The sequence below is a fragment of the Parashewanella tropica genome (genome assembly GCF_004358445.1).
Classification (GTDB): domain Bacteria; phylum Pseudomonadota; class Gammaproteobacteria; order Enterobacterales; family Shewanellaceae; genus Parashewanella; species Parashewanella tropica.
In genome coordinates this window covers 700989-931674 of the sequence record NZ_CP037951.1, presented here as the reverse complement: position 1 = coordinate 931674, position 230686 = coordinate 700989, and the positions used below count along the sequence as shown (strand labels likewise).

Sequence of the window (230686 nt, the reverse complement as noted above, 5' to 3'; positions counted from 1 at the left end):
ATGTTTGCTATTTGATCCTGTTGCCCATAATTCACTGGCTCATATAAAGTTGAACTAACGTTATGAAGATAGGCATTCTTGGCGGTACCTTCGATCCCATTCATTACGGACATATACGCCCTGCGCTTGAAGTTCGCGAAAAACTCGGGCTTGATAAAATCTGGTTGATGCCCAACCATATTCCTCCTCATAAACAAGGAACCCACACTACATCGCAACATCGACTGAATATGGTTAATTTGGTATGCCAAGATCATATCGAATTTGAATTGTGTGATATTGAATTACAACGTGAGACCCCAAGTTATACCGTTAAAACCCTAGAAGAGTTAACCGAGCAGTATCCTGAGCATCAGTTCACTTTTATTATGGGAATGGACTCACTTTTGTCATTAGAGAAATGGTATCAATGGCAACGATTATTTGACCTATGCAATATAGCAGTGACGCATCGACCAGATTACCAACTCAATCCGACTTTTATCGTTAAAGAGTGGTATAAAGCTCGCTTAACTAACAAAGATAAAGCTATAGGTAACATAGGGCATATTTTTGATATTCCAGTCACTCCACAACCTATCTCATCCACTCAATTACGTGAGCAATTAGAGGAACCTAAGTCGACTATTCCTTTTCTTCCGAATTCAATAGCGAATTATATTAAAAACAACCGACTTTATACCAAGATTTAAGCTCAGAAAAGTGGTCACCTTCAGCATCTGCGTGGGTAAGCATGCTGGCATGGTCATAATCATGTTTATGGCCATTTTGCTTGCTTAACAGCACAAACTTTCCTTGTTTAAACTTCAATTCATCAAAAGTAGACTTCACATCACTTGGGTTACCGAGGATCGGATCATTTTTTCCAGCGAAAAACCAAGCTGGCGGTAACTGAGCACTTGGTAACTTGGCGCTATAATCAAAGCCATCTTCTGGGTCTATCCACTCTCCTTCGAGCCAAGGAAAGGTTTGGGTGACACTCAAATAGCTCTCGTTATCCATCCCAACACCTAAACCAATGGCTGGGAAATAGCCTTTTAGCTTCATTAGAGGGATAGATAATCGCTTCCAAATTAACTCCAAAACTAAAGTTCGATGTAAGTTTTTAACTTGAACACGACGCTTAGTTCCAAAAGTGACAAATGAAGCGACTTGATCTTGCAATTCGGAATACCGCAACATGGTCGCTGCCATCAGCACGCCTCCCCAAGAGTGAGCTAACCAATGCACTTTATCTGCCAATGGGTTTGCCTCTAAAATAAACGCTTGAACACTAGGGATTACATCACGTACGACTTCAGTTTGGCTGGGGTTCACTCCTCGTGCGATTTTAGGTGTACTTAATCCCCTACCCGGCATATCCAACACATAAACTTCATAGCCTTCTTTTGCCATTGAACAAGCCAAACCTTTACCTGACTTCGTATAAAATACTTTGCCATTTGAAATCGACCCATGAAGCATTAAAAAAGGAGTAAGCTGCTTTTTGCTATTTGAAGGGGCAATCTTTCTTATATGAAGCTTCCCATCCTTATAGGGTAAAAATATCGATTCTTGTTGGATTTCAGTCACTATTTCTCGTCCAAAAAGTGGTTTAGTTATTAATGGGTCTTAATAACCATGCCTTCCTAATACCATGAATGCAAGCGTTTTCCCGTTCTAGAAATAAAGTTTACCAGTCATCAAGCAAAACAAAACAACATTACTAATCAACACTTTATTAACCTGAAAATTAACAATGCTTTACCTTTCTTTTCTATTGATGTTTTACTCACTATCCTTAGTGAGTCTTATGCCATGACTATAACAACACTCAATATCAATACCAGTTGTGTAGATGGCTATGCTCATGAAGATTTTTAGTTTGAATTTAGTTATCACAAGCATTAATTCAAGGAGTAGTAATGCATTAGAGCTGTTATAAAGGGGGAATGATGTCATTAGAATTAACTTACCAACTGGCCGATGGTCAAACCATGATTGCACAAGTTTCGTCAGAAGTTATTCAAGCTTTTGTAGAAATAAAAGAAAAGGCATTCAAAAATGGTTTTTTTAGCGGAACTCTAGCAATAAAGGTACATGACTCTTCAGGTAACGCCAAACGAGTACTTCATTATCAACTCTCCTTAGGTTCTGATAATCCATCTGATATGCAATGCATGGAAGCATCGACATTTCACGCCATTCCAGACAGTAAAGAGTTAAGAAAATGCTCTGATAAGCAATGGTGTGGTACAAACTGCAAACAAGAAAACGACATAGTGATTAAAACCTTTCTAGGGGCTGAAATTGCTAGTGATAAAGTTCAGCGACTTGTTTCTCTACGGAGAAAAGCAGCTCAAGAAGCGTTTAATGGCACTTTAAAAGCTTTAAATAATTCGATTTCAATACCTTCTTCAGAGCAAGTTAGAGAAGAGCTAGCACCAACAAATCTGGACTTAACGCTGGAACGTTCAGCCAGAGAAGTCCATGAGGCAGTAATGGATATGTACACAACCCATACTCGTGAGGAACAAGAGAATATCAGTAGAGGTATTATAGTCATTATGCCCAGAGCAGAGAATAACGCATAACCCAACTCTTATCAGCTTAAATTCATCGCTCCCCATTCATAAGTGGGGAATGATGAATAAATTAAATTGATGAATATGAGTCATTAACTCCTCTCCCCTTCATTTCATCTATAACACTGTTCCCCACACCTGAGGCGTCTACTGGCAAGCATGAAATATTCGACCAACAACAAATGCGGCAATATTGTATACTTGCATTTCTTTTTGCTACACCAAGAGCAAACAACCTAATGTCAGGCATTAGTAATAGAAACCGAGTCTGATACCAATACTTCTTCATTAACAATTATTTATCTTTATTTTTTCCCCGCATTTTTTTGGTAACGTGTAAAAGCCCATTTATTCAATTTTGATTGACGAGGTATGTATGTCTGCTCAAGCCGCAGCAATTCAAAGCCACAGCACGACCCACGCACATACAGACACCAACCTAGAAAGTCGATATGAAGAAAGAACGCTCTGGCTTAATGGTCAAAGCTACGCTCAAGAAGAAAAGCATAACCTGCACCGCCAAATCCTAGTGGCCTTTAATAAAAAAGTGGCAGAAAATAACCTAGAAAGCCTCACTTCTGCTGCTAGAAAAAAACATACTCATGGCGTAACAGATTCTGTTGACTTAACAACATTAGGGCATGGAGCAGCAGTCGGTGTCTTTATCGCGTCAGCACCTTATTCCGTGAGAAAAGCATTTGCCATTAAAGAAGAACCATCAAAGGATGAAGTTAAATGGTTTGTTATTTTAGGGGCTGCAGCTGGCTTGTTAACTGTAGCGGTAGAAGGTGGTTATGACTTCTTTATGCGAACTCCAGAGCAAAGAGCTAGAGAGGCATATAATTCTGCATTGAGGGAACTAGAACCTCATTTACACTCAAAAGCACGATTTACCAATGAGGTCAAAGACCTTGAGCGAGAATTGACGGGATTACTGTTTCGTCAAAAACTCCCCGAGGTCGATGTTTGGAATCAGCAAGATCGTGAAACCAGCCTTAAGCATTATCTAGGACTGTGCAATAAAAATCGTCACTTCAGAGATTTTATCATCGCTTACAATGCACTTTCCGAAGTCAGCATCAAGCTGGATAATACTAAGCATGAATTAGCTCAATTGCAGAGCCAACTTGAAGTGCAGAAGCGAGCTAAAAGCCAACTTTCAACTGAATTGAAAAGGTTACAAACAGCCAAAAAAGAAGCCGAGGAAGAAAATAAGCAAGAAAAACAGCCTTCCTTCAATCTGACTCAGCAGGTGAAACCAATCCCTGATGCAAACACCAGATTAGCACATAGGTTACAGATCACGGATGCTGGTCAAAGAGAGCGGCAACTACAAAGAGAGCTAACACCACTCACTGACCAAATACAGAAGCTAGAACAACAAATAGCAAGCAAAAAAATAGCATTAGGGCATCTAGAAAGTCTTAGAGAGCAGAAATTAAAAAATACCCAGCAGGCCAGAAGTGAAATAAGCGAAACTCATAATGATGACTATTGTCGCCAACTAGAACCCTACCTTATTTTGGCTAATATTTGTGATATTTTTAAAGGGTATGAGGATACAGGCTATCAAGTTCACCTAAGACCTGTACTAGACGCAGGAGTGACAGATTGGTTGTTAAATACTAAGCCTGATATCCCTGAACAACAGTCCACAGCAGATGAAGCAAAAGTTGAGTCCTATATTAATCGCTTACCTTCACTCGTTGAAAGAACAATATCTACTACACCATCAACTCCAGTCCCCCCCCCTGTCAGCCCCTTGGCTTCCGTATTTCCTGTAGAGCCGTTAACTGAAGCAGCAGATACAAAAATGAAAACGACAACCGAATCAACTGAGCAACAAAACGATCAATTGAACTCAGTTGAGGATCCTGCCATAGAGAAAGAGTCTGACGATGAAGATACAGAAAATGCATAGTCAAGGCTAGAATTGACATGATTGAAAAAGAAACCATAACGCCAATAAAAGACCCTGTGTCTTTTGAAAAGCCATTAGCTCCTCAAAATGAGTTTCAGAGATTTAGAGTAATTCAAACCTATGAACACTCAATTTTGCCATTTCTTCCCGAACATAAATCAACTGTGACACCTTACAAAGTAGACGTTGAACGTCTTCATCAGCTCGGAATCCAAAATCTGAAGCAAATTTCTGATATTGAATTTTCTTCAGGTTTCATCACTGCAGAGCAACTAGCAACAATTAAGCAAGTTGGAGTTTGTAGTATTATTTGCTTACTTCCTGATGGTGAAATCGATAAAAATGAAGTAGCTAAAGCAGCTGAATTAGGCTTAAGCTTTCATCGGTTGCCAATCAGCGGAGTCGAAGATATTACTTTTGGCAATGCAGAAAAATTTGAATCGCTCCTTCAAATAGTTAAAGGGCAGCCTTTTTTGGTTCATTGTAAGTCAGCAAACCGTAATGCCAGCCTAATTACATTAGTTGCCTACAAATACAACGGAAACGATGCCGAGCAGGCGCTAGTACTGGGTAAATTCTGGGGAAAAATCCGTGAGAACTTTGAAGAAAGATTAAGACAACTAATGCAGTAATCATATCTCTAAGGCTGTTATTTTAACAGCCCTTGATTGCCCTACTAAATTTCTTTCTGTACATTGGTACGAATTTTTTGCCAATAAAAATAATTCCAATGAAAGAAGGATTTAAAGTACCTCACACCTTAGTGTTACTGCTATCTATGATGTTGCTTGCCTACATCGCTACTTGGATAGTCCCTCAAGGCTTTTTCGAAACCACCACTTTAGACAATGGTCGACAGGCGGTGATCCCAGGCACTTATGCGCTAACCGAGTCCTCTACTCACTTAACTCCGATGGATTTTCTTGTTGCAATTCCAAGAGCCTTCGCGGCGGCACAAGATGTGATCTTCTTCGTTTTGATCATTGGTGGTGTACTGGCCATTGCTCGGGCTACCGGTACCATTGATGCTTTGATTGGTCGATTATTAGAAAAGTTTGGTCATAAACCAAACCTACTTATTTTTATGGTGGTATTCTGCTTTGCGATGGCATCAGGCGCCATCGGAACGGCTGGAGAATACATTCCCTTTGTATTAATTCTTGTCGGTTTATGTAAAGCCATGCGATTAGATGCCATGACGGCTGTAGGAATGATGATCGCGGGTTATGGCATAGGCTATGGCGTTTCGGCATTCAATCCATTTACCGTGATGGTGGCACAAAACGTGGCAGATATTCCGGTTTATTCCGGTATTGAACTACGCTTGGCGATTTTCATCCCATTTGTATTGATTGGCTTTCATCATGTTTGGAGCTACGCCAAAAAAGTTTATGCCGATCCGTCACAATCACTTACAAACCATCTACCATGCCCACTCGCCGATCATACAAAAACAGGCTATCCAACCCTTAATACTCGCCATAAATTGATTTTATTGGGGCTCGTCACCACGATTTGCACCGCAGTTTGGGGGATTTCTCAAAACGGTTGGTATTTGTATGAGCTAGGCGCAGTGTTTATTTGCTGGGGGATTTTTACCGCTATTGTAGGGCAACTCAGTGCCGACCGAGCCGCAAACGAATTTATTGAAGGTGTAAGAGATTTAGCCAGCACTGCACTATTGGTTGGGCTTGCAAGAGGCATTGCCCTTATTATGGATGACGGGCAAATTTTACACACTCTCGTCCACGCTATGTCGACGCCTCTATCTTATCTAAGTGCTGAATTCGCAGCTATCGGTATGTTTATCATACAAACCTTACTGAACCTGTTTATTCCTTCGGGTAGTGGTCAAGCCTATGTCACCATGCCTTTGATGACTCCTATTGGAGATATTATTGGCGTTAACCGCCAAATTGCTGTTTTGGCTTATCAATTTGGTGATGGCTTCTCAAATATGATTATCCCTACCAATGCTGTATTAATGGGCATTATTGGTGTAGCAGGAGTCCCATACCACCTTTGGTTTAGGTTCTGTTTACCACTGATTGGCAAATTAATGGCAGCTGCTGCTATTGTGCTCGTATTAGCTGTGACCTTTGATTATGGCGCCGATGTTCAGCCAAAAGTTGACGCTCAAAATCAAGTAAACACTAACTAACCTGAACTCAGCATAAGTACAACCCATTTTCAGGCTACTTCACTATGGAATAGCCTTCTCTCTTTATAGTACTCAAGATTAAATTTAAATATCACACTCAATTTATGTTGCCGTGAACCCCAAGTTAATGCTATAAAACCTACCTTTAATCGGTTTTAATAATTTGAGGGCTACAAAGTGCAGCTTGGTGAACTCGAAAAGCAGGTGTTGCATTATCTTTGGCAATATAAAACAGCAGATGCAAAGCAAGTATTCGCTTACTTTGAAAGCAAGCGTGGCGGTACATTGAATACCATTCAAAGTACATTAGACCGTCTATATAAAAAAGGGTTACTCACTCGCCATAAAGTGAGCTATGCATGGCAATATGAGCCTAAAGTAGAGAAAAACCAGTTGATAGCTCAATTGATCAAATCCGTCACCAGTGACTTTATTTCTGATGAAGAAAATGGGTTGATTGCAGCCTTCTCATCAATCTCAAGTGAGCTTAATGAAGATCAACTTTTAAAACTTGAAAGTTTGATTGAAGAGCAAAAGCAAAAGTTACAACAAGGTAAATAATCCATGTTCGAAAACGATACTGCAGTCTGGTTAAACCTAACGACCATCGCCATCATCAGTTTTATATTGGCGAACTTTGCTGTATCTACTTTATTTTCGTTCACCCAACACAAACTATTTAACATTAGTCCTATCAGTCGTCGCTTTATTCTATGGCTCATGGCGATAGCGCCTTGGGTCACCGCCATTTGTGTTTTTTGTGATTTCACCTTTGCCATGTTGCGTGACATGGAAAACATCGGCACTTTTGTCACTCATTGGCATCACATTTCGACATTTACCTTTACGAGTTGGCATGGCGTACTGCTTTTAGGTTGGGTAACGGCGACTGTATTTATCATTTCAACAAAATTGCTGAAGCTATTTCGCCACCAGCAACAAGTTGCATCTTTAGAGCGCTTTTCTTCAAAGAATGAGCAAGATATCTACTTGTTAGATTCAGACAGCATGACCGCATTTACCAGTGGTATGGTTTCACCAAAGTGTTATGTCTCTAATGGTATGCTGGATAAAACATCACAAACCGAACAACAAGTGATTTTTCAGCATGAGTTAGCCCATGCGCAAAACTATGATCCATTTAAAAAATGGCTATTCAGCTTATTGGCGAGTTTTTACCTTCAGCCCATTGCGATCAAAATGAAGCTGCACATGTCATTAACCATGGAGCAAATGGCAGATGATGCCATTCCATTTCACCATGCTTCAAAAACCGATGTCGCTTCAACACTGATCAAAGTAGCACGCCTTAATCAAAATACAGATCCAAAATTAGAACAAGAGTGCATCACTAATTTTGGTGCTAATGCGCTAGAACAACGAGTATTATTCCTACTGGGTCAGCTAGAAAATAAACGCATAAGTAAGACGTTTTCATTCACTTTATTAGCTATCACTACTGCTTGCTGTTTGTTATCTTTGGATAGCATTCATCACTTAGTCGAAGTATTGTTCAACCACTAAACAGAATTTATAAGTATTAACTTTTAATATTAAAACCGACTTCAAATCGGTATAAGCAACAACAATAAAACCGACTCGATATCGGTTTAAACATAAAATCAAAACCGAGCTTTTATCGGTTTTAGTTTGGGAAACAGAATTTATGAATAGACACATAAATCAAACATCAACAAAGCGATTAAGTCGCATAATTGCGCTTGCTTTAAGCTGTGCCAGCTTTAATAGCTTGGCTACAAGCTTAACGATGAATGATGCCATTAATCTTACCCTCTCAAAAAATCCTGAACTACAGAGTTACGCCCATAAGGCTGAAGCTAATGAGGGATTAGTGCAACAAGCTGGTGTGGGGCAAGCTAAAAAGCTATCAGTTGGGATTGAAGATGCGTTAGGTACAGGGTCGTACTCAGGTATCAAAGGGGCAAAAACCACGGTCTCACTCTCATGGTTACTTGAGCAATCGATTTTGGATTCTAAAGTTGCAGTTGCAAGTAGCAAGACCAAGCTTATCCAGCTTGAAAGGGATTCTGATGCCATCGATTTAGCGGCGACAACTGCGAAATATTTTATTGAAGTGCTATCTTTGAAAGAGCAATTCAAGCTCTCCAAGCTAGCTGAATCTCAAGCTGAGACAGCACTAGAACAGATCAAAACCTTAGTAAAACGAGGCAAACTAAACCGTATTACTGAACTAAGAGCTGAGGCTGATTTAGCTCAAAAAACTTTAGTAGTCGAAGATTTAGAACACGAAATTGTTGTCGCTAAAAACTCACTTGCTTCACTTTGGGGTGGCTCTGCGAACTTCACAATTGATGGCGAACTGCTTGTTGAACCTCAAATTGCTGCTCAAAAGACACTCGAAACCAAGCTAACACAAAGCCCAGCTTATCAACTGTACTCAGCTAGACAAGCGATCACTACATCCAAAGTTCAGCTTGCTAAAGCAACAGCAGCACCCGCTTGGGAAGTAAAGACTGGGATCAGCCGCAATGAAGCCGTTGATGACTTTGGCTTTAATGCAGGGATCTCGATTCCTTTAGGTGGCAACGATCGTAATCGTGGACAAATCATTGCCCTAACCTCACAGCAAAAAATTGAGCAAACCCACGCTCAGTCTTGGCTTAATCAATCTAAAGCAGAGCTTTACAAAGTGAGTGTGCAATTTAGCCATAATCAACATGTGATTGAGACCTTAAGCGACAAAATCATCCCAACACTTAACGATGCTAACAAGCTGGCTGAGCAAGCGTTCAAACAAGGACGTTACAGTTACAGCGACTGGTACTTGATCCAACAAGAGTTACTCGACAACCAAAAACAGTTAATTGAGACCTACACCAATATTCAATTAAACAATATCGAAATTCAGCGTTTAACCGCTAACTACGCTACTAAATAGGTGAATACAGATGAAACTAAAACCCATATTTACCGCACTTTTGCTCAGCCAACTAACCCTAGCTGGCACAACTGCATTTAACTTTGCTGTGGCATCTGATCACCATGCGGAAGAAAAACAGGAAGCTGAAAAAGGTCCAAATAATGGGCGCATGCTTCGTGATGGTAACTTTGCCGTTGAGCTGAGTATTTTCGAAACCGGTGTGCCGCCAGAGTTTCGTACTTTCATTACTCAAGATGGTAAACCTGTGTCAGCAAAAGACGTCAAGATCAACGTTAAACTGACTCGCCTTGGCAATGTCATTGATGACATTAACTTCTTCCCAGAAGGCGGTTACCTGCGTGGTGATATGGAAATTTATGAGCCACATTCATTCATCGTTACCCTAAGCGCTACTTATCAAGGAAAAACTCATACATGGTCTTATGACAACTTTGAAGGTCGTGTTGAACTGAAGAAAGACGTTGCGGATGCCATGGGCATTACCACTGAAAAAGTGGGTCCACAAACGATGCACGACCTTGTTAACGCCTACGGTCGCTTGGAAGTGTCACCGAATGCGATGCGTGATGTCTCTGCCCGCTTTGCTGGCGAAGTATCATCGCTAAAAGTAGGATTAGGCGAAGTTGTCGAAAAAGGTCAAACCTTAATGACGGTGATCAGTAATGACAGCCTACAGCCTTACACCATCAAAGCGCCGATTTCAGGCGTTATCACGGTTCAAAACATTCGTGCAGGCGAACAGACTGGTGAAATGTCACTGCTGACAATTACGGATACCAGTAAACTTACCGCCAAAATCAATGTGTTTGGTGCTGAAATTCAAAAGATCAAACCGGGCATGAGGGTTGACTTTAAAGCCGTAGATACCGGCATTCAATTCCAAGGTGAAATCAAAGACAGCTTATATGCCATGACGCCTGAGCAAGCCAAAGTATTCCGTATCGATGTAGACAACAAACAAGGCTTATTCAGCCCAGGGCAATTCATTTCAGCAGATGTTGAAGTATCAAGCTACCAAGTCCCAATGGCGGTGAAAAAAGTCGGCTTACAAGCCTTCCGTGATTTTACTGTGGTATATCGCAAAATCGGCGACGAATATGAAGTCAGAATGCTTGAACTTGGACGTGAATCTGGTCCGTGGGTTGAGGTATTGGGCGGTATAAAATCAGGGGCTGATTACGTGGTTGGCAACAGCTATTTGATCAAAGCAGACATCGAGAAATCCGGTGCCTCACACGATCACTAATTCGATGAAATTCAGTGAAACGTGTTTGAAGCAATAGGAAAACAGTATGTTAGATTCGATATTAAAATTCTCCATTGAGCGCAGTAAGCTCATCTTGATCATAGTGCTCGCCGTTGCAGCGCTGGGGATCTGGAACTTCAATCGCCTGCCGATTGATGCCGTACCTGATATCACCAATGTTCAGGTTGTGATTAACACCGAAGCTCGTGGCTATACGCCTTTAGAAGTCGAGCAGCGCGTGACTTATCCTTTGGAAACCGCGTTAGCCGGTATTCCTAATCTGGTTAACACTCGCTCAGTGTCTCGTTATGGCTTGTCGCAAGTAGTTGCCATTTTTAAAGACGGCACCGATATCTACTTTGCTCGACAACTTGTTAATGAAAAGCTTGGCAGTGCGAAATCAGAACTCCCTGAGGGGTTACAGCCTGAAATGGGACCGATTTCAACTGGGCTTGGTGAGATCTTCATGTTCACGGTTGATGCCAAAGAGGGGGCTAAAAATCCTGATGGCAGTGCCATTACGCCAACCCAGCTTCGTACCGTTCATGATTGGATCATTCGTCCACAATTGGTGCAAGTTGAAGGAGTGGTTGAAGTTAACCCAATTGGTGGTTTTAAACGTGAAATTTTGATTGCACTAAAACCAGAAAAATTACTGGCTTATGGGCTCACTCAGAAAGACATCATCACCGCCGTTGGCGAGCATAACCAAAACCGTGGTGCAGGCTTTATTGAATACAATGGCGCCCAATATTTGGTTCGTATCCCGGGGCAAGCGGGTGAGTTAGCAAAACTGGCAGACATTCCTGTCGCTTCACATCAAGGTCATGTCATTAAGATCAAAGATGTTGCTGAAGTCAAAGAAGGCAAAGAACTGCGCTCTGGTGCTGCTACCCAAAACGGTCACGAAGTAGTATTGAGTACAGTATTCATGCTGATTGGCGAAAACAGCCAGAAGGTAGCAAAAGCCGTAGGTGAACGCCTACAACAAATCAATGCCAGCTTGCCAGATGGTATTGTTGCCACACCAGTGTACGACCGAACTAAGCTTGTCAACAAAACCTTAGATACGGTAAAAACCAACCTGATAGAAGGTGCAGTACTGGTTACGGTCATTCTGTTCCTACTCTTAGGTAATATCCGTGCAGCACTATTAACGGCGGCAGTTATTCCATTTGCCATGCTGATGACCATTACAGGTATGGTGCAAACTCGAGTCAGTGCCAACTTAATGAGCCTTGGCGCTTTGGATTTCGGTCTACTGGTTGATGGTGCCATCATCATTGTAGAGAACTGTATTCGACGAATGAGTCAAGCTTCAAAAGTGAAAGCCTTACCACTGCAAGAACGACTGAACTTGGTTTATAGCGCCACCCGTGAAGTGATCCGTCCTGCTCTGTTTGGTGTGTTCATCATCACCGCTGTATATCTGCCAATCTTCGCTCTATCAGGAGTTGAAGGTAAAATGTTCCACCCAATGGCGATCACAGTGGTTATCGCACTATTAAGTGCCATGGTACTGTCGGTGACTTTCGTTCCAGCAGCGATTGCACTTATATTCAAAAAGCCAGTTGAAGAAAAAGAAACCTTCATTCTTAAGGCATCAAGTAAAGTCTATAAACCAATCTTAGGGTTTGTGCTTAAAGCTCGTGTATTAGTGGTTACGGTTGCAGCAGCTTTAGTTGTGCTAACGGTAATTTTATCAGGCAAGTTAGGTAGTGAATTCGCACCAAACTTGGATGAAGGCGACATTGCCATGCACGCCTTGCGTATTCCAGGTACCTCTCTGACTCAAGCCATCCACATGCAAGAAGAGCTTGAAAAGCGCATTAAAAACATCCCTGAAGTAGAACGTGTATTTGCCAAAATCGGTACGCCAGATGTTGCCACTGATGCTATGCCACCAAACGTGGCGGATAACTTCGTAATGCTTAAACCTCGTGACCAATGGCCAGATCCCAGCAAGCCTAAAGCTGATGTAGTAAAAGAGCTTGAAGCAGTGGTAAATACCGTTCCGGGTAGCCGTTATGAGTTCTTGCAGCCGATCCAAATGCGCTTTAATGAGCTACTGGCTGGTGTGCGTGCTGAGCTTGCGATTAAAGTCTTTGGGGACAATTTCGAAACCTTAGAACAAGTCGGCGCTGAAATAGGCAAAGCCATTGCCAACGTTGATGGAATTGCTGATATCTCCGTTGAGCAAACCGCAGGTTTACCTGTACTCACAATAGAACCTAAAGATGAACGTCTTGCTCGTTACGGGTTATCCAAAGCCGATCTTCAACAGCAAGTTGCCACGGCTATCGGTGGTGAGAAAGTCGGTAAGTTCTACCAAGGTGACCAACGATTCGACATCATCACTCGTCTTGATGAAAAGCAGCGTACTGATATTGATGGACTGAAAAAACTGCCAATTCAATTGAAAGGACAAGGTTACATTCCATTAAGCATGGTAGCGGACGTTAAAATCAATCTGGGCGTTAACCAAGTGAACCGTGAAAACGGCAAACGCCGAGTTGTGGTTACCGCAAACGTACGTGGACGTGATTTAGGTAGCTTTGTTAAAGACGTTCAAGCGGCAATTAACAGCAAGGTTGAAGTACCATCAGGCTATTGGGTTGAGTACGGCGGTACATACCAGAAGCTTCAATCAGCATCAAAGCGTCTAAGTATTGTTGTACCTGTAACTATGATATTGATTTTCGGTCTGCTTCTACTGGCTCAAGGATCATTTAAAGACTCATTCATCATCTTTACCGGTGTGCCTTTAGCGCTAACTGGTGGTGTATTCGCCCTGTTACTTAGAGACATTCCGTTCTCGATTTCAGCAGCGGTTGGATTTATTGCCCTTTCGGGGATAGCCATTCTTAACGGCTTGGTAATGGTGTCTTTCATCAAACAGCTACGTGCCGACAAGATGCCATTAGATCAAGCAATCATGACTGGTGCGCTCACTCGACTTCGTCCTGTGATCACAACTGCACTTGTGGCATCACTTGGTTTTATTCCAATGGCACTAAATACAGGTATTGGCTCTGAAGTGCAGCGCCCATTAGCAACCGTAGTCATTGGCGGCGTGATTTCATCCACCATTCTGACTCTGTTTGTACTGCCAGCACTTTATCGAATGCTGCATAGCCGTTCTGAAGTAAAAACCAACTAACTTTCGAATTGCTCCTGCCTATTGAAAAGGCAGGAGTCTTATAACAAAAAAGGAAAACTCAATGCTGTTAAAGCTGAAATTATCTCAGTTGCGATACTTGCTCTTAGCCCTTGCAGCCATCGTTTCATTTGAAACCTTGGCTCATGGTGTTGACGACAGTACTCGCATATTTCTAGAGAACAATACTGGGGTTCAATTTATCCCGTTTATGTATATCGGTGCCAAGCACATGGTAACCGGTTATGACCACTTACTGTTTTTGGTTGGTGTGTTGTTCTTCTTATACCGTGGCAAAGACGTACTGCTGTACGTCAGTATGTTCACCATTGGTCACAGCTTAACTTTGATGACTGGCGTACTTGCCAACATTCAAATGAACCCGTATTTGATTGACGCCATCATTGGCTTATCAGTGGTCTACAAAGGCTTCGATAACTTGGGCGGCTTTGAAAAAATGTTTGGTAAACAGCCAAACACCAAAGCTGCGGTATTGATCTTCGGTTTATTCCACGGCTTTGGTCTTGCCACAAAAATCCAAGAATTCAAGCTTCCAGAAGATGGACTGTTCACTAATATGTTGGCGTTCAACCTAGGTGTTGAAATTGGGCAGATTTTAGCACTGATGTTTATTTTGTTGATCATCAACTTCTGGCGTAAGCACAGCAGCTACTTAAAATTCGCAGCATTAACCAACACAGCTTTAATGTTTGGTGGCTTCCTGCTCGTCGGCATGCAAATGACTGGCTATTTCGTTAACTAATTCTAATAAGAGATATTTTTATGAACGCACACTTATCGACTTCTTCTTTAATAAAAGCAACCTTAGCCTCATTTGTTGCTGCTGGCGTTATTTTAGTCACCGTGGTTATGCCTGCTGAGTACAACATCGATCCAACAGGTGTTGGTAAAGCACTAGGGGTAAACGTATTAAACGTTGAAGAACCCGCAGCACCAAAGCCTGTAAAAGCCATTGGTGATAATGAAGACGCCGTAACCATAACCGTTCCAGCAGGTCGTGGCGTGGAATACAAACTGGCAATGAATCAATTCGACAAAGTGACTTATGAGTGGTTAACCGATGGCAATGCTATTTATGTCGATCTTCATGGCGAGCCAGAAGGCGATACTACGGGTTACTTTGAAAGCTACACCATTGCCACCGTACCTGAAATGAAGGGCAGCTTCACTGCGCCATTTGCTGGTTCTCACGGTTGGTATTTTAGAAATAAGTCTGACAAAGACATCCAAATTCAACTGCTGTTTAGCGGTAAATACGCTATCCAAGGCTTAAAGCAGTAAACATTAACAACTAATTGAAAAAATAAAGGAAATAAAAATGAAAACATTAATTTCACTATTCGCAGCGGCAACACTATTTATCTCTGGCTCGGTATTCGCTCATGGTGATGGACATGGTCACGGCAAAATAATATCAGTCCAAAAAGCCAAAACCGTTGCTTATATGGTTGCTAAAAAAATGAGCTTTAAAGACACCGGGTTGAAAATCGGCAAGCTTGATAAATCATGGGGAAGTGTGGACAAAAATAGCTTCAAATTAACCGAAAAGACGGAGCAGGGTTACATTGTGTCAGCGACGAACCAAACCACAAAAGAAACTTTAGTTTTTACCATTTCTAATTCAGGTGCTTTGGTCGACGTTCAAAATAAAATTAACTTTGAAGCGAAGCACGGTCATAGTCACTAATCGAAAATACCAATGAGGCTGGTCGATAATCAGCCTCATTGTTTTATGACCTATTCATTTCTGTCAAATTCAGAACCGCCAATATTACCGATTACCCCTTGCCTGAACCACTCTTTGAAATAGCCCGCCATTTGCTCAACGAATGAAACATTTCTGCTGGTACTGTTGTGCTTATTCTCTCTAACTCGGTTTTCGTCTGCAGTTGCATTTGTTTGGTTAACGTCATCATTAGCATCCTGTTTTTCAGCTAAATGAACTTGATACTCTACCACCTTAGTATTTATGCCCAACCGCAATGAGCCTAAGTCGGCACGACAAGTTGGACAGCTAAATTGTTTAGCTCTGATGTGGTCTTCTGCTTTTGACCAATGTTTCATGCAATGCAAATGAAAATAATGAGGTTTGATACAAGGATTGGTTTTGAGAACTTGGTAAGACTTATCTTCATGCTCGAATGAACCCAAGCAAATTGCACACTCTTGTGGGGCGATTTGCTTAAAAGCCGTTTCATCCATTTTCTGAACTAAATAGTCGTTGCTTGATTCACGATAAGAGTAAACTTCAAACATAAGTCCATTCGCATATTTAGCATTCCATAGTTTAAATATAGATGGACAAAGAAAGCGGCGGGTTAATCTTAGTTAATAAAAACAGTCAATTAGAATTAGGACACTATCCCAACATCAAGGAGTAACCATATCGACTCCCTAATTTAACCTTGAAGAAATTGAGTTAACTTCGCGATATCCAACACAGCTAAGTGACCTTCTCGCTTTCTCAATATCTCTAACTCAAGTAGCTGTTTGATCACACGTCGATATACTCGTTCAGAGCAGCCAAAGCGTGCAGCTTCATCGGATTGATTTTCGAAGTGCTTTACAGGCTTGCCGTTTTGATGACGCTTTAAAATATCTTGTGCAATATTGATGGCAAGAGGATGAAGCATATAGAAAAAACAGGTTTCCACCATATTTTGATAACGATGAGCCATGGTATTGGCATACCAAATAGCTATTTGACTGTCTTGCTTGATCAGCTCGGCTAGCAGCTTTGCTGGTATGATCTTGAGGTGCAATACAGAATTGGTGATTACATCAAACTGACAAGGTTGAGACGTTAAAGCTTCGATTTCCCCGAAAAAGCGATTTTGGTTGCTGCCAAGTGGTAACTTGATACTACGCCCATTTTCCGCCAAGTACTGTATCGCACATTCACCTTGTTGCTGCTGTTGATACCAGTAAAAGAACTTAAGCTCCTGTCCTCGACGCAATACATAATCACCTTTTTGAAAGCATACCGATTTAAAGCTTTGCTCAGATAGCTTTTCAATCAGTTTGCTTTCGCCGATCAAACTCTCATTTTTTAGCATCAGCCTTTTTCTTTTTTCTATTGAGGACAATTGTCCTCATGTTTTTGATGACGACTTTCTATTATGCCCACATCTTTGATGAGGAGGAATAATCATGACCCCACACATTAACGCACAACAAGATGATTTCGCAGACATCGTATTTATGCCTGGCGATCCGCTTCGCGCCAAACACATTGCCGAAAACTATCTAACTGATGCCAAACTTGTGACCGATGTTCGCAACATGTTTGGTTACACAGGATATTTTGAAGGCAAGAAGGTGTCGGTGATGGGACACGGTATGGGCGTGCCTTCCGTTTCTATTTATGTGCATGAGCTGATCACTCATTACAATGTTAAAACCATCATTCGAGTCGGTAGCGCTGGCGGAATTGCTGAAGACGCAAAGGTACGTGACATTATTGTCGCAACGGGTGCTGGCACTGCATCGGCAACCAACCGAGCCAAGTTTGCAGGCTACGATTGTCCTGCTACGCCTGATTTTAACTTAGCGCTTCGCTGTCATGAAAAAGCCAATGAGCTAGGGCTTGATGTTAAATTCGGCAATATTTTTACCAACGATTTATTTTACGGTTGTGATAAAAATCTGGTTCCAGCTTTACTAAAAATGAATATCCTAGCCGTAGAAATGGAAACGGCGGCATTATATACCTTAGCCATGGAGCACAAAATCAAGGCATTGAGTATTTTGACCATTTCAGATCATGTGATCACTGGGGAAGAAACCTCAAGCGAAGAGAGACAAAACGGCTTTAACGATATGATGAAGCTGGCTTTAGCAACAGGTTGCTGATCAAGTTAAGCCATCGCGGGAAAATGCCACGATGGCCTTCAAACAGTTTCACTGCTGTAACAAAGGTTGAGTATCGGAGGGTCTATTATCCGCGAGCCAATTATCAGAAGTTTCGAAACTTACCATAGCAAGATCATTTTTTAGTTTTCGACTTGACGAAATGGCATCTTTTAAAGAACGATTTAAGCCCACTTCTATATTTTCTGCGTCTACTTTATAGTCTCTTTCATTAACCTCTTCCAAACTGCCTTTATAATGAAAAAGATAACTTACACTGCAGCATCCATGTTTTTGGGTCAGGTCATATTGAAGAGTCCGAGTCTCCCCTGTATGAACCTTATAGGAAAAATGCAACTTCTTGGCTTGAACTAACCCTACCGCGCATGCTTCCCATGTAGACGTAGAAATATCCGTTAACCCTGCACCCTTTTCCCTAAACACAACTTGGCTTTCAATTTGTGGCACTTGGATTGTCATATAAAACCTCAGTTAATAGTATTTATAGGTAACAATCTTCATTTAAAAATTGTTAGGGCAAACTGATCTTTCATTATTATTTTTACAACGATAAATTGGTTATCTCTTATGCAAAGCAGAGTTTGTGCGGTGTGGATATTATTGACATATAAAAAACTGTCATCCTCCCTTTCCATGTAAGCAAATGATAACGCAATAAAAGTAATCAGTTTATCGTTGCAATCTCATTCACGAAAAGTAAATTTGACCTTGTATTCAGCTGGTGTTTATATAATTGAGGCGTAACTTCTAAAAGATTACGCCTATTGTTAAATTCGGTATTTTATTGTTGATCCACCTGAATGAGATTCTCCACTTTAAACCCTTTTTCTTTGGCTGTGGTATAGAAATCATCGAGTACAGATTTTGATACGGTTGGTGTTCGTGATAACAACCATAAATAGTCCTTGTTATAGCTGGTCACATACGCATACTCATAATTCGAATCGAGTTTAAAGATCACATAAGATGCACTAAAAGGTTTAAAAAACGATACTTTTAGATATCCAATATCGTCTGTTTTAGCAAACGTAGCAGAGCCTTCAATATTGCTCATTTCTCCATTTTGATGATTCATGCCTTGATTGATGACTTTAATACTCCCATCATCGTTCAATGAATAATTAGCGGTGACATGATCCAAGTTTTTTTCAAAACCATTCTTCATCCTTGCAATTTCGTACCATTGTCCGCTGTAACTTCCAATATCGAAATTTTCCACAGGTTTAATGCCTTTGGGAGTACCTAAACAAGCACTTAGAAACATAGGTAGCACCACTATGGCGAGTAAATGTTTAATACGCATATGAACCTCAACATTCGAATTTGAATTCATTGTTGTTTACGTATGAAGCTAAGAGTTTGGATAGAAAAAAATCTTATGTCATATTCTCATCAGCCTACTCAAAGACCCGAATATATTTCCCCCTTGTTTCTTGCTATACTGCGCGGCTACTCCGTTTTCATTGAGGTATATGGCGTGCAGAGCACAGAGTTAAAAGCATTTATTGTTGATAAAATTGAAGATCTTAAAGCGAGAGATATCGTTGAACTAGACGTTAAAGAAAAATCCACCATTACTGAATACATGGTGATTTGCTCTGGCACATCAAAAACTCACGTCAAATCTATTGCAGAACACGTAGCGTTAGAAAGTAAAAATGCTGGCATTCCACCACTTGGCATTGAAGGCCGTGACGGAAGTGAATGGGTGTTGGTAGATATGGGCAATGTTATTTTGCATGTTATGCAAGATCACACTCGCGACTTCTACCAGTTAGAAAAACTCTGGTCAGATAACCACGCTTAATCGTATGAAATTACAACTCATTGCTGTTGGCACTAAAATGCCATCTTGGGTAACACAAGGCTTTCAAGAATATCAACGCCGCTTCCCAAGAGACATGCCGCTAGAGTTAGTCGAAATTCCTGCTGGAAAGCGTGGAAAAAATGCTGACATTTCTCGCATTCTTCATAAAGAAGGTGAGCAAATGTTAGCTGCAATTCCTAAAGGGAATCATATCGTTACTCTAGATCTACCCGGTAAAAATTTTACCACACCAGATCTTGCAACCACGCTCAATAAATGGCAACTTGATGGTCGTGATGTTAGTTTATTAATTGGCGGTCCAGAAGGGTTAGCGCCTGCTTGCAAACAGGCTGCACAACAAAGCTGGTGTTTGTCTGCTCTAACCATGCCACATCCATTAGTTAGAATTGTGGTGGCAGAAAGTTTATATCGAGCTTGGAGCATCAATAACAACCACCCTTATCATCGCGAATAATACATTCTATTTTTAATTGCCGGAGAGCACTGTGTCGCCTAAAAAGCGAATGACCATCCATGATCACGCCGCTGAGGCCTCACTGTTTAAGCGGCGAGCCTTATTCACATTTTTTTGCGTGCTCGCCATGATCAGCATTCTGCTGTATAACCTTTATCACCTTCAAGTCGAGAGCTTCAAAGACTACTCCACACGCTCCAACGACAACCGTATTCGGGTCGTTCCTGTTGGCCCTAATCGCGGCTTAATCTACGATCGAAATGGCGTATTGTTGGCGGAAAACCGACCGTTTTATTCGTTACAAGTGCTGCCAGAAAAAGTCAAAAATCTCCCTGATACGCTTGAGCGATTACAGCAAGTCATCCCGTTATCGAAAGATGAAGTTGATACGTTCAATGAATCGATGAAGTATCAACGCCGCTTTAAGCCACTGACTCTTAAAACACGTTTAAGCGAAGAACAAGTCGCCGTATTCAGTGTTAATCAGTACAAATTTCCCGGTGTTTATGTCGAAGCAGGTCTAAAGCGCTTTTATCCTTATGGCTCAATGATGACCCATGTCTTGGGCTATGTGGGAAAAATCAATCAAAGAGACAGAGCCAAACTTGAAGCCAGTGATGACTGGAAAAACTATGCTGCAACCAAAGATATCGGTAAACAAGGTATCGAGCGTTATTATGAAAGCTTGCTCCACGGTACCCCCGGCCACTTAGAAGAAGAAGTGAATAATCGCGGCCGAACGATTCGCACCCTAAAAAGTAATCCGCCAACACCAGGGCAAGATATTTACCTTACCATTGATATAAAGCTTCAACAAAAAGCCATGGAAATGTTGGCAGGACGTCGTGGTTCTGTTGTGGCAATCGATCCTCGAGATGGCGGAATTTTAGCTCTCGCTTCCAGCCCTAGTTATGATCCCAACCAATTTGTACATGGGATTTCAAGCAAGGCTTATGGTTCGCTTTTGAATGATAAGTCTCGCCCTCTTATCAACCGTGCAACCCAAGGACAATATGCTCCCGCCTCCACCATTAAGCCTTTAATGGCATTAGTCGGGCTTGAAGATGATGTGATTGATGAAAAAACCCGAATATGGGATCCCGGCTTTTGGCAAATCCCTAATGTTGAGCACAAATATCGCGACTGGAAACGTTGGGGACACGGCTGGGTAGATGTTCATCATGCCATCATTGACTCTTGCGATACCTTCTTTTATGAGATGGCGTATAAATTAGGCATAGACAGAATTTCTGATTTCATGATGCCTTTTGGTTTTGGCGAAAACTCAGGTATCGACATTTTTGAAGAGTCTCCTGGTAACATGCCGACCCGAGATTGGAAACAGCTCAAGTATGAACAACCTTGGTATATCGGCGATACCATTTCCATCGGTATTGGCCAAGGTTATTGGACAGCAACACCGCTGCAAATGGCCAATGCTACGGCCATTATCGCCAATCGCGGTCGTCGTTATGTACCCCACTTATTACGGGCGATGCAAAATAGCCAGACTAATGTTCCTGCACCTGTAGATGAGCTTCCACCCATTGCACTTAAAGATAAGCATAATTGGGAAATCGTTAATGATTCTATGTTTAGAACCGCAGATAAAATGCGCTTTAAACATTCTCCTTATAAAGCGGCAATGAAGACAGGTACGGCTCAAGTCGTCAGTGTCGCCCAAGATGCTAAATATGATGAAAAGAACATAAAAGAAAGACACAGAGATAACGCGCTTATCGTCGCCTACGCACCTTATGAAAACCCGACCATCGTGGTTTCAGTGGTAATAGAAAATGCAGGCTGGGGTGGAACAAACGCTGGGCCTGTGGCTAAAGCAGTGTTAGACGAATATCTATTACGACCAAAAGCATCAGGTAAGAGCAAATGAATTCACGACACTATCGCCAAAATATCTGGCGTCGCATGCACATTGACTTACCGCTGTTGATCGGCCTTTTAGCGTTAATGGTCTATGGTGCATTTGCAATATATTCCGCCAGTGGTACCAATTTTGCCATGGTTGAGAGACAAGCCGTACGTATGGGCTTAGCGTTAGGTGCCATGTTATTTATGGCGCAGATCAATCCTGAAGTACTAAGGCGATGGGCGTTACCCATCTACCTCACGGGTGTCGTACTCCTTTTAGGTGTTCACTTTTTTGGTGAAGTGAATAAAGGGGCTCAACGTTGGTTAAATATTGGTTTTATGGAGTTTCAGCCATCAGAATTATTGAAGTTGGCCTTTCCCATTACTATGGCTTGGTACATCAGTAAATTCCCGTTACCGCCTAAAAAACGGTACCTAGCTGGTGCCGCAATACTCTTGCTAATTCCAACATTACTCATTGCCAAACAGCCTGATCTTGGTACTTCGATTCTGGTCGCTTCATCTGGTATTTTCGTGCTGTTTTTATCAGGCATGAGCTGGAGAATCGTGTTTAGCCTCATAGGTACTGTGCTCGCTTTTCTGCCTGTACTTTGGTTTTATTTGATGCACGATTACCAACGTACTCGAGTACTGACGTTACTTGATCCTGAAAAAGATCCCCTTGGTGCAGGCTATCATATTATTCAGTCTCAAATCGCTATTGGCTCAGGTGGTTTATGGGGGAAAGGTTGGCTTCAAGGCACACAATCTCAATTAGAGTTCTTACCTGAACGTCACACCGACTTTATTTTTGCGGTTATTGGCGAAGAGTTTGGCTTAATTGGAAGTCTTATCCTATTGACCATTTACCTCTACGTGATAGGAAGAGGGCTTGTTATCGCATCACGTGCTCAAACCAGTTTTGCCCGCTTATTGGCTGGCAGTATTACACTGACCTTTTTTGTTTATATCTTTGTAAATATTGGAATGGTTTCTGGTATTTTACCTGTTGTAGGTGTGCCATTGCCGTTGATCAGCTATGGTGGAACTTCTATGATTAGCTTGATGATCGGCTTTGGTATTTTAATGAGTGTAAGTACTCACCGCCGCTTTATTAACCGTTGATATTTTAAGCTTCCATAAAGGATTATTTTATGCGCTTTATTCATTCTATTTGCACTGTTTTAGCGTTAAGCATATCTGGCTGTGCAGCCTCATCAGTACCACCAGCACCAGAATTAAAGCTAAAAAATGACTTTATTCATCAGCAAGTGAATAAAGGTATGGATAAAGCCGAAGTAGCTCAACTTCTAAAACAAGCCAAATACAATCAAGAAGTCATAGATGCCATTACTAAACCATGGGAAGCCAAACCTTGGTACAAGTATTACCCACTTTTTCTGACTGAAAAACGCCTAAATGCCGGATTGAAGTTTTGGCAGGAACACGAAAAAACAATTGCTAAAGCCTCTAAGCAATTTCAAGTTGATCCCGAGGTCATTGTCGCCATTATTGGTATTGAAACCTTTTATGGTAATTACTTAGGGCGTTATTCCGTTTTAGATTCCCTATATACGCTTGGGTTTTATTATCCTCCTAGGGGTAAATTTTTCCGCAGTGAACTTAGCAACCTTATGCAGCTAGTCAAGGAAGAGCATCTAGATATTAATAAGCTTAAAGGCTCATACGCTGGCGCGATGGGATATGGTCAATTCATTTCATCAAGCTACCGTCATTATGCTGTGGATTTTGATAAAGACGGCAGCCGTGATCTTATTGGTAGCCCAATTGATGCAATAGGAAGCGTTGCGAACTATCTACACAAGCATAAATGGCAATTAGGCCAACCTGTAGCTCTAGAGCTTAATACCGACAACAATGTTGCTCCAAAAGCGAAAGTTTGGAGTGGCGAACGATTAAAACTAAAAGCCAGTGATATTTTGTCATCACAAGTTTTTTTAAAACACAATTTGGATATTGATGTATCTCAACCCGCGATGCTTATCGCATTAGATCAACCAAAAGCAAAAGAATATTGGCTTGGTCTTAATAACTTTTATGTGATTACACGCTATAACCGCAGTCCATTGTACGCCATGGCAGTGTACCAGTTCAGCCAACAACTGAAGCAAGCTCATGATAAGAAATAGCCTGTTATTTTCCGTCATATTATCTTTGCTGATCACAGGCTGTAGCAGTAGTCGCTATAAGTTAAGTAATGATAAAGCGCCAACTAATCCACCTGATTTGTCACAAATCGAAGATGCCCATCCTAGGTATGAACCTCATTCACGCCAAGGAAATCGTACTTATGAAGTGTTAAACCAACAATATCAGGTTTTACCTTCTGCTAAAGATTATATGGAAACAGGAAAAGCTTCTTATTACGGGAAGAAATTTCACGGCTATCACACTTCAAATGGTGAGATTTATGATATGTACTCCATGTCTGCAGCACATAAGTCTTTGCCGTTGCCTAGCTATGTCAAAGTCACTAATCTAGCAAATAATAAATCTGTGATAGTGCGTGTGAATGATCGAGGGCCTTTTCATAAAGATAGGATCATCGATTTATCTTATGCAGCCGCATACAAATTAGATATGCTCAAACAAGGCGTAGCTAATGTGAAAATAGAGGCCATTCATTTCGAGTCACCATCGGCACTCAATCCACAAATAGCTTCTTCGACTCAAGCCAAATTATTCATTCAACTTGTCGCTTCTAAAGATAAAATAAAACTGTCGTCTTTAGCAAAGAGGCTAGAGACAAAATACCAATTATCGACAAGGCTACAAGCCGTAAAAGGGTTTTATCGATTACAACTTGGCCCAATGAGTGAATCAATATTGGCAGAAAAGGTACTCGAAAAACTGAAAGCTGACGGCTACCCTAAAAGTTTTATTCTTTCAGAGTAAAATAGAACGATTTATTTGTTATTTCGCTGAACCTTATAACTTTTTGACGGTCATATATGACTGGATTAATGTTATACTATAGGGCGTATTGAACTTTCAGGATTAAATTTTGTGCTATTTGAGCACTTTTCTGTTTAAGGCGTGAGCAGTGAAGCTTAGCCACCTAAGCAAACTGATCACAACACAGAACAGGAAGTGCTCAAAAGCATCGAAGACAGCGTAAATTGGTCACTTCTGCTGCGTTATCGTTTGTTTATGTGGAATAACCACACAGCACAAACTCTGCCTTGCATAAGATAACCAATTTTTCGCTGCAAAAATAATCACGAAAGTTCAATACGCCCTAATCTTCTTTTTCATTTTTTTAACTAATTACGTGTCTTATTGATGATGAATTTTTCTAAATTTTCTTGTAAAGCCTTGCTGCTCTCTTTCGTATCATTCTCTTCATTAGCAGCCCCCGTTGTCATTCCAGATGCTCCAAAAGTTGCCGCCAAAGCCTATGTATTGATGGATTACAATACAGGCAAAATCATTGCCGAAGAAAACGCTTATGAGTCTCTCAATCCTGCAAGCTTAACCAAAATGATGACCAGTTATGTGATTGGTCACGAAATGAAAGTGGGTAATATTAAAAATACTGATGAAGTAACGATTTCCAAAAAAGCATGGTCTAAGAACTTCCCTGATTCATCAAAAATGTTTATTGAAGTCGGCAAAAAAGTCAGTGTCGCAGACCTAAACCGTGGCATTATCATCCAATCGGGTAACGATGCTTGTGTAGCTATGGCCGAGCATATCGCTGGAACAGAAGATGCGTTTGTTGATTTAATGAATTCATGGGCAAAACAGCTGGGTATGCAAGACAGCCATTTTGAGAATTCACATGGTTTAGATTCAAACCTACACAAAACCACCGCTTATGATATGGCATTGCTAGGTGCTGCTTTAATTCGAGATGTGCCTAACGAGTACGCTATCTACAAAGAGAAATCATTCAAATTTAACGGCATCAAACAATATAACCGCAATAGCTTATTGTGGGATAAAAGCATGAATGTGGACGGTATTAAAACCGGTCACACATCAGGCGCAGGCTTCAACCTAGTCGCCTCAGCAACCAAAGGTAACATGCGTTTAATTTCGGTAGTAATGGGCACTCGTAGCAGTACCGCTCGCCGTGCTGAAAGCAAAAAACTACTTAACTATGGTTTCCGTTTTTATGAAACACTGGTTCCATATAAGGCTGGCGATACCTTTGTTACTCAAAAGATTTGGTACGGTGATCGTCCAAACGTTGATTTAGGTGTCAACATGGATACCCCAATCACGGTAAGCCGTGCTAACGCTAAAAACGTTGAAGCAAAGTTTGAATTAACTAAGCCAATTGAAGCTCCTATCGCTAAAGGTGAAACCGTTGGTCGCCTTTACTTCCAAGTTAACGGAAAAGAAATCGCTCAATTCCCTCTGGTTACATTAAACGAAGTAAAAGAAGGAAGTGTATTTAGTAAGGCAATGGATTACTTCAAAAAGATGATTTCAGATAAGTAATCATTCAATCGAAACTCTCGATCAAAAAAGGCGCTTAGAGCGCCTTTTTTCGTATCTGTATCCAGATGATTATACCATTCACATCAATAAACTGTGTTTATAGAAGAGCGTTAGCGAAGCAAAAACAAGGCGCAATGACGAATCATAGCCATAGCTATGGTGAGGAATTGCAACGATGTGGTTGTGAAGCTAAGGCTTTATCTATGGCATAGTTTATTGGTACGAATGGTATTATTAAGAACAAGAACCACAGCAGAATGACGGTGCTTCTTTCTCTTCAGTTTGTGCTGACTCAAGCTCAGGGCTTTGTTCTAGTTCAGTCGCTTCTTGATTTTGAGCTTCAGTGTTTTCTTTCTGTGTCATGGGGATTACCTCTTTCAATAGATGAAGCGAGACTATCAATCCCGACTATTTCACTCAAGTATTATCTCTCCGAAGTTTGATCTCGATTAAACAAACTGCAATATAACGAGTTGGAGCTATTCTTCACCATCTCGGCATTCACCACGAATCATGACTTCGTTATCTAATACAGTTCGATCTAACTCGATGTAGCCTTCTTTACAATAGCGACTTTGCTCCAAAGTATGCTTTAATCCGTATTCAACAGCCGCCTCCCATTGAGCAATTCGTCTTTCTCTAGCACGTTGCTCACGAATTAACTCAGAACGAGACTTCATCTTGGCATCCAAACGCTTTTGATGGGGAAGTTCACTTTTTCCAACTAAAGGTGTTGTTCTCCACACCTTATAGGTAAAGAGCTTTAAACCACCTGTTCGAGTTTCGGTAGTAAAACTATCCCTTACCTGCCCTGCATAATCAGCATCAGAAATACTTGGTTTGCTACTGCTGCATGCAGTTAAACCAACAGCAAAGATAAAAGGTACAAGTCTAAGTGCTGTCACAGTAGCGTCCTCTATTATTTAGATGCTAAATCTTCTAAGTAGGTGATGATATCCGACGATTCATACATCCACGTCACATTCCCTTCTTCCTCAATGCGTAAACATGGCACCATTGAACGACCCCCTTGGGTAACTAGCTCTTGTTGGTGTTGCTCTTGTTTAGCATCTACAAGTTCAATGTTTAATCCCAAGCGACGAATCGCGCGACGTACCTTCACACAAAAAGGACAAGCATTATATTGGTATAGCTTTAGATTTTTAGTGAGTTCATCTAACTTTGCTTGGGTTACAGCATCATGATTTGGTTTTGCTGGTGCAAAAATGAAATTGAATAATAAGATCAAACGACCAAGTATCCAGCGGATTATAAACATGGGTTACCTCTAAATTAACTTTTGCGAGCAGTGTACCTAATTGACCGATGTTCTGTATAGAACTGTCCAAATGTTAATCCTAAAAATAACTTAGTGCCCCCACTTGTTTGAAAAAACTGCAATTAAGTACGGTAGAGTAAAAAAGTCCTTTACCTTTATAAAGGCTTTGAGCATAATGCACCTCGTCCACAGGGGTGTAGTTCCAACTGGTAGAACAGCGGTCTCCAAAACCGACGGTTGCGGGTTCGAGTCCTGCCACCCCTGCCAAATTCCAGAAAGCCTTGCAGCAATGCGAGGCTTTTGTTTTTTAAGGACTTTTTAAATTTTATCTGTCCTAACTGTGTTTATCATCTCCTCATAATTTGACACTTACTCCTTCACTGTGACCAAAACGTGACCATTTCGTGACAACGACTACGTTATAAAGGCTTAAGTGTACTTCACGTAATAGGCAGAGGCCGCCAATTTAAGCGACCACTAGAAATAATACTTTAATCATCCTGAATTGAAGTGATTGAAATAGAATTTGCACCTTTCTCACCTGTCAGAAACATTCTTAATGCATAGAGTAAATCCGGTGAATTACTAAATATTTCAGGCTTATCTACTTGTAAATTGATACGGGAATTAAGCAAGATATTATTTTCTTTGACTATTTTTGAAAAATCATCTATCAATTTCACGTACTTTTTCGTTAGCTTCCTGTCTGGAGTCATTATTCTTCTAATTTCTTCATCATCATTTTCACGAGTTCTTAAAAAAGCAAGAAGAGCTTCTAGATGCCTACAAAGTGTTTCAATTCGACGACAATGACGGTGGCCTTTGGCTTCAATCATTATGTTTTTGATATCGAACTCTAAGCAACAATATAGATCTTTATTTAGTTTTTCTAATTCCTTGTAGGAGAACTTGTTTATCAATGCACGAGAACGCCAAAGAGCTATAGATAAAATTTCCATGGTAATTGATATGGTTAGCCCTTTATTATCAATGGGGTTTATAACACTCGCTAACAACTCTTGTTGCCATGACATTTCTGCATTACCAATAGCGAGAGCAATTTGCCTTCTGTAATTTTTTAAAAGTGTATTATCTTTCACAGCTTCAAGGAGTCTTGAATAAACAATCTCAGGGGCATCCTTATGAAGACAACACAGAAAGAAGAAAAGCTCCTCTTTAAGGGTGTCCGGCATAATTTCTGACTCAATTATTGATATGATGTTTTTAGTGCCTTTGAATATCGCTTTTCTAAAATGCTCAGGCACATCTGAATCTGAAAGGGAGTGGTCATGATTCCAGATGGTTAATGCTGGGAATCGGAGACTTTTTCTAAAGTGCTCTACGGTTCTTTTCGAAACGGACTTACCCAATGTGATGTTACGGGCAACATAACCTTCACGGCTCCGTTGCTCTTCAAGGTCAAATGAAATTTCATCAGCCTCAGGATCAAACTGCTCGAAGTTGCTTTCGTGAAAGAAAGCATCTCCGAAATCATATCTCAAAACACAAAACTGTTTCCCATTGCGATCCTCTTTCCATTCCCAATGTTCAACAACGTCATCATCATAGATTCGAGTGCTTCTATTCCCTTCAAGGAAGTCGAAAATATTTGAAACTTGCTCCATTTCTTTTTCTAACCAGCCCAGAAGGTCAGAGAACTTTTTACCGTCTTCTTTAGGTTTAGGAAACTTCTGAAAATCAAGCCAGCTTTTTCGGTTTGGGAAATCTGGAACTGGTAAGTTCTCAAGAACAGTTTCCTTACCTTCTGATACCGAGCGCCATTCAACTCGAATAGATTTAAAACCTGCTTCCGCAGAATCCAACGGTATGAATTTCAGTTCATATGGTTCATCCGCTCCATATGTATAAGTCATCTTTAGTTTGCAGACTGTGTCTTTCTTTAAAGGTAATGCAGGCGATTTCAGGTATGCAACAAACTGTAGCTCTTCATTGCCTTTTCCCTGCTGTAGAGGAAAACTATAATGCGTCTGTCCGGCAGGAAGAGTAAATAACTCTTCTAGCGGGATATTCACAGTTCTTCCACTTTGCGATGTTACTGTTGCATCTTTTACTAGATAGAAATTTTCAAAGTGCCCATCACGTACAATTCTGACCGATAGCTCTGGCAAATGATCACACCAAAGGGCAATGTCATCAACTTCGTCCTGCCATCTGTTTAAAGTCTGACAGCCTTTAATTGGTGACCATGCGGACCCCAGCCATTTGTAGCCCATTCGTACATTAGGTTTTCTGATTATATCCTCAAGAGGCAGGATAAAGACACCAACTCCCCGACAATTCCCCTTTGTATAGTTCAGGCTGTCTTGGATAACTTTGTTTGATAGTAGGTTGAGTTCTAAACCTTGTGTCAGGATCTCCCGAATAGAACTAGGTAAGTGATACCAGTCATTATCGTTCACAAACGAAGTTTTCCCTGCATCACTCGCTAAACCATCGAAACCGAACAAATCGAATAGTTCTTGAGGTGTCTGGCAACCATTACTGGCAAGGTTACGAACCACTGCATCATGAATGCTTTTATTTGGCACTATAACCGTAGGATGTCTTTCCCAGCTAATGCCTTGTGTCTCAGGTAATATTTCATGCAGCTCTTTTTGATATATTGCTTTAACTGGGGTTATTGAAATTCCGCCGTCAAATGAATCAACTACCAGCACAAAATCTTTCTCTCGAACTCTGTCCTGTACAAATTTCTTCGATGATTGCCATGCAAAGATAGTGGCTATGCTTTTGGGAAGCGGTGTCGCCTCATTGAAATAAAAATTGATGCTTCTTCTAATTCCTTCCAGAGCGAAGTCATTCCCCCAATCAGGAACTAGATAGGTCAATTTGTCTGCCTTGATATAGTCACTTAACTTTTTAGTAAAAAACATCGATGCACTGCTTTTAGTAGCATCGGGTAGTGTTGAGCTATGTGAAAAGAGGCTTCTCATGCTGACCGTTTCAATATCGGAATGCAGTACGATTGATTTTGCATAACCGCAGTCTATTTCCAGCTCTCCATTAATTTTTAAAGGCCAGTGCTGCTGAAGCAATCTGAACGGCAAATGTGTCTGAGATCCAGTATTATTCGTGAACCTAGGACGGATAGAGCACAGATCTACAACAGAGCTTTCCACCCATATTGGACCACTTTGAGAATTAATCGAATCAGAGTACTCAAGCTGAGAATCCATTACGAATGACAATATTTCATTAGGGATACCTTTGAGAGTCGAGGATTCTATTTTTAATATCTTTTTTACGTCCTGAGTTTTCTCAATAAGTAGACTCCCTGAGACAACCTGTAATAAATACTTATCCGAACCGACCGTTATCGTCCATTTATCCTCTTTCAAATTGAAATCTACAAAGATAATTCCTGCGGGAAGGGTTATGTCGTCTGCACATTCGCCCTGCTGGTTGTTCCCAATAATAAAGGAAACTTCATCTCCCGCGGTTAGTGAGCAAATATCTAATTTTCTAGATAAATTGTTTTTGTGAAAAAATAAATCTGAGCCATCTTCAGAAGTGATAAATCCGAATAATTTATCAGGCTTGATGAACTTTATCTTCCCTTTACTCTTTGAGTCACTTAAAGGGAACAAATACCCCCGAACGGGTAATTGGGGGGCTAGAGAAAAATCATCATAATCTAGAACAATTGGTTGCTGAGCAGCCCGAAAGCGACCACTTCTGTTAAGCAAGGAAAGGGTACTCCAATAGATAACGGCTAAGATATCTCTTTGTAGTCTTTTACTGTCCCCTATGATCTTCTCATCTATTGACTGAAGCCAAAGCCATGCATCCCATACTTTTCGATAACGCTTATCTTGAAGAAGCGTGTTGTTGGGCGGAAGATTGCCCCAATTGCCAATTTCAGCAGCATCTTCTGTTTTAAACCAGCGCTGGAGGGAAACAAGCAGTTCCTCACAGCTATCTTTTGTCGCTACAGATAAAACATTCTGTCTTTCAACCAGAATTTGTTCCAGCCGGAATAGAAAAGCTCTCAAAAGTCGGTTTTCTGCCGTATCAACACTGTTGCTCCGTCTGACAGCCTTCATATAAGGCTTGCCGGAAAGCTTCTCTCGGAGTGTTCTTCCCGGCTGACGGCTAAGCCATTGTACACTATTGCTGTCAACCTCTCTTGCCGCATGTATTGGCAGCATGGCATGTTCACGTAATATTTTATCCCGAGTATGCTCCATAATTGCCAGAACAGCTTCTTTCGTATGCGATACAAGTCGATATATACGGTCTTTTATCTCATCCTCGGGTGAGGCATTCCCCACAAATTTCGAAACAACATCCAAAAAGTCAACAATGTCGGTATTCAGGGCATGCCCTGAAACAGGATCGAAGCTTGATGCCTGAGTCAACCAGTTGCGAACCCAAAGCATCAATTGAACCTGTTTCTTTATCTCACCGTTATCATTCAAGCCATTGTAAACAGATTCAATAGAATCTATTTGGAAGGAATCATCCATCATCTATGATTCCTTTGTCTCGTTACACAAGTTCTTTAGTGAGCTTGCAGCCTTAGCATCACACCCCATCACTTTCTTGATCTCGTGTGTTGTCAACTCCCATGCCATTTTGTTGTTATTACTTGCAAATTTCATGATTTCATTAGGAATGTTGTTTGATGTCTTTGAGGAACTATCATGAAGTTCTACTTGCTTAGGAGAAACCACACTTGCTTCTTTCAAATTGTTACTATTATTTGATAGCTCGTCATCTTTCAAATAATTAGCACTACTCCAGATAAACTGCCCATAACCAAACTCACAAGCCAAATCAAAGTCATCGATTATTGTATAGTCGTCATTAACCAGCTGAGTTCGAATTTTATCTAGACAGTCTGATTTCGATTTACCTCGAGTTTCAATGCCGCGCAGTTTAGGCATGACTTTCTGAACAAGCTGATCCTCAAAAGCGACCTTCATTGCTTTGGCCAAGCCTATATCGTCGTTTTTTCTCTGGGCTTCGAGTACGTCAGGATAATTTGCCATATAGTACTCAATTGATTGCCAGACCCTGTGCCCTAGTGCTCTTCCTACTTTAGAAAGAGAACTGTTCATTTCTTCAACAAACCTTTTAAATGGCAAAATCTGATCATCGTTGAATTTACTTTCTCTGCGCCACCAACTCTCCCACAGTTTACGAGACAATAATGGAGCTTGGTCGCTCAAAGGTTTCAGTTCACGTCGTCTTTCTAGAGTAGTCGGTCGAGGAAAGTTGATTACAATTCCACGATCTAGGACTTTGTCTGAGAGGGATTTAGTTGTCTCGTCCTGATTCATTGTTCCAGCCCAGAGGACATTTCTTCCTAGAGGCAGGTCATAATGTGGAACACCTGCACCAAGTTTAACTTCGAGGCTGGGGACTTCATTACCTTTACGGCCGCGTCGCAACTCGAGCTTGCTCAAAAATTCCGCAAAATAGAGTTCGACATGAGCAAGATTCATCTCATCCATCAATATCAGGCTCATTGCATCCCCTAGACCAGGGTATGAATCATCAAGTTTACTCTTTTCTAATTCGAGGTTTACATTACCCATGATTGAAAAAACTAACTTCTTCTCGGAATCAGATAGTTTCCCCTTAATAAACTTTTCTCGCAGATCATTTGGTAAGTTTTGTGTTTGCGCCAATAGGCGCAGAACTGGCTGTGCATCAAACTTGTTATCAATAGAATTGAAGAAACCAAGCATGGATTCTTGGCTGTCCCAGTTCGGTTGCACGGACAGATTCAAAAAGTTTATACCACCAAAATGTGAATATAGTCTCGGCAGTTCGGATTTTCCGGTTCCACTTACACCAGCCAGAATAGTCATTGGAGACCACTCTGAAGTTTTTAGAGCTGTGTGAAATGCATGTAAAATTCGCCTTGGGAATCTCAGTCCATAATTGATGCAGGATTTATTGATCTCGTCCAACCATTGAAGCTCTTCAATTTTATCGACAGCACGAGGTAATTCTTTTTGGATGTATGGAGTTTCAATATCCCGAACCCTTGCCTCTCGATCCTTTTCTCGTTCGTACGAGGACTGTAAACGCTTAAGTTCCTCTATTAATCGGTTATTATCGGCATCAACAGACTCAAACCTCCTCAGTAGAGATTTGTTTTTATCGGTCAGTTCAGCTACCTGCATTTCAAGATCCGACTGTACACGTGCTGAACTTCTGAGAGCCTCATTTTCTTCAGAGAGTCGTTCACAGGCCTGCTGCAGTTGGGTTTGTTCGGACGTCAAGCGTTCAAATACTTCTTGCATCTCCTTTGTTGGTCGTGTAGCAAGGTCATCGCGCAGCTTTTTAATTTCCTCTTCATGGGTTTTCAGTTTCAGTAAAACAGTAGCTGGATCTTCATCACCGAGTTTATGCTTCAATTCTTCAAAGTTTGATATTAGAGCACTACTCGTTTTGATAGATTCTCTCAAACGGGCAATTTCATCATTAAGCGCAGACTTCTCATTCTCGAAAGATTGCTTCCGTTCAACAACTTTGGTACCCACCTCAACGTTCAAATTAATTTCTCGTTCCTCAAGGCGGTCTTTGCTGGATTGAAGGCGCTGCTTTTGGTACTCAAGCTCATCCTTGAGGTCATCAAGCTCTGCCTGCTCCTTCAGGAAAGCTTTTCTTTTTTGTTCGAGCTCATCCTTTTCCTGTTGAATAGCCGCCTCATGAGTTTTCAATCTATCAGCTATCTCTTTCTCCAAGCTTGCTATTCTGGATGTCCTCTCCTCCGAAAGTTCTTTTTCAATGGCAGTCAGTGCGTTTGCCCGTTTTGATTCCAGCTCCTTTTCCTGTTCTTTCCTAAGGCTGAAAAGCTCGTCATCAAGCTTTGCCCGAGCATCTGCATACCCATTGTCCCTTTGGAGTTCAGCCTTTTGTACCGCCACCTCTCTCTGCCGCAATTTTTCCTTTTCGCCTTCAAGAGATTCCAGCTCATCCATGCACTTGGCTTCCCGCTGCTCCAATTGTTTTTTGAATGCTGCGAACTTTTCTTCAAAGAGTTGGGGAAAGCCGTTTTTTGCCTCAAGCTCCATTTCTTCAAGCTGAATACTTTTGTCATTCAGCTCCGCTTCTTTTTTGGCTATCGCATCTTTCGCGGCCTTTAATGCCTGTTCCCTTTGGGCAATATCTCTTTCTTTTTGAGTCAGAGAGTCTTCCAATTCCTTCTGTTTATTAAGCAGACGAATCTCTGTGAGGTTCATTGTTTTATCAGTGTGACCTACTTTTTCATTATCCGCAGTAAACTGAACGCTGTTATTTTTTTTAGAGCCCACTAGAATTCTTCCATAATTATTTTGATGAATTTGAACACATTTACTTTTAATGACTCCAAGTTTTCCCTTGAAAAGTCAACTTTTTGTTGATTGCCGTGTCCACGAAGTTTTATTAAATTGGCGATAAGCTCAATACATTTCGGCAAAGACCTTTTGAGTACTACCATTTCGTTTTCTGATGCCAATAAACAAAAAGCAAGAAGTTGAGCTCCAAGAGTTGAGCTTGAGCCTTGAACTGCAAGATAGAGCCGATTGGTATTTACCGTACTAATTTGCTTTGGTATCAAATCAAGCTCTGGATAAAAATCAGATTGAACGATTTTTTCAAGAGCTTGATTCTTCAGGTTTGTTTTGTTTTCGTCGGATGTTATTCGCTCCTTACTGGCATCAAGCAATGACAGTTGAGCAATTGACGCCAGTAAATTTATGTAGCGCTGAAACTGCTCGTTATCCAGAGTCGTTCTCTGGCTTAAAATCGTTACTTTGACCAACTCTTCCCGTAACGATGGGGGGACAGCTTGAACAAACCCAAGTCCCAATGACTTGTCCAGTTCAATCCTAGCCTTCAATCTAACCTGATTAATATCTCTTTTCTGCTTTGTCTTAATTGTATAAGCATCATCGATTATATCTGGTATTAGCGACTGGATGAGCCGATTAGCTCTATTATGATAAAATTCAATGACTTCCAGTGAAATTTCGACATTTGTTGCGTTTCCATGGGAAACAGGATCCCTGACTTTTTTCAGCTCATTTATAAAAGAGAGGCATCCAGAGTCTTCGATTGCCAGATGATTCAGCGGATGGCTGGGATCATTTATTGCCCCAGCTATTGCTAGTGCCAGTAGCGGCTGCATCTCAGAATCACCACGGTCAACGGCTCTAACTTTGCCTGGTTTAACTTGAAGCAGGGTCTTCACTCTATCCGAAACATCAAACCCAACCTTGTTAGCAAACGAGTGTAATATCTTGTTACTTTCTCGGTAAGACTGTGATGAAAACAGTCTTTCCCAGTGATTCACAGGATTGTCAGACACAACAAATCGTAGCGCCCATTCTATGGCCTCATACAAGGCTACAACCGCCAAACCGGTCAAACGGTTAATTTCTTGCTCAGTATTAGATGAATCAACCTCAATTTTTTTAGCACCCGACAGATAGTTTTGTGCGCGTTGAAGTGGGCGTGCTATCCGTGGATATTTCTTCACCCCATCCGCCGCCGAAGACTCCTCCCCAGCCTCTTCACTCATTTGTTCGGTGCTCAACCTTTCGATAACACCTTTATTCTTCAAGTCTATGACCCAATTCCAGTCCTGAGAAGTAAGGTAATTAGCAAAGCTCTCGGAGAAGCCAAAGCCGCACCCATCTGTCACCAAAAGGTCAGAATTGCCTACCTGGATAAGTGCTTCACAATGCAAATAAACCAATTCTGGAGTCTCATGTAAGGATATGGCTTCAGCTATTGGCACTGGAGGTGGGTACTGAGCGATACCTTGGTTCAACAGAGCGTACCGTTTATATTTTTTTTTAAACTCCCTGATAGCTCTGATAATCTCATTGGAATCAGGAACTGTTTTCCAGAAAGAGTCTTTTGCTGGGAGTATCTGAATTGAACGAATCCATTTTTCATCAGTAGGGTTAATGAAAAAATTTACATAGTGTTCAAACTCACCTTTTTTCTGAGGATTCTCTTTTGAGTATAGATTCTCTATTTTTTTATAGTTCAACTGCTCCGTGCTGACATAGGGAAGAAGCTTCCCGGACAGCAGATCTACAAACATTGTGGCCACGGTGTATTCCAGATTTCCGTCTGATTTATTCTGCCACTCGTTCAGAAGCTCATGTCCTTGCTGAGTCAACTCATAGCGATCATTCAAAAGGCCGAGCTGGTTGAGGCGATTCTGAATGAAGGCCACCAGCTCCTTTTCCAGACAAGTGACCAGCGCAATCTTTTCTGTGTCGCCGAATTCAATCTCTGTTATCTTCAAGACAGTTTCTTCAAACACATTGAGGCCACTCTTTTTCTTTTGCGGAATAGATATGTTGAAGGCATAACATGGCCATAGAACACTTTGTCTGGCGGCGATGTTCAATCCATCCAATCCTGTGCGAAAACTGATTACTTTAGGACGATGGTCTTTTGCTGATTTTTTTGTAGAAGGCGCACTCATAGGATCACCCCCTTTTCATGGCACAAATCATAGAAATTTTTCAGAGCTGGAATTGCATCCACAGCCACTTGAGTGTTTGCTAGGGCGCTATCTCCCACAATGACTAAAGCCTTCTTCTGGCGACTCATGCTCACACATAAGCGGTTTTCCGACATGAGATGGCCAAATAGTTTTTGCAGCTTCTTTTTGTAATCCTCCTCATTGTGTATATGAGGCGGCAAGGCCTCCATATCCTGAGACCTCACCATGGAAAGAAACACAATATCGAACTCCATGCCCTGAAAGGCATCAACAGTACCGATGCGGAATCTCTCTTCGCCATTTTTAAAAGAGCGGAACCTCTGACAGATCTGCCATGAGTTATCCTGTGCTCGCTCCGTTATACCGAATTTTTTGAGGGCTTCATAAACAGCAAAAACTTGGGCCTTATAAAAACTGATTATACCAAAGCTCAGCCCAGAGCCTTCTTCAGAGTCAATCCATTTGTTCACATGCTCTGCTATAACCTTTGCTTCAGATACTCTCTGCCTGCTTCGGTTGGGCAAAATAGTTTCCTTCCCTTGACTGTTAGGAACATCAATCCAGACAGCGGCTTTGTGTTCTATGCCTTGAAGGCGTTGCTCAAAGTGACTATCAGATAATGGAGACCGGTAACCCTCGTTATATTTCTGATAAAAATTATTGCTGGCAAAAGCTCCCAACAGCGGATGTGTTCGGTACTGAGCATCCAGTGTCACTGTTCGTTTAATACCATCCTTCTCCTCCAGTTTTTTCAGGCGGTTGAACAGGTACTCAAACATACTTTTCTTCACAAAATCGGCATCAACTGGCGGACTGGAAGAATTCTCTCCCTCCAAAGCCCTCGCAACCTCCTCATCAATCAAATGTGGCAACTGCCTGTGATCCCCGACAAGGATTATCCTTTTTTCCGCTTGAGACATCGGAATAAGCAAGTCTCGCGGGCTGGTTCGGGCTGCCTCATCTATGATCACCGTATCGTACTTGACCATTTCCGTTCGCTGATCATATCGGACATTTTTATTCTTTGAACGGATAATATCTTTCCCGACCGCCTGTTGAGTGGTTGCAGCATACACAAAGTTGTAATCCTCTATGGCCTCACGAATACCATCAGGATTGTCTTCTAGCTCATGTAAAAACTCAGCCAGTATTGCATCACGTTTATTGATTGAATTGTGTTTTTTCTCCAGTAGCTGAGATACAGTTGCAACTAACCTCAAGACATCTTCTCTTGGTTTTTCAGACCTGAAATCGGGAGAAGGCAGATATTTATAGAGCAGTGATTCTTTCAACTCTTTGAGCTCTGGAAGAAAACTCAGTGAATTACCACTTTGCCAACGGGCCGCTTTTTCAAGAACACATAAATCTGGGTTTAAAGGTCCGTCTGCAATTGTATCTAACAAATCGATAGCTCTCGCGGCACCGTCGTCTTCAAAGGCCTCCTCACTGACACGCAGGGATCGAACAAGTCGCAGGTTGGAAGGATCATTAGGCTTCAGTTCCGTTTGCAACGAATTGATGATGTCTTCAGCCTCACTGGTGATATCCTCAGAAATTACGTCTCTGGGCAAAACCAGAATACGCTTCATTAAACTGACTGTGTTGTTCTTAGAAGGGCACATTGAATATGTTATAAACAGCTCTGCCAACCTTATCTGATCTTCAGTCTGAGCAATTTGAGGATTCTTATTTCGAATATTTTCGGCGACCTTGGAACACCACTTGTTAATTTTTTCAGTGACTGCATCTTCCGTAAATTCCGAATCAACGGATCTTCTGCCAAATTTAACTGCCGGAAGGGTATTAACACTCAGCCTTGCAACGATATTCTCAACTGCATCATGTTGAAAACCGGAAACCAGTATCTGACCTCTTATCGACTTGGTTTTATCATATTCCTCATTGAGCCTTTCAAGAATGGCTGTAACTACAGTTGTTTTGCCTGTTCCTGGAGGCCCCTGAATAAGAGCAATATCTGGGGTGTTTAATGCAACATCGATGGCCTCCATCTGCCTATCGGTTGGTGGATGCTTAAAAATTTTCTCTTTCACAAAGGGCGTTAAAGGCTTTAACTTGGTTACTCGCTGTATTTCTGGAAGCGTACCTCCTTCTTCAATCAATGGCCCAAGAAGAGGGTTAGCACATCGTCCTTCCTGAATAGCTGAGCGAGCCCGCATTCGTCTTTCTACCTGAATTTTGTTTCCATTAATGGACAGAATCATAAACATTGGACCAAGCGGGATTGACGGTAAATCTAATTCGATGCTGTTTTTGGAAAGTTTAAGGATCGGGGCATAAACAGAAGATGCCATTTCAGAATCAACCTTTTTCTGATCCTTTTTGGATATAAATTCTTCTTCCAGAGCTTGGGTGTATGCTTCCCATGTAAGATCAGTATCCTGAAGATATAAAGGCTCTTCAGAGGTGAGCTCTATCTCATCACCTTCGGTAAGCTGATCTGGGATGGATGACACAAAAAACTTCACTCCTTTGTCTGCCTTTTCTGTGCCATGATAATCTATTCGACCTACTACTTTCGCTCTTGCTAAGAGTATTTCACCTTCAATATTTCCATATTCATCCCACTGTTTCAGGTAGCTCCCAGCCTCCCTTGTAAGCTGACTCATCGCTCCTGCTGCTACAGCACGAATTTGACCTGTCTTGGTGTAGTCAGAAAATTTAACCCCCCCTCTTGCTAGACGCAATGTTCCTTCACACTTCTGACTATCTTTAAAGACCGCTTTAGTTGCAAAATAGATGTCCTTGAATTTACCAACATTGCGCCTTTCAACCGGAATACGAACCCTCTCACCATAGATAGAGAATTCTCGGTATTTCTCCTGCACAACGTCCCCCGATTCAGGCGAGTCTTCATCCTCGGGACGATTCGTTTCAAAGTCAGCATTGGCGGATGGGCCACTCATAAGCAGAAAGAAATCTTCACAGCCAACACTGATTTTGCATTTATCGTTTAATACGCTCCCCAGGCCTTCAGCACCATTAAAGCGAATGCCATTTCTTCTAGCCGTCGATTCTATGTGCTCATCAATACCGATTTCCACATCCCCAATTTCGACGATTTCACCATTGAAAAAGATGATTTTAACAAGTGTACTGCCGTCCTTGGCAACCTGCATTACCTCGGCAAGATGCGCACAACCTCTTTTCAAATGAAAATCCAGATCCTTCCCAGCCGACGGATCACGAAGCAGCACGTTCCACTGCTGGCCATCGATTCTTAATCTGTATGCCTGCCCAGTACTGTTGGGTGCGATATATCCAACACCTATGTTTGGCGTCTCTCCAGACAGCTCAGACCTCATCCATAATTCAAAGGTGATTTCAGCATTTATATCTTTTAGTTTCATTTGCCACCTCCGATGATCACGCACTTAACCAACCGAGGACTATTTAAATGTGCGAACATCCAGAACTGAATATCCGGCGTTAATCCGTCTATTTTCATCTGTGAATAGAGCTTTTGAAAACCACTTTGCGGATGACAACCAACAGCAACGGACAAATTGACTTGTCCATGGTCTGACTTTTTAATCAGAATGCCATTATCGCTTAAAGATGTGAGCACCTCTGCTGTATCAGAATCAAGCATTGCAAACTCATCAAAGACTCGCCTTGGAATCGTGAGTTCGGTGCCCTGAGATATCTCACGTACATACCGCCAGCATGGTGCGTTTAAGGGTTTATTGGGTCCATTCCATCTGTAAGACTCAAGAATGAGCACCTGCGGCCTCTGCGTTTTACAGTAAGGGCAGTTGTAATCCTCTGTTTCAGGGTGAATGAAATCATAGTAATAGCTCATTGAGCAGCCCGAGCACGTGACGGTCATATCTGCCGCTTGAGCAAGAGCTTCAGGCCAGTGATAGATAGTCGGTCGCAGCAATGGTGTAGTCCTACCTAGCCCGAATGTGCCCTCGAACAACATAGCCAGTTTCTCTGTAAGGAGAAGGGATCTTGGCAGGCCACTGCCGGAAGAGTTGGAATCATCATCTTGATCATCAACCCAAGGGAACAGTCCTGCAAAAGCTTTACCTTCAATATCCTCGCCATCATTTTCTGCATCAGCCCAGTCACCATCATCCGTACTATCCACTTTTTTCCCTACAAAAGGGTGAATCAGCGAAAGAAGATAGAAAGCCACGACTGCGAACGCATGACAATCGCTTGAAGGTCTGCCACTGTCTTTGCCCTGAACAAGCTCGGGGGCTCCGTATTTTGGTGTGTATACAACACTTCCGCCTGTGGTTATTTCAAATCGAATATTGTCGGCATCAATCAGCCAAACTGTTGAATCATCAAGCCCTTCTGAAATAAAAATATTATTGGGAGATATATCACCATAAACCATACCATTGCCATGAAGACGAGCCAGCAATGATGCACATTTGTATAGCGCATGAAGTCTGCGTCTAAGCCCTCCGGTTCTGTAGTAATGAACAATTTTTTAGCTTCGTTTTCAGGCAGTTCAGAAAGCCATACTGGGATATCGTTGGAGCCAATTTTTTCTGCAGATTTGCCATCGAGCCAAAAATGACTGAACGGAACCATCTCACTCAAAAGTTGCATCACATAACCTGCTTTGTTTTCCAATACTACAGCTGGTAGCGCTATATTCATGTCCATTGGAATTGGTAAAAGCCGAACGCGCTTAAAGCGTTTCGAGTATTTCTCTACTGATTTTTGATCGGTAACAGGGTTACCTTCAGAATCAATAACAAGTTTGATTGCTAAATCGGGATCTTTGGTTCTGTAAACAATCCCTTGGCCACCAGGAGGCGCAAGCTGATCGCCAAGGATATGTACATTCTGATATTCATCCACATACTCGTCGAATCTTTGGCTCATTGGGAACCTCCTTTCTTAACCAAGCAAGCAATCGTCTTGTCATCGGAGTGCGCCGGAACCGGCCATTCATTGAGCCAGCGTTTGACATCTCTCGTTCTTTCTTCCGACTCCAAGTTTGCATAAGTGGAGTAGAGCTCCTGTGCAAAGTCCTCCTGTTTTTCAGGTAACAGGTCATCGGATATTCCATCCGTACATAACACAACTGCATTGCATATCGCACTTTCAATCGTCGCAGTTTCCCACTGTTCGGGCTTAAACTCCTTTTGAAGGCTGTTTGTGTAGTTTGAAAAGGAATCCCGTTTGTTGTCACTGAGGATAAGGTGGTTTTCACCAGTTTCTCCAATAGCGGCTATCATTCCGTCACCAAGGCGTCCAAGAGTAATAATTCCTTCATTCTGGATAGTGAAAAGGCATGTGGCCGAACAATCTGTTGAAGAGTACGGAGCTATTTTCACAAGCCAGTTGGCATGAATGAGCCTTAAAATATCAACGATATTGGCGTCGGGAGTATTCTGGTAGCTCTTGGCAGCCTCAAACACAGCCAGACAGGCGGCTTTTGAACCGTGATCTGAATGTGCCTTGCTGCCCAGTCCGTCCGATACAACAACGACATTCCCCCATTTATACCGGCGTGCCATCCAAGAATCCTGATTTGGAATTCCGGCTTTAACATGTAGGGGACCGATTACTGAGGCCCCCCAGCTGTTCCAGAGTTGATCAAGCATCCCAATCCTCCTCAGCCTCTTCTGTTTCAGCCGGTGCGGGTTCCACAATCTGGGCAGTGGATATTGGTACGTTCAACGACTCATCAGAACCAAAGATTGTACTTTCAATCGCTGAAGCTATGTTCTCCGAAAGGTAAACAGTGTTATTTGTGGAGATTTTCTTTAACTTTAACAAGTCAGCATCAGCGCCGACAGCAACAGTCCGGATGAGTAGGCTGCTGAATATGTCCATTTGGTTTTGAAAGCTTACGATGTATGAATTGGGGAAATTACCGTCAGACAAAATGAGAACTCTGGCTTTCTCTTTATCCTTATTAAGCTCATTGAGAAAGCCAGAAAGCTCGCATAAGTTAGAGGAGCCTTTGGCACTCAAGACAGGAATATCTCCGTCAATTTGTAAAGCAACCTCTGAAACATTCTGTGCCCATTGATAAAAGCGAATATCTAATTTTGAATATTTTTCAAATTCTATGGCTCTTAGTTTATCTGCGTAACGGCACAGATTCCGTTGAAGATGAATTTTTCCCATATCATTCATACTTCCTGAAGTATCTACAATGATATTAATTAAATTATTCATAAGACTACACTTCATTATTTTTCAAAATAATTGCTTTTACTCGCTCGGATAATGAGTTACCAGTCACTTCATGTATGTTGTATGAGTCGGCAATTTTTTTACGAATAACTTTGTCTTTTGGAGAAAAACAGCAAGCTAAAATTCCATGACCAGAAATCCCACCAAAATATCGAACGATATTTTGTAATTTCATCACCTGTTCACTTTTCACTCCGCCAGATTTACATTCGACGATATAAAGTGTCCTCCCATCCGTAAACGTTATATCTAACTCTTGATATAACTGTTGTTCTGATAGAAATGAGTAACCTTTTTCATCATCAATAGATACTTCCAAACCTATCCTAAGATCTTTTATTAGCTCTAATTTAACTAAAGGCTCTAATTGCCGATATGTATATTCCTCAAACCAACCACCAGACAAGTATCGAGCAAAGTCAGACCAATTATGAAACTGAAAGGCTTTATTGTTTAACCTAATTTCTGCTTTATGATCACTCGACAGTCGAACATAAACACCATGACTATTTATCTCAAATGGTTCAGGAGAATCATTAAATTTAACAATTTCTTTATAGAGTTTTGAAATTTTTGAACGAGCATTCCATAGCTCTAAAGTTAATTGCTTTCTTTCAAAACTGTGGACATTTGGTATGCCTTCCCAGTCACCTGTTTTTGAAATCCAAAGATTATAGCCATTTAACTTAATAAACGTATCAACAGAGTTAATCGTTTTAGTTGGAATTGATTTAAAGTCGTTTAAAAAAATAGTCTCATGACTTCGACTGTCAAAGTAAAATGGAATGGCGTTAACTTTTCTGCAAGCCGCTAACGCACCTGCATACATCAGCTTTGTACCTCCAGTTAAATTAAAGCCTATACGGCAATTCGAAGGTAGCTTTTCAACAATATTAAGTATTTCAACTTTGACTCCTTCAGGATCATAAGGATCAACAGCAAGTTCATAAAAATCACTTTCACCAACAAACTGCTTCATCACACTAGCTGGAAACTCCGCAGAGTTAACGAAAACATGAATTTTACTTTGAAACTGGTTAATTCCGAGTAAACTAGGGACTCTTTGCTCACCAAATAGATGAAAAATTGCATCAAACTGATCAAAGTTTTTGTCTTTTTCAGGGAGAGCTTTTGCGTGCCATTCTAGCCATTCATTTGGTAACTTAATTTTCTCGGGTGGTTTACCTATTTGCGAGGATGCAATAAGACGTTTTTTAAGTGTCGGATATCTGAGAGCAGCAAAAGCCCAAACGAAAGCCATAACAGGTGTACCAGGACTAAGATAAAGAGTAACTAGCTTATCGCCCTTAAATTCTGCAATCTCATTCAAAGATTCAGTAGCGGCTTCATATATAGCTTCGGTGTCATTGAGGTGTGACAGCACTACAGGACGAAAACTAATATCTACCTTCTTACCTGCTTCTTTAAGCTGCTTATTGAGCCAGTCACTGAAATGAGCATGCGCATACGTCGTGTTCGAGATCAAATCAATAAACTGCCTTAAATCATCTTCTCCAAAAGCGCTAATATTTACTAGCTTTTGTTGAAATTCTTCAGTGTCACACTTTGATTTATCAGGGTGCGTAAAACCAAGGATGACAACATCGGTGTAGTCCTCCGATAACAAAGCTCCCAAAACAGGTCCTTTAGTGCTTTCTAACTTCAATGACGCCCTAAGGTCGGTCATTCCATACCATGTCATTAATAATTTTTTCAACTGAGACTTCCTTGTTTTTTAGGTATAAGCAAAAGTGCTAATCCATCACCAGAGTTAACGGTTTCTCCTACTTTAATGTATATTTTTGATATCATGCCGTGTACAGAAGCGACTACTCTCTGAGAATGGCCTTCTTCATTATCAATCTCAATCAGAGTATCTTCACTATTCACAATCTCTCCAGGCATAGAATGAATATTCTGAACCTTTGCCGATGAAATCGAGCTAGATAATTTAACTTTTGCCGTTTTTAAAGTTTTATTACGTTGCTCGTCAGAAAGCTTATGGGCTAGTAACAATAATTTTTGACCATCAATAGCTTTTCGTTCAAAGAGTTCAACTATGTGTTCTCCGCTGAAGCTTGGATGTCTCAGAGCTAATTCAAACTCATCTTTTGTGATCTGCGTATTAGCCCAAGAGCCCGGTTTACCAAAATCAAAAGGTTCATAGTTGTCGACAACATACATTAAGGCCTTAATTGGACATTGAGAATTTTTTAGTGCAGCTTGGCGAACCGAAGATGTATCGTCTTTTACTAACTTAATTAATTTTTCTGGAGAAATTAATTCGTTTGACGCAGCGTTTTCCCTTTCAGACGAATCATGGCTTTCACACATAGCGTCTACGTTCACTACATCTTCGTCAGACAGGGATGCAGGTTTGAGGCTGAACTTTTCAAACAATTCTTGATAGGTCGAGATTTTCTCTTCAAGAACTGCACTTATTGGTGTCATTAAACTAATTTGCTTTTTAATGACAGATTGGGTGAGAACTTGCTCATTACTGCGGAACAAGTTTTCCAACGAATCATTAATTACAGACTCGATATCAGCCCCAGAAAATCCCTCAGACAAGCAAGCTAATTCTTCAAAATCAATTCCTCTAGGAGTTGGGTTTAGTTGATTTATTTTAACTTCGAAAATCTGCTTTCTTTCTAGCTCACTAGGTAGATTAACGTAAAACACTTCATCAAATCGCCCTCGCCTCAATAATTCAGAAGGTATGTAACTAATGTCATTGGCAGTTGCCACCACAAATACAGCCCCAGGCTTCTCTTGCATCCAAGTTAGAAAGTAGCCAAATAATCGAGTGGTTATATCTGCACTCCCACCGGTTCCATTAATACCAGAAAACGCTTTTTCAAGTTCATCAACCCACAAAACACAGGGACTAGCTTGCTCCGCTATTTTTAGAGCAGACTTCATGTTGGATTCACTCTCTCCAACAAACTTTCCCATTAATGAGCCAATATCTAAACGAAAAAGTGGGACATTGAATAATGAGGAAGCAGCTTTTGCACTCATTGATTTCCCACAACCCGGCATACCAGCTAAAAGTACGCCTTTGGGCGGCGAAATCCCAAAGCTCTCAGCTTGTGATAAGTGTTCAATGATGTATTTTTTGTTACGCAACCAGCTTTTGAGTCGATCTAATCCTCCAACTTGGTCAATCACAATTTTACTCTCGACCAACTCCAATAATCCTGAGTGAGATAACGCTCTTTTCTTCAATGCTAAAGCGTCACTCACAGACTGCTGAGAAAATGTGCTTTCATATTTATTTTTTAGCGTTTCGAATATTTGTAATACCATGTCTCTCTCCATACCTGAAAATATGGATTTAAGAGAATTGCGCACAGCAGTAGAAATATTAATAGAATGCTCATTTAAGAGAGAGTGAAAAATTTCATCCACCTGATATAGCGAAAGAGGAGAGCATGAAAAAGAGGTTAAAAGATTTGCAAGCTCTGGAGATTCTATATTCTCTTTAGATACTAAAAAGATCGCAGCCTGCCCCTTAAAGTGACGCTTAATCCTTAATAACTCCTGTTGCAATCTAGCTGCAGCTCTAATGTCGTTCTTTAATGCTGAATAGACGTTCTGTATGACATAAATTCTACTGTTCGGGTCGTCATCAGAAATTGATTTAAGATTCTGAAATAAAGATATTTCTTGATCAGGTTGCAGAGCTCTCTTGGTCTTAAAATCAACCCAACCATACCCCCAATTCCACTCTTTTATTTTGAAGTTCAATTGCGTGGCAACACACTCAATTTCTTCATCGATTCGATTGAAGTCCTGCCCTAGAATCTGAATTCCTGGTACACCAGAACGAATAGCTTCAATAATTCCTTTTATATCCATACTTAAAATCCTAATAGAGAAGATACGCCACGACAGAACGATGAAACACCACTACTTATTGCAGAACCAACCGATTTAGCGGAGTCAACGACTGTAGACACAATCTTCTTTCCGCCTTCATATATAGCTTCACCAAAGGTACTTCCAGCAATTCCACCTACTACACCACCGACAACGCCACCAATAGCCGTTCCAACAGGTCCAAGAGCTGTTCCTAAGGCAGCTCCCACGCTGGCACCTTTCGTTCCGCCAGCAAGACCTCCAACAAGGCTGCATGTTGCACTACCAGCCTGATCCAAAGCTTCTTCTCCAGTTAGTTCTCCTTTTGCGTATTTGTATAGAATTTTCGCATTTTCGATTCCGATGCAAACAGAATTAGCAATCTTTCCAGCTGGTGTATTTTTTAATACATCACCCAACCAGCCGCTTTTAACTGCTACGGTTACGCCTCCAGTTACAGCGACTGTTAGTCCCGAGGTTGATGCCGATTTTAGAGAGCTTTGCACAAACTCTTGAAGGTCTTCTTCTACACTCTTATTTTCTTTCCCTGTTATTCCATTCCAGAAACGCCGACCGAGAATACGAGCACCTTGAAACCCAACAGACAAAAGAGCCGTAGCACCAGCTTTTTTCCCGATATTTTTTACAATATTGGTACTGCTTGCTTCGTTCCAATCATACTGTTTGGCTTCAGCTTCTTCTTGGGCCTTGCGCTGCCTTTTTTTGGCCTCCTGTTTAGAAAGAGGCTTCGATTCAACTCCATCAATTTCGATTGTTTCAGTACTACCAGGAATATCTTCAGACTGCCCTTCAGGAACTAACTTACGCTGACCACGGTAATCGCCTTTTTTAAGCAGCGTATCAGTCGCATCTGCGTCGGCTCCATACTTAGCCTGATAGCGACGTACAATCTTTCCATCACCACTCCTAATAACAACATCCACGGAATTTTTGCCATATGCCTCGCCAAGCTTGGGTTGTAATACTTCGGCACGATATTCACTGCCTTTAGCTACCGCATCAAGATTGAAGGTATCAACGTGGTGTTGTTCAGCAATAAAGCCATCCAAATTAAGCTGCTGGTTCAGCTGGCCATCATTTCGGTAAAGCAAATCAATGTTTGCTTTGTTTGCTGACTCAATCGCTGACTCAATTTCCTTAGCGTAAGCTCCGATGTTAGTAACACCAACAGCAGTTGCACCTTGCTCTATTTTTCCTGCCAACCAGTTGTTTGTGCTTAATCCTTTGCTGTGGTGTTCAGCTAATTCTTGCTGAGATGATTTAAAAACCGCCACCTCCTCAACAATCTCGTCAGCTGTTTGTTCGAGCTCTTCTTCCGTCCGCCAGATATCTGGATATTTAGCGAACTCAAAACAAAGCCAAGCCTTATTGGATAGTTCAGGAGATTTATCTCTGTAGGAGCGAATAAATGAACCTATAACACCGCGAGTATTTTTGGCCCCCTCTGGCGTAACCTTTATCTTTTCAGCTAAAGCATCAGCCTGAGCTTCTCCATCAGATGCGCCATTAGCTATAAGCGTTGGTAAATCCATATTCTCCTGATTCCTATCCATCTTGTTCTCCTACCAATAACCTTGATCGTCATTTTCAATAGAGATTGACGCAGCAATATTTGATTTAGCGCTCTCGTCAAGCTCAATAGATGCTGGTACCTCGTTCGGATTCTTGGACTTAGTACGCATGGTCACTGACATGGTCACTCTCTGGAAAAACTCATGCAGCTGCCCGCCGTTTTCCGCATAGAAAAGGTCGTGGGGCGTGCCCTCGATAAAACGCTTCAGAACAGTCTCATCCGCATCACGTCCAATAGCCATCGCCATGCGGTCACATTTTGATGAGCGTCCCTCTGAAATGAAGTCTTCCAGCGGTCTTTCCCAACTATCATTTGGCTGGCCGTCTGAAACAAGAACGATGGTTGGCCGGTAAGCGCGAGACGGAGTGGTCTCCTTATCCTCGATCATGGCCTTAGCCATTTTAAGGGCGGTTCCCATCGGCGTCATTCCGTTGGCCTGCAGATCTTGCCACTGCACGTGAGAAGCCTTGGTATAAGGAACATATAGCTCAACCTGACTACCAAAAGTGATAACGGAAACAAGAGTCTCAGTCTCCATTTTTTCTTCCTGCTTAAAAGTGTCCAGCATATCCTTGACGGCTTTGTTAAGGTTCTCGATTTTATCTCCGAACATACTAGAACTGACATCCAGAAGTAGAACGACGGGAAGTGGTTTAGCTGTTGGGGTGGTGAATTTTTTAGGATCAAACATTGATAGCTCTCCGGAAGAATTAACTCATCTAATATATTTGTCAGCGAAACAATCTGTTGGTGAACTGATTGTTTCATATTTAAATCAAATTGCTTTATGCCCAAATACCATTTACATGTTCTGTATTTAGCCATTTATAAGTTTTTATTACCGAACCTGAGGAGTTCCCCCCAGAGAAATAGAGTCGAATAAGAAACTCTAATTTAATAGTTACAAATTAATTTGCTCTATTGGAGTTTATAAGCTTATGAACTTCCTTCCAGCAAGGCATCACAAACATCATTTGTTAAGAAGTAAACTGTTGATTGTTTACCAGACACTTGAATGGAATTAATACTGATTTTTTCAGCAATATTAGGTGGGAACAAACTAAAAAGCTTACGATTGAGATTCGTCCTACAAGTTTGGACAAATTGTCTATCCATGGGCTTAAGGCTTGAAGTTAGTCTTTCCTTAAAGTCCTCAGGAGTGAGACCAAATGTAGAGTAAACTCTATTATCATTTGAGAGTACCTCAAAAAGTTCTAAAAACTCCTCACTGTAACTGACTTCATCTTCAAAATATCTATCAATAACAAGCCCTTTCGCCCCCTTCCTAGCAAGCCAAGCATAAAATGCACACTCCTTAGCAGTAAGCTTGACAAGTATTCCTGAGATTAAAAGCCTTCTAGCTTTGAAATTAAATTTTATTGATAAAGAATTAGATTCTATCGAATTATATGTATCAACTGTTTTGCTAAACGACGTATTTTGTAACGATTGAATCAGCTGTTTAGGTACAAGCTGCCTCATTCTCACGAATGGAATCTCTGCTAACGTTATTACAGCATCACGAGTATTTAAAATTTCTTCTTTTTTCTTGTTGTTTGGAATTTCATTTGATGAAATAGTAGGAAACCAAAACTCATCATTAAATTCAAATTCATCATTAACAAATACATGACTTAGCGTATCTTGTGAACGTCCAAAAAGAGACATTGCATAGCCTAAATAGAAAGCCATCGTCTTACGTCCACCTGCGATTGACGCATGAATTGAATTTCCTTCATCTTCGGTAAGTTCATACACTTTACCAGTGATGAAATTAGCCATAGTTGCTTGATCTTCAATAGACTTAGCATCAAAAATTTCATTACCATGTTTATCAGTAATAATTTGAATATCTATATCATTTGAATTTAAAGAAGGTAATGAATACTCTTGCTCTAATTGAGCGAGCTTATTATTAATGAATAAACCTGCCTCGAGTTTAGACTTACAACTTTTGGTAGTTACAACAATGACTTTTTGTGGGTAAGGTTTACCAGACTTATAGATACCGTATAAAGTTTCAGTTAAAACTTGTGGGCTTGAGCCTATGATAGCTAGGAGAATACAGCTCATAATTTTCCATAATTATTTGCTAAAAAAATAAGTAAGTTACTTGATAGCACTCATCCAAAGAGCCAAATTATCATGAATCTATTTTTTTTCAAGACTATTTGAGTTCAAAACTATCAAACATTGATTTAGCTATAAAAATCAGTCAAAATTATTACTTTGGTTGACTTTGCATTCCTCATACAACGTAAAATTACATATAGCCCCTCACAAACTCTATTAATATTCCTTAATGCATAGGCTGTGTCGAACAACGCTTGGTCTTTGTGTACAATTAAAATGCACTGTGTGATGCGTTCAGTTGCTGTCTCGAACGTTTAAAATGAACAATGAAACCAAAAGATATTGCAATAGAGGAAGTTGACATCCTGTCTCCTACTTTACCTTAAAATCAAAGACAACTATTCTGACAAGGTAGGGAAATAGCTTATTCATTTAGCCGAAATACTCAAACAATCGAAAAAAGCCCTCCAACAATAAGAACAAAGCGAAAAACTGCATTATTTATTCTAAAAATTGATATTATAATCTTCATTGAACGATTGTAATCAAAGTAAATGAACAAACCAATAAAAGTAATTGACCTATTCTCAGGCCCTGGAGGACTTGGAGAGGGCTTCTCCTCAATCAAAAATGATGAAGGTTCTAGAGTTTTTAAATTGATCTCATCTATTGAAAAAGAGCCTAGTGCATACCGAACTCTAAAACTTAGAGCATTTTACAGGCAGTTTGATGATGCACCAAAGGAGTATTATGACTTTCTAAAAGGCAAACTAGGAAAGTCACCAGAAGAGCAACTTTATAAACTTCCAAAATTTAAAGCTCAAGTTGAAGCCGCAAACAGAGAAGCATTAAACTTAGAACTCGGAAAAGATGATGAAGCTATCTATTCTGCAATATCACAATCTCTAGGTGATGACGAATGCGTATTAATTGGAGGCCCACCTTGCCAAGCATATTCTGTTGCAGGCGTAGCTAGAAATAAGTCCAATCAAAAGTATGATCCTACCTTAGATCATCGTAACTTCCTTTATAAAGAGTATTTGAAAGTCTTATCTTTATTTCAACCATTAATTTTTGTTATGGAAAACGTAAAAGGTATGTTGTCCGCAAAAGTGAATGGGAAGTTAATACATAAATCAATTTTCAAGGATCTAGAGAATCCGTCAGAGTCAGTTTCTCTTCAGCCTTTAGTTCACAAAAGCCATAGATATAAAATAGTTTCTTTCGTAGCCACTAAAGATGATGATAACGAGCTGCAACCCAAAGATTATGTTATTGCTGGTGAAAACTATGGAATACCTCAACGTCGCCATAGGGTGATTCTTCTTGGTATCAGAGAAGATATCGCTGACTTATGGAAAAATGAAACCCTTGCTCTCAGTGAAAATAAGATCACTGTTAGTGATGTTTTATGTGACTTGCCTAAGCTCAGAAGCGGCTTATCCAAAGAGGAAAATACTAGCGAAAATTGGTTAAAATCAATAAAAAGCAACGCATTAAAAACAATTTCATCATTAAAAAAACATGATCAATCAATAATTGCTGACGCATTTGAAACAGCTGTAGTTGAGATGGGTATTCCTAAAGAGGAACAAGGCAGAAACCATGGGATCCAAAGGATAAGTACCATAAAGAATAGCGAATTATCGAGTTGGTTTTATGATAAAAAGCTAGGACGTTATGTTTGCAATCATGAAACAAGAGGTCATCTAGCTCTAGATCTCCAAAGATATTTATATTGTAGTATTTGGGCAAAAGTTGGATATGACAATAATTGGGAAAGATTGAGTCCTAGAGCTAGTGATTTCCCTGACGCATTAATACCAAACCATAAGAATTTCAAATCAGGCAAGTTCGCAGATAGATTTAGAGTACAACCTAACAACTTGCCAGCAACTACAATCACTTGCCATATATCTAAAGACGGACATTACTATATTCATCCTGACTTTCTCCAGTGCAGAAGCTTGACAGTCAGAGAGGCGGCAAGGATCCAAACATTTCCAGATAATTATTTTTTTGTTGGAAATCGTACTCAGCAATATGTTCAAGTAGGTAACGCAGTCCCCCCACTATTATCAGCCAAAATAGCTAAATTAATTAGTAAGTTTTTGCTAAATATATAGTTACTTTAGGGTTCATATAACAGATACTTAAGACGAATAGTGAAAGCCTTCTTCGAGGGCTTTTTTTTCGATATCCAATAACATGAGAGATTGCTTTTCAGAAGGAATTTTCATTGGTATGGATGCCGCTACATCTAGTATGCTTTTTTCTTTGTGACTTAGTACAAATGAAGCTTTATTCCAATCTTGCATTTTTTTCCAGTAGTTGCGAGTCTTTTCAATAATATACTTTTGAGCCTCAATCCCGTTATCTATCTTTTGAGTTGTAGCGGCCTCTTTTTTTTGCTGAATGACTTCATTTCGATCAATAAGTAAATTTTCTACTGCATTGGTTAGCGTGATATTAGTATTTAGCAAACTTTCCCAGCAATCAGGTTTCTTGCACCATTCTCCAATATTAGTAACATGCATTGGAGTTGATTTAATGACTTCGTTTACAGTTTCTGCTATCTCAATAAGGTTTTCTAAAATTGCTTCTGGCAATGATTGCTTTTTCCAAAGACTCATAAGGTCAAGGGCCATTCTTTTACAATCAATTTCATGCCTAAACCTTGATATGGTATATGTTACAATATTTGCCTTATAACCACCGTACCACGGCTGCTTCATAATTTTTTTATCTAATTCTTTAAAAAGGATCGCCTTGGCTATTGATTCTTTAAAAAACATTTCATTAAATTGTTTTTCATCTTTATCCCACTGCTCTGTCATTAGAACTGCAAATTTTCCGAAGTTTTTTTGAGCTCCAAGGCTCACAACATGTGGCATTTTTTCCCAAGAATTATAATACTTAGCCAGATCTGTTTTCGTTAACATTTGTTGTTTAGGGTTAGTCTTTTCAAAATTCCTTTGTTCTGCTGGAGTCAATTTTGTTTTAGCAGTCATGTATTGACCACGAGCCCTTTCATAAAACCAATGAGTTTCTCGTAACCCACCTTCAGGTGAAGGTGCCCATATCCGTCTAGAAAGTTCTTCAAATCTCCAATGAAATGGGCTATTTGAAAAAAAGTCAGCGGCGTTAACTTTATTTTGAGTATTTGCAAATTCTGAAATCTTAGGAACAATTGATTCAACAAAATCAGGAGGGACAATCGTCAACTTAACTTGAATAAAGACCTTAGATAAATCAGCTTTTTCTTTCTTTAGAGTGTTATATATTGATGCTGTAGTTTGCCCCCCATTCACTATTTGTAGGTTTTTTAGCTTTGAAATTAAAGTAATACCATGTTGTTCTAATATTGAAATTTCTTCTGCTGTGGCAGTCAAACCATTATTGTAGGCAAAAAACATATTGGGTTGATTAATAATAGTATTCCTCATCCCCTTGTTTACTTTGCCTTTAAATTGCAAGAATGTCCTCACGTTTTGCTCTAATAACCTTTCAGTGTATTTATCATAAAGCTGAGCAAGAAGTGTCCCTGGAAGTACAAGTAAGTATGACTGATATTTGTCTGTGTCTGAAAAGGCCTTTAAGCAAGGAAGGTATTTTCCAAATTCATCTTTAAAGTCAATTTCTATAGTTTCTTTACCAAACTTTGAGGAGTCTATCCTGTAGAACCTCTCTATATCCCAAATATCGAAACTGATATTAATATTGTGACTTTCAATAGATTCGATATTTTTTAATGATTTACTAATTATACAATTAGTAATTATGATTATTTTGACGCTACTTATTGAAGATGATTTTAGACAGATCTCCCTTACCAAAGAATAAGCTAAATCGGTTTCTTCCATAGTTTGATAAAAACTACTATCAAGACTTTTTTCAAAAAAGCGAACTGCACGCTTTGAGATTTGATTTGCTACAGTTGTTGTAAGTGTTTCTAGGCTATCTTTATAGTGAGAAACGACAAGTGTAAGAACTCCATTGCTTTCATTGTGATACCAAGCATCTAGTTTTAATCCCAAAGAATCTTTTTTGTAGCTACAAATCGAATAGTCCTCTAGTACTGCTTGCTCGACTAAGTAATCACAAATTTTTTCAACAAATGCAGGTTCATTAAATTTACTCCCACACTCAGCTTCACTATAAATTTCTTGCATGAAATTTGTGTAAAATAAATCTAAGCTCATACTAAGGATACCCATGGTTCATCAGTTAAAAAAGGCTCACAATTAGTTAATTCTAAATCGTAAGTGACATTACCAATACCGTTCGGAATATCGAGTAGTGTAATCCTTGGGAAGTTTTCGGTAACTTCATAAAACTTTTTTGAAGCAATGATATAACTGTAATTAAAGTACTCTTCATTGTGAATATAACCAATCTCCAATAAAGCATCCAGAAACTGTTCGAGTTGCTGTGTATTGCCTTCTTCCTCTAAAGTCGTTTGAATATTTGAAATTAGAGATGGCAACGACACTGAATCTTGTGATTCGGGTTCTGTTCTACCTAATGTAACAACAAACAAATACAGCTCATCAAGCTGACTACATAACTGTTCAGCTGAAGATATTTTTACTTTTGGGGCTGACGTACCGATCTGGCACTTAACTTCGATAGCAACATTTTTAACATTAAAATCCTGTGGACTTCCTTCTGGCCCAGTCCAAAAATCAATAGCTTGCGAAATACCATACTTCTTTGCCAAATGAAGATTCAAATAAACCAATTCACCAATCAGCCCTTTAATCGTTCTTTCAGCAAGCAGTTTTACTTTATCTTTCTTTAAAAACTCTCTCCAACGCTCTATTCTTCTAAAAATAACCGGAACCACTGCTGCTGGTGCCAAAATCCTTGTGGCAGAAATGATATCGTTACATAAGGAAAAAAATAGCTCCCAGTCACTAGGGTTTTTAAGGCTCAAAACTAATTGTTTAGTTTCTGATATAGAGGTTATCTCTATGCCAAATAGAGACGGATATTTAGATGGTAATTTACATTCATCAGTTAATTTACAAACAAATAAATATCTGCCTAATCGATCCTTAGCCCAAAAAATATCTAATGGGTGCTTATGATCTATTCGTCTAGCAGATAAGTCCGTTGCTGGAGTTTTTATGCTTTCCCAAGGATTAATCATTTTCGAAATCATCCTCTTCATCAAGCAATTCACCAAACTCTTGATTCCACCAAGTAGTATTAACAACATATTCGACTAAATTTTCAGGTTTACGAGAGCCTGCTTCACCAGGAAAACTTATACTCCAGCCAACCACTGTTTGAGTAGCAGCTGGCTCGCCTGAGCCTGCAATTTGGCAATCTAATAAATAAACGGTAAGTAGAGGTCTAGTTCTCAGTTGCCTTAAAATTTTACCTGTTAAAGACTTTGATTTTTCCATTCTATCTAAGTGGGATTCAATAATTTCTTTATCTATACCTGCTCGCTCCCAAGACGGTGAACTAAAGCGCTTTTTACTAGATGTTATAGCTGAACTCGTATCTTTGTATTTTGTAACAGTACGCATCAGAGGGTGCATAATAATACTATCAACAGTAAAAGCTTTGCTTAGAACATGCGGTTTAGAGTTGCTAATTAGTTGAATATCCCAATCACAATTAATTTTATTTATATAATCCAGAATTGGTTTCGCTTCCGTCATGATAGAAGCTGGATGATTTAAGTAAGTATCGATAAAACGTCTCACAGGTTGGTCATCAAGTTTTTTAAATAAATAATTACTACCTGAATTTTCTGTATGTGTATTAGTCTGTAAGAGATATTGAATTAATGATTTTAGCGCATTTTTGTTAGTGTCTAAAAAACTCGAAGAAGTCCCTAAAACCGTGGTTTCAACGCTTCTTCCCAAAAGACTTATTTGTCTTAGAACTTTAGAACCTGACCGCATTTTATTTCTTGCGGTAACTATTAATGACTCTGGATGACTCCTAACACACAAGCCAAACTCCTCTGGAGTAAGTTTGGCATTTTCCATCCTTTTGAACTCATCCCTTAATTCCTCAGTGACATCTGAGATATGTTCATACCAAGAAATTGCTTCAGAAGGCATATATAACCGGCACAACTCTGCATAGCCATCACGATAACCAAACCAGCGCCCCATTTGCATCAAAGTATCATACATTTGAGTATTTCTAATGAAGTAACTCACTGTCAGCCCCTCTAAAGTAAGCCCTCTTGATAAACTCAATCCTCCAACAGCTATAATGCTGCGCCCATTAGGGTAATTGCCTTTGCTGTAATCTAAAGGTTCTGAGCTTTTAGACGCATTTACTTCAATTGTTTCGATCGGTGATATAGCTCTTTTAAGAACAGCTTGAACTTCTACCCATTTGAATTCCAAGCTTACAAACTCTTTATCAAAAGTAGATTTTAAATTGCTAAGTGATGGGTCATTTAAAGCTATATTTTCGGCTAATTGATAATGATTGATTGTATGTATTCTTAGTTCATCAAGGTAATCGTGAACTAATAGTTTTATGTGGCTTTGCACATCAGTAAATCGACTAACATTTATAAGCATAGAGTTATGTTTAAACTCTTGCCCCCTTAGTATTCTAATTGCACGAATCAATACAAAAGCTCTTATTGCTTCCTTTAATGATCTAGGTAAAGCTTCAGGTACATGCTCTTTCTTATGAGAAGGGTGAAGTAAATCTTCGTAATCAAAAATTGGTCTAACGATTTCAAGATCTTTATCTGAACTGAAGATTCTACGGGAGCCGACATAATTTGAGGGGGCATCCAAACTAATAATAAAATCTCTCGGGAACAATTCATCTCCGATCATCTCATCACTGTTATCAGGATCTATAAAGATGTTTGCAAATGGTGTAGCTGTATAACCGAGATACATATTTTGACGAAATAGTTTTAGTAATTCTCTAATTTTGCTATTGATTGCAGTCGCATCAGTATCTTCTTTATTTGTATTTATCGATGCATGGTCTGCTTCATCATCGACTAATAAAAACGGAAGTTGATCTAAGCTGAGATTATTGTTTTTCAACCAGCTTATTAGATTTTGCAATATTGCTTTGTTCTTTTTGATAACTAGCACAACAGGCTGATTGAAGTTATCTAATGTTGAGCCTATTTGTTTGGCAATACTGTTTTTAAAATCATGTACAGTTGTGGTAAATGAAATAGGTACATTTTCATGAGAATACTGACCAACACCAACAAGCCTATCTTTTAGCGGTATATCATTTAATTGCTTAGAGCTATCAACCCCTCTAAAGCCCTCATCAATCCTTTCTTGTGTCTGACTTCTTAGTGCACTCAATATTCCAGCTAACACAATGATAACTTTATAACCAGCATCCGCAGCCTTATTGATAACAGCGGTGTAATTAGCAGTCTTTCCAGATTGCACGTGCCCGACGACTAAACCTTTTCTAGTCCAATCACCTTCTTTTTCAGGGTATTCCAGATGATCTAGAATTTTATCCGTAACAAGATCTAACTGGGTAACGACTTTAGGTGGAAAACCTGAATTAATTAAGTGCTTTTTATATCTCCCCCAATAAAACCAATTTATATCCCCCCTTCTTTCGTGCAGCCAAGGTTTGTAGTTATCAGCTTTGAAAACAACCCCTAGCGTCATGGATATATCGAACCTTTCTTCAAGCTTTGCAACTGTTAGCTCGATATCTTGCTCAGAAATATCAATATTAGAAGTAAGCCTCATAACTTGAGCTTGGGCTTCTACAGCCTTCACTATACTTGATCTATCCAATTGAAAAGAGCTGTCATCACTATCCTGCATTGCCATTAAGATATTTTGGCATGCCAATTCAAATGTCGTTAAGTCTTTCATGGTTGTAATTCCATTGATTCTAATACTTTCAGGGTTTGGTTCGAATTTGAGGCCATCGGTTCAATTTGTATTAACTTTTCACCTAACTGATCTTTTGATGAGCACAGAGGACTATAAATAGGTAGGAATAAACTAATTATTGATTTCAACTCTTCATCTGATATTGAAGGGGGAGCTATATTTTCAGGAGAATTCGCGAAGTCATTGAAATATAGATCTGAAGGAAATGACGATTCGACCGATTTTAGAATATTTTCAAAATCATTTTTAGCATCATCACTTAATTTCTCTTTAAATAACTCGATAAGTGGATGAATTTTTCTTATTTCGTAAGATACTTTTCCTGACGCAATAGTCCTATCCCAGAATGGTTCTAGTATTTTTGATTGAAGTCTATGGCCTTTTTGTTTGAATACTTTTTTCCCTGAATATTCAACTTCTGAAATAATTTGCTTTAAGCCTCTTCTTACAGCTTCAGGTGGACTAGCATTAGATTTTTTTACATCAATTTTCCAGATGTGATCAAGAGAATTTGGGATATCAACCCTAACCCGTATTAACTTAGTTAACTCTTCTTTTGGTAAGAGCCTAAACCATGTGCTTTTGATTATTAACCGCTTGTTGCGGTAAACATAAAAACCTTGGTTATGTAAATAACCTTCTTCGCCTGCATACTTTTCATACTCTTGAGCCGATACTTTGGTGTAATGAGGAAGAACAAATGGTTGAACGGTGATTTCTTTAGAGTCAACATAAATTGATTGAACTGGTAATTCTAAAGTCGCATTATTCGAAGTATGAAAGGGATCAGTACCTTCCAGTAAATCCCCATTAAGGAAGATCTTTACTGATTTTTTTCCTGAGCCAGCGTTTAAAAAACGATGAAAAGTTAGTTCTAAATGCTTTCTTGCACTGTCGATTAAGAAGTTAAGTTTTTTTTCTCTAATTACTGGAGAGTCAAAAGTTTCAACTCTATCTAACTTACGCCAAAGAATTATGGTTCCTGAATTTTGACAAGACAAATCAGATAATACGTGATCTATTTCACAGAGTCGTTTTATTTCATCCTTATTTAGTACTTTGAGTTTCCAACCATGATCAGAGCTTTCTGTGATTAGATCTAAGTCCCACTCCATTGCAGAGATTATATCGTGCTTTTTAGAGATGACCGTGAGTTGTCTGCATTGAGAAAAAGAAGCAGTTTTTAAGCCTAATCCAAATCGACCTAAATCAGTTTCTTTTCTTTCATTCAATGGATTTAAGCTTCCGAGCTTCATTGCTAACAACAGCTCATCATAAGACATTCCATAACCGTTATCAGATATAGCTAACCAAGGGTTAGCATTACTCCATAAAAACCTTATATGAATTTCGCTCGCTTCAGCAGTAATACTATTATCAATTACATCAGCTAATGCTGTTTCAATTGAATACCCAATATCACGTAAAGACTGCATTAGTGATGCAGGTGAAGGGGTTAGATTTTCAAAATGCATCTTTGTTACCGTTTTATTGAAGAATGGGCAAACCAACACCCATAACCGCGAGCTTCTTTAAAAGTAAATCACTCAAAGTTCAGAATCTTAACTTAGCTTAATTATCTAAGACGTATTCCAGCGGAAAAACTTAAGCTAAAAAATAAACGCCAAATTAAGAAAAATAAAAAAGCTATAGCGAAAAAATTGTTTAAATAACACTGATATAACAAAGAATTCAAGATAACAGATTGATACCTTTTTTAAAGGTATAAGTTCAAAAAATTGCAATTTTTTGAACTATATTTTCAAATTGGGTTCCTGCTCACCTATCCCTATTCACCTCTAATCGCGCTATTTAAGAAATACTTACTTGAAATAATACCATTTTTCACCTCACTTGATTCACAACCAGCGAATCGCAGCTAGCGAATCACTGCTCATGAAATATTTTTTAGCTGATTTGCAATTCGGGGACTTTGAGCAATGAATTAACCTTACTGGGCTCAGTATGTGGAGGGAATTAAGTAATATCCAACCTATTTGGTTAAACTGTGTTTATCGAAAATCATTAAAAAAGGACATGAAACGTTGATACAGGGCTTTCATAAGCTTGCCCTGTTTAAAGTTGTTTTAAAGCTGTATTTTAACTGAATGCTCGACTGAATCGCTTTAAGACTGTTCTGGTTGAGACTCGATCTCAAACAGCTCTCCTATTTCTACATTCAAATAAAGGCAAAGTGTTTCAATTACTTCTAACTCAACACGTGTTGCCGTTTCGTTATAGAGACGAGTTATTGTTCCTCTGTTTATATTTGTATCTCTTGCAACATCAGAAACTTTTAAACGTTTTTCGCCAAGAATTCTAGAAAGATTGCACTTCAAAATAACCTCCCAACATAAACAATAACCTCCTGCAGGTAAAAAATACTTGCAAAAGATAATAAATGAGCTTAAATTTAATCTACAGGAGAACAAAAGGGTCTCTTAGCATACTAAATTTACTTTTGGAGAGTATATTATGTCTAACACTTATTTAACAGCCGAAGAGTTATCTACTCGAATTAAATATGATGCAAGAACCATTCGTGATCAATTAAAGGATGCCATTTTTCTTGAAGGAGTACATTACATTCGCCCCTTCGGAGGTCGAAAGATCCTCTTCATTTGGGAAAGTGTCGAACAGCTGATGCTATTTGGTTATTCCGATCTTCTGCCTACTCGTTAAATGGAGCGTTCGCATGGGAAGCATAAATGTTAGAAGCAATAAACTTCAACTCGACTTCAGATATAAAGGTGTACGTTGTCGTGAAATGACAACGCTAGCGGATACACCAGCTAACCGAAAAAGAGTTGCGGCTGTTCTAAAGCGAATCGAGGCAGAGATTCATCTTAATCAGTTTGTGTACTCTCGCCACTTTCCAAATAGTAAACGAGCAAAAATGTTTGATGCTTATGCAACTCAAACATCTATCCATATGAATGGTTCAAAGCCAATAATCATGGCTGAATTTATTGAGCAATGGTTAATTGAACGAAAGGCTGAATGGCGTCCTTCACAATTGAGGACCATTGAAGACATTTTAAAGCTTTATCTACTTCCAAGGTTTGGTGAACATCCTATCCAGTCCATAACTAAGGCTGAGATATTGAAATTTCGAGCTGACCTAGTTGAAGGCAAGATATTTGCTAAAACATTATCCTCATCAAGGATCAATCAGATTTTATCTCCACTGCGAGTGATCCTTAATGATGCTTCTGAGCGCTTTGAATTCTCCAACCCATGGAAGTCAATAAAACCACTTTCTGTGAACCGGAAGCCTGTTCATCCATTTACCTTAGAAGAAGTTTTTAAGTTTCTTAAATTCGTTAGGCCAGATTTTCATTGTTACTTTTTGGTTCGTTTCTTCACAGGAATGAGAACAGGAGAAATCGACGGCCTACAGTGGGAAAACGTTGATTTTAATCGACGCCAAATTCTCATCCGACAATCATGGGTAAGAAATCGATTGGGCCCCGTTAAGACCAAAACATCGTTAAGAGAGATTGATATGAATCCATTGGTCTACGAATCATTAGTCAAGCATCGAAAACAGACAAATGGCCAAGATTTTGTTTTCCAAACCTCTGGCGGCAAACCGATGAACAACAAAAATATGTCTTATCGTGTTTGGTATCCCACTTTGGAAATAGCAAAAATCCCCAAAAGAAACCCATACCAAACAAGACATACTGCTGCCACTTTGTGGTTAGCATCCGGTGAGTCTCCGGAATGGATCGCACGACAAATGGGTCATGCGAATACCAATATGTTGTTCACTGTTTATTCTCGTTACGTGCCGAATCTGACGAGAAAAGACGGCAGTGCCTTTGAGGCATTCTTAAACCAGAAATTAGATGGAGATAAACAATGAACTACAAAACTAGAAAGAATATGGCACGATATTTATGTCAGCGTTTTTATTGCCACCCAGAGGGTCAAGAGCTTACGGCTATACTTGACTGCCCAAAGCAAATTAATAACTTAACTGCGTTGATTGAGTGGCTTGGACAAATGCCTTTCGATGATAACCACACCTTCGATTTAGAGGATTGGGAAAGAAAGTTAAAGGAGAAAATTGACAGTAAATTTATGTAATACTCAAAAACGCTTTTTGTGCGCTCTTTTTTAAAACTTGTAGCTTTTTAACGGTATTGCACGATAAGAATACTGTAAAATAGCAATCTCCCTCTTTAGTATAAAAATATTTCCTTCCCTACATAACCAAAGCATTATTGGCTGGCATGAACTCGATGGAGAAAAAACAAATACTCTTGCTCTTAGCCTGCTGCTCTACATACTGCTCTTTTCTCATAAAAGAAGAAGTTTAGAAGTCCTATTTGGCGAGTCATTTCACCTTAACCACCAAGTTACCAAAGGCACATAAAAACTATGATTATACTTTTTTTGTTTTTTAAGAACCAAATGGAAAAAATCCGATAACATATGCTCATGGCCCACAAAACATACAAAACGGCTTTTCTATAGGGATCAAAATGTGAGGGAGTTATGGCTACTTTATTATCGAAAAAGAAACGAAATGAAGTTACTAAGATAGAAGTACATAATGCTGCGAGAGCTGCATATGATTTTATACAACAATCAGAATATCTTTTCGAAAATGAAATCATTTCGATAAAAATAAAGTCGACTGACAAAATAGCTCAGCCTCCACTCACACTTCACGTCATTCACAATCAAAACGCCTTACAAATTATTTCTGGATTCGAGCATCCGCTTTTTACATTAAATAAAAGTATTCTTAAGAACTCAATCATTATCGAACACCCTAGTAATTTAGATGATAACGACATTGAACAGCTCGCATGGCACTTTGTTAAACACACATTATTTTTTTCAATTAGAGAATCATCGCTCGGTAGCATGCTTGATAGAATTCAAGAGTCAATGCCTAAGCCCATTTCAAAAGAGTTGTTTGATATGCCTAAACTCTCTGAAAAGAAGTTGGCCGAAATGACCTCTAAATCTAGAAGCTGTATTGCGACTCAACGAAAAAAATCAAGGGAAAAGAAGCCCAATGATAATAAGCCTCACCAGTTTTCTATTTTTGAGGAAATTTCAAAGGAACTGAAGGAAGATGGAACAAAATAGCTCAGAAGATAGCGGTATCCCAAAGGCATTAGAAACAGCTCTTAACAAGGCATTTCCGAGTAAGCTGTCAGCTCATACAAAGGTGTTAGCTCATGAGGTGTTGAGGCTAATTGACATCCTTAACGAACAATATGTTCCCAATTTCCCTGAGCGTGATGATATTCAGATCCATGCTCAGTGCCTAGTAGAGGGTCAACAGCATTTACCTACAAACGAAGAACTAAAAGCTGTTTACCAAGATATTACAAAGCAAAAGTCCATAGAACGATATTTCTTTACTGCGTTTATTGCATCAGTCATGGATTCTCCCTCACAAGATAAAACACAATTTGATCAGTATAAAGCGATTACGTTTTTCGTTTGTATCAGACTCTTTATTATCGGAAAGCACAACTCATCTATTGAAGCCGTATGCAACGAAATTCGGCAGTGGTCACTCGGTAACAGAGATACTTTATCCAATAATCTGCCTTGTAGTATTGATTCAAAACTGCAACAACTAATTTCTAAGTTAGATACGGCAAGAGTGCAATATAAAGAAAACAGCCAAACTCAACAATTGAGCAGACAACTGTCACGCTTTTATGTTCCATACAATAATAGTTATCACGAAAAAGAAGGTACTAAACGAAATAAACGACCGCACTATGGACCACGCCCAACCGATTTGATCACCAATGAAATTGAAGATGATGATGCTGAAGTAACAATTATTGAGTTTCATGAAATAGCAAAAGTTACTGAACCATGGGAGCAAGAAGAAGCACATTCCGAAAAAAGAAAAAGTACTTTTTTGGTTACTATGCAAGAAAATTCTAGCAACGGTTATGCAGTTCAAAAGCTTCAGGCTAAAGCAAAAATCAACCAAATGTTAAAAAAATCGATGTCTTTACCCTGTGATATCCATAGTGCAAGTGTATTCGAAATCAGAGTGCTAATAAAAACCATACTTGAAGATAGCTCTATCAAAGAAGGTGCTCGTTCTTTTTTGCTTTGCTCTTTATTATTGGGTAGTTCGTTTGAATGCTTATCGCAATTCAATTTTGAAAAAAACGCAGTCAAACGAAAGCATGTACTACCAACTCAAAAGCTAAGGAAGAAAATATCGCCTTTAGTAAATAATCAAATCTGTCAGACACTTACTTTACCTTTGCCTGTTATGATCAACACAAGCCTTATCAGTAAAAATCAATTAGCTGACGTGGAAGGTGAAGCTACACGCATATTAGCTGAAATTAATAAAACTCATGGTACTAACATCACCAAGACAAAAGTTAAAAAGTTTTTGGAACAAAAATTGGTTCAAGAATCAACTGATCCAACAATCATTGCTCTAATTAAAGGTGAATCTACAGTAGAAAATCCTGAGTTATCCTACACTCAATTAACTACCAATCAGGTACTTGAGGTTCAACAAAAGTTTATTCTGTATATTGAGAACATTGCCGATTGCAAATTTACATACGTTCAACAAACACCAGAACAAAAGCCCCCTATAGGATCACCGTTTTACGATAATGACGACGTAATTTCACTGCTTTTACATCTCCTTCAAAAACGTATTCAAGACGAAGAAGATAATTTTAGTTCCAAAGCACATAACAATATTACTTACCATGTACAAACGATTATTGGACTATCATCGGGTTATCGACCTGTCACAGGTTGGCTTGGAACAATCACTGACTATGATCTTGCTAATCATTCAGTGTGGATTTCTGATAAAGAGCAGTTAGGCGACACTAAGGGAAGAGAAATCATACTTCCTGATATTGCTGTACTTGTTCTCAAGCAATATCTGCAGTATTTACAAACATGCTCATTGAAGGTGAACCCACCATATCAAAAATTAATCAAACGTTATCAGAATGCCCAAAACGGTAATGAACATCTATTCTTTTACAGAACTGAGGGCCGCTACGAAGAAGTCACCCCAAAAACTATAATTTCACACTTTGATGCCGTATTCCCTCTCCCACCTAATTGGCATCGTCATTTTGCTCGATCACTTTTCGTATCTGAAAATATGCATCCTGATGTTATTTCTGCTTGGATGGGACATACCAATCTCAACTCACCTGCTTTTAGTAGATTCTGCTCTTATTCAATGGCTGACATGAAAGAACTGGCAAGAGCATTGAACAATAAGCTCACACAACTTAAATGCGAAGTGATCAACTATGTCAAATAATATCGGTGTTAAACAGAGAGAACATAACCGAAATCGTCACAAGAAACGTATAAAAAGTCTGGCGGAGCAGATCTTAAATCGCTTCTTCCCACTAGCATCAATGCTCCCAGAAAAAGACATCTTCCATATCAATTGGAATGAACTGATAAAAGAGTTATCACACTCATTTCGCTCATCAAGAGACATTAAATTAGGCTTTAATCACTGTGTATCACTAATAACCAAGCGAATAGATGAACAACAAAGTGATATTGAGCCACCAACATATTGGATATCACAAAAAGCAGACACATCGATACGTTCTCAGTCATGGGTGAGCCAAGCAACTGCATTTCAAAAACTATATCACAGTTGGATGGAAGAGTTGTCGACTCTCAAAAGTAGCAAAAATATGAACAGGAATTGCCGTTCTATTGTCTTATCTCTAATTTGCCACTCAGGATGTTGTGACCCAAAACTGATCACAGCTTTCTGTAAAAAACTGAATGATCAGCTCAACATAAAACACATTAACAACATGCCTTTTGTAGAGTTAACGATTAATGCTCCTGGTTACAATAGCAACGTTACCCAAGACAAAGAGGTATTAACTATTTATAACTGCTTTCTATCTCCTTTAACCTTAGGGTTTATTAATAAATGGCTAGCCCTAAAAAGTCAGCCTGAAAATAGCGCATCGATAGCTCCTGAAACATCAAAAGGAATAACTGCATTAATAAAAGGTTGTGATACAAAAGTACAGCTAAATTTAGCTTCAAATTTAAAAGGGCTTTGTGCTTCTGCACTACGAATAATTGAACGTCTACCAGATGTAACTGTTAATCAGGCGATGTTGGAGTATGCTACAGGAACAAACAAATCATATTCGTTGCCAAGTCAAAACTTATCCCGATTAAAAACTACGCCCATTAAGCATAACTATAGCCCTATTACCTTTCATACACCTTTTGCGCACGTAAAATTTGATAAGGAAAAAACTCGTTCACTGTTACCATCAAAGAGTTTTTTCAACGACCTAACGACTGCACTTAGGGAAAATGGCGTTAAAAAACTGAGCGCTCGGCAATTAACGAAATCTTTAGAAGATTTGCAGTCACAATTAACGTTATCAACAGCACAAGAGATACTACTCCGCTGGCTGATAATGAAGTCTAAAACATGTAAGCCATCTAGCATAAGAACCTACCACTCAACATTGTCACGAAAGTGGTTGTATTTTTCAGAGAAATATCAATTGGAGGATATTGATAATGAAGATCTTTTAGATTTATACCAAACACTTATAAATAATACCGTCAGACGAAAGCAAAAAGATTTATTGTCAGATCGGCTTAACGACTTTCATTCCTTTGCAGTTAGAGAGTTTAATCTCCCATTGCTCAATGAGCCGATTCATATGGGTAAACAGGAAAAGTCTCATACTAGCGCAGGATTTGTGGACGAAACATTATTTAGAGGGTTACTAAATACAATAAACAATATTATTGATTTAGACAATCAAGAAAAGTTAATCATTCAAGCCGTATTGATCATTAGTTACCGCTGCGGATTAAGGATTGGAGAGGTCACCAAACTTAGACTTAGAGATATTGAAACCTCTGCTACAGGATGGCTTGAAATCAGAGAAAATCAATATGGAAACAATAAAAGCAATGCAGCACTGAGAAAAGTTCCTCTATTCCCACTGTTGCTAGAACTAGAAAAGAATATTGTTAGACAAGTCCTTCACAATACTAGGGCTGCCAATATTAATCGCACGGATTCCGCACTGGCATTTGGCATTGGGGTCAACAAAGACGAATTAATTGATAAAACTCATTTATCAAGGTTTACGAGTACCACGCTTAGAGAACTCTCGGGTCTTGAGCACTTCGTTTTTCACCATCTCAGACACAGTGCGATATCTAGATTACAGCTCATGATTGAGCTTGATAATCCACAAGAATTACTCCCTGAAGCCGTCCCGTATTCAAAAACTGAGATTGATAGAATCATCCATTTGATTATAGGAGGCACGATACGTAACCAATATTATGCTATTGCGGCATTTAACGGTCATGGAAGCCCTGAAGTTTGCTTTTCTCACTATTTTCACTTTTGTGACATCATCCTAGGGCACCAGCTATCCAAGATGAAACTCACTGCAACACAAAAGCAAATAAAATTGATGGGACTAGGTTCAAGGAGAGGCATAAGGCAACTGCTTTTATCACAGTCTGACAACCAAACCGTTTCAATAAAACTTTTTCTCCCATACCTCATTCAAAGGCTAAAAATTCAAGATATTACTCAAACAAGTGCTTTGCCACACAATCATTCTAGTGGTGAAATTAAACTCAATAATACCAAGCAAAAAACTGTATCAATAAGCACCTGCTATGCCGTACTCCAGCATATTCATCATGGCATTGAACCCACTGAGGTGTGTCATAAATTCCAGATAGAGCAAGAAACAGTTCAAAAATGGTATGCCAATGCGATGGCACTCCGTCAGTTAATGACAAAATATAAAAAACCTCGTTTAAGATTTGTCGAAGGTTCATTTTTACCAGCAAAGCCAACTGAAAAAAATGAAAGCAAGTGGCTTTCAAAATTAATATCTAAATCAAGGGTTCAATTTAGTGAAGATAGAGAAAATATTATTCAGGCAATTAAGTATTGTTTAGATAATACGAGTAGCAGCAGAAGCGGCGTTTACTTTAATTCTCCTGAAGACCTCTCACAATTTATCAGTGCTTTTTCATTTGCCATCCCAAAAAGCAAATGGCGTATCGTTACATTATTACTGGAGCATTCACCTCAAAAAAAGCAGTGGTCATCAGCTTTTTCTGGTATTGATACTGTCGTAGGGAAAATAGCTTCTCCAAAGGGTAGGAAAGGTAGAGGAGCTGTAAGATTAGAGCTTAAACATTCGAATGAGAAACACATGATAAAAAAACACCAGCAAAAATACTCATCGAGCGCCCTGCTTTATTTCATACATATGGTCAGCATAATGATGTGGAATGCCCCAATTCAAGAGAACTCCTTTATAAAAGGAGAAAATAAGTAAACATTACAGCACGTCAATCAGCTCAAGTCTCTTATAAAACCATGGATTTTTGACTTCTGTACACGCAAAGTTACTTCAAAATGAGTGTGTAATCGTAAGTAATGCGAGTAAAAATAGCGAAGGGGAATGACATCTTTTTCCATATAACGCTTGAGCTTTTAATAAGTTAGAGTACATTTATAATCGTATTTGAAGAAAATTTACTGGCGTGATGGTAAAAGTAGAAATCAAAAACCAAGATTCTGGCGCAAAAAATAAGTTTAAAAATATCATTCCAAGCACAATTACGTCTTCCTCCCCCTTATTTTTGTATCAAATATGTACAAACCAGTGTGACCAGATTTCAACCTGTGACCACAAAATTTGTCAAAACCTACATAAAACGCTCTAAAAGAAACCGTGAAAAATATAAACTTAAGCTTCTGATAAGTATAGAAATCCATATTGAGCTAGACTAAGCTCGTTTAAGCCAATTTGGGTCGATAACGGTCTCCAAAACCGACGGTTGCGGGTTCGAGTCCTGCCACCCCTGCCAAATTCCAGAAAGCCTTGCCGCAATGCGAGGCTTTTGTCTTTCTAGCGTTTTATATTTCTCATTACTTTAATACTCACTGACTCTTTTCGAACAGAGTCTGAACAACTCTCACATAATCAGTACGATAAAATTTATCTAGCATAAAACCCCTTGGCTTCTCTAACTAGGACGTGCTACTTATTTTCTCCTCTTAATCGATTTTAAGAATCAACAATCTAAAATCTCGATTACAACAATCATTTTTATCCGTTATACAAGATAAATCAAAGCCTCTAATATTTGCTTCAACGACACGGCACTTCGCCAAATAATTTACTTATAAATTGGAGCCAACATTATGTCTCAATCTCTTATCAACACTAAACTAAAACCATTTGCAGCTACTGCTTTCCACAACGGTGAGTTTGTTGAGCTAACTGAACAAGATCTACTAGGCAAATGGTCTGTTGTTTTTTTCTACCCAGCTGACTTTACGTTCGTTTGCCCAACTGAGCTAGGTGATATGGCTGACCACTACGCTAAATTGCAAGATATGGGCGTTGAGGTATTCGCGGTATCGACTGATAAGCACTTCACTCACAAAGCATGGCATGACACTTCTGACACCATTAACAAAATCAAATTCCCAATGATTGGTGATCCAACGGGCGCGATTAGCCGCAACTTTGGTGTATTAGTTGAAGAAGACGGTGTTGCACTTCGCGGTACTTTTGTAGCGAACCCAGAAGGTGAAATCAAAATCGCTGAAATTCATGACTTAGGTATTGGTCGTAGCGCTCAAGAGCTTCTTCGTAAAATTCAAGCTGCACAATATGTTGCGACTCATGACGGTGAAGTTTGCCCAGCGGCATGGACTCCAGGTGAAGAAACACTTGCTCCTTCTCTAGATCTTGTTGGCAAAATCTAAGTTAGATTTCCATCTCACCCTTTTGGGGCACCAGCCTTAGTGCCCCACTTTTTCCCTCAGCATTTTTATAGGGCTTTGATATGTTAGATACCAATTTAAAAAACCAACTCTCCACTTATCTATCAAACTTGCGTCGCCCAATTGAGCTTCACGTCAGTGTTGATTCTTCGGCTACCGCAAAACAACTTAATGAAATGGCGAATGAAATAGCCAGTCTTTCAAGTTTGATCAGCCTTAAAGAAGTATCTGGCAAACGCGCTATAGAAATGACCGTTTACTCTCCTGAAACTCAAAGTCGAATGATCTTTGCTGGCATTCCAACAGGGCATGAATTTACGTCTTTAGTATTGGCGTTGCTTCACTCTGGTGGTCACCCAATAAAGCTAGATGAAGACATTATCGAGCAAGTTCGACAACTAGAAGGTACTTTCGAATTTGAAACCTTCGTCTCATTAAGCTGCCAAAACTGCCCTGATGTCATTCAAGCTTTGAATATGATGTCGTCTATCAACCCAAACATCACCAATGTGATGATCGATGGTGCGGTATACCAAGACGAAGTCGATAATCGCAATATTATGGCTGTACCGTCAGTATTCTTAAACGGTGAACCTTTCAGTCAAGGGCGCATTAGTCTCAAAGAAATATTAGCCAAACTCGATACAAATTCTGAGGCTAAAGCCGCAGAAAAAATTAATCAAAAAGATGAATTTGATGTGCTTGTTGTTGGCGGTGGTCCTGCTGGAGCAAGTGCTGCCATTTATGCCGCTCGCAAAGGATTAAAGACGGGTATCGTCGCCGACAAATTTGGCGGTCAAGTTAGTGAAACCGTTGGCATCGAAAACTTTATTTCAGTGAAAGCTACAGAAGGCCCTAAATTAGTAGCAAACCTAGAAGAGCACGTTAAAGATTATGACGTTGACATTATGCAAGATCAGCGAGCCAATAAACTGCTTACCGATAACGGTTTTACTCTTGAGCTTGAATCTGGTGCCAGCGTACAAAGCAAGACCGTTTTATTAGCCACGGGGGCTCGCTGGCGTGAAATGAATGTACCCGGAGAACAAGAATACCGAGGTAAAGGTGTAGCATATTGCCCTCATTGTGATGGTCCATTATTTAAAGGTAAACGTGTTGCGGTAATTGGCGGAGGAAACTCAGGTATTGAAGCCGCCATTGATTTAGCCGGTATTGTTGAGCATGTAACGGTGCTTGAGTTCGATTCAAAGCTTCGTGCCGATCAAGTACTGCAAAACAAAGCCAAGTCTATGGGCAACATCAACATTATTACCCAAGCACAAACCACTGAAGTGCTAGGGAATGGTACCAAAGTAGCGGGTCTAAACTATACGGACAGAGCCACAGGCGATGGCCATCATGTTGAGCTGGAAGGAGTTTTTGTTCAAATCGGTTTAGTGCCGAATACAGAGTGGTTAGATTCAATCGAACTTACAAATCGTGGTGAAGTCATTGTCGATAACCAAGGTCAGACTAATATTCCTGGTGTATTTGCTTGTGGCGATGTAACCAATAGCGCCTATAAACAAATTATTATTGCCATGGGCAGTGGTGCAACGGCTTCGTTAGGTGCTTTCGACTATCTGATTCGGCAGGTAGATGTTGATAATCAAGCCGCATAATAATCCCTGACTGATTAGCTTTGTTAGAAAACAGAGCTAATTGCCTTCTAATACTTACCAACAACCTTTATTTAACATATCAATTACTTATAGGTTAACTTTGCTTTAAGCTCATTGCCAAAGAACAGCTTTACTGCTAAACAATGTTTATCGAAAAAATTAAGGTAATGCAATGGCATGGTGTAAAGCAATCACTGATTGTCTATGGGCGGATCCATTAAAAGACGAAATATTAGAAGAGTACCTTCATCAGGTCGCCGAGAAAGGCAGACAACAAACTCATGACGACTTTATCTATCAAGGCTATCACTTTTGCATTGAATCTGTTGCAGTATTTTTACCTAAAAATATGGCAAGGGTTGAGTATAAAGTCGCAGGCCCATTTAATACAAAAGTTAATTTAGCGGGTAGACCTTTACTTCAAGAAAGGATGAGTACAGCTCCTTTTCTATACGTTAGACATGGAGAGGTTGTTGAAATTAAAGAATACACAACCAAAATAAATGACGAAAATAAACCTTTCTACCTCTTTTCTTTGGAACTACCGACTCGAATCTCATTATTTCACCACCAAGATGGAGAAAGTCATGCCACACTCAAAAGCCGCTTTCTTTTAGAGCAATTAAATGACCCTGTACATTGTTTGTATAGAGAAAAATTGACACAAATAGTAAATAATGCAAATTATCCAAACATTGACAAGGTTTATCAAAAACTGTGAACATATTATCAAAAGGTATGAACTTCTTTATCATTAAGTTTGACAGCCTAAGTTGATTTCGGGTTGGCTCAAGTAGCTTCAATTAACATCAAAGCCCCCCTTACTACAAACATTAAATCTAAATTAAAGCTGCTTAATAACTAACTGTTTTATTAATTAAAATTAATCTTATTGACTATTAATTCAGAAAAAAATATATATTAACATCGGGTGAATCTAAATCTCCCCTTAAAGTTCCTTAAAATTTTTTATTTTTTTTGAAAATTTTTTCTTGATATCTTTCAACAACTTATCTTTTTTTTCAAAAAAAAGTATTTTTTTTCTTCTTTTTCAAGAAAAAATAAAAACTATAACCACTTGGTTTTATTGATTTTTTACTGAAAGTTGTTTAATCCAACGTCATATTGCTTTTCAATGCTCACGACGGCTACCTTTGCCTTGGGCAGGGATTATATAGTGTGGCGTTCTATAAGTTGTACACTGGAATATGCAACTTAATGATAAATTGAAAGATGTTTGAATGGAGCTTTAACGTCAAAGTCAATTAGCTTAGGAGGATCTTCCTAGCGACTCTGCCTGAACGCTGAATATGAAATATAGGTGTTACTATGGCGATTCAACACTGCAGGCTACTCATTCAAAATTTATGTCTTAACTTAAGAAAGAAAGAGCCACTTCCGATTTCTTCTGTCATTAATAATTTAGCCAGTCTAAATACGGCAAAAAAATATCTACGAGTCATTCTAGAATCAAAACTCACATTCGAAAAAATCAGCGAGCTTAGCGATTCACAGCTCGTTGCTTTAGTTACGAAAAAACGCTCCGAAGCAAACGATAAGATTCTACCCGATTGGGATGTCTTCATTGAAAAAAATAAAAAATTATCCACCATTATTTTGATTGAAGAATATCAAAGGTTATATGGTGAACAGGCATATTCTGCGGCGCATATCTATCGACTGTATAGGAAAGAAAAAGCACGTCGAAAACAGAGTATGTTCCTAGACTATTATGCTGGAGAGCAAGCTCAAATCGATTTTGCAGGTGATACTCTTCATCTCGATAACAGAACAAAAATCTGTTTTTTTTGCGGCACCCTAAGTTTCTCTAATTATCGATTTCTTTATGCAACCAGAGATCAAACGACACAGTCATGGCTTGAGGCGATTCAAGCCATGATTCTGTTTTTTGGTGGCATACCTGAAACAATCATCGCTGATAATGATTCTGCCTTGGCTAAAAAAGCACGAACCAGTCATCAACCAGGTGAACTTAATAAATGTATTGCAGAAGTAAGCAATCTACTCGGTTGTTGCTTCAGTTTAACTCGGGTGAAGAAACCTAAAGACAAGCCCAAGGTAGAAAACTCGGTTAAATATTTGCAAAACAGAATTGTTGCATCACTTAAACAACACACTTATTTCACTAAAGATGAAGTTAATGCTGCTATAAGGCCTTTACTTGATGAGCTGAATAGCAAAAAACCTCAGAAGTGTGCCGATTCGCCCAAAAATATATTCAAGTCTGAAGAAAGCCCTGCATTAAAACCATTGCCAGTGCCTTTTCCCATGCTAGGTATAAAACAACCTCCTCGGAAGATAGGTTCCAATGCACTGATGCATTTCGACAGTAATCGATACTCCGTCCCTTATGAATACAGTAATAAAAAGGGTGTTGCTAAGGTGAATGCCGATATGGTTCAACTTTTTGTTGATGGACTTCATGTGGCGACTCATAAACGCTGCTATGAAAAGGGCAAAGTCATAATGAAAGATGAACACAAACGGCGCAATCATATTGCTGTGGAAGGCTATTCATATGAGATTGCACATGATAAGGCTAAGAATGTCGGTACATATGTAGTGCAAGTTATTGACGAATATTTCAGAGGTAAGAATAAGCACAACAAAGAAGCGAAACGCTATTCTGGATATCTTTTAAACCTACTCAATCAATATGACTGTACTGAATTAAATCAAGCTTGCAAATATCAACTAAGCTTTCAGCAAATTCAATTTGAAAAAATCAAAGCTTGTTTAAAAAATAAAACCTACCTTGATCAAGTGCCTAATATTCAGTCTTACCCTATTGAGCGTTTTGGAGGGATTTCTGATGAAAGCTAAAAAATATATTGAGCAATTACAGCTATTGAAGTTAGACGGAATAGCGGAATATTTCTCTAGTCAAGAATCATCAAGCTCTTTGGCAAAGGTGAGTATTCAAACTCACATGAAAAGAGCTATTGAGGCTCAAATACAGGCAAACACGCAAAAGAGCATTGTTCGCAAGTTAAAAATTGCCAACATCCCATACAAAAACACATTATTTGATGAGTTACCTCTCTCTGTAAAAAGACAAATAGATCTTATAGAGTTTAATCGATTGAAAGAATGTGACTGGGTAGATAGCAACAAAAATATAATATTTTCAGGCTATGAGGAGCGTGAGATTTGTAAGCTCGCGTCTATCATTGCAACATCTTCAGTTGAAGCAAACAAGTCATTATTAAGCTTTGAGCTCAGTGAATTGCTCTACAAAATAAAAGTGTTAAAACAATCTGGATGCACGGTAAATAGCTCTCAATATTTGAAGTTTATGAATTTACTTGCTAAGCAAGATGTTTTGTTTTTGAGGGGGATTGGTCACCACTCTTTAACACTAGAGCAGTATGAGGATTTGGATAATGTATTGCGGTTACGAGAAAAAAAAGGAGGGATGATTGTAACTAGTCCTCACCCTCTAAAAAAATGGAAGTCATTTTTTGGAGAACTACCAAGCTCATACTCAATCGTAGCGGCTTTTATGGGTAACTCATATTCATTTCATTTGAAGTCATCTTCTTTTGATTAGGGGAAATAGAAACATGTCTCTTAATCAAATACCTGAACATATAGTAAAAGCCTTAATTCAAAGATCACCTGATGAAGCTCATATTCAGTTGGCTTTCGAGTATTATCATCAACAATATCTAAAAAGTGACATTGCACAACAGTTTGTTTTGACTTCACCTTTGCTCAGTGAAGCACTTCGAGCAAATGTATTCATAGGTGTATGTGACCGTACGATGGGAAAACACATTGCCCCCAGAAGAAGCTTTGAAGGTGGTGCTATTCGAGGTTGCCTTCAACGCTATGGGATAGTAAGACCATCTGGACATGAACTGTTTAGAGGTTGTGTTATTTTTCCTGTAATGGATGACCATGAACAAATAATTTCAGCGGTAGGTTTTCGTTATAGGAAGCGAATACGTAGAAATGCCCCAACAGTGGTTCATTGGAATAAACCAACACCAGAAGCATATAAATGCATTGCTATGGCTACAGCTCGAGGCCTTATTTATGATAAAGCCTAAGACGTTGAGAATTTGGTGCTGTGTTCGCTACTATTTGGCGCTATGCCTTGCCAAAGGGCAAAGCAGTGAAACCGTGCGGAATAAACGTTCTGGCTTAAAAAAATTCTTTTTGTGGTGCTTAAACTTGAATGTTCATTTTGTAGATCAAATCACAATCGACTTAATGGATGATTATCTAGAGTATTTAAATAGCTATAGAAAAAAACTGGATCATCAACCGCTCAGTGATGCGCAAAAGCGAAGTTTGCTGACCTTTGTAAAAACGTTTATTCAGTATTTACACCGAAAAGGGATCATTGCGGAGAATACACTGGCAAGTATTGAACTACCAAGTCGCGGCTTCAAAGTACCTAAGGCGTTATATAGCGTTCAAGAAATTGAGTTGATCTTAGATCAAACATTACTTTTTCCGTTTAAAGGCTTTAGAGACCGAGCAATATTAGAGTTATTTTTTGCAACAGGTATGCGCCGTGGCGAGCTATCAAAGGTTAATCTTAATGATATATGGCTTGAAGAACAAAAAGTTAAGGTTCAAGGTAAAGGGAGAAGAGAACGCATATTGCCGTTGAAAGGTAGAGCCTTTGAATGGGTTGTATTTTATATAAGTAAAATAAGGCCTAAATTTGCACAAATAAACTCAGGTAATGCGTTATTTCTTTGTGAAAATGGAAAACGGATCTCGCCGAGTAAGTTAACGCATATGGTATCCCAATACATCAAACTAGCTGGAATTGAGCGTCCTGGTGCCTGTCATTTATTTCGCCATGCTGCTGCAACAGAAATGCTTGAAAATGATGCTAGCTTAAGACACATCCAAGAGTTTTTAGGGCATGCAAGTATTCTTACTACTCAAATTTATACCCATGTGAGTAAGGCTAAGCTGATATCTGTTTATATGGCAACACACCCATCGGCTCAAGAAAAAAGTGGGTTATTTGATTGACTGTGTAATTCTTTGTGAACATTTAATTTAATGAATAATAAGTTTTTGATTTATAACAATTGACGATGATATTTTATCTGAAAGAATAGGATGGAAACTCTCTCACATTGTTATGAAGGATTATACAAAAGTTGAATTTATTTATTGAAAAAAAAGTCGCTAAAAGCTTCATCCACTGGCAATCAATTGTTGATGATAATGTGTCTTACCAAGCCGTTAAGGAATCATGGTCTAAATCAAACTTCCTTTTTAAAGAAGAAATTATTGAAGATAATATTCAAGGTCTAAGACCTCCTCAAGTTGGAGCTATTCATGCCGCTCTAGGATATGAACGCTCTGACGATAAACAAGCCGCTACAATTGTTATGCCTACAGGCACAGGAAAAACCGAAACAATTTTGTCCATTGTTGTAGCGGGAAAGTTTCCAAGAACACTCGTAATCGTCCCTTCAGATGCTTTAAGAGAGCAGACAAGAGATAAGTTCGTTAAATTAGGATTGTTACGTACCCTTGGGTTGATAAGTGATGACGTAGAGAACCCACATGTTGCTGTTATTAAGCACGGTATTAAGAATACTGATGAATTAGATGAGATCCTGAAATCTAATGTAATTATTGCTACAGCCGCTTCTTTAGCACAGTTCGAAGAGCGATATATCAAGTCTTTAATAAACCAATGCAGTCATTTGATTGTTGATGAAGCTCATCACGTAACAGCTAAAACTTGGGCTAGAGTAAAATCAAACTTTGAGAGAAAGCCTGTATTTCAATTTACAGCGACCCCCTTTCGTACAGATAAGTCTCGAATAGATGGAAAAATTATTTTCAATTATCCATTAAAACAAGCTCAAGAAGATGGCTACTTTAAACTAATTGAGTTTCACTCAGTTCGTGAATTTGTAGAAGAAGATGCAGATAAAGTTATCGCCGAAAAGGCGATTGAACTTCTTAAGACTGACCTTAAAAATGGCCTAGATCATATTTTAATGGCACGAGCTGATACAATTTTTCATGCCAAAAAGGTTTTTAAGCTCTACGAAGGTGAAGCTGATTTAAAGCCTATTTTAATTACAAGTAAAGTCAAAAACAAAGAAGCTGTCTTGGAGTCTATCAAGAACAGAGAACATAGAATTATTGTTTGTGTTGGCATGTTGGGCGAAGGTTTTGACTTACCACAATTAAAAATTTCGGCGATACATGATATCCATAAAAGCATTAACGTCATGCTTCAATTTACAGGTCGTTTTACACGTACGACTAAAAATGTAGGTAATGCTAAATTTATTGCGAATATAGCTAATCCAAATGTTAATGAAAAACTAGAAGCTTTATATAGTGAAGATGCTGACTGGAATACTGTCATTAGCGATATCAGTGCAAATAAAATTCATAATGAGAAAGAGTACCAAGAGTTTAAAGCTGAATTTTCAACCCCGAGTAAGTTACTCGACTTAGGATTGAACCCAAGCATTAGTACAACTGTTTATAAAGTCGAAGAAGAAAAGTGGATTCCAGAGAACTTTCAAAAGCTCGAAAGTACAAGCTATAGGGTTTTCGACTCTGTTATAAATGATGAGCGAAATATGCTTATTTTCAGTGTTAAATCATACCTATCAGTGGGATGGGCTAGCTCTAAAGAGCTGTTTGATGAGCTATGGGATTTGTATATTGCTTTTTATGACAAAGAAACTGGGCTTCTCTATATTCATTCATCTGCAAAAGATGGATACGTTAAAAGGTTAGCCAATCTAATAGCTAAGAATGCGACTCAGCTAAAAGGTGAGTTAGTGTTCAGGACACTTGCTGGAATAAAAAGGCTTAAGCTTCAAAATGTCGGCCTAAATAAAAATAAAAAAGGTCTTCGATACTCAATGCATACAGGAACTGAAATTAATGATCAGATCCCAGATATTGAAGCAAACCGAGCAACAAAATCTAATATTTTTGGCAAGGGATTCGAAGGTGGAAAGCCTGTAAGCTTAGGCTGTTCATATAAAGGAAAAGTTTGGGCAATGGATAGTGACTCGTTAGAAAAATGGGTTGCATGGTGTAAACGTATCGGAGACAAACTTTTAGATGATAATATCAATACAAATGATGTATTGAAAACGGCTATGCAAACTGAGTCATTAAAAGAATTTCCAGATATCAGGGTATTATCAGTTGAATGGCCAATTGACTTGTTAAGGAAGAATGAGTCAAAAATAACAATCTCCTCTGGTAAGTGGAAAGCAAAGCTAATTGATTGCGAATTACTACTTTCAGAACAGCAATCAGGTGATAAGAAAACCTTAGATATTGATTTAGCTACACCTTCAGAGAAGAGTCAGATAACTATCACTATTGATAAATCTGAAGAAATGACTTTTGATTCTAAAGAGGATCTGGATATAACTATTGGTGAACAAACAGTTCAGCTTTCCGAATATTTTAATACTCACTCTCCAACATTATTTCTAGTCGATACATCCGTTATTGATAATGGCTTACGTTTCTATTCGAAGGGTGATTATGCATACTTATATGAAAAAGATAATGTTACAGCTTGGGACTGGGATGGAATTGATATTTCTGTTGAGTCTCAAACTGAGGCGAGGCTGGCTCATTCAATTCAATATCATACCATTAGACAAATTGAAGATGGCTATGATGTGATTTTTGACGATGATGGTTCCGGAGAAGTAGCGGATATTATTGGTATAAAAAACATCGATGATGAAGAGTTAATTATTGATTTATTCCACTGTAAGTATTGCAGTAAGAATAAAGGGGTGGCCAAACCAGGTTCTCGAGTTGATGATGTATACCAAGTTGCTGGTCAGGCAGAAAAAAGTGTTAAGTGGTTTAGCGATATAGATAAACTGTTACAACGATTGATGGAGCGTGAGCGTAGTAGATTGAGAAATCATCGAAGTACCAGAATAGATAAAGGTCGTTATGAAGACCTAATAAATTTATCGAAAGTGGCACGGTATGCAAAATTTAATTTAGGTATAAATATTGTACAGCCAGCGATATCGAAAGAAAAAATATCTGACGATCAGCTCGCAGTCCTTGGAGCAACCGCGACCTACATTGATGAAGTGAGTGGGGTAAAGTTAAAAGTGATTAGCAGTAAATAGGATGCTTAAAACCAATACACTGGAGAGCAATTTGAGAGTTATTTAGTGAATGCTCGGTGGATCGTAGTGCTAATAAATGTATATGCAGGCACGATACTATGATCCACTTATAGGTCGGTTTTACAGTAATGATCCTGTTGATACACTAGGTCATTTACACCGAGGTAATAACCCTGCGCATGGATTCAACCGATATGCATACGCCAATAATAACCCTTATAAGTATACAGACCCTGATGGTGAATTTATTCACCTTGCCGTTGGGTTTGCGGTAGGTTTTGCAGTTGAAGCTATTACTCAAGTTGCCTCTGGTCAGGAATTTGATGCTACTAAAGCTACTATCAGTGGAATAGCTGGAGCTGTTACTGGTGGTGTGTCAGCTATAACTAAATCCTCCTTGCAAGTTGGTGGTAAAGTTGTTGCTTCAACATTAGAAAAGGCTGCCGCAAATGTAACAAATGTTGCAACAGGAGCGGCAACCGCAGCAACCTCTAGCGCCGTAAATGATAGTTTATCTGGTTCTTCAATTGATACCATTTCAGACAACGCAGGAAAAGCCGCTGTAGGCAGTGTCATAGGTCCGGCAAAAGCAGTCGGTATGAATGTTAAAGCTGCTGTTGATGTTGGTGCTGGAGCCCTTGGTAAATCCGGTAGTAAAGTTGCAGATAAGCTAGGAGATGTTGCATCAGGAGTAGCATCAAATGCAGTTAATGAAGCTTGTAAAGGCACAGAAGCTTGTTAGATAGGAATGAGACTATGAACTCTAAAAATAAATCTCTTACCAAGGATACAATTAAATTTTCAATTCTTTTTGGATTGATAATGTTTTTACTTGTTTTATTGAAAATATTATTAAGTGGTAATATTCAAAACATGACCAGTTTAACTATTTTAAAAGGAAGTCTATTACTTGTTGGGGTTTCAATATCTTTTGGTTTTTTGGGGGCTTTATATGAAAGATATTATGGAGATTGAATAAAGTAATACTCATTTTTTATTAAAACCTAATTTGCCCCAACTCTATGGGGCATTTTTTTGAGTTGTTTAGTAAACAATAAATAACGGTATCTGCTTTTACGATAAGACAAGAAGCGCTTTAAGTATTATTCACTGAATACTCAGCCCCAAAGGAACCAATCTGTAACTACACAATATCGTTTATATGGAAGTAGTAGTCGGATTTTATCAATGTATTGCTTGAGTTCGGAATGATGGCATCCGAAATCTGTTTCGGCACCAAGTTTGTTGATGGTCTCCAATAAAGAAGCTAGTTGCTGATGATTGTTGGATTGCATTGAGTTGCACCTCTTTCAATAGTGAATTAGGGAGTATGCTTTTTCAGGGCATACAGCAACTCGATCTTAGAATAATTAGCTCTCTCTCAAACAGCAAACAAGTATTCGTTATAGCTCATAACAAACATCAATAATTCTCTCAATAAATACCTCTTCATTGATGAGCACAGTCCTGTTCGGTTTGTTCTACTCGTTTCTTACTGTTATTCAGTATCTATTATTCAAGCTTGCCAAGTTTAACAATTAACCTCATTTTACAACAAAGCTGAAAAATCAATTTAAATGAGAATGTGAGTCAAACCTAATGAGAATAAGGTCAAAGGGAATGATATTGCCTGTCAATAATGGTGCGAGTTTGCAATAACAAGAGTAATCATATTGCAGTTAAAAATAAGCAAGAAAAATATAAAAAAAGCGAACAAAGAAAAGTAGAGGAAAGCAGATTGAGAAACTCTCGAAGTTACACTGCAGAAACAATTAATATTAACGATCCATCCCCTTTACCCAATGTTGAGCGACCTGAAACTCAAACCCAAGTTCAAAGCGCGTCACAACAAAACAGTGCTGCTGCGCAGCAAATCGGAAGCACAAAGCACGGCTTATTAAAAGCAGGATGGACACTAACAACCAAATTGGCAGCATGGACTGTAAGGAAAATCAAAACAAGTCGAGCACGAACAATCAATGATATTTCTGCTGATTTTGTTTATGTAAATGTTCATTCAACTCAAGAAAATCAAAGCCCATCAGCTCAGCCATTGTCCTCTGAAATGGAGATATTTCAAGAAATAGAAGTTAGAAGGCGAAGATAAAAGTTAACGATCACGTGGTAATCCTTTTTCCACCGTCTTAATAATGCGAACTGTTTTACGATCAAGAGAAAATTCATTCTCACGCTTATTACTCTGTTGCTCAAGCGCCCAATCTATATGCTCTTGTACCATTTCATTCACATCTTCAGCATTCGACTTAGCTTCTAATACTTTAACAATTTCAGATGAATATGGTGCGTTACCCAGTGCAATCGCAATATTTCGAAGCCATAGTGAGTGACCAATTCTTCGAATGGCGCTCCCCTGCATTCGCGATAAGAACTCATCTTCCGTCCACAGAAATAAATTCACCAATTTAGGCAACTTAATAGCATCTCGAATATGAAAGTCCCATTCTTGGGTCAACTGTGACTCACTATTTACTGGACACACTAATTGGCAATCATCACAGCCATAAATGCGATTCCCCATTAATGGACGAAACTCTTCAGGAATCGAGCCTTGATGTTCGATAGTGAGATAAGAAATACAACGTCGACCATCTACCACATAAGGTTCAACAATGGCATTAGTCGGGCAGGATTTAATACAAGCCACGCATTTACCACACTCATTCTCAACAGGCGAATCAACGGGCAAAGGTAAATTAATTAATAGTTCGCCAAGAAAGAACCAACTTCCCGCATTTCGGCTTAATATTAACGAGTGTTTGCCTGTCCAGCCTATGCCAGCTTTATCAGCTAAAGGACGCTCTAATACAGGGGCAGAATCGACAAAGGGTCTGTATTCAGGAAGTTCTTCGCCAAGTTCTTGTAGATGCTCAGCAATTTTATCACCTAACTTTTTGATCCGGTTGCGCATCATTTTGTGATAATCGCGACCACCAGCATAACGAGAAATATAGCCTAGATTAGGATCTTTAAGGTTGGTGGCAAATCCGGCTTCAGGAGGTAGGTAATCCATGCGAACACTGATCACTCTTAGACATCCCGGCTGTAGCTCATGAGGTCTTGCTCGCATCATGCCGTGATTCGCCATATAGTGCATTTCACCGTGGTAGCCTTTGTCTAACCACTCTTGCAACTTAGGCTCTTCATCTGATAAATCAGTATCACAGATCCCGACATGAGCAAAACCAAGCTCTTTGCCCCACTGTTTTATATTGATGGCGAGTTGTTGTAATAGGTCAGATGAAAGCATGGATGATCAGATAATAAAAAACCGAACTTAATTTTATCATCAAGTTCGGTTTAATGCTTTGAGTTCAGTAACGCTATTGAATTATCGGTTACTAAAAACTGAGTACCTTAGAAAGAAGTACGCTTATAGCTACGGTATTCTGGCTTCCAGAAGCTCTTTTCGATACTTCTTAAAATGTGCTCATCGGTAATTGGACGAGCAACACCATCGTCGATCGCCGCTTTACCTACGGCAAAAGCAATCTTTTTACTGACTTCGTGAATGCTCTCAAGCGGTGGCAGCAATTGTCCTTCTCCGTCTATAGCCAATGGTGAACATTCCGCTAAAGCACGGCTAGATGCCATTAACATAGAATCGGTTACTCGCTTAGCTTTTACCGAAATTACACCAAGGCCAATGCCCGGGAAGATATAACTGTTATTACACTGGGCAATTTCAAAGGTTTTATCACCAATCACTACAGGATTAAACGGACTCCCAGTTGCCACTAACGCTTGACCGTTTGTCCAAGTAAGGATGTTCTGTGGCGTCGCTTCAACTCGGCTTGTTGGGTTCGATAGTGGGAACACGATCGGACGTTCACAATGTTGGTGCATGGTTTTGATCACTTCTTCGGTGAATAAACCAGGCGCACCAGACACACCAATGAGAACGGTAGGCTTAGCATTTTTGATCACTTCAATAAGAGAAAGGTTATCGCCTGCTTTCTCCCAGTTTTCAGTGGTATTCGCATCTTGAGCGAGCTTTTGCTGGAATGGCAACAAATTAGGCATGTTGTCTAGTAGCAAGCCCCAACGGTCAACCATAAATACGCGCGAACGCGCTTCTGCATCAGAAATGCCTTCTGCAACCATTTGCGCCACAATCGCCTCAGCAATACCACAACCCGCACTACCCGCGCCTAAGAAGGTAATACGTTGCTCGCTAAGCTGAGTTCCCGCCGCCTTACACGCCGCCAATAATGAACCAACTGTAACGGCTGCAGTGCCTTGAATGTCATCGTTAAAGCAGCAATATTTGTCTTTATAGCGCTCCAATAATGGCATTGCGTTCTTTTGAGCAAAGTCTTCGAACTGGATAAGGGCATCAGGCCAACGCTCTTTAACTGCTGACATAAAGTCTTCAATAAAGTTAGCGTATTCATCACCCGTAATTCTCGGATGACGCCAGCCCATATACATAGGATCATCTAACAGCTGTTGGTTGTCCGTTCCAACATCTAAAGTAATCGGCAAAGTATGCGCTGGAGAAATACCGCCACAACTGGTGTAAAGCGATAACTTACCAATTGGAATTCCCATGCCGCCAATACCTTGGTCACCCAAACCAAGAATACGTTCACCGTCAGTGATCACAATCACTTTCACTTTATGACGAGTAGAGTTATTTAAAATATCGCTTATGCGCTCACGGCTCGGATAAGAGATAAACAAACCACGATTTTTACGATAGTTTTTAGAAAAACGCTCACAAGCCAAGCCAACGGTTGGCGTATAGATGATAGGCATCATCTCAGTGATGTGATTTTGTACTAAGCGATAGAACAGCGTTTCATTGGTATCTTGAATGTTTCTTAAGAAGATATGCTTATTGAGATCACTATCAAAGCGACTGTACTGCTCGTAGGCTCGAGACGCTTGCTCTTCGATCGTTTCAATCGCTTGCGGCAACAAACCTTCAAGGTTGAAAGAAATACGTTCTTCTTCAGTAAATGCCGTGCCTTTATTGATCAAAGGCGCTTCTAAAATTGTTGGACCAGCGTATGGAAGATACAGCGGACGTTTTTTATCATCCATGGAATAGACCTTTAAATTTGGTTGTTATAAACGGGAATTACTTCCCTTGATACTTTAACGATAACCCTTTGATGAAGTTGCGTAACATCTGATCACCACAAGGTTTAAAATTCTTATGCTCTGGATTGCGGAAAATCGCACCCAACTCTGATTTACTTACTCTTAAATCAGCCAAAGCCAATACTTCAATAATATCTTGCTCTTTAAGCTCAAAGGCGACTCTTAACTTTTTGAAGATAAGATTGTTATTAAGCTTAGTCGGTTTTGGAAGCTCGCTACCTTCACGTAAGCCACGCTTTTCAATAATGAGCCCATCTAAAAATCGACATAACACCTTATCAATACAAGGTACAAACTGTTTATCATCTTCTTTTCTCAGTAGATGATGTAGTTCAACGTTCGTCATTGTTTGTTCTGTACGAGCAAAAATGGACAGCATCTTGGCGTCATCGTAATCCAAAACAAAGCGCAGTCGACGCAAAATATCATTGTTGTTCATGGTAAATCTGTCAGTGGGAGCAAATGAGGGGGCATTATATACTGAAAACTCTTCGTTAATGCTGCATTTTACTGGATAACTTATGCGTGATTTAAAAATAAATCTAAAATTGTCATGATAAATTGAAAAGAACCCATCTAGATATGGTCTTCTCATCAAACCCCGAATCTGTTTGATTCAAAATATATTATGAATAGTCGCTCTTCTCACAGCTTCTTGGCCAAAAAACATTACTTTTTTTTCAAAGTATTTATACGATCTTTTGCGGGCTTAAACTTAAAATGTTTCTCTTCTTCCTTTGCCATATCATAAGCGTCATCCCAGTCCCCTAAATCTTGTTCAAGATGTTTTTTGGATTCTTTGCCTTTTGAATCTTTATCAGCTTGTTCCCACTCTTGTAAAGTTTCCTCTGAAATATCAACAGGGTTAACTAAAGCCATTAGATCAGCTTTCCCCCTGACGTACTGATAATTCCTAGCTTTATCAACAGCTGAATCTCCAGAAGCGTCTCTTAACTTAGGATCTGCCCCAGCATCAATGAGTGCTTGTGCAATTTCGTAATCACCACGTTCGACTGCTTTTTGCAGAGGAAGGTTACCGTAATTATCCGCTTTCATAACATCTGCATCATGTGCTAGTAAAGCTTTTACGGCGCCTAAATTTCCATTTTCACAAGCCAACATTAAAGGTGGAGTTCGCCAATGATTCAGTTTGGTTACAAGCTGTTTATCACGGGATAAAAAGCTGTTCACGATTGATTCAGAGCTGCGCCTACAAGCTTTATGGAATACCAATTCAGTAGATTCATCCTTCATCCGTGTTGAAGCACCATGAGCTAATAACAACTCAACCATACGATCATCTCTTCTAGTAACCGCAACATCGATAGGGATGTTTCTTCTTGAATCCAAACGATTGGTCAAGGCACCATGTTTTAATAAAACTTCCGCACAATCATATTGACTGTGTTTTACGGCCATTAATAATGCATTTTCACCGGTATATCTGTCACGTCTATCGACACTGACCCCAGCTCGTAATGATTTTTCTAGTAAATCCAAATGACCATAGGTAGCAGCAGAGCAAAAGTCGTTAAATCGTTGATAATTGTTAAGCTCACTCACCATTTCTTTAAGCGTCATTTCAGCTTGCCCTTTAGCCCCCCATTTTTTGATAAAGCGTTGGGCTGCAGAAATTTCCTCCATTGGAATGTCAGTATTTCCAGCCTTTTCTTCTTTTGTTGCTGAAGCAAAACGATTCATAAATGCATGGTATTTTTCAGCAATAACCGCTGAAAACTTAGAGGAAACTTCACAAGAGTAATGTTGACCAGCATATGAAGGTGAAACTTGATAACCCACTGTTTCCCCAGTCTTAGAATCTTTAAAACTGACCGTTATGTTTGATTTAGCCCGTTCTATGGCATTAGCTAATTTGGTTAACTCTGCTGTGGATTTATACTCATCAACATTTATCTCAACTAGAGTAGATGCGTTTGAAGCTGCCATCTTTCACCTCGATTCCCACTTAACTCTACAAAGCATAGTTCAAGCACTAAACGACTGTTAATTAAGACCTGTTGATTTTTAGTTACAAAAGGGCTGTTTATTTTTTTCGTTAATTCAGTAAGCTGTTCGCAATCAATAGGAGATAAATATGTCTTTAGGAATAAAGCTGCGCAGTAAGCCATTGTTATTGGCTGCTTCAGTACTACTCATAAGCTCAAATGCAATTGCATCTAAAAAGCCAGAGCCCCCAATTGTAAAACCAGAAGTATCAACAACAACTCATAAAGTCGAAATTGCTGATGAAACCGTTCGCTATAAAGCCATTGCAGGCGGTACTTTGTTAAAAAATGATAAAGGTGAAGCAACCGCAAATATCTTTTCAACCACCTATCTACGTACCAACTCAGATAGTGATAAACCAAGACCTGTCACCTTTGTATTTAATGGCGGCCCAGGTTCTGCCTCGATTTGGTTACACCTTGGCATCTATGGGCCTAAGCGAGTTGTGGTTCCATCAAACGCTAAAGATGATGGTGCCGCCCCATATCAATTAGTGGATAACCAATATTCCTTATTGGACGTTACTGACTTAGTTTTCATCGATCCTGTCGGTACAGGCGTTAGCCATGCCGTTGGAAAATCTAAAGACAAAGATTTTTGGGGTGTGAAACAAGATGCCAAGTCCATTGCCCAATTTATTCGCCAGTGGTTAACTGAGCATAACCGTTGGAACTCTCCAAAGTATTTATCGGGTGAAAGTTACGGCACAGTTCGAGCGGCGGCGGTAACAAATGAACTCCAAGGTGGATGGACTGATGTATCTCTTAACGGCGTCATGCTTATCTCTTCTATTTTAGATTTAACCCACGCGCGCTATCAGCCAGGAAATAATCAACCATACATTGGTTTCTTACCGACCATGGCGGCTACGGCTTATTATCATGGAAAAGTTTCTGAAGCAGACAAAAATCTTGGCTTAGAAGGTTTTGTTGAAGCATCTCGTCACTTTGCACTAAATGATTATGCCCTTGCACTGTTACAAGGTAGCCGTTTATCAGACAATAAGCGTAAACAAACAATCAAAAAACTTGCGCGCTTTACAGGGCTAAAGCCTAGCTACCTTGATGCTGTGAATTTAAGAGTCAGTGCTCATCGATTTCAAAAAGAATTACTCAGAGATCAATATAAAACAGTTGGTCGTTTAGACAGTCGCTATATCGGTAAAGATTATGACTCTGGCGGTGAACGTATTGATGCCGATCCATCAGGTTATGGTATTGACGGTGCTTATACTGCAGCCATTAATCACTATTTAACTAATGACCTAAACGTCAAGTTAGACAGACAATTTCAAGTTCTATCTGGCAAGGTATTTGGTGGCTGGGATTGGCGCATGAGTGGTAATCGTTTGCATTTTGTTAACGTAGCACCTTATTTAAGCAAAGCCCAACGTGAAAACAGCGATTTTAAGCTATTTGTCGCTAATGGCTATTTTGATATGGCGACGCCCTTTTTTGCGACTGAGAATACCATTGCCGATAATGGCTTTGATGCTAGCCGAGTTGATATGAAATATTACCCAGCAGGACACATGATGTATGTTGAGGAGAACTCTCTGAAACAACTGTCGGATGATTTAAGAAGTTTTTATAAGTAACTGTCACAGGGCTGGTGACATTGAACATCAGCCTTTCTTTCCTCACTCTGTTTTTACTCTAATTGAAATCAAGTATATTACTGCCAAATCTTTTTCTCATTTCTAAGGTACAACATGACATTAGCTATTTGGCTAAGTTTATTTGCGATAAGTTGCCTTGGAGCAATGTCTCCAGGTCCATCGCTTGCTATGGTAATTCGCCACACAGTGGGAAGCAGCCGTTTACACGGTATTGTTTGCGCGTGGGCACACTCTCTCGGTATTGGCTTTTATGCCTTAATCACCATCTTTGGCTTAGCCATAGTGTTAAAACACTCACCCATTTTGTTTAACACTATTGCACTGGCTGGTGCGGCATATTTAGCATGGTTGGGTTATAACGCTTTAAAATCCAAAGGTGGAATGAACGACAAACTTACTGGCGGTACTCAATCGACTTTGTTGCAAGCGGCACGAGATGGTTTAGCGATTTCGCTGTTTAATCCTAAGATTTTATTATTCTTCTTAGCCTTATTCAGTCAATTTGTCCAAAATGCTAATGACCATACATCACAGGCCATCATTGTATTGACGCCTCTGTTAGTCGATGGACTTTGGTACACCTTAATTGCACTGGTACTTTCACATTCAGCGATTTTGCCTAAGCTAAGAGATCACTCAGCACTGATTGATAAACTATCAGGTATTATTCTTATTGCTTTAGCCGTTCGTGTTGTTTTCACTTTGGAGTTTTAACTATGCCTAACCAGTGGCAAACTTTTATTGAAGCTGAGTCTCAACAACAATATTACTCTGAATTAATGAGCTTTTTAGAAACCGAAGCTCAAGCAGGAAAGGTAATATATCCACCACAAGATGAAGTCTTTAGTGCTTTTAAGCTGACGCCACTAAGCCAAACCAAAGTGGTAATCATTGGACAAGATCCTTACCATGGCCCCAATCAAGCCCATGGTTTGTGTTTCTCTGTGAATAAAGGGATCAAGATCCCACCATCATTGGTGAACATCTATAAAGAACTCGCTACTGATATAGAAGGCTTTACCATTCCAGAGCATGGTGATTTACGGCCTTGGGCAACACAGGGTGTGATGTTGCTCAATACAGTATTAACCGTTGAGCAAAGTAAAGCACATGCTCATGCTGGACGCGGCTGGGAAACCTTTACCGATAAAGCCTTAATGAAACTCAATGAGCAGGCACATCAAATTGTATTTGTTCTCTGGGGAAGTCATGCAATCAAAAAGTCTAAGCTTATCGATAACCCTGTTCATAAGATCTTAACTGCACCGCATCCTTCACCTCTGTCAGCTTACCGAGGATTTTTCGGGTGCCGTCATTTTTCTCAAGTGAATCAACTATTGGTTGAAGCGGGACAAAAACCGATAGACTGGCAGGTATAGAAAGTTGATACCGTTACTTCTTTAAAAGCTGAAGTAACGGTAAATAAGGGGGAGAATTTTACTTCTTACGTGCGACAGATAAATGAGCTAACGCTAATAACGCTTGCTTATATTCACTTTCTGGTAAAACCTCCAGTGCCGAAATCGCTTTTTGAGCTTCTTCATTAGCACGCTTTTCCGTGTACTCCAAAGCACCGGTTCGCTTAAGAGCTTCGAGAACTTGATCGATCACTTTTGATCCATCTGCTTTTTCGATCACACCCTTGATCAAAGACTTTTCTTGCTCATCACCATGAGCTAACGCATAAATAAGCGGCAATGTGGGCTTACCTTCGGCTAAATCGTCACCAATATTCTTGCCTAATTCTTCACTGTCTGCTGTGTAATCCAAAAGATCGTCGGTGATCTGAAAAGCAGTTCCTAGGAATTTACCGTATTCTCCTAACGCTTTTTCAGTCGCTTCATCCACATTTTGTAATACACCAGCCAGCTGAGTTGCCGCTTCGAATAATCTTGCCGTTTTACAGTAAATGACGCGCATATAATTGTCTTCACTGGTATCTGGCTCATTTAAATTCATCAGCTGCATCACTTCGCCTTCGGCAAGAACGTTAGTGGTATCTGCAAGAATTCTAAGAACTTTTAGGCTGTTTAGCTCTGTCATCATTTGAAATGAGCGCGTGTATAAGAAGTCACCGACTAGTACTGAAGCACTATTTCCGAACAAGGCGTTTGCCGTTTGACGACCACGGCGCATGGATGACTCATCAACAACGTCATCATGTAATAAAGATGCGGTATGAATGAACTCAACGATCGCGGCAAGCTTTAAATGATCGTTGCCTTCATAGCCTACGGCTTTACTGGCAAGAACTGACAACAATGGACGCAAACGCTTTCCACCACTGTTAACAATATAAAAACTAAGCTGATTAATAAGAGCCACATCTGATTCCAGTTGGTTATAAATCAACTGGTTAACAGCCTGCATATCGTCTTCAGTTAACGCGCGAATCGCTTGTAAATCCATAGTAAACTCTGAAAGTGTGGGCTATTTCAAATTTTAGCCCAGTATTAAAAGCAAATTGCGCTGATTTTACCTAAAATTGCCAAGTAAAACAGCTTTTGATGTCTAATCCGACCTTTAGATTAAATTTAGCATTTGTTTCGCATTTTATACTTGCCAGCCCCACATTCTTAGCGTAGAATCCGCGCCCATTGTCATTAAAAATTTTTGTAGCACACTGGTGTCTAGAGTTTAAATCTTACGCGGTGTGTTAAAGATCTCGGAGTAAAATAGCTATGTACGCTGTTTTTCAAAGTGGCGGCAAGCAACATCGCGTTGCTGAAGGTCACGTAGTACGTTTAGAAAAATTAGAAGTTGCTACTGGTGAAACTATTGAATTTGATCAAGTTCTTTTAGTTGCTAACGGTGACGACGTTAAAGTTGGCGCACCTTTAGTTGAAGGTGGCAAAGTGGTTGCTGAAGTAGTTAGCCACGGTCGCGGTGAGAAAGTACGCATTGTTAAGTTCAAGCGTCGTAAGCACCACGAAAAGCAAATGGGCCACCGTCAGTGGTTCACTGAAGTTAAAATTACTGCTATCAACGCTTAATAAGGGGAGTCTAACTCATGGCACATAAGAAAGCTGGCGGTTCTACCCGTAACGGTCGCGATTCAGAAAGTAAACGTCTTGGTGTTAAGCGTTTCGGTGGCGAATCAGTATTAGCTGGTAACATCATCGTTCGTCAACGTGGTACTAAATTCCACGCTGGTGACAACGTAGGTGTTGGTCGTGACCACACTCTATTCGCTCTATCTGACGGTAAAGTGAAGTTCGAAGTTAAAGGTCCTAAGAACCGTAAATTTGTAAGCATCGAAGCTTAATTTATACTTCGAAGCAAACAAGTTAAGCCCTGCCTCTGGCGGGGCTTTTGTTTTGTAAGCCCTTAATAATTTGTCATACCTGAATCATCAGGGATGAGCATAAATATAGAAGCTTTTATCTATTTACTTAGAAAAGGTATAATCGCGGTATTAAAGCGATTCAGGAGTAGTTATGAAATTTGTCGACGAAGCAGTCATTCGAGTTGAAGCGGGTGATGGTGGCAGTGGTTGTGTCAGCTTCAGACGTGAGAAGTACGTCCCCGATGGTGGCCCAGATGGTGGTGACGGCGGTGACGGTGGTAGCGTATATCTGCTGGCAGATGAAAACTACAATACCCTGATCGATTTCCGCTTTGAGCGTTTCCACCGTGCTGAACGTGGTGAGAATGGTCGCGGTCGCGATTGTACTGGTCGTGGTGGTCAAGATTTGATCCTAAAAGTGCCAGTTGGTACACGTGCGGTAGATGAAGAAACCGAAGAAGTCTTAGGTGATTTAACCAAGCATGGTCAAAAGCTGCTTGTTGCTAAAGGTGGTTTCCACGGCTTAGGTAATACCCGGTTTAAGAGCAGTACCAACCGTGCCCCTCGTCAAAAGACATTAGGTACGCCGGGTGAAGTTCGTAGTCTTAAATTAGAATTAATGCTACTTGCTGATGTTGGTCTCTTAGGATTACCAAACGCGGGTAAATCGACCTTTATTCGCTCAGTTTCTCGCGCGACGCCAAAAGTGGCTGATTACCCATTTACCACGCTAGTACCAAACCTTGGTGTGGTGAATCCGCGATCGGGACAAAGCTTTGTGATCGCTGATATCCCTGGTTTGATCGAAGGCGCTGCAGATGGAGCAGGCTTAGGTATTCGCTTCTTAAAACACCTAGAGCGTTGTCGTGTACTTCTACACATTATTGATATCGCGCCGATCGACGAAAGCGACCCAGTTGAAGCGGCGACTTCCATTTTGGAAGAACTCGAGAAGTATTCTCCGAAGCTTGCTTCTAAACCGCGTTGGTTAGTGATCAATAAAACTGACTTGCTGCTTGAAGAAGAGCTTGAAGAGCAAATTAAACGTGTTACTGACGCTCTAGGTTGGGAAGATGAAGTGCATACTATCTCAGCTTATAACCGTGAAGGTACACAAGAGCTTAGTATTAAGCTTCTAGACTTTATCCAAAGCTTACCAGCAGAGGAAGAAGCAATTGATCCTGAGAAAGAAGTTGAGTTTAAGTGGGATAACTATCACCAAGCCACAGACACTGATTTCAATGAAGATTATGATGATGACTTCGACGATGATTTTGATGAAGACGACTACGATGTAGAAGTCGTTTACGAACGCTAATTTTCGAACATCTGATTTCTAAAAATGAGAGAGCCTTCAAGGCTCTCTTTTGTTACCAATGCTATAAAAGTGTCATGAATAGCAAATCACATCAAACACATATCACCCGTTTAATTGCCCGTACGGCTCAATTATCTCTCGCCTATGGTGCCGATTCGGATCTGGTGGAAGATATCAGTCAGCGCTTAGGAAAAGCATTAGGACTTAACAGTATTGAGCTGTCCATCAGCTCTAACGCACTCGTGATAACAAGCCTTGTGAACAATAGCTGTGTGACCACTACTCGACGTATTCGAGCGCACGGGCTGAATATGACCATAGTCTATGAGCTACAACGTATTTGCATTAAAGCCGAAAAAGGGATCTATGACGCGAATAAAGTCGAACGTCACCTTAACCGTTTAAAAGTTAAGAGCTATCCCGCTTACTTATTGATACCAGCAATTGGTCTTTCGTGCGCTTGCTTTTGTCACTTGTTTGGTGGTGATTTAGCGGCAAGCATGATCACTTTTTTAGCATCCGCCTGTGGCATGGCACTTAGACTTTTAATGGCAAAACGTCACTTTAATCTGTTAGTCAATTTTCACTTTACCGCGTTATTGATCACCGTAGTGGCACAATTGGCTTACTTACCCAATATCAGTACCACACCAGAGTTAGCATCTGCGGCAAGCGTATTACTGCTCGTTCCGGGATTTCCTTTGATTAATGCAATGTCTGACATGATCAAAGGCCATATGAATGTCGGCATTGCACGTTGGGGACAAGCCACGCTTTTGACTGTTTCTTCCGTTATAGGTATCACAATCGCGCTTCAAATCAGTAAATTAATTGGGTTACATTAAATGTTGATATTAACTTTACTCAATGACGCCGTATTTTCGGCTATCCCTGCTATCGGCTTTGCCATGGTATTCAATGTGCCTAAGCGGTTTTTATCACACTGCGGAATGGCAGCAGCACTTGCTCATGCCTTTCGTACCTTATTGTTACACCATGGTGTCGCAATTGAATGGGCGAGCTTTGCAGCCGCCGCCTTTATCGGCATAATGGCGATTATGTTTGCTAAACGCTATCTTGCTCCCCCACTGATGTTGGGTGTGGCAGCTTGTATTCCTATGCTTCCTGGAGTATTTGCCTTCGATACTGTGACAGCTTTGATACAATTAACCTCGCAATCGCAAATCAGCCATGAGCTAACAGATGCTGTGATCAGCAACGGACTCAAAACCGTATTTATCATTGCAGCACTTTCAGGCGGATTGGCAATGCCAAGTTTATTGTTTTACCGAAATAAAAAAATAATTTAATTTCAGGGAGAGACCATGCAGATCTCAATGATTGCAGCCATGACCGTTAACCGTGTGATCGGAAAAGACAATCAAATGCCGTGGCATTTGCCAGAAGACCTAAAACACTTCAAAGCTACAACAATGAGTTATCCCATCGTAATGGGAAGAAAGACCTATGAATCAATTGGTCGCCCTCTTCCCGGTCGACATAATATTGTGATTTCAAGGCAGGCTGATTTAGAAATTGATGGTGTAACTGTGGTTGCTACTTTTGATGAAGCGAAACTCGCAGCAGGTGATGTTGAACAGCTGTTTGTTATTGGTGGTGGTCAACTTTACCAACAGCTTCTTCCTAAAGCAGACAAACTCTTTCTAACAGAGATTAATATTGATGTTGAGGGAGACACTTATTTTCCCGATTGGAATGATGGCAGTTGGAAAGAAGAATCAAAAGAGTCAGGGATCAGCTCCGATGGGTTGGAATATAGCTTTATCAACTTAGTAAAAAAATGTTAAATTAAGCGTATTAAAATAATAACCTAATTTATACAATTAAGGATTATCAGATGCGCGTATTAACAATCGCGGGTGTTGCTCTGATTGCAGCCTCCCTTGTCACTCCTACAACCCAAGCTAATGAGCAACTTTTTATCAGTGTTTGTAGTTATGTAAAAGCTAACGACAAAAGCCGTCTTCGTAAAAAACTGAAAGAAGGCCGTCTTACACTTAGAAACATCTATACCGACTTAAAGTGCAATGGTGACAACTTGCTACAAACCGCATACAAAGCTGGTGCAAATGAAACCGGTGAATATATTGTTAAGCGTGTATCTAAAAAGGCCTTAGCACAAAGCAATGTTTGGGACTGGGCCAATGCCAATGGCCATGCCGCAAGTCCTATCAGCACCGTATTAAAAGGTAAACTTGGTATTTAATATAAAAAGGTGAAACTTAGGTTTCACCTTTTTATTTTTGAAACGCAGAAAGACCAAAGTCTGCATCTTTCACAGCCCATTTCATTGGGCTCAAAAAACACCTCAAGCCTTTATAAAGGTAACTCTCTTCAGCCGTTTCTTCAGGCATACAAAAGCGTTCAAAACTAGTTGCAATGGGTGATAATAATGTACTAACTACAAAAGCATAAGGGCCTGAAATAGAAGAAGCTCCCACGCTATGAACCCAATAATTGGCAACAATAGTTTCTGATATTCCGCACTTTAATGGTTCAATTGATTGAGTTCCACCCGATACAGCTGTCATCGTGTTTCTCGTTATGAAGTTGAGAATTGATACTAACTGTTACCATCTGTACTCTAACTAAATGAAATTGATACAAAAAAGCACACACCATCGATTGGAATGTGCTTTTTTAGCTTCAATTGAATCGTTTTTTAAACTCTAAACTCACCAACTGATACTTGTAGCTCTTCGGCTAACTTAGCTACTTGATGGCTCGACTCTGCGGTTTGATCTGCACCTAAAGCGGTTTCCTCTGAAATCGCAGAAATATCTTCTAACTTTTGCGATACCTCTTGGCTAACAACATTTTGCTCTTTCGCAGCATCAGAAATTTGGGTACCAGAATCAAAAGCCTTATGAACGGACTGACTGATTGCTTCAAGCGCAAGGTTAGCCTGCTCTGTTTTTTCGACACATGATTGCGCTTGAGTACGCCCAAGTTCCATGACTTGTACTGCTTCTTCAGTGCCCTGCTGCAACATTTCAATCATGTGCTGAATTTCACTGGTGGACTCTTGAGTGCGTGATGCTAGGCTTCTCACCTCGTCTGCAACTACTGCAAAACCTCGCCCTTGCTCACCAGCTCTAGCCGCTTCAATGGCAGCGTTTAATGCAAGTAAGTTGGTTTGCTCGGCAATACCACGGATCACATCTAAGATTGAACCAATAGATTCGCTGTCTGAGTGTACTTTATTGATCACTTGACCAGCCGTAGTGACTTCATCAGCTAGCTCTAAAATAATGCGTTTATTTTCCGCTGCAATTTCACGAATATTATGAGCTTCATCATCAGCAAGCTTAATTTGTTCAAGTGCCAACTCAGCACTGGCAGCAACCTGTTGAGCACTAGAATTTAGCTCTGTAGTAGCCGTTGCTGCTAAATCGACTTTGTCTTTTTGATCTTTAATGCCTGACGTAGTTTGGCTGGTAACAGCCGATGTTTCCTCCGCAGCTGCAGCAAGCTGGGTAGAACGGTCAAGAATACCTGTAATGACCCCTCTTAAGCTATCAACTAAGCGGTTACAATTCGTTGCAAGCTTTGCAAACTCATCGTTACCTCTGTCATCCAATTTATGGGTTAAGTCACCTGATGCCAGAATGTTCAATGCATTGTTAACTTCGTCTAAGGAAGACTTTAATGGTCGCACAACAGCAAAACTCACTGCGATAGCCAATAAGATGGCAATGGCCTCAACTACCATTGAGCGAAAACTTGCATTATCAATGCTTTCGATTGCCATTGCATTGATGTCATTACTAAAAGCTTCAATATCAGTATTTAACTTATTTAACGCTCGATTCAACACTTTTGATTTACGGTTCATTGCTGAAAAAGCGCTGTTCACATCTTCTATGGCTTTAAGCTGTTTACGCTTATTATTGATAATTGAGTTGCTGCCTTGAAGTAACGCAATAACTTGAGTCAGGCCTGAATTAACTTCATCTAAGGTTTCACCAACTAAATTATTGTTTTGTTGTTCTAAAAAGCGCTTTCTTTCAATGATTTGTTTAATTGAATAACTGAGTTCTTTTTCAACAATCATAAATTGCTTTTGATTAACTGATGACAGTAATTCTTGAATTTGTGGAACCAAGTTGTTAACTGTTGGATCGAGTAAACCAGCTGTACTTGCAATAGATTGAAGTGATTTATCACCACTGTCCTGATAGTCAATTAAATCAAGCAATACTGAACCTACATCTTCAACGGTATTTTCCAATCGATTCGCTTGTTGAGTAGTTTGCTCTGTTAATTTCAGCGCATTCAGTTTTTTCTTTAATAACCCGTTCCCTAAATTCTGATACTGACTGTATTCAGTCTTCACTTTACTAAGCAAGCTACTGAATTGATCTTGTTTTGCCATCAAGACACTTAAATTAGTAAGGTTTGAATTAAAGCTATTGATATTGGATTCGAAGTTACTGGTTATGGCTGGTAACTGTTTCGAGCTTACTTCGTGAAATGCCGATAATGATAGTCTTTGTTGTTTTGTCACCAATCGAGACAACTTGCTCGTTGCTTTTAATGCAGGCAGGCTGACTTGCTGCATAGTGAGTGTACTTTCTTTAGAAGTTTGATTGGTGGTATGGGACATGACGCCTAGCACAATCAGCATCACGGTCACTAGCGTGAATCCACCAATAACGCGATTGGCAACAGAAATTTTCATGGGTACTCCGACTCTTACGGCCTAGCCCTATGTATCTAGGGCTCTTCTTTTATTTTGTCGGCGTATTTTAAACTTTCTTTAACCTTTTTTGCGTAATTTTTTCACCTGTTTCTAAATGCCATAACGTCATGACCCCACCCCAAACACACCCAGTGTCTAATGCAATAGCATTTTGGTCATTGGTTTCCCCCATTAGTGCAGCCCAATGACCAAAAATCACTCTATTTTCTGATTTGATAGGGCTATGCCATTGGAACCACGGACTAAGTAATGGGTCTTCACATGACTCAGGCGGTTGCTTACAGTTAAAATTTAAACTGCCATCGGCATGTAAAAAGCGCATTCGAGTCAGAGCATCAATAGTAAAACGTAGCTTTTCAAACTCTGGTAAGTCATCATGCCAGTATGACTGTTTGTCGTGATACATCTTTGAAATTAGTGCAGATATATAATCTTCTCGTTGAAGAGCCGTTGACACTTTATCGGACTGTAACTGTAGAGTTTCCATATCCCATTGAGGAGGTATTCCGGCATGAGTCATAACTAACTTATGCTCAGGTAAATAACGCATCAAGGGTTGAGCTCTCACCCACTCAATTAACTTTGGTAACTGTGATGATTCTAATAACGCATCTAGCTTGTCTTTAGGGTTACGTTTTTTTTCCCCAGCAGCTAATGCCAGTAAGTGAAGATCATGGTTACCTAAGACAGGTTTTACGCTGTCTTCTAATTCATATAGGTATTCTAAAGTGGATAATGAGTCAGGCCCGCGAGCCACAAGATCTCCGGCACACCAAAGTGTATCGAATGATGGATTAAATGCGACTTTATCCAGTAAAAGACGAAGTTCGTGATAACAACCTTGAATATCACCGACGAAGTAATTTGCCAAGATGAATTCCGTTATTAATGAAGTGCTCCAGGGGCGGCGAGTCTGAACATAGGAATGGGCGCTTTGAAGTCTTTATTATCTTCAGTGACCATACCGTAAAACCCTTCCATAAAGCCTAGCGGAGTATCGAGAAGTGTGCCACTGGTATATTGATAAGCGCTATTAGGGGGAATGGTCGGTGTCTCTCCAACCACTCCATCGCCTTGTACTTCTGTTTGCTCACCATTTCCATCAGTGATAATCCAGTGCCGATCTTTCAATGTGGCCTTTTTATCACCAAGATTGATAATGGTAATCGTATAGGAAAACACATATTTATCTTCATCAGGAGAAGACTGATCATCAATATATTCTGTGGTTACTTCAACACGAATTGGAGATTCTGGCACCGACATTTTCTATCCTGCTGCACTATTTTCTTATGAGGTAGTTCGCCATGTTGACATACTGCTCGACTGAAATCTGTTCAGCTCTTAAGCTAGCATCGATTTCAAGTGCTGCAAAGTCATCATCATTCAGCGTACCTTTAAGGTTATTTCGTAACGTTTTACGACGCATCCCAAAAGCTTGAGTTGTTAGTTTACGCAATACTTCAACATCATCACAAGGGTATGGCTTATTTTCGTATGGCAATAAGCGAACAACCGCTGAATCTACTTTAGGTGGTGGCGCAAAGCAACCTGGTGGAACTTCAAGTACAGGTACAACTTGGCAGTAGTATTGAGCCATAACTGTTAAGCGACCATAAGCTTTAGTGCCTGGGCTAGCAGACAACCTTAACACCACCTCTTTTTGCAACATGAAATGCATGGTTTCTATTAATGAAGAAAACTCAAACAAATGAAACATGAGTGGCGTTGAAATGTTGTAAGGTAAGTTACCGAACACTTTCATCTTCTTGTCAGGTTGCACCAGCTGGCTAAAGTCGAATTGAAGTGCATCACCTTGATGGATTTCTAACTTATCCTTTAGGAATGGATGCTGCTGTAAACGCTCAACCAGATCTTTATCAAGCTCAACAACCGTAAGTGTATCAACATCCTCAGCAACAGGTTCTGTCAATGCCCCCAAACCTGGACCAATTTCCACCATCACATGGTCGTTATCTGGTGAAATTGCCGACACGATGCGATCAATAATATTGGTATCGGTTAAGAAATTTTGTCCAAACCTTTTTCTGGCCGTATGGCCTAAGTGAACTTTACTACTCATGCTCATCCTAAAAAAGCCGACGACTTCATGCACCCTAAGCTTAAATCAATTGATTGAAGTGAAAGAAGCTGGTGTTTTGTCGGCTTAGTGAAATTAATGTTTATTTGCTAATTCTATGGCTTTATTAACTGCACAAACGAAGCTACCAATATCTGCTTCTCCAGTACCAGCCAATTCAAGAGCTGTTCCATGATCCACCGATGTTCTGATATACGGCAGACCCAGTGTAATATTTACAGACTTACCAAACCCAAGAGATTTTAACACAGGTAGGCCTTGATCGTGATACATAGCCAAGACGACATCGGCATCGGCTAAGTATTTTGGTTGAAATAAGGTATCAGCAGGTAATGGACCTATGAGCTCAGCATCTAACTCTGCTCTTAGTGTTTCTAACGTTGGAATGATAATGTCAATTTCTTCACGACCAAGATGCCCGTCCTCTCCTGCATGAGGGTTTAATCCACACACATAAATTTTAGGGGTTTTGATGGCGAACTTTTCCGTCAAATCTTTGTGCAAAATCTGAATGATATTGGTTAAACGTTCAGGGGTAATCGCTTTAGATACATAAGCGAGAGGAATGTGAGTTGTGACTAACGCCACTTGCAGTTCTGGTGCCGCTAACATCATCACCACATCACGACACCCTGCTTGGTTAGCAAAAAACTCTGTATGCCCACTGAATGGGATCCCCGCTTGATTGATGATCCCCTTATGAACAGGCCCTGTAACCACAGCATCAAACTGACCGTTCATATTATTTTCACCAGCATACGTTAGCGTATCAACCACATATCCACTGTTAGACTCGTTAAGCTCTCCACAAGTCACATCTTCTGTTAATGAAAACGGCACTATGGTCAGAGTGCCAACTTCTTGTGGTTTTGCCTCTAATGTTGGCTGATAAGGCTTGAGCTTCAAAGGCAAACCAAGTTGCTTTGCTCTTGTGGTTAATAAATTTGGATCGGCACAAACAACAAGCTCAGCATCCCAAGGTTGCTGAGCAAGTTGTACGACTAAATCAGGGCCAATTCCCGCCGGTTCACCCGGCGTGATGGCAATTCGTTTAGTTGTCAAAAAACTTCCTTAATTATTTATCGTTAAACACTTCGACATAAGCATCAGAACGCATCTCATCAAGCCAGTTTTGCAGTTCTTCATTAAATTTACGACGGAAGATAAGCTGGTGTGCTCGATTGGTATTGAACTTATCCGTTGCATCTACAGTACGACGCTCTTCTAACTGAGCAATATGCCAACCATGACTGGTTCTAAATGGTTCGCTGATCTGACCGACTTTTAAGTTTTCAAGGGTTTTAGCAAACTCAGGAACATAAATACTCGGTTGTGCCCAACCTAATTCACCGCCTTTGGCTGCTGAACCAGGATCTTCAGAGTATTTACGAGCAACATCAGCAAATTTTTGCTTGCCGTCACGAATTTGTTTCAACAAATCTGTCAGTAATGATTTTGCACGCTCTTCAGACAAAATTGGCGATGGCTTCAACAGAATATGTCTAGCTTTAACTTCTTTAATTTCATTCAGCTGCTGACCTCGGATATCCATAACTTTGATGATATGAAAACCAGATCCACTTTTAATAGGGCCAAGGATATCGCCTTTTTTAGCGCCACTTACGACTTCTGAAAACAAGGTTGGCATGGCATTAATGTTCATATAATCCCAAATACCACCCTCAAGTGCTTTCGGGCCAGAAGAAGCTGCAATTGCTGTACTTTTAAAGTTTGCACCATCTTTCAGACGCTTTAAAACAGCCTGAGCACGCTTACTTGCTGCATCTAACTGTTGGCTTGTTGGATTACTTGGAACCTCAATAAGGATGTGGCCAATTTGGTATTCAACATTTTTATTGCCTTGCTCTTTAATAAGGTTAACAAGGTTGGTAATTTCTTGTGGTGACACTTGAATACGACGTTGTACTTGAATGCGCTGAATTTCGCCGATAGTCATTTCTTCGCGTAATTGCTCACGATATTGGGCAAAAGTCGAACCTGACTCTTCAATTTTCTTACGCATTTGCTCAACAGTAACGCCTTGTTCTTTAGCAATGTTACTAATGGTTTGATCTAATTGAAGATCACCAATATGCAAACCGATACGCTTAGCCATTTGCAGTTGCAAGCGAGTCAAGATAAGTCTTTCTATAACTTGGGTTCTTAATGCTGCATCCGACGGTAAGGTTTGATTATTTGCCTTAGCGTTTTCTTTAACCGTACGAATCATATCTTGAACCTCACTGTTCAAAATAATTCCGTCATTGACTTGAACTGCAACTCGATCCAATGGCTGTGGTAACGCCATTACCGTTTGGCTTAACAGCATTGCACATACGGCAAAAATCACTTGTTTACAAAATCTCATCCACAAAATCCTTGGCTGATTATTAGTTTTTATACATTTTGGTCATTGATTATTGCCACTGTATCTTCTTCAGTGGCAAGAACGATGACTTGCAACGGCTTTAAAGTCGTTTGACTGTGTTTATGCCCAGAGGTTCAGCAATCTACCATATTAATCCGTTAAATATATAGGCTTTCTATAATTAAAGATGCTCTCATTAAGCATATCTGACACACCTAGACTGCCTGCTCCTCCTAAGCCTCTAATCATGAAGTTTAGATAGATGCCACTTTCGAACTGCTCTCTATCAATGGGGGCATTGGCGATATTATCGTTAAAATTGGTTTTAATTCGGTAATGGTAACTTAATCGTGCCGCCCAACAACAAGACTCGTATTGCACTCCTGCAAAAGTCTCAATCGATCGCTTACGCTTAAAGTCGTAATACCAATTACCGACAAAATAGAGATCTTTCTTGATAGGCCATGCGATGCGAGTTCCAGCCTGAGCAATATTCACCTTATTGTTGGTGTTACTGTTGAGCAGATCAGGCACATAGCGATAACTTAGCTGGAAAAGCTTATTGGCTGCGGGACGGAAATCCAACGATGTTTCATGTTTACGAGTTTCATTAAGTTTGGTGTCGTATTGCACTTGAGTGCTTAAATACCAATCATTGTAAATATGTGAGTCCAATTCAGCCGCTAATACTGATGACGAAGGCTGATTTTCAACATCATTGTTTAACAACCCAACCCTGCTGTTTTTCAGGTAAAAAATTTGCCCGAAACTGAACTTTAACTTTTCTCGGTTATTTTCATCATATAGTCGAGAAGTTAAACCTATGGTAACTTGGTTCGCATCGGCAATACGGTCAATTCCAGAATAACGGCGATCCCTAAACAGACCATAATAATCTTCTTGCAGCTGGGCGGTATCGTACAAAGCGATATTTGATTGATTTTCATACCCAACGTACAAATACTGAATTTGAGGCTCAAACGTTTGACGATAATTGTGATCAAACAATTGTGTATCACGTTCTAAATTAATTTGCCCATGTAAGCGCAGTGATGGAATGGTTCTGCTCACTCGCTTCGCCAGCCCCAAGCTAGGTTGTGCGTTTCGTTGCCAGTAGTTGGTTTGATACAGCTTTATTTCAGTCGTAAATGAACCAGCAGGACCATAAAGAGGTAACAATAATCGTGGCTCGATGTGTAAACGAGTGGCTGTATTGTGACTATTTTCATCATGAGAAAAGTTGGTCACTTCAGAATACACGTCAAAATTGATGTTATTGCTGAGTTCAGGAAAGCGATAATCAAAGCTGACTTGTGGCATAACTTGATAAGGCTTTTCCGACAGCCCTAACACTTTAATATCTTGTACTTTTAACCCTAAATCCCAATCTTTACTCAAATAATTGAGTTCACCAACTCTAACCAATTGGTTATCTGTTGCTTGTTGAACATCAGAATTAAAGTCATTGAGGTAGTTGTTATCCGACACATCGGTAAAATTAGTTAAAACGCGTAAATTTTCGTTGATGCGCCCTTGGTGTTCCCAGTGATATAAATAGCGATTAGGATTTCCAGGAAGATAGTCATCACTAGGTAAGTACTCGACGTTTAACTGACCGTTTTGATTATTATTTTGTTGCCCCGGCATTAAGTAACGAAACTCAAGTTTACTCAATAAACCACGGTTAGACATATAATCAGGAGTGAAGGTCAAATCATATTCTGGTGAGATATTCCAATAAATCGGTAATGCCAACTCAACACCGTTCACGGTACTGGTACTGAATTTAGGAAATAACAAACCCGATTTTCGCTTATCAGACACAGGAATGGTCATGTAAGGAACGTACATGATGGGAACATCACCAATCTTAAGTTTGGCTCCCCAGACTTCTCCCCACTCATCTTTACTGTCGATTTTGATTTTGTCGGCTTCTAAAGCCCATGTTCGGCTTTCTGGTGGGCAAGTGGTAAAGCTACTATTATTCAAAATCAAATCATTTTCAGGGGTGATTTCTAGCTGCTTTGCTTCACCATGTACCTGCTGACCTTTCAACCAATATTGAGCACCTTCCAACTTGGCACTATTATTTTTCATTTCACCTACAATAGAGTCCGCAGTAATCGTGACTTGCGGATCTTCAAAGGTTAAATCACCTTTGGCCGATAATTGTTGTGTTTCGCTATTTACCGTCGCCTCATCAGCATAAATATGCCTTGGACCTTGGCTAAAGGTGACGCCACCCGAAAAATGCGCTTTTTTTCCCATCTGGGCATCGGAGTGATCTGACTCAATCCAAATATGGTTGTTGGTTATTCCCATTTGGGCTTGGCTTTGCCTAGGTGCAGTCGGGGGAAGGATCAAACATTGTGACTCATCTGTCTTTTGATGTGTTGAAGCCGCTTCAGGTTTAGAAGCTTGCTGAGCGAAAACTATCGTAGGGGTAAGGCTAAGTACCAAAAAAAAGCGAAAGTTCATTAGATATTCGTCAATCAATGCCAAAAATGAATTAAGTTATAATCTTGGTCTATAAATGCAAATAAAAGAAGACTATATTCTTGTTTGTCCGAAAAAGTCACTGCGGACAATATTAGTCGACATGATAAATCAATTTTATATTAAGAGCTATGAGATGCCATTGTCCGATCAAAGATTTTTTCAGCTAACTGAATGGGTTCGTTTATGCCTAGATCCCAAAATTCAATTACAACTCATCTCTGGAGACGCCAGTTTTAGGCGCTATTTTCGCTTTGAACACAATAATCAAAGCTATATCGCAGTAGACTCACCACCAGATTTAGTGCCGATACTGCCGTTTGTTGAATTAGCTCAAAGTTATCACCAATCAGGGTTAAAGACACCTGAAGTATTACATCAAAATGAACAACTTGGCTTTATGGTGCTTACCGATTTAGGCGATAACATGCTGAATTCTGCATTAAATGAGGATACGGTTATTCCGTTATACCAACAAGCCATTGAGCTTCTGCCTCTTGTTGCCAAAGTACAAAGCACTGCCAAGCACCAGTTACCCGCTTTTGATCAAGCCTTTATTTCAACAGAGCTAGCTATTTTTAATGATTGGCTTTTAAAAGAACACCTTAGCTATTCACTTGATGAATCGACACAAAAAATGCTTCTACAAGTATTCGATACATTAACTAAAACCATTGTCAGCCAACCTCAAGTTGCCATGCATCGAGATTACCACAGCCGTAATATCATGCTGCATAATCAGCAAATGTATCTGATTGATTTTCAAGATAGCGTGATGGGTCCAATTTCTTATGATGCGGTTTCTTTACTTCGAGATTGTTACGTCGTGTGGCCGTCAACAATGGTCGATGCGTTAGCCAAATATCACTTCGAACAATGCCTTAAGCACGGCCTATTATCAGCCAACACTCAATTTGAACAATATCAGTATTGGTTTGATCTAACCGGCATGCAACGTCACCTGAAAATTGCAGGCATTTTTGCCAGACTTCACCACAGAGATGGAAAAAGCGGTTACTTAACTGATATTCCTCAATCACTTCATTACCTTATCGAAGTAGGAAACAGGTATACTGAGTTTTCTGAATTAGTCACTTGGTTAAAACAAGACATTCTTCCCAAAGTAGAGGCAACGCTTTGAAGGCGATGATATTAGCCGCAGGTCGAGGTCAACGACTTCGGCCACTGACAGACACACTTCCTAAACCGTTAGTCCCTGTTAACGGCAAACCACTCATCGTCTATCACTTAGAGAAGTTAGCCGCGATAGGAATAAAAGAAGTTGTCATTAACACCGCTTGGCTTGGGCATCAAATCCCACAAGCACTGGGTAATGGTGATAAATGGCAACTGACCATCCACTACATACACGAAACCGAAGCATTAGAAACAGGTGGAGGGATTTGCAATGCCCTTCCACTTTTAGGCGATGAACCATTCTTTGTCATTAACGGTGATGTGTTTGTTGAATATCTTCCCGACTCACTCGCCGATATGCAATTACCTGATAATTGTCTCGCTCATTTATGGTTGGTCGATAATCCTGAACATAATCCGAGTGGCGACTTTGGACTTTCGAACCATTACTTACAAAATAAGTCAGAGACTATGCTGACTTTTTCAGGTATGGGTATTTATCATCCAAAATTATTCGACAAGGCACCGACAGGAGCCTTTGGTACACCTTTATTAATCCGTCCTGCCGCCGACAAACAATTGATCCACGCAGAACATTTTACTGGCTTATGGTGTGATGTTGGTACCATAGAGCGGTTACATCAATTAGAGAAACAAATTCAATGAAAATTTGGGGTAAAGTTTTTGGCTTTATGATCGGCTTTATGTTTGGTCGATTTGTGGGTGCTTTAATTGGGCTTTGGCTTGGTCATGTTTATGACAAATACCAAGGAGCACAAGCATTTTTAGGCAAAGCCGCTGAGCGACAGCGTCAATTTTTAAATTCAACCTTTGCGGTTATGGGGCATGTAGCTAAAGCTTCAGGGCGAGTCACAGAAACCGATATTCGTATTGCCACCATGCTGATGGATCAAATGCGTTTGCATGGACAACCCAGAACTGATGCACAAAACGCATTCAGAAAAGGCAAAAGTGATAGCTTTGATCTAAAGGCTTGTTTGGCTGAATTTAGAGAGGCTACAGGAAGCCGACCTGAACTCAATCAAATGTTCTTAGAGATCCAAATTCAGACAGCACTGTCTGATGGAGAACTGGATAGCAATGAACGTAAAATCCTCGCCACGGTCGCTCAAGAGCTAAATTACAGTCAACAGCAACTTGAGCAACTCCTATCTCGCTGGCAAGCCGAATTTCGTTTTCAACAATCTCAAGCTGGCCGCTCTAGACAAACCACTGCTGCCGATGCTTATCAAGTGCTTGGATTAGAAGCAAGTGCGAGCGATAGAGACATTAAACGAGCCTATCGTAAACTAATGAACGAGCATCACCCAGATAAGTTGGTCGCAAAAGGCCTTCCAGAAGAAATGATGGAGCTGGCAAAGAAAAAAACTCAAGACATTCAATCGGCCTATGATCGCCTAAAGCATGAACGAGGATTCAAGTGATGAAGATTGTGGTATTAGACTATTTTACCCTTAATTCGGGTGATTTGGACGATGCAGCGCTAAAAGCTTTGGGTGATGTGACTTTTTACGATAGAACCTCTATCGCACAAATTATTGAACGAGCAAAAGACGCAGAAATCATTCTGACCAATAAAGTGGTATTAGATACCGCTATTCTAGCGCAACTTCCAAAGCTAGAATTTATCAGTGTGTTAGCGACAGGAACCAACGTCGTCGATATTAAAGCCGCACAAGCGAGAGGCATTGCAGTCAGTAATGTTCCTGCCTACAGCACTCAATCCGTTGCTCAAATGGTGTTTGCGCATATTCTTAACCATACCCAACAGTTGGCACAGCATGACAAGGCGGTGAAAGATAAGCAATGGCAAAACTGCAACGATTTTTGTTTTCAGCTTACCCCAACTTACTCTTTGGTTGGTAAAACATTAGGTCTGATTGGTTTTGGAGAAACAGGTAAGCAAGTTGCAGCTATCGCTACAGCAATGCAAATGAAGTTACTGATCCATTCACGTACAAAACCCGCATCATTACCTGAAAATACTCAGTGGGTAAGCCTTGAAGAAGTCTTTTCTCAATCAGATATTGTATCTTTGCAATGCCCACAAACCTCGCAAACAGAAAAGTTAGTGAACGCCAACACACTTAGCTTAATGAAACAAGGCGCACTGTTAGTTAACTGCGCCAGAGGTGGCTTAGTGAATGAAGATGATTTAGCTCAGGCATTACATCACAATAAACTTTACGCTGGTGTTGATGTCCTTTCCACCGAGCCCCCAGCGGCCGACAATCCATTACTGACTGCGCCGAACATCAGCATTACTCCACATATCGCATGGGCGACACTTGAAGCAAGACAAAGGTTATTAGCTGTTACGGTTGAGAATATAAAAGCCTTCAAAGCTGGGCAAGTGATAAATCGAGTTAATTAATGGTATTAACAATGAGCTGAGCGAATTTGCTCAGCTTGTTTTATCATGGATGAATAATGCAAACTCAAACATATTTTAAGCTTTCAAATTTTAAACTTTTCATAGTGATTACGGTACTTTTTTTATTTGAGTATGTAGCGCTTTTAGTTTTATCTATGCCTTATGAAGAGCTTGAGCAGAATGCAGATAGATACCATCCAATTATGGCTTACTTATTTTTCACTCCTGTATCTATATTCTGTGCTGTTTTAATTATAATTTTTCTCAATTTTCTGTTTAAAAAAGATAAAGGGTTACTCCTCACAGATACTGGTATCGTCGATTTCTCTTCCCCTTTCTCACTAGGAGAGATTCCATTTGATAATATTGCATCTATTACAAGTGCAAAAAACCGCCATATTAAAATTTATAGATTCATAAAATTTAACACTCCTGAATTACATATTAATTTACGTAAAAGAAAAAAAGATAATCAATGGTGGAAAAATAAAGGGCTTAAAGGTCGGCTAGTTAAAAAACTTCATACGTATACAATACCTACCCGTGGGTTTAGAGATAACCAAGAACAAATAGTTGAGGCTATACAAAAACATATTGAGGGAAAAAATATTAAAGTAAATACAATAGATTTCGAGTAAATCGAAAAATTTAAAACGAAAAGGAAGTAGCAAAAACTGAGCAATCTTTAACTATCAGACCAGAGTAATCTAGTACCCTTCTTTTAATTAATGATCTACCCATATCTTCACGAGTCTAATAAATTGTACTTTTAACGCAACAATGTCCAAAAATACGCTATAGCTTGCACTTTTTCTTAAACAATCAAAATCTCATTATTTTTTGGAATGGCATCTAGCTGAAATTGCTCCACAGCTTGAGCAAGCATGACTCTGATATCGCCAGATGTAGCAACTTTAGGTTGCCCTAAAAACGCCAATGCTTGAATTAGGCTTTTTTGTGGATTATTCGAATCAACAGCTGTGGCAGCATTCTGTTTAGACAACTTAAAACCCGGCTGGGTAGAAGCTAACGGTAAATGCAGCCATTTGGGAGAGGGTAAATTTAAGCTCTGAAATAAACTCAACTGACGGCAAGTTGCTTCTAATAAGTCACTGCCTCGTACCACTTCTGTGATCCCTTGATGGGCATCATCCAAAACCACAGCTAATTGGTACGCAAATAAGCCATCGCTGCGTTTAATGATAAAATCTTCTTTGGCAAAGCTAGATTCAACTTTAACCTTACCTTTAAGCTCATCAACAAACTCAGAAACTCCTTCTGTATTAACTAATCGAATTGCCCCACTTTCTAATCCAAGCGGTTTGCAGCGTCCATCATAAATCCCGCCCATTTCGCGAACGACTTTTCGAGTGCATTGGCAGTAATATGCGTTATTTTGTTGCAGCAGTTGATTAAGCGTGTCTTGATAGGCTTCTTGTCTCTGGCTTTGATAAAGCACTTCACCATCCCAATGCAATCCAAAAACATCAAGCGTTTTAAGAATGTCATCCGCTGCGCCTTTGATCTCACGTGGTGGATCAATATCTTCCATTCGGAGCAACCACTGACCCTTTAATGAGCGTGCTCTAAGATAACTGCCTAACGCAGCAACAAGGGAACCAAAATGGAGTGAACCTGAGGGGGATGGCGCAAAGCGACCGATATAGGGTGACATAACACCTTCTGAAGAGATCAATAAAGTGAGAAAGAATCGTTCCTTCTCACTTTACACTAACGTGCTGATTAGCCCGCCATTTGCTTTTCTTTAATTTCAGCTAACGTCTTACAGTCAATACATAAATCCGCTGTTGGACGAGCTTCTAGGCGGCGAATACCGATTTCGATACCGCAAGAATCACAAAAACCAAAATCTTCTTCTTCGATTTTTTGCAATGTCTTCTCAATTTTTTTGATCAGCTTACGCTCTCTATCACGAGCACGTAATTCTAAGCTGAACTCTTCTTCTTGCGCGGCACGGTCAACAGGATCTGGGAAGTTGGCGGCTTCGTCCTGCATGTGGTTGAGCGTTCTATCAACTTCTTCACGCAATTGATTTCTCCAAGCTTCGAGGATCAACTTAAAGTGACTCGATTGCTCGGCGTTCATGTACTCCTCACCCGGCTTTTCCTGGTATGGTTCTACACCAGCGATAGCGAGTACGCCAAGTTTTTTATTGCCTTCAGGCATAACGCATCTCCTGTCTTCATTTGCGTTTTAAGGGCGTTTTTAAGAACGGCCGCTATCTATATCAGAAGTTTTGCACCTAGGCAAATTTTTTAATGTAAAACTTGCCTTTCAACGTCCGTTTTTAATGCTTATTCAACCTCTGCTAAATTAGCCAAAAAGTATAGTACGCTTCTTAGAAATACATCAAACATTGCAACAAATTTAATTCTCAGTTGCGTGTTTATAAACCAACAGCATCACATTTGTATAAAATAGCATCAAAAATTCCATTTCCTAGGAAAGAGAAAAGTCGACTTTATAAGAAAGTTGCAATTGCGATGGTGTAATTTCCGCTTTGTACGCAATAACCTCAACGCCAGCATCAATTGCCTTAGAAAGCAATTCAGCGTACATACTGTCAATATGGCTAGCTGGTTTTACACTATCAATCCCAGTATGTAAAACGGCAAACAGCAAGACCGCTCGTTTTCCAGATTGCGCCATTTGCATCAACTCTCGTAAATGTTTCTGCCCACGAGCTGTTACTGCATCAGGGAAATAACCTTGCCCATTTTCGAGTAAAGTGACGCTTTTCACTTCCACATAGGTATCAGGCATTTCGTCATCACTAAGGAAAAAGTCTATCTTGCTGTTTTCTTCGCCATACTTCACTTCTCGTTGTAGTGTCCGATAGCCTTTTAATTCTTCAATCACTTGATTATTAATGGCTTCTTCAACAAGATGGTTGGCACGAATGGTATTCACACAAATGAAGTGGCCTGTTTGTGTCTCTGTACATTCCCAGCTGTGTTGATATTTTCGCTTAGGATTGTCAGAGGTGCTGTACCAAACATAGTCATCCGGCTCAGCACAGCCAGTCATGGCTCCTGTATTTGAAACGTGTAAAGTTGTCTCTTCACCATTGGTTAGAGTGATATCCGCTAAAAAGCGCTTATAACGTTTGATTAAAGTAGCTCGAGCTAAAGGAGGTTGAAATATCATAGCGCCTTGTTTCAAATCCAAAACGTGAAGTTTGACCTAAATTTTTTATCAAAGCCAGAATCAGTTACACTGCCTCCAGTTTTTCATATCAAGGTACATAATATGACCTCTCCGATAAATATCCACCTGACACTTCAACAACCAGAACCACACTGGGGAAACTCTGATATTAGTTTCCGTTCTGAATCAGCAAAAATTCATCTAAAAGGTCAGGATAATCTCAGACAAATCCAAATGACGGCGCGTAAACTGCGCACACAAGGCATTAACTCTGTAGCCCTACAAGGCGACTCTTGGGATATCGATAGCCAATGGGCTTTTTATCAAGGGTTTGCTACTGCAAAAGCTGGATTTAACGTTCAGTGGTTCGGTACAGACAAACTGAAACAAGCATTAGAAAACCGCAAAGAATCCGCTGATTTTGCCCGTCAGCTCGTCAATGCAACCCCTGAAGATTTGTCTCCTGTAGCTTTAGCAGTAGCTGCGGCTGAGTGGTTACAAGCCTTAGCCCCTTCCAAAACAAGCTTTACCATCATTAAAGGTGAAGAGTTACTTGAGCACCAATGGGTAGGTATTCATGGTGTAGGTCGTGGTAGTGAGCGTCCACCAGCGTTATTGGAACTGGATTTCAATCCTACAGGTAAAGCAGATGCACCAGTTGAAGCCGCACTTGTGGGTAAAGGTATCACTTTTGATTCTGGCGGCTATAGCATTAAAAGCTCAGAAGGAATGCTTGGAATGAAAGCCGATATGGGCGGCGCTGCAACCGTAACAGGAGCATTAGGCTTAGCCATTAAAAATGGCTTAAACAAGCGCGTTAAGCTGTTTTTATGTTGTGCTGAAAACTTGATCAGTGGTCACGCATATAAACTGGGAGATGTTTTAACCTACAAAAATGGCACCACCGTTGAAATCGTCAACACCGATGCAGAAGGTCGCTTGGTACTTGCTGATGGTTTACAAGCAGCATCTGAAACGGGAGCACCGCTTATCATCAATGCCGCAACGCTAACTGGCGCGGCCTATAATGCGGTTGGTACTAACTACAATGCGATTTTCTCTCCTCAAAGTGAGATGCTAGATCTTGCTAAAGAAAAAGCTGCTGCTGTGGCTGAGCGTGTGTGGCCGCTGCCGATGGATCCTTGGCATAAAGATATGTGCCCTTCTCCTTATGCCGATACTGCAAACAGTCGTCCTGTGAAAGGTGGCGGTGCCGGTGGTGCTTCGAATGCTGCTGCTTTCTTATGGCGCTTTGTTCGTGACGATGCAAACTGGTTACACTTTGATTTAGCTGGCGCATTTTCAGATAACAACAGTGCGCTTTGGGCGGCAGGCGGTACAGCTCATGGCGTTTTAACCATTGCTGAATTGATTAAATAAACTGAGCAATATAATAATAAGCCTTTCTGAGCTCTTAAGCAGCTAGAAAGGCTTTTTCTAGATTACCTACAGATGAACAAAGCTTAAGTAGCTAAATCTCGAGTTAAAAACCACACTTAACTTACGTTTTGCAGTTTGTGGCTTTTATGGCGAATTTGAGTGTTATTGCTTCACTTCCTTTAAATACATCTCAGCTTCAAGCAAAAGAGCTTGAGGACGATGGTTATCATACAGGGGAAGACGCCCATACTTTATGTGGCTTTGAGGCAAAAGCAAAACCAGAAACAATTCTAAATGATTGGCATCAAGCAGAGGAAACCCAGCCTTTACCTACAAAGGCTGCGAGTAAGGGTTATGGTACTGTTCCGTCTATTTCCGAATCCAAGCAAGCCTCAGTAAAACCTCACTATCCGAGAAATTCTGAGCGATGGCTGAGAAGGGCTCACCATTCCGTTTCTCCACAAAACCCTGCATTAACTTTGTTACTGGATCTTGATGAAACTTCGTTTGTTGCTTTTGAATTCCAATACCAATTGAAAGCATTTTTAGCTAAAAACACACGTTTTACAGAGGAATCAGCTATTACTTGCCCTCATAAAGGGGAGACCGTTCTCTTTTTTATTGCTGTTGATGCTAAAGCTTTACGGGCAGTATCTAAATTTCAGCAACGAGGACACAAGGTCGCCATAGTAACTGCAGGTTGCTATTTATTTGATGCAGTAGCCAATCTGTTTTCTTCTTATGGCGTCACTCTTTCTGAAGACCTTTACTTTAATCGCTCTCACCTACCTCATTTGAATAAAGCTAAGTTTATTAATGAGAAATTGATGGCTAAGAACGATTGCCTTCTTATTGACGATTTAGAAGAAAACCGCCCTCAAAAAGCCTTTTTCAGCCTTGCCGACCAACATCACTTCCCTCTTCACAGAAAGCACTTTGCAGCTAAGGGTAAAATGACAGCTGAATAATGACCAGTTCTGACTTACATGCTAGTATGCAAACCAATCAAAACTAATTTGTCACAGCACTTGAACACACTTCCTATTTACTCTCTTTTCCCACAAATCCAAGACTCATTAACTCAGAATAACCAATTGATTATTCAAAGCCCAACAGGTTCAGGTAAGTCCACAGCATTACCTTTAGCTATGATGGACTGGACTCAAGTTGAAGGCAAAATTTTAATGCTTGAGCCAAGACGGGTGGCGACTCGAAGCATTGCCTCTTTTATTGCTCAATCTCGCGGTTCGGCGCTAGGTTCAGAGGTGGGTTACCGAGTAAGAGGTGATAACAAGGTTTCTTCAAATACCAAATTAGAAATTGTGACAGAAGGTATATTAAGCCGAATGATCCAAGCCGATCCTGAGTTAACAGGAATTGACATGATCATCTTTGACGAAGTACATGAACGTCATCTTACGACAGATTTAGGTCTCGCCTTAGCCCTTGAAGTACAGCAAAGCCTTAGAGAAGACCTTAAGCTAATCCTGATGTCTGCAACCTTAAGTTTCGATGATCTTAAAGCATTATTGCCAGAAGCGGATTATCTTGAATCCGAAGGTCGTAGTTTTCCCGTGAACATTGAATATTCGGCTTCAAAAGACCCTAAAGCTTGGTTATCACATACAGAAAAAACCGTACATCAGTTATTAACTAATGGTAGTGATGGCGATATTTTGGTGTTTCTTCCCGGTAAAGGGGAAATTTTGTCGTTAGAAAAAGCGCTTAACGCCTATGATTTATCAGATGTAACCGTGCTTCCCCTTTATGGTGAGTTAGGCAATCAAGCACAAGATGCAGTTCTTAAACCTATCAAGCACACTCGTAAAGTCGTTTTATCCACCAATATTGCTGAATCCAGTTTAACCATTGATGGTATCAAATGTGTAGTGGACTCAGGCTTAAAACGTCACGCTAGCTACAATCCGAAAAACGGAATTACTCGTCTTAGCTTAAAACCCATCAGCCAGTCTTCTGCAACACAACGTAGTGGTCGAGCTGGCCGAACGGCTGAAGGAAATTGTATACGTCTGTGGCGACAAGAAGATCATCAACGCAGAGCGACAACGGATACACCAGAAATTGCAGATAGCGATTTACTGGCAATGACTCATCATTGCAGCTATTGGGGCTGTAAACAATTTGACGAACTGCCTCTCTTAACACAGCCACCTGCTATTCATCAGAAAAAAGCGTGGGAATTGCTGCAATCATTAGAGTTCGTAGATGATAGCCATAAAATCACTGCCTTAGGTAAACACGCTTTTGAGCTGGGTGCAGAGCCTCGCCTTGCACATATGCTATTGAAAGTAAAATCTGACCACAAGCTACTAGGCTTGGCATGTTTACTAACGGCGATTATAGAAGCTCGCGGCTTACCAAGAAAAGGCTGCGACATTCAGCATTATTTAAACTTATGTCTAAAAGGCGCATTGAACCAACAAACCAAACATTGGCTTAAGCGGTTTAATGTAAAAACTCCAATTCCAGATCTGATCAACAATGCCGACTGGCAAACCATAGGTTTACTACTGGCTTACGCCTATCCAGATAGAATCGCCAAATCTCGCTCTGCAGGTCGCTTTTTAATGGCCAATGGTAGCGGTGTAATGATTGATGAGCATGACCCGCTTGCTCAACATAGCTACTTAGTCATTGCGGATCTACAAGAAATGGAAGGAAAAAGTGATGCCAAAGGTTTTTTAGCAGCCCAATGTTGCCCAAGCTTATTCGAAAGTGAACTGAAGTATTTGCTTCAAACTCACATCCACAGCGATTGGGATAAATCCTCAGGGCGCTTTATTGCAGAGGAGCAACAAAGGATTGGCCGTATTGTTGTAGCAAAACAAAAGCTCAATCAATTGACGACCAAACAGCGAAGCGAGGCCGTATTGAGCTACCTACAGCATCAAGGGCTTTCTGAATTAAACTGGACTGAAAAAGCAATCCAGTTGCAGCAACGCCAAAAACTCGCTCAACAATATTTATCTCAAGTTGACTGGCCTGATATTAGTTTAGAGTGGTTAACCCAAAATATGACCCAATGGTTAACACCCTATTTGTCAGATGTCACTAATCTTAAACAATTAACTCAATTAGACACTTATCAAATTTTGTGGAGTTTATTAAACTGGGAGCAACAATCTGCTATTGATAAACAGTTGCCAACACATTGGCCTTTAGTGACAGGAACAAAAGCACCGTTAACCTACACTAACGATGATAGAGTATTAATGAGCGTTCGTTTACAAGAGGCGCTTGGCTTGGCTCAAAGCCCAACATTAGCCAATAATCAACTGGTTGTGACTATGGAGCTGCTATCGCCAGCAAGAAGACCCATCGCTGTGACTGCTGATTTAACCAGTTTTTGGCAAGGGCCATATAATGAAGTAAAGAAAGAAATGCGTGGTCGTTACCCTAAACACCTTTGGCCTGATGACCCACAAAATACTCAAGCGACCAAACTAACGAAAAAGAAATTAAACGGACAATAATGACGAAAGCAAAAACGACACGCGGCCGCAAAAAAACTTCTAAGTCTAAAACCCCAACTTCTTCATTTCTTAGAAAAACATGGTCAATATTTTGGAAACTCGGCGTGATCGCTCTGGTTTTACTGAGCTGCTATACCATCTATTTAGATCAAATCATTGCTCGTAAATTCGAAGGTCAAAAATGGCACCTACCCGCCCAAATTTATGGTCGTTCAATGGCGCTTTACCCCGGAGCCGCCATCAGTCACCAACAACTCGTCGATGAACTTAAGCTGCTCGGTTATCGAAAAGTCGCTCATCCTAGTCAAGTTGGAGAGTTCTCAGCGTCAAGCACTAAAGTTGATATTTGGCGACGGTCTTTTCATCATCCTGAGGGAAACCAACATCAACAGCGGGTAATGGTCTCTTTTAACCAGCAAGGCGTACAGAGCGTATTACGCCCAGATCAACGCCAACTTGCCATTTTTTATCTTGAACCTATTTTATTAGATCGCATTATCACCAGTGACGGCCAAGATAGATTATTTGTTCCTGAGGATAAAATTCCTCCACTGATCATCAAAGCTCTATTACAAACCGAAGATCGAGACTTTTATCATCATCATGGTATTAATCCGCTCGCTATTTTACGTGCGCTATTCGTCAACATCTCAGCCGGGCGAACTGTGCAAGGTGGGTCAACGTTAACTCAACAGTTGGCCAAAAACTTCTTTCTAACTCCTGAACGTTCACTGATCCGTAAAGCCCGCGAAGCATTGATGGCATTAGTGGTTGATTACAGATACAGCAAAGATGAAATATTAGAAGCCTACCTTAATGAAGTGTATATGGGGCAAGATCGCGCTCGCTCTGTGCACGGTTTGGGATTGGCCTCACAATTTTATTTTGGTCGCCCTATTTCCGAGCTATCCATCGATCAGCAAGCGTTCTTAGTTGCTGTGATTAAAGGGCCTTCTTACTATAACCCTTGGCGCAATCCCAATCGCGCCATGGAGCGTCGTGATTTAGTGCTTCGTCTACTGATGGATTCGGGAGATTTAAGCACCAACCAATATCGACTTGCCGTAAATTCGCCATTAGGCATTCGCAGCAACAATCGAGAAGTGCACCAAAAACTTCCAGCCTTTTTTGATTTAGTAAAGCAAGAACTGGCAGACCGTTATGGCCCTGAACTGTTAAACATGTCAGGGATAAAGGTCTATACCACGCTTGATCCGCTGGCTCAACAAGCCGCGGAAAAAGCCGTAGTATCGAGTATGAAGCGACTGCGTAAACAACAAGGAAATAAAAATTTACAAGTCGGTATGGTGGTGACGGATAAACTGAATGCTGGTGTCGCGGCCATGGTGGGTGACAGTAGCCCGACTTATCACGGCTATAATCGCGCCATGAGTATACGTCGTCCTATTGGTTCTTTGATCAAGCCTTTTGTCTACGCTACAGCACTATCAAAACCAACGACTTATAATTTGGCTTCACCTTTAGATGACAAACCCATCACCCTTACCAATGGCAAAGGAAAAACATGGTCGCCTCAGAACGTTGATAAAACCTTCTTAAATGAAGTGCCTTTACTGACGGCCTTTAAACGTTCTCGCAACGTCCCAACCGTAAACCTTGGGATGGCACTGGGTGTTGAAAATGTTGTAGACACCTTGGTGGACTCTGGCTGGAATGAATCCGTATCACCTTATCCGTCGATGTTGTTAGGAGCTCTTAATGGCTCACCTATGATGGTGGCTCAAGTATATCAAACGATTGCTGATTCTGGACGTATGCGACCACTCAGTGCTGTCACTTATGTATTGGACAATAACGACAACCTTATCGATACATACAGATCGCCCCCTAAGCGAGCCATCAACCCTCAAGCTGATTACTTAACTCAATATGCGATGACTCAAGTGGTAGAGTCTGGAACAGCCACCCGATTACATAAGCAATTTCCACATACGCGGTTGGCCGGTAAAACGGGGACAAGTAATGATAATCGCGATTCGTGGTTTGCGGGGTTTGACGAAAGAAATGTCGCTGTAGTGTGGGTAGGTAAGGATGATAATAGTAAAACTGGCCTATATGGTAGCAGTGGTGCCTTAACGGTCTACCAGCAGTTTTTGAAAAACCGTCATCCGATAGGTCTACGCTTGGCGCCACCATCTGGTATTGTTCAGGGGTATTTCGATATCAATACGGGTGTCCCAATGGAAGCTGATTGCAAAAATGTTATTCAACTTCCTAGTGACAATAAAAGTTATCAACCCGCCCAGAATTGTGGAAAACCATTATCTTGGTGGCAGAAAATTTTGTAATTTTCATCTGTATTTAAAACAACTTAGGTTTCATCAGCCGCCTCCACTAAAACGGAGGCGGTTTCTTATCTTTACGACTCAGCCTTCTATCTTACCACTGGGATCACAAATCACTTTTGACACCATATGATCCAGCTCACAAAACCGCGTGTGTTAAAGTGAAAGAATGTACTTAAGTTTTCACTCCAAAAACCATAATGAGGTCAATACCAATCTAATTTTCTGTATTCTTATGAGGTAAAAACACTATGGTATTTTCAAAAAAATGTGTTTTTAATGGAATAAAAGCATTAACCGTTTCCATTCCGTTGGTCTTCTTAGCGGCTTGTGGTTCCAGTAACCATCACAGCAACAATAACAACAAACCAGATTTAATGGGCTTTATGTACACCACCACCAATGGCGTGGGTGACAATATGGTATTGCGCCTATCTCGCTATGCTGATGGCTCAGTTGGTAATGAAGTCGCCACAGTTACGACAGGGCTAGGTGGTGCAAACCCTCTTGTTGGTGGAGATGCTCACGGAGACTTCGATTCTCAAGGAGCCATCCAAATCATTGGTAATTACCTGCTTACCGTAAATGCGGGAAGTAATGATATTACAGTGTTCAAGCTTGATAGAGCGACAGGTGATATCACTCAAATGGCCAATGTTGACTCAGGTGGTACTCGTCCTGTCAGTATTACCTATACCAAAAAAGCGAATAGCGATGACCAATATTGGGTGGTTGTGGGAAATCAATGGAATAATCCTAATATTCAAAAAGGCGGAACCGGTGAACCTGCCATTGAACGCTATCCTAGTGATGCATTCTTCAAAGACGGAAACAGTAACAAGGATTTATCGGCCGACGACCCAATGTCAGATCCTCAACGCAACATCACTTTGTTTAGCTTTGACTCCAGTAATGGCGCTTTAACTCAAGCAGGAGGAGCTCCACTCGCCACCTATCCAAGACAAAACGGTGGCCCAACTGATGTGGTATTTTCTGCGGATGGAAGTAAACTTGCCGTCTCCACATGGGGGGTGGCGCATTTTGCAACGAAAGCTCCAGAGCTACCAGCGGGTGAGCAAAGAGCAAGCCGAGTTTATGTGTATGACTTCAATACAACAACGGGTGCAATTCCGGATGCCCAGAAAACAAAACCTAGATTCTTTGAGAAAGACGGAATCGCAGGAACAATTGGCATTAACTGGGCACCAAACAGTAATACGGTTATTCATGCCAGTAACTTCAATTTATCAACAACCCTACCTGACTATGGGCTAACAGAACTTACTGTTGGGGACACGACAGTAACCAAAACCCAAAACTTTAAAACAGGACCTTTGGGCCAAGATGAAGCTTGCTGGACAGTATTAAGCCCTGATAACAAGAAACTCTATGTTTCAAGTTTTGGCGCGAACTCAATCACTCCGTTTACCTTGAAAACTGACGGTACAGTAGATAAAAAACAAGCCTTTGCCCTTCGCTCTACTGTCGCACCAAATATGGCTCCTCCGGGGGATACCAAGGATATGTATGTCACCCCTGATAATAAATATCTATACGTTATTGGTGCATTCCAGTCATTCACTATGAATCGATTTGATGTTACTCCTGAAGGTTTAAAATATGTGAATCAATATACGTTTGAGCAAACCGAGAAAAGCCAGAAAAATACTGGTGTTCACAACTTCTTGGGCTTAGTTGGGTTTGATATTAAGAAATAATACCATTCACATTAATTAACTGTGTTTTTAGAAGAGTCTTAGCAAAGGAAATGCAAGGCGCGATGACGAATCATAGCCATAGCTATGGTGAGGAGTTGCAACGATGTAGTTACAAAGCTAAGGCTAAATCTAAGACATAGTTAATTGATACGAATGGTATAATATAGCCCTCTTGAGCTTATCCTTCACACTGTCGAGATAAGCTCTTTTTTACTTCACATGAAAAATAATTCATTAGCTGTCGTGTTATAGCCATTGATACTATCCGCTTAAATTCAGTTGTATAGGCGGGTAAGCTATGGCGTTGCTTTATTTTGAAGATGATCTCTCAAATAGAATCACTCATCTATCAAAAGCAAATTACTACCAAAGAAAGCCTTTAAAGCGCTTACGCCTTTTAGCATGGTGTTACCTCTACCGTGGCACAATTAACGCCTACCTTAATCATTTAGAGCAACTTAACCTACTTTGGTTAATTGATTCCCACCCTTTGTATATAGAAAAACCCTTAAAACCATACGGCTGCTTAACTTGGTCTAAACAGCAACGTCTGACATATTTAGAGGATCATTTTAGTTTTGTTCACAACAAGCTGGGTAATAAGCTTCATCAAGTATATTCCGAGCAAGGATTAGTATTATTTGATGTTCAAGACCGAAAAGAACAAAACTACTCCGTTAAACTTTATCAAGGAGAAGAACGAGAAGGCAGTATGGGGCTAATATTAACCAATACTCTAAATCAGACCATCTATTCATTGTCTTTTACCATCTATGGAAATGATAAGCCTTGTTTGCACATTGGAAATGTACAAGGAGCCAATGATAGTGTTGAAAATCGCTCAAAAGTGATTGTTGAGCTTACTCGAACCTGTTTTGGACTTAGACCGAAAGCACTCATTTTAGAAGTGTTACTTATGCTTGCAAGACATTGGGGAGTAGAGCAAGTTACAGGCGTATCAAATAAAGGACATATCTACCAAGCAATGCGCTATACGGGGTCAAAAAAACAGAGTTGTCGTTTTAACTATGATCAGTTTTGGCAAGAATACGAAGGCACTTTACTCAATAAGCACTTATATCAAATTCCCACCAGCCCCAAAAGAAAATGCCTAGATGATCTTTCAACCAGTAAACGCAGCATGTATAAAAAGCGCTATCAGTGGTTAGAGCAAATGGAAATTGAGCTTAGTACTTTAACCAAATAGGCAATACTTGCTGGATATAATTCATGAATTTACCTACCCCAACATTCCATTCTTGATAACCAAAAGGATCAGTAACAAGGTTAGGAAATCCTACGCCCGTCCCGAATAACCCTTGAGCAATAATACCGTTATAAGGGTTATAATTAACAGGATATGGGATATCGATAATTTTAATATCCGTCCGTGGTGCAAACCCAATACAATATACGGCTTTAGTGCATTGCTTCACTTTTTCATCCCAAGCGCTATCATCGCAATGCACTCTCTCTACACGCTTTGGAAGTTTTCCATCTATGTTCGTTTTCGCCCATAATGCGGCATGTTCTTTTAATCCTGTGTTATCGAACAATACATAATCATCCATGTACACAGCGTACTTAGTTGGATTTCGATAAAAGTTGATCACTTTTTTCACCCGAGTTTTCATCAAGTTTTCTAACGCGACCATAGCTGAATGGGAAGAACCAAATACAGCAATGGTGTCATCATGTAACTCTTGGTTGCGGATCAACTTATCGTTCAGTACATCAGCAAGGGGAATGGTCGGAATCGATAATGGTAAGGTTTTGGGTTCAGCTCCAGTTGCTAATACTACCTTACAGGCCTGAATCTCATTTTCTCCACAACTTATTTTCCATCGACTATTCTCACGAGAAAGGTGCCTGACTGTTGTTCTTAAAACACTCACTTGGGAAATAAGCTGCTCAGTAATCCACTCTAAAGGTGGTAATAGATGACATAAACGACAACTTCGTTCAGGGTTAATACTATGGATTTTGAACAGTGGGGCTTTATCAAATCGATAGCTCTTACAGGCATTAAAAAAGGCCATAAAGCCTTTTACCTTTGAATTACCTTGAACACGAAACCACTTATCTCCGATATCACCCACTGCAAACTTTGGATCTACCCATACAATGTCAGAAGCGGGGATACCTGCATCAATTAAGTTACCTACCACTGCAATACCCGCAGGTCCAGCACCAACAACACACCATGAGTAGCAACGCATACTTACTCCAATCACCTATTTTTCCTAAGATTTTACTTAAGAGTAGCTTAATCAAAGCTTTCACTGACATACGTGCACAAAAAATCATAAATTAAGCCAGATTATTGTTAACAATTTATTTACACAAATTAAATAATTATGTTTAATAGAGTTCTCAGGGTTCGCCCTAAGCGAAAGGATTCGTTTCTAGTTTTCAGGCAATCATCAGCCGTACTTTTCTGGGGAAGAAAAGATTGATGCACCTGTAGAAGCCCCTATTGCATACAAACACTAATAACAATAATCACTGTTGTGTTTTGACATAACATTTAGACAACGATGCACAAGGCTGGAATGATGAGAAAACAAAACCGTACATTTACCCGTAGCTCACTGGGCGTGGCCGTCGGCTTAGCACTATCTGGGCTGACTTACACAAACATTGCCACCGCTGAAGAAGTTAAAGCGGCTGGACAGGAAAGCATTGAAAAGATTGCCGTGGTAGGTAGTCGCTTTGCACCTCGTTCTTCTGGAGACTCGCCAGTCCCAGTCGATATTATTGGCGGTGATGAACTGCAAAAAGCCGGTAATACCGATATGCTTGAACTGTTAAAAGGCACAGTACCTTCTTTGAATGTTCATGCAAACCCGATTAGTGATGCAGCAACGCTAGTTAGACCTATGAACCTTCGCGGTCTTTCTGCTGACAGTACTCTGATCCTGCTCAACGGCAAACGTCGCCACCGTTCTTCTGTTATTACCTTGTTAGGTGGTGGCATTAACGATGGTGCACAAGGCCCTGATATTTCAGTTATTCCAAGCATTGCATTAAAGCAAGTAGAAGTACTTCGTGATGGTGCTGCGGCGCAATACGGCTCTGATGCCATAGCTGGCGTAGTGAACTTCCAATTAAAAGACTCGGCTGATGGCGGCTCGCTTGAAGTTAAGCATGGTGAGTACTACGAAGGTGACGGCACCAGCACCCAAATTTCGGGCAATATTGGTATGCCGTTAACAGAGCAAGGTTTTGTTAATCTAAGCTTCCAATACAAAAATGCCGATGCGACCAGTCGTAGTGTTCAGCGTCCTGATGCTGCGGCACTAAAAAAAGCTGGTTTGCCAGTTAACAACCCTGCACAAATCTGGGGTTCGCCAAAAATTAAAGACGACCTAACCATTTTTGCTAACTTAGGTCTAGAGCTTGATGAGCATTCAGAAGCTTACTTATTTGGTAACCATTCTGAGCGTGATGTGAAAGGTGGATTCTACTTCCGTAACCCTACAAATCGTGGTGGTGTGTACGGTGGTATTGTTCGTGAAGTAAATGGGCAAAAAATGTATCGCCCAGGTGACGACCAAAAAGCACTGCAAGAGCTATGGGATAAAGCACCTGCAACAATTTTGGTTGGCTCATTAGAAGGTCGAGATAAACAACTGGATTGTCCATTAGTTCAACTTAATGCTGATGGCATCCCAGATCCTACCGCCCTAGGCCAATTAGAAGCAGCTAAGTGTTTTGCATTCAACCTAACCATTCCTGGCGGTTTTACACCAAACTTTGGTGGTAATATCACTGACACCTCTCTGACAGCAGGAACCAAAGGTGAATTCCAAATAGATTGGCTTCAAGGTATCACTTATGACTTTAGTGGCTCATTCGGTCAAAACGGTTCTAAATACTTTATTTACAACACGGTTAATGCTTCATTAGGCCCAGATAGTCCAAGAGACTTTTCTCCAGGTGAAGCGATCAACAGCGAGTGGACCTTTAATGCTGACTTCGTTAAATACTCAGATTGGGGACTGAACGATGATGTGAGTATTGCTTTCGGTTATGAGTGGCATAAAGAAGAGTATAAAGTGATTGCTGGCGATGAAGCCTCATTCAAAGTCGGACCTTTATTTGACCAAGGCTTTAGCATTGGCTCAAATGGTTTCCCTGGGTATAAGCCTGCTGCCGCTGGTGAGTTTTCAAGTAGAAACTCAGCCATTTATACTCAATTGAGCCTACCTGTTACATCAGACTTCTTACTTGATGTAGCCTTGCGTTATGAGAACTACAGCACCTTTGGCTCGACCACAAACTATAAGATTGCGGGTCACTATCAGTTAAGTGAACAGTTTGCTCTACGTGGCTCTGTGAACACCGGCTTTAGAGCACCAACAGTTGGTCAGCAAAACTTTACCAATGTTCAAACTCGTTTGACCAACGGTGTATTATCTGACTCCGCACTGCTACCACCAACAAACCCAATCGCTGTCGAACTTAATGCAAAACCGCTAAGCCCTGAAGAGTCATTCAGTTACACGGCCGGACTTGTCTACAATAATCACAACTTGTTTGTGACTGTTGATTATTACAACATCCAAGTGGACGATCGTATTAGTCAATCTGACTTTAAGAAGCTAACCGATGAGCAAAAAGTAAAACTAAAGAATGCTGGCGTTCCAAATGTAGAAGGTTTGACCAATGTTAGTTTCTTTAGTAATGACTTTGATACCACAACTCAAGGTATCGACTTAGTTGCTAACTACTCAACAAACCTAATGGGGGGTGACACTACCTTTGCATTAGCCTATAACTGGAATGAAACGAAGGTTGATAAATTCACTAGCATTACAGGTGATTTTAAGGTTAAACGTTTAGAGGAAGGATTACCTAAGCATAGAGCGACCTTTACTTGGTCTCAGTCTTGGGAAGATCTAAGTGTATTTACAAGAGCTAACTACTTTGGTGAATACTTCGCGGTACATGCCAATTCATTAGGACTTTCAAAAGATGCTTCGTCAGCGATTACGCTTGATGTTGAGGCAAATTACAACTTCACCGATGCTTTTGCTCTGGCTGTAGGTGCACAAAATCTATTGGATAAAGAGGCTGAAGAGACAACGACATCAGCATTAGGTGCTAAGTACTTTGAAACCTCTCCTTTTGGATTTAACGGTGGCTATTGGTACGTAAAAGGTACTTATAAGTTCTAAACACTTTGAAGCAATGGATACAAAAATGCCCTGAATTTTCAGGGCATTTTTATTTATTTGAGCGGAGAAATTAGGCTACATTATCAAACAACTTTTGATGCAGCACTTTAACCACATCATCCGCATCAGTCTTATCAACCAAGATACAAAGATTATGTTTACTCGCACCTTGGCTGGTCATTCTGACATTAAAATCAGTCAATGCTTCAAATACATTACGCATAACACCAGCATGATTAGGAATACCGTTACCAATAACCGCAATCAAGGCTAAGTCTTTTTCAACTTCCACCGTACAGTTTTTCGCTAAGTCATCCATCAATGCAGAAGATAACAGCTCTTTTTCATCCGATTCAGATCCTAACTTATCCAAGGTTAATGATACATTCACCTCAGATGTTGTGATCAAATCAACACTGATTTTATGCTTAGCCAAAGTGGCAAAAATTTCAGCTAAAAAGCCTTGAGCATGCAACATGTTTAAGCTGAATAAATTCAACAAAGTCTGCTCTCGGCGCATGGCTACGGCTCTATATAAAGGGCGAGACTTAGCATTTTTACGGATCCAAGTGCCACCAGCTTCAGGCATTTTACTTGAACCAACAAACACCTGAATATCTTGTCGAACGGCAGGTAAAATCGTAGCTGGGTGAAGTACCTTTGCACCAAAGGTTGCCATCTCAGCCGCTTCATCAAAGCTGATTTCTGCTATCGGACGAGCTGTTTTTACAAGACGTGGATCAGTGGTATAAATCCCCGCAACGTCAGTCCAAATTTCAAGGCTGTGCGAATCCAATGCTTCTGCTAACAACGCAGCAGAAAAATCACTGCCGCCACGACCTAATGTCGTCGTTCTTCCTTCAGAATCACGTCCAATAAAACCTTGAGTCACAAATACATGGTCGCTAACTTTTGGTGCCATTAACGAGGAAACCTTAGCTGAGATAGCTTCAATATCTGGTTTGGCTTTACCAAATTGGCTATCGGTAACCAGTACATCTCTAACATCAAACAACGCCGCTTGTTGTGTATGAAGCTTCATCACTTCAGTAAACAATAACGACGAGCACTGCTCACCAAGAGAAAGCAGCTCATCAATGATGATTTTACTGCGATCTAACACTAGGGCTTCACTTAAAAACTCAATACGCTGATGATTAGCTTCGAGAGTTTCAACGACTGAAGTTGGAGCATCAATATGAGAGAGGATCTCATTGTGGATATCAATTATTTCTTTTCGAATACGGCTTCTATCTTCGTCTGTTACTCTCGGCTGAGTCAGTTCAACTAAACGGTTTGTTACCCCGCTGGCCGCACTTACGACTACTACTCGAATATCAGGATTATTTACAACAATTTTGGCGCAGTTTTGCATTGCTGAAAAATTGGCAACCGAAGTTCCACCAAACTTTGCAACCACTAAGGGCATTTTACCTTTTCTCCATTGCTTACATCTGGAGGGAAGTCATTGATTAAATTGATCCTATTCTGAAAGTTACCAAGGCTGACTTCATCAGCTTTCAGCAAAATAGGGATCAACCTAAGCTCCCCTTGTTCCACATAAAAAATTGCATTTTGCACATATCGTTCACCTAGACGAACGGCTTGTGATTTATCAATAAAAACAGCCCAGCTTTTTTCAAAGTGGGACATATCACTCGCCGCCCCCATGATAGCACGGTAAGGGCAGTGTAACTGTTCTATTTCATTAAGTAACAACTTGTCAAGATGACGGTTTTGACTTTGTGAAAGCAACTCACCTCTTGGATTACAAGCCGTTATAATGGCAAATGACAAATGTTTAGCAATGCGCTGAGTTAATAGAAACTGTGTACACTGATAGTTTCTCAACAACTCTTCAATTGACTGGTTCATTTTGTAAACTCTTATGTCCTTAAAATTAACAGTCCATTTAGCCACTCCATTTAGGTAGAACCATTCTTAACGTCTTTTTAGCGAAACACCATCATTTATGTAATCAAACTCTAGCTACCCCTCTTGTAGTCTATGAGTTTCACCTTTCTATAAATTAATAGAACCAATAAATAATGTTCGCACTTTACGCTTTAAGAACAACACAACCCTGATCTAAACCTTGTTCACCCCTAGCAAAATTTAAATCCTCGACAGTTTAGCAAATGCAACCGAAATAAAATAGATTAATTATCGTTCATAAATGCCTAAAAAAGCCCAAACAAATATAGAAACAAATCGTTAAAAAACAATGACAAATGAGTACATTTGCAGCATATAGAAGTGTCCCTTCCCATTTATTAACATTTTATTTGTTAACAAATGCCGATTGCGAGTACAATGTTAGCGTTAGCTTTGTCATATATCGTTGTGTAGGAAACAGTTCGATACATTTAGACAAAAGGATTAAGCAGGTTAACACCGCCTGTACATAACTGATCTAATTTGTTTTAACATCGAAACTTCAAATAAACATTCCGGCCAAGGAACTTAGACCCGCTGTTTTAATCGAAGTCAGTACAGTTCGCGTTTTGATGCATTAACGAAATGAATCAAAAACATGCTTTGCGACTCTTTAATATGGCTTTTACATTTGCCCAGTAAAGACGCTTCAGGGACTTGTGGTTCAACCGAGACGGCTGAATATATTTAGTAGAACACCCTCTAACAGTAGGCATTGAAGTGTTAAATCAAACTTCAATGCTGATTGATATTGGCACAGATTTGATAAAACTTAGGTAATTAATATGCAAAATCCGCACATTCTAATCGTTGAAGATGAAGCTGTTACCCGTAACACCTTAAGAAGTATCTTTGAGGCTGAGGGGTATGAAGTAAGCGAAGCCAATGATGGCGCCGAAATGCATAAGGCAATGCAGGACAATAAGGTAAACCTTGTTGTTATGGACATCAACCTGCCCGGTAAAAATGGTTTATTGCTGGCTCGTGAGCTACGTGAAATCAACAATATTGGTCTGATTTTCCTTACTGGCCGCGATAATGAAGTTGATAAAATCCTAGGATTAGAAATCGGTGCAGATGACTACATCACTAAGCCATTCAACCCACGTGAACTTACCATTCGAGCTCGTAACTTACTTACCCGTGTAAGTAATGTTGGCTCTGAAGCAGAAGAAAAGAGCAGTGTTGATGCATATCGCTTCAATGGTTGGACGCTGGAAATCAACAGCCGTTCACTCGTTAGCCCACAAGGTGACTCATATAAGCTACCTCGAAGCGAATTCAGAGCAATGCTTCACTTTGTTGAAAACCCAGGCAGAATTTTAACTCGTGCTGACTTGCTGCTCAAAATGACTGGTCGTGAGCTTAAGCCACATGACCGTACCGTAGACGTTACGATTCGTAGAATCCGTAAGCATTTTGAAAGTACACCTGATACGCCGGAAATCATTGCAACTATCCATGGTGAAGGTTACCGTTTTTGCGCTGATTTAAGCGAATAATTTACATTTTCTATTTCCTTTTAAAACCAGAGTCACAGCTCTGGTTTTTTTCTGCATAAAATGCATATAAATTCACTATTTTTGTCCATTTAGTGATTGACAATACTCTGTAAAACGATAATTTAACAGATTCCCCAATATGTCCGAGCGTGACATCTGGTTTTAATTAAATGCGTATTTAAAGAATAGGAAAGGAAAATGTTCAAAACCGATGACATTCGGATCAAACAAGTCAAAGAGTTACTGCCACCAGTCGCAGTACTAGAAAGACACAGAGCCACAGATAGGGCCTGCTCTACTGTATATAACTCAAGAAAAGCCATTGAAAACATCTTAGACAATAAAGATGATCGACTGTTAGTTATCGTTGGACCTTGCTCCATTCATGATCCTAAGGCGGCTTTGGAATATGCAGAAAAACTCAAAATACTTAGAGATGAACTAGCGGGCGATCTAGAGATCGTCATGCGTGTTTACTTTGAAAAACCCAGAACGACAGTAGGCTGGAAAGGACTTATCAATGATCCTTACTTAGACGAAAGCTTCCGTTTAAATGACGGGTTAAGAATGGGACGTAAGCTATTACTTGATCTTACTAATATGGGTGTTCCAACGGCTGTAGAGTTTTTGGATATGATCACCCCGCAATACTTAGCCGATCTGATCAGTTGGGGGGCCATTGGCGCTCGCACTACCGAATCTCAAGTGCATCGTGAGCTTTCTTCTGGCCTATCTTGCCCAGTTGGTTTTAAAAATGGTACTGATGGCAATATCAAAATTGCGACTGATGCAATTGGTTCTGCGAGCCAATCTCACCATTTTCTCTCCGTAACCAAATACGGTCATTCAGCCATTGTTGAAACTCAGGGAAATGAATATTGCCATGTGATCCTTCGAGGCGGTAAACAACCTAACTACAGCAAGCAAGATGTGGATCAGGTACTTTCAGCGCTTTCAGGTGCTGGCGTACGTGAAAAAGTGATGATTGACTTTAGCCACGCTAATAGCTCAAAACAGTTTAAACGCCAGATTGAGGTTGCCAAAGATGTTGGGGAACAAATCCGTAATGGTAATACTGGAATTTTTGGTGTGATGATTGAAAGTCATTTAGTTGAAGGACGTCAAGATCTAAAACCTAATCAAGCTCTTGTTTATGGTCAAAGTATTACTGATGGTTGTATAGGCTGGGAAGATACAGAAATCCTACTACGCCAACTGGCAGGTGATGTAAAAGCCAGAAAAGACAAAGCTTAACTCCCCAAGGGCTATCATTCATTCGATGGCCCATTTCTCATCTCTTCATAAAACGAATCGGCTCACCCCAAATACCATCGAATTATCGAATTGACTCAATAAATAAAACAGATAATCTTATTCGTAATTTATAGCTGTACCAGAGTCAGTCTCAAGATGGAAAAACAAAAAGCCCATAAACTTCCCCAAACAGATGATATTCGCATCCATAAGGTTGAGGAACTGCTTCCTCCTATCGCTGTACACGAGAAATACTCAGTTACAGAGCAAGCCCGAACAACCGTATGTTCGACACGAGAGAAAATAGAACACATTCTTGATGGTAAAGATGACCGCCTACTTGTCGTTGTTGGCCCCTGTTCCATCCATGATCCTAAAGCCGCACTTGAATACGCAAAGAACCTCAATGTACTACGAGAAGAGCTCAAAGATCAGCTTGAAATTGTTATGCGGGTGTACTTTGAAAAGCCACGAACAACCATTGGGTGGAAAGGATTGATTAACGATCCCTATATGGACGGTAGCTTTTGTTTAAATGACGGCCTTCGAATTGGACGTAAGTTATTGCTCGATCTGACACATATGGGCATGCCAACGGCAACTGAATTTTTAGATATGATCAGCCCTCAGTATATTGCTGACTTGATCAGCTGGGGCGCAATTGGTGCAAGAACCACTGAATCACAAGTACATCGTGAGCTATCATCAGGACTATCTTGTCCAATTGGCTTTAAAAACGGTACCGACGGTAATATTAAAATTGCCACAGATGCCATTGGCTCAGCCAGTCACCCTCACCATTTTATGGGGGTGACTAAGTTTGGTCATTCGGCCATTGTATCGACCAAAGGCAATGAATACTGCCATGTCATTTTACGCGGTGGAAAACAGCCAAACTACAGTAAACAGGACGTCGACCAAGTTTTATCAGCTCTTGCAGCATCAGGAGCTCGAGAAAAAGTGATGATCGACTTTAGTCATGCCAATAGCTCAAAACAATTCAAGCGCCAAATTGATGTGGCTAATGACGTTGGCGAACAAATTCGCAATGGAAATCATGGCATTTTTGGTGTCATGATAGAAAGCCACCTTATTGAAGGGCGACAAGACTTTAAGGCAGATCAACCATTAACTTACGGTCAAAGCATCACCGATGCTTGTATTGGATGGCAAGATACTGAAATAGTACTAAGAAAACTGGCTGAAGATATCCAAGTAAGACGCTCAAATAGCTAATAGAGCACGATGGCACAAATGATCAAGTTGATTCATTTGTGCTTTTTCCTTTATTTCAACTTAACAACTCTGTATTCATTCCCCCCTTGCATTCCATTCAAAAATCTTTGAAGATCTCGGTTTGCTTGTTCAACGATGAAAGTTATGACTCAATCTTGCTCTACTCCATTAGCCGAGGCTATTCGTCCTTTGTTTCCAACCTTGGCTCAATCGAGCGAAGGGCAAGCTCTATGTTATCTAGATACCGCAGCCACCAGCCAAAAGCCGAGCTCTGTCATCGAGCGGATGCAAACCTATTATCAAGATGAAAATGCTAATGTTCACCGTGGAGCTTACCGATTATCAGCACAAGCAACCCAAAATTACGAACAGGTTCGAGATCAAGTTCAAAGCTTTATTCAGGCTAAACATCGCCAAGAAATCATCTTTACTCACGGCACTACCGAAGCGATCAATATGGTGGCGTGGGGACTAGAAGCTCAATTGACTAAAGGTGACGTGATTCTGGTCGATACCGCTTCCCATCACGCCAATATTGTACCTTGGCAACAATTAGCTAAACGAACAGGCGCAGAGGTAAAAGCAATAGGTTTAACGGCTGATCATCAATTTGATCTTGATGCCTATCGACAGCAATTAAAGTTGCGGCCTAAAGTCGTCGCAGTCCCTCATATCACCAATGCTTTAGGCACCGAAAATCCTGTTGAAACGATCATTCAACTAGCCAAACAGGCTAGTGCAATCACCTTAATCGACGGCGCTCAGGCTATTGCTCACCGGCCAGTAAACGTTGCCGAATTCGATTGTGATTTTTATGTGTTTTCAGGCCACAAAATGTATGGACCTACGGGAGTTGGTGTTCTGTACGGCAAGCTTTCACAACTTGAAAAGCTGCAACCTTTATTGACTGGCGGCGAAATGATAAAAACCGTCAGTTTTGAAGAAACGACGTTTGGTGAACTTCCTAACCGCCTAGAGGCGGGAACGCCCCCTATTGCCGAAGTACTTGGACTTGGGAAAGCCATCCAATTTTTACAACAACATCTTACTCCTGAACAACAGGAAGAAGAACGAGCACTATTACAATATTTACAATCCCAATTACAGCAACTTAATGGTATTAAAATATATGGCGCTCATTCGTCAAACATGGCAGTCGTTGCCTTCAATGTAAATGGCGAACACCACCAAGATATTGGCATTTTATTAGATCAGCAAAATATTGCCATTCGCTGTGGTCATCATTGCGCCATGCCATTAATGCAACATTTAAATCTTAAAGGGTGTTGTCGTGTTTCAATAGGCATTTACTCAACCAAAACCGATGTTGATAATTTCATCACGTCCTTGAAAGCAGTACAGGAACTTCTTGATTAATGAATCCCCCAAATTCTGAACAATTTCACTACCAAGCGCCTGACTTTGATGAATTGATGAAGCTGTTTACTAATACAAAAAATTGGCAAGAAAAGTACCGCCACCTGATGTTACTCGGTAAAAAGATACCAAGCTTAGATGAGGAGTATCGTGTAGAGACAGCCCAAGTTGATGGCTGTGAAAGTGCCGCTTGGTTATATCATCAACATATTGATGGTAAACATTACTTTTTAGCTGATTCGGAGACTCGAATTGTCAAAGGCTTAATCGCTATTCTATTGGCCTATTTTCATGGTAAGGCTGAAGGTGATTTACCTCAACTAACAATCGAAGATACCTTTGACACTATGGGGCTTAGTCAACAACTCAGTCCTTCAAGAACCAATGGCTTACAACGTATCGCACAACAAATGAAATTGCAGTTTGTCTAAGGGACGTTCCCAATGGTGTGTTAATAATGCAGCAAATAAGAAACAAGCTGTGAACAAACATTAATTAAATCATAATACTAATTCAAAACTTCATTTTTTGAAGTATGTTAATTTCGGTCTCAATTGAAGTTAAATTCAGTCGAGACCGTTATGGCATCATCACCTTCACCAACAAGTTCTTCTTCAGGCTCACCACAGGCAACTCATAGGGAGCTGAATGCTCTTTTGGTGGATACAGGATCCGCACGGCCACTTTATCCTGCGGGGTTGACTACTAATGGAGTCCACTGGTCTACAAGCCGATGCCCAACTCCTGCCGCAGTAAATTCAATGCATAAACCAGATGATGCCTCTAGAACACAGCAAAGAGTTACTGTTGATTCCCTACCAAGACAAAGAAAAATGTCAAGCAGTACGCAAGCCACTCAGGCTACTAATTTTTCTAAAGACTTAGCTGACATTCAAAAAACCATTATGGATTTTATTGAAGATACCCTCAGTCCTGAGGTTCATAGACCTCCAAAAATTCACTATCAAAAATTAGTGGCTCTAATTGCAGCGAGTAAAGCGCTTAAACCACATACAAGAAATATATTCACAGGTGCTGTATTGTCTGCCGCTATGATCCCAAACAAAGATAACGACGCGTATATTTTGTTACTTGATCTTTTAATGGCGCAATTAACACTATCAAACAGTTTACAACATCAAAAACAAGGAATTTGTGAACAATGTAGGGCTGTACTCCTTAAAACCTTAGCAGCACAAAAAGGGATCAGATCAGGGTACAGCAGTATGGTGACACAAACCTGCAAACTCTTTGATACTCGACACTTTACTCAGCTTCAGCGTACCTTACTCAAAGAATTACTCGACTATGAATTTCCTGTTCTTGATACAGATGCAGTCCGAACTGATAGAGTAAACTTCATCTTTAACAAAATCGTGGGAGCTGAGCCCAAAATCACTATAGCAGGCACCACAAAATGGTTAGCTCAACAAAATTCTTCTTTCGAGCAGCAGCTTAAAGAACAACAAGAACTTCACCAGTTAAGCGAGCTAGAGTCTGTTCCCAGTAAATTACCAGCGACTAAAACGAAAAAGCAGCCAGCTATGGCACAAGGTGATACTTCAGGAAATGGAATGATGGCCGCCAGACCAAAGCCAACTCAGCATGTAGCTACCAAAGCTGCTACCGGGTTACCCGCTTTTGTTCCTAGCGATAAACCTACAGAAATATCCGAAGATGAGTTAGAACGTAGACTCCAAGCTCTAAAAAATAAAAATAGAGAGAGTGCGCCTGCTTCACCTCAAACAGCTACCTCATCAGCGCAACCTCAACAAATTTCCCAGCCTGTGTTTTATACAGTGTCCCAAACAGAAGCAGCTGAATTGGAAGAGGAGTTCGAAAAATTAATGCATGAAGAAGACTCTAGTGCTCCTGCGACCTTAGATAAACCAATCGTAGTCACAATTGGGAACAGTGACAATCATGTAACCATTAAACGTAAAGTCGAAACTGCTGAACAGCAATTTCAAAAATCGAATGCCAGTGAGATTATCTACATCAATGAGCAAGGCCAACGTATTGTCTCTCCAGAAGTTGTTGACAGTTTACTGCCGGGGCTTACATTTACAGGAAGAGTGCAACAGGCTGGTTTTCCCCAGTCAGTAGACAATTCACTTCAAGCTCATTTACTTTCTCTTACACCAGCTATGGCTGATACAGCGAAGCAACAACCAATACGACCAAATACCCCGACTCCCCAGCAAAGCACTGTTAATCAACAAGGAGCATCGGCTTCCCCCAATGTACTTGGCTCTTTACAAGTTTTTGATCCTCAGTTCACTACTTCAATGACCAGTGAGCAAGTAATGCATGAACTTGAAGAAATGGAGGCATTTAAGGAAGTATTACCTCCAGAGGATCTAGAGAAGACATTAACTCCGGCGGATGGAGAAAGAACACAAAACCCTGAACCAAGAATGCCTGTAGAACCATTTGTAAGAACAACAGCACTTGAAAATGAATATGATGATAGTGAAGAGGAACAAGAAGGTGATGAAGCCTCCCTCGTCATGAGTACGATTAAAGCTAAGCCTCCTACAACTGCGCCACAGCCAACAGTTGAAGCAACGAATGAGCAGTAATTCGAGATAGCACAACACTTCTACCCCTCACCCCATAAAGTGTTGTGCTGCTCTTCAGATGAGGATTCCATAAAACTATAACTAACTCAATAAGCTGAGGTTCAATGTGCTTTTGATAGGATTGAGTACATATTTTCAATCCAAAGGAATTATCACATGAGAAGAACCGTTAGCCTTATATTTCTAGTAACTTCATTTTTTTTAAGCCAAGTCGCTTTTGCAAGTGGTATTGTTGTTAAGCAAGCGTGGATAAGAGCCATGCCAGCCTCGTCTAAGGTTGTTCCAATCTACTTAACCATGGAAAATCACAACAACAAGCCATTAGCCTTAAAAGCCATCTCCACCAATGCTGGCAAAGTAGAGCTACATAAAATAACAATGAAGGATGGCATGATGAAAATGCTTCCCGTTAAGCAAATATTGATATCCGCTAAAGGCAGTACTCAACTAGCGCCGGGTGGGTTTCACGGTATGCTAATGGACTTCACCTCAGGTGTCCCTAAACTCGGTCAATCGATCTCTCTAAAGTTAACCTTCAGTAACGGAGATACCCAAAACATCATTGCACAAGTAATAAAGGACATTAGTTAACTATAATTAACTCAATGTAAACAATGCATTAGCTGTTGACAAACTATCCTTATAACATAGCTTTTTTTAAAGGTTTACATTATGGCTAGTGCAACTCCCCCAACATCATCAGCTCCGAATTTAGCAACAGAGCTTGCAGAAGCAACGCGGCTGCAAGAACGCCAGCAGGCATTACAATATTGTGAGCAGCTTTTTGAGCTTCTACCAACTCCTATGCAACAAGCATTAGAAAAAATAAAGAAGTCTGAAGAAGAAAAAAAACAACTTGAACAAGCTAAAGAAGAACAGTGTCAACTAGCAGAAAAAGCACAGGATGAAACACCGAAAGTAACACGTGAAATGTTACGGGAGTTTACCCCCGATCTCTATGAAACTGCTCGTAATAACTTGGAATACTTAATTGAAGTTGCCAAAATGACCAGCCCAAACAGTTATCATCGACCTGTACAGGAAGCCATCGAAACAGACTTATGTCCTCATTTAAAGTCACTCATAGACTTTTTTGAACAACATATACCATCACTCACTATTGAAGAAAAAAAACAAATTCTCAAGCAAATTTTTAACATTCGTCTATATCGCTTTGAGACTGTAGACTTAAGCCAAATAACCAAGCAAATACGAAACACTATTGAGCAATCAGATGAGCAACGTCGTTCACCCTCACCACACACAGGCTATAAACGACTTCTCATTCAAGTAGCGGAAGAACATCGAGAGGTTACCCAAGAGACTTTATATAATGTTTACAAACGCAATGAAGCTTTAAGTGACCAGCTATTTCTTTGTGAGTTACTAGATAAAGCAATACGAAATGGCAGTGATACCGTACTAGAACTTATCGCCGATTACATTAAAGAAAAGGGATATAGAGATCCTTTATTACCTCCTACTCCTTCATCTCGCAGTTTTTGGAAAGATATGTTAGCTCGTAGTACTGAGACTCAAAAACAATGTGTGAGTACACTAAAAAGCTTAGTTTCGGCTTGTAATAGCCAAGAAGAGCTTTTATTGCATAAACTTGTTGAAAAAGAATCGCTTACAGCGATGAAATTTTTAAGAAGTATGGAGCCAGACGTGCTGGTTCAGCGTGACGATATGAGTCTGTTTAACTTTGATAAAGACTCTGTACCAACAAGTGCTTTCACTGACCCGACTAAAGCCCAAGCAGTTAACACCTCTGACCTTGATTTTGAGTGGTTAGCGGTCACCGAAATTGCAGCGGTTGCAGCTCCAATTGACTGGAATGTTAGAAATCCACAAGGGTTACGCCCAATTGATCTTGCTATCATACATCAGCATCAACCCGTTACTGAATTACTGGTTTCTTATAATGGTTTTGATGCAATATTCACACCCAATGCAAGAACAAAAGAAAACATCTTTCATATATTAGTTTTAAAAAATAGCAATGAAGCGATTGCCTTTGTTGCAGACTTAGCGGCGACGAAAGAACAGAAAAAATATTTAACATTGAAACTTAAACAACAAGATATTCGTGGTGACACTCCGCTTCATCTTGCTTACTTGCATCAACGGTATGCTATAGTGCAGGAGTTAACCAAGTTGAAAGCCAACACAAAAATAAAAAATAATATTGGAAAACGGCCTGAAGAAATGAGCAAAGCCACCTATACAAGAACTTAAGCTTTTTGTAACTTTGCCCTTATAAAGGAAGCGTCCTATAGTGAGGTAACTCCAAGGTTCTATGAGTCACCAGCAACACAGTTTTATCAATAAATATCTGATCGATTAAAGCCAAAATTTGCTGCTGGGTTTGAGGGTCTAAACTCTCGGTCGGTTCATCAAGTAAAACTATCGGACTATCTCTTAATAAGGCTCTAGCCAAACTAAGTCTTTGCTTTTCACCACCGGATAGCGCTCGACCGCCCTCGCCTACCCATAACGACAAACCATTATCAGCCGTTAAATAACTAAGCCCGACTTGCTCAAGCACTTGATGCAGGCATTCATCTTTGACCTGTTCACCGTCCGCTAAAGCTAAGGTTAAATTGTCCCTTAAACTAGCAGAGAAAATTTGCGCTTGTTGCTCTATATAAGTAATGGATTGGCATAGGCTCTTTTCTGAATACTCTCGAACATCACGACCATCCAATAAAACTTGCCCTGAATCAACATCATAAATTCTGGCTATTAAGGCGAAAAGCGTGGATTTTCCTCGGCCTGACTCACCTTTTATCAAGTACTTGCCTTTTGATTCGAGCTGTAAACTAAAGTCATCAAGAACATTTCTGCCGTTAAGATAACCAAACCTTACACTTCGAAATTCAATCTCACCATTTTTTACCATTTCTGTAGAGTCAGAATAAGATAAGGTTCGACTTTCATCACTTAAATCGTTTATCCGCTTTGCAGCCAATACACTTGCCGCAATATGCCCACCCGATTGCATTAACGGCATCAGCCATTCCATTAATGCCATAGTGCCAATCACCACTGCCGCATAGATTGGACCTGACATTCGTTCAGTAATTACAAAATTAGCCAGCCCTGTGATTGCCAAAATAACTGCAATACCATGAATAACGATCATAAGAGCTTGGAGTAAACCTTGTCGGTGCACAATTCGTATTTGTGCTTGGTACAGTGCAGTTTCAAAGTCAGTAAGTTGTTGGTATCTTCGTTGCCACGCTAACGCTACGGTAAGTTCAGTTTGAGTTGAGAGCATATCGAACACTTGCTCTCGATAAGACACAACAGCCTGTTGTTCTTGGAGTTGTATTGAGCGAAATAAATGATAACCAAGCTTTGGCAGACCAACGCCGATTACTAGCAGCCCCAACATCAATATCAATGCCAGTGACCAAGACCACCAAGCAAGAGCAAAAATTCCAATCACACTTAATATGAGGTAATGGGCGATGGGAGTGAGCCCTCTTAGATACAGTTGATCTAAGGTATCAATGTCAGTTAACAACCTGTTGAGTACATCCCCCTTCCGAAGCGTTTGCAACTGATAAGTTGCTATGCCCTGTAATCGCTGCCAAATTTGAACTCTGATCTTGGTTAAAATGTTCAAGGTCACTTGATGAGTAACAATGCGCTCAAAATAGCGACCCGCCGTTCGGGCAATCGCTAAAAAGCGCACTGATGCGGCGGGAGTATAAAAGTTGAAATTTTTAATGGTAATGGCGCTAAAACCAGCAATAGCAGTAGCCGTTAAAAACCAACCTGAGACAATTAACAAGCCAATACTTGCCATTAACGTCAGTGCGCCAAGTAACATCCCTAGCCCCATTCCTTGCCAATGTTGGCACCATAATTTTAGGTAAGGCTTTAATGCTTGGAAGCTTTTCCGCTCGCTCATTAGTTTCATATAAGCTCAGCCCCAAGTTTCACAAGCTCAGAATCAGTTTTACTTAAAAAGCTTAAACTCCCCTGCTCAACTATTTGACCTTGTTTCATCACCCAGATCTCATCCATATTTTTGAGCTGTTCGTAATGATGAGTGCTGATAAAACAGCCTCGCTCGTGGGCTTTATCAAGTAACATAGACCAAATGTTTGCTTGACTATCAGTATCCAATGACGCCGTAGGTTCATCAGCAATCACGAGTTGTTCAGAGTTATTCAGTAGTAAAGCCATTGCCAATCTTTGCCCTTGCCCTACCGATAAACCCGTATTTTTTTCTGCAACAGTGAGATCTAATTGTAAAGGGTGCTGCTTAATGGCCGTAACCAACCCCACTTTAGCTAATTGTTGCCACATTTTAGCGTCTGAAATATTGGGGTTCAGTAAAAGAAAATTCTCTCTTAATGTCCCGAATGGCAAGCGAGGTTGTTGCGGTAACCATGTCAATTGCTGATACCATAAAGTCGATTTCAATTGTGATAATTCAACCCCATTCACTTTCAAGCTACCTTGATAAGGATAAAAGCCTAGCAATGCATTGAGTAATACTGTCTTACCACTACCACTTTTACCGACAACAGCGATTTTTGTCCCTTGCTTCCACTGGAAATTTAAAGGCCCAAGGATAGTCCTACCGGCATAATCGTTAATGATCCAATCTTGCGCAACAATACTTAATGCTTGATCTGTAGGAAACTCGCTCATCAGTTGCGGATCAGTTTCTTGCTTCTCAAGCACTTCTACTATCGCCTCACTGGCTGCGACTGCTTGTGATTTAGCATGATAATAGGCCCCTAACTCTCGTAATGGTTGATAAAACTCAGGGGCTAATAACAAAATAAACAGGGCACCAAATAACGATACCTTTACGCCATAAAAACCAATATCCAGATATTCTAAAAAACTAAAACCAAGGTAGACTGCCAACAGTGCAATCGACACTGCAGCAAAAAACTCCAGCACCGCCGAGCTTAAAAATGCCAGTTTAAGAACAGACATGGTACGGCTTCGATAATCTTCAGACACTTTTTTGATCACCGACAGTTCTGATTGATACCGAAAGAACAATTTTAACGTCGCTAAACCCGCTATTCTGTCTGCAAAATAAGCGCTTAATCGTTGAAGAGATAACGTATGTTGTTTACTTGCTATGGCTGCCCCCATTCCAACCAAGATCATAAACAATGGGATCAAAGGTGCTGTAAGCAATAAAATCAACCCCGCTATCCAGCTTTGCGGGAAGGTTACCACCAACAACATCAAGGGAATACACACTACCATTGCCATTTGCGGTAAATATCGACTGTAGAATTCTTGTACTTGCTCCACTTGTTCCACCAGTACACTACTCCACTCACCCGCTGGTTTAGTCTGTGTGTAAATCGGTCCCAATGTATGTAATTTTTCTAATAAACCGTGACGCAGTCTCTGCCGCACCTGCTGGCCAATCTGAAAACTGTAGACTTCTTTTGCGTATCCAATAGCGGCTCTAAGCAGAGTTAAACTGATTAGCCACAACAGAGCATTATTCACTCCGTTTGTAGTCTGTTTAATAATGACTTGTTCAAGCACGGTGGCAACCACATAAGCCTGAGCAATCAAAACGCACCCTTGAAATACACCTAAAATCACAGTAATGGATAGAGGGAGTGAGGACAGTTTGGCTTGAGTTTTTAGCCAAGACAAAATGTGTTTTTCGGTATCTTGAGCCATAGAAACAAATGTAAAGAAAATAACAATACTGTAGCAACTATATCAAACAAATGAGCAAAAAAAAGTCTATGGAGAAAACTCCATAGACAATACTGAGATGAGGATGAAAAAACTTAATAAATGATGAGCTTATCTAGCCGAAATCACATCGAGATCGTACCAAGGCGTTGGGTTAATTGGACAACGAAAACGAACACTAGCTTCGGTTCAATTAAAAGCCCCCTTTAATGCCTTAGCTTATACGCAACTTCATAAGTGCCATCATTAATCATTTGTTGTATTTGCTCATCTGTGAGCGTTTGTTTTTGAACATTTTGTCCTGTTCCACGCTGTAACTTTTGATAAATATGGCCATCTGTAGCCTCTGTACTTGCCTGTTCTTCATCGTGACTTTCCGACTCTGATTCTACGTCTGTGCTAGAATTTGATGTTGAAATAGAATCAGGCCCTAACTCTGTGTTTTGTAGTTGTTCTAACATCGAAATATTTGTCTCAACACTGGTGCCATAAGTGATATTATGTGTCATAGCATGCGCATCATTCACTACTTCAGTGCTTTGCTCATCCCCCCCGTTTTGAAACTGAACATCTGCCGCATTATCTGACAAATCGGTATTTAAACTACCTGTTGCATATAGCGGGTTTTCCCCAGGACTTTTTGCTTGAGATCCATATAATGGATTCTCCCCAAGCGCCTGCTCTGAACTATTCTCTTGAAGATGCTCAATTTCTGTGCCAGCGCTTGCTTCAGGTAAAGGTAACAATCTATCAGCTACAGAACTGGCTGTTGCTTCGGAAGAAAGCTCTCTACTTGAATTGCTTTGCCTAAAATACCCTTTCCTTGTTTCGTGATAGCGTTTAGCCATCGCTTTCTTTTCATCTTCATAACTTGTATCAGTAATTGGCAATGGCCTACTTGAAGACTGACTTTTTTTGTCTCTCATAGTAATTGATGAAGTTTTTCCTTGCTGAGAAGATGGTAAAGCTTCTTCATATTCAAGTGGTCTGTTCTTATAAGCCACACAAGTTAAATCTTGGGACGTTCCATTTTGTACTGTAACCTCTATTTGTTCCTGTTCAGTTTCAGCACCAATATTTGAATAAACAGTCGAGGTTGCAGGCAATTGTTCTTCATCCTGTTCTTGAGTACTAAAAAAGGTTTCATCAACGTGACTGTAATGCTCATCAAGCGCTCCGGGATTTGGCAAACTCGTTGCAGAAGGAATACTCCTCCAACGCTGCATACCTTTCTTTTTTCCTTGAATCACAAGCTGACGTTGTGATACTTGAATCGGATTAATTTGCTTGCTTGCGGCAGGTGGTTTTATAACTTCATAATCATCTTCGTCTACGACAGCAGGATTTGAAATAGTAAAACTGGTAGTGGATGGCTTGCGGTTATATTTACCTGGCATTTGGCTGGCTATAGAGATTTTATGACTTCTTTGTGGATGACCTTCCCAAAGTGGGTTTGAATTCTCATAGATATCCTCTTCTCTTTGTTCGATTTCTCCATCAGTTTGTTTCTTGTCCTTTGAGCAACCAACTACAGTACAAACTATTAGAGTAACTCCAGTTGCCGTAATAACTACTACCGCAGTTGGTATACCAGCAACCATAACCCAAAATGACCAACCGGTTGCTGTCATTGTCGTCGTGAGTACTGAAGGCTCAGGTGTATGGGTAATCGTTGCCCCCATTGAGCTAAGGGTATCAGCAAAGGTTGTGAACTGAACTTGTTCGGTAAATGAAATTTGTTGATCCACACTTATGGATTGTAGGTATTCTAAAGAGGTTAGCTCCACAGAATCAGGAACGGTAGTTGATGGTACTATTTTCCGAGGTTTACAAAATTGCTCAGGATCTATATCCACATCAATGCAACGAGCTTTATCTGGTTGCTGTAAACACTCCTCTTTTACCCTAACCCCTGGGGAACCATCTTCCAAACAAGTGACTTCCTCATGACAATCAAAATCAAATACCTGATATTGGGCTTCTTCAGGTGCTTCCCCATTATAATTATTGCTGCACCAACCTTCTGCAGTTGAGGTTATTGGCAGCTGACAGCCACCATTTTCTGCTTGAAACGCTTTATCTCTCAAAAAGGTGGCCACATCTTGTTCTCCCACATCAACAACAATTACTTCCAATTCTCCAGCAGTGGTTTCATTGATCTTTTGACAAGATACAGTTTGTCTAGGTAGTTTCGTCGGTACTACTGGTTTTGATGTGGTTGAGACTTCAGAAGCTGGGGTCGGTTGAGGCTTTACATTTGATGTCATAGAAGAAGAGCTTGAGGCTGAACCAGAGGTGGAGCCTGAACTAGCTAGAACGTTTACGGACGAGGTTGGGCTAACCGTGGTTGATTGGCTTTCAAGTGTAATGGGAGATTGAGCTGAAGAAAATTGCTCATTATAAGGTGTGGATGTTGAAGACGGAGTGTTTTCAACTGCCGTAAAACCAGATCCTGAACCATCATCTTGTTGAGAGCTTGTATCTTTTGGCTCTGCTCTTTGATTAAGACTCTCATAGTCCCCACCATCACTTCCCACGTTAGTATCATCTAGACCTAAATACCCTGCCGCATACCCAAATCCATGACCCGCAATCGCAGCACCGGCGACACCGGCACTAACTTTAACCAAACACTTAATATTTTCATTTTCAATTTCAATTTTTTTATACTTTAGAGCAACGAATACCCCTTTTACAGCGCCTTTAGCACCGAAAAAACTAATAAATTTTTGTGTAATAATTAATCTAGGATTTGTTAAACGATAACTGGTTAAAAAGATGAATGCTGAATGATTTAGAACCTCAAAAACTAAGCTTGGAGCTCTATTCTTTGTTGCCCTCTCCATACAGTTGGTCATTACGCTTTGAGTTACACCAAAAAAAAGACTCATGCATAGCGTGAAAACAATTTCGGCTGGCACCAGAGGGTTACCGCAGACAAGGCTAATCGTTGTAAGAAGAGCAACTTGATAAAAGACATCTCTACCAAGTCGAGAAAGGGCTAAAATGTAGGGATAAGTTGAGCTTTCTTGGTTTTGCTCAGTCATTAGCACAAGTGAGGTTTCTTCACTCGAACGCTCCGCTGAATCTCGCTCAACTTCGCCACATTGAGCATAATTACCATTTAACTGATTTGAAGAATCGTCTCTTGAGCTTTGACACGATGAGCAAAGTAGTGACGTGCTCATACCATCTCCTTATCGCGTTATCGCGAAGATCAGAAGTTCATGTTTTCATCTCAAAACTTATCCTTAGAAACTGAAATAAAAAACGATCTGTTAATCAATGCCATACGGCTAAACCTAGCAGTACAAAGCTGTACTTTTACTGTATAGGTGTCGATAAAAAGAATCGCCTTCGGTTATTCATATTTGATCAAACCCAAAACAAATATCAAATTAACCATGATTCATCTTTCTGGTGAAACCATTTATATTCGTGATACTTGAAGATGCAGGATTACAGCGAAAATACTTTAAATAAAGAGCATTTCCATTTAAGACACTTAACCATATCTTAAATGGTTTTCAGTGATGGACAGGGGAAATAATCAGAAAGTTACTTAGGGGCTGCTCCCTCCCCTTACCACTTATGCGATTATGCAACAACATTTAGAAGACTGAACTCGATTTTCCATTTCAGGATCAACACCATATCCAAAATAAAAGGCTTGTTTGACCTTTTTCTGGTAATTGTCATCCGTTTCAGGAGCAACTGTTAAAATCTTTAAATCTTTAATAGCCGATCGATAAGGTGACATCAGACCTTGCAGCCCTGCTTCACCTTCAAAATACAAAAGAATCTGCAGTCCTTCTCTATAATCACTCGGAGTACGATGACTCGGGTTATCCTTTACAAAAAGTGTTACGGCCTCTGAAACTGTCGTATCTGGAGTAACTGAAACAAAATATAGCGCTTTATCAAAGCGAATGAAGCCTACCTTTGGAGTGATAGGTTGCTCTTCACCTCCCGCATTAATAGAGCCTACAGTCGAAGCTAGCAATGGTTGAGTCTCAGCAGCCATAAATCCCCTCCAAAAATAACAGGTTACCCACTTTACAACTGCCTGACGAATAAATGCAAATTGGCATTTATTCATGTTTGTTACAAGGATGCTAACGCTTCACTCAGCTTGGTCACACCGATAACTTCCATTCCCTCTGGTGGCTTTTTAGGTGCATTAGCTTTAGGAACGATCGCACGTTTAAAACCGTGTTTAGCTGCTTCAACTAAGCGCTCTTGACCATTAGGTACAGGACGAATTTCACCAGACAATCCCACCTCACCAAACACCACTAAATCGTTGGGAAGAACGTTGCTTCTAAAACTCGACACCATTGCCATTAATAAAGTTAAATCTGCACTGGTTTCAGTCACTTTTACACCGCCAACGACATTTACAAACACATCTTGATCCGACATTTGCAAGCCACCATGTCGATGCATAACCGCTAACAGCATGGCTAGACGGTTAGCATCCATACCAACAGCGACTCGCCTTGGATGCGACATTGAAGAATTGTCCACCAGCACTTGCAACTCCACCAATAAAGGACGTGTGCCTTCCCATACCACCATAACTAATGAGCCGGATGCTTCACCTTCTCCACGAGATAAAAAGATAGCTGAAGGATTGGCGACCTCTTTCAATCCGCGCTCTGTCATCGCAAACACGCCCAGTTCATTAATGGCGCCAAAACGGTTTTTATGGGAGCGTAAAGTTCGGTAACGGCTATCACTGTCACCTTCGAACATCACCGAGCAATCAATGCAATGCTCCAACACTTTTGGGCCGGCAAGACTGCCATCTTTGGTAACGTGACCCACCATAATCACAGCAATGCCTTGTTGTTTAGCAAATCGAGTCAAATATGAAGCAGACTCTCTGACTTGCGAAACACTACCGGGAGATGAGGTAACATCCGCCATGTGCATGACTTGAATTGAGTCAACAACGATGAGTTTTGGGTTTTCCTTTACCGCGATATCACAAATACGTTCAACACTGGTTTCCGATAACATACGAAGTTTATCTGTAGGAAGCCCTAAGCGATGGGCACGCATGGCTACTTGTTGCAATGACTCCTCACCTGTGACGTACAGTGCAGGCATGGTTTCCGCCAACTGACATAAGGTTTGCAATAACAAGGTACTTTTACCGGCTCCCGGATGACCACCGATCAAAATTGCCGATCCCGGCACAATTCCGCCGCCTAAGACTCGGTCAAACTCAGTAAAAGAACTAGGAATACGAGGCAGTTCATTTAAATCAATTTCATTTAAGGTTTGTACTTCACTGGCACCCTCACCGGCATATCCACTAAACTGTGAGCCTTTACTGGCTTTGACTGAGCCTAAGCGAACCTCAGTGATCGTATTCCACTCTTTACACGCAGAACACTGTCCTTGCCAACGAGGAAAGTCTTGTCCACATTCATTACAAACAAATGCCGTTTTATTTTTTGCCATTGGATTTCGAAACCGTTAAAAAAGTAACAAATTCGCCAGAAATACATTACACTTGAGCTCCGTCAAAGTAACACTGGCATTGGTTTTGCTAGATTGTTCTAATTCAAAAAAAGCCTTAAGCTAGCACCTTACAAAGTTGATCATTTACTAATGATCACAAGGAGTAAGACTAACAGGCTAACCCTAATTTAGCACGACAAAGAATCGACACATGAGTTTTGATCAAGTAAAAGCCCATCTAATTGAACAGTTAAAGCCATTTTTAATGGAAGATGACTTTGAAGAATTTTTTGAGCAGTTAACCACGGACGAAAATAGTACTGATCGTTTTTTATTAAAAATGGAGTTGAACCGCTTAAGTGCAAAGTGTAATCGTGTCATCGATCTAAGAGATAAATCGAACTTACCTTGTTCAACATTTACCTTTGATACACAAACTCATTTTTTAGACGAGCCAGCTATAGCCAGCTTTAAAGCGGCTGTAAGCCGTTATAAAAATCAATATACTCTTGGTGCATATGAAGAGGTCATGGCCGAACATAAGCACCGCTTACAAACCGTCCAAGTTGATGGTAATAAAGAAAATCTCAGAGATGAATTTATTATTCCAGGTGTAGTATTAGGAACTTACTATAACCGCAGTGAAGAGCGCATGAACTACAGCGTCCACATTACGGTCGCTCAAGCGGGCAAAATTGATGTTGAGGGCTCTACACTCGACCTTTCTGTTCATGGTGCGCGTATTAGACTCTCACATAAGCACAACCTTGATATACGTAAGCCGATTCTGGTTAAAATCACAGAGCTAAATGAAGAATACTATTACGATGAGCTACAGCAAGGTATTGAATATGAAATTGTCGATATTGAAGAGGAAGGCAATTTTCATATTTTCAGATTAAAGCGAGCCAGTGGCAGTGAGCAACTATCTCAGCTTTTAGCTAAGTTGATAAGAGACTTTAAATATCGCTATAAAGTCGATGTCAATGAGGTTTATACCAATACCTTAGGTTTAGGTTATGAACGACATTTATTGCCGCACTTGCGCCACTTACCATTATTTTTAAATGCCGATAAAAATCAACTGACTCACGCACTCATTAGCCCTGAGAATCAGGCTATAAAGAGTTACTTTACTGACGAAAATGATGTTTGTCAGTTAGGTCAAACACTAACACCAAAGCGTATAGAAAAACATATCGTAGCACCTAACGCCCCAGAGCATAACTTGCTGTATTGTTTCACTCATATTGCCAAAGATCATGTTTACTATTATTCAGCGACACTGCACGAGCTGCAAAACCACGCTTTAAAAGCGTTGTTTTTTAAATTTGGTTCTCAAAAACCAAGTTGGCGAGTATTTAAAATATCAAGTTTAGAAATTGATAAAGCCCGTGGCTTTAAGGCTTCTATTATTCCCGGTGATGACAGCCATTACTCACCTTTAGTAGAGCAACAATTAAACTTATTTAGCCATGTTCTCCATTTATCTAATCTGACTAATGAAGTCGATCGCCATAGCTATCAACAAGCGCAGTCGACATCTACCCCAAATTTGCTGAAAGTCTTTGCACAAACCAAAGATAAAGCATCTCAACTTAAATTTACCGCACTGGCTTTCGCTGAGCGACGTCAAGAGCCAAGATATAGCTTTAAAACTGAGGTGAGCATTCAGCAGAATGGTAAAACCATGATTGGTCATTCTCAAGATATTTCAACCAAAGGACTACAACTTGCGTTGCCTAACACGACTGATTTTATGAGTGACCAACCTGTTTTGCTTGGCTTCCCTAAGCTACAAGCGTTAGCAGGAAAGACTCAATTATTAAATCTTCCCTATCGATTGGTACTGCAACGCAATAACGGTCAACAGCTTCATTTAGTTGCTGCACAATCTGACGAGCCACACCGCGGTGTCACCTTTATGAATCGATTGATCATTCACAACGAAGAAAAGCTTAAACAACTTTCTGAATCGGGTGATCAATCTGGTGAATTATCGGATGGCTTAAAAAACCTAGTCATGCGCAAACTGCCTGCCACGCCGATTTTTATCGAAAAAACTCAAAAATCGGCCAAGTTATCTGCGATTGCCATCAGTTCTGAGCGCGATCCTGTTGCCGAGTTATTCGCCGCCAAAGCGAAAGAGAGCTTTACCTACGATCTTTCTCCGCTATTTGAAGGCGGTTTCTTCAAAAAGCAGATTGTCAGCTTCATCAGACGTACTAAGTCCAATCAAGAAATGATGAGTATCGACTTTTATCTGCACCTGATCCGAGGCTCTCGTGGTACTTTTACTCTTAAAGCCATCACAAAAAATCAACTTAAAACGGTTGATGAGCAAGTTGAATACATTAAAACGGGTCAAAAGCTAGGTAAGTTTATCGCATTGCGTATTTATGTGGGCGTAACGGGCAAACCAGACTTAAAATATATCCAACAAGAAAGGCATTATATTGCCAGACATGCCGCACATAAGGCCAAGATGTTAGAAGAGAAACTTTGGTATACCGTAGGAGTTGGTGAAATCATGGATATCACTGCTGAAGTCATGCACCGTTGTTTACCTCAAAATTAATGATTATTCATATAACTTCAATTTATGAAAATATTGTATATAACATAGGTAAAAGGCCTAAACAGTTTCTCAACAAATCATCAAAAACTGATTAGACTGCAAAACGGGGGATATTTAAGAAATGCCGGAGTGCATTGGCTTAAATATAGTTTCATTGTAAGACCATGAGGTTTTACTAAGGATACGTTATGGTGACTTCAGTACGTTCTGGCATTGCTCCTTGTGAGCCAACTGTCGGTCTCGAAGCAAGGAAAAGACGTAAATCCAATAGTGATTTGGTCGAAGGTAGGGATTACTTCATCGAAAGTGTATTAGATGAAGATAATGAACAGAGTCAAAGTCGTAATAAGCAGTCTCAACAAGAGTTTGGTGGTTTTCACGAGTCATTAGATCATGCTGACTCAAAATCTTCTGACTCCTTAAAACAAGGGTTTTCCATAAAGCGATTGAGTGATGGATTTATTGCCAAGGCACTTAAGCGTTTAATTGCGCTTTAACGGATATTTTGGGCAATAGACTTATTCATTTCTTCTAGCATGGTTTGCATGCTATTGATTAGGCTTACACTCACGTTATAGGTTTGCATGATTTTTTGAAGTTGTAACTGAGCTTGAGAGACAAAGTCAGACGCTCGATTAGAGACATTTTCTAAGGCATCTTTTACAGCTTCTAGCTGCCCTTTATCCAGTTTAACTGTTGCTAGGCTGTCATCCGGCTTAGGATCATCGAAGCTTCCTTTGTACGTTTTACCATTCAATACATAAGTAACGTCTTTGCCATCGGTAGAGACTTGAACTTTAGCAGGATCAATCGTTTCTTGAATGACACCACCTTTTCCATCATCTAATTCAGCATAAGACTGAAATGTCCCATCATCATAACGAAACAAGTCTAGCTTTTGGCCATCACTAGAAGTTAAAAAAATATGAGCTTGTGGCTCAGGTGGTTTTGTTGGGTGATTCAAGTAGTCATCAATAGACTTGCCGTCGACTTGAATACCATTATTACGCATATAATCAATTACATCTTGAGGGAGAGGTTCAGCACCTTTATCGCCTTCCTTAGATACTTTCGCAATGACCTCATTAACTTCATTCGCCTCGTCCTGCGCATCACGCGAAACTTTGGCTTTTTCTTGCATCTCACGATACTTTTGCCCCGCCAATTCAGACAGTAAATCCATAAACAAATAAAGTACCGCAATGCCACCGGATAATACTGAATCGCCATTAAAAGCGAGCGTGTAGTCGGTATCAGGACTCGGTATACCAAGCCCTACTGAAGCTCCAACGCCAAAATGTGAATTGACATAATCAACATTGGAATGAACAAGCACTGGGCCTCTAGACGAATCAGACATGGCATAACCTTATTGGTGTACGATTATACCATTATGCTGATCTCAGATTAGAAAGATTTTAAAAAGAGGCAATAACCCCACCAAACTGGTCTAACCAGCTAAGGTAAAATTGCCGTAATAGCATCCAAACCTAAATGATTAATGGAAACCTGAGCTTGCTGCTGCACCGCTGGTTTGGCATAAAAAGCAATACCCAGCTCTGCGGCTTTCATCATAGGGATATCATTAGCGCCATCACCCACTGCCACAGTCTGACTCATTGCAACCTCATGCTGTTCAGCTAATGCCTTTAAAATATCGGCCTTTGCTTGGGCATCAACCACCTTACCGATAACTTTGCCTGTTAACTTGCCATCAATGATTTCCAGTTCATTGGCAAAAGCACCATCTAGACCTAACTTTCCTTTTAAATGATTAACAAAAGGCATAAAACCACCTGAAGCGACGGCCACAACCCAACCGTAGGCTTTTAGCTCTTTAACCATAGACTCCAAGCCTTGAGTCAATGGCAATTCATTACAAAGTTGCTGAATAACGCTGGCATCAAGCCCTTCTAACAATGCGACTCTTTGACGTAAACTTTCCTCAAAATCCAAATGCCCTTGCATGGCCAACTCTGTCACTTCTGAGACTCGGTCACCGATACCCGCTAATTTAGCCAGTTCATCAATACATTCAATTTGAATAGCAGTAGAGTCCATATCCATCAGTAATACACCTTTATGTTTAAGCTTTGGTGTGACTAGTGACAATGCGACCACTTCAACTTCGGTATGGGTAAATAAGCTCTCAATATTAATATCGCTTGAACAAACAATATCGATATAACCTACCCCTGACTGGGTTTTTCCTTGGTGTATTTCCTTGGCACCTTGTATTTGACATAGCTGAGCTTCAATTGCATCCAACCCTGTACAGTTTTGGTAAATCAGTCGGTAAGTTTCCGTGGTATTCATTTTATAGCTTTTTCCAAGTGCATAATGGTGGGTATTGATGGAGATAAATACAATAACAAAATATTGATGTAAATAGTAAAAACAGTCTATTAAACACAGTGGACAATAACATTGATTTAACACTTCAGCTTTGTTACTTTCAATGCCATCACATTAAACGGAATGCATTAATGAAAACTTGGACAAAGACAGCCTGCGCACTGGCTATTTTAGCGGTATCTCAAACAGCATTTGCTTCTGAAGCACCTCAATCTCAACGCGAGCTTTTTAATCAAGCTTACAGCCAATATAAAGAGGCCATTACTGAACGCAAAAACTTTAATGCCGTTAAATATGCCAAGCAATCATATCAACTAGGCAAAATCCTTTATAAAGACTCACCCAAAGATCTTGCTGCTCTGACAGTCAATTATGCGACGTCATTATCTAATATTCGCCAATCAGATAAGAAAAAAAGAAAAGCAACTTTCAAAAAAGCGAAAGCATTATTTGTCGAAGCACTGGCCTTATATCAAGATATTGAGCCTGCTCAAACCACAGCTATGATCGACACCCACCTAAAAAAAGCGAAAGTGATGTCTACCCCTAGCGGAACAAAAGCTGAAATCGAAAAAGCGTTAGAACTAGCTGGAAAAAACGGGGATGAAGTCTTTGTCGCAAAAGTAAAAATGCTGGCATTTGAGACCTTAAATAGAGGTAAATTTTCTCACCACCTTAGAGATCTTACCCTCGAGGCATTCGATACCTTCCAAAAAAAATTACCCGAAAATGCCATGGATCGCGTATTAGCTGAGTTTCAAGTAGCTCGAATCTATCAAGGTGAAAAAAAGCCAGAAAAAGCAGAAAAGCTGTATTTAAACGTGATTAAGCAATTTGATACTTTAGACTACAGTCATCCCTTTAAGTTAGGCGCCCATTCTCGTTTAGTTTCAATCTACGAAAAGCAAGGTGACAGCGATAAGTCAACTGAGCATTGTATCGCGATTGGTAAGATGAAGCCCTGGGATGACAATCAAGATCCTGTGCCACTGTATAGAACCGCCATGGATTATCCAGCTATCTACGCCATGAGAAGAAAAGAAGGCTATGTAGTGCTGTCTTTCACTATCTCACAAACTGGGACAGTAAAAGATATTGAAATATTAGACTCTAAGGGTGGACACAGATTTGAAACCTCAGCGAAAAAAACGCTAGAAAGCTGGCGCTACGCCCCTAAATTTGAAAATGGTAAAGCCGTTGATGCCAAGAATATGAAAATTAGACTGGATTTCACTTTGAGTTAACTTTTATCCAAACAATAAAGGCCGCAAATGCGGCCTTTAATTCGACTATTAGAAATTACAGCTCAACAACTGCATCTAAAGTCATTTCGATCATTTCGTTGAACGTAGTTTGACGCTCATCAGAAGTGGTCGCTTCACCAGTACGGATGTGATCAGATACTGTTACAACGCACAGTGCTTTTGCACCGTATTCAGCCGCAACACCGTATAGGCCAGCCGCTTCCATTTCTACACCTAGAACGCCCATTTTTTCCATTTTGTCGAACATTTCTGGTTGTGGCGTGTAGAAAAGATCCGCAGAGAATATGTTACCAACACGGTGCTTAATGCCACGCTTGTCAGCAGCATCAACTACGGCTTTTAATAGACCATAGTCAGCGATAGCAGCGAAATCTTGACCACCGAAACGAATACGGTTTACTTGTGAATCAGTACAAGCGCCCATACCAACAATAACGTCACGAACTTTAACGTCAGTACTGATAGCACCACAGCTACCAACACGGATCAGGTTTTTAACGCCGTAATCTTTAACAAGCTCAGTAGCATAGATTGAGCAAGAAGGAATGCCCATACCAGAACCCATTACAGATACACGAGTACCTTTATAAGTACCTGTAAAGCCAAGCATGTTACGTACGTCAGTTACTTGCTCAACATTCTCTAGGAAAGTTTCTGCAATGTATTTTGCGCGTAGTGGATCACCAGGAAAAAGAACGGTTTCTGCAAAAGCGCCATCTGCCGCATTAATGTGTGGTGTAGCCATCGTTATTAACCCCTATATTTTTAATATCATCAAACTAGCATCAACTAATTTGGTGTAATTTAACGACTTTAATTAAATTTTTCACTTAAATACTGCCCAATTACTGTTAATTGGACAGTCAGTATTCAAATTTGGTTAGCCTACGAAAGATGTTCCGTATTCCATTGGCTCTAATTGGTAGTATGAAGCAATGGATTGCCCCATATCAGCAAAAGTCTCTCTCCCGCCTAATGAACCTGCTTTAAGGCCAGCACCTAATGCTAATACAGGTACATGTTCACGAGTATGATCGGTACCAGTCCAAGTTGGATCACAACCATGATCGGCAGTCAGAAGTAACAAATCATCTGCTTCTAGAATGTCTAATAGCTCTGGTAATCGAGAATCAAAGTATTCAAGTGCACGAGCATAGCCCGCTACGTCACGACGGTGACCGTAGTGAGAGTCAAAATCTACAAAGTTAGTAAATACGATAGTACGTTCACCGGCTTGCTTAACTTGCTCTAACGTTGCATCAAATAACGCTTCTAAGCCATTCGCTTTTACTTTTTGAGTGATGCCGCAGTGCGCGTAGATATCAGCAATCTTACCAACACTTACCACTTCACCGCCTGCTTCTTGAAGCTTTTGTAATACGGTTTTTGAAGGTGGCTCGATTGAGTAATCACGACGGTTACCAGTACGAGCAAAGTTCTTTGCATCAGGGCCATTGAAAGGACGAGCAATAACGCGACCGATAGTGTATGGCTCTAGCTCTTCACGAACGATTTCGCATAACTTGTATAAGTTATCTAAACCAAAGGTATCTTCATGACAAGCGATTTGGAAGACGGAGTCAGCTGAGGTATAGAAAATCGGTAGACCGCTTTTCATGTGCTCTTCACCTAACTCTTCAAGAATCGCTGTGCCAGATGCATGGCAGTTACCTAAAAAGCCGTCTAACCCTGCACGCTCAAGAATTTTATCGGTTAATTCTTTAGGAAAAGAGTTTTGTTTATCATGGAAGTAACCCCAATCGAACAATACTGGCACACCAGCGATTTCCCAGTGACCGCTTGGGGTGTCTTTACCCGAGCTGATCTCCTTCGCATAACCGTATGAACCAGTAACAGTGATATCATCACCAAAGCCCATTGGGAACTCACCCGTGCTTTCTTTAGCGGCATGAGCCAAACCAAGTTTTGCAAGGTTTGGCAATTTTAATGGACCTTCACGACCATCATTAGCACGACCTTCTGCACAGGCTTTTGCAATATGACCAAAAGTATCTGAGCCTACATCACCAAACGCTTCAGCATCACCGGCAGCGCCGATACCGAACGAGTCCAGCATTAAAATTACAGTACGTTTCATTTTATAAATCCTCTGCGCGAATGGCTTTGTATACTTCAACTTGCTTTTCTGGTTGAGTATCACTTACTTCAATCGCAGCTTTTACCGCAGCAGCGGCTTCTTCAAATCCAGCTTCTGTTTGGGCGTGAACCATAGCTAATGGCTTATCTGCATTAATTTCATCACCTAATGCACACACCTCTGTTAGACCTACACTATAGTCTAACGCATCGCCCGGTTTACGACGTCCGCCACCAAGGGACACAACGGATAAACCAAGCTCACGAGTATTCATGCTGTGAGCAAATCCTGATTTATCGGCATACACAGGACGAATAATTGATGCCTGTGGTAAATACTTATCGTATGACTCAACGAAATCAGTTGGACCGCCTAAACCAGACACCATTCTACCAAAAATTTCAGCCGCACGACCATTGTCTAATACAGCATTAAGTTTATCTCTTGCTTCTGCCTGAGTCGCGGCTAGGCCACCAAGCACAAGCATTTCTTGGCAAAGTGACATAGTGACTTCATACAAACGAGGGTTGCGGTAACGACCCGTCAAGAAATCAATCGCTTCTTTCACTTCAACAGCATTACCCGCTGAAGACGCTAATACTTGGTTCATATCCGTTAGAATAGCGGTAGTTTTAGTACCTGCACCGTTTGCAACAGCGGTAATGCTACGAGCCAGTTCTTCGGATGCTTCATAGGTCGGCATAAATGCGCCAGTACCTACTTTCACATCCATCACAAGCGATTCTAAACCTGCTGCAAGCTTTTTAGAAAGGATTGAAGCCGTGATCAATGAAATAGACTCAACCGTAGCCGTATTATCACGAATCGAATAGAAGCGTTTATCCGCAGGTACTAAATCACCCGTTTGACCAATGATTGCAACACCGACTTCTTTTACTACTTTACTTAGCAGTGTATTATCCGCTTCGGTATTGTAACCAGGGATCGCATCAAACTTGTCTAACGTCCCCCCAGTGTGACCAAGACCACGACCAGAAATCATTGGAACATAACCACCACAAGCTGCCACCATAGGGCCAAGCATTAGACTGGTTACGTCACCGACACCACCTGTACTGTGTTTATCGACAATCGGGCCATCAAGATGTAAATGATCCCAGTTTAATACGGTACCAGAGTCACGCATGGCAGATGTTATAGCGACACGTTCATCCATGTTCATATCATTAAAATATACGGCCATACCTAATGCGGCGATTTGGCCTTCGGAAACGGCGCCGTTGACAATGCCGTTAACAAAAAATTGAATTTCTTCCGTGCTTAACGCTTCTCCGTTACGCTTCTTACGAATGATTTCCTGTGCTAGAAACATACAGCTACTCCGAAGTACCTTCACACCGATTGATGGCAGATACAAAATGCAAGATTAAAGACAAAATGTAGTAATTTTTCTAAATAGTATCGAAGTTTTATTGGGGCAAAAGGGAGTTAGATCACAGATATAAATACCAGCACCATCGGATCTGTCATTATGAGATCAAATGACGCCAGTATTCACACTTTTAGATACTATTAGTAACCTTGATTTGCCGCTGGAGCGTCAGCTAATTCAAGAGTATGCAATAGGCTGTTAAGCAGGCTTGAAGCACCGAAACGGAAGGTACGTGGAGTGATCCAGTCGTCACCTAAAATGTCAGCCGCTTTGCCTAAGAATTCAGCTGTTTGTGCCGCATCACGAACACCACCAGCAGGCTTGAAACCAACCTTAGTGTTTTTCTCTTTGATCACTGTTAGCATGATTTCAGCCGCTTCAATGGTTGCATTTACAGGTACTTTACCAGTTGAAGTCTTAATGAAATCTGCACCAGCATCGATAGAGATTTCAGACGCTTTACGGATAAGCGCGGGATCTTTAAGTTCACCAGACTCGATGATCACTTTCAAGATAGCTTTATCGCCACACGCTTCTTTACACGCTTTAACTAACTCGAAACCAACTTCTTCATTACCTGCCATAAGAGCACGGTATGGGAATACTACGTCTACTTCATCTGCGCCATAAGCAACAGCAGCTTTAGTTTCAGTTACTGCAATCTCAACGTCATCGTTACCATGTGGGAAGTTAGTTACTGTTGCAATTGGCATATGCTCAGCACCTAGCTCACGGAATGTTTTACGTGCGATAGGAATAAAGCGCGGGTAAATACAAATTGCGGCAGTATGACCAGCAGCCGTTTGTGACTTTTTACAAAGCTCAATCACTTTTTGATCGGTATCGTCATCGTTAAGCGTTGTAAGATCCATTAAAGAAATGCCACGTTTTGCAGCCAGTTTTAAATCAGTCATGATGTTTCTCCATCCAAAAAATATTCTGATCTGCACACCTAATATCAAGCTAGGCGCACCATAAAAAATAAATGAGTTATTTGTTTCATTTCTAAGTAATCAAGATCAGCAACAATTCAATCAATGCATGTCACCGAAACTTAGCCATAGCAAAGATTACATACAGCAGTACCAAGATTTTGTTATTGGTATGGATTGTTGGTACTTATAAGTATTCAATGCCTTACCTAAAGCAGTAAGGCTATCTTGACTATTCAGTCACGACTTGAATCCTTGAAGACCGGAGAAGAGGAGCTTGGGTTACCCCAGAAAAGTTTGTTCCACTTTCCGCGAAAAGTCCTTTTTAGCGCGAGGTAGCTCTATATCGAGCAAAATTTTTATCTGAAACTACTTCAAAAATAAACTCAAATAAAAACTTCTAAAAAATAGAAGCCGCATTATGCGGCTCCTAATTTCAAAATTCAAATTAGAATTTGTAAGTTGCAGCCAAGAAGTGAGTCAAACCAGTACTTCTTAGACCAACTTTACCGCCACCGTTCTTGATGGTGTAAATGTTTTTGTAGCTCTTAAGACCATAACCTACAGAGTAACGGTCTGAGTGCCAGTAGAAGCCTAGGAAAGCAGTACCACCGTTGCTTACTTTAGGTACGAACTCATTACCTTTGTCAGTAGCAGCGAATTGATAATCAACATAGCCTTGGAAAGAGATAAAGCTCTTGTTTGAGAAGAAGATGAAAGGCTTGAACCAGTTTGCAGAGAACTGATAACCGTTCCAGTCTTTTGCATTGATGTCGTAAGTTGCGTATAGGTTCATGCCAGTTTTACCTAACCATGGAACCATTACGTCCGCACCAAGACCCCAGAATGACATATTCACGTCACCATCATAAGTCTTACCATCAGCAGCTTTACCTTTGATAGCACCGCCACCGAAGTTAAATAGCGTTGAGAAGTAAACTTCTTTAACAGGACCGAAAGAAAGATCTTTACCTGTAATAGCATCTAAAGAGAAACGTGGGTTGAATTTCAAGAACATTTTGCTCTTGCCTGGGCCCTTATCAGTTTTGCTAGTGCTGCGGTTGGTTAGGTTAAATACATCTAAATAACCATAGTAATCCATAACACCGGCACGGCCACCAAATTCAAGCTCTAGGTAGTTATGCTCATCACCACCTTTAAGGTTTTGTGGTTTTTCACCAAATGCATACATTAAGTTCGCTTGCATCCACTTGTAGTCAGTTGCGTGAACGTCAGTGCGGTCTGCTGCGAAAGCGTTACCAGACAGCGCTGCTAAACCTACTGCAGCCAAAGCAAAGCTTTTTACTTTTTTCATCATTAACCCCATTTTTTGAGTTTCTGCCTTATATGACAGTGTTTTTATTTGCACGTGTATTTTACCTAGTTCCAGCAGCATAACCAATGGTTTAAAAGCAAAATACAAACATAAAATTCTGAAGTGTGAACGATATCTTATTTTTTTAATTATTTAGATATGCAATTGTTAGAATATTGTAAAGGCACAGTTTGATAGAAATAGCTATGTCTTCCTTGAACTCAACACAGCCAATTTGAAATACGGTTAGTTAACTTATTTGGGAGAGAAAGCGGCAACCAGAGGTTGCCGCAAGAAGTGCATTACAGTGCTAAGAATAGACCTGCAAGTGTTGCACTCATCAGGTTAGCTAGAGAACCTGCAACTACCGCACGCAGACCTAGACGAGCAAGGTCGTGACGACGGCTTGGCGCCATAGCACCTAGACCACCTAGAAGAATCGCAATAGAAGAAAGGTTAGCGAATCCACATAGAGCGAAAGAGATAATCGCTTTAGTACGGTCAGTCATTGGTAGACCAGTTTGTGCTACAGCTTTGAAGCCTTCAGCCGCTGGGTCTAACATGTATGGAGCGAAGTTCAAGTATGCTACGAACTCGTTCACAATTACTTTTTGACCGATGAATGAACCAGCAACAAATGCTTCGTTCCATGGTACACCGATTAGGAATGCTAGTGGCATAAACACATAACCTAGGATCATTTCTAGACTAAGTTGTGGGAAGCCGAACCAACCACCGATACCACCAAGGATACCGTTCATCATTGCAATTAGACCAACGAATGCGATAAGCATTGCACCTACGTTAAGTGCTAAGTGCATACCAGATGAAGCACCTGAAGCAGCAGCGTCTAGTACGTTAGCTGGCTTGTCAGGATCTTCTGGAAGATCTTCCATATCATCTTTAACTTCGTCAGTTTCAGGGTGCATCAGCTTAGCCATTAATAGACCACCTGGTGCTGCCATGAACGATGCTGCAACTAGGTACTCAATCGGTACACCCATTTGCGCATAACCTGCTAATACAGAACCTGCGATAGAAGCTAGACCACCAACCATGATAGCGAATAGCTCTGACTGAGACATAGAGGCAATAAACGGACGCACGATAAGTGGTGCTTCAGTTTGACCTACGAAGATGTTCGCAGTTGCTGACATAGACTCAGTACGTGAAGTACCTAGTGCCTTTTGTAGACCACCACCAATGATGCGGATAACCCACTGCATGATGCCTAAATAATATAGAACAGCGATTAAAGAAGAGAAGAAGATAATAACTGGCAATACGTTGATTGCGAAGATAAAACCAACTTTAAAATGTGCTAAATCACCAAATAGGAAACCGATACCATCTTTTGAGTAACCGATAACGCTAGAAACGCCATCTGAAACTGCTTTAAGAATATCTTTACCTACTGGTACGTATAGAACAAAACCACCGAAAGCCGCTTGAATCGCTAACGCACCACCAACGGTACGAAAGTTAATTGCTTTCTTATTGTTTGAAAGTAGGAATGCGATCCCCATAAGGACAGCGATACCTACAAGACTCATTAGAATATCCATGAACCATCACCCTAAATGTTAACGTTTATTATTTTGTTGTTAACCAACCCATTTCGAGGGGGATTATACCTAAGCAACAAATAAAAAGCGTTGTGTGGATCATACTTTTGAAATCTAACAGAGTGAAAATAACACGGCGTTAACAGCCTTTAACCTATAGTGTTTTTATTTATCTCTTTTAGACTCAAAAACATGAGAAAAATTTATCACTAATTGTTCTGAAACTAGGATAGAAGGTTTAGCTGACAGTTTGCTTAATTTAGAAACGATTTCTGTAAGTAAAAGCGGAGAATTTCGAACTTCATCACTGTTTTTCGGCAACATCGACGGGGAATCTGTTTCAATTAAAAAGTTTTCTAGAGGAAATACCTTAACAATTTGGTGAAGTTTGTTTGCATCTTCGTTAAGTAATAAGCCACCAATGCCGAGCTTAAAACCTAAATTAATATAGTGCTCAGCCACTTGAGGAGAGCCATAAAAACCGTGGATCACTCCCGCTGATCTTGGTCGATAGCGTTGTAATCGCTCAATGACTTCATTGTGAGCTTTTACGGCATGGATGATCAAAGGCTTTTCAAGCTCAATTGAAAGTTGAATCTGCCTTTCAAAACAATCTAATTGTTGCGACCAGTTTCGTTTTCTTATTTTATCAAGTCCTGTCTCACCAATTGCGACAAAGTTTGGGTTATCTAGATGTCGCTTACACTCCTCTATCAGCAACTCAATATCATAACTAACATCTTCACCGATAAACCAAGGATGTATCCCTAGACCAAACGGGCAGCCAAATTCAGTGCTCACTTGCAGTTGCTTTTTCCAATGCAATGGAGAAATACCGGGAAGTAAGGCACCGCGAATCCTTTGCGCTTTCATCTTGGCAAAAAGCTCTACGCGATCATCATCAAAAACATCAAAATCTAAATGCGCGTGACTGTCAATTAACATGACTTTCTTCCTTTCACAAAAAAGGTCGCTATTGCGACCTCTTTAGTATGACATTGATTAATGTTCACGGGTTTTAGCAAACTTGATGTCTGGATAACGCTCCATACTCAAGCTTAAATTTACCATGGTTGGTGCAATGTAAGTCAGATTATCACCGCCATCAAGGGCAAGGTTAGTACTGCATTTACGACGGAAATCTTCTAGCTTACGCTCGTCATCACAATAAACCCAACGAGCCGTCGCTACGCTTACTGACTCATATATTGCTTCAACGTTGTATTCAGTCTTTAAGCGTCCTACAACGACTTCAAACTGTAGCACACCAACTGCACCTACAATTAAGTCATTGGTATCTAATGGACGAAATACCTGTACTGCCCCTTCTTCAGAAAGCTGTACCAGCCCTTTTAGCAATTGCTTTTGCTTAAGTGGATCACGTAAACGAATGCGACGGAACAGCTCTGGCGCAAAGTTTGGTACACCTGTAAAGCGCATCATTTCACCTTGAGTGAAAGTATCACCAATCTTAATGGTGCCGTGGTTATGAAGACCAATAATATCACCAGGGTAAGCAGTTTCAGCACGCTCACGATCCCCAGCCATAAAGGTCAGAGCATCACTGACATTAATATCTTTACCAAGGCGCACATGACGCATTTTCATACCTTGTTTGTACTCACCAGAGCAAATACGCATGAAGGCGACACGATCACGGTGTTTCGGATCCATGTTGGCTTGAATTTTAAACACAAAACCAGAGAACTTTTCTTCGTTTGGTTCTACGTTTCTTTCTTCGGTCTCACGAGGTTGCGGAATAGGTGCCCACTCAACGATACCGTCAAGAATATGGTCAACACCAAAGTTACCTAATGCGGTACCAAAATAGACAGGCGTCATTTCACCTTTTAAGAAAGCATCATGATCAAACTCAGGGCAAGCACCTACAACCAGTTCTAATTCATCGCGTAAATCATCCGCATATGAGCCAATCGCTTCATCAAGCTCAGGGTTATCTAGCCCTTTGATCACTACAGAGTCTTGAATGGTATGACCCATACCCGTTTGATAGAGTACAGTTTCATCGCGAAGAATGTGATAAACACCTTTAAACTCTTTACCACAACCAATAGGCCAAGTGATTGGTGAGCAAGAAATTTTCAAAACCTCTTCAACTTCATCCATCAATTCAATTGGATCACGAATATCACGATCAAGCTTGTTCATGAAAGTCACAATTGGCGTATCACGCAAACGTGTCACTTCCATTAACTTAATGGTACGTTCCTCTACACCTTTTGCCGAATCAATCACCATTAAGCAAGAATCTACCGCTGTTAATGTACGATAAGTATCTTCAGAGAAGTCTTCGTGACCAGGAGTATCAAGCAGGTTTACTAAAGCATCAGCATAAGGAAATTGCATGACCGATGTTGTAATCGAAATACCACGGTCTTTCTCCATTTCCATCCAGTCTGATTTAGCATGCTGACCAGACTTTTTACCTTTAACGGTTCCCGCTTTTTGCAGTGCTTGTCCGAACAAAAGCACTTTTTCAGTAATAGTTGTTTTACCCGCATCTGGGTGAGAGATGATCGCAAAGGTGCGACGCTTCGAGACTTGCTCTGGCACTGACATCGACATGAATTGTTTCTTCTTTAGCAATTTGAAAAATCATTTTGCGCACATTTTCCCTGAAATTAGCCAATGAAACAATCAAGAGCTCTAAATTTTGTTTTCTACTGCATCTATGCACATGCACTCAGACTAATTTTTACATAACTGCTGAAATCATCGTCTTCAACATCTCCGCTCATACCCTCATCTTCAAAATCTTCGACTGTCTCTTCCAAACGTTTGTTGACGGTATCTTTGACTAAGCCTCGAAATTCCTCATAAACATTCAATAGTTCCAAACACTGTTGACGCTTGCCATTCAACATAAATAGATCGGTTTTTATATGGCTAATTAGACCAGAAATAACAAGCTTTAAATCTGATGATTTACTCGTATTTCTGTACAATCTAAGTGCATAATGAAGAGGAACTTCCTTTTTAGCGTTACGTAAATTAGCTTTAGCACTTTGCTGATTTAATACTAAAAGGACTAAGGGTGCATTGTGCAAATGGATAGCCAAAAACAGAGGAGATGCAAGCGTATCACCATAAGAAGCTACCGCCGAAAAATCACCGCTATTAAATAAAAATATAGTGATCTGTACTGCACTTTTTTCAAAACAAAAACTCAGTAAATTCGACCTGAATTTCATTTGAGTTGCCAGTTGACTTTGTTTTATTCCTGTTTTTACAAACTCAGAAAATAAAAATTCATTAGCCTTCAACTTCTCAAATACCTCTATATTATCAGTCTCAATTACGTGCACAATAAAGCGGTTAAATGTACTTTGATTAATGTGCTGAAGGTGCTGCAGTAATTCAAATTCATTCCATCTATGTATCACCTGCTCGACTTCTGAGTCTGATAAAAAAGTGTTGCTTTTTAATTTAACGATCAGTGTTGTTTCCTTCTGCTCCTCTGGTGTCAAATAGTTAAAAAATTGAGCGCAAAACTGTTGGCTCAAGCTATGCTGTGCCGGAGGTATTTGCAACGACGCTGCAATTTGAGATCTTAAAAATGGCTTCTTATCAATTAACCAATCCAGTTTTTGAGCAACAACGACTACTTGCAATCGATTTGGCTGTTTAACACCTTGGTTCAAAGCTAAAAAACTTAACAGTTCATCAAACGATTCAACCGTTCCTACTGTTAATTCAAAAAGATGATTTACCGCTTCATCCGGCAAGCTATCTAAATGTAAGCCTTGTACGTCAGCCATAGTAACGGCTCTAGTCTCATAGTCTTCGACCATCCAAAAAAAACTTCCCTCTGGGGTATATTTCAAAACCTTTTCGGGCTTTCGGCTTAATTTGATCTCACATACAGTTCTTGTTTTTTCGAGCGCTTTTGCCGCTATAGCCTGAAGGTTTAACTTAATTTCTTTAACTGAAATGCTCACTAACGTATTTGCATCCATGAGATCAGCTTCAGTACAAATCTCTTCATCTCCAGCTATACGTTGTAACGGGCCACAAATTTGCTTGAATAACTCTTTTTGTAAGGAATGAAGCTTAGCCACTTTAGACTCTGCAAAAGTTGCTTCTTGAAAATAATCAAGTGGAATATGTATCGCTTCAATCCAATGTTCGTCACTACGCACTATTTCAGTTAAGCTAAGTAATACAGCGTCTCTGTTTTGTACTTCTAATAGAGTCAATCGCTTGCTTAAAACTTCTAAGGAACTCACGGCTTCATGACAAAAGTTACCTGTTAATTGCCTGTTTAGTTCATCATCACCAACTTTTGATAATTCTTCTTTTAGCTTTTCCTGTGTAGATAACGATAACTCGGATAAACATACCCATTCAGCTCTTAACGCCTGATATTCTGACAACGCTTTGCTGAGCTCAGATGAAAGTTGCTTAAACACATACTGAGTCAATAAAATTGGATGTAAAGCGGCTTCAACTTTAGCTTTATAGCCTTTTAAAAACTTTTCTTTAAAACCAAACTGGGTCGCACTGTTAGTATATTTAGGGACACCAAACTGATCAGCAAAATGGTTAACCAGCCCATCTTCAATATGCACCTGATTTTTTGATAACGCCTCTTTAGAATCACTATCCGTGAACCCTATTAAATGCTGCCTTGCAACCGCTTTCATAACTTCACGCTTATAGAGTTTCAATGCTTGTACGTTAAAGTTACTTTCCACATCTAAAGCTTCATGGATATTATTTACAGTTTCTTGAATCCCTGGCATACAGAGCTCGATGGAATGGATTAAATTGTCAAATAATCGCTTCCTTTGATGTAGGGACAGAGTATTTCCCTCAAGGATCTCAATCGCGCGACGGAAGTCATCAGTAAAACCAGCAAAAGCAATCTCTCTGAATTCTTTAGCTGTCATGTATGTGACTTTATAATCGTCACTTTTCACAAAAAGATGTGACCAAAATGTTTCTTGAGCTATTTCGAACCTTGGGCAATGAAACTCTTTGTCTAAGGCTCTTAAGCGTTCTATGTCTTGCTTATATTGCTGCTTTAAGTCTGTAAAACTATGTGTTTGGCGATAGCGAGTTAGATCACCGTGTATGGAAGGAGAATACAGAACAACTTGTAACTTAGTGGCCTCAGTATTCGGGCTAGCAAACTGGTTAACCACGCCAACGTTAGCTTCAACAGCTGCAGCACACATATAAACCTCCAACAACGTTTAAAGTTTCAAGCCAACTGAATATCAAGGCATTCTCACTTTTCTTCACGGTTTAGTGCAATTTGAATAATGCAATTCTATAAAGTTCAATTAATGAGCAAGAGGCAAAAGGAATAAGTTATTCCAAAAAAGAATCAGCAAAATGATGTTCTAGCTTAAGTGAGCTCTGCGCGATAAAAACCGAAATTAACTACACCTAAATGCCAAATGAAACTGGTCTAATGAATTTTTATACAACATTAGCGTTACAATATAACAATAGTTAGGTTTCTTGCTCGATTATAATATGAAACTCTTGTGATCAAACGAGCAATAACAATATAAAAAACAATAAAGTGTTAGGGGTAAAAAATGAAAACAAGAGATATGGTTATACATACCAGTTTAGAGCTGTTTAATGAGCACGGAGAACGCACCATTACCACTAATCATATTGCCGCTCATATGGGGATCAGCCCGGGTAATTTGTATTATCACTTCGCAAATAAGCAAGATATTATTCAAGAAATTTTCAGCTTATTTGAAAATCACATTAACGAAAATATCAGACCTTCTGAAGAAAATGAGTTTTACGCTGGCTCAATGATGGCTTATTTAGACGCCGTTTTCGAAGGACTTTGGAAGTTCCGCTTTTTCTACATAAACCTACACGATATTCTGTTAAAAGATGATGTTTTAAAACAGCGATATCTAAAGCTACAAAAAAACACGACTCAATCTATTACCCAAATTTTGCAACAAATGGTGAATCACCAAATTTTAGACATACCATCAACAGATGTTGAACGCCTCGCAGATACAATAAGAATTTTAATTGGCTCGTGGATTGGTCATAAGCAAGTACAGTCGAATCACAAAGAAATCAAACCATCTGAGTTATTTGATGGTGTTTCTCGCATCATCTTGATAATGAAACCTTATGCAACCGAAAACTCAGCAGCAATGTTTTCTCAAATTGAATCTCGCTATCACTCATTGAGTACTCCGACTGACGAGTAACCTTAAATTTGAAGATAAATGCAAAGGTGAATCTACTCAGATTCACCTTCTAATCTATCAAGCTCCAGCCCCGCAACACGATATTCAACATAGTCGTAAACATTAGTTGCAAGCGTCAATCTAAATAGCTGAGCAGCTGCCTCTTTATTCCCCTGCATTAGCGCTTGCTGAGCAATATAAAAATAGGCTTCGCATAAATGTTTTGTGTATTCTCGTTGCTGATCTTCAGACTCAATATCTTGACTGGCACGATTAATGAGTTCATCTGCAGTCATTTTTCCTTGAAAGTATTGAGCTATAAAGGTCGGCCACTCGCCCTCTGGAAGCATTTTAACGTACTTATCTAAAGATACTTTTGCTTGATTAGGGTTGAGCTTACGTTGTGCTAAATATAGCCAGATAGCACGATACGCATCTTTTGGCGAGTGCTCATAAAACTCAGTAAAATCTTTAATAGCAAGGTCGAACCGCCCTGCGTAATACAAAGCTATACCACGATTTAAATAAGCATATTCGTATTTAGGAGCTAACTCTAATACAGAATCGAAGGCATCATAAGCACTATCAAAGTCCCCTTCTAGAGTCGAATAGATACCAAGAAAATTATAAGCATCTGCCAGTCTAGGGTTTAAATTTAAGGCTTGCCTAAAGTCATATCGAGCTGACAAGGGTAATCCAATACGATCATAAATCACTCCCCGTTCATACATAAAGCGAGCACGTTGTTTATCTGTCAACTTAGCACGAGCAAGGATGTCAGAACTTTTTAGGAGGTTTAGCTCATCTTGATATAGTGGAGTAACTGGCTCAACTAATAAACGGGTAGGATAGTGGGTGGTTGAAGTGGTAGATGCACAACCTGAAAGCAAAGAAACGACCACTGCAACTTTAAGAATGCGCCAATTTACAATCATTAAGATCAAGCCCTTGAAAAATATGGAAACTGGTTAATCATATCAATCCCAGCTCCAAACAGCTATCAAGAATTTAATGGCTTTAAAGTGATAAGGTGCCACAAAGTCGTTTTGAGCTTTGAGCTAGCTTCTCATTGGCCTCTTTAAGGTTCAATAAAAGCATTGACTTTGATGTTAAATAATTGGAATAAATTCCATAGCAAACGAGTTCAATATCGTTCGTATTTGCTTTAGGGTATTCATTTGCTAAAACTTGACTGCAATGAGTCACAAAATCAGCCATGTTTTGCTCTTGATCTCGTTTAACCGATTCAAGCCTTTTGGCCTCTGTAAATAATTCATCACTGATGATGTTATCTCTATTATCTTGCTCTGAGCCAATATCGAAGAGCATTGCCAACAATGCATCCACAGTATGTGTTTCAGGAAGGTATGAAATAACTTCTTTCCATTGAGCTGAATAGATATTGCGCCAGCGTTCACTCAAGGCTGCAATGATTTGATCTCGATTACCAATATAGTGACGTAAAATGGTGCGCTTTACTCCAGCGGTTTCTGCAATGTTCTCTAAAGACGTATCTTGAAGTCCTTGCTTAAGAATGCATTCCTCTAGTGCATCAAGAATTTCCGTTCGTCTTTGCTCCACCATACTGGGTCTAGCCATTATCACCTCTATATCGATATTAGTCGTGTTGATCTGTCAAACTTAACTTCTAGAGTAAATATACTCTACACTTGCAATCATATTATATTTTCAGAATGAAAACATAATATAAATAGCGTGGAATTGTAATTCTCTCACAAAAAAGGAAAACGATTAACCTTCTACCAGTAATACAAATCTCACTTGCCTATTTATCATACCAATCTGCATTCAATAGCTATCCCTCAGCAATAGATAAGGGCTTTCAGAGCAAGGGGCAAGCTTAAATAATATAAAAAAAGGGAGCTAAAAAGCTCCCTTAGATTTACTATCTAAAATAGATTATTCAGCTGCTGGTGCTTCTTCTTTCGCTTTCGCTTCTTTAATAGATAGACGCACACGACCTTGACGATCCACTTCCATCACTTTCACGTCCACTTCCTGACCTACTGCTAGGTGATCAGATACGTTAGCAACACGCTCTTCACTGATTTGTGAAATGTGTACTAGACCATCTTTACCAGGAAGGATGTTTACGAACGCACCGAAGTCAACGATACGATTGATCTTACCTTTGTAGATACGACCTACTTCAACTTCAGAGGTTAACTCTTCGATACGGCGGATTGCTTCACGAGTAGAGTCACCATCAGAAGAAGCAATACGCACAGTACCGTCATCATCAAGCTCAATCGTAGTGCCAGTCTCTTCAGTAAGAGCACGGATCGTTGCACCACCTTTACCGATAACATCACGGATCTTCTCAGGGTTGATCTTGATGCTAGTGATACGAGGCGCGTGATCAGAGATATCTTCACGGTGAGAACCGATTGCACTGTCCATCACGTTCAGAATGTGGATACGAGCGCCCATTGCTTGTTGCAGAGCAATATCCATGATTTCTTTAGTGATACCTTCAATCTTGATGTCCATTTGCAGTGCAGTAATACCGTCACGTGTACCTGCTACTTTAAAGTCCATATCACCAAGGTGATCTTCGTCACCTAGAATGTCAGAAAGTACTACGAAGTCATCGCCTTCTTTAACAAGGCCCATTGCGATACCCGCAACAGATGCCTTGATTGGTACACCTGCATCCATCAATGCTAGAGAAGTACCACAAACAGAAGCCATAGAGCTTGAACCGTTAGATTCGGTGATTTCAGACACCACACGTACTGCGTATGGGAATTCAGCTTCTGTTGGCATAACCGCATTGATACCACGCCATGCTAACTTACCGTGACCAATTTCACGACGCTTAGGCGAACCAACCATACCCGTTTCACCTACAGAGTATGGAGGGAAGTTGTAGTGCAACATAAAGCGGCTAGTACGCTCACCCATGATGCCATCGATCTTTTGTGCATCACGTTCAGTACCTAAAGTTGCAGCAACTAAAGCCTGAGTTTCACCGCGAGTGAAGATTGCAGAACCGTGAGTACGTGGAAGTACGCCCGCTTGAACGTTGAGCGCACGAACCATATCTGGCTCACGACCATCGATACGAGGCTCACCACGGATGATGCGACCACGAACAACGTTCTTCTCTAGGCTACCTAATAGACCTTCAACTTCAGACACATCAATGTCTTCGTTTTCAGCAACTAGTTTTTCAACAGCCGCAGACTTAACTGCCGCTACAGCGTCACGACGCTCTTGCTTATCAACCACTTGGTAAGCGGCGCCCATACCTTCTTCAGCTAAATCTTTGATTTTAGCAACAAGCTCTTGGTCTTTTTCTTCTGCAGTCCAACCCCAAGCAGGTTTACCCGCTTCAGCTTTGAACTCTTCAATCGCATTCACAACAACTTGTTGTTGATCGTGACCATAAACGACTGCGCCTAGCATGATTTCTTCTGGAAGCGCCTGTGCTTCAGATTCAACCATCAATACCGCAGACTGAGTACCCGCAACAACTAGGTCTAGCTGGCTTTCTGGCATTTGATCTACATTAGGGTTTAGGATGTATTCGCTACCCGTGTAACCAACACGCGCCGCACCTAGTGGACCATTAAACGGAATACCAGAAATCGCTAATGCTGCTGAAGTACCAATCATCGAAATGATGTCTGGCTCAATGTTAGGATCAACAGAAACAACAGTGATGATCACTTGAACTTCGTTTTTGAAGCCATTAGGGAATAGTGGACGGATCGGACGGTCAATCAAACGTGCAATCAGAGTTTCGTCTTCAGATGGACGACCTTCACGCTTGAAGAAACCACCAGGGATCTTACCTGCTGCGTATGCTTTTTCTTGATAGTTAACTGTCAGAGGGAAGAAGTCACGACCTGGGTCTGCGTCTTTCTTGCCTACTACAGTAACTAAAACAGTGGTGTCGCCCATGCTTGCCAACACAGCAGCGTCAGCTTGACGTGCAATCACTCCGGTTTCTAGAGTTACGGTGTGTTGACCGTATTCAAAACTCTTTACAATTGGATTCACTTGACCAATTCCTTAATTAATTATCTTAAATTTCGCTCAGCATTATACGTTAACAACCGTCATTAGATAAAGCGTCTATACTTCACAAACACCATTATCACAAATATTTCATGTATAAATGTGCTGACAAATGGACCTTGTTAGCTTTAAAAAATCATAGAGGGTTGAATTCAGGGATGAAATTACGCTTTAGTTCTCTCACATTAAAGCAAACTTTTTTAGTGTCTATAACGGTATTTTGTTTTGCCGTGGCACTGCTTTTTATCGAATTTATTTCAGTGGTTCATACTGAAAAACGACATCTCAAACAGCAAGGGGAAACCCTGATTCATAGTTTGGAGCAAAGCGCCAAAGCTTCTTCCCTAACCGACAATACTCTCTTAGCGCAGCAGTTATTAAAGCAAAGTTTTGATCTGCCTTGGATCCAAAGCGTCAGTATCGAACTCAGAGAAACGGGACGCATACTTTCAGCCAATAAGCCGCTCGATGCAGAAAATGGAATTTGGCATGATTTCGGTCGGTGGCTATTTCAAAATCAGCAACATAACACTCGATTGCTTTACCGAGACAACTCACAACCATTTGCGAGGCTTAATCTTCACTATGATCTTAAAAAGATCAGCCATACTCTTCAAAAACATTTTACCCGCACCTTTATCTTTTCTTTAATCGGTACGCTTGTGCTTACGGTATTACTCACTGGTGTATTTCATTTCTTTTTAACCAAGCCAATGCTCATTTTGAGTCAAGCCATAGATAAAATCACTCCAGATACCCCTAAAGATAATTTATTACCGCGTATTCCTTTTCACAACAATAACGAATTATCCAGAGTAGTGACTAAGTTCAATCAGATATTGATTCAGTTTGATATGACACAACTCAAGCTACGAAAAATGGCAACGAAAGATCCACTAACCAGCTTGCCCAATCGTGTGTTGTTACTTGAAACCATTAACCTGAGCATTCAGCGTTCCAGTCAACAAAAACGTAGCTTTGCTCTGTTTTATATTGACTTAGATCGCTTTAAAAACATTAATGATTCGTTGGGGCACCAACTCGGCGATCGATACTTAATGCGTATCGCCCGCGTATTAAAGCGAGTTGTAGGCGAAAAAGGCACCGTCGCGCGCCTTGGTGGTGATGAATTTGCGATCATAGCCAATGAGCCACAGACGCTTCCGCAAGCAGGAGAATTTGCACAAAATTTAATTAAGGAAATCAAAAAGCCGCTGTTTTTAAATGAGCATAAACTTCATCCCAATGCCTCTGTGGGGATCGCTCTCTATCCTGATGATGGCCACAACTCAGATGATTTGATCCGCCATGCTGAAATGGCTATGTATAGTGCCAAAAAGCAAGGCTTAGGTAATTGGGCATTTTTCAATAAAAAAATGACCGAAAAAGCCATCGCTCATCTTCGTATTGAAGCCAATCTTTATAATGCGATTCGTAATGACAATCTATCCTTATTTTTCCAACCAAAAATAGAATTAGCTACGGGAAAAATGAAAGGCGCAGAAGCCTTAATCCGCTGGCATCAAGGTGATAAAATTGTCTCTCCGGGCGATTTCATTCCGGTGGCAGAAGAGACAGGGTTGATCGTGACTTTAGGTAAATGGGTGATCACCAAAACCTGTGAAACACTAAGAAAATGGTGTGACGAATTTAATCAAGTGCCTTCTATTGCTATCAATATCGCCGCTAAACACTTCATCGATCCAAAATTTGTAGATCAACTTAAAACCTGTGTCAGCAGTTTTCATCTTGATCCATCTCTAATAGAAATTGAAATTACAGAAAGCTCATTTATTCATGATATTCAATTAGCCATCGCTGTGATAGAGCAGCTTAGAAAATCTGGTTTTAAAGTCTCCATTGATGATTTTGGAACAGGTTATTCGTCGCTCTCATACCTAAAAGTATTACCTATTAACACTTTAAAAATTGATCGCGCTTTTGTTGAAGGGCTACCTGAAAACGATGCGATTGCATCTACCATCGTCATGCTCGGGCAACAAATGAGTTTAGAAATTGTCGCTGAAGGTATTGACGAAGCCAAGCAGCTAAAATGGCTAAAAGCACATGGCTGCGCTTTAGGGCAAGGCTATTTATTTAGTCGTCCACTTCCACAAGAAGAATTTGAAAAACAATATCTTGAGCCCCAGCAAACGGTTTTAGAGATCGAGTAACGCATATTAAGTTCAACCCCACAATTTAGACATCTAAACATCTTGACGTTTTAACATCCTCATGTTTATTATCTATGCATTAAGTAAGATTTATTATGCAAATACTCATTTCAGTATGTATAGGGATAACAGGATGACAACTGCAGTATTGCCGTCTTTCTTTGAGACATTGCCAAGGATAGATATTCGTGACTCTTTTCATTTACCAGAACAACAACCCTTGTTCCATGGTGGAAATATCTCTCAAGGACAAGTTTCATACTACCTTCGAGGTCCTAAGGATTCACCTATAATCATTGTGCTCGGGGGTATTTCGTCAGGGAAAGAAACCGAGCAGTGGTGGCCAGAAATGGTCGGAGCAGGATTAGCGATAGATACTGATCTTTATCAAGTATTAAGTATCGATTTTCTGGGTGGAAACCATGACTCCAGTGCTCCAGATGCTAATGAACATTCAAGCCAAGCCGCCGCTATTGATACCAGAGATCAGGCAAAAGCCATTTCACTCTTATTAGAACATTTAGACATTGATGTGGTTCACAGCTTTATTGGTGCATCCTATGGCGGAATGATCGCCCTTTCATTCGCTGAATTATTTCCAAATAAAGTAAAACAACTTTGTATTCTATGTGCGGCTCATAAAAGCAGTAACCTTGGTATTGCTTGGCGCTCGATACAACGTCAAATCATACAACTCGGCGCAGATACTGAGCAGGAGGAACAAGCCATCGCGCTTGCTAGAGCGCTAGCGATGACGACTTATCGTTCATTTGTAGAGTTTGAAGAAAGATTTTCAACCGCTCCGTATGTCGTAGATGGCTACTTTCAATTTCCTGTTAATGGATATTTAGCCTCTAGAGGTGAAGCATTTAAGAAAAATTTCTGCTGTCGTGCCTATCTTTGTTTATCAGAATCTATCGACTTGCATCATGTCCTGCCTGAAAACATTAAAACACCGATAACTTGTATCAGCTTTGATACTGACCAACTCATTCCTAAAAAATTGATGCAAGAGCTGGCTGAATATAGCCAAGGGAAAAGTCAGCATTTCAATCTTCCTTCACTGTACGGTCATGATGCCTTTTTAAAAGAAACTCAAGCCATAACACCACTTATTCAACAAACGTTAGAGTCCATCCGCCATGTCAAATAATAATCAACAACACACCTACGCCCATACACAAACATCAGCCGTTCGTTCTGGCTTAGATACTGACACCGCTCATGGTGCAGTGATGCCACCGATTTATCTATCCAGTAATTTCAGTTTCGAGTCTTACAATCAACCTCGAAAATACGATTACACTCGTTCAGGCAATCCAACTCGCGATCTACTCGCAGAAGCATTAGCAGAGCTCGAAGGCGGTCATGGCGCGGTGATCACACCAACAGGAATGGCAGCAGTTAACCTTGTCCTCCAGTTATTAACACCTGAAGATACTCTTCTCGTTCCCCATGACTGTTATGGTGGCAGCTATCGTTTATTTGAACATGCTTCAAAACGTGGATTATTCAAATTAACTATTGTCGACCAAAATGATTCTGCAGCCCTACAACAAGCTCTTGAGCAGCAACCCCGTCTAGTATGGGTCGAAACACCAAGTAATCCATTACTTCGGATTTATGATATTGAAGCCATTTGCCAACAAGCTCATCAAGTCGGTGCCTTAGTTGCCGTCGATAACACTTTCTTGACCCCTTTATGGCAAAAACCATTTGAATTAGGTGCAGATATCGTCATCCACTCAACCACTAAATACATCAATGGTCATAGTGACGTAGTTGGCGGTGCCGTGATTGCAAAAAACCAAGAGCTTCACGAAAAGTTAGCGTGGTGGGCAAACTGTATTGGCGCGACTGCGGCACCTTTTGATAGCTATATGACTTTACGTGGTGTTCGAACGTTACATGCTCGTCTTCAAATTCATGAACAAAATACAAAATCTGTTGTGGATTACCTTAACCAGCATCCAGCCATTAAAAAGGTCTATCACCCAAGTTTAAAGAGTCATTCGGGGCATGAAATAGCGGCAAAACAACAGTCAGGTTTTGGTGCCATGTTAAGTGTCGAATTGGATTTAGGCTCTGAGACTCAAGATTACCCACAGCTGTTAACGCACTTCTTTAATTCATTAAGTATGTTCACACTTGCGGAGTCTCTTGGCGGTGTGGAAAGTTTAGTTTGTCACCCAGCTACCATGACCCATGCAGGGATCAGCGAAGAAGCGCGTAAAACAGCGGGAATTTCAGAGTCTTTATTACGATTCTCAATCGGCATTGAACACAATGAAGATTTACTCGCTGACTTATCAAGAGCGCTTGAATCTCTTAGTGCTTTAAAACAAAAGCTTACCGAAAAGTAAGCTATTCCAAAAAACGGCACAGGATAATCTGCGCCGTTTTTTCACTTTAGCCTTCATAAAGCTATTTTTTCAAGTTTTGCTCAAATAGCTTATAAATACGGTTGTATTCATCTAACCAGCTTGATGGTTGTTTAAAACCGTGCGGCTCCACTGGATAAATCGCCGTTTCAAACATTGGCTTTTCAAGTTCAATTAAACGTTGAACCAGACGAACACTGTCTTGGAAGAATACGTTGTCATCCAAGACACCCGCCATGATCAGCAGCGGTTTTTTAAGACCTTCTGCATGTTCGATTGGTGAACTACGTTCATACGCAATCGGATCAACATCTGGCGTATTCAAAATGTTAGAAGTGTACGGCGCGTTATAGTGTGCCCAATCGGTTACAGGACGAAGCGCGGCACCTGCTTGGAATAAATCAGGTTCAGTAAACAATGCCATAAAGGTTAAGAAACCACCGTAAGAACCACCATAAGTTCCCACGCGTTTAGCGTCTACGTTGGCATTCGCTGCCATCCATTTTACGCCATCTTCCAAATCTTCCACTTCTGGATGACCCATATTACGGTAGATTGCAGTACGCCAGTCACGTCCATAACCTTTAGAGCCACGATAATCCATATCCATTACCACATAGCCTTGTTGGGCTAACAAGTTGTGGAACATGTACTCACGGAAGTATCCAGAAAATCCATAATGTGCGTTTTGCAGATAACCCGCACCGTGATTGAAAATCACCGCTGGATATTTATCAGCGTTATTCTTGTCGAACCCTTGAGGTAGATACACACGTGCATAGACTTCACCAGCCCCATGAGTCGATGGAACAGCTACAACCTCAGGTGCCTGCCATTTGTAATCAGCAAATGCTTTACTGGTATAGTTTGTAAGTTGCTTAAGCTCGCCACCAATTTTTTGAACATAAAGCTCATTCGGGCGAGTTCGAGTAGATGCTGTTAGAAGTAACGACTCACCATCTGGACTTAAGCGATAATCTAACACGCCCTTCCAGTTGGTTAGCTGTTCACTTTTCCCTGATACGATGTTCACACGATAAACATTGTACATTCCAGGGTGAGTTTTATTGGCTTTGTAGTATAGGTACTGACCACGAGGACCGACGGTCACTTCGCTCACTACATACTTGCCTTTAGTTAATGTCTTAGCAGGCTTGCCAATTTGCTTTAGGTAAAGTTGAGAGTAACCCGACTTTTCTGACAAGAAGTAATATTGATCGCTATCATCAATCCAACCATATTGATTATGGGTATAATTGATCCACGCATCATCATGTAAACGATCTTCAGTACTGAAACGACCATTTTTAAGATCAACATTAGCAATCCAACGATCTTTGTTGTCTACGGCTTCGATCATCACCAAGAGTTTGTCTTCTGAAGGGTGCCATTGAATAGGGCTTTGGCTCCAGCCCCAATCTACCATTAACTGCAATTTACGCGGCGCTTTTTCACTGTCGTAAGTTTTGCCTTCTTTCTTCGCATTTTCAGCTTTTACTTTGGCTAACACATCTTGGTTGTAACCTGTTAAGCCCTCAATAGTAATGGCACGTTTTTGATGCGTTTTTAGATCAAGCACCATGAAGTCCTGACCGGGATAGTTATCTTCCGCCACTCTTGCACGTGCAGGAACGGCATCGACATAACCGTCTTTACCAAGGTAATTTGGCATAATGTCATGCTCACTACGCCACTTATAATTTTTATCAACTACAGCCACAAATAAATAGCGGCCGTCTGGTGACAAGCTTGATTCTACTACTCGGTTATTTTTACCTAAGTACCATGCTTTTGAAGCGACGGTTGGATCTTGTTTTGCCAATCGATCATTAAATTGTTCTTTAAGCTCTGCATCTTTATGTTGCTTAGCCACATATTTGATCAAACGTTGCTGTTGCTTAGCCAAATAAGTTGTTGGTTGTTGCACGCCTTTAGGCGCGTTAGCCATTTTGATGTCAGCCAACTGCTCAATTAAACCATTATTGGCATGAATACGGAAAATCTGATTACCTTGCCAGTATGCTAGATCACCATTACTTAAATAACGAACGCCGTTGATGCGTCGATTTTGCTTGGTGACTTGCTCAACGCTACCTGTTTCAAGATTTTTTACGAAGATATTACCTTGATACAAAGACGCTTTTTTGGTTTTCTCAGGGTTGAAAACACCACCACGTTGGTCGGCTAGGTGGTAATCAGCAATGCTCAGTTTTTTCGCTTTGCCATTAACAGGTTGTTGGTAATAATCTTTTAACGGAGAACCATAAGCCTGACGAACAAAGTACACTGAATTACTATCATCTGACCAATAAGCTTGTTTCGCTAAAATCCCCATCCAATCAGGGTTAGCCATAATCTGTTTCATGGTAAGCTTTTGATCCACTTTTGGTGGAGTCGCTAATTCGACTGTAGATAATTGAGGCTGTAACTGAGTTTTGGGAGTAATTGGCGCAGATGCACATGCCGATAAAATCGCCATGCTTAATGTCCCTAAGGCAAGGTTTCGAGTCAACAAGTTCATGCTTGTTCCTTTGTTGTTTTTAAAAAATTATCGAGCAACTCAAGTCCTTGCTCGGTCAAAATAGATTCAGGGTGAAATTGAACGCCATAAATCGGCAGGGAATTATGGCTCATCGCCATGATTTCACACCCATAATCTGGATCATCAAACCATGCGTCCAGTGTAAAGCTTTCAGGTAGGGAATCAACCAATAGCGAGTGGTAACGGGTCACCGTTAAAGGGTGATTTAATGCAGAAAATAAACGCTCATTATTATGAGAAATATCACTGGTTTTTCCATGCATAACACGCTTTGCACGAATAACATTAGCACCAAAAGCTTGAGCGATGGCTTGATGTCCAAGACAAACCCCCAATATGGGAAGCTTTCCCTGAAAGTGCTTAATAGCTTCTAATGAAATCCCAGCTTCATTCGGAGTACAAGGCCCTGGAGATATCACCAAATGGGTCGGCTTTAACGCTTCAATATCTTCAATAGTGATCTCATCGTTGCGCTTCACCATTACTTCTTGCCCTAGCTGCTGAAAATACTGAACAAGGTTAAAGGTAAACGAGTCATAATTATCAATCATCAGTAGCATCGAATTGCTACCTTTTGTTGTTGCTGCATAAATGAAATAAGAATGGGTACAGATGGGGTATTCTATGATCAAAAGTAATTAATACCAATTACAGCAATTAAATACTCAACTCAGAGCTGTGTATGCGGTCAAAGTACAATCGAAATTGATGCAGACATAGCCATCTACGTCAAAGCAATTTGGAGTAGTAATTTGGGCGCATACAAGCTCCCAAAGGGCAAGGCTAAAGATTTCCATTACTGCATTACAAGCTCTTGAATTATCCCGATAGTTCTTCGTGCTTGCGCTTTGTACTGAAAATCTTTAGCTCTTGCTGAGTGAGAAGTTAATTACTGTAATTGGTATAAGATGCAGAGCTTTAAGGTTTTTAACAGATTCTTTTACGAACAATGCCAGTCAAGCTAAGTGACTGGCATTGATTATTTAATAATATGAATAGTTTCATTTAGAACCGATAATGTGCACCTAAAGTAAATACTGGATACCACTTGTACTCTTGAATATCACGTTCAAATTCTTTTTGCTCAGCAACAACGTTGTCTAAAAGAGCATTACATTGGCTCGTTGAGAGTGATTTGCCACAAGTCACATCTAACTGAGTTTCTGGAGTGTTGTGATAAAAAGCACCGAGTTCAACATTAAAACTCCAACTTGAGGTACTGTTTGGTGCAAATGCCCAACCTAGCCCAACATAAGGAGCAAATTTCTGAAACGTGATTTCGCCTTTAGCACTGCCAACATCTTCAACTTTATAAGTTTTACCATTGAACTTATATTCACCATCGATAGCTAATGCTTCTAATTTGGCTTTATTGCCATTGTAAAAAGCACCAGCACTCAGACGGAAACCAGAAGAATCAAACGGATGATAGTCAAAAATAAGTGAAGCTGAACGCAGTTCAAGATCTGCATCGTATTTTAATGATGCTTTTTCAATTTCGCCGTTAACATTAAAGGCGTTCACACCAAGGCGTACATTCACGTTATCTGTTAAACCATGGTAATACTCGATACCAGCACCTAAGGTACCTGCTTTGATGCTAATTCCATTTGATGAATCTGCCAATGCTGGCAAAGAAAGACCTAATAAGGCCAAGAGTAATGGGGCTCCGCTTAACTTCATATCTACATCCTCATGTTTCTATACCACTTGCTGTAATAAGCGATATTAAGCAGTAAATTTGTTGACCAATAATGGCGACAAACGTTTGTTCATTATAGAATGGTGATAATGATGTTGCGAATATGGTTGCAAGTTTGAGTAAACAACACACACGATTTTAGTTTTAACTTGTTCCTTCCTCTGATGTAAATGGAGCCAACATTGGCTAATATAGTTTTGCGAATACGAACAGTATTTTTACCAATGTTATTCACCTGTATTGGATTTTTTCTGGTACTGAATTTTCAAGAATATTGGCAACAATGGCGGCCAGTCACTCGTGAACTTCCTTTATGGCTGTTGCCCATTGCAGGCTTAGTAGCGCTTCAATTTAATCGAAGCCGTTTAGCCTATTTGGCTTTTCTGCTTGTCATATATTACAGCGTTAATCGTAGCCTCTTTATTGATAGCCAGTATTTACTCTCACTTAAAGAGCAAATCTTCCTATTCGGTAGCTTAAGCATGGTACTGTTGCTATTGATGAAAGATAGAGGCATTGCATCCATTCACGGAATATTAGCATTAAGTATGTTCGCACTTTGTGCTGTTCTAACGTTCAATTTAGACATACTTCTCAACCACGCCAACAAGATACTTATGCCAACAAAATTAGCTTACAGCGATATTATTATTTCGATATGGTTAACAACGACTCTCATTATTGGCTTTGGCACTATTATTAAAAATACACTTACCACAACGACAATATCCCTTTCCTTCGTTTTGTGGTCACTCCTGTATTTTAAGCCACATTCAATACCCGCTGATATTACATTACTCGGTGTGGCTATTTTAATCTTCATCAGTGTCTTATTTGATTCGTATCGCTTGGCCTATCGGGACGAACTTACCGGGCTGCCATCACGCAGAGCCTTATACAATTTAGTTTTATCCCTAAGTAACAAGTATTGTGTTGCCATGACCGATATTGACCACTTTAAAAAGTTCAACGACACCTATGGCCATGATGTCGGCGATCAAGTACTGAAGCTGGTAGCGAGCAAACTGTCAAAAGTCACTGGAGGCGGTAAGGTGTTTCGTTACGGTGGTGAAGAGTTCACCATTATTTTCCCTCGAAAATCTGTCGAACAAACTCTAGAACACCTTGAAGCGGTACGTGAAGAAATTCAAAATTATAAGATGATGATCCGAGATGAAAACCGTAAAAATACCAACAAGAGTGCAAGAAATAAGAAAACAAATACGAATAAATCTGTAAGCGTAACTATTTCCATCGGTGTAGCTCAACACCAGCGTAAACAAGATTTTGATAAAACGTTGAAAGCGGCCGACATTGCTTTATACAAAGCTAAGAAGCAAGGACGTAATCAAGTGTGTTCATGAGCCAATTTCAAGCATAAAAAAACCGAACTCTTGGGTTCGGTTTTCTAATAGATACTCTAAACTATTTAACCACAGTTAAATGACCACGCTTCTTAGGTGGTTTTTTCGTTTTAGGATCTTCAGCTTTAGCTTCTTCAACGATAGGCTCTTTAGCTTCTTCCTCATTCGTATCAGAATCTACGCTGCTTAGAGTTAACTCTTCATCTTCCTCTTGCGAAGCCATAAAAGCTTCTTCCATATCAAATACACTGCCAGCACCGTTTTCACGGGCGTAAATAGCAACAATAGCAGCCATTGGTAATAGAATATGATGTGGTACGCCGCCAAATCGAGCATTAAACTCAACATAGCTATTACCCATTTCAAGATTCATTACTGCTGACGGTGCAACATTTAAGACAATTTGCCCGTCTTTAACATATTGTTGAGGAACTTGCGTACCTGGCACAAATGCATCTACAACCAAATGCGGTGTTAGATCGTTATCTAGTAGCCACTCATAATATGCTCTGAGTAAATATGGACGATTCGGAGTTAACATAAATTAGATCCCCATACGCATTTCGCGCTCAGCTTCTGTCAAAGAAGCTTTGAATGATTCACGATCAAAGATACGTGTCATATAGGCGTGAATATGCTGACTAGCTTGCGAGTTTAACTCGATACCTAAAGTTGGTAGGCGCCATAGCAAAGGTGCTAGGTAACAATCAACCAAACCAAACTCTTCACTCATAAAGTATGGCATCTCTGCAAAAACTGGGGAAATTGCAGTTAAGCTTTCTTGTAATTCTTTTCGCGCTTCATCCGCATTATCGTTGCTGCGGATACGCTCAACCAATTGATACCAGTCAGTTTCAACACGATGCATCATCAAACGACTTTGACCACGGGCAACAGGATAAACTGGCATTAATGGAGGGTGTGGAAAACGCTCATCTAAATATTCCATGATGATGCGTGATTGATACAGAACTAATTCGCGGTCTACGAGAGTAGGTACAGAATTATATGGATTGATCTCTAATAGATCTTCCGGCATTTCATTTGGGTCGACCTGTAAAACATCAACAGAGACACCTTTCTCAGCCAAAACAATACGTACTTGATGGCTATATAAATCATCAGCCCCAGAAAATAGGGTCATGATAGAGCGTTTGTTGGCAGCAACAGCCATTGATACCCTCCAGAATCGAAAAAACTAGAACACAGAAATCAGCTCAAATTACGAACAGACAACATTCATTCTAGGTAGAAAAATAAAACAAACGAGGGGCAAAGCCCCCCGTTAACGATGGATAACAGTACATTCTACCCGTAAATTAACGGTTAGTGTACATCTCTCCAATATTCTTTCTTCAAGAAATATGACAACACGAACAGAATAAACAAGAATCCTAGTACGTATTTACCTAATTCTTCACGTTCCAGACGAACTGGCTCAGCTGAATAAACTAGGAAACCAGTAATGTCTTTTACCGCTTGGTCATATTGCTCAGGCGTCATTGAACCTTCTTTTCCTTTAGGAATAACCAGTTCACAATTCATTTTTGGCTCACCAGAAGCTTTATCAATGATAGGGTTACCCGCTTCATCTTTCGCTTCTTTACAAACCTGCTCTTGAACACCTTGAAGGTCTTGAAGAACGTGTGGCATACCCACTGATGGGAATACAGTATTGTTCACACCAAATGGACGGCTTGGATCTTTATAGAAAGTTTTTAGGTAACTATAAAGCCAATCTTCACCACGAACACGACCCACAAGCGTTAGATCTGGTGGCGTTGCACCAAACCACTTAGCCGCTTCTTTACCAGGAATGGCGTTAGTCATCAATTCACCTGGCTTAGCACCATCAAGGATATACTTAGCACGCATATCATCAATAGAAATACCTAGGTCATTCGCTACACGCTCATAACGTTGATATTCAGTGCTGTGACAACCAGAACAATGCTTTTGGAATAAATCCAAACCACGCTCTAAAGAAGCCTTATCATGCAAATCAATGTTTGCTTTATAAGGAACTGGAGCGCCGCCAGCGGCTATCGCCATCATTGGAAATAATGAGGCAAATGCAATCAGTAACTTTTTCATTAGTGAGTCAACCTCTCTGGCACTGGCTTAGTCTTTTCATTCTTACTGTATAGCCACAGGAAGAAGAAGAATGCAAAGTAAGTGATAGTGAATACACGTGCTGCAATCGTTAGCTCAGGTGTTGCAGGTACTGCACCTAAGTATCCAAGGATAATAAATGAAACAGCGAACTGGCCGATGTTCAATTTATGGAACATGCTACGATAGCGAACAGATTTCACTTTACAGCGATCTAACCAAGGCAGAACAAATAGAACTGCAATCGATAGACCCATCATCACAACACCACCTAACTTGTTAGGTACTGCACGTAAGATTGCATAGAATGGTGTGAAGTACCAAACTGGCGCAATGTGCTCAGGTGTTTTCAGAGGGTTTGCAGGCTCAAAGTTTGGACGTTCTAGGAAGTAACCACCACCATCAGGCAGATAGAATAGAACCCAACAGAAAGCAATCAAGAAACCAGCCACACCCATAATGTCTTTTACAGTGTAATAAGGGTGGAATGGAATACCATCTACAGGCCAACCGTTCTCGTCTTTGTTCTTCTTGATTTCAATACCGTCAGGGTTGTTCGAACCCACTTCGTGTAGTGCAATCAAGTGTAAGAATACAAGTACAACTAGAACCAGCGGCAGAGCAATTACGTGTAAGGCGAAGAAACGGTTTAGCGTTGCGCCTGAAATAACGTAGTCACCACGGATCCAAAGAGTGATGTCATCACCGATAACTGGAATCGCACCAAATAGTGAGATAATTACCTGCGCGCCCCAGAATGACATTTGACCCCATGGCAATAAGTAACCCATGAAGGCTTCAGCCATCAATACTAGGAAGATCAGCATACCGAATAACCACAGTAGTTCACGTGGCTTTTGGTAAGAACCGTAGATAACACCACGGAACATATGCAGATAAACAACGATGAAAAACGCCGAAGCACCTGTAGAGTGCATATAACGGAGTAACCAACCGTATTCCACATCACGCATGATGTATTCAACAGAGGCGAATGCACCTTCAGCACTTGGTACATAGTTCATGGTTAACCAAATACCAGTCAGTAATTGGTTAACAAGCACTAATAAAGCTAGAGAGCCGAAGAAATACCAAAAGTTAAAGTTCTTCGGAGTCGCATATTGCCCAACGTGACGGTTATAAGTCGCCGTCATTGGGATACGCGCATCAATCCAACCTTGTAAATTCTTTAACATGGTCATCATAATTACGCTTCTCCTTTATCTTTACCGACAAGGATAGTGTTATCGTCGACATAGTGATGAGGAGGGATCACGAGGTTCAATGGAGCAGGTACGCCTTGGAATACACGACCTGACATATCAAATTTTGAACCGTGACATGGGCAGAAGAAACCAGACTTAATGCCTTCAACATATTGCTCAAACTTGTTATGCTCATACGTTGGAGAACAACCTAAGTGAGTACAGATACCTACTGCAATAAAGAATTCTTCTTTAATTGAGCGATAGATATTTTTCGCGTATTCAGGTTGTTGGTCTTCTTCAGAGTTTGGATCACGTAATTGATCATTGTGCTTTGGCAGCTCTGCCAAAATGTCATCAGTACGACGTACAACCCATACAGGTTTACCTCGCCATTCTACACGGATCAGCTGACCCGGCTCGACTTTACTGATGTTAACTTCAACCGGCGCACCTGCAGCTTTCGCTTTGGCACTTGGATTCCATGACTTAATGAAAGGAACCGCTACAGCGACGGCACCGGCTCCACCTACTACGGCGGTTGCGGCGGTCAGAAATCTGCGACGTCCGGTATCGACTGGCGCATTGCTCATCCACTTATCTCCCAGAGGGTGTTGGAATTATTCTTAAATTAAAGACGTTAATCTGTACAATTGCTCAAAATTTTAGCAATCAAAGATTGAGGCGATGCTCATTATAGCTAAAAATTAGAAATAGATCATAGTGAAAACACATAAAGTGTTTAGGGATATTTTGTTTTTTGCGCTTTAGTCAGCTAAAAAATAGGCAACTGCTCAAAATTCGATGTCTGCTGACTATTTTTTAAGTTGTCATAGTATCGAAAAAACAAAAAAGCCCGAATTTGTTCGGGCTTTTTTACAGTTGACGATTTTTTTTATGAAAGTTGTCTGTAATTAACAACACTCATGCAGTATTACTTTTTATCTGCACCTTTCATGTACTTGAAAAAGTCGCTATCTGGTGAAAGAACCATTACGTCATCATGATTACCAAAGCTGTCACGATAAGCTTCTAAGCTGCGCAAGAAACTATAAAACTCAGGGTCTTTTTTATACGCGTTCGCAAATATTTTTGCCGCTTCAGCATCACCTTGACCACGCGTGATCATAGCTTGACGGTTAGCATCAGCAATTCGAACCGTAACTTGCGCATCAGCCGTCGCTTTAATCACTTCTGATTGCTCCTGACCTTCTGCACGATGCTCTTTAGCAACCGCTTCACGGTTAGCACGCATACGCTTATAGATACTGCTACTCACACTATCTGGTAAGTTGATTTGCTTAACACGAACATCTACAACTTCAATACCTAAATCTTTAGCACTTTCTTGTGCATTTTTTAGGGTATCCATTTGCAGTTCGTCACGGCTACCAGAAACAATCTCTTTGATGGTACGACGACCAAACTCAATACGAAGGTCATTGTTTACTTTCGCTAACAGTCTATCAACGATAGGACCTGTCTGAGTTCTTTCGTAATATTTCTCAAAGTCTTTCACACGCCATTTAACGTATGAATCAACCATCAAGTCTTTTTTCTCAGACGTCAAGAAACGGTCAGCATCACTGTCTAGCGTTTGAATACGTGCATCCATATAACGCACTTTATCAATCACAGGGATTTTGAAGTGTAAACCTGGCTTGTAAACTTCAGTGATTGGTTTGCCGTCAACTTCAACTTTATTGACTTTACCAAAACGTGACACGATAGCACGTTCACCTTCATCCACTTTAAACAGTGACGAAATACCTAGACCAACAAATAAGGCGATAACAATTAGTACTATTCTATTCATCATTATCTCCCACTTTGACGCATGCTTTCTGCACGAGACATACGAACACTACTGCGACCATTTGTTGAACTTGATTGAGAAGCATGTGTTGGCGTTGACTCAATATTTGGTACTGCTGAGCGTTTCATTGGTGCAGAGTGTGTTGAGCTTTGCATCATTTTGTCTAATGGTAGATACATTAGGTTATTGCTGTTTTTGCTATCAACAAGCACCTTACGGTTACCTTTCAGCACTTCTTGCATCGTCTCAAGATATAAACGTTCACGAGTCACTTTAGGTGCCGCTTTATACTCAGGTAAAAGATTCTCAAAACGAGCCACTTTACCTTGCGCTTCTAAGATAGCTTGCTCTTTATATGCTTTCGCTTCACGTAAAATACGCTCTGCTTTACCACGAGCTTGTGGCTCAATTTGGCGAGCATAAGCTTGGGCTTCAAGAATGGCGCGTTGCTCATCTTCTTGCGCAGCAATGGCATCATCAAACGCGTCTTTTACTTCTTCAGGCGGACGTGCAGGTAATAAGTTCACATCACCAATTTTAAGACCTAAGTTATATGGCTTGATGATGCGCTCAATTTCGCTTCGAGTTGCGACAACAATTTTGTCACGACCTGTCGTCAAAATATCATCCATCTTGTTGTGACCAATCACATAACGAAGCGCACTATCGATTGCTTCTCTTAAACTCGCATTGGCATCAACAACACTGAATAAGTATTTGTACGGGTCTTCAACTTCGTATTGAACTTCAAGCTGAACACGAACCACGTTTTCATCCGCGGTTAACATGCTACCTGAAGCTGGAATTGAACGTACTTCTTCAACGTTTACAGGGTAAACTTTATCGATAAAGGTCGCTTGCCAGTGTAAACCTTGGGTTTGAATGCTGTGGAGCTTACCAAAACGTAATACCACTCCGCGTTCTGCTGGTTTGATGGTATAAAAACCAGACAACGCCCATACTACGATAGCGATAACAAGAAAAATCCCAATGGCAGTGCCACTGACACCTGAGTTTCCGCCTTTACCGCCAAAGCGCTTTGACATACCACGAAAGATATCGTCTAAATCAGGTGGTCCTTTATCGTTACCACCGCTACCTTTATTACCCCAAGGGTCTTTGCCCTTATTTCCGGGCTCATTCCAAGCCATTTAACACTCCGTAACAGAATGAAACTATGAAAATGCCGTATGACCGTCTTAATAACCTAGGTTCTCAACAGTCAATACGACAATCTAATTAACTTAATACTTTATCAGTGCTTGATTCCATAATAAAGGTCTCAAGCTCACCTTGGCTTTGCTTTAGTAAACGATTCCAGTTCGACATCGGTAATCTAACCGACAAAATACAGTTACCAAAATCGTCATATTCTTGCTGTTTTAACGCATCCAGACGATAAAACTGCCCAAGGTAATGCCCCGAAGATGCTGGAATTTTTAACTGATATTCAGCTACTTGCTCACCAACTAACTCTTCAATGGCGTCTTGTAGTAACTCAAAACCTATATTTTGTTGAGCAGAAACCCAAACTCGATATGGCTTATCATCCTCATTTCTATCTACTCGTGGCGTAACATCATCCAATAAATCTATTTTGTTACAAACTATGAGTTGAGGAATTTCTTTAGCATCGATTTCCTCTAATACGGCTTGAACTTGTTCAAAGTTCTCTCCCATATTTTCATCGGCACAATCGACAACGTGCAACAACAAATCAGCATTACGTGTTTCTTGTAACGTCGCTTTGAACGCCGCAACAAGATCATGGGGTAAGTGACGAATAAATCCTACTGTATCCGCTAAAATCACACTGTGATCTTCTAACTCTAACTTACGCAAAGTAGGGTCAAGTGTGGCAAATAACTGATCCGCAGCATAAACCTGAGAGGTCGTCAGTGCGTTGAACAACGTAGATTTCCCCGCATTGGTATAACCAACTAAAGAAACGGTAGCTAAATCACTGCGTTTTCTGGCTCGACGGCTCTGCTCACGTTGTTTATCAACTTTATCCAAGCGACGATTGATCGACTTAATTCGTCCACGTAGTAAACGTCGATCCGTTTCTAGCTGAGTTTCCCCTGGACCACGTAGGCCAATACCACCTTTCTGGCGTTCCAAGTGAGTCCAACCTCGTACTAAACGGGTAGACATGTGACGCAATTGCGCCAACTCCACTTGCAGTTTACCTTCGTGAGTTCGAGCTCTTTGGGCAAAGATATCCAAAATCAAGGTAGTGCGGTCTAGTACCCGGCACTTACAGATCATCTCAAGATTACGTTCTTGAGCTGGTGACAATGCATGATTGAAAATAACGACATTAGCATCAGTACCAGCAACCATTGCTGCCAGTTCTTCAGCTTTGCCTGAACCGATAAAAAATTTTCTGTCTGGTGATTTTCGACTACCGGTGATCACACCAACAGACTTAGCCCCAGCAGACTCAACTAAAAGCTGTAGTTCAGAAATATCTTCTCGACGTTCTTCATCCGCAAAGTCGATATGGACAAGGACTGCTTGTTCACCCGCCTCATAACGATCAAACAAAAAAACTTCTCCTCAAATTACTCAGCGCTAGCTTCTGGTTGCTCTGATCCTGCTTGAGGTGCTTGATTTGGGCTTACGTTAAATGGACGAGATGGTACGACTGTTGAAATGGCGTGTTTGTATACCATTTGGCTAACCGTATTTTTTAGTAAGATCACGAATTGATCAAATGACTCTACTTGCCCTTGGAGTTTGATACCATTTACCAAATAGATTGATACAGGAACGCGCTCGCGACGAAGTGCATTTAAGAATGGGTCTTGTAATGATTGCCCCTTAGCCATTTTGGTTTCCTTTTTTAATTTATAATTGAATCTTAATTTAAGTTATTTCTGGGTTCGAGTTACAGCAAGTTACAGTATGATACAACAATGATAAATTGGCTAATTTAGATGCTCCGCAATGGTAACAATATTTTTTGCGTTACCCGTTTCCAACCAATTTAATTCCTTCCAGCTTCTTAACCATGTTAATTGACGTTTTGCCAATTGCCTAGTAGCAGCAACGCCTTTTTCAACCATATTACTATAGTCGAAATCACCATCAAGGTACTGCCAACACTGACGATACCCTACACATCGCATTGATGGTAGATTTAAATGAAGGTCATTTCGTGCTTTAAGTACTTCAACTTCTTCAACAAACCCTTGTTCAAGCATTATGTTAAAACGCTTTTCAATCAGTTTATGTAATTCTGCTCTCTCTTTAGGAGCAATTGCAAACTGAATAAAATCATAAGGTAAAGCTTCTGCTTTTGTTTGTGTCAACTCTGTCAGGCTCTTACCACTAATTCGATATACTTCTAGGGCTCTAGATAATCGCTGCGGATCGTTAGGATGAATACGTTCTGCCGATACAGGATCAATACGTTTTAATTCATCATGCAGTGCTGCCCAACCAAGCTGCTCTGCCTCATCTAAAATTTGTGCTCTGATCTCAGGATCCGCTTCCGGTAAAGGTGATAACCCCTCAAGCAGAGCCTTAAAATACAACATGGTTCCACCCACGAGCACAGGTGTTTTACCTCGAGAGATGATTTCGTCCATTTCTCGTATAGCATCAGCTCTAAAGTCAGCCGCAGAATAACTTTCTAGCGGATCTAAAATATTAATTAAGCGATGCGGCGCTAATGCTAGTTCCTCAGCCGTTGGCTTGGCCGTTCCAATATCCATGCCTTTATAAATCAATGCTGAATCAACCGAAATCACTTCACAATTGTGATTTTGCGCCAGTTCAATCGCCAATGCGGTTTTACCTGATGCAGTAGGTCCCATCAACAGAACGACTTTTGGATACTTGCTATTTGTCACTTAACTTCTCTTGAAATTCAATAAGACATTAGTCTAACGTTACTGCTCATCCAGCCAACGCCGCCATGGTAAATCTATGGCTGTTTTTAATAATTCGTCTTGTTGAGCTGTTGGCAAGTGCTGGTATGAAAGCCACACTTGTTTGGCTGAAACAAAACCCTGAATACTGTTCTCTGCCAGCCATTGCACTAAAGCCTCGTCACTGGGCTGTTCACTTTGCAACCACTGTAATAACGTCGGGATCACTTCTACTAACTGGCAGTCTCTAAGATATGAGGGCACTTTTTTAATTATCAACTGCTGAAGTCGAAATGTCAGTTCTAAGCCTAATTTTCTCAATAAAACTTGATGCTCGTCGACCAATTGAGGCCAATCGGCTAATTGACTTATCGAAACCGGCATTAACAAGGGCTGCGCCACCAATCCAGTCGCTAGCTTTTGGGTAATTTGCAGTTTATTACAGGCTAATGCCACTTTTTTAACTTCAAGCAACCGAATATGATCATCTTCGGAAAATAACCAATACTCACCTTCAAGTAATGGCGGCATGACCGTTACTTCAGCTTCAATACCTGCCTCTGCAATCGTTGAGCCAGCTGCCGCTTCTTGCGTTGTCAGTAACTCCGCATAGGTTTTCACGGCATTGACATTCAACTGCTCACGCTGATAGCCACTTTGAGGTCGAGCATAACCAGAACCTGATGATGTTAAAGACCCAGAATTTGCAGGTGACGGACGATCCCAGCTTCTTTGTTCATTTGCATAGCTATCAAAGTGTTGTTCAATATATTGTTCTTCGGTCGTACCATCATCAATAACTAACTCACCCGTTAATTGACTCAATGCAGATTGTAACGCCTGTAATATAAAGTCATGCACGTATCGACTTTGATGGAATCGCACCTCATGTTTCGCTGGGTGCACATTGACATCCACTTGATGCGGATCTAGCTCAAACTGCAAAACATAATTAGGCTGTAAATCAACAGATAACTCACCAAAGGCTTGACGCACAGCATGGTTGACTAAACGATCGCGAACATAACGACCATTCACATAAAAATAGTGCATGTTAAGACTAGGCTCAGGCACCGTTGGGGACTGTAAATAGCCTCTTAATCTCATTCCGTCATGTTCACAATCTACTGCGACAGCATGTTCGGCAAATCGATTGCTAGCGACTTGCCCAAGACGTTTAAGGTATTGGTCTTCATTACTCGCTGGACGATAGTTTCTGACCATTTTGCCATTGTGTTGCAGCGTAAAATGAATATCACTTCTTACTAACGCCATGCGCTTTAGCCACTCATCAATATGAGTAAATTCGGTTTTATCACTTTTTAAAAAACGTCGACGAGCAGGCGTATTAAAAAACAAATCATGAACGTCAATGGTGGTGCCGACAGGGTGTGCAGCAGGAATAACTTTAACCGCCATCTGTGAGCCTTCCGCATACGCTTGCCAAGCTTCACTTTGAGCTTCAGTTTTAGAAGTTAGTGTCAGCCTTGCTACTGAACTGATTGACGCTAGGGCTTCGCCACGAAAACCAAAACTCATAATGGCTTCTAAGTCATCTAATGACGTTACTTTTGATGTTGCATGACGCGCCAATGCCAGTTCGAGCTGCTCTTTGGCAATACCGCAACCGTTGTCTCTAATACGAATTAATTTGGCGCCGCCTTTCTCAATTTCGATATCGACACGCTTCGCGCCCGCATCAAGACAGTTTTCTACTAACTCTTTAACAACAGAAGCGGGTCTTTCTACCACCTCCCCTGCGGCAATTTGGTTTGCAAGCTGAGGTGGTAATATTTGGATTGACATAGGTTACCTTAGAGAGCAGTTCCGTTAACTACGGGGAATGATGAGATTCTGACCAATTCTAACGGTGTTTGATCTTAACTTATTGGCTTTTTTAATGCTGTTCACAGAAACTTGATAGCGCTGAGCAATTTTAGATAACGAATCCCCTCTCACCACTTTGTATTTGATGGTTGCCGTACTTGCCATCAAAGTGTCAGATGGAGCGTTTATCTTAAAGTATTGATAAATACCTTTGTAAATAGCATTTGCCAGTCGATATTGATGCTTATTTGAACGTAATAAACGCTCTTCTCTTGGGTTAGAAATGAATCCCGTTTCGACCAAAATAGAGGGAATATCGGGAGATTTTAACACCGCAAAACCAGCAGATTCGGTGTGCTTTTTATGAAGTTTTGTCACTCGCCCCATTTGCTTAAGTACATCACTCGCTACAGTATGGCTAATGGTCAAAGATTTATCCGAAACCATTTCAATGAGCGCTCTGGCTAGGTACTGCTCACTGTCGGTGTTTTGGATGATTTCACCCGCGCCGCCCAGTAATTCTGAATGACGTTCTTTCTGTTCAAGCCAACGACCCATTTCTGTTTCAGCTCGACCTTTTCTTAACACCCAAACTGAAGCGCCACGTGGTTGCGGAGTAGTAAAGGCATCAGCGTGAATAGACACTAATAAATCAGCTTCTTGCTTACGAGCAATCTCACTACGACGGTTTAGATTGACAAAATAATCACCCGTTCGGGTCATGATCGCTCTCATACCTGGGGTTTTATCAATTAAGGCTTTAAGCCGTTTAGCGATTTGCAAAACGACCTTCTTTTCATGCATGCCAGACGGACCGATAGAACCGGGATCTTCCCCGCCATGCCCTGCATCAATGGCAATCACAATATCTCGTAAGGCTTTTTTAGGTTGATGAACGATTTTTTTAGCGGTTTTAACGGTAGGCTCTAAATCAACCACTAAACGGTTTCCGTAAGGTGCTGTTGGTTTAAGGGAGAACACTTTAGCTTTAATCGATTTATTTAAATCGATTACGACCCTCAAACTACCTTTCTTAGGCGGTGTACTGGTGCGAATGCGTTTGATGAGCTTACTGCTGTTTTTTATCTTACTGAAATTAAGCTTATTGTTACTGCTGGATAAATCGATGACTAAGCGATCAGGCTTAGTCAGTGTGAAATATTTATAGTTAGGCTTACTACTGAGATCAAACACCACTCGAGTAGAATCAGGAGCGGCCCAAATCCGTACACTTTTTAAATTATTGGCCGCCACTGCATGCAAAGGCAGCAGTAACAACACTAAAAAAAACCATTGTTTGCAGTAAGCTTTTATCGACATATTATTTTAATTGTTCTAGTAATATCTTACCTTTAGAGGTAATTGCATCCATTCTCAAAGTTCGCCCTTCTTCCATGTAATCAATATGTAAGTGTATATCAGCTTCGGGCAATAAGCCGTGACCACGATCCGGCCATTCCACAATACACAAACAGTCATCAGAAAAATAGTCTCGGATCCCCATAAATTCCAACTCTTCTGGGTCCATTAGTCGATATAAATCAAAGTGAAACACTTTCATTTCAGCGAGTTCATAAGGCTCAACTAATGTATATGTTGGACTTTTAACGGCTCCTTGGTGACCTAATGATTGGATCAGACCTCGAGAAAACGTAGTTTTACCAGCCCCTAAATCTCCAGTTAAATATAAAGTTAAAGGAGGCGCGATCAAAGTTGAAAGTTGACGCCCTAAAGCAACCGTTTCGTCTTCATTGGCTAACGGAAAAACACGCTGACTCATTGATTCATTTACACTTCAAAAAAAGAAAATAATTATACAGAAAAAAGCCGAGTTCAAAAACTCGGCTTTTCTAAGGTTATTGGTAATATCAGGCCTGCTGGCGTTGTAAGGTCAATAACCATTTACCATAAACATAAATACCGACTGCTGAAATACTTCCAATCGCAGCAATGATGTACCAAGCCATTCCGATATTATGAGTTTCATACAAGTATTGCGTCAGAGCCTGTGGCGTATCACCGGTATAACTTACAAGTGTTGTGAAAACTTCACCGTGAGGAATTTTCTCCATATTAGCTACTGACATTCCGCGCTCGACTAATAGCTCACGAGAGAACAACTCTTTCGATGCATACCACTCGTATAACTTAGGACCAAAATAACCTTCTAATCCCCAACCAATACCTTGTGGCAGCATAACAAAGCCAAGGTACATGGCTTTTTTACCCTCTGGCGCAATATTGCCCATAAATTCGTTCTTTTTCGGGCTTATCATCATTTCACCGAAAGAAAACATAGCAATAGCAAACGCCATGATCCAAGCCGCGTGATATGAACCAATTAGAATAAAGGCAAAAATGCTTAACAAGCAGCCAGCGAGCATTGCTGTGGTAACTCGAAACTTTGCCGTTAAACCCGCGACCAAGAAACAGCACGTCATGATCAACGCCGCGTTAATGTTGATCATACCTTCAGGTAAAATCTTGGTTCCAGCAAAGTCCATGGCTAGAACGCTTCGCCAAAATGCACTTGGGGTTTCGCCACCAAAGATACTGCTGACTATGACGCTGGTATCTACCCACTCTTTAATATGGATCGGTAATACGTCAAACAGTGAGTTGAATAAGAACCAAAAACCTGAAAATACCAACATGTAATAAATCACAATCGGCTTTTTCAATTCGCGCAGGGCGTCTTTCCACAAAACTTCTTGTTTAACTTCACCACTTTTGACTTGTTTCGCTCTCGCAAGCCGAGCTTCTTTACCCGGCTCTTTATAAGCAAGTAAAAGTACGAAGTTAAGAGAAATGATCGCAGCGCAGGTGAAGAATACATTTTCCCATGATAGCTGACGCATATAAGCCGCAACGATAGGCCCTAAGAAGCCACCAATATTTACGATTTGATAGAAGAGTCCCCATGCCATTGAGGTATTATTTCGATTGGTAGATAACACCAAAGTCCCTTGAATACCCGGTTTGAAAATACCTGTACCACCAGCGAGTAACATGGCGCCAATTAAAAATCCCCAGAATGACGGGAAAAAAGCCATGACTAAGTAAGCGGCAATTTTAATGACGGTTGAAGCGAAAATCGTCTCTTTGTAGCCAACGCGATCTGAAATACCACCAGTAAATACAGGTACAAAAGTTTGGGTTATCGCAAACCAAAACATAATGATACCGTAGTCACCCAGACTAATACCTAACCCACCTTCAGAAGCCGGCGCTTGTGCATAAAGAGAAGCTGTGGTTTTTACCCCATAATAGGAAAGCCTTTCAACCAACTCCATACCACCGACAAGCCAAAACACATAGCTTAAGCTGGCGATAGAAGCCCACATTCCAAGCTGTTTGACCTCTCTTAGGTCATTGCCAGATGCCGAATTATTGTTATCCATAATTGATCCTTATGGTTATTATTCGTTGTTATTTATCACTGAAAATCACAAAAAAGGCATACTTGCATAAAACATGTAAAGTTGAAAGCAGTTTCATGTGATGTAGTAACACAGATCTCAATACAATTTGAGCTCCGATATCAAGAGCAAAAGAAGTAAGCCACTAAACAAATGTTGAATCGAACTGAAAGAGATATCGCTAAATCGATATAACGCAATAACAGGTATTGAATAGACTCAATCAATCTAAGGAGTTTTGTTGGGAGGATATATGATTTGGTTTAAACCCCAAGAGAGGCTGAATACCATGTTCCTACAACAAATAACAAGGATCGCCCCAACCGCCTTCAGAGCACTTTCCACTACCACTGGCTTTTTCCGAGATGTACAAACTCCAGAACAAGTAGGGCAAGTACGCTTAAAAGCTGGCGAGCGGGAAAACTTATGGTTTTTAAAAAGGGATGCTGAAAATATTAATGCATTCCGAGAACAAAGAAATTTTTGGAGCTCGACGACGGGTACAGGTGCAGATAAAAAGGAACATACGTCAAATCATTTTTATGTAACAATGTCACACTTATAAAAGTCGAGGTTCAGCTTAAGCGTGACTTTTAACCCATTTATCTTTAACAAGAAGAGATAGAATAGGCAGGTTCATCACCAAACCATAAAGCAGTGGCAATAGTGTCCATTCTGGTTGATTTAAAATAGCGACAGCAATAAATATTCCCGTGCCTGCATTTTGGACACCGACTTCAATCAGTAATGTTCGGCGATTGCTAAAATTTAGCTTTGCTTGCTTTGAGAATAAATGAGTCATGAACATTGCGCTTAAAGCTAAACTCAGGCACACCAAAACCATCAGCCAACCGGATTGCAGTAAATCTTGGTGAAAACGCCACGCCAAAAACACACCAAAACCGACAAATAGGGCTGTTGCTGCTTTGGAGTTATAAGGCTGAGCTTTCTCGGTCGTTTTTCTAAAAACCCCACGGATCAGCATACCAATAATCACTGGAATAATAGTGATCAATAATAACTTCTTAAAGGTAATCAAATATGGCAAGCTAATTTGCGAATCGACACCTAGCCATGACAACTGCCAAGATAAGCTAAATGGAATGATTAACGGCATGATTAAACTCACCAATGCTGTCATGCTCACAGACAGTGCCGCATTGCCACCCAATATATAAGCAATCAGATTCGAAGTTGCTCCCCCCGGGCACGCGGCCAATATCACTAAACCCGCAGTTACAATTAATGGCAATTCAATGAACTTGCCAACCACTATAATGTGTAACCAAGCAATCAAGGGTAATAGAAGAAGTTGAAGCGTAATTCCAAGGATAAATGCCTTTGGTTTCACCAACGCTTGTTTGAAATCACGAATAGATAGACTCAACCCAAGCGTTAGCATCATCATGGCTAGAGCTAATGGGAGTATAATTTGAGTCAGTGTGGCAAATTCCATTTATAGTTTCTTCTCATTTTTCTTCTAACAAAAAAGGGCAGCTCGAAAGAACTACCCTTTATATCAGATTTTTATGACAATTTATGCGTCTAGTGCAGCAAATTCTGCTTTGGTTTCTTGAAGCTTTTCCATGTCACGTTCAAGATCGGCTAACTTCGCACGTTCTTTTTCGATAACCGCAGCAGGGGCTTTCGCAACAAAGCCTTCGTTAGAAAGTTTGCCTTGAATTCGGCTGACTTCTTTTACCAGCTTTTCAAGCTGCTTGTCGATACGTGCCATTTCTGCCGCCACATCAACCAAACCAGCCATAGGAATAAGCAGTTCCATTTCCCCAACAAGTGCAGTCGTCGACATTGGTGCTTTTTCATCAGCGGCTAAAACCGTCATTGACTCTAATTTCGCAAGCGTGGTGAAGAAAGCTTGGTTGGCTTCTAAACGGGCTTTATCTTCCTCAGACACATTCTTAAGCAATGCGTTTAGCGGCTTAGAAGGCGCAATGTTTAGCTCTGCACGGATATTACGTACCGCAACAATCACTTGCTTAACCCACTCAAGATCCGCCATCGCTTGCTCGTCCACTTGAGTTTCATCAAATTCAGGGAATGCCGCTAGCATAATGGTTTCACCTTCGGCTTTCGCCAATGGCTTAACACGCTGCCAAATGGTTTCAGTGATATACGGCATGATTGGGTGCAATAGACGCTGCATGGCTTCAAGTACAGTGATAAGCGTATGACGAGTACCACGTTTTTGAGCTTCAGTGCCGTTGTTCAATACTGGTTTCGTTAGTTCTAAGTACCAGTCACAGAACTGGTTCCAAGTGAACTCATAAGCGGTGTTTGCTGCTAGGTCGAAACGGTAAGCGTTGATGTGATCATCAAAGGTTTTCACGGTTTCATTAAATAGACCAGAGATCCAACGATCCGCAAGTGAGAATTCCATCTCACCGCCGTCAAAGCCGCAATCTTCACCTTCGGTGTTCATCAATACATAACGTGATGCGTTCCAAAGCTTGTTACAGAAGCTTCGGTAACCGTCTAGACGCTTCATGTCCCAATTAATATCACGACCCGTTGATGCCATTGCTGCTAGGGTAAAGCGCAGCGCATCGGTACCGTGTGCTTCAATACCTTCAGCAAATTCTTTACGCGTGCTCTTTTCAATCTTGGCCGCAAGTTGTGGCTGCATCATGTTACCAGTACGCTTGGTTACCAGTGACTCAAGATCGATACCGTCGATCATATCTAGTGGATCAAGTACGTTACCCTTAGACTTAGACATCTTGTTGCCTTGCTCGTCACGGATAAGACCTGTCACATAAACGGTCTTGAATGGTACTTGTGGCTTGCCGTCTTCATCTTTAATGAAGTGCATGGTCATCATGATCATTCTGGCAACCCAGAAGAAGATGATGTCAAAACCTGTTACCAACACGTCCGTTGGATGGAAGGTTTTTAGATCTTCCAAGTTGTCTGGCCAACCTAAGGTTGAGAAGGTCCACAATGCCGAGCTGAACCAAGTATCCAGTACGTCATCGTCTTGGCGAAGCACCACTGAATCAGCTAATTTATGCTTAGCACGAACTTCCGCCTCTGTTCGACCAACGTACACTTTACCCGCTTCGTCATACCAAGCTGGAATACGGTGTCCCCACCAAAGCTGACGAGAGATACACCAGTCTTGAATGTCACGCATCCAAGAGAAGTACATGTTTTCATACTGCTGAGGAACAAATTTAATGTCACCGTTTTCAACCGCTTCAATGGCCGTTTTCGCCATTGGCGCAACCGCAACGTACCATTGGTCAGTCAGTAGTGGTTCGATAACCACGCCAGAGCGATCGCCATAAGGCACTTTCAAACCATGCGGCTCAATCTTTTCAAGAAGACCAATGCGCTCAAACTCAGCCACAATCGCTTTACGAGCAGCAAAACGTTCCATACCTGCAAATTCTTGCGGTAGGCTGCCGTCGATGTCTTTGTTGATGGTGCCGTCAGTGTTCACCACTTCCGCTTCACTACGAATAGCCGCATCAATAGTCATGATGTTAAACATTGGTAGCTGGTGACGCTTACCCACTTCGTAATCGTTAAAGTCGTGAGCAGGAGTGATTTTCACACAACCAGTCCCGAATTCCATATCGACATAATCATCAGCAACGATTGGAATACGACGGTTTACGATAGGTAAAAGAATAAACTTACCAATTAGGTTTTGATAACGCTCATCATCAGGGTGAACCGCAACTGCGCTGTCACCTAACATGGTTTCAGGACGAGTGGTCGCCACTTCTAGGTAATCTTTACCGTCAGCGGTCAATTCGTTATCCGCGAGTGGATAACGCAAGTGCCACATGCTGCCTTGCTTTTCTTTGTTTTCAACTTCAAGGTCAGAAATCGCAGTGTGAAGCTTAGGATCCCAGTTCACCAAACGCTTACCACGATAGATCAAATCATCTTCATACAAACGAACAAAGACTTCTTGAACCGCTTTTGATAAGCCTTCGTCCATGGTAAAACGTTCGCGATCCCAATCTACAGACGCACCAAGGCGACGTAACTGCTGAGTGATGTTTCCGCCAGATTGCTTTTTCCAATCCCATACTTTGTCGATGAAAGCATCACGACCTAAGTCATGGCGAGATTTACCTTCTTCTGCGTCTAACTTACGCTCCACCAGCATTTGGGTTGCGATACCCGCATGGTCAGTACCCACTTGCCATAATGTGTTTTTACCTTTCATACGCTGATAGCGGGTTAAGGTATCCATAATGGTGTCTTGGAATGCGTGCCCCATGTGTAGGCTACCTGTCACATTCGGAGGCGGGATCATAATGGAGTAGTTGCCTTGCGTGGTATCACCATGCGGCTTGAAATAACCTTTCTCTTCCCAGTTTTGGTAAAGAGACTGTTCTATAGACTGAGGATCGTATGTTTTTTCCATGGGAGTTCGTCTTTTAAAAGCTTAATTGGGTTCGTGCCAATATGTGTTGTTAAGCGGATTAGAAAGAGCAATAGTACGAACGACAACTGAAACGCACATCCTTGTGCTGACGACCGTGACGTCCTGTCACGGACGGTTGTCTTATCGTACTATTGCTCTTCTGTGCATCGACTGAGATCTTCTACAGCCACACACCTAGCTAACCGTTCTGATTTTGAGTATTGAGTTCAATACTCATAGAGCGATATTGGCGAAAACGGTCGCGAGCGATGGCTTTTTGAGTTTCATCGGCCGCAACAAAGTCAATAATTTGAGGGAAGTTTACCGCAAAAGCAGGGGCTTGGTCTGCAAGATTTATCAGAATATCGTAATCTTTTATTTGAGCTTGTTGATCAAAGCCAATTTCAACTGGCGATCCACCTTTTAGCCCTTCCCCTTTGAGGTTGTGGGGAATAAAACTATCTTGCTCAAATGACCACAGTAAATCATCCATTTCATGAGCTTGAGTTCGTGTCCCACAATGTAAATAGATACGCTTTTGCTGCTGATAATTTTGCTTTACCAACTGGCAGGTAAAATGACGCAAGTCTTGTTCAGTGCTGTTGGACTGCATTAAATAAAAAGTGCCTTGAGTCATTGTTGTCCTTTGTTGTTGGGGTTGGTAAGGGGATGAGTATACAGGATTTTGGTTATAAGTACGGACAACTTATAAGTGTCGGTTTGAATGTCATGCCCGAATGTTTTTATCGGGTATCCAGTGACTTTTTCTTTGTCTGAGTTTGGTTATAAAAGCAAAGCTTCTCCGAAGCATAGAAAGTCGTGGGTTTACCACCCACACCCGTGAAAAAGGGGGATCACCAGCAATCCCCCTCTTTCATCTCCCCGTGCCGCCCCACGAAGCTGAGCGTTTCGGAGATAATTGAATAAATGCCTAACGCCTCTGATGGTACATCCATGTACCTCAGAGCCTAGCCTGACATCCATGTCAGGCTCACGCCATTTTGTTATTCAATTATCTCCGAAACAGCTTCAAGGGGACTTGGGTGTCTCTTCGATTTGTTATTTTTTAAACAATATTGAAAATTTGATTTTTGAGCATAACTTATTATGTTTACATAACCCAAATTGAGAGTTCTAGCTTTATACCTGTCTTTCTTCGAAAATTTGCCTGAGCGATAGCAATACCAACTGTTGTGAGGGTAAGCTTGGACAATCCAGAGTTCCCCCAAAGTTTGAACAATGGTTCGATTTCTGGCGATACTTTAATGAGGTATTCCTTAATTTCTTGAGGATTCATCAGGGTTGAGTTGAAAAGATTTACAAATTTCTGCTTTATATCTTCTGGAATATTCTCGTTTTTACATGTCTGGTTGATGACATCAACGTTTACAGCATTAACTTGCAGCAAATTAGCATCATGTAGGCAATTAGTAATTAGTTTTGGGTAACTATAAGGTTCTGCAATTTCATTTTCTAAACGTTCATTATTAAAGCCTTTAGAAAACAAACCACCATACGCTGCTTGATATATTAGCTCAATAGAATTTAATCCTCCCACATGCATCAAAGAGCCACAACCAACATACTCTAAATGCTCATAACAAGAGGTCTCGCTACGAAGGTTAGTTAGAAATGGAGCTAAATGCGTTGTTATGTAATTCGGAATAGCTGATAGATTACTCAAAGCTCCATTGGATGTTCGAGTTATGAGAAAGTTTATTGTCAGAGCATCCATTTGCTCCGCTGTTAACTTTGCAGCTACTTCAAGCGCTTCATCTAATACAATTTGATGAATGGTTCTTTCACTTGTAGCAGCTCGTTCAACCAAAATATCAACAAGCAACCCTTCTAAATCTTTGTCACCAGTTTTTGCATACTGTTTTTGTGCTTCATATAACGCAGCTTGCATAGATGGATCATTCATTGCTTCTACTGCTGGCTCATTTTCTTGTTGTAATTTTTGAAGAAAATTATCTGTTAACTCTTCAGCTCTTTCTCTTGCGACTTGCGCAGCATCTTGAGACAGCTGTAGGAAATTAGCTTTATATACATCAAGAGCAATATCTTTTGCATCAGAGTAGGTAATACCTTGGTTAACAATAATGGATTGTGCTTGAAGGTTTGTAGAGTCATCTCCTGCCTCTTGTTTTTGAACCTTATCCTTAATCATCTTTAGTACCGATATTAATGTCACCTGTAGCTTGATAGTTTTTAGAGTTACCTCCAGATTTTTGGGTCTGAGTAATTGTGCTTTTTCTTCTAAGGAAAAATGTAGCTATCAAGCTAAAAATAAAAACCCCAATACCACTAAATACCCATTCTTTGTTATCCATTATCCATTGCATTAAGCTCTCCTGACACATCACTTTGATGACACTCTATGTTTAAAAGGCTGTTGATTAATAAGCACTATACTAGGGCATGGTAGAAAAAACGAGTACTCATAACCACAACTCTCTTCTAAAGGTATATAGCAACTAATAGGCTCGGGGTTACGAACTGATTCTTTGTTATGTACGCAGGAAATTGCTCACTTGGAAATCAAAAAATCTATACCTAATACATATTCCATCGCAGTCTACAACCTCCCCCCCTCGAAGCTGTTTCAAATGTGATTGAATGAAAAAATGACGTAAGCCCAACATGGACGTTGGGCTAGGCTCTGGGGTACATGGATGTACCATCAGAGCCGTTAGGCATTTATTCAATCACATTGGGAACGTTTAGCTTCATTGGGGCGGCACGGAGAGATCCAAGAGAGGGGTTACTGGTGACCCCTTTCTTGGTCGGGAGTGGGCAGAAAGCCCACGACTTTCTAGAATTTTGCAAAAATTCTTGCTTCAAAAAAGCAAAGACACTGGACACCTGTCTTCACAGGTGTGACGAAACAAAACCTTGCAGGCTACAACTTCCCCCCCTCGAAGCTGTTTCAAATGTGATTGAATGAAAAAATGACGTAAGCCCAACATGGACGTTGGGCTAGGCTCTGAGGTACATGGATGTACCATCAGAGCCGTTAGGCATTTATTCAATCACGTTGGAAACGGTTAGCTTCGTTGGGGCGGCTCAGGGGATTCAAAAGGGGAAGCAGCTGGAGGCTTCCCCTTTTGGCTGTGTGGTGTGCAACACCACGACTTTCTAGAATTTCGTAGAAATTCTCACTCTACAAAAAAATTAACTTCTTAACCCAATCCCTCTAGAAACCAAATAGTAAGCTAAACACCACAAACCTACACAAAACCCAACAATGATGGTTAGCGACAAAGGAACACTCATATCCGCCACACCTAAGAATCCGTAGCGGAATACGTTGATCATATATACGATTGGATTCAAGGCTGATACGCCTTTCCAAAAATCAGGAAGTAAGCTTAACGAATAAAACACGCCACCAAGGTAAGTCAGCGGTGTTAATACAAACGTCGGTACAATACTGATGTCGTCAAAGTTTTTGGCAAATACCGCATTCACCAAGCCACCTAACGCAAATAAAATGGACGTCAGCATTACCGTTAACACAACAAGTAATGGGTTGTGCATTTGAATGTCCACAAAGCACATGGCAACGCCTGTAACAATCGCGCCGACTATCAGACCACGACAAACACCGCCGCCTACGAAACCTGCAATCATCACAAAATATGGCACTGGCGCGACCATGACTTCTTCAATATTGCGTTGGAATTTTTGACTGTAGAATGAACTTGCCACATTGGAGTATGAATTAGTGATCACCGCCATCATGATCAAACCCGGCGCAATAAACTCCATGTAACTGACGCCTGACATTTGCCCGACTCGGCTACCAATGAGATTACCAAAGATCAGAAAATATAAGGTCATAGTAATGGCTGGCGGAACCAAGGTTTGGATCCAAATACGGGTAAAGCGATTGATCTCTTTACCTAAAATACTTTTAAAAGCGGTAAAATATAAGGCTCTCATTATTTCTCGCCCTTAGCCTGCTCAAGCAGACCTACAAATAATTCTTCAAGACGGTTGGCTTTGTTACGCATTGAAATCACAGATATGCCCTGCTCACTCAGTTGCGCAAAAATCTTATTTAGCGCGTGTGACTTTTCTACATCGACCTCCAACGTATGGCTATCGATAAGACGGCAAGGAATTGAGCCAAGATCAGGTGCTTGATGACAGTCTTCTCTCAAATCAAATACAAAGGTTTCGACATTCAGCTTACCAAGTAATTGTTTCATGCTAGTACATTCCACCAGCACACCTTTGTCGATGATGCCGATATTACGGCACAGCATTTCGGCCTCTTCAAGGTAGTGAGTCGTCAGAATAATGGTGACGCCTTGCTTGTTAATAGTCTGTAAAAAGTCCCACATAGAGCGACGAAGTTCGATATCCACCCCCGCTGTAGGCTCATCTAATATCAACAGCTTTGGTTCATGCATTAAGGCTCTGGCAATCATCAAGCGGCGTTTCATACCACCTGACAAATGTCTTGATGCCGTATTACGTTTGTCCCATAAATCGAGTAACTTCAAATACTTTTCAGCTCTGACCAAAGCCTGTGCTTTAGAAACCCCATAATAGCCCGCTTGGTTGATAAGAATCTGAATAAGGGGTTCAAACTGGTTGAAGTTGAACTCTTGTGGAACCAAACCAATAGAAAGTTTGGCTTGTACCACTTGAGTATCCAAATCATAACCAAACACATTGACAGTGCCTGAGGTTTTTTGGACTAAAGAGCTGATGATCCCAATCGTGGTGGATTTACCCGCACCATTGGGACCAAGCAGAGCAAAGAAGTCCCCTTGCTCAACTGTTAAATCAATGCCTTTAACGGCTTCGACACCGCCTTTATAGGTCTTTTTAAGTTGTTTCAGTTCTAGGGCAAGCGGGGTTGTCACCGATTGTCACTCCTAATGTATTAATAGATTAAAAAGCCCTGAATGTTCAGGGCTTTTTTTAAAAATTACGTTATTCCTGAGGTATCACTTTCGCGATATAGGATAGATTGCGGTACTGCTCGGCATAATCAATACCATAGCCCACAATAAATTCGTCTGGAATGGTTTTACCGATAAAGTCGACATGGACATTCACTTCACGACGCTCAGGTTTATCCAACAAGGTACAAATTGCTAAGCTTTTTGGCGCGCGAAGCATCAACATTTCTTTGACTTTATTAAGGGTGTTACCTGAATCAATCAAGTCTTCGATGATCAGTACGTCACGACCTGCAATGTCAGAATCAATATCTTTTAAAATCCGAACATCACGGCTGCTGGTCATTTTGTTACCGTAACTTGAAACCGCCATAAAATCGATTTCAACATGACCGCGAATACGACGACATAAATCAGCCATAAACACCGCAGAGCCTTTAAGTAGCCCAACCATAAGCAAACGCTTATGTTCTTTGTAATGTTCATTAATTTCGTCAGCCAATCGATCGAGTATGGTATCGATTTCAGCAGCCGAGATCATTTCTTCAATGGTGTGTTTCATAGACCTTCCAAACAATAAGTATTATATTTTTTATTGCTCATAACCCCAGCGTTGTGCCAGTTTATGCTCGACCCCTAAGTGATCCAGTATGCGAGCCACGACGAAGTTTACCAGATCCTCTACCGAAGTGGGATCATGATAAAAACCGGGAGCCGCAGGCATGATAGTGGCACCAAGGCGACTCAGATTTAACATGTGCTCTAAATGGATTGAGTTTAAAGGCATTTCTCTGGGGACTAGGATCAACTGCCCTTTTTCTTTTAACACCACATCAGCAGCGCGCTCAAGTAAGTTATTGCTCATGCCTGTAGCGATAGCCGCTAGGCTTCCTGTCGAGCAAGGACAAACCACCATTTGCTTAGGTGCCGCGCTGCCTGATGCCGGCGGTGAGAACCACTCTTCTTTACCAAGTACTACAAGTTCCCCTGTCATTTGGGTTTCATCCAAATTCAGCGCCGCTAACAGTTGCTGTTTGGCTTTTTGAGGATTAGCACTTATTATAATGTTGCTTTCGGTATCTAGCACCACTCGCGCAGCACTGGATATCATCAAGAACACGCGTTTGTCTGCTTGTAATAAACACTTTAAAAGCTTAATGCCATACGGTGCGCCTGAGGCTCCTGTCCACGCAAGACTTATCGGTGTTTTATTGGTTTGAGATATCAAGCTTTACTTCCTCGCTTTTGTAATGCTTCAATTAACTGACCATGTAAGCCTTCAAAGCCACCGTTACTCATGATCACAATATGTTCATCCGCCTCGGCTTGATGACAAATAAGTTGCACGAGTTCATCAACCTTATCTTTAATGATAACCTCTGCATCGATATCTTGACGAATATCGTCAAGCGACCAACCGACATTGCCCGATTGATACAAGTAAACCTTATCGGCAAGCGCCAATGATTGCCCAAGCGTGGCTTTATGTACACCTGACTTCATGGTGTTAGACCGCGGTTCTAATACTACGGTGACTTTTTGTTTACCAACTTTAGCGCGCATGGCGTGTAAGGTTGTCGCAATGGCAGTTGGATGATGGGCAAAATCATCATATATCGATACACCACTGATATTTTCAAGAAGCTCTAAACGACGCTTTGGCGGATCGAATCGAGTGAGTGACTCAATAGCCGCAATGGGTGCAACGCCCACATGACGTGCTGCGGCAATGGCATTGATGGCATTTTCAATATTGTGCTGACCAATCAGCATCCAATCGAGTGTACCTTGAAGCTCATCATCAAAATACACTTCAAATTGATGACCATCATCCGCCAATGATTTTGCATACCAACCTTTTGAACTCGGTTGTTGATTGAAACATTCTTGTTCACTCCAAATGCCTTTTTCGATTACTTGTTGAACCGCTTCAACATCAGCTGGCCATATTACTTTACCCGTAGAAGGCACAGTGCGGATCACATGGTGGAATTGTTTTTGAATATCGCCAAGAGAATCAAAAATATCGGCATGATCAAACTCAAGGTTATTGATCACTAAGGTTCTTGGTTGGTAATGAACAAACTTGGAGCGTTTATCAAAGAATGCACTGTCGTACTCATCGGCTTCAACCACGAAAAAGACCGAATCACCTAATCGTGCTGATACGCCAAAGTTTTGCGGAACACCACCAATTAAAAAACCCGGTTGATAGCCGTTATCTTCGAGGATCCACGCCAACATACTCGCGGTGGAGGTTTTACCATGAGTACCCGAAACAGCGAGCACCCAACGCTCAGGTAAAATATGATCCGATAAAAATTGAGGTCCCGATGTATAAGCTAAGCCTTTATCCAACACTGCTTCGACACAGGGATTACCACGCGACATGGCATTGCCAATCACAATTAAATCGGGCGTTTCACCGTGTTCATTTTCAAGCTGAGCAGGATCAAAGCCTTGAATAAGCTCAATACCTTGCTCCTCAAGCTGTGTGCTCATTGGAGGGTAGACGTTAGCATCACTGCCAGTGACTTTATGACCTTTGGCTCTTGCCAGTAGGGCTAAGCCGCCCATAAAGGTACCGCAAATCCCTAGGATATGTACGTGCATATCGATTGCTCAATTTAATCGGAATAATGCCTTATTCTAATCAAGTTCTGCTAAGAATCACATAAATAAGAAGAAAAACCACAAATACTGGTCGAACCAGTTTAAGTGTTCAGTATTTTTATTCTGATATCTTTATTTTTCTAGGCTTTTAAACTTAAAAATACAGAAGAGAAACTTTGTATCTTATAAGGAGAAACAAAATGGACTCAACAGCCTATTTCTTTGGTAATCAAGGTTACTACGCAGATAGAGGGGACAGTATTACTTCGACTTCTAAAGGTTCAGGTGATCAGCCTCCTGTTGTTACTCCACCACCCAGTTTAAAAGATGCCCCGACGCCCCCCAGTGATCCCAGCTTAAGCCCTGCTACCATTGACTATACCTTGGCACAAAATGGTGACTCTGTGTTATCTGGCGGTATTGCAGTACTCTATTTGTTTATGAACCTGTTATCCGAACTGGCTAACCAAAAGTATTTAGAGATGCAAATGAAAGCAAAAGTATCTAGAGACGCACAAGATAAAGCCAATGAAGTTAACGAAATCATTGCTAAAGTCTCTAAAGAAGGCGACAAAGGTGCAGAGCCATTACCTAGTGATGTTATTCAATATATGAAAGACAACGGAGTGCAAATTGACGGGAAAGACATTGATGATTATTTAGGTGGTGATGAAGGTAAAAAGCTGGATAAAGGTAGCCTTGAAGCCGTTAAAGATGCACTTGAGAACGTCTCTAATCGAGCCTCTGATTTTGTCTCTCAAGCGCAATTGCAACTGCAAAAAATCATGCAGACGTACAACGTTTCTGTCAGCTTGATCAACAGCATGCAAACCATGTTAGCTGAGATGAATAAGTCTATCGCTCAGAATATTCGTTAAACAACAGAAATAGGGGGCGCTACCGTCTACCACTTACCAAAACAAAGAAACATCTAGACGTCTAGATTGACACAATTGTTTTGTAACTTTACACTGGCTTAAAAAATTGTCATTAATAGTGATGTCAACAATACAGAGAGTCATTGTGAATCAATCAGATAATACAATCATCACATCAAAGCCAAGCTTTGTTCCACTTATTCCATTATTGGTGTTTATTTCCCTATTTGTAGGTGCGGGTCTTTATTTTCAAAACCAAGGCGTCGACTTTGCCTTTTATCAATTACCCGGTGTTGTCGCCATTTTACCTGCGATAGTTCTGGCTTTATTACTTTCAAAGCAAAAACTGAATCAAGCGATTGAAACCTTTATACAAGGCATTGGTCATAACAACATCATCACCATGTGCCTGATTTATTTATTGGCGGGTGCCTTTGCCTCTGTAGCAAAAGCCACAGGAGGTGTTGATGCAACCGTTGGACTTGGACTCTCGTTCATTCCACCAGAATTTTTGCTCCCCGGTTTTTTTATCATCACGGCATTTATTGCAACCGCAATGGGAACCTCGATGGGAACCATCGCAGCCGTCGCGCCTATTGCCTTTGGAGTCGTCGGTCAAACCGATATTTCGCCGTTACTAATGGCGGGCGCAGTAATGTCTGGTGCGCTATTTGGCGATAACCTTTCAATCATCTCTGACACTACCATTGCCGCTACCCGTACCCAAGGCTGTGAAATGAAAGATAAGTTCCGTGAAAACTTAATCTTCGCCGTTCCTGCCGCATTGATCACTCTTACTTTTTTCATCTTTGCAGGGAGTGGATCAGTTGAAATAAAGCCTCAAGCTTATGATCTGGTTAAAGTTATCCCTTACTTAACCATTCTGGTATTAGCTGTATCTGGGTTAAATGTGTTCGTGGTACTGACAATTGGTATTTTATTAGCTGGGATCACAGGCTTTACGACCAGTGATTATCATTTATTCCAATACACAAAAGATATCTACAGTGGCTTTAGCAGCATGCAAGATATCTTCTTGCTATCGTTACTGGTGGGTGGTTTAGCGTCCTTGATGCAACAACAAGGTGGGCTTCAATTTATCTGCCAAAAAGTTGAATCTCTGTTAAATGTCCTATCGAAAAATGCCAAAGAAAAATCCCCAAAATTGGTTGAAGTCTGTATCGCCTTTATGGTGGCATTAACCAATACCTGTATTGCCAACAATACGGTGTCGATTGTGGTTACTGGTGATATTGCGAAAGAGCTGGCGTACAAACACGGGATCACTCCTAAACGCAGCGCCAGCTTATTGGACATTTTTTCTTGTGTGATTCAAGGCATAGTACCATTTGGGGCTCAAGCACTACTGATAGCGTCTACCTTTAAAATCACACCGATTGAAGCAGGCTTGCAAGCTGTTTACTGTATGGTATTAGCACTGGTTTCTTTAGTCATAATAGCTATAAGAAAGTAGTAAATGGTCTCATTTTAGCTATATTCATTGTGAGTATTTTAAGTTTATAGATGTCTAAGAAACACCTTTAAGAGTTTTTATTCAGTAAGATGTTTTCTAGCATTTCGAATTTAGCGGGATCTTTTTCAGATCCCTACGCACCAAGTCCTGTTGATGATTCCAGTTCTTATGAGCCCGATGGTTTCTGTGCTGAAGCCTCGGAGCCTGTATTTGCGGTAGATTGGTTAGTTGCTCCTGCACATCAATCCTATTCCCCCTCACAAATTCCCTTTGACGCTGAGGCCGTAGGTATCAACCCTGATGGCCTTAGTTTTGATTGCAACACCAATTTTTTTGAGTTATGCCAACAGCTAAAAGGAAGGGATGATATTTCATCACACGCTTATTTTTTATGTTCAAGAAGTGAGTTTTTAAAGGGGTTTATTCATAGGCACACCATTTTTAACACACCACCAATATACGGTGAGTTCGTCTCAGATCATCTATCGGAATGTTTCTTAAGCTTTATTCAACGCTTCGTATTCAACTCCCCTTTGATGTATGGTGCTTGCCTATTTTTAAATAAACTTGTTCAAGATTTGGGAGCAACCGAGGCTATAGAGCTAATAAAAAAGATGGGAGCTAATAAGTTCCGTATCCTTGCTCGGCAACTGGATCGCTTAACCTCATCTCTACATCACTTTAGCGCTACAAAATACTTCATACTCCCCTATGCTACTCCATTGTCTAAGTCGGAACTCATTCAACTATCCAGTCTAGCCAGACAATAAAAAATGCGGCTATTTAAGCCGCATTTTCAGTCAAACTACTTTTTTAAAATTACTTAACAATATCCATTTCGTTAAGTAGGTTATCCGCACCATCAAGGTACTTCATCACCCATAACATGTAACGGCTATCGACCTGAATCGAACGGTTGGTTTGTGGATCATAGCCCCAGTCACCAATGATACTTTCGTATACACCGTCAAACAGTAAACCGACAAGTTCAGCTTTACCGTTTAAGGTTGGAGAGCCAGAGTTACCGCCTGTAGTATCAAGCGTTGACAGGAAGTTCACCGGTACTGAGCCAATTTCAGGCATGTAGTACTCACCGTATTTCTTTTGTTTGATAAGTTCTAACTGTTTCTTAGGTGCATCAAAAGGATCTTTTCCTGTGTCTTTTTGCTCAATACCTTCTAACGTAGTAAACGGAACAGCATATAAACCATCTTGTGGAGAGTAGCCTTTAACATGTCCAACGGTTACACGTAAGCTAGAGTTAGCATCCGCATAAACTGGCTTACCTTGACTGCGGTTATAAGCAATGATCGCTTCCATATAAAGTGGACGCGCCTTCATAAAGTCACCAGCACGCTGTTTACTTTCTTGTTCACGCTTCATGTTGGTATCGTACATGGCCACAGCATATTGAATGAAAGGATCATTCGACGCTTTAAAGTCAGCAACTGTTTTTTTCATCCAGCCAAGACGCGTTTTGCTGTTCGCTAATTGTGTTTTCGCGTACATGTCGTCAAGACGCTGCTTTAATTTATCTTTATTTAGACCATTTTCTAAACCAAAAAATTGATCCAGTGCAGCAAGACGCTCAGCTTTAGGTAACTTGGCATAACGTTGTAAAAGATCAAACACAATGGCTTTTTCAACCTTAGGTGCATAACTGCGATCAATTCGCTCTAACCCCTGAGTGAAACGAGTCATATCACGATCTTGATAACCAGACTCACGCTGCATATCAGGCAATTGTTTCTCATGAGCAAGACGATACAAGCGAGTCGCAGTGCTCAGCATTCTGCTATATCCCAAATAGCCCAAAAGCAAGTTGCGTTCTTTATGCTGTTGAGCTTGCATCACTAAACGATCTAGATTGGTTAACGCTGAACCGTACTTGGCTTCACGCGCAGGATCTTGTGCAATCCAAGTGGTTAACTCTGCTTCACGCGCTTTACGGTCAGCCAGTAATGGAGACTTAGCATAAAACTCAATCATTGAGCCGTAGTTTTTCGCATAGTTGGCCAAACCTGCTAATGTGCTTTCGTATTTAATACGATCGTCAGAGCCTTCAGGTGCGGTATTTTTAATGATGTTGATAATATCTTCACGTAAGGCTTTGCTGTGTGGATATGTCCATTCGAACTGGTTTTCAACCTCCACTGAAGTACGATAGCGATTGGTACGACCTGGATAGCCCGCAACCATGACAAAATCGCCTTCTTTAACGCCTTTAGCCGATACTTTTAAGAAGCTTTTTGGCTCATACGGCACATTGTCTTTGCTGTAATCAGCTGGCTTGCCATTCTTACCGACATAAGCACGGTAAAAAGAGAAATCTCCGGTATGGCGAGGCCACATCCAGTTATCAATGTCACCACCGTATTTACCAACACTAGCAGCTGGGTTATAAACCAAACGCACGTCACGGATCTGCATTTGCTTGATCAAGTAATACTCTAAACCGCCGTGGAAACTGTATACGCTACAGCGATAACCGTCCTCTTTCTCACATTCTGCAACCAGTTCTTTTCTATGGCTTTCAATGCCTTTATAAAACGCATCGCCAGTTACATTCGATAAACCCGCTTTCACTTGATCGGTAACATTGGTGACTTTCTCGGTCACATAGATCCGTGAACCCGGTGAAGCAGGTAGCTCTTCGCTATAGTTTTTTGCTAAAAAACCATCTTTTAGACGATTGTTTTCAGCGGTAGAGTTATATGCAATCGAGCCATAAGCACAGTGATGGTTGGTCACCACCAGCCCTTTAGGAGACACAAATGATGCTGAGCAACCACCAAGGCTGACAACGGCATTCATTGGAAACTCAGTAAGTTTAGAAATTGACTTAGCATCAATCTCTAAGCCTTTCGCTTTTAGTTCAGCCGCCATTGAAGGAAGCTGGTAGGGTTGCCACATGCCTTCATCAGCATGAGCACCAAAGCTAGCAGCAACAGCTGCTGCAATTAGCCACTTTTTCATTGGAAAATCCTGTTGTTTTTTTAGCACAATCAGCGACTCTAGCATAAAAATCATAAAAAAAAGTGACTTTGTAACACTTTTATACAATTAAGGCTGTGACACTGTTGCCCATAAAAAAACCGCATTCGCTTGTTAGCTGAATGCGGTTTAATAACAATATGTATAAGGTGTTAACTATGACGCCAGCTGAGCAACGATGATGCCTAAACCAAGCAGCGCTAAAGCTCCTAAACCAACGTTTCCACCTGAAACCTGATAGCCTTCAGAAGTCTGTTTACGGCCAACATACGCCATGGCGATTGGTAAGAAGATGATCATAATCACTAACGGGATCGCAGCGTAACCCAGAACTTTTACAAAACCGTCAGGATAGAATAAAGCGCATAACAATGGCGGAATAAAAGTCAGCACCCAAGTTTGTAAACGTCCGGCAATACTATCTTTTGCTCGAGTAAGTTCTTTTAAAAAATCAAACAAACTCATGGTCACGCCAAGGAATGAAGTCAAAAGTGCAAGGTCGGCAAATACACTGATGCACTTATCAATGAGTGGGAAGCTCGATACACCTTGGAGTGCTTTTACTAGCATTGGAAGTGAGCCATTAAAGCTCGAAATCGTCGCACCACCTACGGTACCAATGGTAACGAGTAACCATAAGATGTAGCAGAATAATGGAATGGTTGAGCCTACAAGCAGCACTTTTTTAAGGTTCTTAACATCGCCCTCTAAATAGCCGACAAGAGTCGCAATACATACATGAAACCCAAATGAGGTGAATACAACTGGCACTGCCGCCATTAACGCACCGCTAAATCCACCTTGCTTAATGCCCTCTTTGACCGTATCGGCAACAATGGTTGAAAAGCTGACTTCAGGTAGTAAAAAGAAAACCACAACCACCAGCAAGAGCACCATAATGGGAAACAGTAAGCGGGAGGCTTTATCAACCCAGCTGATCCCAATCGCAATCAGACCACCAAAGACTAGGGTAAAAACGCTGATTGCGACTTCATGATTGAGAGGCTCACCGGTTAATAGCTCAAACTTTGCCCCCAACAGAGAAGAACCACCTAGTAAATACACCATGGTAAGTGCATACAATAAGCTTAAAAACGATGCACCTTGAATAAACTGTCCCAGTTTACCTAAGGTTTTCCCAGTGATGGCATGAACATTGTCCCCCACCCCAGAACGTAAATTAATTTCTAACATCAATAATGCGGTATAAGCGGAAACAAGCCATAGAACAACGAGTAATGCGAGCGCTGAAAATGAGCCTAAACCTGCGGTGGCAAGAGGTAAAGCAAGCATTCCGCCACCGATTGCCGTACCTGAAACAATGGCTATTGAGCCAAGAAGTTTTGAATTCACAATGTTACCTTTTTATTATTTTTCGTATATCACAGTCCAAGGAGCAAGACGACAACACAACTGAATACAGCATCACTTAAGGGAGATAAGTGTCACAATTTATTTTAAATTGGTATTCCTAAGACATATAAAAAAGCTTGTGTTTTCACAAGCTTTTAAGAAGCTAACAGAAGTGAAATAAGGGAGCAAGAGCAAAACTGAACCCTTGCATAAAATATTAAAAAAATTGCCTGAAATATCACACCTATACATTTAAAAATCTATTGTAGTTGATACGCTGAGTTTGCAAGTGAGATTGGATTTGAATTATCAACGGTTTCTGTATCAGCAAGATGAGAGTTCGCTATTGTAAATACTGTTTCCATATGACCGACTGTACTATACGGAGATGCATAAACTAAGTTACAGCTGTACTTTGGTGACACTCCACCTGTTTTGTCTTTTTGCCCTGCTCTGATCCCAGCAAATTGATGATTGATGTTGTAAGCAAGTTGAAATGCCCACTGCTTAGCTTTACCTTGTTGAGGCTTATCTATGGTTAACACTAGTTGTTCTGGTAACAAGCGATTGTATTTATCATAAACCTTTACGGTCACTTTATCCCCGACTTGTAAATCTCTACTGGGATAAATACGACCGATGAGTGCAAGACCACTCTTATCATTTACAAAATTGGATTGTTGATCACACTGATTTACTGGGACATCTGATTTTATCTTTGCTGAAACGGCCACAGAATCGATGTCTTTGCTAGCCGATTCTGATTGAGAGGTTGAAAGTGAGGTTAATTGAGTCGCATGCTCAAGCTCAGATTTCTGTGCTGCATGCACCTGAAAGCCACATAAAGATAAGCCCCACAGCATGACACCTAAAAAGTGATGAACCCACTTTTTAGAAAAAAACTGACTGCGCCGCATGGCTGTTTCTCCGATACAAAATAATTTCATGCTCTAAGTGTATTAGAGAAACAATAAACAAACCCTCAGGTGAACACCTGATATCGGCCCTAGGTATGTTTACGCTTTACAACAGCCGCTGTCATTCTAGAAACACATACCAGCTCACCACCACTGTTGGTGATATTTACTTCCCAGACTGAACTGCGTTTACCAATATGCACAGGCTTAGCAATGGCGGTAAGCAATCCTTTTCGCGATGCTCTAATGTGGTTGGCATTGATCTCTTGACCAACACAATAGTACTCAGTGAAATCCACGACAAAGTTGGCGGCATAACTGGCCACCGTTTCGGCTAATGCGACATTGGCACCACCATGAACAATACCAATAGGATTATGAATCGAAGGTTCCGCAAGCATGGTTGCAACTAAGTAATCATCACCGATTTCGGTAATTTTTATGCCTAAGGTTTCCATCAAGGTGCCTTTTTGATGCAAGCCTTTATCCAAACGTTCACAATCTTCTAGGGTAATTGGGGCAAACCATATGCTCATTATTCTTCCTTTATCTTTATCTTATCTCACAAAATCTTACCATAAAAAAGGGATGGCTATTGCCATCCCGATTACAGGTTATTTAGGACTTAACCTAACCACTGTTACTTTATTAATCGACGTCTAATTCCAGCCAATGAAAGTAAACCAAGAGCTAGGAAACCAAGAGAACCACTGCTCTTTTTCTTCGGCTTTGTATAATCAATCGCGATGATAACCGGATCGTGATCTGAAGATGAAAACACATTCTTCGCTTTCTTTAAATCACCAGTGTATTTAGACGCGTATTCAAACATGGTCGATTCAGCAGAATTAATATGCCAATCTTCAATATCTTTGACTTTACCAGCAAGGGATTGGTTCGCTAACGCATGATCAAGATTACCTAATTCACCCGCCCACTTATAACTGTACGTATCAGCTCCGTGTAGCTTAGTGTTAAGGTTGATGTAACCAAAACCTTCTGTGATTTCGCGTTGCGTCTTATCCAACTCTTTACCATCTAGAGTGGTATAAGCGGCTGTGTGGATCACTTTATCTGGATTGTTAGCTTTCGAGTAATTGGTGAGTACTTGCAAAGGATCTTCTTTACCATAAGCATTTAAGTCACCAATGATCAGCACATCACCTTTTATCGTTTTAAGCGCATGACCAACCGCTTCAGCTGCACTTACACGGAAATCATTACAACGACCTTGTAAGTCTTTAGGATCCGACTTATCTGCAAAATCAATCCAATCTTCTAAGCAACCAGAACCTTTAGATTTAAAGTGGTTAACCACTATTGTTAGCTTGTTTTCACCAATGGTAAAGGTTTGCCCTAAAGAGTAACGCTGGAACTTGTCATATTTAGGGCTTTTCTCTGTTTTATCGTCTTTGGTTCGAGTAGCCACTTCTGCAGGTGCATGCTGCTCAGGTGTTTTAATAACAATGGCATCACCATCAAGCATCGCTTTTGCTGGTCTGTAAAGCATGCCGACCATAATCGCGTCAGTACCAAAGAACTTGTCTTTGTTCATGTCTTTTGCTGCGATTTTCACAAACTTGTAAACATCATCGCCCGACATTTCTTTGTTCAGTTCAGTCACTAAATCATGAATTGCACTGTCATCAGCAAAGCCGTTGTTTTCGATTTCCATTAAACCGACAATGTCCGCATTCATCGCTTTGAGTGATTTAACAATCTTCGTTCTTTGCAACTCAAATGCTTGTTTTACGGTTTGATTAATCGCTTTAGCCGCCTTGGCTCCACGGTTACACCCACGAACAGCATCAGCATCCGCTTGATCTTTACAGCTTGCGTTTAACGCACCACCAATTTCACTGTGGCTGGTAAAGTAGTTTAATACGTTGAAGCTAGCGACACGTAAATCACCTTTTTCAGCAATGGTCGGTGTTTCGATGTCTGCACGCTCAACTGTACGAGTAAAATCTGTAGGCTTGATTTCGTTTGTGACATATAAGCGATATTTACCAAATGAATACCCTATCGCACCTTCAATATTTTGTAAGGTGTCACCGACGCGCATAAAACCAGTTTCAGCATTAAAATCAGGGAAGTATGGAATATGACCTTTTGGCGCACTTAAATCGGTTTCGATTTCTAAACGACGAGCATCATTGGCTTTTTGTAAATCGGCAACCTCTTTGCTGCCAGCCATATGAATTTGCGTAGGCTTAAACAAGGGAGTTTTATGGGATAATGTCATGCTGTTATAACGTCCGTTATAACCATAAGGGCTGGTCACAACCATTTCACTGTCAGCCACCAGCTTGATTTTCATGCCTTCATGGCGTTCCATCGCTTGGGTATAAGTTTCATCACCTAAAAGCTTAAATTCAGTGGCTACTGGGATCGGTGCTTTATCTTCTGAAGTTTTAGCTAATCGAGCTTCATCAGAAGTAATTTGGGTTAACCCAAATTTTTCTTCAACCTTACCTTTTACACAAACTTGAGAACCAGGCACTAACCATTTAGGCGCATCTTTACCTTTGCCTAAGTAAACAAAAATACCTTCTGAGGTTTTATTATTATCGTCAACATCAGCCATCGCTGATTGCATAAAGAAACCGTCATTACGGTTTGAACGTGCCGTTACAATACCTTTAACCACAAATGCTTCGTTAGATTCGTATTTTCCATCTTCAATTTTAGGGCTCTTAAATCCCGAACCTTGAATCGCACTGATTTTTGTAAATTCAGCATCGGTGCAGGTAAATTCGTCAGCTGCGTGAGCCGAGTACGACAATGCGCTAGTAACTGCAATTGAAATCGCCGTTAGCTTATTAAAGTGTTTCATTAGATCAACCCCATTTATATTTATGTATTACTGATGAATACTTCGGGGCGAGATCTTCCCAAAATAGCCTCAACAAAAGCGCCACTTGGGTCACATATTATTTACCTTACAAAGTTTATGGTTAATTCAAAGTAAACTTAGCGCCTAATTAAAATTAAAAAGTAAATATTTTCAATTAGTTATTTTACTTTACGCGACAAGTCTAAATGAAACAAAAATTAGATATTGATAAAAATTTTGCAATTAGAATAGATACTTAAAATAAAGTTCTAAACTTGATGGTGCTCACAATTAAATGAACTTCCTTTCTAGAGGGCGTTCCCAATTAAAGACTGTGGTTAGCTCAGCTTCTGAAAAATCAGAAACTCTTTAAGTATTTCCCATTTACATTTAAATCTCCGATGATGAATACGTCACCTTTTGCTGTTTAAGCGCATAACCTTTGACGTCTCAGTGCTTACTCGAAAATCATTTCAACGATCTTGGAGGCCACCTTCCTACATTGAACCTAAGAACATCAGTTGAACACACATTAAGTTAGTATCTGTCTGAGTTAGCAATAATTTTACTGTCTTCATCATTTACCTAATGGCTGAAACGCTATGCAAACTGATGTTTTTAAGTTAAATAACAGTCAATATTTCATTCAGCGGCTTTTTATTGATGGCATGCTCAGGAATCGTCGCATCTTCAGCAGGGTATCCCACAACAAGGAGCATATAAGGGCGCTCATTATCAGGATTACGCTGGCAAATCTCGGTCAAAAAACTCATAGGTTTTGGGGTATGGGTGAGTGTACCTAATCCGGCATTATGCAAAGCTTGAATAAGAAAGCCAGTGGCAATACCTACAGATTCGTGGACGTAATAATTGGTTTTATCTCCATTATCAGTATTCATTCGTTTTTGGCTAAAAATAGCAATTAGCCAAGGTGCTGTATCAAGATACGATTTATTAGCATTAGTACCTAAAGGTTTAAGCGCATCGAGCCATTCTTCACCACCGCGACCGCCATAAAACGCTTGTTCAATAGCTTCAGCTTGCTGACGAATTTGCGATTTAACCTCAGGATCTTGAATAGCAACAAAATGCCAAGGCTGGTGATTGGCTCCATTCGGTGCGGTACCCGCCGCTAAAATCGCTTGCTCAATGATGGCCTTATCAACGGGTCTGTCTGAGAATTTACGAATCGAATGACGACGCTTTATTTCTTGGTAATTATCTTGAGCCCGCTTCAGCATCTCATCGGTTGGGTATTCGATAAAATCAGATAAAGGAAAATGTTGCTCATCCATAGTTATAATTCCCTCTGTTAATCCAGTCGAAATAAGAACTCTTGCTCATTATCACAAGCCACATGAGTGCAAAGCATGAAACCGCATTTTTCTAGCACACGTTGCGAGGCGATGTTTGAGGTATGAACATAAGCAAATAAAGGGCGAGGAAGGGATTGAGTAAATAGCTCTAATGCCCGTGAAGCAACACCTTTTCCCCAGTAATTTTGCCCGAGCCAAAAACCAACTAATCGCTGACCATCTTGTTGCCAGCTCACAAGGTTGCCCACAACAGAACCATCAGAATCAATAGTCGAAATTTTTACATCATCTCTAGACGTGATGGTTTGCCAATGTTGAGTAAACTCTTTTTCGGTTCGAGCATCGAAATGAGCCACTCTGCAAGCAACAGGATCGGCTTGATGTTCATAAAATACATTGGCGTCTGAAGCAATAGGATCTCTAAGCGTAATATTTATATTCATATTCACGGTTATTGTTGTTAGAGGCCATTCCTAATTAGATTTTTGATTTGCTGCTGTTGATTTTTTAGGTTAAACAAGGCGGAAAATGTGAAGTGTAGTTATTCTACACGAACATTTGACAACGCCGTTTACACAAAAAAGAAACGCAGCCCTTCGGGTTACACCTAAAATTCGCAAACTCTGCGTCACTCATCTTTCATTTAGCTCACTAAACTTCACTCTTCGCGTCTTGATTTTGCAAATTTTAGGTTGTAACAAATCAAAAAGTCTTTAATTGAGAATGACCTCAATAATGAATAGTACAACACGTTAACATAAGGTTTTATTTATGTGAACAATGTTAATTATCACATCTATACCAATTCGAATTTGATCATAAATAAGTCATTGGTGCTTGGGTAAACGTCTTTGATAAGCGTCTTAAGTTCACCCAAAGGCAAAGCTTCTTGCTTGGCATGAAACTCATTGATTTGTTCGAACTTCAAAGGTTCCACCGATAAGATTCGAATTTCACACACTTTAAGATTGGTTTCGAGAGTGTACACCTCGACGACAGAGTTAGGCTGATAGTTGTTTTCTGATTCATCCCGAATAGTGATGGTTTTTAAGCCTGAAGCGACCAAAGGGCAAAGTTTTTCAAAAAAGGTAATTTGGGTTGGAACTGACATAATCGCAGAGAGTACATAAGAAAATGATAAAGCAGGGTATCATGCTTTAATTCAAGATACCCTGCATAACCTATCTTCTACCAATTATTCTGCGACAGGCTTTTTCAAACTGTGCTTCAGAATAAAGAAGCCAACCAAACCTGATACTAATGAACCAACGATAATGCCCAATCGCTCATCAAATAGTAGGTTGACGCCAGTCTCTTCAAACGCCAGTGAACCGATAAACAAGCTCATTGTGAATCCAATCCCACAGAGTGCAGCTGTACCGTATAAGCTCTTCCAGTTCATGCCTTCTGGAAGCTTGGTAAGTTTAGCTTTTACCGCCAACCAGCATAGACCGAAAATCCCCACTTGCTTACCAACGAATAATCCTAGAGCGATCCCCACAGGCACGCCGTGAAGCACTTGGTCCATGGTCACACCCGTTAAATTTACGCCAGCATTGGCGAAGGCAAATACAGGTAAAATAAAGAAGGCGACAACGGAATGTAAGTCATGCTCCATTTCTTTTAATGGTGACTCCTGCTCATTCTTTTTAGAACGCATCGGGATAAACATGGCCACCAACACACCGGCTAATGTGGCATGAACACCCGATTTAAGAGTCGCTACCCATATAATCAGACCAACCAAGATATAAACACTTTTGTTACATACATTACGACGGTTCAGTAAATATAAAACCGCTGTACCAGCCGCCACTACCAATAATGCCGTCAGTGAGATTTTTGAGGTATAGAAAAACGCAATGATCAGGATTGCACCAATATCATCAAAAATGGCCAGTGAGGTTAGAAAGATTTTAATCGAAATTGGCACTCTTGAGCCCAATAAGGCTAGCGCACCTAATGCAAAAGCAATATCGGTTGCCGCGGGGATTGCCCAACCTCGGATCGCCACAGGATCTTGGTTAAAATACACATAGATCAATGCCGGAAATACCATTCCGCCTATCGCGCCCACCGCGGGTAGAATAATATTTCGCTTATCTGAAAGCTCACCTTCGAGTAGCTCTCGTTTAAGCTCTAAACCAACTAAGAAGAAAAACACCGCCATTAAGCCGTCGTTGATCCAAAGCAACATAGGTTTGGCAATTTCAAAAGTACCGACTCTAACTTCAACCTCAGTTGAGAGCAGCATTTTGTAATATGGCTCAAGCCCAGTATTAGAAATTACAATAGCTAGACAGGCAGCAATAAAGAGTAAGATGCCTCCAGCGGATTCTAACTTAAAAAAGTCCTTCATAAAATCGTCGCTGTTACTCGTGTTTACAACTTTTTCGTCCACTCTTCCTCCTCAGATTATAGACATAATATGTCAGATTTTCTCATGGTAGACGAAATTCAATCTTGTTACCATAGCTGAGTATAGAACTTATATCGCTAAATCTATATAAAATGGCGCACTCAGCTGGAACTAAAAGAAATTTAGACAAGGAAAATTGGTGTAGGCATAGTTGCTCCTACGTCGAAGCAATTTAACGCAGAATAAATTTCTTTTAGACCAGCCTGTAAGGAGCTTCTGTGGAGGCACACTTTTTTGTTGCATCAATTTATAAGGTATCAACATTACTGCATTGATGCGCCTTAAATTGTGCCTCCACAGATAGCTCTGAGAATGCCATCTTATATTGATTCAGCTATACACCAACTTAGGACGAACGAAATTTATGAAAATGCTTTTAGCCGTTGTTGTTATTGCCTTAGTGATTTTTTATTTTTACACCCAAAATGTGAACAACAAAGTCGCACAAGAAAATCTGATCAAAGGGCAAGACTTCTTAGCTCAAAATAAAGAAAAAGACGGAGTGCAAACCACAGCTTCAGGGCTTCAATATTTAGTGTTAGAAAATGGGTCTGGCACTGTTCACCCTACGCCCAGTAATGTTGTTAAAGTTCATTACCACGGCACCTTAATTGACGGAACGGTATTTGATAGCTCTGTTGATCGTGGTGAATCTATCTCTTTCCCACTTAATCGAGTGATCAAAGGCTGGACAGAAGGTCTGCAACTGATGGTTGTTGGTGATAAATATCGCTTTTTTATTCCTAGTAACTTGGCTTATGGAAAACGTGCTACAGGTAAAATTCCGGGGAACTCGGTATTGATTTTTGATGTTGAGTTATTAGGTATTGATAAATAGTCTTGTTTGAAAAGGGCATAGCTCATTGGAACTATGCCAATCCTATCTATTTTTGATTACCAAACGGATCATCAATGGAAAAAGAAGGCTCAGTAAACCATTTAGGACCATGACTTGTCATGTAGAAGTGATCTTCTAATCTGATCCCAAATTCATTCGGAACACAAATCATCGGCTCATTACTAAAGCACATACCTTCATCTAACAAAGTGGTTTCACTCGAGACTAAATAAGGTCCTTCATGGATCTCAAGCCCAATGCCATGACCTGTTCTGTGTGGTAATCCAGGCAATTGATAATCAGGTCCTAGACCTGCATTAACAATCACATTTCGCGCAGCATCATCGACTCGCCCACAAGGCTCATCAAGCTTAGCCGCTTCAAAGCCCGCTAACTGAGCTTGTTTTTCAAGCTCCCAAATCTGTCTTTGCTTGTCGGTTGGCGAACCAAATACATAGGTTCGAGTAATATCTGAGTGATAGCCAAAGAGCTCACAACCCGTATCGATAAGAACAACATCATTGGCTTCTAACTTCTTGGGTGTTTTAACCCCATGAGGATACGATGAGTCTTCACCAAATAACACTATGCAGAAGTACGAGCCTTGAGCAGCACCTAACTTTCGATGAGCTTTATCAATAAACTCCGTCACTTCTTGAGTGGTGATCCCTTCATAAAGAATTCTAGCAGCCGCTTTTTGCACTTCTAACGTCATATTCATAGCGCGCTGCATAATGGCGAGTTCAGCAGCTGATTTTTGCCCTCGACAGCCTTGGGTAATAGGTAAAGCATTACTTATCTCGATATTGACACAAGCCTTCTGAATACCATCCACGAGGAAGAAAGGTGACGATTCATCTATGGTTAATTTACCTGAAGTAATACCATTTTTCGCTAGAGTAGCCGCCAACATTTCATAAGGAGATTCATGTTCCTGCCAAGTTACAATCTCAGCTTCTATCTGCAAATAATCGGTTAACGTGCCGAGTTCAAAATGTGGGGCTATGTAAAATAAGGTTCCATCACGAGTCAGCACAGCTCCAACCATACGCTCACTGGCATACCAATCTAGCCCAGTAAAATAATACAAGTTGGTTCCAGCATTTAAATACAAAGCATCTATACCATGTTCTTCCATCAGCGATTGTGCTTTATGCTGGCGCTGTCGAATCTCATCTGATGTAATCGGATTTAAATCGATTGTCCAAGAAGTTAATTTACTCAATTCTTGTTCAGGTGTTGAGCCACTAATCCCTATTGTCATCATTATTTTTCCCGTATTAATTTCAGACTCAATGTATAAAATATCCAATCAAAGCAATAATGTCATCAAGTGAAAAACACAGTCAATAAAACTGTAGATAAATAGTATTACTTCGCATTAAAAATCGTTCATTTTCAACCCATAAAGGTTATTTCGATTTATATTGCTCGTAATCCCAAGCTCAAATTAAGACCATGGCTATAGCAACCCCACAACATAGTGAAGATGTTATGGTCGAATATGATCCCATTACTCATCAACTTATCGTGGATCAATCCGACCTTCTCCTGTTAATCGCTAATGCGCAAAGTCAGGGAAGTGTTGTTTGGTCTGTTAAACTTAGTCCAGCTATGCAGCCAGAGTTTAGAAGCTTCTTCCTATCAATCCAGTCTATTAAAGTTGGAGCAAAACAGTATTCATTTTGTCAAGTTGATACTGACAGAGGTAACACATTAACTGAACATATTGCATTGGAATACAAAGTGCTTTCTAAAGCTCCTCCTGAAATACGAGAACAATATGAACAAGAAGTGTTTTTTTGCGAAGCTATGACAGTGGCTACAACTCAAGCATGGTTAGAAAACCCCGGCTCTAGAAGCATTCAAAATAAGCCTTGCGCAGAGCTCTTAGCATGGTATTCCTCTTTAACTAAAGAAGTCACTAAACCCAAACGTTTAATGAAAGACAAAAAAGAAAATGTTGCCCTGAATAAATCCGAAAAACGAGATGCATTACAAGCACTTTACACAAGCCGTGAATCTACTTTTTCAACCGTTGCGCCTCCTGTAGTAACAACCCCGTCCCCCCAGCAACAAGCTACGGATAAACCTGTTTTAACCTCCACTTCTAGGAAAACTAACACGCAAGCAGCCCCTGCCCTCCAATCAACTCAGCCAAGCGCAAAACCAATAACAACGACAGATTTGACTGCATTTAGTCAAAGTAAAAACCAATTCGAAGATAGCTTCATTCGATTCCCCAAAGGTAGTCGACCATGTAGTGCGTTCATATCAAATCGCCCCTTAATAAAAATCACGAGCCTTCCCCATAATAGCGAACAATTTCCACTCAATGATGAAACGGCCATTTTAAGGGTGATCATAGCCATTAAAACTCAGTCTCGGGATTGGTTCGATGAAACAATAAAAGATAAAGATGATGTAATACAGGCCGCCACGGGGGCAAACTCTTTACTTGACTGCCCCTTAAACGAAATCATTTATTCTGTTCTATCTGAAGTAACTGAGGAAGAGACTTTATCTTCGCAATTAACACCGGAATTAAAAACCGCTTTTGTCAGCCACAAAAGAGAGCAAGTTGCTACGGATTTGATGGCTTGTCTTCTACAGGAGCCTAGAGGGTCAATATTATCTCCCCTATCATTAGCTCAAGCCTCGTATCTACCAATAGAACAACTTAATCAAAAAAATTACGATTGGCTTGAATTCATCTGTACTAAAGTTTTTGATCGAATCATTGAAATTTATGGAATTAATGTCAATGAAACAGCCGGAAAAATTTCAACTGCCAGAGTGGCTCCGACTCCCTACTGTCTAGTCTGCCATAATTTAAAACAACTTACTTTTTGTGTATCTGAACAATGGGGTGATAAGACACAACCGACAGCAACACAATCGCAGACAACTTATGCTAAAAGTACGCGTTCACAAACATGTGAAGAGCATAGCTATCGATATCGCACCTTACCTGTAGGTTTTGTTACAGGCACCTATATACCTTCTCTCCCTCCCCCTCCGCCATACTATCCAACGCATCAACGCCCTGATGCCTACACATGTCAACCAGCATTCACTAAAGAAGATGAAGTGCCACCAGCAGATGAGAGTTTTATGACAACTGCTTATGAACAAAAAAAAGACACAACACACGCCTAAATGAAGTATGGCATTTGTGTAGAGCAGAATCTCTAACCTTGCAATAGTCCTTTAACCACTGCGATAATCGGTTTTAAGTTATTTTATTTTGGAGCCCCTTATGTCTGTCGCTGCCAATGTCATTGCCGAGCGCTTAAAGGCCGTACGATCGGATTTAAAACAACACAGTATTGATGCCTTTATTATTCCTCGCGCTGATGAATACCTTGGAGAATATGTCCCCGCTCATAACGAGCGTTTATTATGGGCAACAGGCTTTACGGGCTCTGCTGGCGCTGCCATCGTTTTACAAGATAAAGCCGCAATCTTTATTGATGGACGTTACACGGTACAAGTTCGCCAGCAAGTCAGTCCTGCATTATTTGCCTATGAAAGTCTTACCGATAGACCACAAGTTGACTGGTTGAAAGAGAACTTAACTGAAGGCAGTAAAGTGGGGATTGATGCGCGCTTGCATACTTACAGCTGGTATCAACAAGCTGAGCAAGAATTGGCTAAAGCCAATATTGAGTTGGTTAACTTAGATACTAATCCGGTTGATGCCAATTGGCAAACCCGACCAATGCCGCCACAAGACAGCATGTTATTGTTCAGTGAACAGCAAGCAGGTCAAAGCAGCAGCGACAAACGCAACGCCATTGCTGATATGATATCTAAAGCCAATGCCGATGTGGCTTTGATCACCGCATTAGACTCAATCGCGTGGCTGCTTAATATTCGTGGTAATGATGTGCCATGTTTGCCAGTGGTGTTATCGACACTGCTTATCGACAGCAAAGGACAAGTGAAACTGTTCGTCGATTTAACCAAACTGCCTGATAACATTGAGCAGCACGTTGGCAAGGGCGTGACTTTCTATGCCGAAAAAGAGCTTAAGCATCACATCCAACAGCTATCAGGTAAACGCCTGTTAGCCGACCCAGCTACTGCAAATGCATGGTCACAGATAGTGGCAAAAGACTCGAACGTAAGTTTAGTCGCTGGCGATGATCCCATTGCTTTGATAAAAGCACAAAAAAACCCAGTTGAATTGCAAGGCATGCGTGATTGCCATGTGAGAGATGGTGTTGCGGTAACGCGCTTTTTGGCATGGTTAGACAATGAAGTTAAAGACAATAACTTCTACGATGAAGGCGCACTTGCCGACAAACTAGAGAGCTTTAGAAAGCAAGATCCCCTCTATCAGCAGCCTAGCTTTGATACCATTTCCGCCGTGGGTGGTAATGCCGCTATGTGCCACTACAACCATTTGAATGGTACACCAGCCATCATGCCAATGGACTCTATCTACCTTGTGGACTCTGGCGCTCAGTATCTTGATGGCACCACAGACATCACCCGTACCGTAGCCATTGGGCATGTGACCGCTGAGCACAAACAAATGTTTACTTTAGTGCTTAAAGGCCATATTGCACTTGATAGTGCCCGCTTCCCGAAAGGCACGTGCGGTCAACAACTTGATACCTTTGCCCGTCAGTATCTATGGCAATACGGTTTCGATTTTGATCACGGAACCGGACATGGCGTCGGTCATTTCCTGAACGTGCATGAAGGACCACAACGCATTGCAAGCAAAGGGAATCAAGTACCATTACTGGAAGGTATGGTAGTTTCAAATGAACCGGGCTATTATCGCGCGGATGATTTTGGTATTCGTATTGAAAACTTGATTGCGGTACAAAAGTGCTCTGAGCTTAACAATGCAGAACGCGACATGTACTCGTTTGAAGCACTGACGCTAGCACCTATCGATTATCGTTTGGTCGATAAAACCTTGCTGACTGAATCAGAGATCCGTTGGCTCAATCAGTATCACATTAAGGTTCACAAAAGCTTATCAGCACATCTAAAAGGTCGCGACTTAGAGTGGCTAACCCGCGCTACTGAAGCAATCTAAATAGAATAGTGTTATACTCCGCCGCCGATTTAGCTGACCGTTAAATCGGCGTTGTTGTTTTTAGGCGAATTAAGGAAATATTATGAATTTCGAATCTTTTAGCTTTCCCGAAGCACTGTTGCGAGGTGTAACCGAATATGGCTATAAAAACTTAACGCCGATACAACAAAAAGCGATTCCAGTGATCCGTCGTGGTCATGACGTGATCGCTAACGCTCAAACTGGCACAGGTAAAACCGCTGCATTTGCCCTACCAATCTTACAAAAGCTGATCGAAAACCCTAAAGCTGTCGCCAAAGCCAACTGTCAAGCGGTGATTTTAACCCCGACTCGCGAGCTTGCTGCCCAGATTGCTGATAACATAAATGCTTACACCCACTATTTGGATCTGAGTATTGTTACCGTATACGGTGGCACAAAAATGCAGCCACAAGCGCTTAAGCTGAGAGAAGGTGCCGATATCATCATTGCTACGCCTGGGCGCTTATTAGAGCACCTTATCGGTGGCAACATCAGCTTAGCGAATATCGATTATTTAGTGTTAGATGAAGCCGACCGTATGTTGGATATGGGCTTTAGCACTGATATTCATAAGATCTTACAAGCCACCAGCAAGCAAAAACAAAGCATGCTGTTTTCTGCCACTTTTAATGGTTCAGTTAAGCGTCTTGCTAATGAGCTGATGAAGAATCCAAAGATCGTCAGTGTCGATAAGCAAAACACTACCGCCGAAACCGTTTCGCAAGTGGTTTACCCTGTAGAGCAACGCCGTAAGCGCGAATTGCTTTCAGAGTTGATCGGCAAAAAGAATTGGCAACGAGTATTGGTATTCAGTGCCACTCGTGAAGATACGGATCGCTTAACCAAAGAATTAAACCTAGACGGCATTCCAACCAAAGCCATCCACAGTGAGAAAAACCAAGGTAATCGCCGTCGTGCACTGCGTGAGTTCACCGAAGGTAAGCTCCAAGTGTTGGTTTCTACTGAAGTGGCTGCACGTGGCTTAGATATTCCAAACCTTGAATACGTGGTTAACTACGATTTACCGTTTCTAGCCGAAGACTATGTGCACCGTATTGGTCGTACTGGCCGTGCAGGTAAAACCGGTGTCGCCATTTCTTTTGTGAGCCGTGAAGAAGAGCGCACACTTAAAGACATTGAAAAACTGATCGGCTTTAAGCTCAAGCGCATTATGGTGCCGGGCTATGAAGTGAGCAGCCGTGACTTATTGCTTAAGCAACTACAAAAACGTCGCAGCTTCAGTAAAAATCGTGAACGTAGCGATAACGTTCGCGAGCAAATCGTGGCAGAAAAAAGCATGTCGGGTCGTCGCGTAAAAGTAAATGCGACAAAAAAAACAAAAAAGTGAAATAAATACTCTAGCCATCAGGTCTTGTTTATTTAGAGGTCGTTCCCAATTAGATTTTTGATTTGCTGCAGTTAATTTTTTAGGTTAAACAAGGCGGAAAATGTGAGGTGTAGTGTATCTACACAAACATTTGACAACGCCATTTAAACAAAAAAGAAACGCAGCCCTACGGGTTACGCCTAAAATTGGCAAACTCTGTGTTACTCAGTTTTCGTTTAGTTCACTAAACTTCAATCTTCGTGCCTTGATTTTGCCAATTTTAGGCCGTAACAAATCAAAAACTCTTTAATTGAGAACGACCTCTAGGGCGTGCCCTAGACAATTACAATGAATTAAGGCCTGATATGTTTACTCGACTTCTCACTACTTTAGCGCTGCTGTTCACTATCAGCGCTACCGCAAAACCCATCGCCACCAAAGACGAATTGGTTTCACCATTACTCAATGGGCAAAACATTCCAAATATCAGTATTTCTGACATCAATGGAAAATCGACCAACCTAGCTAAATTAGCTAACCAAAAACCGACGATTTTCTTCTTTTATCGCGGTGGCTGGTGTCCTTACTGCAATGCGCAAATGGGACAAATTCAGTCAATACAGCCAAAACTGCTAAAAATGGGATTCCAAATTATTGGTATTTCACCTGATACGCCTGAAAAGCTGAAAGAATCGATGACCAAAAACGATTTAGGCTACCAGTTGCTATCTGATCCAGAAATGAAAGCGGCTAAGGCCTTTGGTGTTGCATTCTTTACCAGCGAGCGCACTACCAAACGTTATGCGTCTTTTGGTGTCACCAACCCAAGCTTTACAACGCCTGAAGGTGAAAAGCGTCTAGTGCTTCCTGTACCTGCGTTATTTATGACTGACAATAAAGGCTTAGTACACTTCCAATACGTGAATCCAAATTTCAAAGTTCGTGCAGAACCAGAGTTAGTATTAACTGCCGCTAAGTTGATTAAAAAGAAAGTTAAGTAGTTCTTACTTCTTAGCTCTAAATAACTAAGGAGCAATAGTGTGAACGCCAACTGAAGCGCACGTCCATGTGCTGACGACCGTGACATCCTGTCACGGACGGTTGTCTTATCACACTATTGCTCCTTCCTGTATGTCTCAAATAACCTACAACTAAATTTGTACTCATAAATCATAGCTGTAACAATACGCAGGACTTTTTATTCACCTGTATACCTCACTATGATTGTGCGCTCCGCCACTTTGCAAGATCTTAAGCAAATAGCTCAACTCGAAATTGATAACCTACACGATGAACACCAGCTTGATGTTAGCTCAAAACTGGGACAATCATTCTCCCTTGAGCAATTAGCCACGATCCTCAGTCAAGGCTTCATCTATATCGCAGAAGTGAACACTAACATCATTGGATACGTACTGGTCGCGCCATGGTCGTTTTTCAACAAATGGCCAATTTATAAGAAAATGTATCAGCAGCTGCCGATGCACGGTATTAGTCAACAGCAAAGCTGCCAATATGGTCCTATCTGGGTTAACAAAGCCTACCGGGGGAAAAACGTTTTTCAGCCCTTATTTGAAGCGATAAAACAGCAAACACTATCAAAGTATCAACACATGGTGACCTTTATTGCCGAAGACAATGAACGTTCCTTTCGAGCCCATACGAGAAATGACAATATGAAGGTATTGGATTTTTTTGAAATGGATGAACGAGGGTATTATTTACTGGCGACGTCTTAAAAAAACAGAAGAAGCCCAGAACGGGCTTCAAAGTCTGCTGTAGATATTACCAATTGCGCATTTCATTTGCTTCTTTGGATAGCTCAACAACTTCTGAACGCGTCATCGAATCTTGTAAAGCTCGTTTATCTGAATTAAGTAAAATAAACAGATTGCCAATACCCAGTAATG

The 230686-nt window shown here is 40.6% G+C and carries 191 protein-coding genes and 1 tRNA gene (2 of these 192 only partly in view); 89 read left to right on the top strand and 103 right to left on the bottom strand.

Going from position 1 to position 230686, the window contains the following annotated elements; all coding sequences use genetic code 11:
* Both holA and nadD read left to right on the top strand, forming a co-directional pair.
* On the top strand, positions 1-58 hold the 3' end of the coding sequence (gene holA, locus E2H97_RS03870) for a DNA polymerase III subunit delta (protein ID WP_133405912.1). The gene continues 974 nt to the left of window position 1, outside the view; the window shows 58 of its 1032 coding nt (coding positions 975-1032); its start codon lies off the left edge, out of view; the stop codon is at positions 56-58.
* Positions 59-62: 4 nt separating this feature from the next.
* Entirely contained in the window at positions 63-692 is a 630-nt protein-coding gene (nadD, locus tag E2H97_RS03865; protein ID WP_133405911.1) for a nicotinate-nucleotide adenylyltransferase, read from the top strand.
* Here nadD and E2H97_RS03860 read toward each other — a convergent pair.
* Positions 661-1572, bottom strand: coding sequence for an alpha/beta fold hydrolase (locus tag E2H97_RS03860; RefSeq protein ID WP_425466799.1), 912 nt, complete (start codon positions 1570-1572; stop codon positions 661-663). The two genes, nadD and E2H97_RS03860, sit on opposite strands and share 32 nt — an antisense overlap.
* 359 nt (positions 1573-1931) lie before the next feature.
* Between E2H97_RS03860 and E2H97_RS03855 the strand changes: the two genes are divergently transcribed.
* The 12 genes from E2H97_RS03855 (at position 1932) to E2H97_RS03800 (ending at position 15680) form a co-directional block, all read left to right on the top strand.
* Entirely contained in the window at positions 1932-2573 is a 642-nt protein-coding gene (locus E2H97_RS03855) for a hypothetical protein (RefSeq protein WP_133405909.1), read from the top strand.
* Positions 2574-2940: 367 nt separating this feature from the next.
* Positions 2941-4485 (top strand): hypothetical protein, encoded by a 1545-nt coding sequence (locus E2H97_RS03850; RefSeq protein ID WP_133405908.1) that lies wholly within the window; start codon positions 2941-2943, stop codon positions 4483-4485.
* 17 nt (positions 4486-4502) lie between these two features.
* On the top strand, positions 4503-5117 hold the full coding sequence (locus E2H97_RS03845) for a protein-tyrosine phosphatase family protein (protein ID WP_133405907.1): 615 nt from the start codon (positions 4503-4505) through the stop codon (positions 5115-5117).
* A 98-nt stretch (positions 5118-5215) separates the two neighbouring features.
* Positions 5216-6646: a YfcC family protein gene (locus tag E2H97_RS03840; RefSeq protein WP_133405906.1), complete on the top strand. Its 1431-nt coding sequence runs from the start codon at positions 5216-5218 to the stop codon at positions 6644-6646.
* Between the two features lie 177 nt (positions 6647-6823).
* On the top strand, positions 6824-7207 hold the full coding sequence (locus tag E2H97_RS03835) for a BlaI/MecI/CopY family transcriptional regulator (RefSeq protein WP_133405905.1): 384 nt from the start codon (positions 6824-6826) through the stop codon (positions 7205-7207).
* 3 nt (positions 7208-7210) lie between these two features.
* Positions 7211-8170 carry a M56 family metallopeptidase gene (locus E2H97_RS03830; protein WP_133405904.1) on the top strand — a complete coding sequence of 320 codons (960 nt, stop codon included), beginning with the start codon at positions 7211-7213 and terminating at the stop codon, positions 8168-8170.
* Between the two features lie 142 nt (positions 8171-8312).
* Entirely contained in the window at positions 8313-9566 is a 1254-nt protein-coding gene (locus tag E2H97_RS03825) for a TolC family protein (RefSeq protein WP_133405903.1), read from the top strand.
* Positions 9567-9576: 10 nt separating this feature from the next.
* Entirely contained in the window at positions 9577-10815 is a 1239-nt protein-coding gene (locus E2H97_RS03820) for an efflux RND transporter periplasmic adaptor subunit (RefSeq protein ID WP_133405902.1), read from the top strand.
* A 46-nt stretch (positions 10816-10861) separates the two neighbouring features.
* Positions 10862-13975, top strand: coding sequence for an efflux RND transporter permease subunit (locus E2H97_RS03815; protein ID WP_133405901.1), 3114 nt, complete (start codon positions 10862-10864; stop codon positions 13973-13975).
* 61 nt (positions 13976-14036) lie between these two features.
* Positions 14037-14735 (top strand): HupE/UreJ family protein, encoded by a 699-nt coding sequence (locus E2H97_RS03810; protein WP_133405900.1) that lies wholly within the window; start codon positions 14037-14039, stop codon positions 14733-14735.
* Between the two features lie 20 nt (positions 14736-14755).
* Positions 14756-15274: a hypothetical protein gene (locus E2H97_RS03805; protein WP_133405899.1), complete on the top strand. Its 519-nt coding sequence runs from the start codon at positions 14756-14758 to the stop codon at positions 15272-15274.
* A 37-nt stretch (positions 15275-15311) separates the two neighbouring features.
* Positions 15312-15680, top strand: a complete 369-nt coding sequence (locus tag E2H97_RS03800; RefSeq protein ID WP_133405898.1) for a DUF6488 family protein — start codon at positions 15312-15314, stop codon at positions 15678-15680.
* A 50-nt stretch (positions 15681-15730) separates the two neighbouring features.
* Here the strand turns inward: E2H97_RS03800 and E2H97_RS03795 are convergent, their stop codons facing one another.
* Both E2H97_RS03795 and E2H97_RS03790 read right to left on the bottom strand, forming a co-directional pair.
* Positions 15731-16249 carry an RING finger domain-containing protein gene (locus E2H97_RS03795; protein ID WP_133405897.1) on the bottom strand — a complete coding sequence of 173 codons (519 nt, stop codon included), beginning with the start codon at positions 16247-16249 and terminating at the stop codon, positions 15731-15733.
* A 143-nt stretch (positions 16250-16392) separates the two neighbouring features.
* Entirely contained in the window at positions 16393-17049 is a 657-nt protein-coding gene (locus E2H97_RS03790) for a Crp/Fnr family transcriptional regulator (protein ID WP_133405896.1), read from the bottom strand.
* 94 nt (positions 17050-17143) lie between these two features.
* Here E2H97_RS03790 and deoD (E2H97_RS03785) point away from each other — a divergent pair, with 94 nt between their 5' ends.
* Positions 17144-17845, top strand: a complete 702-nt coding sequence (gene deoD, locus E2H97_RS03785) for a purine-nucleoside phosphorylase (RefSeq protein WP_133405895.1) — start codon at positions 17144-17146, stop codon at positions 17843-17845.
* Between the two features lie 48 nt (positions 17846-17893).
* On the opposite strand, the gene E2H97_RS03780 is transcribed toward deoD (E2H97_RS03785), so the two are convergent.
* Positions 17894-18322 carry a hypothetical protein gene (locus E2H97_RS03780; RefSeq protein WP_133405894.1) on the bottom strand — a complete coding sequence of 143 codons (429 nt, stop codon included), beginning with the start codon at positions 18320-18322 and terminating at the stop codon, positions 17894-17896.
* 322 nt (positions 18323-18644) lie between these two features.
* On the bottom strand, positions 18645-19196 hold the full coding sequence (locus E2H97_RS03775) for a lipocalin family protein (RefSeq protein ID WP_246029053.1): 552 nt from the start codon (positions 19194-19196) through the stop codon (positions 18645-18647).
* 144 nt (positions 19197-19340) lie between these two features.
* On the opposite strand from E2H97_RS03775, the gene rsfS reads away from it, so the two are divergent.
* The 7 genes from rsfS to E2H97_RS03740 all read left to right on the top strand — a co-directional run bounded on the left by rsfS (position 19341) and on the right by E2H97_RS03740 (position 26481).
* Entirely contained in the window at positions 19341-19670 is a 330-nt protein-coding gene (gene rsfS / locus E2H97_RS03770; RefSeq protein WP_133408563.1) for a ribosome silencing factor, read from the top strand.
* Positions 19671-19674: 4 nt separating this feature from the next.
* Positions 19675-20145 carry a 23S rRNA (pseudouridine(1915)-N(3))-methyltransferase RlmH gene (gene rlmH, locus E2H97_RS03765; protein ID WP_133405893.1) on the top strand — a complete coding sequence of 157 codons (471 nt, stop codon included), beginning with the start codon at positions 19675-19677 and terminating at the stop codon, positions 20143-20145.
* Between the two features lie 31 nt (positions 20146-20176).
* Positions 20177-22036 (top strand): penicillin-binding protein 2, encoded by a 1860-nt coding sequence (gene mrdA, locus E2H97_RS03760; protein WP_133405892.1) that lies wholly within the window; start codon positions 20177-20179, stop codon positions 22034-22036.
* On the top strand, positions 22033-23139 hold the full coding sequence (gene rodA, locus E2H97_RS03755) for a rod shape-determining protein RodA (protein WP_133405891.1): 1107 nt from the start codon (positions 22033-22035) through the stop codon (positions 23137-23139). The genes mrdA and rodA overlap by 4 nt, the downstream gene beginning before the upstream one ends.
* A 29-nt stretch (positions 23140-23168) precedes the next feature.
* The gene (gene mltB / locus E2H97_RS03750) at positions 23169-24164 is read left to right on the top strand and encodes a lytic murein transglycosylase B (protein WP_133405890.1); all 996 of its coding nucleotides are present in this window, start codon (positions 23169-23171) and stop codon (positions 24162-24164) included.
* Positions 24151-24930 (top strand): septal ring lytic transglycosylase RlpA family protein, encoded by a 780-nt coding sequence (locus tag E2H97_RS03745; RefSeq protein WP_133405889.1) that lies wholly within the window; start codon positions 24151-24153, stop codon positions 24928-24930. Before mltB ends, E2H97_RS03745 begins: the two co-directional genes overlap by 14 nt.
* Positions 24931-25317: 387 nt before the next feature.
* Entirely contained in the window at positions 25318-26481 is a 1164-nt protein-coding gene (locus tag E2H97_RS03740) for a serine hydrolase (protein WP_133405888.1), read from the top strand.
* A 234-nt stretch (positions 26482-26715) separates the two neighbouring features.
* Here E2H97_RS03740 and E2H97_RS19050 read toward each other — a convergent pair whose 3' ends face one another.
* From E2H97_RS19050 to E2H97_RS03730, 3 genes are all read right to left on the bottom strand, one after another.
* On the bottom strand, positions 26716-26844 hold the full coding sequence (locus E2H97_RS19050; protein ID WP_281279945.1) for a hypothetical protein: 129 nt from the start codon (positions 26842-26844) through the stop codon (positions 26716-26718).
* Positions 26845-26960: 116 nt separating this feature from the next.
* Complete coding sequence (locus tag E2H97_RS03735; protein WP_133405887.1) at positions 26961-27386, bottom strand: hypothetical protein; 426 nt, start codon at positions 27384-27386, stop codon at positions 26961-26963.
* A gap of 14 nt (positions 27387-27400) precedes the next feature.
* Positions 27401-27760 carry a glutaredoxin family protein gene (locus E2H97_RS03730; RefSeq protein ID WP_133405886.1) on the bottom strand — a complete coding sequence of 120 codons (360 nt, stop codon included), beginning with the start codon at positions 27758-27760 and terminating at the stop codon, positions 27401-27403.
* A gap of 190 nt (positions 27761-27950) precedes the next feature.
* Between E2H97_RS03730 and E2H97_RS03725 the strand changes: the two genes are divergently transcribed.
* A tRNA-Trp gene (locus E2H97_RS03725) sits at positions 27951-28027 on the top strand.
* A 224-nt stretch (positions 28028-28251) separates the two neighbouring features.
* Here E2H97_RS03725 and E2H97_RS03720 read toward each other — a convergent pair.
* From E2H97_RS03720 to csm6, 13 genes are all read right to left on the bottom strand, one after another.
* The gene (locus E2H97_RS03720; protein ID WP_218938235.1) at positions 28252-32250 is read right to left on the bottom strand and encodes a DUF2357 domain-containing protein; all 3999 of its coding nucleotides are present in this window, start codon (positions 32248-32250) and stop codon (positions 28252-28254) included.
* Positions 32251-35049 (bottom strand): chromosome partitioning protein ParA, encoded by a 2799-nt coding sequence (locus tag E2H97_RS18920; RefSeq protein WP_218938234.1) that lies wholly within the window; start codon positions 35047-35049, stop codon positions 32251-32253. It lies immediately after the preceding gene.
* The gene (locus tag E2H97_RS03705) at positions 35049-37220 is read right to left on the bottom strand and encodes a hypothetical protein (protein ID WP_133405885.1); all 2172 of its coding nucleotides are present in this window, start codon (positions 37218-37220) and stop codon (positions 35049-35051) included. The genes E2H97_RS18920 and E2H97_RS03705 overlap by 1 nt, the downstream gene beginning before the upstream one ends.
* Complete coding sequence (locus E2H97_RS03700) at positions 37217-40609, bottom strand: DEAD/DEAH box helicase (RefSeq protein WP_133405884.1); 3393 nt, start codon at positions 40607-40609, stop codon at positions 37217-37219. The genes E2H97_RS03705 and E2H97_RS03700 overlap by 4 nt, the downstream gene beginning before the upstream one ends.
* Positions 40606-41607: a hypothetical protein gene (locus E2H97_RS03695; protein ID WP_246029052.1), complete on the bottom strand. Its 1002-nt coding sequence runs from the start codon at positions 41605-41607 to the stop codon at positions 40606-40608. Before E2H97_RS03695 ends, E2H97_RS03700 begins: the two co-directional genes overlap by 4 nt.
* Positions 41535-42104, bottom strand: coding sequence for a hypothetical protein (locus E2H97_RS18915; RefSeq protein ID WP_218938232.1), 570 nt, complete (start codon positions 42102-42104; stop codon positions 41535-41537). The genes E2H97_RS03695 and E2H97_RS18915 overlap by 73 nt, the downstream gene beginning before the upstream one ends.
* Positions 42101-42829: a PP2C family serine/threonine-protein phosphatase gene (locus E2H97_RS03690; protein ID WP_133405883.1), complete on the bottom strand. Its 729-nt coding sequence runs from the start codon at positions 42827-42829 to the stop codon at positions 42101-42103. Before E2H97_RS03690 ends, E2H97_RS18915 begins: the two co-directional genes overlap by 4 nt.
* Positions 42822-43409, bottom strand: coding sequence for a VWA domain-containing protein (locus E2H97_RS03685; protein WP_133405882.1), 588 nt, complete (start codon positions 43407-43409; stop codon positions 42822-42824). The genes E2H97_RS03690 and E2H97_RS03685 overlap by 8 nt, the downstream gene beginning before the upstream one ends.
* A 4-nt stretch (positions 43410-43413) precedes the next feature.
* On the bottom strand, positions 43414-45144 hold the full coding sequence (locus tag E2H97_RS03680) for a Card1-like endonuclease domain-containing protein (protein WP_133405881.1): 1731 nt from the start codon (positions 45142-45144) through the stop codon (positions 43414-43416).
* Positions 45141-47288 carry an AAA family ATPase gene (locus E2H97_RS03675; protein WP_133405880.1) on the bottom strand — a complete coding sequence of 716 codons (2148 nt, stop codon included), beginning with the start codon at positions 47286-47288 and terminating at the stop codon, positions 45141-45143. Before E2H97_RS03675 ends, E2H97_RS03680 begins: the two co-directional genes overlap by 4 nt.
* A 2-nt stretch (positions 47289-47290) precedes the next feature.
* Positions 47291-48862 (bottom strand): hypothetical protein, encoded by a 1572-nt coding sequence (locus E2H97_RS03670; RefSeq protein ID WP_133405879.1) that lies wholly within the window; start codon positions 48860-48862, stop codon positions 47291-47293.
* Between the two features lie 9 nt (positions 48863-48871).
* The gene (locus tag E2H97_RS03665; RefSeq protein ID WP_133405878.1) at positions 48872-49573 is read right to left on the bottom strand and encodes a vWA domain-containing protein; all 702 of its coding nucleotides are present in this window, start codon (positions 49571-49573) and stop codon (positions 48872-48874) included.
* A 245-nt stretch (positions 49574-49818) separates the two neighbouring features.
* Positions 49819-50955, bottom strand: coding sequence for a CRISPR-associated ring nuclease Csm6 (gene csm6, locus E2H97_RS03660; RefSeq protein ID WP_133405877.1), 1137 nt, complete (start codon positions 50953-50955; stop codon positions 49819-49821).
* Between the two features lie 554 nt (positions 50956-51509).
* Between csm6 and E2H97_RS03655 the strand changes: the two genes are divergently transcribed.
* Positions 51510-53081 (top strand): DNA cytosine methyltransferase, encoded by a 1572-nt coding sequence (locus tag E2H97_RS03655; protein ID WP_133405876.1) that lies wholly within the window; start codon positions 51510-51512, stop codon positions 53079-53081.
* A gap of 27 nt (positions 53082-53108) precedes the next feature.
* Here the strand turns inward: E2H97_RS03655 and E2H97_RS03650 are convergent, their stop codons facing one another.
* From E2H97_RS03650 to E2H97_RS03630, 5 genes are all read right to left on the bottom strand, one after another.
* Positions 53109-55157, bottom strand: a complete 2049-nt coding sequence (locus tag E2H97_RS03650; protein ID WP_170308242.1) for an AIPR family protein — start codon at positions 55155-55157, stop codon at positions 53109-53111.
* Positions 55154-56107: a PD-(D/E)XK motif protein gene (locus E2H97_RS03645; protein ID WP_170308241.1), complete on the bottom strand. Its 954-nt coding sequence runs from the start codon at positions 56105-56107 to the stop codon at positions 55154-55156. Before E2H97_RS03645 ends, E2H97_RS03650 begins: the two co-directional genes overlap by 4 nt.
* Positions 56100-58805: a Z1 domain-containing protein gene (locus tag E2H97_RS03640; RefSeq protein WP_133405873.1), complete on the bottom strand. Its 2706-nt coding sequence runs from the start codon at positions 58803-58805 to the stop codon at positions 56100-56102. The genes E2H97_RS03645 and E2H97_RS03640 overlap by 8 nt, the downstream gene beginning before the upstream one ends.
* Positions 58802-60301 (bottom strand): ATP-binding protein, encoded by a 1500-nt coding sequence (locus tag E2H97_RS03635; protein ID WP_133405872.1) that lies wholly within the window; start codon positions 60299-60301, stop codon positions 58802-58804. Before E2H97_RS03635 ends, E2H97_RS03640 begins: the two co-directional genes overlap by 4 nt.
* A gap of 651 nt (positions 60302-60952) precedes the next feature.
* Entirely contained in the window at positions 60953-61165 is a 213-nt protein-coding gene (locus E2H97_RS03630; RefSeq protein WP_342772960.1) for a helix-turn-helix domain-containing protein, read from the bottom strand.
* A 136-nt stretch (positions 61166-61301) separates the two neighbouring features.
* On the opposite strand from E2H97_RS03630, the gene E2H97_RS03625 reads away from it, so the two are divergent.
* The 16 genes from E2H97_RS03625 (at position 61302) to E2H97_RS03550 (ending at position 81370) form a co-directional block, all read left to right on the top strand.
* The gene (locus E2H97_RS03625; protein WP_133405871.1) at positions 61302-61508 is read left to right on the top strand and encodes a hypothetical protein; all 207 of its coding nucleotides are present in this window, start codon (positions 61302-61304) and stop codon (positions 61506-61508) included.
* A 13-nt stretch (positions 61509-61521) separates the two neighbouring features.
* Positions 61522-62694, top strand: coding sequence for a site-specific integrase (locus tag E2H97_RS03620; RefSeq protein WP_133405870.1), 1173 nt, complete (start codon positions 61522-61524; stop codon positions 62692-62694).
* Entirely contained in the window at positions 62691-62918 is a 228-nt protein-coding gene (locus E2H97_RS03615) for a hypothetical protein (protein WP_133405869.1), read from the top strand. The genes E2H97_RS03620 and E2H97_RS03615 overlap by 4 nt, the downstream gene beginning before the upstream one ends.
* 411 nt (positions 62919-63329) lie before the next feature.
* Positions 63330-63932 carry a hypothetical protein gene (locus tag E2H97_RS03610; protein WP_133405868.1) on the top strand — a complete coding sequence of 201 codons (603 nt, stop codon included), beginning with the start codon at positions 63330-63332 and terminating at the stop codon, positions 63930-63932.
* Positions 63919-66123 carry a site-specific integrase gene (locus E2H97_RS03605; protein WP_133405867.1) on the top strand — a complete coding sequence of 735 codons (2205 nt, stop codon included), beginning with the start codon at positions 63919-63921 and terminating at the stop codon, positions 66121-66123. Before E2H97_RS03610 ends, E2H97_RS03605 begins: the two co-directional genes overlap by 14 nt.
* Positions 66113-69175: a tyrosine-type recombinase/integrase gene (locus E2H97_RS03600; RefSeq protein WP_133405866.1), complete on the top strand. Its 3063-nt coding sequence runs from the start codon at positions 66113-66115 to the stop codon at positions 69173-69175. The genes E2H97_RS03605 and E2H97_RS03600 overlap by 11 nt, the downstream gene beginning before the upstream one ends.
* 872 nt (positions 69176-70047) lie before the next feature.
* Positions 70048-70617, top strand: coding sequence for an alkyl hydroperoxide reductase subunit C (gene ahpC / locus E2H97_RS03595; protein ID WP_133405865.1), 570 nt, complete (start codon positions 70048-70050; stop codon positions 70615-70617).
* 80 nt (positions 70618-70697) lie between these two features.
* Complete coding sequence (gene ahpF, locus E2H97_RS03590) at positions 70698-72257, top strand: alkyl hydroperoxide reductase subunit F (protein WP_133405864.1); 1560 nt, start codon at positions 70698-70700, stop codon at positions 72255-72257.
* Between the two features lie 172 nt (positions 72258-72429).
* On the top strand, positions 72430-72978 hold the full coding sequence (locus E2H97_RS03585; protein WP_133405863.1) for a hypothetical protein: 549 nt from the start codon (positions 72430-72432) through the stop codon (positions 72976-72978).
* A gap of 608 nt (positions 72979-73586) precedes the next feature.
* Positions 73587-75101 carry an IS21 family transposase gene (istA, locus tag E2H97_RS03580; RefSeq protein ID WP_133405862.1) on the top strand — a complete coding sequence of 505 codons (1515 nt, stop codon included), beginning with the start codon at positions 73587-73589 and terminating at the stop codon, positions 75099-75101.
* Positions 75091-75828: an ATP-binding protein gene (locus tag E2H97_RS03575; RefSeq protein ID WP_133405861.1), complete on the top strand. Its 738-nt coding sequence runs from the start codon at positions 75091-75093 to the stop codon at positions 75826-75828. Before istA ends, E2H97_RS03575 begins: the two co-directional genes overlap by 11 nt.
* A gap of 13 nt (positions 75829-75841) precedes the next feature.
* Positions 75842-76330: a hypothetical protein gene (locus tag E2H97_RS03570; protein WP_133405860.1), complete on the top strand. Its 489-nt coding sequence runs from the start codon at positions 75842-75844 to the stop codon at positions 76328-76330.
* A complete protein-coding gene (locus E2H97_RS03565) occupies positions 76317-77273 on the top strand; it encodes a tyrosine-type recombinase/integrase (RefSeq protein WP_133405859.1) in 957 nt (318 codons plus the stop codon). Before E2H97_RS03570 ends, E2H97_RS03565 begins: the two co-directional genes overlap by 14 nt.
* A gap of 131 nt (positions 77274-77404) precedes the next feature.
* Positions 77405-80395, top strand: a complete 2991-nt coding sequence (locus tag E2H97_RS03560; protein ID WP_133405858.1) for a DEAD/DEAH box helicase — start codon at positions 77405-77407, stop codon at positions 80393-80395.
* A 76-nt stretch (positions 80396-80471) separates the two neighbouring features.
* Complete coding sequence (locus tag E2H97_RS18980; protein WP_246029051.1) at positions 80472-81137, top strand: RHS repeat-associated core domain-containing protein; 666 nt, start codon at positions 80472-80474, stop codon at positions 81135-81137.
* A 14-nt stretch (positions 81138-81151) separates the two neighbouring features.
* Positions 81152-81370: a hypothetical protein gene (locus E2H97_RS03550; RefSeq protein ID WP_133405857.1), complete on the top strand. Its 219-nt coding sequence runs from the start codon at positions 81152-81154 to the stop codon at positions 81368-81370.
* Between the two features lie 143 nt (positions 81371-81513).
* Here E2H97_RS03550 and E2H97_RS18775 read toward each other — a convergent pair whose 3' ends face one another.
* Entirely contained in the window at positions 81514-81690 is a 177-nt protein-coding gene (locus tag E2H97_RS18775) for a hypothetical protein (RefSeq protein WP_170308240.1), read from the bottom strand.
* A gap of 443 nt (positions 81691-82133) precedes the next feature.
* Between E2H97_RS18775 and E2H97_RS03545 the strand changes: the two genes are divergently transcribed.
* On the top strand, positions 82134-82502 hold the full coding sequence (locus tag E2H97_RS03545) for a hypothetical protein (protein WP_133405856.1): 369 nt from the start codon (positions 82134-82136) through the stop codon (positions 82500-82502).
* Positions 82503-82505: 3 nt separating this feature from the next.
* Here E2H97_RS03545 and queG read toward each other — a convergent pair whose 3' ends face one another.
* The 4 genes from queG to E2H97_RS03525 form a co-directional block, all read right to left on the bottom strand.
* Positions 82506-83663, bottom strand: coding sequence for a tRNA epoxyqueuosine(34) reductase QueG (gene queG / locus E2H97_RS03540; protein WP_133405855.1), 1158 nt, complete (start codon positions 83661-83663; stop codon positions 82506-82508).
* Positions 83664-83770: 107 nt separating this feature from the next.
* Positions 83771-85459 (bottom strand): NAD-dependent malic enzyme, encoded by a 1689-nt coding sequence (locus tag E2H97_RS03535; RefSeq protein ID WP_133405854.1) that lies wholly within the window; start codon positions 85457-85459, stop codon positions 83771-83773.
* Positions 85460-85496: 37 nt separating this feature from the next.
* Complete coding sequence (locus E2H97_RS03530) at positions 85497-85958, bottom strand: YehS family protein (protein ID WP_133405853.1); 462 nt, start codon at positions 85956-85958, stop codon at positions 85497-85499.
* A 230-nt stretch (positions 85959-86188) separates the two neighbouring features.
* The gene (locus tag E2H97_RS03525) at positions 86189-87466 is read right to left on the bottom strand and encodes an ankyrin repeat domain-containing protein (RefSeq protein ID WP_133405852.1); all 1278 of its coding nucleotides are present in this window, start codon (positions 87464-87466) and stop codon (positions 86189-86191) included.
* Positions 87467-87614: 148 nt separating this feature from the next.
* On the opposite strand from E2H97_RS03525, the gene E2H97_RS03520 reads away from it, so the two are divergent.
* The 3 genes from E2H97_RS03520 to ung all read left to right on the top strand — a co-directional run bounded on the left by E2H97_RS03520 (position 87615) and on the right by ung (position 90523).
* Positions 87615-89123: a S10 family peptidase gene (locus E2H97_RS03520; RefSeq protein WP_133405851.1), complete on the top strand. Its 1509-nt coding sequence runs from the start codon at positions 87615-87617 to the stop codon at positions 89121-89123.
* A 114-nt stretch (positions 89124-89237) separates the two neighbouring features.
* Positions 89238-89858 carry a LysE family translocator gene (locus tag E2H97_RS03515; RefSeq protein WP_133405850.1) on the top strand — a complete coding sequence of 207 codons (621 nt, stop codon included), beginning with the start codon at positions 89238-89240 and terminating at the stop codon, positions 89856-89858.
* 2 nt (positions 89859-89860) lie between these two features.
* Positions 89861-90523 carry a uracil-DNA glycosylase gene (ung, locus tag E2H97_RS03510; protein WP_133405849.1) on the top strand — a complete coding sequence of 221 codons (663 nt, stop codon included), beginning with the start codon at positions 89861-89863 and terminating at the stop codon, positions 90521-90523.
* Between the two features lie 58 nt (positions 90524-90581).
* Here ung and ispB read toward each other — a convergent pair whose 3' ends face one another.
* Positions 90582-91553: an octaprenyl diphosphate synthase gene (gene ispB, locus E2H97_RS03505; protein WP_133405848.1), complete on the bottom strand. Its 972-nt coding sequence runs from the start codon at positions 91551-91553 to the stop codon at positions 90582-90584.
* A 272-nt stretch (positions 91554-91825) separates the two neighbouring features.
* On the opposite strand from ispB, the gene rplU reads away from it, so the two are divergent.
* From rplU to E2H97_RS03470, 7 genes are all read left to right on the top strand, one after another.
* Complete coding sequence (gene rplU, locus E2H97_RS03500) at positions 91826-92137, top strand: 50S ribosomal protein L21 (protein ID WP_121840250.1); 312 nt, start codon at positions 91826-91828, stop codon at positions 92135-92137.
* 17 nt (positions 92138-92154) lie between these two features.
* Entirely contained in the window at positions 92155-92409 is a 255-nt protein-coding gene (gene rpmA / locus E2H97_RS03495) for a 50S ribosomal protein L27 (protein ID WP_133405847.1), read from the top strand.
* A gap of 172 nt (positions 92410-92581) precedes the next feature.
* A complete protein-coding gene (cgtA, locus tag E2H97_RS03490; RefSeq protein WP_133405846.1) occupies positions 92582-93748 on the top strand; it encodes an Obg family GTPase CgtA in 1167 nt (388 codons plus the stop codon).
* 74 nt (positions 93749-93822) lie between these two features.
* On the top strand, positions 93823-94593 hold the full coding sequence (locus E2H97_RS03485; protein ID WP_133405845.1) for a threonine/serine exporter family protein: 771 nt from the start codon (positions 93823-93825) through the stop codon (positions 94591-94593).
* The gene (locus E2H97_RS03480) at positions 94594-95058 is read left to right on the top strand and encodes a threonine/serine exporter family protein (protein WP_133405844.1); all 465 of its coding nucleotides are present in this window, start codon (positions 94594-94596) and stop codon (positions 95056-95058) included. It abuts the gene before it with no gap.
* Between the two features lie 15 nt (positions 95059-95073).
* Positions 95074-95556 (top strand): type 3 dihydrofolate reductase, encoded by a 483-nt coding sequence (folA, locus tag E2H97_RS03475; RefSeq protein WP_133405843.1) that lies wholly within the window; start codon positions 95074-95076, stop codon positions 95554-95556.
* 50 nt (positions 95557-95606) lie between these two features.
* Positions 95607-95975, top strand: a complete 369-nt coding sequence (locus E2H97_RS03470; protein WP_133405842.1) for a DUF3718 domain-containing protein — start codon at positions 95607-95609, stop codon at positions 95973-95975.
* A gap of 31 nt (positions 95976-96006) precedes the next feature.
* On the opposite strand, the gene E2H97_RS03465 is transcribed toward E2H97_RS03470, so the two are convergent.
* The 8 genes from E2H97_RS03465 to lptD all read right to left on the bottom strand — a co-directional run bounded on the left by E2H97_RS03465 (position 96007) and on the right by lptD (position 105418).
* Complete coding sequence (locus E2H97_RS03465) at positions 96007-96300, bottom strand: hypothetical protein (RefSeq protein WP_133405841.1); 294 nt, start codon at positions 96298-96300, stop codon at positions 96007-96009.
* 131 nt (positions 96301-96431) lie between these two features.
* On the bottom strand, positions 96432-98450 hold the full coding sequence (locus tag E2H97_RS03460) for a methyl-accepting chemotaxis protein (RefSeq protein WP_133405840.1): 2019 nt from the start codon (positions 98448-98450) through the stop codon (positions 96432-96434).
* A 67-nt stretch (positions 98451-98517) separates the two neighbouring features.
* Entirely contained in the window at positions 98518-99342 is an 825-nt protein-coding gene (locus tag E2H97_RS03455) for a symmetrical bis(5'-nucleosyl)-tetraphosphatase (protein ID WP_133405839.1), read from the bottom strand.
* 14 nt (positions 99343-99356) lie between these two features.
* Positions 99357-99737, bottom strand: a complete 381-nt coding sequence (gene apaG / locus E2H97_RS03450) for a Co2+/Mg2+ efflux protein ApaG (RefSeq protein ID WP_133405838.1) — start codon at positions 99735-99737, stop codon at positions 99357-99359.
* Positions 99738-99753: 16 nt separating this feature from the next.
* Positions 99754-100554 (bottom strand): 16S rRNA (adenine(1518)-N(6)/adenine(1519)-N(6))-dimethyltransferase RsmA, encoded by an 801-nt coding sequence (gene rsmA, locus E2H97_RS03445; protein ID WP_133405837.1) that lies wholly within the window; start codon positions 100552-100554, stop codon positions 99754-99756.
* Positions 100555-100647: 93 nt separating this feature from the next.
* Positions 100648-101634, bottom strand: coding sequence for a 4-hydroxythreonine-4-phosphate dehydrogenase PdxA (gene pdxA, locus E2H97_RS03440; protein ID WP_133405836.1), 987 nt, complete (start codon positions 101632-101634; stop codon positions 100648-100650).
* A gap of 13 nt (positions 101635-101647) precedes the next feature.
* Positions 101648-102940: a peptidylprolyl isomerase SurA gene (surA, locus tag E2H97_RS03435; protein WP_133405835.1), complete on the bottom strand. Its 1293-nt coding sequence runs from the start codon at positions 102938-102940 to the stop codon at positions 101648-101650.
* A 150-nt stretch (positions 102941-103090) separates the two neighbouring features.
* On the bottom strand, positions 103091-105418 hold the full coding sequence (gene lptD / locus E2H97_RS03430; RefSeq protein ID WP_133405834.1) for an LPS assembly protein LptD: 2328 nt from the start codon (positions 105416-105418) through the stop codon (positions 103091-103093).
* A 55-nt stretch (positions 105419-105473) separates the two neighbouring features.
* Here lptD and E2H97_RS03425 point away from each other — a divergent pair, with 55 nt between their 5' ends.
* The 5 genes from E2H97_RS03425 to E2H97_RS03405 are packed head-to-tail and all read left to right on the top strand — an operon-like array spanning position 105474 to position 109606.
* Positions 105474-106577, top strand: a complete 1104-nt coding sequence (locus E2H97_RS03425) for an aminoglycoside phosphotransferase family protein (RefSeq protein WP_246029050.1) — start codon at positions 105474-105476, stop codon at positions 106575-106577.
* The gene (gene murU / locus E2H97_RS03420) at positions 106574-107239 is read left to right on the top strand and encodes an N-acetylmuramate alpha-1-phosphate uridylyltransferase MurU (protein ID WP_133405832.1); all 666 of its coding nucleotides are present in this window, start codon (positions 106574-106576) and stop codon (positions 107237-107239) included. Before E2H97_RS03425 ends, murU begins: the two co-directional genes overlap by 4 nt.
* Positions 107236-108018, top strand: a complete 783-nt coding sequence (gene djlA / locus E2H97_RS03415) for a co-chaperone DjlA (protein ID WP_133405831.1) — start codon at positions 107236-107238, stop codon at positions 108016-108018. Before murU ends, djlA begins: the two co-directional genes overlap by 4 nt.
* Entirely contained in the window at positions 108018-108968 is a 951-nt protein-coding gene (locus E2H97_RS03410) for a D-2-hydroxyacid dehydrogenase (RefSeq protein WP_133405830.1), read from the top strand. Before djlA ends, E2H97_RS03410 begins: the two co-directional genes overlap by 1 nt.
* Before the next feature lie 56 nt (positions 108969-109024).
* Positions 109025-109606 (top strand): hypothetical protein, encoded by a 582-nt coding sequence (locus E2H97_RS03405; RefSeq protein WP_133405829.1) that lies wholly within the window; start codon positions 109025-109027, stop codon positions 109604-109606.
* A gap of 176 nt (positions 109607-109782) precedes the next feature.
* Here E2H97_RS03405 and gluQRS read toward each other — a convergent pair whose 3' ends face one another.
* From gluQRS to sfsA, 3 genes are all read right to left on the bottom strand, one after another.
* Positions 109783-110643 (bottom strand): tRNA glutamyl-Q(34) synthetase GluQRS, encoded by an 861-nt coding sequence (gene gluQRS, locus E2H97_RS03400; protein WP_133405828.1) that lies wholly within the window; start codon positions 110641-110643, stop codon positions 109783-109785.
* Between the two features lie 68 nt (positions 110644-110711).
* On the bottom strand, positions 110712-111155 hold the full coding sequence (gene dksA / locus E2H97_RS03395) for an RNA polymerase-binding protein DksA (RefSeq protein ID WP_121839456.1): 444 nt from the start codon (positions 111153-111155) through the stop codon (positions 110712-110714).
* Between the two features lie 273 nt (positions 111156-111428).
* Positions 111429-112136, bottom strand: coding sequence for a DNA/RNA nuclease SfsA (gene sfsA / locus E2H97_RS03390; protein ID WP_133405827.1), 708 nt, complete (start codon positions 112134-112136; stop codon positions 111429-111431).
* 102 nt (positions 112137-112238) lie between these two features.
* On the opposite strand from sfsA, the gene pepB reads away from it, so the two are divergent.
* From pepB to E2H97_RS03360, 6 genes are all read left to right on the top strand, one after another.
* Entirely contained in the window at positions 112239-113516 is a 1278-nt protein-coding gene (pepB, locus tag E2H97_RS03385) for an aminopeptidase PepB (protein ID WP_133405826.1), read from the top strand.
* A gap of 146 nt (positions 113517-113662) precedes the next feature.
* Positions 113663-114484, top strand: coding sequence for a hypothetical protein (locus E2H97_RS03380; protein WP_133405825.1), 822 nt, complete (start codon positions 113663-113665; stop codon positions 114482-114484).
* 18 nt (positions 114485-114502) lie between these two features.
* On the top strand, positions 114503-117010 hold the full coding sequence (gene hrpB, locus E2H97_RS03375; protein WP_133405824.1) for an ATP-dependent helicase HrpB: 2508 nt from the start codon (positions 114503-114505) through the stop codon (positions 117008-117010).
* Positions 117010-119319, top strand: coding sequence for a penicillin-binding protein 1B (mrcB, locus tag E2H97_RS03370; protein ID WP_133405823.1), 2310 nt, complete (start codon positions 117010-117012; stop codon positions 119317-119319). The genes hrpB and mrcB overlap by 1 nt, the downstream gene beginning before the upstream one ends.
* A 248-nt stretch (positions 119320-119567) precedes the next feature.
* Positions 119568-121034, top strand: a complete 1467-nt coding sequence (locus E2H97_RS03365; RefSeq protein ID WP_133405822.1) for a lactonase family protein — start codon at positions 119568-119570, stop codon at positions 121032-121034.
* A gap of 298 nt (positions 121035-121332) precedes the next feature.
* Entirely contained in the window at positions 121333-122241 is a 909-nt protein-coding gene (locus tag E2H97_RS03360; RefSeq protein ID WP_133405821.1) for a VirK/YbjX family protein, read from the top strand.
* On the opposite strand, the gene E2H97_RS03355 is transcribed toward E2H97_RS03360, so the two are convergent.
* Entirely contained in the window at positions 122222-123268 is a 1047-nt protein-coding gene (locus E2H97_RS03355; protein WP_170308239.1) for an FAD-dependent oxidoreductase, read from the bottom strand. The genes E2H97_RS03360 and E2H97_RS03355 overlap by 20 nt on opposite strands.
* A gap of 321 nt (positions 123269-123589) precedes the next feature.
* Between E2H97_RS03355 and E2H97_RS03350 the strand changes: the two genes are divergently transcribed.
* Entirely contained in the window at positions 123590-126214 is a 2625-nt protein-coding gene (locus tag E2H97_RS03350) for a TonB-dependent receptor plug domain-containing protein (RefSeq protein ID WP_133408560.1), read from the top strand.
* Between the two features lie 70 nt (positions 126215-126284).
* Here E2H97_RS03350 and lysC read toward each other — a convergent pair whose 3' ends face one another.
* Both lysC and E2H97_RS03340 read right to left on the bottom strand, forming a co-directional pair.
* Entirely contained in the window at positions 126285-127643 is a 1359-nt protein-coding gene (lysC, locus tag E2H97_RS03345) for a lysine-sensitive aspartokinase 3 (protein WP_133405819.1), read from the bottom strand.
* Positions 127634-128089 carry a DUF3293 domain-containing protein gene (locus E2H97_RS03340; RefSeq protein WP_133405818.1) on the bottom strand — a complete coding sequence of 152 codons (456 nt, stop codon included), beginning with the start codon at positions 128087-128089 and terminating at the stop codon, positions 127634-127636. The genes lysC and E2H97_RS03340 overlap by 10 nt, the downstream gene beginning before the upstream one ends.
* Positions 128090-128934: 845 nt before the next feature.
* Between E2H97_RS03340 and arcA the strand changes: the two genes are divergently transcribed.
* The 8 genes from arcA to E2H97_RS03300 all read left to right on the top strand — a co-directional run bounded on the left by arcA (position 128935) and on the right by E2H97_RS03300 (position 138338).
* Positions 128935-129651, top strand: a complete 717-nt coding sequence (gene arcA / locus E2H97_RS03335; RefSeq protein WP_133405817.1) for a two-component system response regulator ArcA — start codon at positions 128935-128937, stop codon at positions 129649-129651.
* Positions 129652-129849: 198 nt separating this feature from the next.
* Positions 129850-130905 carry a 3-deoxy-7-phosphoheptulonate synthase AroG gene (gene aroG, locus E2H97_RS03330; RefSeq protein WP_133405816.1) on the top strand — a complete coding sequence of 352 codons (1056 nt, stop codon included), beginning with the start codon at positions 129850-129852 and terminating at the stop codon, positions 130903-130905.
* Between the two features lie 156 nt (positions 130906-131061).
* Complete coding sequence (gene aroG / locus E2H97_RS03325; RefSeq protein ID WP_133405815.1) at positions 131062-132141, top strand: 3-deoxy-7-phosphoheptulonate synthase AroG; 1080 nt, start codon at positions 131062-131064, stop codon at positions 132139-132141.
* A 144-nt stretch (positions 132142-132285) separates the two neighbouring features.
* Positions 132286-133518 carry an aminotransferase class V-fold PLP-dependent enzyme gene (locus tag E2H97_RS03320; protein WP_425466806.1) on the top strand — a complete coding sequence of 411 codons (1233 nt, stop codon included), beginning with the start codon at positions 132286-132288 and terminating at the stop codon, positions 133516-133518.
* Positions 133518-133949, top strand: coding sequence for a SufE family protein (locus E2H97_RS03315; protein WP_133405813.1), 432 nt, complete (start codon positions 133518-133520; stop codon positions 133947-133949). Before E2H97_RS03320 ends, E2H97_RS03315 begins: the two co-directional genes overlap by 1 nt.
* Before the next feature lie 150 nt (positions 133950-134099).
* Positions 134100-136100, top strand: coding sequence for a hypothetical protein (locus tag E2H97_RS03310; protein WP_133405812.1), 2001 nt, complete (start codon positions 134100-134102; stop codon positions 136098-136100).
* Between the two features lie 156 nt (positions 136101-136256).
* Complete coding sequence (locus E2H97_RS03305) at positions 136257-136691, top strand: copper chaperone PCu(A)C (protein ID WP_133405811.1); 435 nt, start codon at positions 136257-136259, stop codon at positions 136689-136691.
* Positions 136692-136772: 81 nt separating this feature from the next.
* A complete protein-coding gene (locus E2H97_RS03300) occupies positions 136773-138338 on the top strand; it encodes an ankyrin repeat domain-containing protein (protein WP_133405810.1) in 1566 nt (521 codons plus the stop codon).
* Between the two features lie 19 nt (positions 138339-138357).
* On the opposite strand, the gene cydC is transcribed toward E2H97_RS03300, so the two are convergent.
* The 5 genes from cydC to radA form a co-directional block, all read right to left on the bottom strand.
* Positions 138358-140028, bottom strand: a complete 1671-nt coding sequence (cydC, locus tag E2H97_RS03295; protein WP_133405809.1) for a thiol reductant ABC exporter subunit CydC — start codon at positions 140026-140028, stop codon at positions 138358-138360.
* Positions 140025-141776, bottom strand: a complete 1752-nt coding sequence (cydD, locus tag E2H97_RS03290) for a heme ABC transporter permease/ATP-binding protein CydD (RefSeq protein WP_133405808.1) — start codon at positions 141774-141776, stop codon at positions 140025-140027. Before cydD ends, cydC begins: the two co-directional genes overlap by 4 nt.
* Before the next feature lie 224 nt (positions 141777-142000).
* Positions 142001-144982, bottom strand: a complete 2982-nt coding sequence (locus E2H97_RS03285) for a hypothetical protein (RefSeq protein ID WP_133405807.1) — start codon at positions 144980-144982, stop codon at positions 142001-142003.
* Between the two features lie 401 nt (positions 144983-145383).
* A complete protein-coding gene (locus tag E2H97_RS03280) occupies positions 145384-145818 on the bottom strand; it encodes a hypothetical protein (RefSeq protein ID WP_133405806.1) in 435 nt (144 codons plus the stop codon).
* Between the two features lie 80 nt (positions 145819-145898).
* The gene (gene radA, locus E2H97_RS03275) at positions 145899-147263 is read right to left on the bottom strand and encodes a DNA repair protein RadA (RefSeq protein ID WP_133405805.1); all 1365 of its coding nucleotides are present in this window, start codon (positions 147261-147263) and stop codon (positions 145899-145901) included.
* Positions 147264-147474: 211 nt separating this feature from the next.
* On the opposite strand from radA, the gene E2H97_RS03270 reads away from it, so the two are divergent.
* On the top strand, positions 147475-149841 hold the full coding sequence (locus tag E2H97_RS03270; RefSeq protein WP_133405804.1) for a PilZ domain-containing protein: 2367 nt from the start codon (positions 147475-147477) through the stop codon (positions 149839-149841).
* 188 nt (positions 149842-150029) lie between these two features.
* On the top strand, positions 150030-150338 hold the full coding sequence (locus E2H97_RS03265) for a hypothetical protein (RefSeq protein ID WP_133405803.1): 309 nt from the start codon (positions 150030-150032) through the stop codon (positions 150336-150338).
* Here E2H97_RS03265 and E2H97_RS18975 read toward each other — a convergent pair.
* Both E2H97_RS18975 and serB read right to left on the bottom strand, forming a co-directional pair.
* On the bottom strand, positions 150335-151201 hold the full coding sequence (locus tag E2H97_RS18975; RefSeq protein WP_246029049.1) for a secretion protein EspA: 867 nt from the start codon (positions 151199-151201) through the stop codon (positions 150335-150337). The two genes, E2H97_RS03265 and E2H97_RS18975, sit on opposite strands and share 4 nt — an antisense overlap.
* Positions 151202-151299: 98 nt before the next feature.
* On the bottom strand, positions 151300-152157 hold the full coding sequence (gene serB, locus E2H97_RS03250; RefSeq protein ID WP_133405802.1) for a phosphoserine phosphatase SerB: 858 nt from the start codon (positions 152155-152157) through the stop codon (positions 151300-151302).
* A gap of 170 nt (positions 152158-152327) precedes the next feature.
* Here serB and E2H97_RS03245 point away from each other — a divergent pair, with 170 nt between their 5' ends.
* Complete coding sequence (locus E2H97_RS03245) at positions 152328-153440, top strand: energy transducer TonB (protein WP_133405801.1); 1113 nt, start codon at positions 152328-152330, stop codon at positions 153438-153440.
* A gap of 55 nt (positions 153441-153495) precedes the next feature.
* Here E2H97_RS03245 and deoD (E2H97_RS03240) read toward each other — a convergent pair whose 3' ends face one another.
* The 9 genes from deoD (E2H97_RS03240) to E2H97_RS03200 form a co-directional block, all read right to left on the bottom strand.
* A complete protein-coding gene (gene deoD, locus E2H97_RS03240) occupies positions 153496-154206 on the bottom strand; it encodes a purine-nucleoside phosphorylase (RefSeq protein WP_133405800.1) in 711 nt (236 codons plus the stop codon).
* A gap of 135 nt (positions 154207-154341) precedes the next feature.
* Positions 154342-155559, bottom strand: coding sequence for a phosphopentomutase (locus E2H97_RS03235; RefSeq protein ID WP_133405799.1), 1218 nt, complete (start codon positions 155557-155559; stop codon positions 154342-154344).
* A 1-nt stretch (position 155560) separates the two neighbouring features.
* Positions 155561-156892: a thymidine phosphorylase gene (gene deoA, locus E2H97_RS03230; protein ID WP_133405798.1), complete on the bottom strand. Its 1332-nt coding sequence runs from the start codon at positions 156890-156892 to the stop codon at positions 155561-155563.
* A gap of 200 nt (positions 156893-157092) precedes the next feature.
* Positions 157093-157866, bottom strand: coding sequence for a deoxyribose-phosphate aldolase (deoC, locus tag E2H97_RS03225; protein ID WP_133405797.1), 774 nt, complete (start codon positions 157864-157866; stop codon positions 157093-157095).
* Between the two features lie 466 nt (positions 157867-158332).
* Complete coding sequence (locus tag E2H97_RS03220; RefSeq protein ID WP_133408559.1) at positions 158333-159199, bottom strand: nucleoside-specific channel-forming Tsx family protein; 867 nt, start codon at positions 159197-159199, stop codon at positions 158333-158335.
* Between the two features lie 302 nt (positions 159200-159501).
* Positions 159502-160764: a NupC/NupG family nucleoside CNT transporter gene (locus E2H97_RS03215; RefSeq protein WP_133405796.1), complete on the bottom strand. Its 1263-nt coding sequence runs from the start codon at positions 160762-160764 to the stop codon at positions 159502-159504.
* Positions 160765-160929: 165 nt separating this feature from the next.
* Positions 160930-161709, bottom strand: coding sequence for a TatD family hydrolase (locus tag E2H97_RS03210; RefSeq protein ID WP_133405795.1), 780 nt, complete (start codon positions 161707-161709; stop codon positions 160930-160932).
* Positions 161710-161766: 57 nt separating this feature from the next.
* Entirely contained in the window at positions 161767-163350 is a 1584-nt protein-coding gene (gene prfC, locus E2H97_RS03205; protein ID WP_133405794.1) for a peptide chain release factor 3, read from the bottom strand.
* Between the two features lie 104 nt (positions 163351-163454).
* Entirely contained in the window at positions 163455-165962 is a 2508-nt protein-coding gene (locus tag E2H97_RS03200) for a hypothetical protein (protein ID WP_170308238.1), read from the bottom strand.
* 369 nt (positions 165963-166331) lie between these two features.
* Between E2H97_RS03200 and E2H97_RS03195 the strand changes: the two genes are divergently transcribed.
* Complete coding sequence (locus E2H97_RS03195; protein WP_133405792.1) at positions 166332-166979, top strand: TetR/AcrR family transcriptional regulator; 648 nt, start codon at positions 166332-166334, stop codon at positions 166977-166979.
* Positions 166980-167011: 32 nt separating this feature from the next.
* Here E2H97_RS03195 and nlpI read toward each other — a convergent pair whose 3' ends face one another.
* From nlpI to pnp, 3 genes are all read right to left on the bottom strand, one after another.
* Positions 167012-167893, bottom strand: a complete 882-nt coding sequence (nlpI, locus tag E2H97_RS03190) for a lipoprotein NlpI (protein ID WP_133405791.1) — start codon at positions 167891-167893, stop codon at positions 167012-167014.
* Positions 167894-167975: 82 nt separating this feature from the next.
* On the bottom strand, positions 167976-168557 hold the full coding sequence (locus E2H97_RS03185) for a TetR/AcrR family transcriptional regulator (protein WP_133405790.1): 582 nt from the start codon (positions 168555-168557) through the stop codon (positions 167976-167978).
* 321 nt (positions 168558-168878) lie between these two features.
* A complete protein-coding gene (gene pnp / locus E2H97_RS03180) occupies positions 168879-170984 on the bottom strand; it encodes a polyribonucleotide nucleotidyltransferase (RefSeq protein ID WP_133405789.1) in 2106 nt (701 codons plus the stop codon).
* A gap of 176 nt (positions 170985-171160) precedes the next feature.
* On the opposite strand from pnp, the gene E2H97_RS03175 reads away from it, so the two are divergent.
* From E2H97_RS03175 to metB, 3 genes are all read left to right on the top strand, one after another.
* Positions 171161-173176 (top strand): EAL domain-containing protein, encoded by a 2016-nt coding sequence (locus tag E2H97_RS03175; protein ID WP_133405788.1) that lies wholly within the window; start codon positions 171161-171163, stop codon positions 173174-173176.
* A gap of 133 nt (positions 173177-173309) precedes the next feature.
* On the top strand, positions 173310-174329 hold the full coding sequence (gene metX / locus E2H97_RS03170) for a homoserine O-succinyltransferase MetX (RefSeq protein WP_170308237.1): 1020 nt from the start codon (positions 173310-173312) through the stop codon (positions 174327-174329).
* Positions 174319-175539 carry a cystathionine gamma-synthase gene (gene metB / locus E2H97_RS03165; RefSeq protein ID WP_133405786.1) on the top strand — a complete coding sequence of 407 codons (1221 nt, stop codon included), beginning with the start codon at positions 174319-174321 and terminating at the stop codon, positions 175537-175539. The genes metX and metB overlap by 11 nt, the downstream gene beginning before the upstream one ends.
* Positions 175540-175600: 61 nt before the next feature.
* On the opposite strand, the gene E2H97_RS03160 is transcribed toward metB, so the two are convergent.
* From E2H97_RS03160 to E2H97_RS03150, 3 genes are all read right to left on the bottom strand, one after another.
* Positions 175601-178078 (bottom strand): S9 family peptidase, encoded by a 2478-nt coding sequence (locus E2H97_RS03160; protein ID WP_133405785.1) that lies wholly within the window; start codon positions 178076-178078, stop codon positions 175601-175603.
* Complete coding sequence (locus E2H97_RS03155; protein WP_133405784.1) at positions 178075-178659, bottom strand: anthranilate synthase component II; 585 nt, start codon at positions 178657-178659, stop codon at positions 178075-178077. Before E2H97_RS03155 ends, E2H97_RS03160 begins: the two co-directional genes overlap by 4 nt.
* Positions 178660-179104: 445 nt before the next feature.
* Positions 179105-179782 carry a hypothetical protein gene (locus E2H97_RS03150; RefSeq protein WP_133405783.1) on the bottom strand — a complete coding sequence of 226 codons (678 nt, stop codon included), beginning with the start codon at positions 179780-179782 and terminating at the stop codon, positions 179105-179107.
* 201 nt (positions 179783-179983) lie between these two features.
* On the opposite strand from E2H97_RS03150, the gene E2H97_RS03145 reads away from it, so the two are divergent.
* Positions 179984-181165: a GGDEF domain-containing protein gene (locus E2H97_RS03145; RefSeq protein WP_246029048.1), complete on the top strand. Its 1182-nt coding sequence runs from the start codon at positions 179984-179986 to the stop codon at positions 181163-181165.
* A gap of 61 nt (positions 181166-181226) precedes the next feature.
* On the opposite strand, the gene E2H97_RS03140 is transcribed toward E2H97_RS03145, so the two are convergent.
* From E2H97_RS03140 to E2H97_RS03075, 14 genes are all read right to left on the bottom strand, one after another.
* Entirely contained in the window at positions 181227-181706 is a 480-nt protein-coding gene (locus E2H97_RS03140) for a ClpXP protease specificity-enhancing factor (RefSeq protein WP_133405782.1), read from the bottom strand.
* 3 nt (positions 181707-181709) lie between these two features.
* Entirely contained in the window at positions 181710-182339 is a 630-nt protein-coding gene (sspA, locus tag E2H97_RS03135) for a stringent starvation protein SspA (RefSeq protein WP_133405781.1), read from the bottom strand.
* A gap of 152 nt (positions 182340-182491) precedes the next feature.
* A complete protein-coding gene (locus E2H97_RS03130; RefSeq protein WP_133405780.1) occupies positions 182492-183259 on the bottom strand; it encodes a cytochrome c1 in 768 nt (255 codons plus the stop codon).
* A complete protein-coding gene (locus E2H97_RS03125; RefSeq protein WP_121837422.1) occupies positions 183259-184473 on the bottom strand; it encodes a cytochrome b in 1215 nt (404 codons plus the stop codon). Before E2H97_RS03125 ends, E2H97_RS03130 begins: the two co-directional genes overlap by 1 nt.
* Positions 184474-184484: 11 nt before the next feature.
* Positions 184485-185075, bottom strand: a complete 591-nt coding sequence (petA, locus tag E2H97_RS03120; RefSeq protein WP_133405779.1) for a ubiquinol-cytochrome c reductase iron-sulfur subunit — start codon at positions 185073-185075, stop codon at positions 184485-184487.
* 341 nt (positions 185076-185416) lie between these two features.
* Positions 185417-186298, bottom strand: a complete 882-nt coding sequence (gene hflC, locus E2H97_RS03115; RefSeq protein ID WP_133408557.1) for a protease modulator HflC — start codon at positions 186296-186298, stop codon at positions 185417-185419.
* A gap of 2 nt (positions 186299-186300) precedes the next feature.
* Complete coding sequence (gene hflK, locus E2H97_RS03110; protein ID WP_133405778.1) at positions 186301-187449, bottom strand: FtsH protease activity modulator HflK; 1149 nt, start codon at positions 187447-187449, stop codon at positions 186301-186303.
* Between the two features lie 88 nt (positions 187450-187537).
* The gene (gene hflX, locus E2H97_RS03105) at positions 187538-188845 is read right to left on the bottom strand and encodes a ribosome rescue GTPase HflX (protein WP_133405777.1); all 1308 of its coding nucleotides are present in this window, start codon (positions 188843-188845) and stop codon (positions 187538-187540) included.
* A gap of 17 nt (positions 188846-188862) precedes the next feature.
* Positions 188863-189129, bottom strand: coding sequence for an RNA chaperone Hfq (hfq, locus tag E2H97_RS03100; protein ID WP_133405776.1), 267 nt, complete (start codon positions 189127-189129; stop codon positions 188863-188865).
* A gap of 99 nt (positions 189130-189228) precedes the next feature.
* Positions 189229-190155, bottom strand: coding sequence for a tRNA (adenosine(37)-N6)-dimethylallyltransferase MiaA (miaA, locus tag E2H97_RS03095; RefSeq protein WP_133405775.1), 927 nt, complete (start codon positions 190153-190155; stop codon positions 189229-189231).
* 39 nt (positions 190156-190194) lie between these two features.
* Positions 190195-191979, bottom strand: coding sequence for a DNA mismatch repair endonuclease MutL (mutL, locus tag E2H97_RS03090; protein ID WP_133405774.1), 1785 nt, complete (start codon positions 191977-191979; stop codon positions 190195-190197).
* A gap of 24 nt (positions 191980-192003) precedes the next feature.
* The gene (locus E2H97_RS03085; protein WP_133405773.1) at positions 192004-193320 is read right to left on the bottom strand and encodes an N-acetylmuramoyl-L-alanine amidase; all 1317 of its coding nucleotides are present in this window, start codon (positions 193318-193320) and stop codon (positions 192004-192006) included.
* Between the two features lies 1 nt (position 193321).
* Positions 193322-193780, bottom strand: a complete 459-nt coding sequence (gene tsaE, locus E2H97_RS03080) for a tRNA (adenosine(37)-N6)-threonylcarbamoyltransferase complex ATPase subunit type 1 TsaE (RefSeq protein ID WP_133405772.1) — start codon at positions 193778-193780, stop codon at positions 193322-193324.
* Between the two features lie 88 nt (positions 193781-193868).
* Complete coding sequence (locus tag E2H97_RS03075) at positions 193869-195401, bottom strand: MFS transporter (protein ID WP_133405771.1); 1533 nt, start codon at positions 195399-195401, stop codon at positions 193869-193871.
* Between the two features lie 271 nt (positions 195402-195672).
* On the opposite strand from E2H97_RS03075, the gene E2H97_RS03070 reads away from it, so the two are divergent.
* Positions 195673-195984, top strand: a complete 312-nt coding sequence (locus tag E2H97_RS03070) for a hypothetical protein (protein ID WP_133405770.1) — start codon at positions 195673-195675, stop codon at positions 195982-195984.
* A 15-nt stretch (positions 195985-195999) separates the two neighbouring features.
* Here the strand turns inward: E2H97_RS03070 and E2H97_RS03065 are convergent, their stop codons facing one another.
* The 10 genes from E2H97_RS03065 to mpl form a co-directional block, all read right to left on the bottom strand.
* Positions 196000-196875 (bottom strand): bile acid:sodium symporter family protein, encoded by an 876-nt coding sequence (locus E2H97_RS03065; protein ID WP_133405769.1) that lies wholly within the window; start codon positions 196873-196875, stop codon positions 196000-196002.
* 81 nt (positions 196876-196956) lie between these two features.
* Positions 196957-199818 (bottom strand): valine--tRNA ligase, encoded by a 2862-nt coding sequence (locus E2H97_RS03060; protein WP_133405768.1) that lies wholly within the window; start codon positions 199816-199818, stop codon positions 196957-196959.
* A 199-nt stretch (positions 199819-200017) separates the two neighbouring features.
* A complete protein-coding gene (locus E2H97_RS03055) occupies positions 200018-200455 on the bottom strand; it encodes a DNA polymerase III subunit chi (RefSeq protein ID WP_133405767.1) in 438 nt (145 codons plus the stop codon).
* Between the two features lie 474 nt (positions 200456-200929).
* Entirely contained in the window at positions 200930-201988 is a 1059-nt protein-coding gene (locus E2H97_RS03050) for an LPO_1073/Vpar_1526 family protein (RefSeq protein ID WP_133405766.1), read from the bottom strand.
* Complete coding sequence (locus tag E2H97_RS03045) at positions 201981-202163, bottom strand: hypothetical protein (RefSeq protein WP_133405765.1); 183 nt, start codon at positions 202161-202163, stop codon at positions 201981-201983. The genes E2H97_RS03050 and E2H97_RS03045 overlap by 8 nt, the downstream gene beginning before the upstream one ends.
* Positions 202164-202992: 829 nt before the next feature.
* Complete coding sequence (locus E2H97_RS03040) at positions 202993-203763, bottom strand: ABC transporter permease (RefSeq protein WP_133405764.1); 771 nt, start codon at positions 203761-203763, stop codon at positions 202993-202995.
* Positions 203763-204695, bottom strand: coding sequence for an ABC transporter ATP-binding protein (locus E2H97_RS03035; protein ID WP_133405763.1), 933 nt, complete (start codon positions 204693-204695; stop codon positions 203763-203765). The genes E2H97_RS03040 and E2H97_RS03035 overlap by 1 nt, the downstream gene beginning before the upstream one ends.
* 70 nt (positions 204696-204765) lie before the next feature.
* On the bottom strand, positions 204766-205296 hold the full coding sequence (gene hpt, locus E2H97_RS03030) for a hypoxanthine phosphoribosyltransferase (protein WP_133405762.1): 531 nt from the start codon (positions 205294-205296) through the stop codon (positions 204766-204768).
* 30 nt (positions 205297-205326) lie between these two features.
* On the bottom strand, positions 205327-205959 hold the full coding sequence (locus tag E2H97_RS03025; protein ID WP_133408556.1) for a flavin prenyltransferase UbiX: 633 nt from the start codon (positions 205957-205959) through the stop codon (positions 205327-205329).
* Positions 205959-207347 (bottom strand): UDP-N-acetylmuramate:L-alanyl-gamma-D-glutamyl-meso-diaminopimelate ligase, encoded by a 1389-nt coding sequence (gene mpl, locus E2H97_RS03020; protein WP_133405761.1) that lies wholly within the window; start codon positions 207345-207347, stop codon positions 205959-205961. Before mpl ends, E2H97_RS03025 begins: the two co-directional genes overlap by 1 nt.
* 200 nt (positions 207348-207547) lie before the next feature.
* Between mpl and sseB the strand changes: the two genes are divergently transcribed.
* The 3 genes from sseB (at position 207548) to E2H97_RS03005 (ending at position 210469) form a co-directional block, all read left to right on the top strand.
* Complete coding sequence (gene sseB / locus E2H97_RS03015; protein ID WP_133405760.1) at positions 207548-208225, top strand: type III secretion system translocon protein SseB; 678 nt, start codon at positions 207548-207550, stop codon at positions 208223-208225.
* Positions 208226-208346: 121 nt separating this feature from the next.
* The gene (locus tag E2H97_RS03010; RefSeq protein WP_133405759.1) at positions 208347-209699 is read left to right on the top strand and encodes a Na+/H+ antiporter NhaC family protein; all 1353 of its coding nucleotides are present in this window, start codon (positions 208347-208349) and stop codon (positions 209697-209699) included.
* An 89-nt stretch (positions 209700-209788) separates the two neighbouring features.
* Positions 209789-210469, top strand: a complete 681-nt coding sequence (locus E2H97_RS03005; protein ID WP_133405758.1) for a hypothetical protein — start codon at positions 209789-209791, stop codon at positions 210467-210469.
* 49 nt (positions 210470-210518) lie between these two features.
* Here the strand turns inward: E2H97_RS03005 and E2H97_RS03000 are convergent, their stop codons facing one another.
* From E2H97_RS03000 to nhaA, 9 genes are all read right to left on the bottom strand, one after another.
* Positions 210519-212675, bottom strand: coding sequence for a S46 family peptidase (locus tag E2H97_RS03000; RefSeq protein ID WP_133405757.1), 2157 nt, complete (start codon positions 212673-212675; stop codon positions 210519-210521).
* Positions 212676-212849: 174 nt separating this feature from the next.
* Positions 212850-214046 (bottom strand): aromatic amino acid transport family protein, encoded by a 1197-nt coding sequence (locus tag E2H97_RS02995; RefSeq protein WP_133405756.1) that lies wholly within the window; start codon positions 214044-214046, stop codon positions 212850-212852.
* 260 nt (positions 214047-214306) lie between these two features.
* Positions 214307-214993: a hypothetical protein gene (locus E2H97_RS02990; protein ID WP_170308236.1), complete on the bottom strand. Its 687-nt coding sequence runs from the start codon at positions 214991-214993 to the stop codon at positions 214307-214309.
* Positions 214994-215052: 59 nt separating this feature from the next.
* Positions 215053-215499, bottom strand: a complete 447-nt coding sequence (locus tag E2H97_RS02985) for a PaaI family thioesterase (RefSeq protein WP_133405754.1) — start codon at positions 215497-215499, stop codon at positions 215053-215055.
* 104 nt (positions 215500-215603) lie between these two features.
* Positions 215604-217799, bottom strand: coding sequence for an ExeM/NucH family extracellular endonuclease (locus E2H97_RS02980; RefSeq protein ID WP_133405753.1), 2196 nt, complete (start codon positions 217797-217799; stop codon positions 215604-215606).
* Positions 217800-218422: 623 nt separating this feature from the next.
* Complete coding sequence (locus E2H97_RS02975; RefSeq protein WP_170308235.1) at positions 218423-219094, bottom strand: nitroreductase family protein; 672 nt, start codon at positions 219092-219094, stop codon at positions 218423-218425.
* 17 nt (positions 219095-219111) lie between these two features.
* Positions 219112-219558 (bottom strand): GNAT family N-acetyltransferase, encoded by a 447-nt coding sequence (locus E2H97_RS02970; RefSeq protein WP_133405751.1) that lies wholly within the window; start codon positions 219556-219558, stop codon positions 219112-219114.
* Between the two features lie 353 nt (positions 219559-219911).
* Positions 219912-220226, bottom strand: a complete 315-nt coding sequence (gene yqfB / locus E2H97_RS02965; RefSeq protein ID WP_133405750.1) for a N(4)-acetylcytidine aminohydrolase — start codon at positions 220224-220226, stop codon at positions 219912-219914.
* 84 nt (positions 220227-220310) lie between these two features.
* Positions 220311-221516 (bottom strand): Na+/H+ antiporter NhaA, encoded by a 1206-nt coding sequence (gene nhaA / locus E2H97_RS02960; RefSeq protein WP_425466798.1) that lies wholly within the window; start codon positions 221514-221516, stop codon positions 220311-220313.
* A 382-nt stretch (positions 221517-221898) separates the two neighbouring features.
* On the opposite strand from nhaA, the gene bamJ reads away from it, so the two are divergent.
* Entirely contained in the window at positions 221899-222372 is a 474-nt protein-coding gene (gene bamJ / locus E2H97_RS02955; protein ID WP_133405749.1) for a BamJ family beta-barrel-assembly machinery protein, read from the top strand.
* 46 nt (positions 222373-222418) lie between these two features.
* Here bamJ and E2H97_RS02950 read toward each other — a convergent pair whose 3' ends face one another.
* Complete coding sequence (locus E2H97_RS02950; RefSeq protein WP_133408554.1) at positions 222419-223636, bottom strand: M24 family metallopeptidase; 1218 nt, start codon at positions 223634-223636, stop codon at positions 222419-222421.
* Between the two features lie 194 nt (positions 223637-223830).
* Here E2H97_RS02950 and E2H97_RS02945 point away from each other — a divergent pair, with 194 nt between their 5' ends.
* From E2H97_RS02945 to E2H97_RS02925, 5 genes are all read left to right on the top strand, one after another.
* Positions 223831-225531, top strand: a complete 1701-nt coding sequence (locus E2H97_RS02945; protein ID WP_133405748.1) for a hypothetical protein — start codon at positions 223831-223833, stop codon at positions 225529-225531.
* A gap of 100 nt (positions 225532-225631) precedes the next feature.
* Entirely contained in the window at positions 225632-227428 is a 1797-nt protein-coding gene (locus E2H97_RS02940; protein ID WP_133405747.1) for an aminopeptidase P family protein, read from the top strand.
* Positions 227429-227510: 82 nt separating this feature from the next.
* Positions 227511-228797, top strand: coding sequence for a DEAD/DEAH box helicase (locus tag E2H97_RS02935; protein ID WP_133405746.1), 1287 nt, complete (start codon positions 227511-227513; stop codon positions 228795-228797).
* Positions 228798-229141: 344 nt separating this feature from the next.
* Complete coding sequence (locus E2H97_RS02930) at positions 229142-229777, top strand: peroxiredoxin-like family protein (protein ID WP_133405745.1); 636 nt, start codon at positions 229142-229144, stop codon at positions 229775-229777.
* Positions 229778-229996: 219 nt separating this feature from the next.
* Positions 229997-230515, top strand: coding sequence for a GNAT family N-acetyltransferase (locus E2H97_RS02925; protein ID WP_133405744.1), 519 nt, complete (start codon positions 229997-229999; stop codon positions 230513-230515).
* Between the two features lie 46 nt (positions 230516-230561).
* Here the strand turns inward: E2H97_RS02925 and E2H97_RS02920 are convergent, their stop codons facing one another.
* A protein-coding gene (locus E2H97_RS02920; protein WP_133405743.1) for an RDD family protein crosses the window boundary here: on the bottom strand, positions 230562-230686 show its 3' end. It continues 382 nt past the right edge of the window; 125 of the gene's 507 nt are visible here — the last part of the coding sequence; the start codon falls outside the window, past its right edge; the stop codon is at positions 230562-230564.

Coding starts and splice junctions, on each gene's coding strand:
- nadD (WP_133405911.1), top strand. CDS start 63: ATGAAGATAGGCATTCTTGGCGGTACCTTCGATCCCATTCATTACGGA.
- E2H97_RS03855 (WP_133405909.1), top strand. CDS start 1,932: ATGATGTCATTAGAATTAACTTACCAACTGGCCGATGGTCAAACCATG.
- E2H97_RS03850 (WP_133405908.1), top strand. CDS start 2,941: ATGTCTGCTCAAGCCGCAGCAATTCAAAGCCACAGCACGACCCACGCA.
- E2H97_RS03845 (WP_133405907.1), top strand. CDS start 4,503: ATGATTGAAAAAGAAACCATAACGCCAATAAAAGACCCTGTGTCTTTT.
- E2H97_RS03840 (WP_133405906.1), top strand. CDS start 5,216: ATGAAAGAAGGATTTAAAGTACCTCACACCTTAGTGTTACTGCTATCT.
- E2H97_RS03830 (WP_133405904.1), top strand. CDS start 7,211: ATGTTCGAAAACGATACTGCAGTCTGGTTAAACCTAACGACCATCGCC.
- E2H97_RS03825 (WP_133405903.1), top strand. CDS start 8,313: ATGAATAGACACATAAATCAAACATCAACAAAGCGATTAAGTCGCATA.
- E2H97_RS03820 (WP_133405902.1), top strand. CDS start 9,577: ATGAAACTAAAACCCATATTTACCGCACTTTTGCTCAGCCAACTAACC.
- E2H97_RS03815 (WP_133405901.1), top strand. CDS start 10,862: ATGTTAGATTCGATATTAAAATTCTCCATTGAGCGCAGTAAGCTCATC.
- E2H97_RS03810 (WP_133405900.1), top strand. CDS start 14,037: ATGCTGTTAAAGCTGAAATTATCTCAGTTGCGATACTTGCTCTTAGCC.
- E2H97_RS03805 (WP_133405899.1), top strand. CDS start 14,756: ATGAACGCACACTTATCGACTTCTTCTTTAATAAAAGCAACCTTAGCC.
- E2H97_RS03800 (WP_133405898.1), top strand. CDS start 15,312: ATGAAAACATTAATTTCACTATTCGCAGCGGCAACACTATTTATCTCT.
- E2H97_RS03795 (WP_133405897.1), bottom strand. CDS start 16,249: ATGTTTGAAGTTTACTCTTATCGTGAATCAAGCAACGACTATTTAGTT.
- E2H97_RS03790 (WP_133405896.1), bottom strand. CDS start 17,049: ATGCTAAAAAATGAGAGTTTGATCGGCGAAAGCAAACTGATTGAAAAG.
- deoD (WP_133405895.1), top strand. CDS start 17,144: ATGACCCCACACATTAACGCACAACAAGATGATTTCGCAGACATCGTA.
- E2H97_RS03780 (WP_133405894.1), bottom strand. CDS start 18,322: ATGACAATCCAAGTGCCACAAATTGAAAGCCAAGTTGTGTTTAGGGAA.
- E2H97_RS03775 (WP_246029053.1), bottom strand. CDS start 19,196: ATGAATTCAAATTCGAATGTTGAGGTTCATATGCGTATTAAACATTTA.
- rlmH (WP_133405893.1), top strand. CDS start 19,675: ATGAAATTACAACTCATTGCTGTTGGCACTAAAATGCCATCTTGGGTA.
- rodA (WP_133405891.1), top strand. CDS start 22,033: ATGAATTCACGACACTATCGCCAAAATATCTGGCGTCGCATGCACATT.
- mltB (WP_133405890.1), top strand. CDS start 23,169: ATGCGCTTTATTCATTCTATTTGCACTGTTTTAGCGTTAAGCATATCT.
- E2H97_RS03745 (WP_133405889.1), top strand. CDS start 24,151: ATGATAAGAAATAGCCTGTTATTTTCCGTCATATTATCTTTGCTGATC.
- E2H97_RS03740 (WP_133405888.1), top strand. CDS start 25,318: ATGATGAATTTTTCTAAATTTTCTTGTAAAGCCTTGCTGCTCTCTTTC.
- E2H97_RS19050 (WP_281279945.1), bottom strand. CDS start 26,844: ATGACACAGAAAGAAAACACTGAAGCTCAAAATCAAGAAGCGACTGAA.
- E2H97_RS03730 (WP_133405886.1), bottom strand. CDS start 27,760: ATGTTTATAATCCGCTGGATACTTGGTCGTTTGATCTTATTATTCAAT.
- E2H97_RS03720 (WP_218938235.1), bottom strand. CDS start 32,250: ATGATGGATGATTCCTTCCAAATAGATTCTATTGAATCTGTTTACAAT.
- E2H97_RS03705 (WP_133405885.1), bottom strand. CDS start 37,220: ATGAGTGCGCCTTCTACAAAAAAATCAGCAAAAGACCATCGTCCTAAA.
- E2H97_RS03700 (WP_133405884.1), bottom strand. CDS start 40,609: ATGAAACTAAAAGATATAAATGCTGAAATCACCTTTGAATTATGGATG.
- E2H97_RS03695 (WP_246029052.1), bottom strand. CDS start 41,607: ATGGTTTATGGTGATATATCTCCCAATAATATTTTTATTTCAGAAGGG.
- E2H97_RS18915 (WP_218938232.1), bottom strand. CDS start 42,104: ATGAGCCAAAGATTCGACGAGTATGTGGATGAATATCAGAATGTACAT.
- E2H97_RS03690 (WP_133405883.1), bottom strand. CDS start 42,829: ATGCTTGATCAACTCTGGAACAGCTGGGGGGCCTCAGTAATCGGTCCC.
- E2H97_RS03685 (WP_133405882.1), bottom strand. CDS start 43,409: ATGAATAATTTAATTAATATCATTGTAGATACTTCAGGAAGTATGAAT.
- E2H97_RS03675 (WP_133405880.1), bottom strand. CDS start 47,288: ATGGATATAAAAGGAATTATTGAAGCTATTCGTTCTGGTGTACCAGGA.
- E2H97_RS03670 (WP_133405879.1), bottom strand. CDS start 48,862: ATGGATAGGAATCAGGAGAATATGGATTTACCAACGCTTATAGCTAAT.
- E2H97_RS03665 (WP_133405878.1), bottom strand. CDS start 49,573: ATGTTTGATCCTAAAAAATTCACCACCCCAACAGCTAAACCACTTCCC.
- csm6 (WP_133405877.1), bottom strand. CDS start 50,955: ATGAGCTGTATTCTCCTAGCTATCATAGGCTCAAGCCCACAAGTTTTA.
- E2H97_RS03655 (WP_133405876.1), top strand. CDS start 51,510: ATGAACAAACCAATAAAAGTAATTGACCTATTCTCAGGCCCTGGAGGA.
- E2H97_RS03650 (WP_170308242.1), bottom strand. CDS start 55,157: ATGAGCTTAGATTTATTTTACACAAATTTCATGCAAGAAATTTATAGT.
- E2H97_RS03645 (WP_170308241.1), bottom strand. CDS start 56,107: ATGATTAATCCTTGGGAAAGCATAAAAACTCCAGCAACGGACTTATCT.
- E2H97_RS03640 (WP_133405873.1), bottom strand. CDS start 58,805: ATGAAAGACTTAACGACATTTGAATTGGCATGCCAAAATATCTTAATG.
- E2H97_RS03635 (WP_133405872.1), bottom strand. CDS start 60,301: ATGCATTTTGAAAATCTAACCCCTTCACCTGCATCACTAATGCAGTCT.
- E2H97_RS03625 (WP_133405871.1), top strand. CDS start 61,302: ATGTCTAACACTTATTTAACAGCCGAAGAGTTATCTACTCGAATTAAA.
- E2H97_RS03620 (WP_133405870.1), top strand. CDS start 61,522: ATGGGAAGCATAAATGTTAGAAGCAATAAACTTCAACTCGACTTCAGA.
- E2H97_RS03615 (WP_133405869.1), top strand. CDS start 62,691: ATGAACTACAAAACTAGAAAGAATATGGCACGATATTTATGTCAGCGT.
- E2H97_RS03610 (WP_133405868.1), top strand. CDS start 63,330: ATGGCTACTTTATTATCGAAAAAGAAACGAAATGAAGTTACTAAGATA.
- E2H97_RS03605 (WP_133405867.1), top strand. CDS start 63,919: ATGGAACAAAATAGCTCAGAAGATAGCGGTATCCCAAAGGCATTAGAA.
- E2H97_RS03600 (WP_133405866.1), top strand. CDS start 66,113: ATGTCAAATAATATCGGTGTTAAACAGAGAGAACATAACCGAAATCGT.
- ahpC (WP_133405865.1), top strand. CDS start 70,048: ATGTCTCAATCTCTTATCAACACTAAACTAAAACCATTTGCAGCTACT.
- ahpF (WP_133405864.1), top strand. CDS start 70,698: ATGTTAGATACCAATTTAAAAAACCAACTCTCCACTTATCTATCAAAC.
- E2H97_RS03585 (WP_133405863.1), top strand. CDS start 72,430: ATGGCATGGTGTAAAGCAATCACTGATTGTCTATGGGCGGATCCATTA.
- istA (WP_133405862.1), top strand. CDS start 73,587: ATGGCGATTCAACACTGCAGGCTACTCATTCAAAATTTATGTCTTAAC.
- E2H97_RS03575 (WP_133405861.1), top strand. CDS start 75,091: ATGAAAGCTAAAAAATATATTGAGCAATTACAGCTATTGAAGTTAGAC.
- E2H97_RS03570 (WP_133405860.1), top strand. CDS start 75,842: ATGTCTCTTAATCAAATACCTGAACATATAGTAAAAGCCTTAATTCAA.
- E2H97_RS03565 (WP_133405859.1), top strand. CDS start 76,317: ATGATAAAGCCTAAGACGTTGAGAATTTGGTGCTGTGTTCGCTACTAT.
- E2H97_RS18980 (WP_246029051.1), top strand. CDS start 80,472: ATGTATATGCAGGCACGATACTATGATCCACTTATAGGTCGGTTTTAC.
- E2H97_RS03550 (WP_133405857.1), top strand. CDS start 81,152: ATGAACTCTAAAAATAAATCTCTTACCAAGGATACAATTAAATTTTCA.
- E2H97_RS18775 (WP_170308240.1), bottom strand. CDS start 81,690: ATGCAATCCAACAATCATCAGCAACTAGCTTCTTTATTGGAGACCATC.
- queG (WP_133405855.1), bottom strand. CDS start 83,663: ATGCTTTCATCTGACCTATTACAACAACTCGCCATCAATATAAAACAG.
- E2H97_RS03535 (WP_133405854.1), bottom strand. CDS start 85,459: ATGGATGATAAAAAACGTCCGCTGTATCTTCCATACGCTGGTCCAACA.
- E2H97_RS03530 (WP_133405853.1), bottom strand. CDS start 85,958: ATGAACAACAATGATATTTTGCGTCGACTGCGCTTTGTTTTGGATTAC.
- E2H97_RS03525 (WP_133405852.1), bottom strand. CDS start 87,466: ATGGCAGCTTCAAACGCATCTACTCTAGTTGAGATAAATGTTGATGAG.
- E2H97_RS03520 (WP_133405851.1), top strand. CDS start 87,615: ATGTCTTTAGGAATAAAGCTGCGCAGTAAGCCATTGTTATTGGCTGCT.
- E2H97_RS03515 (WP_133405850.1), top strand. CDS start 89,238: ATGACATTAGCTATTTGGCTAAGTTTATTTGCGATAAGTTGCCTTGGA.
- ung (WP_133405849.1), top strand. CDS start 89,861: ATGCCTAACCAGTGGCAAACTTTTATTGAAGCTGAGTCTCAACAACAA.
- ispB (WP_133405848.1), bottom strand. CDS start 91,553: ATGGATTTACAAGCGATTCGCGCGTTAACTGAAGACGATATGCAGGCT.
- rplU (WP_121840250.1), top strand. CDS start 91,826: ATGTACGCTGTTTTTCAAAGTGGCGGCAAGCAACATCGCGTTGCTGAA.
- rpmA (WP_133405847.1), top strand. CDS start 92,155: ATGGCACATAAGAAAGCTGGCGGTTCTACCCGTAACGGTCGCGATTCA.
- cgtA (WP_133405846.1), top strand. CDS start 92,582: ATGAAATTTGTCGACGAAGCAGTCATTCGAGTTGAAGCGGGTGATGGT.
- E2H97_RS03485 (WP_133405845.1), top strand. CDS start 93,823: ATGAATAGCAAATCACATCAAACACATATCACCCGTTTAATTGCCCGT.
- E2H97_RS03480 (WP_133405844.1), top strand. CDS start 94,594: ATGTTGATATTAACTTTACTCAATGACGCCGTATTTTCGGCTATCCCT.
- folA (WP_133405843.1), top strand. CDS start 95,074: ATGCAGATCTCAATGATTGCAGCCATGACCGTTAACCGTGTGATCGGA.
- E2H97_RS03470 (WP_133405842.1), top strand. CDS start 95,607: ATGCGCGTATTAACAATCGCGGGTGTTGCTCTGATTGCAGCCTCCCTT.
- E2H97_RS03465 (WP_133405841.1), bottom strand. CDS start 96,300: ATGACAGCTGTATCGGGTGGAACTCAATCAATTGAACCATTAAAGTGC.
- E2H97_RS03460 (WP_133405840.1), bottom strand. CDS start 98,450: ATGAAAATTTCTGTTGCCAATCGCGTTATTGGTGGATTCACGCTAGTG.
- apaG (WP_133405838.1), bottom strand. CDS start 99,737: ATGTCGGTGCCAGAATCTCCAATTCGTGTTGAAGTAACCACAGAATAT.
- rsmA (WP_133405837.1), bottom strand. CDS start 100,554: ATGAGTAGTAAAGTTCACTTAGGCCATACGGCCAGAAAAAGGTTTGGA.
- surA (WP_133405835.1), bottom strand. CDS start 102,940: ATGAGATTTTGTAAACAAGTGATTTTTGCCGTATGTGCAATGCTGTTA.
- lptD (WP_133405834.1), bottom strand. CDS start 105,418: ATGAACTTTCGCTTTTTTTTGGTACTTAGCCTTACCCCTACGATAGTT.
- E2H97_RS03425 (WP_246029050.1), top strand. CDS start 105,474: ATGCAAATAAAAGAAGACTATATTCTTGTTTGTCCGAAAAAGTCACTG.
- djlA (WP_133405831.1), top strand. CDS start 107,236: ATGAAAATTTGGGGTAAAGTTTTTGGCTTTATGATCGGCTTTATGTTT.
- E2H97_RS03410 (WP_133405830.1), top strand. CDS start 108,018: ATGAAGATTGTGGTATTAGACTATTTTACCCTTAATTCGGGTGATTTG.
- E2H97_RS03405 (WP_133405829.1), top strand. CDS start 109,025: ATGCAAACTCAAACATATTTTAAGCTTTCAAATTTTAAACTTTTCATA.
- gluQRS (WP_133405828.1), bottom strand. CDS start 110,643: ATGTCACCCTATATCGGTCGCTTTGCGCCATCCCCCTCAGGTTCACTC.
- dksA (WP_121839456.1), bottom strand. CDS start 111,155: ATGCCTGAAGGCAATAAAAAACTTGGCGTACTCGCTATCGCTGGTGTA.
- sfsA (WP_133405827.1), bottom strand. CDS start 112,136: ATGATATTTCAACCTCCTTTAGCTCGAGCTACTTTAATCAAACGTTAT.
- pepB (WP_133405826.1), top strand. CDS start 112,239: ATGACCTCTCCGATAAATATCCACCTGACACTTCAACAACCAGAACCA.
- E2H97_RS03380 (WP_133405825.1), top strand. CDS start 113,663: ATGGCGAATTTGAGTGTTATTGCTTCACTTCCTTTAAATACATCTCAG.
- hrpB (WP_133405824.1), top strand. CDS start 114,503: ATGCTAGTATGCAAACCAATCAAAACTAATTTGTCACAGCACTTGAAC.
- mrcB (WP_133405823.1), top strand. CDS start 117,010: ATGACGAAAGCAAAAACGACACGCGGCCGCAAAAAAACTTCTAAGTCT.
- E2H97_RS03365 (WP_133405822.1), top strand. CDS start 119,568: ATGGTATTTTCAAAAAAATGTGTTTTTAATGGAATAAAAGCATTAACC.
- E2H97_RS03360 (WP_133405821.1), top strand. CDS start 121,333: ATGGCGTTGCTTTATTTTGAAGATGATCTCTCAAATAGAATCACTCAT.
- E2H97_RS03350 (WP_133408560.1), top strand. CDS start 123,590: ATGAGAAAACAAAACCGTACATTTACCCGTAGCTCACTGGGCGTGGCC.
- lysC (WP_133405819.1), bottom strand. CDS start 127,643: ATGCCCTTAGTGGTTGCAAAGTTTGGTGGAACTTCGGTTGCCAATTTT.
- E2H97_RS03340 (WP_133405818.1), bottom strand. CDS start 128,089: ATGAACCAGTCAATTGAAGAGTTGTTGAGAAACTATCAGTGTACACAG.
- arcA (WP_133405817.1), top strand. CDS start 128,935: ATGCAAAATCCGCACATTCTAATCGTTGAAGATGAAGCTGTTACCCGT.
- aroG (WP_133405816.1), top strand. CDS start 129,850: ATGTTCAAAACCGATGACATTCGGATCAAACAAGTCAAAGAGTTACTG.
- aroG (WP_133405815.1), top strand. CDS start 131,062: ATGGAAAAACAAAAAGCCCATAAACTTCCCCAAACAGATGATATTCGC.
- E2H97_RS03320 (WP_425466806.1), top strand. CDS start 132,286: ATGACTCAATCTTGCTCTACTCCATTAGCCGAGGCTATTCGTCCTTTG.
- E2H97_RS03315 (WP_133405813.1), top strand. CDS start 133,518: ATGAATCCCCCAAATTCTGAACAATTTCACTACCAAGCGCCTGACTTT.
- E2H97_RS03310 (WP_133405812.1), top strand. CDS start 134,100: ATGGCATCATCACCTTCACCAACAAGTTCTTCTTCAGGCTCACCACAG.
- E2H97_RS03305 (WP_133405811.1), top strand. CDS start 136,257: ATGAGAAGAACCGTTAGCCTTATATTTCTAGTAACTTCATTTTTTTTA.
- E2H97_RS03300 (WP_133405810.1), top strand. CDS start 136,773: ATGGCTAGTGCAACTCCCCCAACATCATCAGCTCCGAATTTAGCAACA.
- cydC (WP_133405809.1), bottom strand. CDS start 140,028: ATGAAACTAATGAGCGAGCGGAAAAGCTTCCAAGCATTAAAGCCTTAC.
- cydD (WP_133405808.1), bottom strand. CDS start 141,776: ATGGCTCAAGATACCGAAAAACACATTTTGTCTTGGCTAAAAACTCAA.
- E2H97_RS03285 (WP_133405807.1), bottom strand. CDS start 144,982: ATGAGCACGTCACTACTTTGCTCATCGTGTCAAAGCTCAAGAGACGAT.
- E2H97_RS03280 (WP_133405806.1), bottom strand. CDS start 145,818: ATGGCTGCTGAGACTCAACCATTGCTAGCTTCGACTGTAGGCTCTATT.
- radA (WP_133405805.1), bottom strand. CDS start 147,263: ATGGCAAAAAATAAAACGGCATTTGTTTGTAATGAATGTGGACAAGAC.
- E2H97_RS03270 (WP_133405804.1), top strand. CDS start 147,475: ATGAGTTTTGATCAAGTAAAAGCCCATCTAATTGAACAGTTAAAGCCA.
- E2H97_RS03265 (WP_133405803.1), top strand. CDS start 150,030: ATGGTGACTTCAGTACGTTCTGGCATTGCTCCTTGTGAGCCAACTGTC.
- E2H97_RS18975 (WP_246029049.1), bottom strand. CDS start 151,201: ATGTCTGATTCGTCTAGAGGCCCAGTGCTTGTTCATTCCAATGTTGAT.
- serB (WP_133405802.1), bottom strand. CDS start 152,157: ATGAATACCACGGAAACTTACCGACTGATTTACCAAAACTGTACAGGG.
- E2H97_RS03245 (WP_133405801.1), top strand. CDS start 152,328: ATGAAAACTTGGACAAAGACAGCCTGCGCACTGGCTATTTTAGCGGTA.
- deoD (WP_133405800.1), bottom strand. CDS start 154,206: ATGGCTACACCACACATTAATGCGGCAGATGGCGCTTTTGCAGAAACC.
- E2H97_RS03235 (WP_133405799.1), bottom strand. CDS start 155,559: ATGAAACGTACTGTAATTTTAATGCTGGACTCGTTCGGTATCGGCGCT.
- deoA (WP_133405798.1), bottom strand. CDS start 156,892: ATGTTTCTAGCACAGGAAATCATTCGTAAGAAGCGTAACGGAGAAGCG.
- deoC (WP_133405797.1), bottom strand. CDS start 157,866: ATGACTGATTTAAAACTGGCTGCAAAACGTGGCATTTCTTTAATGGAT.
- E2H97_RS03220 (WP_133408559.1), bottom strand. CDS start 159,199: ATGAAAAAAGTAAAAAGCTTTGCTTTGGCTGCAGTAGGTTTAGCAGCG.
- E2H97_RS03215 (WP_133405796.1), bottom strand. CDS start 160,764: ATGGATATTCTAATGAGTCTTGTAGGTATCGCTGTCCTTATGGGGATC.
- E2H97_RS03210 (WP_133405795.1), bottom strand. CDS start 161,709: ATGTTAATTGACAGTCACGCGCATTTAGATTTTGATGTTTTTGATGAT.
- prfC (WP_133405794.1), bottom strand. CDS start 163,350: ATGTCGATGTCAGTGCCAGAGCAAGTCTCGAAGCGTCGCACCTTTGCG.
- E2H97_RS03200 (WP_170308238.1), bottom strand. CDS start 165,962: ATGTGTGCTGCAGCTGTTGAAGCTAACGTTGGCGTGGTTAACCAGTTT.
- E2H97_RS03195 (WP_133405792.1), top strand. CDS start 166,332: ATGAAAACAAGAGATATGGTTATACATACCAGTTTAGAGCTGTTTAAT.
- nlpI (WP_133405791.1), bottom strand. CDS start 167,893: ATGATTGTAAATTGGCGCATTCTTAAAGTTGCAGTGGTCGTTTCTTTG.
- E2H97_RS03185 (WP_133405790.1), bottom strand. CDS start 168,557: ATGGCTAGACCCAGTATGGTGGAGCAAAGACGAACGGAAATTCTTGAT.
- E2H97_RS03175 (WP_133405788.1), top strand. CDS start 171,161: ATGAAATTACGCTTTAGTTCTCTCACATTAAAGCAAACTTTTTTAGTG.
- metX (WP_170308237.1), top strand. CDS start 173,310: ATGACAACTGCAGTATTGCCGTCTTTCTTTGAGACATTGCCAAGGATA.
- metB (WP_133405786.1), top strand. CDS start 174,319: ATGTCAAATAATAATCAACAACACACCTACGCCCATACACAAACATCA.
- E2H97_RS03160 (WP_133405785.1), bottom strand. CDS start 178,078: ATGAACTTGTTGACTCGAAACCTTGCCTTAGGGACATTAAGCATGGCG.
- E2H97_RS03155 (WP_133405784.1), bottom strand. CDS start 178,659: ATGCTACTGATGATTGATAATTATGACTCGTTTACCTTTAACCTTGTT.
- E2H97_RS03150 (WP_133405783.1), bottom strand. CDS start 179,782: ATGAAGTTAAGCGGAGCCCCATTACTCTTGGCCTTATTAGGTCTTTCT.
- E2H97_RS03140 (WP_133405782.1), bottom strand. CDS start 181,706: ATGTTAACTCCGAATCGTCCATATTTACTCAGAGCATATTATGAGTGG.
- sspA (WP_133405781.1), bottom strand. CDS start 182,339: ATGGCTGTTGCTGCCAACAAACGCTCTATCATGACCCTATTTTCTGGG.
- E2H97_RS03130 (WP_133405780.1), bottom strand. CDS start 183,259: ATGAAAAAGTTACTGATTGCATTTGCCTCATTATTTCCAATGATGGCG.
- E2H97_RS03125 (WP_121837422.1), bottom strand. CDS start 184,473: ATGTTAAAGAATTTACAAGGTTGGATTGATGCGCGTATCCCAATGACG.
- petA (WP_133405779.1), bottom strand. CDS start 185,075: ATGAGCAATGCGCCAGTCGATACCGGACGTCGCAGATTTCTGACCGCC.
- hflC (WP_133408557.1), bottom strand. CDS start 186,298: ATGAATAGAATAGTACTAATTGTTATCGCCTTATTTGTTGGTCTAGGT.
- hflK (WP_133405778.1), bottom strand. CDS start 187,449: ATGGCTTGGAATGAGCCCGGAAATAAGGGCAAAGACCCTTGGGGTAAT.
- hfq (WP_133405776.1), bottom strand. CDS start 189,129: ATGGCTAAGGGGCAATCATTACAAGACCCATTCTTAAATGCACTTCGT.
- mutL (WP_133405774.1), bottom strand. CDS start 191,979: ATGTCAATCCAAATATTACCACCTCAGCTTGCAAACCAAATTGCCGCA.
- E2H97_RS03085 (WP_133405773.1), bottom strand. CDS start 193,320: ATGTCGATAAAAGCTTACTGCAAACAATGGTTTTTTTTAGTGTTGTTA.
- tsaE (WP_133405772.1), bottom strand. CDS start 193,780: ATGAGTCAGCGTGTTTTTCCGTTAGCCAATGAAGACGAAACGGTTGCT.
- E2H97_RS03075 (WP_133405771.1), bottom strand. CDS start 195,401: ATGGATAACAATAATTCGGCATCTGGCAATGACCTAAGAGAGGTCAAA.
- E2H97_RS03070 (WP_133405770.1), top strand. CDS start 195,673: ATGATTTGGTTTAAACCCCAAGAGAGGCTGAATACCATGTTCCTACAA.
- E2H97_RS03065 (WP_133405769.1), bottom strand. CDS start 196,875: ATGGAATTTGCCACACTGACTCAAATTATACTCCCATTAGCTCTAGCC.
- E2H97_RS03060 (WP_133405768.1), bottom strand. CDS start 199,818: ATGGAAAAAACATACGATCCTCAGTCTATAGAACAGTCTCTTTACCAA.
- E2H97_RS03055 (WP_133405767.1), bottom strand. CDS start 200,455: ATGACTCAAGGCACTTTTTATTTAATGCAGTCCAACAGCACTGAACAA.
- E2H97_RS03050 (WP_133405766.1), bottom strand. CDS start 201,988: ATGATTAAGGATAAGGTTCAAAAACAAGAGGCAGGAGATGACTCTACA.
- E2H97_RS03045 (WP_133405765.1), bottom strand. CDS start 202,163: ATGCAATGGATAATGGATAACAAAGAATGGGTATTTAGTGGTATTGGG.
- E2H97_RS03040 (WP_133405764.1), bottom strand. CDS start 203,763: ATGAGAGCCTTATATTTTACCGCTTTTAAAAGTATTTTAGGTAAAGAG.
- hpt (WP_133405762.1), bottom strand. CDS start 205,296: ATGAAACACACCATTGAAGAAATGATCTCGGCTGCTGAAATCGATACC.
- mpl (WP_133405761.1), bottom strand. CDS start 207,347: ATGCACGTACATATCCTAGGGATTTGCGGTACCTTTATGGGCGGCTTA.
- sseB (WP_133405760.1), top strand. CDS start 207,548: ATGGACTCAACAGCCTATTTCTTTGGTAATCAAGGTTACTACGCAGAT.
- E2H97_RS03010 (WP_133405759.1), top strand. CDS start 208,347: ATGTCAACAATACAGAGAGTCATTGTGAATCAATCAGATAATACAATC.
- E2H97_RS03005 (WP_133405758.1), top strand. CDS start 209,789: ATGTTTTCTAGCATTTCGAATTTAGCGGGATCTTTTTCAGATCCCTAC.
- E2H97_RS03000 (WP_133405757.1), bottom strand. CDS start 212,675: ATGAAAAAGTGGCTAATTGCAGCAGCTGTTGCTGCTAGCTTTGGTGCT.
- E2H97_RS02990 (WP_170308236.1), bottom strand. CDS start 214,993: ATGAAATTATTTTGTATCGGAGAAACAGCCATGCGGCGCAGTCAGTTT.
- E2H97_RS02985 (WP_133405754.1), bottom strand. CDS start 215,499: ATGAGCATATGGTTTGCCCCAATTACCCTAGAAGATTGTGAACGTTTG.
- E2H97_RS02980 (WP_133405753.1), bottom strand. CDS start 217,799: ATGAAACACTTTAATAAGCTAACGGCGATTTCAATTGCAGTTACTAGC.
- E2H97_RS02975 (WP_170308235.1), bottom strand. CDS start 219,094: ATGGATGAGCAACATTTTCCTTTATCTGATTTTATCGAATACCCAACC.
- E2H97_RS02970 (WP_133405751.1), bottom strand. CDS start 219,558: ATGAATATAAATATTACGCTTAGAGATCCTATTGCTTCAGACGCCAAT.
- yqfB (WP_133405750.1), bottom strand. CDS start 220,226: ATGTCAGTTCCAACCCAAATTACCTTTTTTGAAAAACTTTGCCCTTTG.
- bamJ (WP_133405749.1), top strand. CDS start 221,899: ATGAAAATGCTTTTAGCCGTTGTTGTTATTGCCTTAGTGATTTTTTAT.
- E2H97_RS02950 (WP_133408554.1), bottom strand. CDS start 223,636: ATGACAATAGGGATTAGTGGCTCAACACCTGAACAAGAATTGAGTAAA.
- E2H97_RS02945 (WP_133405748.1), top strand. CDS start 223,831: ATGGCTATAGCAACCCCACAACATAGTGAAGATGTTATGGTCGAATAT.
- E2H97_RS02940 (WP_133405747.1), top strand. CDS start 225,632: ATGTCTGTCGCTGCCAATGTCATTGCCGAGCGCTTAAAGGCCGTACGA.
- E2H97_RS02935 (WP_133405746.1), top strand. CDS start 227,511: ATGAATTTCGAATCTTTTAGCTTTCCCGAAGCACTGTTGCGAGGTGTA.
- E2H97_RS02930 (WP_133405745.1), top strand. CDS start 229,142: ATGTTTACTCGACTTCTCACTACTTTAGCGCTGCTGTTCACTATCAGC.
- E2H97_RS02925 (WP_133405744.1), top strand. CDS start 229,997: ATGATTGTGCGCTCCGCCACTTTGCAAGATCTTAAGCAAATAGCTCAA.